This is a genomic window from Ornithinimicrobium cerasi (genome assembly GCF_003702705.1).
In the GTDB taxonomy this organism is placed as follows: domain Bacteria; phylum Actinomycetota; class Actinomycetes; order Actinomycetales; family Dermatophilaceae; genus Ornithinicoccus; species Ornithinicoccus cerasi.
In genome coordinates, this window is record NZ_QZMN01000006.1 from 1 (window position 1) to 225,256 (window position 225,256).

Annotated in this window: 210 protein-coding genes, 1 tRNA gene and 3 pseudogenes (1 of these 214 cut by a window edge); 93 read left to right on the top strand and 121 right to left on the bottom strand. The window is 72.7% G+C overall.

Going from position 1 to position 225,256, the window contains the following annotated elements; genetic code table 11:
- Positions 1-107 precede the first annotated feature (107 nt).
- The 17 genes from D4B81_RS08025 (at position 108) to D4B81_RS08105 (ending at position 16,250) form a co-directional block, all read left to right on the top strand.
- Positions 108-839, top strand: a complete 732-nt coding sequence (locus D4B81_RS08025; protein ID WP_122261929.1) for an ABC transporter ATP-binding protein — start codon at positions 108-110, stop codon at positions 837-839.
- A gap of 49 nt (positions 840-888) precedes the next feature.
- Positions 889-1,188: a DivIVA domain-containing protein gene (locus tag D4B81_RS08030; protein WP_161965045.1), complete on the top strand. Its 300-nt coding sequence runs from the start codon at positions 889-891 to the stop codon at positions 1,186-1,188.
- An 18-nt stretch (positions 1,189-1,206) separates the two neighbouring features.
- Positions 1,207-2,229 carry a UDP-glucose 4-epimerase GalE gene (galE, locus tag D4B81_RS08035; protein ID WP_122261931.1) on the top strand — a complete coding sequence of 341 codons (1,023 nt, stop codon included), beginning with the start codon at positions 1,207-1,209 and terminating at the stop codon, positions 2,227-2,229.
- Positions 2,230-2,299: 70 nt separating this feature from the next.
- A complete protein-coding gene (locus D4B81_RS08040; RefSeq protein WP_097189015.1) occupies positions 2,300-2,686 on the top strand; it encodes a BlaI/MecI/CopY family transcriptional regulator in 387 nt (128 codons plus the stop codon).
- Positions 2,687-2,692: 6 nt separating this feature from the next.
- On the top strand, positions 2,693-3,568 hold the full coding sequence (locus D4B81_RS08045) for a M56 family metallopeptidase (protein ID WP_122261932.1): 876 nt from the start codon (positions 2,693-2,695) through the stop codon (positions 3,566-3,568).
- Between the two features lie 121 nt (positions 3,569-3,689).
- A complete protein-coding gene (locus tag D4B81_RS08050) occupies positions 3,690-5,156 on the top strand; it encodes a cytochrome ubiquinol oxidase subunit I (RefSeq protein WP_122261933.1) in 1,467 nt (488 codons plus the stop codon).
- Positions 5,157-5,201: 45 nt separating this feature from the next.
- Complete coding sequence (cydB, locus tag D4B81_RS08055) at positions 5,202-6,275, top strand: cytochrome d ubiquinol oxidase subunit II (RefSeq protein WP_122261934.1); 1,074 nt, start codon at positions 5,202-5,204, stop codon at positions 6,273-6,275.
- A 15-nt stretch (positions 6,276-6,290) separates the two neighbouring features.
- Complete coding sequence (gene cydD, locus D4B81_RS08060) at positions 6,291-9,746, top strand: thiol reductant ABC exporter subunit CydD (RefSeq protein WP_122261935.1); 3,456 nt, start codon at positions 6,291-6,293, stop codon at positions 9,744-9,746.
- A gap of 35 nt (positions 9,747-9,781) precedes the next feature.
- Complete coding sequence (locus D4B81_RS08065) at positions 9,782-10,120, top strand: hypothetical protein (protein WP_122261936.1); 339 nt, start codon at positions 9,782-9,784, stop codon at positions 10,118-10,120.
- A gap of 29 nt (positions 10,121-10,149) precedes the next feature.
- Positions 10,150-11,583, top strand: coding sequence for an adenylosuccinate lyase (gene purB, locus D4B81_RS08070; protein WP_122262123.1), 1,434 nt, complete (start codon positions 10,150-10,152; stop codon positions 11,581-11,583).
- The gene (locus D4B81_RS08075) at positions 11,583-11,975 is read left to right on the top strand and encodes an MmcQ/YjbR family DNA-binding protein (RefSeq protein ID WP_122261937.1); all 393 of its coding nucleotides are present in this window, start codon (positions 11,583-11,585) and stop codon (positions 11,973-11,975) included. The genes purB and D4B81_RS08075 overlap by 1 nt, the downstream gene beginning before the upstream one ends.
- Positions 11,972-12,343 (top strand): barstar family protein, encoded by a 372-nt coding sequence (locus D4B81_RS08080; RefSeq protein WP_161965046.1) that lies wholly within the window; start codon positions 11,972-11,974, stop codon positions 12,341-12,343. The genes D4B81_RS08075 and D4B81_RS08080 overlap by 4 nt, the downstream gene beginning before the upstream one ends.
- A complete protein-coding gene (locus D4B81_RS08085; protein ID WP_237565896.1) occupies positions 12,340-12,885 on the top strand; it encodes a guanyl-specific ribonuclease in 546 nt (181 codons plus the stop codon). Before D4B81_RS08080 ends, D4B81_RS08085 begins: the two co-directional genes overlap by 4 nt.
- Positions 12,882-13,274 (top strand): PPOX class F420-dependent oxidoreductase, encoded by a 393-nt coding sequence (locus D4B81_RS08090; protein ID WP_122261938.1) that lies wholly within the window; start codon positions 12,882-12,884, stop codon positions 13,272-13,274. The genes D4B81_RS08085 and D4B81_RS08090 overlap by 4 nt, the downstream gene beginning before the upstream one ends.
- A gap of 78 nt (positions 13,275-13,352) precedes the next feature.
- On the top strand, positions 13,353-13,634 hold the full coding sequence (locus tag D4B81_RS08095) for a metal-sensitive transcriptional regulator (RefSeq protein ID WP_097189025.1): 282 nt from the start codon (positions 13,353-13,355) through the stop codon (positions 13,632-13,634).
- 42 nt (positions 13,635-13,676) lie between these two features.
- Positions 13,677-13,928: a heavy-metal-associated domain-containing protein gene (locus D4B81_RS08100; protein WP_122261939.1), complete on the top strand. Its 252-nt coding sequence runs from the start codon at positions 13,677-13,679 to the stop codon at positions 13,926-13,928.
- Positions 13,929-14,021: 93 nt separating this feature from the next.
- Positions 14,022-16,250 (top strand): heavy metal translocating P-type ATPase, encoded by a 2,229-nt coding sequence (locus D4B81_RS08105; protein ID WP_122261940.1) that lies wholly within the window; start codon positions 14,022-14,024, stop codon positions 16,248-16,250.
- A 40-nt stretch (positions 16,251-16,290) separates the two neighbouring features.
- On the opposite strand, the gene D4B81_RS08110 is transcribed toward D4B81_RS08105, so the two are convergent.
- Both D4B81_RS08110 and D4B81_RS08115 read right to left on the bottom strand, forming a co-directional pair.
- Entirely contained in the window at positions 16,291-16,944 is a 654-nt protein-coding gene (locus D4B81_RS08110) for a VOC family protein (RefSeq protein WP_419866235.1), read from the bottom strand.
- A gap of 22 nt (positions 16,945-16,966) precedes the next feature.
- Positions 16,967-17,785 (bottom strand): TrmH family RNA methyltransferase, encoded by an 819-nt coding sequence (locus tag D4B81_RS08115; protein WP_419866236.1) that lies wholly within the window; start codon positions 17,783-17,785, stop codon positions 16,967-16,969.
- A 41-nt stretch (positions 17,786-17,826) separates the two neighbouring features.
- Here D4B81_RS08115 and D4B81_RS08120 point away from each other — a divergent pair, with 41 nt between their 5' ends.
- The 4 genes from D4B81_RS08120 to D4B81_RS08135 are packed head-to-tail and all read left to right on the top strand — an operon-like array spanning position 17,827 to position 21,122.
- Positions 17,827-18,525, top strand: coding sequence for a hypothetical protein (locus tag D4B81_RS08120; RefSeq protein ID WP_122261943.1), 699 nt, complete (start codon positions 17,827-17,829; stop codon positions 18,523-18,525).
- On the top strand, positions 18,522-19,121 hold the full coding sequence (locus D4B81_RS08125; RefSeq protein WP_122261944.1) for a hypothetical protein: 600 nt from the start codon (positions 18,522-18,524) through the stop codon (positions 19,119-19,121). Before D4B81_RS08120 ends, D4B81_RS08125 begins: the two co-directional genes overlap by 4 nt.
- A gap of 1 nt (position 19,122) precedes the next feature.
- Positions 19,123-19,782, top strand: coding sequence for a hypothetical protein (locus tag D4B81_RS08130; protein ID WP_122261945.1), 660 nt, complete (start codon positions 19,123-19,125; stop codon positions 19,780-19,782).
- Positions 19,782-21,122, top strand: coding sequence for a hypothetical protein (locus D4B81_RS08135; RefSeq protein ID WP_122261946.1), 1,341 nt, complete (start codon positions 19,782-19,784; stop codon positions 21,120-21,122). Before D4B81_RS08130 ends, D4B81_RS08135 begins: the two co-directional genes overlap by 1 nt.
- Before the next feature lie 306 nt (positions 21,123-21,428).
- Here D4B81_RS08135 and D4B81_RS08140 read toward each other — a convergent pair whose 3' ends face one another.
- From D4B81_RS08140 to D4B81_RS08150, 3 genes are read right to left on the bottom strand one after another with little or no spacing between them, the layout of a single operon-like run.
- On the bottom strand, positions 21,429-22,286 hold the full coding sequence (locus tag D4B81_RS08140; protein ID WP_237565897.1) for an HAD family hydrolase: 858 nt from the start codon (positions 22,284-22,286) through the stop codon (positions 21,429-21,431).
- 46 nt (positions 22,287-22,332) lie between these two features.
- Complete coding sequence (locus D4B81_RS08145; protein ID WP_122261947.1) at positions 22,333-23,574, bottom strand: ABC transporter permease; 1,242 nt, start codon at positions 23,572-23,574, stop codon at positions 22,333-22,335.
- Entirely contained in the window at positions 23,571-24,452 is an 882-nt protein-coding gene (locus D4B81_RS08150; protein ID WP_122261948.1) for an ABC transporter ATP-binding protein, read from the bottom strand. The genes D4B81_RS08145 and D4B81_RS08150 overlap by 4 nt, the downstream gene beginning before the upstream one ends.
- A gap of 142 nt (positions 24,453-24,594) precedes the next feature.
- On the opposite strand from D4B81_RS08150, the gene D4B81_RS08155 reads away from it, so the two are divergent.
- Positions 24,595-25,122 carry an N-acetyltransferase gene (locus tag D4B81_RS08155; RefSeq protein WP_122261949.1) on the top strand — a complete coding sequence of 176 codons (528 nt, stop codon included), beginning with the start codon at positions 24,595-24,597 and terminating at the stop codon, positions 25,120-25,122.
- A 19-nt stretch (positions 25,123-25,141) separates the two neighbouring features.
- Here the strand turns inward: D4B81_RS08155 and D4B81_RS08160 are convergent, their stop codons facing one another.
- Complete coding sequence (locus D4B81_RS08160; RefSeq protein ID WP_122261950.1) at positions 25,142-25,834, bottom strand: response regulator; 693 nt, start codon at positions 25,832-25,834, stop codon at positions 25,142-25,144.
- Positions 25,831-27,261, bottom strand: a complete 1,431-nt coding sequence (locus D4B81_RS08165; RefSeq protein ID WP_122261951.1) for a sensor histidine kinase — start codon at positions 27,259-27,261, stop codon at positions 25,831-25,833. Before D4B81_RS08165 ends, D4B81_RS08160 begins: the two co-directional genes overlap by 4 nt.
- A 97-nt stretch (positions 27,262-27,358) precedes the next feature.
- On the opposite strand from D4B81_RS08165, the gene serS reads away from it, so the two are divergent.
- Complete coding sequence (serS, locus tag D4B81_RS08170; RefSeq protein WP_122262127.1) at positions 27,359-28,657, top strand: serine--tRNA ligase; 1,299 nt, start codon at positions 27,359-27,361, stop codon at positions 28,655-28,657.
- 103 nt (positions 28,658-28,760) lie between these two features.
- A complete protein-coding gene (locus D4B81_RS08175) occupies positions 28,761-29,831 on the top strand; it encodes a diacylglycerol/lipid kinase family protein (protein ID WP_202613626.1) in 1,071 nt (356 codons plus the stop codon).
- A gap of 39 nt (positions 29,832-29,870) precedes the next feature.
- Here D4B81_RS08175 and D4B81_RS08180 read toward each other — a convergent pair whose 3' ends face one another.
- Both D4B81_RS08180 and D4B81_RS08185 read right to left on the bottom strand, forming a co-directional pair.
- Positions 29,871-30,431: a dihydrofolate reductase family protein gene (locus D4B81_RS08180; RefSeq protein WP_122261952.1), complete on the bottom strand. Its 561-nt coding sequence runs from the start codon at positions 30,429-30,431 to the stop codon at positions 29,871-29,873.
- An 81-nt stretch (positions 30,432-30,512) separates the two neighbouring features.
- Positions 30,513-30,929, bottom strand: coding sequence for a winged helix-turn-helix transcriptional regulator (locus tag D4B81_RS08185; protein WP_122261953.1), 417 nt, complete (start codon positions 30,927-30,929; stop codon positions 30,513-30,515).
- 105 nt (positions 30,930-31,034) lie between these two features.
- Here D4B81_RS08185 and D4B81_RS08190 point away from each other — a divergent pair, with 105 nt between their 5' ends.
- Positions 31,035-31,922, top strand: coding sequence for a S1C family serine protease (locus D4B81_RS08190; RefSeq protein ID WP_122261954.1), 888 nt, complete (start codon positions 31,035-31,037; stop codon positions 31,920-31,922).
- On the opposite strand, the gene D4B81_RS08195 is transcribed toward D4B81_RS08190, so the two are convergent.
- Complete coding sequence (locus tag D4B81_RS08195; protein ID WP_122261955.1) at positions 31,870-34,056, bottom strand: hypothetical protein; 2,187 nt, start codon at positions 34,054-34,056, stop codon at positions 31,870-31,872. The two genes, D4B81_RS08190 and D4B81_RS08195, sit on opposite strands and share 53 nt — an antisense overlap.
- 99 nt (positions 34,057-34,155) lie before the next feature.
- Between D4B81_RS08195 and D4B81_RS08200 the strand changes: the two genes are divergently transcribed.
- Positions 34,156-34,602, top strand: a complete 447-nt coding sequence (locus D4B81_RS08200) for a DUF4446 family protein (protein ID WP_202613627.1) — start codon at positions 34,156-34,158, stop codon at positions 34,600-34,602.
- 42 nt (positions 34,603-34,644) lie between these two features.
- On the opposite strand, the gene D4B81_RS08205 is transcribed toward D4B81_RS08200, so the two are convergent.
- Together D4B81_RS08205 and D4B81_RS08210 are read right to left on the bottom strand one after the other, a co-directional pair.
- A complete protein-coding gene (locus D4B81_RS08205) occupies positions 34,645-35,499 on the bottom strand; it encodes a glycosyltransferase family 2 protein (protein WP_237565898.1) in 855 nt (284 codons plus the stop codon).
- A gap of 16 nt (positions 35,500-35,515) precedes the next feature.
- The gene (locus D4B81_RS08210) at positions 35,516-36,415 is read right to left on the bottom strand and encodes a DUF5926 family protein (protein ID WP_122261956.1); all 900 of its coding nucleotides are present in this window, start codon (positions 36,413-36,415) and stop codon (positions 35,516-35,518) included.
- A gap of 37 nt (positions 36,416-36,452) precedes the next feature.
- Here D4B81_RS08210 and D4B81_RS08215 point away from each other — a divergent pair, with 37 nt between their 5' ends.
- Positions 36,453-37,523, top strand: a complete 1,071-nt coding sequence (locus D4B81_RS08215) for a 3-hydroxyisobutyryl-CoA hydrolase (protein ID WP_122261957.1) — start codon at positions 36,453-36,455, stop codon at positions 37,521-37,523.
- Positions 37,524-37,671: 148 nt separating this feature from the next.
- Here the strand turns inward: D4B81_RS08215 and D4B81_RS19150 are convergent, their stop codons facing one another.
- From D4B81_RS19150 to D4B81_RS08230, 3 genes are all read right to left on the bottom strand, one after another.
- Positions 37,672-40,800: a helix-turn-helix transcriptional regulator gene (locus tag D4B81_RS19150; protein WP_161965047.1), complete on the bottom strand. Its 3,129-nt coding sequence runs from the start codon at positions 40,798-40,800 to the stop codon at positions 37,672-37,674.
- Positions 40,801-40,898: 98 nt separating this feature from the next.
- Positions 40,899-41,090, bottom strand: coding sequence for a hypothetical protein (locus D4B81_RS08225; RefSeq protein WP_122261959.1), 192 nt, complete (start codon positions 41,088-41,090; stop codon positions 40,899-40,901).
- Between the two features lie 136 nt (positions 41,091-41,226).
- The gene (locus D4B81_RS08230) at positions 41,227-42,729 is read right to left on the bottom strand and encodes a UDP-N-acetylmuramoyl-L-alanyl-D-glutamate--2,6-diaminopimelate ligase (RefSeq protein WP_122261960.1); all 1,503 of its coding nucleotides are present in this window, start codon (positions 42,727-42,729) and stop codon (positions 41,227-41,229) included.
- Positions 42,730-42,848: 119 nt separating this feature from the next.
- Here D4B81_RS08230 and D4B81_RS08235 point away from each other — a divergent pair, with 119 nt between their 5' ends.
- Both D4B81_RS08235 and D4B81_RS08240 read left to right on the top strand, forming a co-directional pair.
- A complete protein-coding gene (locus D4B81_RS08235; protein WP_122261961.1) occupies positions 42,849-43,520 on the top strand; it encodes a hypothetical protein in 672 nt (223 codons plus the stop codon).
- A gap of 8 nt (positions 43,521-43,528) precedes the next feature.
- The gene (locus D4B81_RS08240) at positions 43,529-44,293 is read left to right on the top strand and encodes a class F sortase (RefSeq protein ID WP_122261962.1); all 765 of its coding nucleotides are present in this window, start codon (positions 43,529-43,531) and stop codon (positions 44,291-44,293) included.
- A gap of 437 nt (positions 44,294-44,730) precedes the next feature.
- On the opposite strand, the gene D4B81_RS08245 is transcribed toward D4B81_RS08240, so the two are convergent.
- The 5 genes from D4B81_RS08245 to D4B81_RS08265 all read right to left on the bottom strand — a co-directional run bounded on the left by D4B81_RS08245 (position 44,731) and on the right by D4B81_RS08265 (position 50,938).
- Complete coding sequence (locus D4B81_RS08245) at positions 44,731-46,737, bottom strand: alpha-amylase family protein (RefSeq protein WP_237565899.1); 2,007 nt, start codon at positions 46,735-46,737, stop codon at positions 44,731-44,733.
- A gap of 67 nt (positions 46,738-46,804) precedes the next feature.
- Positions 46,805-47,713, bottom strand: coding sequence for a carbohydrate ABC transporter permease (locus D4B81_RS08250; RefSeq protein WP_122261963.1), 909 nt, complete (start codon positions 47,711-47,713; stop codon positions 46,805-46,807).
- Positions 47,710-48,909, bottom strand: coding sequence for a carbohydrate ABC transporter permease (locus D4B81_RS08255; RefSeq protein ID WP_122261964.1), 1,200 nt, complete (start codon positions 48,907-48,909; stop codon positions 47,710-47,712). Before D4B81_RS08255 ends, D4B81_RS08250 begins: the two co-directional genes overlap by 4 nt.
- Entirely contained in the window at positions 48,906-50,276 is a 1,371-nt protein-coding gene (locus D4B81_RS08260; RefSeq protein WP_122261965.1) for an ABC transporter substrate-binding protein, read from the bottom strand. Before D4B81_RS08260 ends, D4B81_RS08255 begins: the two co-directional genes overlap by 4 nt.
- 113 nt (positions 50,277-50,389) lie before the next feature.
- A complete protein-coding gene (locus tag D4B81_RS08265) occupies positions 50,390-50,938 on the bottom strand; it encodes a SprT-like domain-containing protein (RefSeq protein WP_122261966.1) in 549 nt (182 codons plus the stop codon).
- A gap of 54 nt (positions 50,939-50,992) precedes the next feature.
- Here D4B81_RS08265 and D4B81_RS08270 point away from each other — a divergent pair, with 54 nt between their 5' ends.
- On the top strand, positions 50,993-51,379 hold the full coding sequence (locus tag D4B81_RS08270) for a DUF6394 family protein (RefSeq protein WP_097189063.1): 387 nt from the start codon (positions 50,993-50,995) through the stop codon (positions 51,377-51,379).
- A 34-nt stretch (positions 51,380-51,413) separates the two neighbouring features.
- Complete coding sequence (locus D4B81_RS08275) at positions 51,414-53,165, top strand: NAD-binding protein (RefSeq protein WP_122261967.1); 1,752 nt, start codon at positions 51,414-51,416, stop codon at positions 53,163-53,165.
- Between the two features lie 72 nt (positions 53,166-53,237).
- On the opposite strand, the gene D4B81_RS08280 is transcribed toward D4B81_RS08275, so the two are convergent.
- The 4 genes from D4B81_RS08280 to D4B81_RS08295 form a co-directional block, all read right to left on the bottom strand.
- Positions 53,238-53,756 (bottom strand): hypothetical protein, encoded by a 519-nt coding sequence (locus tag D4B81_RS08280; protein WP_122261968.1) that lies wholly within the window; start codon positions 53,754-53,756, stop codon positions 53,238-53,240.
- 154 nt (positions 53,757-53,910) lie between these two features.
- A complete protein-coding gene (locus tag D4B81_RS08285) occupies positions 53,911-55,473 on the bottom strand; it encodes an NCS2 family permease (RefSeq protein ID WP_122261969.1) in 1,563 nt (520 codons plus the stop codon).
- 50 nt (positions 55,474-55,523) lie between these two features.
- The gene (locus D4B81_RS08290; protein WP_161965048.1) at positions 55,524-56,459 is read right to left on the bottom strand and encodes a hypothetical protein; all 936 of its coding nucleotides are present in this window, start codon (positions 56,457-56,459) and stop codon (positions 55,524-55,526) included.
- A gap of 33 nt (positions 56,460-56,492) precedes the next feature.
- A complete protein-coding gene (locus tag D4B81_RS08295) occupies positions 56,493-56,909 on the bottom strand; it encodes an organic hydroperoxide resistance protein (protein ID WP_122261971.1) in 417 nt (138 codons plus the stop codon).
- 52 nt (positions 56,910-56,961) lie between these two features.
- Here D4B81_RS08295 and D4B81_RS08300 point away from each other — a divergent pair, with 52 nt between their 5' ends.
- Positions 56,962-57,438, top strand: coding sequence for a MarR family winged helix-turn-helix transcriptional regulator (locus tag D4B81_RS08300; RefSeq protein WP_237565900.1), 477 nt, complete (start codon positions 56,962-56,964; stop codon positions 57,436-57,438).
- Here D4B81_RS08300 and D4B81_RS08305 read toward each other — a convergent pair.
- Positions 57,380-57,973, bottom strand: coding sequence for a class I SAM-dependent methyltransferase (locus tag D4B81_RS08305; protein WP_202613628.1), 594 nt, complete (start codon positions 57,971-57,973; stop codon positions 57,380-57,382). The genes D4B81_RS08300 and D4B81_RS08305 overlap by 59 nt on opposite strands.
- A 103-nt stretch (positions 57,974-58,076) precedes the next feature.
- Between D4B81_RS08305 and D4B81_RS08310 the strand changes: the two genes are divergently transcribed.
- From D4B81_RS08310 to D4B81_RS08320, 3 genes are all read left to right on the top strand, one after another.
- Positions 58,077-58,511, top strand: a complete 435-nt coding sequence (locus D4B81_RS08310; protein ID WP_122261974.1) for a hypothetical protein — start codon at positions 58,077-58,079, stop codon at positions 58,509-58,511.
- Positions 58,508-58,846 (top strand): transcriptional regulator, encoded by a 339-nt coding sequence (locus tag D4B81_RS08315; protein WP_161965049.1) that lies wholly within the window; start codon positions 58,508-58,510, stop codon positions 58,844-58,846. Before D4B81_RS08310 ends, D4B81_RS08315 begins: the two co-directional genes overlap by 4 nt.
- A gap of 101 nt (positions 58,847-58,947) precedes the next feature.
- Complete coding sequence (locus D4B81_RS08320; protein ID WP_122261976.1) at positions 58,948-59,271, top strand: hypothetical protein; 324 nt, start codon at positions 58,948-58,950, stop codon at positions 59,269-59,271.
- Positions 59,272-59,349: 78 nt separating this feature from the next.
- On the opposite strand, the gene D4B81_RS08325 is transcribed toward D4B81_RS08320, so the two are convergent.
- The 15 genes from D4B81_RS08325 to D4B81_RS08395 form a co-directional block, all read right to left on the bottom strand.
- The gene (locus D4B81_RS08325) at positions 59,350-60,558 is read right to left on the bottom strand and encodes an ATP-binding protein (RefSeq protein ID WP_122261977.1); all 1,209 of its coding nucleotides are present in this window, start codon (positions 60,556-60,558) and stop codon (positions 59,350-59,352) included.
- Between the two features lie 152 nt (positions 60,559-60,710).
- Positions 60,711-60,986 (bottom strand): WXG100 family type VII secretion target, encoded by a 276-nt coding sequence (locus D4B81_RS08330; RefSeq protein ID WP_097189075.1) that lies wholly within the window; start codon positions 60,984-60,986, stop codon positions 60,711-60,713.
- Positions 60,987-61,166: 180 nt separating this feature from the next.
- Positions 61,167-65,846, bottom strand: coding sequence for an FtsK/SpoIIIE domain-containing protein (locus D4B81_RS08335; RefSeq protein WP_237565902.1), 4,680 nt, complete (start codon positions 65,844-65,846; stop codon positions 61,167-61,169).
- 13 nt (positions 65,847-65,859) lie between these two features.
- Positions 65,860-68,751 (bottom strand): LysM peptidoglycan-binding domain-containing protein, encoded by a 2,892-nt coding sequence (locus D4B81_RS08340; protein ID WP_122261978.1) that lies wholly within the window; start codon positions 68,749-68,751, stop codon positions 65,860-65,862.
- A gap of 29 nt (positions 68,752-68,780) precedes the next feature.
- Positions 68,781-69,752, bottom strand: coding sequence for a hypothetical protein (locus D4B81_RS08345; protein ID WP_122261979.1), 972 nt, complete (start codon positions 69,750-69,752; stop codon positions 68,781-68,783).
- Positions 69,753-69,790: 38 nt separating this feature from the next.
- Positions 69,791-70,492 carry a hypothetical protein gene (locus tag D4B81_RS08350; RefSeq protein WP_161965050.1) on the bottom strand — a complete coding sequence of 234 codons (702 nt, stop codon included), beginning with the start codon at positions 70,490-70,492 and terminating at the stop codon, positions 69,791-69,793.
- A 4-nt stretch (positions 70,493-70,496) separates the two neighbouring features.
- Positions 70,497-71,000 carry a TadE/TadG family type IV pilus assembly protein gene (locus tag D4B81_RS08355; protein ID WP_161965051.1) on the bottom strand — a complete coding sequence of 168 codons (504 nt, stop codon included), beginning with the start codon at positions 70,998-71,000 and terminating at the stop codon, positions 70,497-70,499.
- Entirely contained in the window at positions 70,997-71,470 is a 474-nt protein-coding gene (locus tag D4B81_RS08360; RefSeq protein WP_122261982.1) for a TadE/TadG family type IV pilus assembly protein, read from the bottom strand. Before D4B81_RS08360 ends, D4B81_RS08355 begins: the two co-directional genes overlap by 4 nt.
- Positions 71,467-71,949, bottom strand: coding sequence for a TadE/TadG family type IV pilus assembly protein (locus tag D4B81_RS08365; protein WP_122261983.1), 483 nt, complete (start codon positions 71,947-71,949; stop codon positions 71,467-71,469). Before D4B81_RS08365 ends, D4B81_RS08360 begins: the two co-directional genes overlap by 4 nt.
- Complete coding sequence (locus D4B81_RS08370; RefSeq protein ID WP_097189082.1) at positions 71,916-72,125, bottom strand: hypothetical protein; 210 nt, start codon at positions 72,123-72,125, stop codon at positions 71,916-71,918. Before D4B81_RS08370 ends, D4B81_RS08365 begins: the two co-directional genes overlap by 34 nt.
- A gap of 88 nt (positions 72,126-72,213) precedes the next feature.
- The gene (locus D4B81_RS08375) at positions 72,214-73,164 is read right to left on the bottom strand and encodes a type II secretion system F family protein (protein ID WP_097189083.1); all 951 of its coding nucleotides are present in this window, start codon (positions 73,162-73,164) and stop codon (positions 72,214-72,216) included.
- A 5-nt stretch (positions 73,165-73,169) separates the two neighbouring features.
- Positions 73,170-74,141 (bottom strand): type II secretion system F family protein, encoded by a 972-nt coding sequence (locus D4B81_RS08380; protein ID WP_122261984.1) that lies wholly within the window; start codon positions 74,139-74,141, stop codon positions 73,170-73,172.
- Positions 74,142-74,148: 7 nt separating this feature from the next.
- A complete protein-coding gene (locus D4B81_RS08385) occupies positions 74,149-75,507 on the bottom strand; it encodes a TadA family conjugal transfer-associated ATPase (RefSeq protein WP_237565903.1) in 1,359 nt (452 codons plus the stop codon).
- Positions 75,504-76,472 carry a CpaE/TadZ family protein gene (locus tag D4B81_RS08390; RefSeq protein ID WP_122261985.1) on the bottom strand — a complete coding sequence of 323 codons (969 nt, stop codon included), beginning with the start codon at positions 76,470-76,472 and terminating at the stop codon, positions 75,504-75,506. The genes D4B81_RS08385 and D4B81_RS08390 overlap by 4 nt, the downstream gene beginning before the upstream one ends.
- Positions 76,473-76,479: 7 nt before the next feature.
- Entirely contained in the window at positions 76,480-77,160 is a 681-nt protein-coding gene (locus D4B81_RS08395; protein ID WP_122261986.1) for an SAF domain-containing protein, read from the bottom strand.
- Positions 77,161-77,305: 145 nt separating this feature from the next.
- Between D4B81_RS08395 and D4B81_RS08400 the strand changes: the two genes are divergently transcribed.
- Positions 77,306-78,136 (top strand): HAD family hydrolase, encoded by an 831-nt coding sequence (locus tag D4B81_RS08400; protein ID WP_122261987.1) that lies wholly within the window; start codon positions 77,306-77,308, stop codon positions 78,134-78,136.
- Between the two features lie 167 nt (positions 78,137-78,303).
- On the opposite strand, the gene D4B81_RS08405 is transcribed toward D4B81_RS08400, so the two are convergent.
- From D4B81_RS08405 to D4B81_RS19155, 5 genes are all read right to left on the bottom strand, one after another.
- Positions 78,304-79,317, bottom strand: a complete 1,014-nt coding sequence (locus tag D4B81_RS08405; RefSeq protein ID WP_122261988.1) for a hypothetical protein — start codon at positions 79,315-79,317, stop codon at positions 78,304-78,306.
- Between the two features lie 103 nt (positions 79,318-79,420).
- Positions 79,421-79,750, bottom strand: a complete 330-nt coding sequence (locus tag D4B81_RS08410; protein WP_122261989.1) for a rhodanese-like domain-containing protein — start codon at positions 79,748-79,750, stop codon at positions 79,421-79,423.
- A gap of 35 nt (positions 79,751-79,785) precedes the next feature.
- The gene (locus D4B81_RS08415; protein WP_122261990.1) at positions 79,786-80,646 is read right to left on the bottom strand and encodes an Fpg/Nei family DNA glycosylase; all 861 of its coding nucleotides are present in this window, start codon (positions 80,644-80,646) and stop codon (positions 79,786-79,788) included.
- Complete coding sequence (locus tag D4B81_RS08420) at positions 80,639-81,691, bottom strand: App1 family protein (protein WP_122261991.1); 1,053 nt, start codon at positions 81,689-81,691, stop codon at positions 80,639-80,641. Before D4B81_RS08420 ends, D4B81_RS08415 begins: the two co-directional genes overlap by 8 nt.
- Before the next feature lie 66 nt (positions 81,692-81,757).
- Positions 81,758-83,626, bottom strand: coding sequence for a peptidoglycan-binding domain-containing protein (locus D4B81_RS19155; RefSeq protein ID WP_161965052.1), 1,869 nt, complete (start codon positions 83,624-83,626; stop codon positions 81,758-81,760).
- Between the two features lie 326 nt (positions 83,627-83,952).
- Here D4B81_RS19155 and D4B81_RS08430 point away from each other — a divergent pair, with 326 nt between their 5' ends.
- Complete coding sequence (locus D4B81_RS08430) at positions 83,953-86,661, top strand: cell wall-binding repeat-containing protein (RefSeq protein ID WP_161965053.1); 2,709 nt, start codon at positions 83,953-83,955, stop codon at positions 86,659-86,661.
- A gap of 64 nt (positions 86,662-86,725) precedes the next feature.
- Entirely contained in the window at positions 86,726-87,181 is a 456-nt protein-coding gene (locus D4B81_RS08435) for a hypothetical protein (RefSeq protein ID WP_122261994.1), read from the top strand.
- Between the two features lie 3 nt (positions 87,182-87,184).
- On the opposite strand, the gene D4B81_RS08440 is transcribed toward D4B81_RS08435, so the two are convergent.
- The 5 genes from D4B81_RS08440 to D4B81_RS08455 are packed head-to-tail and all read right to left on the bottom strand — an operon-like array spanning position 87,185 to position 91,501.
- Complete coding sequence (locus D4B81_RS08440; protein WP_122261995.1) at positions 87,185-88,081, bottom strand: carbohydrate ABC transporter permease; 897 nt, start codon at positions 88,079-88,081, stop codon at positions 87,185-87,187.
- Positions 88,081-89,175, bottom strand: coding sequence for a carbohydrate ABC transporter permease (locus D4B81_RS08445; protein WP_237565904.1), 1,095 nt, complete (start codon positions 89,173-89,175; stop codon positions 88,081-88,083). Before D4B81_RS08445 ends, D4B81_RS08440 begins: the two co-directional genes overlap by 1 nt.
- A complete protein-coding gene (locus tag D4B81_RS19235; protein WP_337189869.1) occupies positions 89,172-89,960 on the bottom strand; it encodes an extracellular solute-binding protein in 789 nt (262 codons plus the stop codon). Before D4B81_RS19235 ends, D4B81_RS08445 begins: the two co-directional genes overlap by 4 nt.
- Complete coding sequence (locus D4B81_RS19240; RefSeq protein ID WP_337189870.1) at positions 89,918-90,403, bottom strand: extracellular solute-binding protein; 486 nt, start codon at positions 90,401-90,403, stop codon at positions 89,918-89,920. The genes D4B81_RS19235 and D4B81_RS19240 overlap by 43 nt, the downstream gene beginning before the upstream one ends.
- Before the next feature lie 27 nt (positions 90,404-90,430).
- Entirely contained in the window at positions 90,431-91,501 is a 1,071-nt protein-coding gene (locus D4B81_RS08455; protein ID WP_161965054.1) for a LacI family DNA-binding transcriptional regulator, read from the bottom strand.
- A gap of 142 nt (positions 91,502-91,643) precedes the next feature.
- Here D4B81_RS08455 and D4B81_RS08460 point away from each other — a divergent pair, with 142 nt between their 5' ends.
- On the top strand, positions 91,644-93,554 hold the full coding sequence (locus D4B81_RS08460; protein WP_122261997.1) for a glycogen debranching N-terminal domain-containing protein: 1,911 nt from the start codon (positions 91,644-91,646) through the stop codon (positions 93,552-93,554).
- On the opposite strand, the gene D4B81_RS08465 is transcribed toward D4B81_RS08460, so the two are convergent.
- From D4B81_RS08465 to D4B81_RS08485, 5 genes are all read right to left on the bottom strand, one after another.
- The gene (locus D4B81_RS08465; protein ID WP_122261998.1) at positions 93,509-94,450 is read right to left on the bottom strand and encodes an ABC transporter substrate-binding protein; all 942 of its coding nucleotides are present in this window, start codon (positions 94,448-94,450) and stop codon (positions 93,509-93,511) included. The genes D4B81_RS08460 and D4B81_RS08465 overlap by 46 nt on opposite strands.
- A gap of 74 nt (positions 94,451-94,524) precedes the next feature.
- Positions 94,525-95,439 (bottom strand): MerR family transcriptional regulator, encoded by a 915-nt coding sequence (locus D4B81_RS08470; protein ID WP_161965055.1) that lies wholly within the window; start codon positions 95,437-95,439, stop codon positions 94,525-94,527.
- Positions 95,440-95,498: 59 nt separating this feature from the next.
- Positions 95,499-96,200: an ABC transporter permease gene (locus D4B81_RS08475; protein WP_122262134.1), complete on the bottom strand. Its 702-nt coding sequence runs from the start codon at positions 96,198-96,200 to the stop codon at positions 95,499-95,501.
- Positions 96,197-96,838: an ABC transporter permease gene (locus D4B81_RS08480; protein WP_122262000.1), complete on the bottom strand. Its 642-nt coding sequence runs from the start codon at positions 96,836-96,838 to the stop codon at positions 96,197-96,199. Before D4B81_RS08480 ends, D4B81_RS08475 begins: the two co-directional genes overlap by 4 nt.
- Positions 96,835-97,989: an ABC transporter ATP-binding protein gene (locus tag D4B81_RS08485; RefSeq protein ID WP_122262001.1), complete on the bottom strand. Its 1,155-nt coding sequence runs from the start codon at positions 97,987-97,989 to the stop codon at positions 96,835-96,837. The genes D4B81_RS08480 and D4B81_RS08485 overlap by 4 nt, the downstream gene beginning before the upstream one ends.
- A 235-nt stretch (positions 97,990-98,224) precedes the next feature.
- Here D4B81_RS08485 and D4B81_RS08490 point away from each other — a divergent pair, with 235 nt between their 5' ends.
- Both D4B81_RS08490 and D4B81_RS08495 read left to right on the top strand, forming a co-directional pair.
- Entirely contained in the window at positions 98,225-99,130 is a 906-nt protein-coding gene (locus tag D4B81_RS08490; RefSeq protein ID WP_122262002.1) for a DUF559 domain-containing protein, read from the top strand.
- Positions 99,131-99,531: 401 nt separating this feature from the next.
- Positions 99,532-100,905, top strand: coding sequence for an amidase (locus D4B81_RS08495; protein ID WP_122262003.1), 1,374 nt, complete (start codon positions 99,532-99,534; stop codon positions 100,903-100,905).
- Between the two features lie 53 nt (positions 100,906-100,958).
- Here D4B81_RS08495 and D4B81_RS08500 read toward each other — a convergent pair whose 3' ends face one another.
- Both D4B81_RS08500 and D4B81_RS08505 read right to left on the bottom strand, forming a co-directional pair.
- The gene (locus tag D4B81_RS08500; RefSeq protein WP_097189446.1) at positions 100,959-101,975 is read right to left on the bottom strand and encodes an NAD(P)H-binding protein; all 1,017 of its coding nucleotides are present in this window, start codon (positions 101,973-101,975) and stop codon (positions 100,959-100,961) included.
- Positions 101,976-101,982: 7 nt separating this feature from the next.
- On the bottom strand, positions 101,983-102,705 hold the full coding sequence (locus D4B81_RS08505; protein WP_237565905.1) for a CPBP family intramembrane glutamic endopeptidase: 723 nt from the start codon (positions 102,703-102,705) through the stop codon (positions 101,983-101,985).
- Positions 102,706-102,854: 149 nt separating this feature from the next.
- Between D4B81_RS08505 and D4B81_RS08510 the strand changes: the two genes are divergently transcribed.
- Positions 102,855-103,190, top strand: a complete 336-nt coding sequence (locus D4B81_RS08510) for a hypothetical protein (RefSeq protein WP_122262004.1) — start codon at positions 102,855-102,857, stop codon at positions 103,188-103,190.
- Positions 103,191-103,279: 89 nt separating this feature from the next.
- On the opposite strand, the gene D4B81_RS08515 is transcribed toward D4B81_RS08510, so the two are convergent.
- Positions 103,280-103,828, bottom strand: coding sequence for a pyridoxamine 5'-phosphate oxidase family protein (locus D4B81_RS08515; protein ID WP_122262005.1), 549 nt, complete (start codon positions 103,826-103,828; stop codon positions 103,280-103,282).
- Between the two features lie 116 nt (positions 103,829-103,944).
- On the opposite strand from D4B81_RS08515, the gene D4B81_RS08520 reads away from it, so the two are divergent.
- Positions 103,945-104,463, top strand: a complete 519-nt coding sequence (locus D4B81_RS08520) for a DUF427 domain-containing protein (RefSeq protein ID WP_122262006.1) — start codon at positions 103,945-103,947, stop codon at positions 104,461-104,463.
- A gap of 7 nt (positions 104,464-104,470) precedes the next feature.
- Here D4B81_RS08520 and D4B81_RS08525 read toward each other — a convergent pair whose 3' ends face one another.
- Genes D4B81_RS08525 through D4B81_RS08550 form a run of 6 tightly spaced genes read right to left on the bottom strand, consistent with a single transcriptional unit; the run spans position 104,471 to position 108,633 of the window.
- Positions 104,471-105,274, bottom strand: coding sequence for a TspO/MBR family protein (locus D4B81_RS08525; RefSeq protein WP_122262007.1), 804 nt, complete (start codon positions 105,272-105,274; stop codon positions 104,471-104,473).
- Entirely contained in the window at positions 105,271-105,786 is a 516-nt protein-coding gene (locus tag D4B81_RS08530) for a DUF2867 domain-containing protein (RefSeq protein WP_161965056.1), read from the bottom strand. Before D4B81_RS08530 ends, D4B81_RS08525 begins: the two co-directional genes overlap by 4 nt.
- The gene (locus D4B81_RS08535; protein WP_122262009.1) at positions 105,783-106,451 is read right to left on the bottom strand and encodes an anti-sigma factor; all 669 of its coding nucleotides are present in this window, start codon (positions 106,449-106,451) and stop codon (positions 105,783-105,785) included. Before D4B81_RS08535 ends, D4B81_RS08530 begins: the two co-directional genes overlap by 4 nt.
- Positions 106,448-107,026, bottom strand: coding sequence for an RNA polymerase sigma factor (locus tag D4B81_RS08540; RefSeq protein ID WP_161965057.1), 579 nt, complete (start codon positions 107,024-107,026; stop codon positions 106,448-106,450). The genes D4B81_RS08535 and D4B81_RS08540 overlap by 4 nt, the downstream gene beginning before the upstream one ends.
- A 29-nt stretch (positions 107,027-107,055) precedes the next feature.
- Positions 107,056-107,826: a class F sortase gene (locus D4B81_RS08545; RefSeq protein ID WP_122262011.1), complete on the bottom strand. Its 771-nt coding sequence runs from the start codon at positions 107,824-107,826 to the stop codon at positions 107,056-107,058.
- A gap of 3 nt (positions 107,827-107,829) precedes the next feature.
- A complete protein-coding gene (locus tag D4B81_RS08550) occupies positions 107,830-108,633 on the bottom strand; it encodes a DUF4397 domain-containing protein (protein ID WP_122262012.1) in 804 nt (267 codons plus the stop codon).
- Positions 108,634-108,788: 155 nt separating this feature from the next.
- Here D4B81_RS08550 and D4B81_RS08555 point away from each other — a divergent pair, with 155 nt between their 5' ends.
- Entirely contained in the window at positions 108,789-109,766 is a 978-nt protein-coding gene (locus D4B81_RS08555; RefSeq protein WP_122262013.1) for an SDR family NAD(P)-dependent oxidoreductase, read from the top strand.
- Positions 109,767-109,826: 60 nt separating this feature from the next.
- Here the strand turns inward: D4B81_RS08555 and D4B81_RS08560 are convergent, their stop codons facing one another.
- The 9 genes from D4B81_RS08560 to D4B81_RS08600 form a co-directional block, all read right to left on the bottom strand.
- Positions 109,827-112,196 carry a glycosyltransferase gene (locus D4B81_RS08560; RefSeq protein WP_161965058.1) on the bottom strand — a complete coding sequence of 790 codons (2,370 nt, stop codon included), beginning with the start codon at positions 112,194-112,196 and terminating at the stop codon, positions 109,827-109,829.
- Positions 112,193-113,107, bottom strand: coding sequence for a WcbI family polysaccharide biosynthesis putative acetyltransferase (locus D4B81_RS08565; protein WP_122262015.1), 915 nt, complete (start codon positions 113,105-113,107; stop codon positions 112,193-112,195). Before D4B81_RS08565 ends, D4B81_RS08560 begins: the two co-directional genes overlap by 4 nt.
- Positions 113,104-114,249, bottom strand: coding sequence for a glycosyltransferase family protein (locus tag D4B81_RS08570; protein ID WP_161965059.1), 1,146 nt, complete (start codon positions 114,247-114,249; stop codon positions 113,104-113,106). The genes D4B81_RS08565 and D4B81_RS08570 overlap by 4 nt, the downstream gene beginning before the upstream one ends.
- Positions 114,246-115,118, bottom strand: coding sequence for a glycosyltransferase family 2 protein (locus tag D4B81_RS08575; protein WP_122262017.1), 873 nt, complete (start codon positions 115,116-115,118; stop codon positions 114,246-114,248). The genes D4B81_RS08570 and D4B81_RS08575 overlap by 4 nt, the downstream gene beginning before the upstream one ends.
- Positions 115,115-116,125: a glycosyltransferase gene (locus D4B81_RS08580; RefSeq protein ID WP_122262018.1), complete on the bottom strand. Its 1,011-nt coding sequence runs from the start codon at positions 116,123-116,125 to the stop codon at positions 115,115-115,117. Before D4B81_RS08580 ends, D4B81_RS08575 begins: the two co-directional genes overlap by 4 nt.
- Positions 116,122-117,321 (bottom strand): glycosyltransferase, encoded by a 1,200-nt coding sequence (locus D4B81_RS08585; RefSeq protein ID WP_122262019.1) that lies wholly within the window; start codon positions 117,319-117,321, stop codon positions 116,122-116,124. Before D4B81_RS08585 ends, D4B81_RS08580 begins: the two co-directional genes overlap by 4 nt.
- 68 nt (positions 117,322-117,389) lie before the next feature.
- A complete protein-coding gene (locus tag D4B81_RS08590) occupies positions 117,390-117,692 on the bottom strand; it encodes a hypothetical protein (RefSeq protein ID WP_161965060.1) in 303 nt (100 codons plus the stop codon).
- A gap of 25 nt (positions 117,693-117,717) precedes the next feature.
- The gene (locus D4B81_RS08595; RefSeq protein ID WP_122262021.1) at positions 117,718-118,743 is read right to left on the bottom strand and encodes an acyl-CoA/acyl-ACP dehydrogenase; all 1,026 of its coding nucleotides are present in this window, start codon (positions 118,741-118,743) and stop codon (positions 117,718-117,720) included.
- An 18-nt stretch (positions 118,744-118,761) separates the two neighbouring features.
- Positions 118,762-119,946, bottom strand: a complete 1,185-nt coding sequence (locus tag D4B81_RS08600; RefSeq protein ID WP_122262022.1) for a zinc-dependent alcohol dehydrogenase — start codon at positions 119,944-119,946, stop codon at positions 118,762-118,764.
- Positions 119,947-120,034: 88 nt separating this feature from the next.
- Here D4B81_RS08600 and D4B81_RS08605 point away from each other — a divergent pair, with 88 nt between their 5' ends.
- From D4B81_RS08605 to D4B81_RS08615, 3 genes are all read left to right on the top strand, one after another.
- Entirely contained in the window at positions 120,035-121,807 is a 1,773-nt protein-coding gene (locus tag D4B81_RS08605) for a hypothetical protein (protein ID WP_122262023.1), read from the top strand.
- Between the two features lie 32 nt (positions 121,808-121,839).
- Positions 121,840-122,364: a hypothetical protein gene (locus tag D4B81_RS08610; RefSeq protein ID WP_161965061.1), complete on the top strand. Its 525-nt coding sequence runs from the start codon at positions 121,840-121,842 to the stop codon at positions 122,362-122,364.
- 224 nt (positions 122,365-122,588) lie between these two features.
- Positions 122,589-122,792, top strand: a complete 204-nt coding sequence (locus D4B81_RS08615) for a cold-shock protein (RefSeq protein WP_097189212.1) — start codon at positions 122,589-122,591, stop codon at positions 122,790-122,792.
- A gap of 116 nt (positions 122,793-122,908) precedes the next feature.
- Here D4B81_RS08615 and D4B81_RS08620 read toward each other — a convergent pair whose 3' ends face one another.
- Both D4B81_RS08620 and D4B81_RS08625 read right to left on the bottom strand, forming a co-directional pair.
- Complete coding sequence (locus D4B81_RS08620; RefSeq protein ID WP_122262025.1) at positions 122,909-123,529, bottom strand: GDSL-type esterase/lipase family protein; 621 nt, start codon at positions 123,527-123,529, stop codon at positions 122,909-122,911.
- A gap of 80 nt (positions 123,530-123,609) precedes the next feature.
- Positions 123,610-124,776 (bottom strand): M14 family zinc carboxypeptidase, encoded by a 1,167-nt coding sequence (locus tag D4B81_RS08625; protein WP_122262026.1) that lies wholly within the window; start codon positions 124,774-124,776, stop codon positions 123,610-123,612.
- A gap of 369 nt (positions 124,777-125,145) precedes the next feature.
- Between D4B81_RS08625 and D4B81_RS08630 the strand changes: the two genes are divergently transcribed.
- Positions 125,146-126,954 (top strand): LVIVD repeat-containing protein, encoded by a 1,809-nt coding sequence (locus D4B81_RS08630; RefSeq protein WP_161965062.1) that lies wholly within the window; start codon positions 125,146-125,148, stop codon positions 126,952-126,954.
- A gap of 80 nt (positions 126,955-127,034) precedes the next feature.
- Here the strand turns inward: D4B81_RS08630 and D4B81_RS08635 are convergent, their stop codons facing one another.
- From D4B81_RS08635 to D4B81_RS08645, 3 genes are all read right to left on the bottom strand, one after another.
- Complete coding sequence (locus D4B81_RS08635; RefSeq protein ID WP_161965063.1) at positions 127,035-127,547, bottom strand: DUF305 domain-containing protein; 513 nt, start codon at positions 127,545-127,547, stop codon at positions 127,035-127,037.
- 477 nt (positions 127,548-128,024) lie between these two features.
- Complete coding sequence (locus D4B81_RS08640) at positions 128,025-129,017, bottom strand: tyrosine-protein kinase domain-containing protein (RefSeq protein ID WP_161965064.1); 993 nt, start codon at positions 129,015-129,017, stop codon at positions 128,025-128,027.
- The gene (locus D4B81_RS08645; protein ID WP_161965065.1) at positions 128,968-129,468 is read right to left on the bottom strand and encodes a Wzz/FepE/Etk N-terminal domain-containing protein; all 501 of its coding nucleotides are present in this window, start codon (positions 129,466-129,468) and stop codon (positions 128,968-128,970) included. The genes D4B81_RS08640 and D4B81_RS08645 overlap by 50 nt, the downstream gene beginning before the upstream one ends.
- 100 nt (positions 129,469-129,568) lie before the next feature.
- Between D4B81_RS08645 and D4B81_RS08650 the strand changes: the two genes are divergently transcribed.
- The gene (locus tag D4B81_RS08650; protein ID WP_161965066.1) at positions 129,569-130,498 is read left to right on the top strand and encodes a glycosyltransferase; all 930 of its coding nucleotides are present in this window, start codon (positions 129,569-129,571) and stop codon (positions 130,496-130,498) included.
- A gap of 264 nt (positions 130,499-130,762) precedes the next feature.
- Here the strand turns inward: D4B81_RS08650 and D4B81_RS08655 are convergent, their stop codons facing one another.
- Positions 130,763-131,881: a glycosyltransferase gene (locus D4B81_RS08655; RefSeq protein WP_122262031.1), complete on the bottom strand. Its 1,119-nt coding sequence runs from the start codon at positions 131,879-131,881 to the stop codon at positions 130,763-130,765.
- Between the two features lie 334 nt (positions 131,882-132,215).
- Between D4B81_RS08655 and D4B81_RS08660 the strand changes: the two genes are divergently transcribed.
- Positions 132,216-132,578, top strand: a complete 363-nt coding sequence (locus D4B81_RS08660) for a GntT/GntP/DsdX family permease (RefSeq protein WP_237565907.1) — start codon at positions 132,216-132,218, stop codon at positions 132,576-132,578.
- Positions 132,464-132,955: a gluconokinase gene (locus D4B81_RS19245; RefSeq protein ID WP_337189871.1), complete on the top strand. Its 492-nt coding sequence runs from the start codon at positions 132,464-132,466 to the stop codon at positions 132,953-132,955. Before D4B81_RS08660 ends, D4B81_RS19245 begins: the two co-directional genes overlap by 115 nt.
- A 20-nt stretch (positions 132,956-132,975) precedes the next feature.
- On the opposite strand, the pseudogene D4B81_RS19300 reads toward D4B81_RS19245, so the two are convergent.
- Positions 132,976-133,296: pseudogene (locus D4B81_RS19300) on the bottom strand (hypothetical protein); the annotation flags it as partial.
- A 187-nt stretch (positions 133,297-133,483) separates the two neighbouring features.
- Here D4B81_RS19300 and D4B81_RS08670 point away from each other — a divergent pair.
- On the top strand, positions 133,484-134,305 hold the full coding sequence (locus D4B81_RS08670) for a glycosyltransferase family A protein (protein WP_161965067.1): 822 nt from the start codon (positions 133,484-133,486) through the stop codon (positions 134,303-134,305).
- Between the two features lie 814 nt (positions 134,306-135,119).
- On the opposite strand, the gene D4B81_RS08680 is transcribed toward D4B81_RS08670, so the two are convergent.
- From D4B81_RS08680 to D4B81_RS08690, 3 genes are read right to left on the bottom strand one after another with little or no spacing between them, the layout of a single operon-like run.
- A complete protein-coding gene (locus tag D4B81_RS08680) occupies positions 135,120-136,013 on the bottom strand; it encodes a hypothetical protein (protein WP_122262034.1) in 894 nt (297 codons plus the stop codon).
- The gene (locus tag D4B81_RS08685) at positions 136,013-137,008 is read right to left on the bottom strand and encodes a glycosyltransferase family 2 protein (protein ID WP_122262035.1); all 996 of its coding nucleotides are present in this window, start codon (positions 137,006-137,008) and stop codon (positions 136,013-136,015) included. The genes D4B81_RS08680 and D4B81_RS08685 overlap by 1 nt, the downstream gene beginning before the upstream one ends.
- Complete coding sequence (locus D4B81_RS08690; protein WP_161965068.1) at positions 137,005-138,774, bottom strand: ABC transporter ATP-binding protein; 1,770 nt, start codon at positions 138,772-138,774, stop codon at positions 137,005-137,007. Before D4B81_RS08690 ends, D4B81_RS08685 begins: the two co-directional genes overlap by 4 nt.
- Before the next feature lie 185 nt (positions 138,775-138,959).
- Here D4B81_RS08690 and D4B81_RS08695 point away from each other — a divergent pair, with 185 nt between their 5' ends.
- Entirely contained in the window at positions 138,960-140,060 is a 1,101-nt protein-coding gene (locus tag D4B81_RS08695; RefSeq protein WP_202613629.1) for a glycosyltransferase WbsX family protein, read from the top strand.
- Positions 140,057-141,151, top strand: coding sequence for a glycosyltransferase family 4 protein (locus D4B81_RS08700; RefSeq protein ID WP_122262038.1), 1,095 nt, complete (start codon positions 140,057-140,059; stop codon positions 141,149-141,151). Before D4B81_RS08695 ends, D4B81_RS08700 begins: the two co-directional genes overlap by 4 nt.
- A 28-nt stretch (positions 141,152-141,179) precedes the next feature.
- Here D4B81_RS08700 and D4B81_RS08705 read toward each other — a convergent pair whose 3' ends face one another.
- From D4B81_RS08705 to D4B81_RS08735, 7 genes are all read right to left on the bottom strand, one after another.
- On the bottom strand, positions 141,180-141,947 hold the full coding sequence (locus D4B81_RS08705; RefSeq protein WP_161965069.1) for a glycosyltransferase family 2 protein: 768 nt from the start codon (positions 141,945-141,947) through the stop codon (positions 141,180-141,182).
- A gap of 224 nt (positions 141,948-142,171) precedes the next feature.
- Positions 142,172-143,170, bottom strand: a complete 999-nt coding sequence (locus tag D4B81_RS08710) for a glycosyltransferase family 4 protein (protein ID WP_122262040.1) — start codon at positions 143,168-143,170, stop codon at positions 142,172-142,174.
- Positions 143,167-144,288, bottom strand: coding sequence for a glycosyltransferase (locus tag D4B81_RS08715; RefSeq protein WP_237565908.1), 1,122 nt, complete (start codon positions 144,286-144,288; stop codon positions 143,167-143,169). The genes D4B81_RS08710 and D4B81_RS08715 overlap by 4 nt, the downstream gene beginning before the upstream one ends.
- Positions 144,285-145,289 (bottom strand): glycosyltransferase family 4 protein, encoded by a 1,005-nt coding sequence (locus tag D4B81_RS08720; protein ID WP_161965070.1) that lies wholly within the window; start codon positions 145,287-145,289, stop codon positions 144,285-144,287. The genes D4B81_RS08715 and D4B81_RS08720 overlap by 4 nt, the downstream gene beginning before the upstream one ends.
- Positions 145,286-146,410: a glycosyltransferase family 4 protein gene (locus D4B81_RS08725; protein WP_122262043.1), complete on the bottom strand. Its 1,125-nt coding sequence runs from the start codon at positions 146,408-146,410 to the stop codon at positions 145,286-145,288. Before D4B81_RS08725 ends, D4B81_RS08720 begins: the two co-directional genes overlap by 4 nt.
- A complete protein-coding gene (locus D4B81_RS08730) occupies positions 146,407-147,732 on the bottom strand; it encodes an O-antigen ligase family protein (protein WP_122262044.1) in 1,326 nt (441 codons plus the stop codon). Before D4B81_RS08730 ends, D4B81_RS08725 begins: the two co-directional genes overlap by 4 nt.
- Positions 147,729-149,726 (bottom strand): glycosyltransferase, encoded by a 1,998-nt coding sequence (locus D4B81_RS08735; protein WP_237565909.1) that lies wholly within the window; start codon positions 149,724-149,726, stop codon positions 147,729-147,731. The genes D4B81_RS08730 and D4B81_RS08735 overlap by 4 nt, the downstream gene beginning before the upstream one ends.
- Before the next feature lie 51 nt (positions 149,727-149,777).
- Between D4B81_RS08735 and D4B81_RS18065 the strand changes: the two genes are divergently transcribed.
- Both D4B81_RS18065 and D4B81_RS08750 read left to right on the top strand, forming a co-directional pair.
- On the top strand, positions 149,778-151,295 hold the full coding sequence (locus D4B81_RS18065; protein WP_161965071.1) for a tyrosine-protein kinase domain-containing protein: 1,518 nt from the start codon (positions 149,778-149,780) through the stop codon (positions 151,293-151,295).
- Positions 151,296-151,326: 31 nt separating this feature from the next.
- On the top strand, positions 151,327-151,590 hold the full coding sequence (locus D4B81_RS08750; RefSeq protein WP_122262046.1) for a hypothetical protein: 264 nt from the start codon (positions 151,327-151,329) through the stop codon (positions 151,588-151,590).
- 8 nt (positions 151,591-151,598) lie between these two features.
- On the opposite strand, the gene D4B81_RS08755 is transcribed toward D4B81_RS08750, so the two are convergent.
- A complete protein-coding gene (locus D4B81_RS08755) occupies positions 151,599-152,465 on the bottom strand; it encodes a hypothetical protein (RefSeq protein WP_122262047.1) in 867 nt (288 codons plus the stop codon).
- Positions 152,466-152,595: 130 nt separating this feature from the next.
- On the opposite strand from D4B81_RS08755, the gene D4B81_RS08760 reads away from it, so the two are divergent.
- Positions 152,596-153,741, top strand: coding sequence for an acyltransferase family protein (locus D4B81_RS08760; RefSeq protein ID WP_122262048.1), 1,146 nt, complete (start codon positions 152,596-152,598; stop codon positions 153,739-153,741).
- Positions 153,742-153,769: 28 nt separating this feature from the next.
- On the opposite strand, the pseudogene D4B81_RS08765 reads toward D4B81_RS08760, so the two are convergent.
- Positions 153,770-155,013 (bottom strand): annotated as a pseudogene (locus D4B81_RS08765) (dicarboxylate/amino acid:cation symporter).
- A 130-nt stretch (positions 155,014-155,143) separates the two neighbouring features.
- Between D4B81_RS08765 and D4B81_RS08770 the strand changes: the two are divergent.
- Positions 155,144-156,397: an NAD(P)/FAD-dependent oxidoreductase gene (locus D4B81_RS08770; protein ID WP_122262049.1), complete on the top strand. Its 1,254-nt coding sequence runs from the start codon at positions 155,144-155,146 to the stop codon at positions 156,395-156,397.
- A 97-nt stretch (positions 156,398-156,494) separates the two neighbouring features.
- On the top strand, positions 156,495-158,699 hold the full coding sequence (locus D4B81_RS08775) for a hypothetical protein (RefSeq protein ID WP_161965072.1): 2,205 nt from the start codon (positions 156,495-156,497) through the stop codon (positions 158,697-158,699).
- A 23-nt stretch (positions 158,700-158,722) separates the two neighbouring features.
- Here the strand turns inward: D4B81_RS08775 and D4B81_RS08780 are convergent, their stop codons facing one another.
- On the bottom strand, positions 158,723-159,856 hold the full coding sequence (locus tag D4B81_RS08780) for a hypothetical protein (protein WP_161965073.1): 1,134 nt from the start codon (positions 159,854-159,856) through the stop codon (positions 158,723-158,725).
- Positions 159,857-160,000: 144 nt separating this feature from the next.
- On the opposite strand from D4B81_RS08780, the gene D4B81_RS08785 reads away from it, so the two are divergent.
- The 8 genes and pseudogenes from D4B81_RS08785 to D4B81_RS19305 all read left to right on the top strand — a co-directional run.
- A complete protein-coding gene (locus D4B81_RS08785) occupies positions 160,001-161,038 on the top strand; it encodes a hypothetical protein (RefSeq protein WP_161965074.1) in 1,038 nt (345 codons plus the stop codon).
- Positions 161,038-161,382 carry a hypothetical protein gene (locus D4B81_RS08790; RefSeq protein WP_122262053.1) on the top strand — a complete coding sequence of 115 codons (345 nt, stop codon included), beginning with the start codon at positions 161,038-161,040 and terminating at the stop codon, positions 161,380-161,382. Before D4B81_RS08785 ends, D4B81_RS08790 begins: the two co-directional genes overlap by 1 nt.
- Entirely contained in the window at positions 161,363-162,691 is a 1,329-nt protein-coding gene (locus D4B81_RS08795; protein ID WP_122262054.1) for a hypothetical protein, read from the top strand. Before D4B81_RS08790 ends, D4B81_RS08795 begins: the two co-directional genes overlap by 20 nt.
- Positions 162,688-163,002 carry a hypothetical protein gene (locus tag D4B81_RS08800; RefSeq protein ID WP_122262055.1) on the top strand — a complete coding sequence of 105 codons (315 nt, stop codon included), beginning with the start codon at positions 162,688-162,690 and terminating at the stop codon, positions 163,000-163,002. Before D4B81_RS08795 ends, D4B81_RS08800 begins: the two co-directional genes overlap by 4 nt.
- 7 nt (positions 163,003-163,009) lie before the next feature.
- A complete protein-coding gene (locus D4B81_RS08805) occupies positions 163,010-163,273 on the top strand; it encodes a hypothetical protein (protein WP_122262056.1) in 264 nt (87 codons plus the stop codon).
- Positions 163,273-165,387: an alpha/beta hydrolase gene (locus D4B81_RS08810; RefSeq protein WP_122262057.1), complete on the top strand. Its 2,115-nt coding sequence runs from the start codon at positions 163,273-163,275 to the stop codon at positions 165,385-165,387. Before D4B81_RS08805 ends, D4B81_RS08810 begins: the two co-directional genes overlap by 1 nt.
- The gene (locus tag D4B81_RS08815; RefSeq protein WP_122262058.1) at positions 165,384-165,935 is read left to right on the top strand and encodes a hypothetical protein; all 552 of its coding nucleotides are present in this window, start codon (positions 165,384-165,386) and stop codon (positions 165,933-165,935) included. The genes D4B81_RS08810 and D4B81_RS08815 overlap by 4 nt, the downstream gene beginning before the upstream one ends.
- Positions 165,936-166,008: 73 nt before the next feature.
- Positions 166,009-166,206 (top strand): annotated as a pseudogene (locus tag D4B81_RS19305) (helix-turn-helix domain-containing protein); the annotation flags it as partial.
- 557 nt (positions 166,207-166,763) lie between these two features.
- Here D4B81_RS19305 and D4B81_RS08825 read toward each other — a convergent pair.
- From D4B81_RS08825 to D4B81_RS08835, 3 genes are all read right to left on the bottom strand, one after another.
- Positions 166,764-168,296, bottom strand: a complete 1,533-nt coding sequence (locus D4B81_RS08825) for an ATP-dependent DNA ligase (RefSeq protein ID WP_122262060.1) — start codon at positions 168,294-168,296, stop codon at positions 166,764-166,766.
- A gap of 22 nt (positions 168,297-168,318) precedes the next feature.
- Positions 168,319-170,151: a cell wall-binding repeat-containing protein gene (locus D4B81_RS08830; protein WP_122262061.1), complete on the bottom strand. Its 1,833-nt coding sequence runs from the start codon at positions 170,149-170,151 to the stop codon at positions 168,319-168,321.
- 107 nt (positions 170,152-170,258) lie between these two features.
- On the bottom strand, positions 170,259-171,050 hold the full coding sequence (locus tag D4B81_RS08835; protein WP_122262062.1) for an alpha/beta fold hydrolase: 792 nt from the start codon (positions 171,048-171,050) through the stop codon (positions 170,259-170,261).
- 113 nt (positions 171,051-171,163) lie between these two features.
- Here D4B81_RS08835 and D4B81_RS08840 point away from each other — a divergent pair, with 113 nt between their 5' ends.
- Genes D4B81_RS08840 through D4B81_RS08850 form a run of 3 tightly spaced genes read left to right on the top strand, consistent with a single transcriptional unit; the run spans position 171,164 to position 174,023 of the window.
- Positions 171,164-172,546, top strand: coding sequence for a histidine kinase (locus D4B81_RS08840; protein ID WP_122262063.1), 1,383 nt, complete (start codon positions 171,164-171,166; stop codon positions 172,544-172,546).
- A complete protein-coding gene (locus D4B81_RS08845) occupies positions 172,543-173,253 on the top strand; it encodes a response regulator transcription factor (RefSeq protein ID WP_122262064.1) in 711 nt (236 codons plus the stop codon). The genes D4B81_RS08840 and D4B81_RS08845 overlap by 4 nt, the downstream gene beginning before the upstream one ends.
- Positions 173,250-174,023 (top strand): DUF4097 family beta strand repeat-containing protein, encoded by a 774-nt coding sequence (locus D4B81_RS08850; RefSeq protein WP_122262065.1) that lies wholly within the window; start codon positions 173,250-173,252, stop codon positions 174,021-174,023. Before D4B81_RS08845 ends, D4B81_RS08850 begins: the two co-directional genes overlap by 4 nt.
- 115 nt (positions 174,024-174,138) lie before the next feature.
- On the opposite strand, the gene D4B81_RS08855 is transcribed toward D4B81_RS08850, so the two are convergent.
- Both D4B81_RS08855 and D4B81_RS08860 read right to left on the bottom strand, forming a co-directional pair.
- Positions 174,139-177,771, bottom strand: coding sequence for a cell wall-binding repeat-containing protein (locus D4B81_RS08855; RefSeq protein ID WP_122262066.1), 3,633 nt, complete (start codon positions 177,769-177,771; stop codon positions 174,139-174,141).
- 103 nt (positions 177,772-177,874) lie between these two features.
- Positions 177,875-179,329, bottom strand: coding sequence for an amidase (locus D4B81_RS08860; protein WP_122262067.1), 1,455 nt, complete (start codon positions 179,327-179,329; stop codon positions 177,875-177,877).
- Positions 179,330-179,366: 37 nt separating this feature from the next.
- Here D4B81_RS08860 and D4B81_RS08865 point away from each other — a divergent pair, with 37 nt between their 5' ends.
- From D4B81_RS08865 to heR, 4 genes are read left to right on the top strand one after another with little or no spacing between them, the layout of a single operon-like run.
- Positions 179,367-179,969 (top strand): hypothetical protein, encoded by a 603-nt coding sequence (locus D4B81_RS08865; protein ID WP_122262068.1) that lies wholly within the window; start codon positions 179,367-179,369, stop codon positions 179,967-179,969.
- A 57-nt stretch (positions 179,970-180,026) separates the two neighbouring features.
- Positions 180,027-181,760 carry an ABC transporter ATP-binding protein gene (locus D4B81_RS08870; RefSeq protein ID WP_122262069.1) on the top strand — a complete coding sequence of 578 codons (1,734 nt, stop codon included), beginning with the start codon at positions 180,027-180,029 and terminating at the stop codon, positions 181,758-181,760.
- Entirely contained in the window at positions 181,757-183,742 is a 1,986-nt protein-coding gene (locus D4B81_RS08875; protein WP_122262070.1) for an ABC transporter ATP-binding protein, read from the top strand. The genes D4B81_RS08870 and D4B81_RS08875 overlap by 4 nt, the downstream gene beginning before the upstream one ends.
- 37 nt (positions 183,743-183,779) lie before the next feature.
- On the top strand, positions 183,780-184,580 hold the full coding sequence (heR, locus tag D4B81_RS08880) for a heliorhodopsin HeR (protein WP_161965075.1): 801 nt from the start codon (positions 183,780-183,782) through the stop codon (positions 184,578-184,580).
- Positions 184,581-184,714: 134 nt separating this feature from the next.
- On the opposite strand, the gene D4B81_RS08885 is transcribed toward heR, so the two are convergent.
- The 5 genes from D4B81_RS08885 to D4B81_RS08905 form a co-directional block, all read right to left on the bottom strand.
- Positions 184,715-185,485 carry an LmeA family phospholipid-binding protein gene (locus tag D4B81_RS08885; protein WP_122262071.1) on the bottom strand — a complete coding sequence of 257 codons (771 nt, stop codon included), beginning with the start codon at positions 185,483-185,485 and terminating at the stop codon, positions 184,715-184,717.
- A 188-nt stretch (positions 185,486-185,673) separates the two neighbouring features.
- Positions 185,674-186,636 carry an L-lactate dehydrogenase gene (locus D4B81_RS08890; RefSeq protein WP_122262072.1) on the bottom strand — a complete coding sequence of 321 codons (963 nt, stop codon included), beginning with the start codon at positions 186,634-186,636 and terminating at the stop codon, positions 185,674-185,676.
- 49 nt (positions 186,637-186,685) lie between these two features.
- A complete protein-coding gene (locus D4B81_RS08895; RefSeq protein ID WP_122262073.1) occupies positions 186,686-187,825 on the bottom strand; it encodes an ABC transporter permease in 1,140 nt (379 codons plus the stop codon).
- Positions 187,822-188,997 (bottom strand): ABC transporter permease, encoded by a 1,176-nt coding sequence (locus D4B81_RS08900; protein WP_122262074.1) that lies wholly within the window; start codon positions 188,995-188,997, stop codon positions 187,822-187,824. Before D4B81_RS08900 ends, D4B81_RS08895 begins: the two co-directional genes overlap by 4 nt.
- A gap of 2 nt (positions 188,998-188,999) precedes the next feature.
- On the bottom strand, positions 189,000-189,983 hold the full coding sequence (locus D4B81_RS08905; RefSeq protein ID WP_122262075.1) for an ABC transporter ATP-binding protein: 984 nt from the start codon (positions 189,981-189,983) through the stop codon (positions 189,000-189,002).
- Positions 189,984-190,140: 157 nt separating this feature from the next.
- Here D4B81_RS08905 and D4B81_RS08910 point away from each other — a divergent pair, with 157 nt between their 5' ends.
- The 5 genes from D4B81_RS08910 (at position 190,141) to D4B81_RS08930 (ending at position 194,420) form a co-directional block, all read left to right on the top strand.
- Complete coding sequence (locus tag D4B81_RS08910; RefSeq protein ID WP_122262076.1) at positions 190,141-190,869, top strand: methyltransferase domain-containing protein; 729 nt, start codon at positions 190,141-190,143, stop codon at positions 190,867-190,869.
- Between the two features lie 17 nt (positions 190,870-190,886).
- Positions 190,887-192,506 carry an FAD-dependent oxidoreductase gene (locus D4B81_RS08915; RefSeq protein ID WP_122262077.1) on the top strand — a complete coding sequence of 540 codons (1,620 nt, stop codon included), beginning with the start codon at positions 190,887-190,889 and terminating at the stop codon, positions 192,504-192,506.
- Complete coding sequence (locus D4B81_RS08920) at positions 192,503-193,714, top strand: cytochrome P450 (protein WP_122262078.1); 1,212 nt, start codon at positions 192,503-192,505, stop codon at positions 193,712-193,714. The genes D4B81_RS08915 and D4B81_RS08920 overlap by 4 nt, the downstream gene beginning before the upstream one ends.
- A 65-nt stretch (positions 193,715-193,779) precedes the next feature.
- Complete coding sequence (locus tag D4B81_RS08925; protein WP_122262079.1) at positions 193,780-194,202, top strand: hypothetical protein; 423 nt, start codon at positions 193,780-193,782, stop codon at positions 194,200-194,202.
- A 35-nt stretch (positions 194,203-194,237) separates the two neighbouring features.
- Complete coding sequence (locus tag D4B81_RS08930) at positions 194,238-194,420, top strand: PspC domain-containing protein (protein WP_122262080.1); 183 nt, start codon at positions 194,238-194,240, stop codon at positions 194,418-194,420.
- Positions 194,421-194,648: 228 nt separating this feature from the next.
- On the opposite strand, the gene D4B81_RS08935 is transcribed toward D4B81_RS08930, so the two are convergent.
- The 8 genes from D4B81_RS08935 to D4B81_RS18480 form a co-directional block, all read right to left on the bottom strand.
- Positions 194,649-195,557, bottom strand: coding sequence for a phytoene/squalene synthase family protein (locus tag D4B81_RS08935; RefSeq protein ID WP_122262081.1), 909 nt, complete (start codon positions 195,555-195,557; stop codon positions 194,649-194,651).
- A complete protein-coding gene (crtI, locus tag D4B81_RS08940; RefSeq protein ID WP_122262082.1) occupies positions 195,554-197,032 on the bottom strand; it encodes a phytoene desaturase family protein in 1,479 nt (492 codons plus the stop codon). The genes D4B81_RS08935 and crtI overlap by 4 nt, the downstream gene beginning before the upstream one ends.
- Positions 197,029-198,693 carry an isopentenyl-diphosphate Delta-isomerase gene (idi, locus tag D4B81_RS18790; protein ID WP_122262083.1) on the bottom strand — a complete coding sequence of 555 codons (1,665 nt, stop codon included), beginning with the start codon at positions 198,691-198,693 and terminating at the stop codon, positions 197,029-197,031. Before idi ends, crtI begins: the two co-directional genes overlap by 4 nt.
- Positions 198,694-198,797: 104 nt before the next feature.
- Positions 198,798-200,054, bottom strand: coding sequence for a glycosyltransferase (locus D4B81_RS08950; protein ID WP_122262084.1), 1,257 nt, complete (start codon positions 200,052-200,054; stop codon positions 198,798-198,800).
- The gene (locus D4B81_RS08955; RefSeq protein WP_122262085.1) at positions 200,051-201,289 is read right to left on the bottom strand and encodes a glycosyltransferase; all 1,239 of its coding nucleotides are present in this window, start codon (positions 201,287-201,289) and stop codon (positions 200,051-200,053) included. The genes D4B81_RS08950 and D4B81_RS08955 overlap by 4 nt, the downstream gene beginning before the upstream one ends.
- Positions 201,286-202,245, bottom strand: coding sequence for an exodeoxyribonuclease III (locus D4B81_RS08960; protein ID WP_122262086.1), 960 nt, complete (start codon positions 202,243-202,245; stop codon positions 201,286-201,288). Before D4B81_RS08960 ends, D4B81_RS08955 begins: the two co-directional genes overlap by 4 nt.
- Positions 202,246-202,280: 35 nt before the next feature.
- Positions 202,281-203,225: an aminoglycoside phosphotransferase family protein gene (locus tag D4B81_RS08965; RefSeq protein ID WP_161965076.1), complete on the bottom strand. Its 945-nt coding sequence runs from the start codon at positions 203,223-203,225 to the stop codon at positions 202,281-202,283.
- Between the two features lie 23 nt (positions 203,226-203,248).
- Positions 203,249-203,614 carry a hypothetical protein gene (locus D4B81_RS18480; RefSeq protein ID WP_122262088.1) on the bottom strand — a complete coding sequence of 122 codons (366 nt, stop codon included), beginning with the start codon at positions 203,612-203,614 and terminating at the stop codon, positions 203,249-203,251.
- On the opposite strand from D4B81_RS18480, the gene D4B81_RS18800 reads away from it, so the two are divergent.
- A complete protein-coding gene (locus tag D4B81_RS18800) occupies positions 203,613-204,158 on the top strand; it encodes a GNAT family N-acetyltransferase (RefSeq protein WP_237565910.1) in 546 nt (181 codons plus the stop codon). The two genes, D4B81_RS18480 and D4B81_RS18800, sit on opposite strands and share 2 nt — an antisense overlap.
- Positions 204,159-204,233: 75 nt before the next feature.
- On the opposite strand, the gene D4B81_RS18485 is transcribed toward D4B81_RS18800, so the two are convergent.
- From D4B81_RS18485 to D4B81_RS09005, 5 genes are all read right to left on the bottom strand, one after another.
- The gene (locus D4B81_RS18485; protein ID WP_202613630.1) at positions 204,234-204,884 is read right to left on the bottom strand and encodes a cobalamin B12-binding domain-containing protein; all 651 of its coding nucleotides are present in this window, start codon (positions 204,882-204,884) and stop codon (positions 204,234-204,236) included.
- 12 nt (positions 204,885-204,896) lie between these two features.
- Complete coding sequence (locus tag D4B81_RS08990; protein WP_122262090.1) at positions 204,897-206,513, bottom strand: MFS transporter; 1,617 nt, start codon at positions 206,511-206,513, stop codon at positions 204,897-204,899.
- Positions 206,514-206,579: 66 nt separating this feature from the next.
- Positions 206,580-207,152: a protein-L-isoaspartate O-methyltransferase family protein gene (locus D4B81_RS08995; protein ID WP_122262091.1), complete on the bottom strand. Its 573-nt coding sequence runs from the start codon at positions 207,150-207,152 to the stop codon at positions 206,580-206,582.
- A gap of 8 nt (positions 207,153-207,160) precedes the next feature.
- Positions 207,161-207,544, bottom strand: coding sequence for a DUF2237 family protein (locus D4B81_RS09000; RefSeq protein ID WP_122262092.1), 384 nt, complete (start codon positions 207,542-207,544; stop codon positions 207,161-207,163).
- A gap of 38 nt (positions 207,545-207,582) precedes the next feature.
- Positions 207,583-209,436 carry a hypothetical protein gene (locus D4B81_RS09005; RefSeq protein WP_122262093.1) on the bottom strand — a complete coding sequence of 618 codons (1,854 nt, stop codon included), beginning with the start codon at positions 209,434-209,436 and terminating at the stop codon, positions 207,583-207,585.
- 474 nt (positions 209,437-209,910) lie between these two features.
- Between D4B81_RS09005 and D4B81_RS09010 the strand changes: the two genes are divergently transcribed.
- The 4 genes from D4B81_RS09010 to D4B81_RS09025 all read left to right on the top strand — a co-directional run bounded on the left by D4B81_RS09010 (position 209,911) and on the right by D4B81_RS09025 (position 212,094).
- The gene (locus tag D4B81_RS09010) at positions 209,911-210,729 is read left to right on the top strand and encodes a hypothetical protein (RefSeq protein ID WP_122262094.1); all 819 of its coding nucleotides are present in this window, start codon (positions 209,911-209,913) and stop codon (positions 210,727-210,729) included.
- 123 nt (positions 210,730-210,852) lie between these two features.
- Positions 210,853-211,215, top strand: coding sequence for a VOC family protein (locus D4B81_RS09015; RefSeq protein ID WP_097189422.1), 363 nt, complete (start codon positions 210,853-210,855; stop codon positions 211,213-211,215).
- A 62-nt stretch (positions 211,216-211,277) separates the two neighbouring features.
- Entirely contained in the window at positions 211,278-211,604 is a 327-nt protein-coding gene (locus D4B81_RS09020; RefSeq protein ID WP_122262095.1) for an ArsR/SmtB family transcription factor, read from the top strand.
- Position 211,605: 1 nt separating this feature from the next.
- Positions 211,606-212,094 (top strand): SRPBCC family protein, encoded by a 489-nt coding sequence (locus D4B81_RS09025; protein WP_122262096.1) that lies wholly within the window; start codon positions 211,606-211,608, stop codon positions 212,092-212,094.
- Between the two features lie 41 nt (positions 212,095-212,135).
- Here D4B81_RS09025 and D4B81_RS09030 read toward each other — a convergent pair whose 3' ends face one another.
- Positions 212,136-212,624 carry a helix-turn-helix domain-containing protein gene (locus D4B81_RS09030; protein ID WP_122262097.1) on the bottom strand — a complete coding sequence of 163 codons (489 nt, stop codon included), beginning with the start codon at positions 212,622-212,624 and terminating at the stop codon, positions 212,136-212,138.
- Positions 212,625-212,651: 27 nt separating this feature from the next.
- On the opposite strand from D4B81_RS09030, the gene D4B81_RS09035 reads away from it, so the two are divergent.
- Positions 212,652-213,755, top strand: a complete 1,104-nt coding sequence (locus D4B81_RS09035; protein ID WP_122262098.1) for an NAD(P)/FAD-dependent oxidoreductase — start codon at positions 212,652-212,654, stop codon at positions 213,753-213,755.
- Here the strand turns inward: D4B81_RS09035 and mgrA are convergent.
- Both mgrA and D4B81_RS09045 read right to left on the bottom strand, forming a co-directional pair.
- Positions 213,752-214,783 (bottom strand): L-glyceraldehyde 3-phosphate reductase, encoded by a 1,032-nt coding sequence (gene mgrA, locus D4B81_RS09040; RefSeq protein ID WP_122262099.1) that lies wholly within the window; start codon positions 214,781-214,783, stop codon positions 213,752-213,754. The two genes, D4B81_RS09035 and mgrA, sit on opposite strands and share 4 nt — an antisense overlap.
- Before the next feature lie 97 nt (positions 214,784-214,880).
- A tRNA-Leu gene (locus D4B81_RS09045) sits at positions 214,881-214,967 on the bottom strand.
- A 133-nt stretch (positions 214,968-215,100) separates the two neighbouring features.
- Between D4B81_RS09045 and D4B81_RS09050 the strand changes: the two genes are divergently transcribed.
- The 7 genes from D4B81_RS09050 to pknB all read left to right on the top strand — a co-directional run bounded on the left by D4B81_RS09050 (position 215,101) and on the right by pknB (position 223,756).
- Positions 215,101-215,985 (top strand): hypothetical protein, encoded by an 885-nt coding sequence (locus D4B81_RS09050; RefSeq protein ID WP_161965077.1) that lies wholly within the window; start codon positions 215,101-215,103, stop codon positions 215,983-215,985.
- A gap of 105 nt (positions 215,986-216,090) precedes the next feature.
- Complete coding sequence (locus D4B81_RS09055) at positions 216,091-216,966, top strand: FhaA domain-containing protein (protein WP_122262101.1); 876 nt, start codon at positions 216,091-216,093, stop codon at positions 216,964-216,966.
- Positions 216,966-217,433: an FHA domain-containing protein FhaB/FipA gene (locus D4B81_RS09060; RefSeq protein WP_097189415.1), complete on the top strand. Its 468-nt coding sequence runs from the start codon at positions 216,966-216,968 to the stop codon at positions 217,431-217,433. Before D4B81_RS09055 ends, D4B81_RS09060 begins: the two co-directional genes overlap by 1 nt.
- Before the next feature lie 2 nt (positions 217,434-217,435).
- A complete protein-coding gene (locus tag D4B81_RS09065; protein ID WP_202613631.1) occupies positions 217,436-218,857 on the top strand; it encodes a PP2C family protein-serine/threonine phosphatase in 1,422 nt (473 codons plus the stop codon).
- The gene (locus D4B81_RS09070) at positions 218,854-220,239 is read left to right on the top strand and encodes an FtsW/RodA/SpoVE family cell cycle protein (RefSeq protein ID WP_237565911.1); all 1,386 of its coding nucleotides are present in this window, start codon (positions 218,854-218,856) and stop codon (positions 220,237-220,239) included. Before D4B81_RS09065 ends, D4B81_RS09070 begins: the two co-directional genes overlap by 4 nt.
- A complete protein-coding gene (locus tag D4B81_RS09075) occupies positions 220,236-221,693 on the top strand; it encodes a peptidoglycan D,D-transpeptidase FtsI family protein (protein WP_122262102.1) in 1,458 nt (485 codons plus the stop codon). Before D4B81_RS09070 ends, D4B81_RS09075 begins: the two co-directional genes overlap by 4 nt.
- Complete coding sequence (gene pknB, locus D4B81_RS09080) at positions 221,690-223,756, top strand: Stk1 family PASTA domain-containing Ser/Thr kinase (RefSeq protein WP_122262103.1); 2,067 nt, start codon at positions 221,690-221,692, stop codon at positions 223,754-223,756. The genes D4B81_RS09075 and pknB overlap by 4 nt, the downstream gene beginning before the upstream one ends.
- 7 nt (positions 223,757-223,763) lie before the next feature.
- Here pknB and D4B81_RS09085 read toward each other — a convergent pair whose 3' ends face one another.
- Positions 223,764-224,573, bottom strand: a complete 810-nt coding sequence (locus D4B81_RS09085; protein WP_122262104.1) for a DUF881 domain-containing protein — start codon at positions 224,571-224,573, stop codon at positions 223,764-223,766.
- A gap of 57 nt (positions 224,574-224,630) precedes the next feature.
- Between D4B81_RS09085 and D4B81_RS09090 the strand changes: the two genes are divergently transcribed.
- The gene (locus D4B81_RS09090; protein WP_122262105.1) at positions 224,631-224,894 is read left to right on the top strand and encodes a cell division protein CrgA; all 264 of its coding nucleotides are present in this window, start codon (positions 224,631-224,633) and stop codon (positions 224,892-224,894) included.
- Between the two features lie 98 nt (positions 224,895-224,992).
- On the opposite strand, the gene D4B81_RS09095 is transcribed toward D4B81_RS09090, so the two are convergent.
- Positions 224,993-225,256: the 3' portion of a rhomboid family intramembrane serine protease gene (locus D4B81_RS09095; protein WP_122262106.1), read on the bottom strand. It continues 684 nt past the right edge of the window; the window shows 264 of its 948 coding nt (coding positions 685-948); its start codon lies beyond the right edge, outside the window — the gene reads right to left on this strand; the stop codon is at positions 224,993-224,995.

Consider the following 225,256-nt stretch of genomic DNA (forward strand, 5'->3'; position numbering starts at 1 on the left):
TCTCATCGTGGACCTCAACCGTGTCGAGCGAGCAGGGCGATGGCCTGGTGGCACCTCGGGTGCATCAACGCTCTATCGGAGAACGCTGACACCAGGAAGGTAGACCAGTGAGCGAGCCCACGTCATACACCGACGAGCGGACCCGGCCCGCGACAGGGGTGACGGTGCTCGCGGCGCGCGACCTGCACCGGACCTTCGGCACGGGTGCGACAGAGGTGCACGCCCTGGCCGGGGTCTCGCTCGAGGTGCCGGCGGGGCGGCTCACGGTCGTCCGCGGCCCCTCGGGGTCGGGCAAGACCACCTTGCTCAACCTGCTCGGCGGACTGGACCGGCCGACCTCCGGCGAGGTGCTTCTCGACGACGGACGGGTGCTCTCCGCGCTGCCCGAGCGGGAGGTGCTCGCCGTCCGCAGGGAGCGGATCGGCTACGTCTTCCAGAGCTTCGGCCTGGTGCCGGTGCTCTCCGCCGCGGAGAACGTGGAGGTGCCGCTGCGGCTGCAGCGGGTCGCGCCCGGCGAGCGCGCCGCGCGGGTCGCGGAGGTGCTGGAGCTCGTCGGCCTGGCGCGGCACGTCGGGCAGCGTCCCTACGAGCTCTCCGGCGGCCAGCAGCAGCGGGTCGGCATCGCCCGCGCGCTCGTGGCGAGGCCCGACATCCTCATCGCCGACGAGCCGACCGGGCAGCTCGACTCCGAGACGGCCGGGACGATCATGGACCTGCTGGTCGACCTCACCCACAGCCGGGGCATCGCCTCGGTCGTCTCGACCCACGACCCGGTGCTCATCGGGCGGGCGGACCAGGTGCTGGAGCTGCACGACGGGAGGCGACGCGGACCGGCCTGACTTGCCGACCTGTGGCCGGACGGGCCCGGTCGGTGCCACCATGGACGTCATGAGTACCGACGACACGCCCACCGTCCCGGTGCCGGACGGAGTGGGCGAGACCGACCTCCCCGAGCCGGAGGAGTTCCCGACCACCCGGGTGCGCCGCGGCTACGACCGCGAGCAGGTCGACGAGCTCATCGACGGCGTCTTCGAGGCGGTCCGCACCGGCCAGCCCGCGCCCGAGATCGCCCGGGCGACCTTCGCCGGCACCCGGCTGAGCAGGGGCTACGAGGAGGCCCCCGTCGACGCCTACCTCGACGAGCTCTCCGAGGCCGTCGGGCAGGAGCCGACCCCCGAGCCGGAGTGAGGCACCTAGGCTGAGGACATGCGTGTCCTCGTCACCGGCGGCGCCGGCTACATCGGTTCCCACACGGTCCTGCAGCTGCTGTCTGCCGGCCACGACGTGATCGTCGTCGACGACTTCAGCAACGCCCGCCCGGCGGTGGTCGACCGGCTCGAGGAGCTGGCCGGTCGGCCCGTGCCGGTGCACGCGTTCGACGTCGCCGACGGCGGGCGCCTCGACGCGCTGCTGGGCGACCCTGCCGCGCCGGTCGACGCCGTCGTCCACTTCGCCGCCTTCAAGGCCGTCGGGGAGTCCGTGGCCCGCCCGGTGGACTACTACCGCAACAACGTCTTCTCCACCCTGCAGGTGGTCGACGCGATGCTGCGCCACGGCATACCGCACCTCGTCTTCTCCTCCTCGGCCACCGTGTATGGCGCGCACGCGCCGGTCCCGATGACCGAGGACCTGCCGACCTCCGCGACGAACCCCTACGGGTGGAGCAAGGTGATGAGCGAGCAGATCCTGCGCGACGTCGTCGCGGCCAACCCCCAGCTGCGGGTCGCTCTGCTGCGCTACTTCAACCCGGTCGGCGCGCACCCCAGCGGCCGGATCGGGGAGGATCCCTCGGACGTCCCGAACAACCTGATGCCCTACATCGCGCAGGTCGCCGTGGGGCGCCGGGAGCGGCTGGCGGTCTTCGGCGACGACTACGACACCCCGGACGGCACCGGGGTGCGCGACTACATCCACGTCGAGGACCTCGCCGCCGGTCACGTCGCGGCCCTGGAGTGGATCGGCTCGCACGACCGGCCGCTGTCGGTGTGGAACCTGGGGTCGGGCGAGGGGACGTCGGTGCTGGAGCTGGTGCGGGCCTTCGAGCGGGCCAGCGGGCGCGCCATACCCTTCGAGGTGGTGGCGCGGCGGCCCGGTGACGTGGCGGTCTCCTACGCCGACCCCACGCTCGCGGAGCAGGAGCTGGGATGGGGCACGACGCGCACCGTGGACGACATGTGCGCCGACACGTGGCGGTGGCAGCAGGCGAACCCCGACGGCTACCCGGCCTGAGCGAGGAGGGACCGGTCCACCAATCCCGTCAACTCGTCAACTACGACACAGGGGCGTAGACTCATTCGTTATGAGACTCCGGACGAACTCCCTCGGTGACCTCGAGCGCGTCGTCATGGACACGCTCTGGTCGCACGGCCCTGACCTGTCGGTGCGCGACGTCATGGAGCACATGCACGGCAGCGGGAAGAAGGAGCTGGCCTACACGACGGTGATGACCGTCCTGGACCGGCTGGCCAAGAAGAGCATCGCCCAGCGCACCCGGGACGGGCGCGCGTGGCGCTACACCGCCGCCGCCTCCCGCGAGGAGCTGGCCGCGACCGCTCTGCGCTCCACGCTCGACAACGTCCAGGCCGACCGGCGGCTGGCCATGATGCACTTCCTCGACGACGCCTCCCCCGGTGAGATCGACGACCTGCGCGCCGCCCTGGTCGAGGTCGAGCGCCGCCACGGCTGACCCGGCGTGGCCGGGGCCCTGGTCACCGCGGCGCTGATCGTCGGGGCGCTGCTGCTCACTCTCGTCGCCCCGCACGCCCTCGCCCGGTGGGAGCGGCTGCGGACCGTGCCCGCCCAGGGGCTGTTCCTGTGGCAGTCCGTCAGCCTGGCCGGCGTCGCCTTCGCCCTGTCCGCCGCCCCCGTCGCGGCGGCCACCCTCGGCACCGACTACCCCCGCCTCCTGCTCGCGGCCCTCATCCTGTCGGGCCTCATGCTGGCCAGGCTGCTCTGGTCCGGTCACACGGTGGGCACCGAGCTGCGCCGGATGCGTGCCGAGCACCGCGCCCTCGTCGACCTGGTCGGCGAGCGCCTGCCCCTCGCCGAGGACGGTGACGCGCCCTCCCCGGCACCCGCGGCCCGGCACGGCAAGGTGAGCGTCCTCCCCCAGGCCGACCCCACGGCATACTGCCTCCCCGGACGCCGGGACCGGATCGTGCTGAGCCGGGCCGCGCTGGACCGGCTGGGCGACGAGGAGCTCGGGGCCGTGCTCGCGCACGAGCACGCCCACCTGCGGCAGCGTCACGACCTGGTCCTGGAGCTCTTCCAGGTGCTGCACGAGGCGGTGCCCGAGCCCGTCCGGGCCGGCTCGGCCCTGGCGGAGGTGCGTCTGCTGGGGGAGCTGCTCGCCGACCGCGGGGCGGCCCGTCGGGTCGGTGCCGCGACCGTCGGCCGGGCGCTGGTCGCGCTCGTCACACCGGGGAGCGCGCGCCAGGTGCGTCGCCGTCTGGCTGCCCTCGCCGCCGATCCCGCGCCGGCCTGGTTGCGCCACGGGCTCCCCGTCCTCAGCTCGGCCGTGCTCGCCCTGCCCGTGGTGCTGCTCGCCCTGGCTCTGTGGGGTTCCTGACCCCGCCCGGTGTCGGGTCGGTCACACCACCGTCCCCGGCCTGGGGTTTTAGAGGAATCTCCCGCTATCGTTACGACGGCACGTAGTACGCACCATCCCGTCGTCATTGGGGGAGGACCCGTTGGACGCCCTGGACCTGGCACGCTGGCAGTTCGGCATCACGACCGTCTACCACTTCTTCTTCGTCCCGATCACGATCGGCCTGAGCCTCCTCGTCGCGGTGATGCAGACGCGGTGGATGCGGACGCGCGACCCGCAGTGGCTGCGGCTGACCAAGTTCTTCGGCAAGCTCTTCATGATCAACTTCGCGCTCGGCCTGGTGACCGGCATCGTGCAGGAGTTCCAGTTCGGGATGAACTGGTCGGACTACTCCCGCTTCGTCGGTGACATCTTCGGCGCGCCCCTGGCCATCGAGGCTCTCCTGGCGTTCTTCCTCGAGTCCACCTTCCTCGGCCTGTGGCTCTTCGGCTGGGGACGCATCCCCGAGAAGCTTCACCTGTCCTTCATCTGGCTCGTGCACGTCGGCACGGTCCTGTCGGCGTACTTCATCCTGGCCGCGAACTCCTTCATGCAGAACCCCGTCGGCTACACGATCAACGAGACCAACGGCCGTGCGGAGCTGACCGACTTCCTCGCCGTCCTCACCAACCCCGTGCAGCTGGTCACGTTCCCGCACGTCGTCGCGGCGGCATACATGACGGGCGGTGCGTTCGTCCTCGCCTTCGCCATCTGGCACCTGTGGCGCACCGGGACCCCGGCGGTCGACAAGCCGATGTACCGCAAGGCCGCCAAGCTCGGCGCCTGGACCGTGCTCGTCGCCTCCCTGGTCGTCATCGGCTCCGGCGACGTCCAGGGCAAGGTGATGACCGAGGTGCAGCCGATGAAGATGGCCGCCGCCGAGGGCCTCTACGAGGACGTGCCCGAGGGCGTCGGCGCGCCGTTCTCGATCATCACCGTCGGGACCCTGGACGGGCGCGAGGAGGTCTGGGCGCTGACGGTGCCCAAGCTGCTCTCCTACCTGGCCACCGGTTCGCTCGAGGGTGCGGTCGAGGGGATCGACCACGTCCAGGAGCGGTACGAGCTCACCTACGCCGGGTCCGAGCTCACCGCGGCGGAGGACTACCGGCCGGTCGTCCCGGTCACCTACTGGAGCTTCCGCCTCATGATGGGGCTGGGTTTCGCGGGGATGGCGATCGCCGCGGCCGTGCTCTGGGCCCTGCGGGGCACGGGGTCGAGGACCGGGGAGAGCCGCCTCGAGGGCCACCGGATGTGGGCCTGGGCCGGGGCGCTGGTCCTGTTCATGCCGCTGCTGGCCAACAGCTTCGGCTGGATCTTCACCGAGATGGGTCGCCAGCCGTGGCTCGTCATGGGCCTCATGACGACCCAGACCGGCGTCTCCCCCGGCACGACGACCGGGGAGGTCCTCACCTCGATGGTCGTCTTCACCCTGCTCTACGGCGCGCTCGCCGTCGTCGAGGTCGGGCTGACGCTGCGCTACGGCCGCGCGGGTGCGGAGCAGGTGCCGGAGGACCCCTCCTTCGACCCCGCGCACCGCTCCGACGACGACGCGTTCCTCTTCACCTACTGAGCCCCCGCCGACAGCCGACAGGCCTACCCGCGAAGGAACTGTGCAATGGAACTCACCACGATCTGGTTCGTCCTCATCGCCGTGCTGTGGATCGGCTACTTCGTCCTCGAGGGCTTCGACTACGGGGTCGGCGCGCTGCTGCCCGTGCTCGGCCGGGACACGGCCGACGGGAGCGTCACCGGGGAGACGCGGCGGCGGCAGATGCTCGGCGCCATCGGTCCGTTCTGGGACGGCAACGAGGTCTGGCTGCTGACCGCGGGCGGCGCGACGTTCGCCGCCTTCCCGCACTGGTACGCCACCCTGTTCTCCGGCTTCTACCTGCCGCTGCTGCTCATCCTCGTCGCGCTCATCGTGCGCGGGATCGGGCTGGAGTACCGCGGCAAGGTCGACTCCACACGCTGGCGCCGCCGGATGGACCTCATGGTCGTCGCCGGGTCGGCGGTGCCGGCGCTGCTGTGGGGCGTGGCCTTCACCAACATCGTCCGCGGCGTGCCGATCGACGCGGAGATGGAGTACGTCGGAGGGTTCTGGAACCTGCTCAACCCCGTCGCCCTGCTGGGCGGGCTCGTCACGCTCACCCTCTTCCTCACCCACGGCGCACTCTTCGTCGCCCTCAAGACCGACGGGCAGCTGCGGCACGACGCGCGGGCGCTCGGCCTGCGGCTCGGCGTGCTCGCCGCGGCGCTGGCCGTGGCGTGGCTGTGGATCGTCCACGCCTCGACCGGCACCGCGGTCTCGTGGGTGCTCGCCGGGCTGGCCGCCGTCGCGCTCCTGGCCGGCCTGGCCGCCGCCCGTGCGGGTCGGGAGGGCTGGGCGTTCACCGGCACGTTCGCCACGATCGGGCTGGCGACCGCGTCGCTGTTCGTCGCGCTCTTCCCGGACGTCATGCCCTCCTCGCTGGACCCGGCGTGGTCGCTCACCGTGGAGAACGCGGCGTCCTCGCAGAAGACGCTGGGCATCATGACGGTCGTCGCGGTCGTCTTCACCCCGATCGTGCTGCTCTACCAGTCGTGGACGTACTGGACGTTCCGTCGGCGCATCTCCGGCCACCACATCCCCACCGAGGTGCACCCTGCCGCGGTGACCGAGGAGACGCGGCGCCGGGTCGGCGCGAGCTGAGCCACGGCATACCCGATGAGACCGTTCGACCCCGCCCTCCTGCGCGCACTCCCGCAGACGCGGCTCCCGGTGGCGCTGCTGTCCGGCGTCGGCGTGCTCTCCGGCGTCGCCGCCATCGGCCAGGCGGTCGCGCTGGCGGTGGTGGTCGCCCGGGTGGTGTCCGGCGCCCCGCTCGCGCCGGCCCTGGTCTGGCTGGTCGGGCTGCTCGCCCTCCGCGGGGTGCTCGCGGCGCTGTCGGAGTATGCCGCGCGCCGGGCCGGTCTGCGCGTGGCCGCCGTCGTCCGGCTGGCGGTGCTGCGGCGGTGGCTCGGCCGTCCCGTCGAGGACCGGCCGCCGGAGGAGGTGGCCGTCACCCGGGCCGGTGAGGGCGTGTCGGCGGTCGAGCCGTACGTCGCCCGCTACCTGCCGGCGCTCGTCACCGCCGCCGTCGTGCCGGCACTGGCGGTGCTGGCGCTGGTCGTGGTGGACCCGTGGAGCGCCCTCGTCGTCGTGCTCACCCTGCCGCTCCTGCCGGTCTTCGCGGCGCTCATCGGGCTGCACACCCAGGAGCAGACGGACCGCCGGTGGGGCGCGATGGCGCTGCTGTCCGGGCACTTCCTCGACGTGGTGCGCGGCCTCCCGACGCTGGTGGCCTACGGGCGGGCGCGGGCCCAGGTGCAGGTCGTGCGCGAGGTCGGCGAACGGCACCGGGAGGCGACGGTGCGCACCCTGCGGACGGCCTTCCTGTCGACCGCCGCCCTCGAGCTGCTCGCCACGATCTCGGTGGCGATGGTCGCGGTGGCGGTCGGCCTGCGGCTCGCCTACGGCGCGATGGACCTCACCGTCGCGCTGACCGCGATCCTGCTGGCGCCGGAGGCCTACTGGCCGGTGCGTCGGGTCGGGGCGGAGTTCCACAACGCGGCCGACGGGGCGGCGGTGCTGGAGGCGCTCGCCGCCGACGGCACCCTCCCGACCGACGGGTCGGCGCGGACGGACCGGGGGGTCCGCACGGACGCACCGACGGGCCCGGACGGACACCCCGGGCCGGTGGGCCTGCACGCGGTCGGCTACGCGCACCCCGGTCGCGAGCGCACGGTGGTCGACGTCAGCCTCAGCACCCCTGGCGGTCCCGGCCTCACCGTGCTCACCGGCCCCTCGGGAGCGGGCAAGACGACGGTCCTGGAGCTGCTCGCCGGGCTGCGCCGGCCGACGACGGGGACGGTGACGGCACCTCCCGCCCACCTCGCCGCCCAGCGCCCCGTGCTGCTCCCCGGGACCGTCCGCGACAACCTCGCTCTCGTCGACGGCGGTGCCGACGACGCAGCGATGACGCGGGCGCTGGAGCGGGTAGGGCTCCGGGACGCGCTCGCCGCCCGCGAGGGCCCGGACACCCTCCTCGGCGACGACGGCTTCGGCCTCTCGGCGGGCCAGCGGGCGCGGCTGGCCCTCGCCCGTGCGACCCTGTCGCGAACCCCGCTGGTTCTCCTCGACGAGCCCACCGCCAACGTGGCGGCCGGTGCGGTCCCCGCCCTGCACGAGGTGATCCTCGAGCTCGCCCGCACGCGCCGCGTGGTCGTCGTCACCCACGACCCGGTGCTCGCGGCCCACGGCGACGACCGCTGGCAGCTCGAGCCCGCGCCCCTCCCTGCCGCTCCGGCCGCCGCCACCGATGCCTGTGCGGCGCTGTCGTGTCACGACGAACGCCTAGACGACCACCGTGACACGACAGCCGGGCACAGGCATCAGGTCGACGCCCCTGCGCACCCCACCCCCGGGCAGCCCACCCCCGGTGTCGTGGAGCCGATCATCCTCCCGGGCGGCCGGCGCGGCCTGGTCCTCGCGTGCCTCCTCGGCGGCGGCTCCGTCTCCTGCGGTGTCGCGCTCACGGCCACCTCGGGCTGGCTCATCGTCGAGGCCTCCACGATGCCGGTCGTCCTGATGCTCATGGTCGCGATCGTCGGAGTGCGCGCCTTCGGCATCTTCCGTCCCGTCCTGCGCTACGCCGAGCGCGTCATCTCCCACGACGTCGCGCTGGAGGACCTCGCCACCCGCCGCGCCGACGTCTTCGCCCGGCTCGTCCCGCTCACCCCGGCCCGCCTCGGCCGCCGCAGCCGCGGGGACGTGCTCACCGCGGTCGTCCGCGACCTCGACGACGTGGTCGACGCGCAGGTGCGGGTCACGGTCCCCGCCTGGTCCGCCCTGCTCGCCACCGCGGTGGGCGCCGCGCTCGCGGCCTGGCACCTCCCGGCGGCCGGTCTCGTCATCACGGTCGGCGCCCTCACCACCGCGCTCCTCGCCCTCACCGGGTATGCCGTGGAGCGCACCTCCCAGCGCGCCGCCGTCCTGGCCCGCAGCGAGGTGCAGCAGCGCACCACCGCGCTGACCGGCCGGTTGCTGGCCGTCCAGGCGGTGACCGGCACCACCGCCGACCCGGACGCCGTGCTGGCCGGCATCGACCGCGCCGAGCAGCGGCACCAGCGGGCCGAGGCCGGTCTGATCCGCGCGAGGGCGCTGGTCATCGCCGCGCTGTGGGCCGTCGTCGCCGGCACGGCGGCCGCGGTCGCCGTCCTCGCCTGGCAGGCCCGGTCCGCCGGCGAGCTGACCGGGCCGTACGCCGCCCTCGTCGCCCTCGTCCCGATGGCGCTGGCCGACACCTGGGTCGGCACGGCGGACATCGCCGGGGCCGCGGCCCGGGCCCGGGCGTCGGCCGACCGGCTCGCGGCGGTGCTCGGCCGCTCCCCCGCCGTGCACGGTCGCGGGACGGGCTCGCCGGCCGGGACGGCCGTGCCCCGGCTCGTGCTCGACGCGGTGGGCGCGGCGTGGGGCGAGGAGAGCCGGGCGGCACGGCATACCCTCGACCTCGCCCCGCTCGACCTGACGCTGCAACCGGGGTGCCGCCTGGCGCTCACCGGCCCCAACGGGGTCGGCAAGTCCACCGCGCTGGCCGTCCTCGCGCGACACCTCGACCCGCTGTGCGGCCGGTATGCCGTCGACGGTCAGGACGCCGTCGACCTCGACCTGGAGGCCACGCGGTCACGCATCGCCGTGGTGGACGACGAGCCGCACGCCTTCGCCGGGTCGGTGCGCGCCAACCTGCTCCTCGCGCGCCCCGACGCGGACGACGAGGACCTGCTCGCCGCGCTGCTGGCCGTGGACCTCGGGCACTGGCTCGCGACGTTGCCGGCCGGCCTCGGCACGACCCTCACCGGGTTGTCGGGCGGCGAGCGCGCCCGGTTGTCGATGGCCAGGGCCGTGCTCTCCGGTCGACCGGTCGTGCTCCTGGACGAGCCCGCCGCGCACCTGGACGACGCGACAGCCGGACGCGCCCTGGGCGGGCTCCTCGCCGCGGGCGCGAGGAGGACGCACCTCATGGTGAGCCACCGGCCCGACGACCTCGCCGGGTGGGACCCCGTCGAGCTGCGACCGGTGCCGGTCACCTCAGCCGACGCACCGGGCGTCCTTCCGGTGGAGCTGGCGACGGCCCGGGCCTAGGTTGGGGGCAGCAGTCTTCCGACCGAGGAGGTCACATGGGTGAGAACAACGACTGGATCTGGTGGGTCATCGCCGCCGTCGTCCTGATCGCGATCGTCGCCGCCGTCCTGATGGCGCAGCGCCGCAAGAAGCAGGAGGCCGCACGGGTCGAGGCCGCGTCGTTGCGCGAGCGTGCGCAGGGTGGCGAGGGGTACGTCTCCGGGGCCGAGGAACGCGCCCGCGAGCTGCAGGGCAAGGCCCGCGAGGCCGAGCAGCGCGCCGAGAGGCTGCGGCACGACGCCGACGAGGCGACCCAGGTGGCCCGCGACCACCGGGACCGGGTGACCGACGACTACCTCAAGGCCGACGACGTCGACCCCGACGTGAAGAGGTAGCCCCGCCCGCGCCTGAGACAATGGCGCACATGCCGCTGCCCGCCGCCCGCACACCCCTCGCCGAGCTGACGCCGCCGATCGCCCTCGGCGCGCTCGACGGTCGCTACCGGGGGGCGGTGGCGCCGCTCGTCGACCACCTCTCCGAGGCCGCCCTCAACCGGGCCCGCCTGCACGTCGAGGTGGAGTGGCTGATCCACCTCACCACGACCGAGGTCGTCCCCGGCGCCGACCATCTCTCCGCCGACGAGCAGGCCGCGCTGCGGGCGCTCGTCCCCGACTTCGACGCCGCGGCGATCACCGAGCTGCGCGAGATCGAGGCCGAGACGGTGCACGACGTCAAGGCCGTCGAGTACTACCTGCGCCGCCGCCTCGCCGAGATCCTCGACGGCGAGAGCGACCGCACGGAGCGCCTCGCCGAGCTCGTCCACTTCGCCTGCACGAGCGAGGACGTCAACAACACCTCCTACGCGCTCATGGTCCAGGGGGCGGTCACCGAGGTCTGGCTGCCGCGGGCCCGCGCCCTCGTCGACCAGCTCTCGGGTATGGCGCGCGAGCTCGCCGAGGTGCCGCTGCTCGCCCACACCCACGGCCAGCCCGCGACCCCCACGACGATGGGCAAGGAGCTGGCGGTCCTGGCCTGGCGGCTGACCCGGCAGCTCGACCGGGTGGGCGGCGCGGCATACCTGGGCAAGCTCAACGGGGCGACCGGCACGTACGGCGCGCACGTCGTGGCGGTCCCGGAGGCCGACTGGCAGGAGGTCAGCCGCACCTTCGTCGAGCGCCTCGGGCTCACCTGGAACCCGCTCACCACCCAGATCGAGAGCCACGACTGGCAGGCCGAGCTCTACGCCGACGTCGCGAGGTTCAACCGGGTGCTGCACAACCTCGCGACCGACGTCTGGACCTACATCTCGATGGGCTACTTCGCCCAGGTCCGCGGTCAGGGCACCGTCGGCTCCAGCACGATGCCGCACAAGGTCAACCCGATCCGGTTCGAGAACGCCGAGGCCAACCTCGAGGTCAGCAACGCCCTCCTCGACGTGCTTGCCTCGACCCTGGTGACGAGCCGGCTGCAGCGCGACCTCACCGACTCCTCGATGCAGCGCAACATCGGCACCGCCCTGGGGCACAGCCTGCTGGCGCTCGACAACGTCTCACGCGGGCTCGCCGGTCTCGACGCCGTGCCGGAGGCCATGGCGCGCGACCTCGACGCCAACTGGGAGGTCCTGGCCGAGCCGGTGCAGTCGGTGATGCGGGCGCTCGCGGCGCGCGGTGTCCCGGGCATGACCAACCCCTACGAACGGCTCAAGGAGCTGACCCGCGGCCGCCGGATCGGGCAGGCGGAGCTGGTCGACTTCGTGCGCGGGCTCGGGCTGCCCGCCGAGGAGGAGGCGCGGCTCGTGGCCCTGACCCCGGCCTCCTACACCGGTCTGGCCGCCCGCCTCGTGGACCACGTGGGCTGATGGCGACCTGGGCGGACGTCGAGCGGATCGCCCTCGGGCTCCCCGAGACCGAGCCGACCACGGCCTGGGGCCGGCCGGCCTTCGGGGTGCGCGGCGCGTGGTTCGTCCTCGACCGCGCGCCCCGGCCGGACGCCGTGGACGAGGACGGGGAGCGGCTCACCGGGCTGGTGGTCCTCCACGTCGAGGACGAGGAGGCCAAGCTGCGGCTCGCGGCCGACGACTCCGGCCACTTCCTCACCACCCCCCACTTCGCCCGCTCGCGGATGATCCTGGTGCGTCTGGCCCAGATCCCGGTCGACGAGCTCGCCGAGGTCATGGTCGAGTCCTGGCTGGTCCGCGCGCCGAAGACCCTGGCCCGGCAGTACCTGGCCTCGGTGGAGGGCGACCGGTGATCCTCGTCCCCGCGGACCGGCTCGACGCCGTCCGCACGCACCTCCAGGACGCAGGGTATGCCGTCGCGTCAGCGGTCACGCCCGCTGCGGCGGACCTGCGGCAGACCCAGGCGGAGCTCGCCCGGGCGCTCCGGCTCCCCGGCGTCGCCGGGTCCAACCTCGACGCGATGGCCGACACCCTGCGCGACCTGCCGCAGATCTGGGGCTCGGACCGGGTCGCCCTGCTGTGGGAGGACGCCGACCGCCTCGCGGCCCACGACGGCCGTGCCTGGTGGATCCTCGGCGAGATCCTGGACGACGCCGACGACCTCACGGTCGTGGCGCTGGGCGAGGCCCGCCTGGGGCGGCCGACGGAGGAGGACCGATGAGGGTGAGCCGGCCGGTGGCGATCGGGCTGATGGTGGTGTGCGTGCTGGTGGTGCTGTGGCTCGCCGCCTCGAACCTCGGCCTGCAGGACGGCACGACCGGTCCCGGGGCGGAGCCGACGACCGCTCCGACGTCGGCCACGCCGACGGCGTCGGACACCGGGACGACCCCCGCGGAGCCGGGCCGCACGGCATACCCCGCGGACGAGGGCGACGGCGGACCGGCCGGCACGGACACCCGCGACTGGGACGACGTCGACGCCTGCCGCGACGACGTGCTGCCCCCCGAGCTGGAGGAGGTCGCCGACGACGTGGAGGCGGGCGGCCCGTTCGAGTTCCCGGGAAAGGACGGGTCGACGTTCGGCAACTACGAGGGCTACCTGCCGGGCGAGTCGCGCGGCTACTACCGGGAGTTCACCGTGGAGACGCCGGGCCTGGACCACCGCGGGGCGCGCCGGATCGTCACCGGCGGCGGGGCGGACGACCCCGAGGTCTGGTACTACACCGACGACCACTACGAGAGCTTCTGCGAGTTTGTCCCGTGACGGCGGACCTGTCGGAGGCGGGGGCCGCGTTCGTCGCCGAGCGGCACCTGGCGACGCTGTCGACGCTCGGGCCGGACGGGCTGGTCCACGTCGTGGCGGTCGGCTTCACGCTCGTGGACGGCGTCGTCCGGGTCATCACCAGCGACGGCAGCCAGAAGGTGCGCAACGTCGAGCGGGACCCTCGGGCGACGGTCGCGCAGGTGGACGGTCCGCGCTGGCTGAGCCTTGCCGGCCGGGCGGAGGTCGAGCGCGAGCCGGCGGCGGTGCGCCTCGCGGAGGAGCTCTACGCCGCTCGGTACCGCGTCCCCCGCGTCAACCCCCGGCGGGTGGTGATCCGGCTGACGCCGGAGAGGGCGCTGGGGTCTCGGGGGCTCGTGTCGGGCGGCTGAGCCACCCGACCGTCCCGTGGGAGAGCGTCCCCCGGGGAGGGACGGAATACCCCAGAGGGGTATCCTGTTGACATGGCTGTGAACGGCTACACCGGGTCCAAGGACACCTACCTCAAGCGGCTGAGCCGCATCGAGGGCCAGGTGCGCGGCATCGCGCGTATGGTCGAGGAGGACACCTACTGCATCGACGTGCTCACCCAGGTGAGCGCGGTCACCAAGGCGCTGCAGGCCGTGAGCCTCGGTCTGCTCGAGGACCACATCAGCCACTGCGTCGTCGAGGCGGCGGCCGAGTCGGAGGAGGCCAAGGACGCCAAGGTCCGTGAGGCCGCCGACGCGATCGCCCGGCTCGTGCGCAGCTGACCACCCGCCCCCGTGCGGAACCACCCCACCGAAGGAGCACCGATGACCGACAGCACCGCGGACACCCCCGTGCAGAACCAGACCGCCAAGATCGTCGTCTCCGGCATGACCTGCGGCCACTGCGTCGCCTCGGTCACCGAGGAGCTCAAGGGCGTCGACGGCGTGCTCGAGGTCCGGGTCGAGGACCTGGTCAAGGGCGGCGACACCGACGTCTTCGTCGAGTCCGACGGCCCGCTCGACCTCCCGGCGGCCCGCGCGGCCGTCGAGGAGGCGGGCTACGCCGCCGCCGTCTGACCACCCCGGGGCCGGCGGGTCGGTGCGGCAGCACCGACCCGTCGGTCGGGCAGGACCGATCCAGAACGCCGATGAGATGAGCAGCCAGGAGCCATGAGCACCACCACCAGCAGCGCCGCCTCCCCCAGCGGGACCGCAGCGGGCAGCCAGCACGTCGACCTGGCCATCACCGGCATGACCTGCGCCTCCTGCTCCGCCCGGATCGAGCGCAAGCTCAACAAGCTGGACGGCGTGGAGGCGAGCGTCAACCTCGCCACCGAGAAGGCCAGCGTCCGCTTCCCCTCCGCGCTCTCGGTCGCCGACATCGTCGCCACCGTGGAGAAGACCGGGTATGGCGCCACCCCCGTCGAGCGGGACCGCGGCGGTCGCGCGCCGGCCATGACGCACGACGTCGTCGGCCAGGGCTCGCTGCGGCTGCGGATGATCGTCGCCAGCGTCCTCGCCCTCGTGGTCGCCGTGCTGCACATGGTCCCGCCGGTCGCCGACGCCCTCGGCATGACGGGGCACTGGCTCCAGCTCCTCCTGACGCTGCCCGTCTACCTGTGGGCCGCGTGGCCGTTCCACCGCGCGGCGGCGATCAACGCGCGCCACCTGGCGTCCACGATGGACACCCTCGTCTCGGTCGGCACCACCGCGGCCATGGGCTGGTCCGTCGTGGCGCTGCTCACCGGTTTCAGCCACGACATGTACTTCGAGGTCGTCGCGGTCGTGACCGCGTTCCTCCTGATCGGTCGCTACATCGAGGCCCGCGCCAAGGCCCAGGGCCGCTCGGCGCTCACCTCGCTCATGGAGCTGGGCGCCAAGGACGTCGCCGTGCTCCGGCACGTCGTCGGCAGCGGCGCCTGGACCGAGGAGCGCATCCCGGTCGAGGAGCTCGAGGCCGGCATGCGCTTCGTGGTCCGTCCCGGGGAGAAGGTCGCGACCGACGGCCGCGTCGTCGACGGCACGAGCACGATCGACGCCAGCATGGTCACCGGCGAGTCGATGCCGGTCGAGGTCGGTCCCCGGGACGACGTGACCGGCGCCACCGTCAACGGCTCCGGCCGCCTCGTCGTCGAGGCCACCCGCGTCGGGCGGGAGACGGTCCTCGCCCGGATCACCGACCTGGTCGAGCAGGCCCAGACGGGCAAGGCCCCCGTGCAGCGCCTGGCGGACCGCATCTCCGCCGTCTTCGTGCCTGCGGTGCTCGTCCTCGCCCTCGTGACCTTCGTGCTCTGGCTGGCCACCGGCCACACCCTCGCGGAGGCGCTCGCCCCCGCCGTCGCGGTCCTCATCATCGCCTGCCCCTGCGCGCTGGGCCTGGCCACGCCCACCGCGCTGCTCACCGGCACCGGCCGCGGCGCCGAGCTCGGCATCCTCATCAAGGGTCCGCAGATCCTCGAGTCCACCCGCCGTGTCGACACCGTCGTCCTCGACAAGACCGGCACGCTGACGACCGGCGAGCCGGTGCTCACCGACGTCGTGCCGGCCGGGGCGCTGCCCGCCGAGGCGGCGCTCAAGGCGGCGGCGAGCGTCGAGGCGGGCAGCGAGCACCCCGTCGCGCGGGCGATCGTGGTCGGGGCGCGCGAGCGCGGCGTCGAGGTGAGCCCGATCTCCGGCTTCACCAGCCTGCCCGGTCAGGGCGCCCGGGCCACCATCAAGGACACCGAGGTCACCGTCGGCAAGCCCGACCTGTTCACCGTCGTGCCGGACGTGCTCCGGGAGGCCCTCGACGCCGGCACCGGGACGACAGTCCTCGTCGGCTGGGGCGGGACCGCCCGGGCTGCGATCACCGTCGCCGACACCCCGCGGCCGTCCAGCGCGGCCGCCGTGGCGCGGCTGCGCGAGCTGGGCCTCACGCCATACCTGCTCACCGGGGACAACGAGCACACCGCCCGCGCCGTCGCCCGCGAGGTGGGGATCGACGAGGCAAACGTCGACGCCGGTGTGCTGCCCCAGGACAAGTTCGCGCACGTCAGGGCGCTGCAGGAGCGCGGCCGGGTCGTCGCGATGGTCGGCGACGGGGTCAACGACGCGGCAGCGCTCGCGCAGGCCGACCTCGGGATGGCGATGGGGTCAGGCACCGACGTGGCCGCCGAGTCAGCGGACATCGTCCTGATGCGCTCGGACGTCGACACGGTCGCCGACGCGATCGGGCTGTCGCGCCGGACGCTGCGCATCATCAAGGAGAACCTCGTGTGGGCCTTCGGCTACAACACGCTGGCGATCCCGCTCGCGGCGTTCGGCTACCTCACCCCCCTCATCGCCGGGGGCGCGATGGCCATGTCCAGCGTGCTGGTCGTGCTGAACAGCCTGCGGCTCAAGGGGTACGGCCGGCGCTGAGCGCCGCCGCGGCCCGGGGGCAGACCGAGGGCCTCCCTCTTCAGAGGGTGACGGTGCCGTTGCTCGTCTCGAAGGTCACGTCGTGCAGGCGCGCGTCCTCGTCCTCGACGAAGCCGAACTCCACGTCGGACTCGAACGCCCCCTCCGGGGCCTCGCTGATCCCGAGCCACTCGCGTACGACCGGCACGTCGCCGCCCAGCGTGAGCCCGACCAGGCGGGTGCGGCACTGCGCCAGCCGCGAGGGGTGCTGCTCGGCGGGCGACTCCCACTTGACGAAGAACGGGAGGTTGGGGTGCCGGATAACGTCCAGGACACCGATCTGGCGCCAGCGCAGGTCGACCCCCTCGGGGGTGTGCCGGTTGCCCGGTGCCGCCTCACGGCCGAGCCGCTGCTCGACCGGCGCGAGGTCGTCCACGGCCACCACCCAGGCCATCCAGCCGCCGCCGCGCTCGGAGGCGGCCCTGACCGCCTTGCCGAACGGCGCCTTGTCCGAGGACGGGTGGTCCAGGCACTCGACGACCTCGACGTAGCGGCCCTCGGCGAGCGGCAGGATGACGTTGCGGGTCCCGAACCGCGGGTGGACCCCACCGCCCAGGGGGGTCACGTCCAGCTGCTCCCCCAGCCGCCCGGCCGTCGCGCGCAACCCCTCGGGACCGGCGGCGTAGCTCACGTGGTCGATGCGCATAGCGGTCATCGTGGCACACCTCACGGGGTGCTCAGACACCGGCCTGCCTGCGCTGGCGCACGGCCTCGTAGACGATGATCGCGGCCGACGTCGCGACGTTGAGCGAGTTCGCGCGGCCGACCATCGGGATGCGCACCCGGTGGTCCGCCGCGGCCAGCACGTCCTCGGTCAGCCCGGTCTTCTCGGTGCCCACCGCGATCGCGACCGGGCCCCGGTAGTCGACCTCGGTGTGCTCGGTCGGGGTGTCCGGGGTCGCCGCGACGAGGGGTATGCCGCGGGCGCGCAGCCAGTCCTGCACCACCGCGGTCGGGTCGCTGGCCACCGGCACCGAGAAGACCGTGCCCTTGGAGGCCCGGACGGTGTTGGGGTTGCCCCAGTCGGTCACCGGGTCGGCCGCGACGACGGCGTCGACGCCGGCCGCGTCCGCGGTCCGCAGCATCGCGCCGAGGTTGCCCGGCTTCTCCACCCCCTGGCAGACGAGCAGCAGCGGGGCCGGACCGGGCGACAGGTCGGCGCACCGCCGGTCCACGGTGCCGACGACGGCGAGGACGCCGTCCGGGCCCTCGCGGTAGGCCGTCCTCTCGAACGCGGACCGGGACACGCGCACCACCTCCGTGCCGAGGGCGGCGACGCGGCCGACGAGGTCGTCGGCCAGCGCCTGCGCCCCCATCAGCTCCGGGCAGTAGAAGAGGGAGTGCGGGACCACGCCCGCGTCCAGGGCGAGCCCCAGCTCGTCATACCCCTCCACGAGGGTGCGTCCCTCCTGCTCCCGCGTCCGGCGTCGACGCAGCCCGACGAGCGCCCTGAGCCTGGGGTTGGCGGGCGAGGTGAGGACGAGCGGGTCGGGCACGCGCACCAGTGTGGCGCACCCCTGGGCTAGATTGACCCGCTGTGGAGGGGAACCCCGGGCCGGGCGAGGTCCGACCGAGCGCTCTGCGCCGACTTCTCGAGGCGTCCGTCACCTGGGTCCTGGCCCGCCCGCGCAACGCCGGGTATGCCGTCGTGGTCGCCGCCCTGCTGCTCACCGTGCCGTTCGGCGGGCTCGCGGCGGCGCCCGAGGACGAGCCGGAGGCCGTGACGGCGGGGACGACGGTCCGGGCCGCGCCGTGGGAGCTGACCCTGGAGCGGGCGGTGTGGGGTCCGGAGCTGGGGGGTGACTTCCTGGAGCAGGAGGGGGTCCAGCACGTGCTGGTCCTGGGGACGTTGCGGTCCACCGCCGGGACCACGCTGTCCGCCTCCGAGCTCGGCAGCAGCGTGCGCATCCGCGACCTCCCGGGCGCCGCCGACGCCTTCGGCACGCCCCTGGAGGACGGTCTGCTGCCGTGGGACTCCTTGTGGACGCTGGAGCCGGCGACCGTGTCCCTGCGGGCGGTGGCGCCAGGACTGACCTACGACGTGGGCCTGCACCTGACCACCACGGAGCAGACCGTGCCCGCTGAGATCCAGGTCGAGCTCTACAGCAAGACCTACCGCGAGAGCAGCCTGGAGGACACCATGCTGTGGACCGACGAGCGGCGGACCGCGGTCGTGACCGTGCCGACGCGGCGCTCCGGACCGGTCTACCTGAGCAGCTGGGAGGTGCTGCCGTGAGCGTCGCCGCCGAGCTCGCGACCCGCTGGGCCGGACGCGCCGGGACGATCGCCTTCGTCCTCGTCGCGCTCGCGCTCGGGAGGGTCGTGGGCGACCAGGTGCCCTCGCCCATCGACAGCTACGCCCGCCCGCACGAGGTGGTGGCGAGCCAGGGTCGACCCGTGCAGCTGCGGGCCGCCACGATCACGGTCGACGGCGTGACCGTGAGCCGGTCCTTCCAGACCTCCTCCTCGCTGTACGAGTCGCCCGGGATCTTCGTCCTGGCCGACGTCACCTTCACGCCTACGCTCGAGGACTCCGCCCTCGGCCACGTGGAGATCGTCGACCGGCAGGGTCGCTCGTTCACGGTCACCCGCACCGGCGGCAACACCTGCCCCCTGACCGCGCCCGGGCTCCCCACCCGCTGCTCGGTGGTCCTGGAGCTGCCTCCCGACGCCCTTCCCGGCGCGACGCTGCGCCTCGGCACCGACGGGACGGACACGGCATACCAGGACCTGGCCGTGGTCGACCTCGGGCTCGACGCGCAGGACGCCCAGCTGGCCGCCGACGCCGAGCCCCTCGAGCCGCGGGAACCGCTGCTCGAGGAGGGGGGCTGAGATGACCGGCTGGTGGCGACGCAACAGGTGGGCTCTGCTCGCGCTGCCGTTCGTGCTGCTCCTCGCGGCCGGAGCCGGTAGCTATCGGGTGTGGAACTTCTGGAACCCCTACGAGCTGACCGACCCGGTGGCCGGCCGCAGCGGCGAACCCGTGCGGTTCACGCACACGCTGGAGGACGACCGGGGCAGCTACACCGTCGACCTGACCGTCACCGCCGCCGACCCCGTCCCGGCGGATCACTTCACCGACCAGGAGGGGATGATGCACTACTTCCCCCGCAGCGAAGGCAGCCGCGTCTGGCGCACAGACCTGACCGTCCAGGCCGACCCGGCCTCGCCGCTGACCGGGTGCCAGGTCCGTCTGGTCGACGGTCTGGGCCGGGCGACGCTCTACCGGACCAGCCCGCTCGGCGGCGAGGCGAGCCTCGGTCTGCCCGGCTCCCCCTGCGTGCCCCCGGGTGCGCCGGGACCCTCGCCCGACTTCGGCTTCGGCCTGGAGGAGCCGGCCGCGACCCGACCGGCGACCTACACCGTCCCCGTCTACGTCCGCACGGCCCAGGACTTCGTCCCCGAGTCGATAGAGATCTGGTGGGAGACGCCCTGGCACCTCTCCATCGACGTCGACGCCGACGCCGAGGCCGACGCCGGGGAGGAGGGCTGATGGGCGCCGCCCTGTCCCGCGTCGGGCGGTCGGTCCTCGGTGCGCTGGCGGTCGTCCTGGAGGGGCTCAGGCTCCTGGTTGCGCACTGGCCGGTGCTCGTCGTGGTCCTGCTCCTGGGAGCCGTGGCTCGCGAGCTGGTGCTCTGGGCCTCCTTCGAGCTGAGCAAGGTCAGCCCCGTGGCTGCCACGATCACGGCGGCGCTGGCGCCCCTGAGCGCCGTGGCCGCGCTCGTGGTCGCGCTCCGCGTCGTGATGCCGTCCCTGCGCAACGTGCCCGAGGCGACCGGACTGACGCGCTCGCGCCGACTCTCCGTGCTCGCCTCGGCGCTCGTCCCCTTCCTGGCGGTCTACGCCTCGCAGGGCTACCTGCGCGAGGACGTCCGCAGGTTCGTCAACGAGGTGACGGCGGACGAGTTCCGGTCCACCAACTGGTTCATCGAGACGGCCGGCGCCCGGACCCTGGCCGACGTCTCGCTGCCGGTCACGGCGGCCGTGGTGGTCGGGGCGCTCGTGCTGCGCTGGGGGCTGGACCGGTTCGACCTCGCGCAGCGCAACCTCGGCCTCGGCCTGCTCGCCGCCTGGGTGGAGGCCCTGTGGCTGGTGACCGTCGCGAAGACGATCAGCACCGGGTGGGAGGGTGCTTGGGCCTGGGTCCTCGGTCGCCGCGGCGTGGCCTGGCTGATGGACGGGTGGGCCGCCGCCATGGGCGTCCTCGGCCCCGCGGGCACCTGGTTCGACTCCGCTGTCTCCTGGCTGTGGGACCTCCTGGGTGACTTCGACACCCTGGTGGTCGTCCCCCTCGCCTGGCTGGTGGTGGGCGCGGTGGTCTACGGACGAGAGCTGGCCGAGCCTCGCGACACCGACCTGAGCCGTGTCGGCGTGCGCGTGGTCGGGGCCATCAGGGACGAGCGGGCTCTCGCCCGCCTCGAGCGGGCGCGCCAGCGGTCGGCCCGGGTGCGAGCACGTGCGAGCCGGCTGCCGGTATGGCTGCGCGAGTGGGCGGCCGCGCCGGTCACCAGCGTCACGGAACGCTTCGCCGCGCTGGGTCGAGGTCTGCTCACCCTGCTGCGGGCCGGGCTGGTCCCCATGGTCACGCTTTGCCTGGTGCTGATCCTCGCCCGGCACGCGGGGGTGGCGGTCGCGATCCTGCTGCGTGCCGTGGTCGGCCCGATGGACGCCGAGTGGGGACGGGTCGTCGCCCCCTACGTGTCGATGGGACTCAACCTCGTCACCACCCTACTCATGGTCGTGCTGATCGCCGCAGCGGTCGACCGTTTCCTGGCGCGTCCGGCCCAGGAGACGGCGGACGCCGCCGGGACCCCGGTGGCCTCACGGACCTGACCGGACCACGTGACACTGGTTCTCCGACCGATCCACCGGACACACTGGGTCCGAGGCTGAACCACCGGACACACTGGGTCCGAGGCTGAACCACCGGACACACTGGCTCCGAGGGTGGACCACCGGACACACTGGCTCCGAGGGTGGACCACCGGACACACTGGCTCCGAGGGTGGACCACCGGACACACTGGCTCCGAGGGTGGACCACCGGACACACTGGCTCCGAGGGTGGACCACCGGACACACTGGCTCCGAGGGTGGACCACCGGACACACTGGGTCTGGGGGTGAACCGGTGTCACGTCTCAGGCGAGCTCGTCGAGCACTTCCTGGAGGGCGTCGACCAGACCGTCCTCGGTGACGGCACCGGTGACGCGGTCGGCCATCGCGATGACCTCCGGCGGCGCCTGGCCCATCGCGTAGCTGCGCGCGGCCCAGTCGAGCATCTCGAGGTCGTTGCGCTGGTCACCGGCCGCCACCGTGCGGTGCGGCTCGACGCCGAGGCGGCGGCGCACCTGCTCCAGGGCGGAGGCCTTGGACACCCCCTCGGGGGCGAGGTCGAGCCAGGCGCTGTACCCCACGGCGTACGAGACGCCGTGCAGACCGATCCGTTCCACCATCTCGCTGAACTCCTCGGAGGTGGAGTTGGGGTCGCGGAAGGTGACACGGGTGACCGGGTCGGCGACCAGCTCCTCGAACGGGACGATGATCTCCTCGCCCCAGAGCTCACCGGGCGGGAAGGGGGTGCTCACCTTGAACCCCACCCCGACCTCCTCCACCGCGACCAGCACGTCGGGCAGCTCGCGCCGCACGACCGCGACGGCCGGCGCGGGGTCGAAGGTGACCACGTCGTCGAGGCGGTAGCCACCCGCGGCCCCCGGGTCGACCGACACCGTGACGGCCCCGTTGGAGCAGACCACCGGCCGACCTGCCGTCATCAGCCCGAGGTGCTCCATGACCGGCAGGGTGGACTGGACGGACCGCCCGGTCGCGATGACGACGGTGACGTGCGGCAGGGCGTCCAGCGTCCGCACCGTCCGCGCCACGCGCGGAGACAGGTGCCCGTCGTGCCGCAGCAGCGTGCCGTCGACGTCCAACGACACCAGAAGTCTGGTGTCGCGCAACGGGTGCCTGCCGACGTCCGGACGCTCGGTTCTGCTCACGGCACGACCCTAGTCGGCCGGGGCGCGGCACCCTGCGCGGTGGGACTCAGTCCTGCAGCGTCATCGCCCGACGCCAGGTCAGGCTGCCCGAGGTGTGCAGGAGCGAACGCTGGTACAGACGCGCGCCGAGCCGGATGGTCAGCAGGCAGAAACCCAGGACGAGCAGGAGCGCGACCACTGGCTCCCACCACTCCACCTTGCCCTCGAGGATGCGCATCGGCATCAGGATCGTCGACATGACCGGCACGAAGGAGGCGATGGTGCGCCAGATCCCCTGCAGGTTGATCCCCACGATGAAGACGGCGACCAGCAGCATGGTCAGCGGCATGGTCGTGGACTGCAGGTCCTCGGCCCGGGAGGCCAGGGAGCCGGCAGCGGCCCACACGCAGGCGAGCGCCAGGAAGCCCAGGACGAAGAAGGGGATGTACCAGGCGATGCCCTCCGCCAGCCCGGGCAGGGCGACGTCGTAGTCGGTGAAGGCCAGCCCGACCAGCCCGACCGCGACGATCAGGACCATCTGGCCCAGAGCCAGGGCGGTGCTGCCGAGCACCTTCCCCAGGAGCAGGCTGCGCACGGGGATGGCTGCGGAGAGGATCTCCACCAGGCGGGACTGCTTCTCCTCGACCGCGCTGCTGGCGATCTGCATGCCGAACATCAAGGACGACATGTAGAAGAGGATCGCGAAGACGAACCCGAGGACGAAGGCCATGAACCCGTCGGAGCCGTCGTCCTGGGCCGTGAGGTCCCTGGTGCTCAGGCTGGTGCCCGCCATCAGCGAACCCAGGTCGGTGCCGGCCTCCGCCGCGTTGCGCGTCATGGCATCGGTGCGCGCCGCGTCCGCCAGCACGAGCTCGAGGTCGCTGGCCGTCGGGCCCTCGTCGACCACCTCCCACCCGTCGGCGGTGGCGATCAGCCCGTAGTCCACGTCCCCCGAGCGGGTCGCCTCCTCCACCGCCGAGGCGTCACCCAGCTCGACGCTCACGAGCTCGGCGGCCGGGTCCTGTGCGGTCGCCGCCTGCTCCGCCATGGCTACGATGCGGGTGCCGTCCCCACCCTCGACACCGATGCGGTAGCTCATCGAGCCGCCGCCGAGGAAACCCTGCAGCAGGATCAGCGCGAGCAGGATGACCAGGGTGAGAGCCGTGGACATGAGGAAGTTGCGGTCGCGGAGCCGGACCTGGATCTCGCGGGAGGCCACGAGCTTCCAGGGATGGCGCAACCCCGGGGCGGCCGCATCTGCGGCCGGCCGCGCCTGCGTCGGCGGGGTCAGGGTCCGGGTCGTGCTCATGCCGCCACCTCTCGGTAGATCTCGGACAGGGTCGGGCGGATGCGGCTGAACTCGCGCACGCCGCCACGGGCGACCGCGTCGGTGAGCAGCCGCTGGGCGACCCGCTCGTCCTGCGGCTCGACGAGGACGGTGGGACCCTCGAGGTCGATGACCGTGACACCGGCCACCCCGCGGACCCACCCGGTGTCCCCGGTGGTGGTGAGCCGGTAGCGCAGCGGCGCGTCGGCGCGCAGCGCCTCGGACGTGCCCTCGGCCACGACCCGCCCCTGGTGCAGGACCACGATCGAGTCGCACAGCCGGTCGACGAGGTCGAGCTGGTGCGAGCTGAAGAGCACCGGCACCCCCTGGGAGGTGTGCTCCCTCAGCAGCTCGCTCATCTGGTCGACGGCGGTCGGGTCGAGACCGGAGAACGGCTCGTCGAGGATGAGCGCCACGGGGTCCCCCAGCACGGCGGCGATGATCTGCGCCCGTTGCTGGTTGCCGAGCGAGAGCTCCTCCACCTTGTCGTCGACGCGGTCCGCCAGTCCGAACCGGTCGAGCAGCTCGACGGCGCGCCGCCGCGCCGGCTGGGCCTGCATGCCGTGCAGCTGGGCCAGATAGACAAGCTGCCCGAGGACGGGCTGCTTGGGGTAGAGGCCACGCTCCTCCGGCATGTACCCGAACCGGGCCCGCACCGCGCGCGTCGCCGGCGTCCCGTCCCAGTGCACCTCGCCGGAGGTGGGTGCGAGCACCCCCATGACCATGCGCATCGTCGTCGTCTTGCCGGCACCGTTGCCGCCGACGAATCCGACCATCCGGCCGGCCGGCACCTCGAAGGTGACGTCGTCCGCGGCCAGCACGTCGCCGTACCGGCGGGTGAGGTTGTGCAGCTCGAGCATGGTGCCTCCCAGGTCCGCCCGTTGATGTCCCCACGCTAGGCGCCCCCGGGCGGCACGCACATCGGTCCCCCGGCGGAGACCGCTCCTCCGTCGCGAGGCGGACACGGCGTGCGTGCCGGCGGGACCGGTGCCACCATGGGGCATGTCCTGGCTCCCCGACGGCTGGCAGCACCCGACCCGGTTCGACCTGGCCTCCGGTCACCACCTCCGTCCGATCCGGGCGAGCGACATCGACGTCGACTACCCCGCCGTGATGGGTTCGCGGGAACGGCTCTGGGCGACCTTCGGAGAGGTCTGGGGCTGGCCACCGGCGGACATGACCGTGGAGCAGGATCGCGAGGACCTGGCCCGGCACGAGCGGGAGATCGAGGCGCACGAGTCGTTCAACTACGCGCTGTTCGCCGACGAGGAGGAGTCTGCGCTGCTGGGCTGCTTCTACATCGACCCCCCGGAGAAGCAGGGCGCCGACGCCGACGTGTCGTGGTGGGTCGTCGACGAGCTGGTCGGGTCCGAGGTCGACGCCCGCCTGCCGGAGGCGATCGCCGCGTGGCTGGCCCGCGACTGGCCGTTCCGCACCGTCCGCTACCCGGGTCGGGACCTGACCTGGGCGGAGTGGGAGCTCCTGCCCGCGGCGGACCCCGCCCCGGCCGCGCAGGACCCGCACACCTGAGGGGATCCGGCGCAGGACGTCATACCCCGGGTGTGACCAGCCCCGCGTCGTAGGCCGCGATCACCGCCTGGACCCGGTCGCGCACGCCCAGCTTGGCGAGCACGTTGGAGACGTGGGTCTTGACCGTGGCCTCGGTGACGAAGGCCTGCGCCGCGATCTCGGCGTTGGACAGCCCCTGCGCGACGAGCACGAGGATCTCCCGCTCCCGGTCGGTCAGGCGCGGCAGGGGTATGGCGTGCCCCTCCGCCCCGCCCTGCTCGGCGGGCTCGGGCGGGCCGGCCTCGCTGCCCGTCATCCTGCTGATCACCCGGCGCGTGACCTCCGGGGCGAGGAGGGCGTGCCCGTGCGCGACCGCCCGGACCGCGTCGACGAGGTCGTCCGGGTCGGCGTTCTTGAGCAGGAACCCGCTGGCCCCCGCCTCGAGCGCGTCGAAGAGGTAGTCGTCGCGGTCGAAGGTGGTCAGGATGACGACCCTCACCTCGGGGTGCGCGGCGATGATCCGCCGGGTGGCCTCGATGCCGTCGAGCACGGGCATCTGCACGTCCATGAGCACCACGTCGGGGCGCAGCTCGGCGACCGCCGCCACGGCCCGGGCGCCGTCCGGCGCCTGCCCCACCACCTCGAGGTCGTCCTCGACCGAGAGGATCATCGCGAACCCCTGCAGCAGGAGCGGCTGGTCGTCGACGAGCAGGATCCGCAGGGGGGCGCTCACCCGACCACCGCGGAGGCGGGGGCCGCCGCAGACCTGCTGCGCCCGTCGAGCGGGAACCAGACCCGCACCCGCCACCCGCTCGAGCCGGTGCGCGGGCCCACCTCGACCCCGCCACCCAGGTGGTGGGCCCGCTCGCGCATCCCCCGCAGACCCAGCCCGGTGCCGGAGGTGCCGACGCGGGCGGTGCCGTCGTCGACGACCTCCACCTCGAGCCGGTCGGCGTCCTCGTCGACCCGCACCACCGCCGAGGCGGACCGGGCGGTGGAGTGCCGGTGGACGTTGGCGAAGGCCTCCTGGACGACCCGGTAGGCGGACAGCTGCACCGGCGGCGCGACCCTGGCCGCGGCACCGGGGGCCGACTCCACGACGGTCACCGACGCGCGGCAGGTGGGGGTGCTGGCCCGCTCCGCCAGGGCGGGCAGCTCGGCCAGCGTCGGCTGGGGGCTGCGGCCCGAAGGTGACCACTCGACGGCCGACCGGCCCGCCCCGTCGCCCGGGGGCACCGGCGCTCCTGCGGGCGCGGGCGGCATACCCGGGTCGACGTCGTCGCTGCGCAGGGTGCCGAGCAGCTCGCGCATCTGCCCGACCGCGTCCCGCGAGGACTGCTCGACCGCGCTCAGCGCGGTCGCCGCCGCCGCCGGGTCCCGGTCCATGACGCGGCGCGCCGCCGCGGCCTGGACACCCATCACCGAGACGTGGTGGGCGACGACGTCGTGCAGCTCCCGGGCGATCCGCAGCCGCTCCGCGACGACGGCCTGGTCGCGCAGCCGGGCGGACTGGGCCTCGATCGTCGCCGCCTGGGCGACGACCTGCGCGGTCCGCCGCGCGCCGTTCCAGGCCAGCTGGCCGAGCAGGATCGACCCGCCGAAGAAGAGCACGTTGTTGAGCAGGGTGAAGCCGACCACCGCGACCGGCACCTCGAAGAGCCCGATCTGCTCGGGCACCTCGTCGGCGAAGTAGCTCATCATCTGCTGCACCCCGCGACCGAGCGCGAAGGTCCACGCCAGCCACGCCACCATCAGGGTGAGGACCAGCCCGACGGCCGCCACGAGCGCGCGGCGGTCGCGCGCCCAGGAGACGCCGGAGAAGATGAGGAAGAAGTAGAGGACCTGCATCGGCAGCGTGCTCAGCGTCATCGGCAGGACCATCCCGGTGACGAGCATGTGCACCCCGACGAGGACCGTCACGAGCACCGGGCGGCTGCGGCGGAAGGCCACGAGAGCCGCCAGGGACGCCATCGCGAGGTACTGCCACGGGATGCCGTGAGGCTCCTCGTCGAAGGCGCCGAGGCTGCGCATGAGCTCGGCCCCGAGCGCGATGACGACCATCGCGCCGAGCGCCAGCCAGAGGTCCTGCCGGAGGTGGGCGCGGTCGGGCTGCGGGCGCTCCCAGGCCTCGTCCGCCCCGCTCCAGCTGTCGATCGACATCACCGTCCCAGGGTAGGCGCCCCTGCCGACGAGGCGCCTCGGCCGGAAGTCGGAGGACCGGGGGCGCCGGTCTCCGTCGCAAGTAGGCTTGGGCGCCATGATCGACATCCGCGAGCTCCGCGCCGACCCCGACCGCGCCCGCACGAGCCAGCAGGCCCGTGGCGAGGACCCCGGACTCGTCGACGTCGTGCTGTCCGCGGACGAGCGGCACCGCGCCGCGCTCGCCCAGTTCGAGCAGGCCCGGGCCGAGCAGAAGGCGTTCGGCAAGAGCGTCGCCCGCGCCCAGGGCGAGGAGAAGCAGGCCCTCCTCGCGCAGGTCAAGGACCTGGCCGGCCGGGTCAAGCAGCTGGACGCGGAGGCCGGCAGCGCGGTGGAGGAGCGGGACGCCGCCCTCCGGCGCATCGGCAACGTCATCGTCGACGGGGTGCCGGTCGGTGGCGAGGACGACTACGTGGTGCTCGAGGAGGTCGGCGTCCCGCGCGACTTCGAGGCCGAGGGGTTCGCCCCGCGCGACCACCTCGAGCTCGGCGAGCTGCTGGGCGCGATCGACACCGTGCGCGGCGCCAAGGTGTCGGGCGCACGGTTCTACTACCTCCTCGGCGCCGGGGCCCGGCTGGAGCTCGCCCTCATGGCGCTCGCCCAGCAGATCACGCAGGAGGAGGGGTTCGTCCCCGTCGTGGTGCCCACCCTGGTGCGGCCCGAGACGATGGCCGGCGCCGGCTTCCTCGACGCCCACGCCGACGAGGTCTACCGGCTCGAGGCCGACGACCTCTACCTCACCGGCACCTCCGAGGTCGCGCTCGCAGGCCTGCACGCCGACGAGATCGTCGACCTGGCCGCGGGCCCGCTGCGGTATGCCGCCACCTCCACCTGCTACCGGCGCGAGGCCGGGTCCTACGGCAAGGACACCCGCGGCATCTTCCGGGTCCACCAGTTCACCAAGACCGAGATGTTCGTCTACTGCCGTCCCGAGGACGCCCAGGCCGAGCACGCGAACCTGCTGCGGATCGAGCGGCGGGTGCTGGAGGCGCTCGAGCTGCCCTACCGGGTCATCGACGTGGCCGCCGGCGACCTCGGCGGCCCCGCCGCCCGCAAGTTCGACTGCGAGGCGTGGATCCCGACGCAGGGCAGGTACCGCGAGCTCACCTCGACCTCCAACTGCACGACCTACCAGGCCCGGCGGCTCGGCACGCGCGAGCGCGCCGAGGGTGGCGGGACCCGCACGGTCGCGACCCTCAACGGGACGGCGCTGACCAGCACCCGCCCGATCATCGCGCTGCTGGAGAACCACCAGCAGGAGGACGGCTCGGTCCGTCTCCCCGAGGCGCTCCGGCCGTTCCTCGGGGGCGAGGACGTGCTGTTCCCGGTCGGGCCGCCGCCGGCCCGGACCGTCTGACCGTCCGGCCCCGCCGTCGCCGGGCCGTCGCCGGGCGGTCGCGGCCGGGTGCCGGTTGGTCGCCGGTTGGGTGGGGGCGCCGCGGACGGCTAGCGTGACGTCCATGACCGATCACACGCAGCCCGGGGTGCGGCGGGCGGCGATCATCGTCAACCCGACGAAGTTCGACGACGTCCCCCGTGTCCGCCGTCTCGTCACCGAGGCCTGCCGGCGGCACGGCTGGGCCGAGCCGCTCTGGCTGGAGACGACCGCCGAGGACACCGGGGCGGGTCAGACCCGTGAGGCCGTGGAGGCCGGGGTCGACCTGGTCTGCCCGCTCGGTGGCGACGGCACGGTGCGCACCGTGGGTGAGATCCTCGCCGGCAGCGACGTGCCGATGGGACTGCTCCCCGGTGGCACCGGCAACCTGCTGGCCCGCAACCTCGAGCTCCCGGTCGACTCGCTCGACGAGGCCCTCACCGTCGCCCTCACCGGGCAGACCATCCGCATCGACACCTGCCGCCTGGACCTGGTGCGGCCCACGACCGCCCAGCTCGCGGCGCGGTTCGACGACGAGACCGACCCAGCCGACACGGTCGACTTCTCCGACGCCGTCGACGACCGCTCGGACCCGGCGGTGCGGGAGACGCACACCTTCCTCGTCATGGCCGGCCTCGGCTTCGACGCGGAGGTGATGGCCGGGGTGCCGGAGAAGCTCAAGTCGAAGGTGGGGTGGCTGGCCTACCTGGTCTCCGGGCTGCGCCACCTCAAGGGACCGCAGTTCACCGTGGCGGTGAAGGTGGACGACGAGGATCCCTTCCGGCGTCGGGTCCGCAGCGTCATGGTGGGCAACGTCGGCCGGCTGCAGGGCGGCATGGAGCTGCTGCCCGCTGCGGTCGCCGACGACGGCAGCGTCGACGCCGTGCTGCTCTCCCCCGACGGGTTGGTCGGCTGGGCCGGGGTCCTCGGCCAGCTCGTCACCCGGCAGCGCATCGGTCACTCCCGGGTGGACCACGTCCAGGGCCGGGAGGTGCGGGTCGTCTCCGACAAGCCCGTCGAGCTGGAGATGGACGGTGACACGGTCGGCTCGGCGATCGCCATGCGCATCGTCATCGAGCCGGGCAACCTCACCGTGCGGGTCCCCGCGGGGTCGACGCGCCACATCGACGCCCTCGCCGACACCGCGGCCGGCTGAGCCGAGGCGGGCCCGCCGCACGGTGTCGTCCCGGCACCCTCAGGGCCGGACCTCGTAGGCCAGGTGCACCACCCCGGAGCTGAACCGGTGGTGCTCGACGAGGCGGAGGTCGAGCCGGAGCCCGGGCGGCAACCAGGGTGTGCCGCCGCCGACGATCACCGGTGCGGCGTAGTACTCGACCCTGCGCACGAGACCGGCGTGCAGCGCGTGGGCAGCCAGGTCGGGGCCGCCCAGCCCCACGTCCCCGTCCACGCCGTCGACGAGCCGGGCCACCTCGGCCGGGTCGAAGCGCCGGACGAGCCTGGTGCGGGAGGTGTCCACCGAGGGCAGGGTCGTGGAGAACACCACCTTGTCCCGGGCGCGCCACTGCTCGCCGTACTGCCGCTCCACCGGGTCGGCGTCCGGCCCCGTGCCGTAGGTCTGCCAGACCCTCATCACCTCGTAGAGGCGCCGGCCGTAGAGCTCGGCCCCGACCGCCCGGTCGCGCTCGTTGAGGTAGGCGTGCACCTCCTCGTCGGGGGCGCACCAGGAGAAGTCCCCCTCCTCGTCGGCGACGAACCCGTCGAGGGAACCGATACCGACGTAGACGAGGCGTCCCATCCGTGGATCCTCCCGCGTCCCTGCGCCGAGAGGCAACCGGGCGGCCGCCCCTGCGACGGCGGGTCCCGCCGGCCCGTCGCCTCAGCACCAGACGTCGGCCGTGGTCTCCTCGCGCGCCACCGCGCGGTCGCACGTCGGGCACCACGGACGGGTGCGCACCGGGGTCCCGCAGGCGCCGTGGGTGGCCCCGGCCGGACGCCCCTCGCGGACCGCGCCCCACTCGGCGAGCGCCGTCACCGCCCCGGCGAGGGTCGTCCCAGCCTCCGTCAGGGCGTAGCGCATCCGGACGGGTCGGCGCTGGTAGGGGACCGCGGTCACCAGGGCGTCAGCGCTGAGGGCCCGGAGGCGTGCGGTCAGGATGTTCGGGGCGATGCCCTCGACCTCCGCCTGCAGCTCGGAGAAGCTCCGGTCGCCCTCGAGCAGGGCCGCGACGACGCGCAGGCTCCACCGGTCGCCGATGCGGGTCACCGCGGCCTCCAGCGAACCGGCGTCGATCATCCTCGCATCGTAGAGGACCTAGTCACTTGCATAATGCAAGTGACCATGCTCAGATGGGGACCAACGGGTGCGTGAGCTCACCCGGTGACCCAGGAGAGGTGCGACATGACGGCGATCCAGGAGCTGGAGGAGCGGACGAGGAGCACGGCGGGAGCGGTGGGCCGCTCCGTCGTCTCGATCGGCCGGGACGGGCGCGGGACCGGGTACGTCGTGGGCGTGGGGCGGGTCCTCACCAACGCGCACAACCTGCGCGACCGGACGACGCAGGTGAGGTTCGTGGACGGCGAGCCGGCGCAGGCCTCCGTCGTGGGGAGCGACGTCGACGGTGACCTCGTCGTCCTCGAGGTCGACACCGGCGACGCCCCGGTGCTGGACTGGGCGAGCGACCCCGTCACGACGGGGGACACGGTCGTCGTGGCGTCGGCGGGGCAGCACGTCCTGCGGGTCACCTGGGGCCAGGTGACCGGTGTCGAACGGGGATTCCGGGGTCCGCGGGGCCGCCCCGTCCACGGGGCCCTCGAGCACACCGCCCCGGCCGCCCGAGGGTCGTCGGGGGCTCCCGTGCTCAACCGTGCGGGGCAGGTGGTCGGGGTCAACACCCACCGGCTGGAGCACGGCTTCTACCTCGCCCGCGCCGCCGACACCGAGCTCCGCGCGGCGGTGGCGGCCATGCAGGAGGGCCGCTCGATCGAGCCGGTGCACCTCGGGGTCGCGCTCGCCCCCAGCGCCGTGGCGCGGCGGCTCCGGCGTGCCGTCGGCCTCGCCGACCGCGACGGCGTCCTGGTCCGCACGGTGGTGGAGGGGTCGCCCGCCGGGGCGGCCGGGATCGCGGTGGGTGACCTGCTCGTGACCGCGGGCGGACGGGCGCTGGCCACCCCCGACGACGTCATCGCCGCCCTCACCGGGCTGCGGCCCGGTGACGACCTGGTCGTGGACCTGGTCAGGGGTGAGACCGGGTCGACGGTGACCGTGCGCTTCCCCGGCCAGCCCTGACGACGGGCTCGTTCGCCACCACCACGATGGCGGTGGCGATGAGCAGGGCCAGGGTCAGCGCGACGGCGGCGATGCCCGAGTCGTTCAGCGCCCAGGTGAGGGCCATGGCCACGGCTCCCGCGAGCAGGGCCGGGCGGATCCCCGGCTCGCGCCACAGGGCGGCCGTCCACCCGGGCCGACGCGTGGCCGCCACGACGGTGACCAGGACGAGCGCGAGCACGGCCAGCCAGGACAGCGGGTAGGACACGAGGATCCCCAGGCTCTGGCTGAGCTTGCGACCCACGATCCCCGCCGCCTCACCGTCGAGGGTGCTCTGCACGAAGTCGCCCAGGTGGGTGCGGCTCTGCGGGCCCCGGGCCCAGTCGAGGACCATGACCGCGCCGGCCACCACCGCACCCGCGAGCGCGAGCAGCGCCATCGAGCGCGGCCGCCAGGGCAGGCCCAGGGCCGACAGCAGGAGCAACCCCGTCGCCAGCACCGTCGCCGGCACCCCGCCGAAGTCGGCCCCCGCCTGGGGCGCGGCGTTCACGACGGTGGTGCCCACCCCGAGGACCAGCACGGCGGCCGCCGCCTCCCGCCGCGGGAGCCTGCTGAGCAGCACCGCGGCGGCCACCAGGAGGGCGCCGAGCATGGTCCCGAAGCCGACGTTGCCCTGCCCGTAGAAGCGCCCGGCAGTGACCGGCTGCAGACCCAGGACGGAGACCAGCCCGAGGCGGGAGGACGCGAGCACGTCGACACCCAGGACCGCGAGCGTGACGCCGGCGACGACCGCCACCGGCCCCAGGGGGTCGCGGCGCCACGGGCCAGCCCACGCCAGGACGGTCACCAGCGCCGCCGCCGCCAGGACCGCGCCCACCAGCGCGACGACCGGCTGACCCGCGCGCCACCACGGGAGGATCCCGGCGAGGAAGGTCGCCACCGGGACCGCCATGGCCAGCGTCGCGACGACCGCCACCACCCGCCGGCGGCGCAGCCCCACCCCGAGCGCCAGCACCGGGAGGACGAGGACCGCCAGGGCGCCCAGCGCCCACGGCGCCAGGCGCTTGCCGTCGCTCACGCCGGCCGCGAGCTCCCGGGCGTGGGCCGCCGGGTCCTCGCGGGCCCCGTCCTCCACCGCCACCACCACGGGCGGCCCGCCGGCCAGCGCACCGTCGTCCGACGCCCCCGTCCGCACGCCGACCGCCTGCAGGAGCCCCACGGTGAGGTCGGTCAGCTGCACGAGGCCCACCTGCCGGGTGGAGACCGAAGCCAGGCTGCGCGGCCCGCTGTCCTCGGCGACGAGCGTGCTGAGCAGGACCGTCGCCTCCGCCCGCCCGGCGGTGTGCCCGGTCCCCGCGACGACCAGCCGTGACCCCGCCGGCAGCTGGTCCACCAGGTCGCCGACCGCCGCGTCGACACCGGCCAGCACCCCACCCCGGTCCCCGTCGAGGACCTCCGGCGCGGCGACGAGGTGCAGGTCGCAGGACGGCACCAGCTCCGGCGCTCCCTGCGCGGTGACCCCCTGCTCCTGCAGGTGGGCGACCTCCCCGTCCGGGTCCGCCGCCCCGAGCGCCGCCCCGGCCCCGTACGCCGCCACGCAGCCCCCCGCCTCCTCCACGAGCCGGGCCAGGGTGCCGAGCTGCGGCCCCAGCGCCCGCCGCTCGGCCGACTCCTGCCACCGGTGCCACGCGCGCGGGTCGACGCCCGCCGCCCCGACGACCTCACCGACGACGGGGTATGCCGCGCCCGCCGACCCGTCCGCGGCGCCTTCCGAGCCGTCCTCCCCGCCGCGCCCCCGCTCCTCCCTCGCGTCGACGCACCCGGCCACGTCCGTCGCCGCGCGCTGCCCCGCCCCGAGCGTCAGCCAGGCGTCGGCGGCGCAGGTCACCTCGTGGGTGCCGCGGACCACGAGGGCGGCCGACGCCCCCTCGCGGGACATCCGCTCGAGCACCGGTGTGGTCGTGGGGCCGACGAGGTCCCACGTCAGGCCGGGGACCCCCACGAGCACCACCGGCGCATCCTCGACCGGGGCGAGCGCGGGCGGCGCCGCCGTCCCCGCCGCGGACAGCGGCCGGTCCCCCAGCACCGCCCCGAGCAGCCAGGACGCCAGCACCGCGGCCACCAGCGCCCACGCGCCGTACCGGTGCCTCGGCATACCCGTGTCCTCTTCCGTCGGCCCTTGGCTGGTCGTCCCCGGCATCGTGCCACGGCGCGGTGGGCGCGGGCTGGACGCGGCACGGCATACCCTCGCCTCGTGGATCCCGCCCTCCCCACCCTCGCCTGGGTCGCCGTCGGTGTCGCCGTGCTGGCGCTCGCCGTCGCGGCCTTCACGGTGCGGCGGCTGCGCGTGGTGGACCGCCAGCTCACCCGGCTGGTCGAGGCGGGGGCGCCGACGGACCCGCCGCTCGACCGCATCGGCGCGCTGGAGACCCAGCTGGCGCAGGTGCGGGGCGACCTGACGCAGGCGCTGCGGCACGTGGCGGTGGTGCGCTACGACGCGTTCGGGGACATGGGGGGAAGGATGAGCTTCAGCGCGGCGGTCGTGGACGACGACGGCGACGGGTTCGTCCTCAGCTCGATCCACGCGCGGGGGGAGAGCCGGACCTACGCCAAGGGGATCGTCGGCGGGGACTCCGAGGTGGTGCTCACGCCCGAGGAGCGGCAGGCTCTCGACGCCGCCAGGACCGGGTCGGCCGACTGAACGCGGGTGCTCCGGGACGCCGTCGCTGACCGGAGGACGCCCTCAGAGCTCGTGCCAGCCCCCGCGGAGCCGCCGGCGCACCTGGTCGAGCGTCGGGCCGCCCCGCTCGCGAGCCTGCCCCGCGAGCCGGGAGGTCTGCTCGCGCACGACCCGCGCCCCTGCGAGCCCGCCCTCGCGCACCCGGTCGGGGACGCCGGACCGGTCGGCGACGGCCCGGGCGACGTCCGCGAGCTGCCGGGCGCGGTGCACCTGGGCACCGAGGTCACGGCCGGTCACGCGGTGGTGCAGCTCGCAGGGCACCTCCATCACCCGGCCCCCGCCGCGCAGCACGTCGATCGTCAGCCCCACCTCGACGCCCCACCCGGCAGCGAGCGGCAGGGCCCCGTCGAAGGCCTCCCGGGTCAGGCAGCGCTGGCCCGAGAGCGGCTGCTGCGGCGCCCAGCCGGTGAGCCTGGAGATCCCCTCGCGGGCGGTGCGGACCACGATGCCGAACCCGCCCCCGGGCCGGTCCTGGGGCGGCAGCACCGCGATCGTCATGTCCGCCATGCCGGCCAGCACCGGCTCCACGACGGCGGAGAGGTTGGCCGCGGATGCCTGCAGGTCGGCGTCGGCGAAGAGCAGGGGGGCTCCCGGTGCCAGCTCGGCGGCACGCGCGGCACCGGTCTCCAGGGCGGCCGACTTGCCCCGGTTGTGCCCGTGCCGGACCACGTCGACCCCGCCGGCCCACTCCGCGACGGTGGCCGTCTGGTCGCTGGACCCGTCGTCGACGACGACGACGTGCGTGACTGCGGGGATGCGCCGCAGGGCGGCGATCGTCGCGCCGACGCGCTCCTCCTCGTCCTTGGCGGGGACGACCGCCACGACCCCTGCTGCGACCCGCCCGGCCGGCACGCTCACGGCATACCTCGTCGGGTCAGCGCAGGGTGACCTGGCGGGAGACCAGGCCGTCGCGCGCGCGACGCTCGTCGGTGGACAGGGGCTCCTCGACGGTGAGCGCCTGCTCGTAGCGGGCCTGGAGCGCGGCCAGCGGCTCGGCGAAGGTGGCCGCCTCGGCCTGCGGGTCGACCTCGATCACGGGGACGAGCAGACCGTTGGCGCGGAAGGCTCCGAGCAGCTCCGTGCCCTCGCCGAGGGTGTGCTCGCCGGCGGCCTGCAGGCGCGCCATCGCGCGGGTGGCGGCGTCCTCGTCCTCGCCCAGGATCCACCGGACGTAGGAGCGACCGGTCATCCGGCACCAGTACGCCGACGGGGCGCCGTCGACGCGCTCCATCGGGACGGCGCTGTCGTTCATCTGCTCCAGCGCCGCGCGCTGCTCGTCGGTCGCGTCGTCGGCGAGCCAGAACCCGAAGTCCTGGTGCACCGTGACGTCGAGCTCCTGGCCGTCGGCCAGCAGGTCCTGCAGGCGCGGGGTGTCGGCGGTGGCGGGACGGATCGAGTTGACCGACGTGCCGGGGTCGGCGGCGAGCGCGGTCAGGACCGCCTGCGCGATGTCGCGGGAGGCGTCGCCGCTGGAGGTGCGGGACTGCAGCGCGACGAGGACCTCGCCGTTGTCACGGTGCAGGGCGGGGATGGCGCCCGGCAGGACGGAGACGAGGGTGACCTCGTGCTCGCCGGCGGGGACGGGGTGGCCCTCCACCTCGGTGCCCTCGGGGACGACGACCGTCACCGGCGCGGTCGCGGCCGGCAGGATCTCGCTCATCGCGACCCAGTCGGTCTCGTCGTGCAGCCCCTCGAAAGGCCGGGCGACGTACGGTGCGCGCCGCGGCTTGGGGGTGGCGCCCTCGGCGCGCTTCTTGCGTGATGCCTTGCCCATGCCGGGGAGTCTACGTGCGTGGTTAGAGTCCCTGAGCATGAGGAACAGCGACGAGCAGCTCGTGTGGGAGCCCGCGCCCGGCCACGGCGACGAGGTCCTGTATGCCGTGGACGGCCGCCTCGGGCGGGCGCGGCTCAACCGGCCGCGGGCCATCAACGCGTTGGACCGGGCGTCGGTGGACTCGTTGCTGGCTCAGCTGACCGCGTGGGCCCACGACGACGCGGTGGGGGCGGTCCTCCTCGACGGGGCCGGGGAGCGGGGGCTGTGCGCCGGGGGCGACGTGCGGGCGCTGCGGGAGGCGGTGCTGGCGGGGCGCCACGACGAGGCGGTGGCCTACTGGGAGGCGGAGTACGCCGTGGACGCGCTCATCGCCGACTACCCCAAGCCGTTCGTGGCCTGGATGGACGGGATCGTCATGGGGGGCGGGGTCGGGGTGTCCGCGCACGGGTCGGTGCGGCTGGCGACCGAGCGGACGCGGCTGGCGATGCCGGAGACGATCATCGGGTTCTTCCCCGACGTGGGCGGGCTCTGGCTGCTGTCGCGGGCGCCGGGCGAGCTGGGCACCCACGTCGCCCTGACCGGTGCGCCCGTCGGTGGTGCGGACGCGGTGCTGCTCGGGACGGCGGACGTGGTGGTGGCCTCCTCGGGCAAGGAGGCGGTGATCTCGGCGCTGCGCGCGGACCCGACGCTGGGCGCGTCGGCGCTGGTCGACGCGGCGGGTGGGGACGGCGGGGCGGAGGCGTCCTGGCTCGCGGCCAACCGGTCCTGGATCGACGAGTGCTACGCCGGGGAGGACGCGGGAGTCATCGTGGACCGTCTGCTGGGGCACCCGGAGGCGCCGGCTCGCGAGGCCGGGGCACTCGTGGCGGCGCGCTCGCCGCACTCGGTCGCCGTGACGCTCGAGGCGCTGCGCCGGGCAGCCTCCCTGGACGTGCACGGGGTGCTCGCGCAGGACCTGGTGCTGGGGTCGGTCTTCGCCCGCCACCCCGACTTCGCCGAGGGCATCCGCGCCCAGGTCGTGGACAAGGACCGCGCGCCGCGGTGGGCCGCGGCATCGGTGCGCGACATCTCGCGCGCGGAGGTGCTGGCGGCGTTCGGGGAGTCCTGATCGAGCGCCCGCCTGGGTGCGCCCCCGGCCGGCGGTGCTGCCGACGCCGTCCCGTGAGAGAGCGTCCCGTGGGAGTGCGGCGATCTGGCACATTTCCACGGGACGCTGTTCCACGGGACGCCACATCCCCACCGCATCCCCAGGGACCTCACCCGAGCAGGCGGCGGTCGCGTGCGACGGCGGCGGCCTCGGTACGGCTGGAGACGCCCAGCTTGGCCAGGATGTTGGACACGTGGACGCTCACCGTCTTCGTGGAGATGAACAGCTGCCGGCCGATCTCGCCGTTGCTCCGGCCCGCGGCCACCAGCCCGAGCACCTCCCGCTCACGCGGCGTCAGCACCACCTGGCCCACCTCCTCCGCGCCCGCCCCGCCGGCGACCGCTGTCCCGCCGTCGAGCACCGCGAGCTCGGCCAGCAGCGGGAGGGCGCCCAGCTCCTCGGCGACGGCGCGCGCCCCGGCGACCAGGGCAGCCACCCGCTCCTTCGCGCCGACGGCCCCTCCATCGGCCTCTCCATCGACCCGTCCATCGCCCCCTCCCCGGCCGACTGACCCGCCCCGGCTGACGGGCACGCCCCCGCCGCCGGCCGCTGCCCCCGCCCGCGACACCACGGCGGCGAGGCGGGCGACGGAGCGAGCCCACTCGTACCGGTGGCCCATCCGCTCGAAGCCCTCCACCGCCGCCTCCCACGCTCCGACCAGCTCCGCGGGCTCCGGCGGCTCGACCCCCGCCAGCCACCGCAGCCGCAGGTGCTCCGCGCGGTGCCGCGCCTCCCACGCCCGGCCCTCCGGACCGCTCACCCGACCGAGCTTCTCGGCGCGTCGCGCCACCGCCTCGGCGTCCGCGACCAACCGGGCACCCACCTCCACGAGCCCGTGCCGCTCCTGCCCGGCGGCCGCGCCCGCACGCTCGGCCAGCCGCCCCAGCAGCAGGGCCCCGAAGCGGACCTGAGCGGGGAAGGAGCTCACCTGCCACAGGTCCCTCACCACCTCGCACGCCCGGTCGTAGGCACGCAGCGCACCGTCCAGGTCGCCCGCGTCGCCCAGGATGTCGATCGCCGCACCGGTGACGAGGAGCGTCGCCCAGCCGTCCGTGTAGATCTCCGCCGGCACCGCCCGCAGCGCCTCCGGTCCGCCGGGGTCACCCCGGCCGGCCATGGTCATCAGCCCGACGCCGGCCAGCAACCCCTCCTGCAGAGCGGGCGGCGACTCCCCCGACAGGTCCACCGCCCGGTCGACAGCCTCCCAGTCCCCCGTCAGGTACGAGGCGAGCGCCCCCAGCACCCGCGCGTCGAAGCCGTACGGCGCCCACCGCCGTCCGTGCTCGACGGCCAGCTGGGCGGCCTCGGTGTAGAAGGGCCGGGCCTCGGCATACCGGCCCTCCTCGAAGAGCACCCCGCCCATCTGGTGCAGGGCGCGGACCAACCCGGTCGGGTTGCCCGACCCCCGCAACCGGGTGATGACCTCGGCGATGGCGGCCCTCGCGGACTCCGGCTCCCCGGCGAAGGACGCGAGGCGGCCCAGGGTCGTGGCGGTCTCCGTCTGCAGGCTCTCCAGACCCAGCTCGACCGCGAGGTCGTGCGCGGTCTGCGCCGCCCGGCTGGCGACGTCGAACCGGCCGCGGTCCACGTTCGTCAGCGCATGGACGGCCAGCGCCCAGGCCCGTCGCTTGGTGTGCTCGTCACCGAGAAGCCGCAGCGCCTCCTCCGTCGCCGCCAGCGCGCTGACGGGGGTGCCGTCGACGGCGAGGGTCACGTGACCCAGCGCCACGAGCAGCTCGGCCCGTCGGCCGGGGTCGGGGTATGGCGTGTCCCCCGCCGCGTCCTCCGGCGTCACCACCTCGCCCCCCAGCTCGTCGAGCAGCAGCTTGAGCGCGCGGGAGGCCCGGCCGGCGATGAAGAGCGCCTCGCTGGCCTGCAGGACGACGGTGGTCCGGTCGAGGTCGAGCGCCTCGGCGACGGCCGGTGCGGCGAGAAGGTCGAGCGCGGTGAGGAAGTGGCCGGCGGCCTCGTCCGGACCACCGAGGGACATCGCGTCCTCGCCGGCCTCGACCGAGGCGGTGACGGCCGTGACCGGGTCGTGCCCGGCCCGGGCGTGGCGCGCCAGCTCGGCCGCGGTCCCCGGCACCCTGCCCTCCGCCAGCGCCCTGGCGCAGGAGGCGTGCAGGCGGGCGCGCTCGCCGGGCAGCAGGTCGTCGTAGACCGCCTCGGCGAGGAGCGCGTGCCGGAAGGCGTAGCCGGCGTCGGAACCGGAGACGAGGACGTTGGCCTCGACGGCCGCGCGGAGGGCGTCGTCGAGCTGGTCCGCGGGCAGGTCCACGACCTCGGCCAGCAGCGCGTGCGGCACCCGGCGCCCCACGCACGCCGCCGCGCGAAGGACGTCACGCGCGTCCTCCGCCAACCCGTCGAGCCGCAGGAGCAGCAGGTCGGCGAGGTCGGTCGGGAGCGCCTCCCCGAGGTCGCTGGCCACCACGAGCTCCTCGGCGAAGAAGGCGTTCCCCTCCGCCCGTCGCACGATCTCCTCGACGTCGCCCGCGTCGGTCAGCTGCGGCCGGACCGCCCGCACCAGCGCGCGCACGTCGGCGTCCTCGAGAGGAGAGAGGTGCACCCGGGTGAGGGAGGGCGTACGGCCCCACTCGGCCAGCGTCGAGCGCAGCGGGTGACGACGGTGCAGGTCGTCCTGCCGGTAGGAGGCGACGACGGAGACCGGGGCGCTGAAACCCCGGCGGAAGAGGAAGGTGAGCAGGTCGCGCGTCGACGGGTCGGCCCAGTGGACGTCCTCCACGACGAGCAGGACAGGACGGTCCTGACCGAGGCGCTCCAGCACCGCGTGCAGCCCCTCGAACAGCTCCCCCCGGACCGCCCCCTCGTCGCCTCCGACCCCGTGCGGCCCGCCCCCGGCCCCCTCTGGCGAGGTTGCCGACGGGATCAGCACCCGGCCGGCCGGGAGCAGCCGTGCGAGCGGGGCGTGGTGCCGCACGAGCGGCTCCACCAGCTCACGGGCCTCCCCGTCGAGCCGACCGACCACCTCGGTGAACGGCAGCAGCGGCAGCGCGCTGTCGCCGAAGTCCAGACAGTGCCCCACCAGCACGCGCCACCCCGCGTCGCGCGCGCGTGCCCCCAGCTCCCCCAGCAGGCGGGTCTTGCCCACGCCCGCGTCCCCTCCGAGCACGACGAGGGCCGACCTCGGATCCTCTCCGAGGCCGACCCTGTCGGCCAGCTCCGCCAGCTCTCGCTCACGGCCCAGCAGCGGCGTCGCCGCTCTCTCCTCCGGTGCCACGTCCCCCATTCTGACGGCGAGCGGTGACAGAGGTGGGCGTTCTGGCCCACCGACCCGCTCCCCGTCCTGTTCCGGCGTCCGGCCGAGGGAGGAGGTGGTCACCGTGCCGCGGCGACGGCGCGACCTGCGCCGGCGGGGAGGGACCGGGCCCGGCTCGCGCGGGACGAGGCCGTCCCGGTCGACCGGCGACCGGCGAACCAGAGGCTGCGGCCCCAGTCGGCGACGAGCCGCTGCCGGCGCAGAGCCGTCTCGGCGCCCAGGAAGGCCGGGTCGAGGGTGATGGTGCTCATGGTGCTGTCCTCTCGGTGGGGACCCGTGGTCCGGGTCCGACCCTTCGAGAGTGGGCCTCTGAGGTAGCTCCCCACATCGGACGGTCTCCCTATCCTCGGCGGTCCGCCTACCTCAGATCGGCGCCGAGCAGCTACCTCAGGCGCCCTCGCGCCGCAGCCGCAGCGCCTCCCGGGCCACCTCGATCTCGGCCCACGGGACCAGCTGGGTGCCCCTCTCCATCGTCTCCTCCGGCCCCTTGCCGGCGAGCACGACGGTGTCCTGCGGGGCGGCGGCGCGCACGGCATACCGGATGGCGTCGGTGCGGTCCCCGATGGACACGAAGTTGTCGCGACCCGCCTCGCGGGCGCCCCGCTCCATCTCCTCGAGGATGTCCTGCAACGGGGTGGTGCGGTGGTCCTCCTCGGTGAACACCGCGTGGTCGGCGAGCCGCGTCGCGACCTCCCCGAGGGGGGCGCGCTTGGACGGGTCGCGGGGGCCGCCGGCGGAGCCGAGGACGACCCAGAGGTTCCCGTCGGTGGTGACGCGCACCGTGGTGAGCGCCTTCTCCAGGCTGGGCGCCGTGTGCGCGAAGTCGACGATGACGCGAGGCTCCCCCGGCTCGCGCTCCACCATCTCCATCCGCCCCGGGACGCCGGGGAAGGTCGCGAGCCCCTCGACGAGCTCCTCCAGCCCGACGCCGGTGGCGGCGACCCCTGCCATCGCGGCCAGCGCGTTGGCGACGTTGAACCGGCCCACCATCGGCAGGTGCGCGCGGGCCTGCCCGGTCGGGGTGTGCACGGTGAACGCCAGCCCGTCGGCGCCCTCCTCGATCCCCTCCGCGCGCCAGTCGGCGCCGGCACCCTCGGCGGAGTATGACGTGCACGCGCGCCCGTCCGCGGTGGCCAGCGGGACCAGCCGCTCGAACCAGGGCAGGTCGTCGGCGTTGAGGACGCTGTGCCGGGCGCGGCGGACGAGCTTGGCCTTGTCCGCGAAGTACTGCTCCATCGTGCCGTGGAAGTCGAGGTGCTCGCCGGTGAGGTTGGTCCAGAGCGCCACGTCGTAGTCGACGCCCCGGACGCGGTCCATGGCCAGGGCGTGGCTGGAGCTCTCGACGACCGCGTGGGTGGCCTCGTGGGCGACCATGTCCCGCAGGATCTGCTGGACCTGCGGCGCCTCCGGCGTGGTGAAGTGCGAGGGCGGCTGGCGCAGCTCCCCGTCGGGCAGCTCGTAGCCGATCGTGGAGAGCAGCCCGGTCCGGTGGCCGGTGGCCCGGAGGAGGTGGAGCGCGAGGCAGCTGGTCGTGGTCTTGCCGTCGGTGCCGGTGACGCCGAGCACGGTCATCCGGTCGCTCGGGCGGCCGAGGACCTCGGTGGCGGCGTCCGCGAGGGCGGCGCGCGCGTTCTTGACCGTGAGGTAGGGGACGTTGCAGCGGGCGCGGGGCGGCAGGCCCTCGCCGACGACCGCGACGGCACCCCGCTCGATCGCCTCGTCGATGAAGCCGTGGCCGTCGAAGCGGGCACCGCGGATCGCGACGAACAGGTCTCCAGGCCGGATCCAGGCGGCCTGGTGGCTCACGCCGGTCACCACGACGCCGCTGGGATGGGTGGCGGTGTCGGCGAGCTCGGCGCCCAGGGCCTGGGCCAGGTCGGCGAGGTTCATGGTCCGCAGCCTAGCGAGGCGGTCCGTCGCTGCCCTCGGGACGACCCGGTGGTATGTTTCGCGCGCAGACGCCCGCGATCGTGACGCTGGGCGCGCATACCTGGAAGAGGGAAGTTCCTATGACGACGTTCCGTCGAGGTGCCGCCGCGGTCGCGGCCGGTCTCATGGTTCTCGGTGGCGCCGGCACCGCAGCTGCGCAGCCGGAGGAGAACACCAACAACGCGGCTTACTGGGTCGACTTCCTCGAGGCCGAGGGCTTCGTCGACGTCACCTGTGAGAAGGCCGAGGGGGACTACTCCGCGTACGGCGAGCACGAGGCGGGTGTCGACCTGTTCGAGGACGGCACGCTGTATGACGTCGTCTGGTCGGACTACGCGTGGCTGCTGGCGGTCGTCAAGGCCGGCTCGACCGGCACCTCCGTGGAGGACGAGAACACCCTCTTCCCCTACGTCGAGGTCGACGACGCGCTCTTCCACGAGTCCGGCAAGGAGATCTCGCACATCATCTTCTGCGACGGCAGCGTCCCCGACGAGGAGCCCGAGCAGCCCACCGAGGAGCCCGAGCAGCCGACCGAGGAGCCCGAGCAGCCCACCGAGGAGCCCGAGCAGCCGACCGAGGAGCCCGGCACCCCCGGTGGTGGCGGCGACGACGCCGGCAAGCCGATCGGCCCGGTCGTGCAGACCGACGTCCCGGTCCAGGGCGCCGACCCGGCCCTCCCGCTGGCCGCGCTCGCTGCTGCGGGCCTGGGACTCGCCGCGCTCGGCCTGCGCCGGCGCGGTCAGGAGAGCTGAACGGGCAGATGACGGACACCCGTCCGCGGGGGGACCGCACCGGGACCGGTGCGGTCCCCCCGCTCCTGCTCGTCGCCGCCGGGCTCGTCCTGGCGGTCGTCGCCGGCCTCGCCCTCCTCCTGCAGCTCCGGGGGGACGAGGACGTCGCCGTCGCCGACCCGGCGACGACCTCGCCGGCCGCCACGTCGGTCCCCGCCGCGACCACGGCCCCGGTGGACCAGACCGCGCCCACGACGGGCGAGGCAGACCCCACGACCGAGGAGCCCACCCAGGCGGCGCCGCCGTCGACGACCCCGGTGCCCACGCCGTCGGCCCAGGCGCAGGAGCAGGTCGCCCCGTCGTGGATCACGATCGCCGCAGGTGGGGTCGACGGTGCTCTCCAGCCGCAGGGCCTCGCCGCCGACGGCACGATCAACCCGGGGCGCCAGGAGATCATCTGGTTCACCGGCGGCGACCGCGTGCAGCCCGGCCAGGTCGGGACCTCCGTGATCGCCGCCCACGTCACGTGGGAGGGACAGGCGGACGCCTTCGTCAACCTGCCCTCGGTCTCGGTGGGGGACGTCGTGAACGTGGGCTACACCGACGGCTCAAGCTCCTCCTTCACCGTGACGAGCACGGCAGCCGTCGACAAGGACCAGCTGGCCCGGTCGCTGTCCGTGTGGGGGCCGCACCCCGACCGCCCGCGGCTGGCGATCATCACCTGCGACCCGGCCCTGGGCTACCAGTCGGACGGCCACACCGAGGCCAACTTCGTCGTCATCGCCGAGGCCTGATCTCCCCAGCCGACCAAGCCCACGGTAAGACGCGGTTCCCGCCTTCCGAGCCCACCGTATGCACGCCCCACCTCCGACCGAGCCCACCGGGTGTGCGCTCCCCGGCCGACCGAGCCCAGCCCGCGTGCGACACACCGCGTCCCCGGTCGGCGGGGACGACGACACGCCGCGTCCCCGGTGGGCGGGGACGACGACACACCGCGTCCCCGGTCGGCGGGGACGACGACACACCGCGTCCCCGGTCGGCGGGGACGACGACACACCGCGTCCCCGGTCGGCGGGGACGACGACACACCGCGTCCCCGGTCGGCGGGGACGACGACACACCGCGTCCCCGGTCGGCGGGGACGACGACACACCGCGTCCCCGGTCGGCGGGAACGACGACACACCGCGTCCCCGGTCGGCGGGGACGACGACACACCGCGTCCCCAGTCGTCAGGGCCGGACCAGCCACACGGGCTGGTAGGTGGACAGGTAGACCGACCCGTCCGCGGACAGGTTCGGCGGGTAGCCGTTGAGCGCGTCGATCGCCTGGTCCAGCGGCAGTCCGATCTCGCTGGCCCACCAGCCGGGCACCTGCCGCGGCTGCTCGGTGACGTTGTACAGAGCGAGCATCGGCCCCACGGGGTGCCGCCGGACGACGGCGAACACGCCGGGGTCGGGGCTGGCGACCACCTCGGCAGGCACGCTGGCGTGCAGGTGCGGAAGCCGTGAGCGGACCTGCGCGAGGTGACGGAGACCGGCATACACCCGTCCCGTCGGCGAGGTGGGATCCTCGCGAGCCTCGACCACGCAGTCCCAGTCGAGTCGCGGCCGGTGCACCCACCGGTTGTCGTCGGCGTGCTCAGGGATCGCGTCCCAGCCCTCGTCGTTGAGCGCGGCCACCTCGTCACCCGACCAGAGCACCGGGATGCCGCCCCAGCCGTAGACGATCGCGTAGCCGAGCAGCACCCGCGCCACCGCCTGGTCGACGGCGGTCGCCGCCTCCGCCGCGCTCTGCTCGTCGAACGCGACGTCGAGGGCGTCGAGGGCCCGGCCGAGCCCGGCCAGACTGGCTGCGCTGCCGGAGATGCGGGCGTCGTTGGTCGCCCGGTTCTGCTGGAACACGACACCCTCGGCGAAGGACCCCTCGAAGTCGCCGGAGTAGAACTGCGACAGGAACTCCCGGTGCCGCCAGCCCTCGATCATCACGGCCGAGGCGTCGGCGTCGTCGATGGCCCAGCCGATGTCGTCGTGGCAGCGCAGGTAGGTGATCCACGCGGTCGTGGACGGGACGGCGGGGAAGCGCCCCAGCGCCCTCGTGGCCAGCCGCGTCTCCCGGCTGGCCAGCATCGACCAGATCTGCACCATGAGGCTGTTGTGGTAGGCGAGGTCGGACACCTTGCCGTGGTGCCGCCCCTGCCCGAGGTAGTGCACCACCTCGTTCGGGCCGACGATCGCCTCCGCCTTGAAGACCAGCGCGGGCGCGAGGATGCGCGCGGCGGCCCGCAGCGCCTGGGTGAGCTGGTGCACCTCCGGCTCGTTCTGGCACTGGGTGCCCATCCGCTTCCACAGGAACGCGATGGCGTCGAGACGGAGCACCTCGACACCCTGGTTGGCGAGGAAGAGGATGACGTCGACGAGCTCGCAGAAGACGTCGGGGTTGTCCCAGGCGAGGTCCCACTGGTAGCTGTTGAACGTCGTCCACACCCAGCCCCCCAGCTCCTCGTCCCAGGTGAAGCTGCCCGGGGCGAAGTCGGGGAACACCTCGAGCAGGGTCCGCTCGTACTGGTCCGGCACGGTCCGGTCGGGGAAGACGTGGAAGTAGCGCCGGTAGCGCTCGTCGCCGGCGCGGGCGGCCGCCGCCCACGGGTGCTCGCGCGCGACGTGGTTCAGCACGAGGTCCAGGCACAGGCTGACCCCCTGCTCCCGCAGCACGCCGGCGACCTCGCGCAGGTCCTCCATCGTGCCGAGGTCCTCGCGCACCTGCCGGTAGTCGGCCACCGCGTAGCCGCCGTCGTTGGGCGCGGGCCGCGGGCGCAGCAGCGGCATGAGGTGGAGGTAGCCCACACCCAGGTCCTTGAGGTGGTCCACGCGCCGGGCGACGCCGGCCAGGCCGCTGCCGGCGGGCGCGAACCGCTCGGCGTACGCGGCATACCCGATCATCCCCGGGCGCTGGAACCAGTCCGGCTCGAGGGAGCGGCGCTCGTCCAGCAGGTGCAGGTCCTCGGACCGGGACAGGTATGCCGTGCCCGCCAGCTCGACCACGCGCGAGGCGACCTCGGGCGGGTCGGGGTAGGGGGCCAGCCCCTCGACGAGGTCGTCCCACCACCGGGCCACCCGCAGGGCGAAGGTCGTGCGCCGGTGCTCCGGGAGGGCGGCGAGGACGGTCTCCAGACGGGACCGGGCGGACGCTGGCAGGGCCCCCGGCCACGGCAGAGGGTGCGGGGTCGTCGGGGTCACGGAGTCATCCCACCACACGCGCCGGGACGGGCGTCGGAAGCTCCCGACGCCCGCCCCGGTCGGTGGATCAGCCCTTGACCGCACCCGACGTCATGCCGCGCACCAGGAAGTTCTGGAGCACGAAGAACACGATCATCGGGAGCACGATCGAGATGAACGCCCCGGCCGTCAGGAGCTCGGCGCCCTGACCCTGCGTGCCGAGCAGCTGCTGGAGCTTGACGATCACCGTGGTGTTGTCGTTGGTGAGGAAGAGCTTGGCGATGAGCAGGTCGTTCCACACCCACAGGAACTGCAGCGTCGCGAACGCCGCGATGGCCGGCATGGACATCGGGGCGATGAGCTTCCAGAAGATCTGGAAGTTGCTGCACCCGTCGATCCGGGCGGACTCGACGATGCTGAACGGCAGCGAGGACATGTAGTTGCGCAGGATGTAGATGCACAGCGGCATACCGAAGCCGGTGTGCAGCAACCAGACCGCGAGGTACTGGCCGCTGATGCCCAGGCCGCGGGGCCCGAGGACGTCCAGCAGCGGCTGGAACGCGGCCTGGATCGGGACGACCATGACAGCGACGATGACGATGAACAGCACGTCCTTGCCCTTGAAGTCCATGAACGTGAACGCGTAGGCCGCGAACGCCGCGAACATGATGGGGATGATCGTCGCCGGGACGGCGACGAGGATCCCGTTGAGGAACGCGGTGCCCAGGTCGGCCTGCTCGATCACGCGGGAGTAGTTGGTCGTCGTCCAGCCTCCGGCCCACAGCGCCTCCCACCACCCGGAGGTCGCGGCGGCGTCGCGCGTCCGGAAGCTGGTGACGAGCAGTCCCAGCGTGGGCGTGATCCACAGCAGCACCAGGAGGAGCATGACCACCATGGCGACCGGGCTGCGCTGGCGCCCGTCCTTCAGGCGTCCGGCCCCGCGGGTCTTCGGTGGGGTCACCGTGGTGGACCGGTCGTCGACCGTCGTGGAGCTCATCGGGTGGCCTCCTGCTCGCGGAACTGCTTGACCTGGAAGATGAGGATCGGGATGACGGCGATGAGCAGGATCACCACGATGGCGGTCGCCCGGCCCGCCTGGCCCCGCGCGAACATCTCGTTGAAGAACATGTTGGCGATGACGTTGGTGTTGTCGCGGCCGTTGGTCAGGACGTAGACGATGTCGAAGACCTTGAGCACGAGGATCACCACGGTGATGAAGACGGTGATGATCGTCCCCAGGATCTGCGGGATGATGACCTGCCAGAAGATCTGCCACTCGCTCGCACCGTCGATGCGCGCGGCCTCGATGGTGTCCTCCGGCACGCCCTTGATGGCCGACGACAGGAGCACCATCGCGAAACCGGTCTGCAGCCAGACCAGGATGACCATGAGGAGCAGGCTGTTCAGCCGCGCGGTGTCGATGGACAGCCAGCTCTGCGGGGTCCCGCCGAACTGCTGCACGATGGCGTTGAGGGCACCGGTCTGAGCGGCGCCGGGAGGCTGGTAGGCGTAGATGGTGGTCAGCCAGATGGCCGAGGCGGCGACGAAGCTGATCGCCATCGGCATGAAGATGAAGCTCTTGGCCCACTTCTCGCTCGAGGCGGACAGCTTGTCGGCGAGCACCGCGACGACGACGCCGAGCGCGACCGTGACCGCCGGCACGATGGCGATCCACAGCACGTTGTTGAGGACGGCGGACCAGAACGCACCCTCGCTGAAGAGCTCGCGGTAGTTCTGCAGGCCGACGTACTCGGTGCTGTCGCGGTTCGCGAACGAGTAGTGGATCGACTGGATCGTCGGGTAGAACAGGGTCAGCGCCATCAGCGAGAAGCCGGGGATGAGGAAGGCGTACGGGACCAGCCCGTGCTCCAGCTTGCGGGGCAGCGCCTCGATCGCGACGTTGATGAACCAGAACAGGACCGCGGCACCTCCGACCCCCACGACGAGGCCGAGGGTCCCCATGAGGATCTTGCTGTCGAAGAACCACTCCGGGTGGTAGGCGAACGCCAGGAAGAGGTTCATCATCACCCAGAGCGTCGCGGCCACGCCGAGGACGCCGATGAGCAGCTTGACCGGTTGCAGGCCGTAGTCGCTCGGGACCGTCGCCTCAGGAGAGGCGTCGTCGACCCGCGGGTCGCTCTCGTCGACCGCGGTCTCGCCGCCGACTGGTGGGGTCGAGTGCGAGTAGGTCATCGACCCGACCCTGTCTCGGCGGCCGCATCACCCTCGTCCGGCCAGCCAGCCTCGATCGCGTCCGTCACAGCCTGGGCGCTCGCGCCGTTCTGGAAGTCGACCATCGCCTTCCAGAAGGAGTCGGAGCCGACCTCCTTGGGCATGACGTCGGAGCCGTCGTAGCGGAACACGTCAGCCTCGATCGCCATCTGCGCCATCTGACGGTGGATGTCGTCGGGGTAGTTGGTCTCGTCGAAGGTGCTGTGCGGGCTGAGCCACCCACCGGCCTGCGCCCACTCGGCGCCGAACTGGTCGGAGGTGAGGAACTCCATGAACGCGACCGTGTCGGCGTCGTAGCGGAACGCCGCCGCGAGGTCACCGCCACCGAGGATGGGCTGACCGTCGTAGCCGTCCTCCGCGGGCGGGAAGACGAAGATGCCGACCTCCTCGTCGAGGTTGTCCTGGACGTCGGCCGGGAAGAACCCGGTGGCGAAGTTGCCCTGGCGCATCAGGTAGCAGTCGGGGTCGTCCTGGAACGCCGGCGTCATGGCCTCCGCGAACGGGGTGTTGAGGATCCCGGTCGACCCGCCCAGCACGTTGTCGTCGGTGGCCAGCTCCGCGTAGGCCTCGAACGCCTGGACCACGCGCTCGTCGTTGAAGGGGATGCGGTGGTAGATCCAGTCGTCGTACACGTCCGGCCCGTGCAGGCGGAGCATGTACTCCTCGATCCAGTCGGTGCCGACCCAGCCGGTGGCCTGAGCCGACTCCCACCCGATGCACCACGGGGTCTTGCCGGTGTCCGCCTTGATCTGCTCACCGATCTCGTCCAGCTCGGCGAGCGAGGCCGGCTCGGTGCTCCAGCCGCCCTCCTCGTAGGCGGCCTTGGGGTACCAGACGACCGACTTGACGGCCATGCGCATCGGCGCCGCGTAGACGCGGCCCTGGTAGCGGGCCGAGTCGAGGAAGCCGTTGACCAGCGTGGAGTCGAGGGACTCGTAGTCGAGGAACTGGTCGATCGGCACGATCTGACCCTGCGCCGCCATCTGCAGCACACCGCCCGGCTGCGGGAAGAGCCCGATGTCCGGCGCGTCGCCGGAGTTGACACGCAGCAGGATGGTCGTGGTGAAGTCCTGGTCGGAGACGTACTGGACGTCGATGCCCGACTCCTCCTCCCAGGCTGCGAGAGAAGCCTCGAAGGCCTCCATCTCCTGCCCGCCGAACGCACCCAGCACGGTGACGACACCGTCACCCTCGTCCGGCTCCGTGTCGGCGCCGAAGCCGCCCGCCCCGCCGCTCTGGTCCGGGTTCTGCAGACAGCCCGTCAGGGTCAGTGCTCCGGCCGCAACGATCGCCGACGCCGTCACCCGGCGCCACCGTGAGTTCGCCATCCTTGGCTCCCTTCTCACACCGTGCCGGCGTCACGGCCGCAGGAGCCCGCGCATCGTCCGGCACGACGTAACCGAACCTAATACACATTGTGGGCCAGGTCACAGATGGCAGGTCACGCTTTGGTCACGACCCCCGTCCGTCCGGACGCGGAGGCGCGCAGCCGGGCCATCACCCCCGCGACCCGCGGACCCAGCTCGCGCTCGGGCACCGGTCGCCCGTCGTGCGTCCAGTCGATCACCCGGTCCAGGGTCGCAGCCCCCCGACAGCGCGCACAGAGCAGCACGACGGTGGGGCGTCGGTGCCGGTGCACGACGTGCCCCGCGGGGCACCGCCCCTGCCACCGCCCCGCGACCGCGGGCTGGTCGCCGCCGGCGTAGCAGCGGTCCCCGGTGGCGCCGATCGCGAGGGCGCGGGCACGCCATACCCGGTCGTGGCCGTGGCGCGGACCGACGAGCGCGTGCGCGACCTCGTGCAGGACCGTCTCGCGCACCTGGTCGGGGTCGTGGGCGAGCGTGAGGTGGCGGCTCAGGGTGATGCGGCGGTCGGTGAAGTGGCACGCACCGGCGCGCACCTTGGCCCGGTCGAACTCGAACCGCCAGTCGCGCAGCCCGTGCGCGTCCATCAACGTGCGCGCCAGCCGCGCCGCGGCATCCAGGTCCACGCCGGTGATTGTAGGAAGGCGCGCTGACAGCCCTGCGGCGTTATCGTCGTGCGTGTGAACCTAGAGAAGGTCGTCTTCGGCTTCTTCGTGCTGCTGGCCGCGACCCTGAACTTCGGCTACGTCATCGGGGACATCAGCAACCCGGCCCTGCACAACGTCTACGAGCTGTACGCCGCCGTCGCCGTCAACATCATCGCGACGATCCTCAAGTTCGGGGACCGCACCCAGATCGGCGCCGTGCAGCTGGCCACGAGCCTGGTGGCCAGCATCCAGCTGATCATCGCGACGCTCGTCTGGATCTGGGCCTCCTACGTCGACGTCGGGGGGCTGACCCCGCAGCACATGGCCAGCGTCGTCTCGATCGCCGCCGGCGCGCTGCTGGCCAACGTCGTCTCGGTGGTCCTCCTGGTCGTCGAGACCGTCTCCTACCGGCGCCGCTGAGCGCCCCCCCGGACCGGGACACGCGGCATACCCGATGGTCAACCTCCTCCAGCTGCTGCACAAGGGCAGGCCCGCCCTGGCCAGGCCCGACAGCCTGCGACGGGTCCGGGTGGACGTTCCCGACGAGCCCATGACGACGGACGCGGTCTTCCTCGTCCTGCGGCGCATCCGGACCCCGCTGGTCGTCCTGGTCGGGACGTTCGCGCTGATGACCTTCGGGCTCTCGGTCATGCCCGGCACCGTGGAGAACCCGGAGCCGCTCGGCGTCTTCGACGCCTTCTACGTCATCAGCTACACCGGGCTGACGATCGGCTACGGCGAGGTCCCGCACCCCTACTCCTACGCCCAGCGGATGTGGGTCACCCTGACGATCTACGTCAGCGTGCTGGCCTGGAGCTACTCCCTCGCCGTCCTCCTCGCGATCGCCCAGGAGCGCACCTTCCGCGACTCGATCGCGCTGCAGCGGTTCAGCCGGCGGGTCCGGCGCCTGCAGTCCCCGTTCGTGCTCGTCGTCGGCTACGGCCAGGCCGGAGAGGCCGTCTGCCGGGCGCTGGAGGACCAGGGCAGGGAGTTCGTCGTCCTCGACAGCGACGCGGGGCGCGTGGAGCAGCTGGCCCTCGACGGCTACACCAGTGACGTGCCGGCGTTCGCGGCCAGCGGCCGCGACCCCCGGATGCTGGGGATGGCCGGGCTCGGGCACGACCAGTGCGAGGCGGTCCTGGCGCTGACCGACAGCGACGAGACCAACCTCTCGATCGTCATGTCGGTCAACCTGCTGCGGCCAGAGCTCATGGTCATCGCGCGGTCCAGCGACCGGGAGCACGCGCAGCAGATGCACGACTTCGCGGCGGACGTCATCATCAACCCGTTCGACCGCTACGGGGCCTACCTCGTCATGGCGCTGCGGCGGCCCGCCGGCTTCCGGCTCGCGTCGTGGCTGATGAGCCCGCGCGGGACCGGGCTCCCGCACAAGCTCGAGCACCTCACCGACGGGCACTGGGTGGTGTGCGCCGACGGCGACTTCGGGGTGGAGGTGACGCGCGACCTGGAGAGCGCCGGCCTCGACGTGGTCCTCGTCGACCCGGTGGACGGGCGCCCCGACGTGACCGACGCCGTCGGCTTCATCGCGGGGGCCGAGTCGGACATCGTCAACATGGCGATGGCTGCGCACGCGCGCATCGAGAACGACCAGCTCTTCATCGCGGTGCGGCAGAACTCCTCGATCAACCAGGCGCCGCTGCGGGCCTTCGACGCCGACTCCGTCTTCGTGCCGACCGAGCTGCTCGCCCGTGAGGCGGTGGCCCGGATCACCTCGCCGAACTACTGGTCCTTCATCGACCACGTGCTCCACGAGGACGACGACTGGGACGAGCGGATCATGGACGAGATCGTGGAGGTGGTCGGCCACGAGACGCCGGCCAGCAGCCGGGTCGACATGGAGTTCCACTCGGCGCCGGCTGCTGTGCGCTGGATGCGCAGCCGCGAGCTGACGGTCGGCGACATCCTGCGCGACCCGGACGACCGGGGGACGCGGCTCGCGGCATACCCGGCGGTGCTGGTGCGCGACGGCCGCCGCATCTTCACCCCCGCGCTCGACCTGCCGCTGCGGGAGGGCGACGGGCTGCTCCTGCTCGGGCGCGAGGCCGACCTGCTCGTCGTGCGGTCGACGTTGTTCCACGACTCGGCGGTGGAGTACGTCGCCACCGGGCGCGAGGTCGCGACGGCGTGGATCTTCCGGCAGGTGCAGCGGTGGCGGTGGGCGGCGCAGGAGCGCCGGGGCGCCTAGGCCCACCGGGTATGCCGTGGGCGATCAGTCCCGCCGGTGCTCGGGTGCCTCGCGGCCGGCGTGGGCCTCGGGTCAGCGGGTCCGGAGGGTGACCAGGTGGCCGACGACGGAGGGGATCCACCCGGTCTCCCGGCGCATCCACCGCACCGCGACGAGGTTGGAGGGGACGACGACGAAGTCGCCCGCCGCCACGCCGAGGTCGGTCCCGAAGACGTCGGTGACGACCTCCCAAGCCAGGTCGGTGCGCCGGCTCAGGTGCTCCCCGACGGCGACCGCGTAGCGCTCGACGATGGCCTCGTGGTCGCTGGAGCGCTCGCTCATCCAGGCGGTGAGGGCCCGGTCGAAGCCGGCGCCGATCGAGGCGAGGTCGTCGACGTCGACGCCCTCCTGATCGAGGGCGGACAGCCCGGCGGCGATGCGCGCCCGCTCCTCGTCCCCGGGGCGCCGGGACTCCGGCTTGAGCGGCAGGTCCTGGGGCGCCGCGTCGCCGGGGTCGGGAAGGGTGCGGACCCTTGGCTCGTCGACGTCCTTGTCACGCGCGGCGTCGCCGATCTTGTCGCCCAGCTGACGGAAGCGGTCCTTGAGACCCATCCCGCCAGCGTAGCGCCCGCGGTCCCGTCCGGGTGGCGTCCTGCCCCGCCGGGCCGAGGCACGGTCCTGGCCCGGGGGCGCTGTCGTGTCACGGTGATCGCCGGGGCGACGCCTGGGACACGACAGCGCCGCACATCGATTCCGCCGGAGGGGGTCAGCCGGCGTCGAGCCAGATGTAGCGGGCCAGCAGCAGCGCGGCGACGATGTAGAGCGCCCAGTGCACGTCCTTGCCGCGGCCCGTGAAGACCTTGATGGCGCAGTAGCTGATGATGCCCATCGAGACGCCGTTGGCGATCGAGAAGGTCAGCGGCATGACGATGATCGTCAGGAACGCCGGGACGCCCTCGGCGACCTCGTCCCACTCGATGTGCCGGATGCCGTCCATCATCAGCGCCCCGATGAGGATGAGCGCGGGCGCGGTCGCCGCGCCGGGGATGGCGCCCGCGAGCGGCCAGATGAACAGGGCGAGGCCGAAGAGCAGCCCGGTCACCGTCGCGGTGAGGCCGGTCCGGCCCCCCTCCTCGATGCCCGAGGCGCTCTCGACGTAGGCCGTGGTCGTGGACGTGCCCATGAACGCGCCGAACATCGCAGCGAGCCCGTCCATCGAGAACACGGTCTTGGCTCGCGGCATGTCCCCCTTCTCGTCGAGGTAGCCGGCCCGCTGGGAGAGCCCGGTCAGCGTGCCGGTCGCGTCGAAGAAGTCGACGAAGAAGAAGGTGAAGACGACGCTGAGCAGCCCCAGGCCGAGCGCGCCCATGATGTCCATCTGGCCGACGAGGTCGGAGGGCCACACCGGCGCGCCGACGATCCCGTCGGTGAAGCCGGGGAAGGCCTGCAGCGCGCCGTCCGCCCCGCCCGCGTAGACCTCGACCCGGGCGACGATCGCCAGCAGCGAGACGGCGAGGATCCCCCAGAGGATGGCGCCCTTGACCTTGAGCTGCAGCAGCACGGCGGTGACGATCAGCCCGATGATCGCCAGCCACGCCGTCGGTGCACCGAGGTCGCCCAGCCCGACGAGCGTCGCCTCGTTGGCGACCACGATGCCGGCGCTGCGCAGGCCCAGGAGCGCGAGGAACGACCCGATCCCCGCCGTGATCGCCAGCTTGAGCCCCATCGGGATGGCCTGGACGATGGCCCGCCGCGCCCCGATGACGCTCAGGACCACGAAGAGGATGCCGGAGACGAAGACGGCGCCGAGCGCCGTCTGCCAGGCCACGCCCATCCCGAGCACGACGGTGTAGGCGAAGAAGGCGTTCAGCCCCATCCCGGGCGCCTGTGCGAAGGGGTAGCGGGCGATGAGCCCCATGAACAGGGTGCCCACCATCGCGGCGATGCAGGTCACCGAGAGCAGCTGCACGAAGGTGGTGGGACCCACGTCGATGGCGGCGCCGAGCACCTGGGGGTTGACGAAGATGATGTAGCTCATCGTCAGGAACGTGGTCAGCCCGGCCCGGACCTCGACCGGCACGGTCGAGCCGGAGGAGCTGATCCCGAAGAACCGGTCCAGCGCGTTCCTCGGTGCGCCGCCCGTCGCAGGGTGCGCGCGCTCGCCGGTGCGCAGCAGCCCGGCGCGGTGCGCCGCCTGCTGCGCCGAGAGCTCGGCCCGGGCGGTGTCGTGGGTCCCCGTGTCCAGCTGGGCGGGGGTGGCGCTGTGCGGGTCGGCCACCGGCTCGTGGTCCGGGCGGTCGCGGCCTGCGGATGGGTCGTGCGTCGTCATGCTGCTCCTCGGCTGGATGCTGATGGGAGCAGAGTGTCAGAGCGACGGGGTCAGGGCGAGCAGGCCCGACGGACGAAGTCGTAGAGCCACGCGGTCACCTCCGGCGGGGAGACGAGCCGCACCCGTCCCTGCTCGCCGTCGAGCGTGACGGTCACGGGCAGGAGCGTGCCCTGCTTGTCCTCGGCCACGGCGTGGGCGTCGCAGCGGTTCGGGACGAGGGAGACGACGAACCTGGTCATCGCGGTACCTGTCACGGTGAGGCCGACGTCATACCCGTCGGGGAGGCGGTCCCCCGTCGCCGGGTCCACCGGCTGCAGCAACGTGGTGCTGCCGACCCGACCGATGTCGAGCCGTCCGGCGCCGGCCGGCGTGATGACGACCGCCAGGTCGGCGACCCGGACGCCGTCGACCTCGCGCTCGTTCGGCGGCCCGCTGATCTCCAGGCCGGCGACCTCCTCGACGCGTTCGGCGAAGCACTCGGCCGCGAGCAGGGCCTCGACCTGGCTGCGGTCGTCCATCGCGGGGATCTCGACCGAGCCTGCGGAGCCGTCGGCCAGCCGGTAGTCGAGGCTCACGGTGTGGACGGCCGGCCGGTCCTGGCAGACGGGGGGGCCCAGCGCGACCGGGAGGTCGACGACCCGCCCCGCGCCGAGGACGGTGCTGTCCCTGGCGTAGGGCATCGGGTCCTGGAAGCCGGAGGAGCGCAGTCGCACGTCGCTGAGAGTCACCTCGGACCCGGTGCCGTTGTTCATCCGGATCTCGACCTGCCGGACGGCGACGTCCATGCGGGTCTGGTAGAGGGTCGCGGTGAGTCCGGGCGGTGGCGACGCCTCGGTCGGCGTGGCGGTCGCGCCGTCCCCCCCGCCTGCCGAGCACCCTCCGAGCGCCGCGACCATCGTGCCCGCGGCCACGGCGGACACCGCGCGTGCACGCGAGGCCCTCCTCCCCGGCCCTGTGCCGAGGTCCGGCGGCACGCGCACCTGCATGACGTCACGGTAACGCCGGACCCCCGGTGCCGGTCAGGCGACGCTGAGGGTGACCTCGACGTTGCCCCGGGTCGCGTTGGAGTAGGGGCAGACCTGGTGCGCCTGCTGGACCAGCTGCTCGGCAGCCTCGGGCTGGACGCGCGGCAGCGTGACCTCGAGACCGACCGCCAGGCCGAACCCGCCGTCGGCGTGGTGCCCGAGGGACACGTCGGCGACCACCTCGGAGTCGCTGACGTCTGCGCCGGTCCTCTGGGCGACCAGCCGCAGCGCGGAGTGGAAGCAGGCGGCGTAGCCGGCGGCGAACAGCTGCTCAGGGTTGGTGGCCCCTCCCGGCCCACCCAGCTCCTCGGGGGTCCGGACGTCCATGGCCAGGAGGCCGTCGGTCGACTCGACGCGACCGTCGCGGCCGTTCCCGGTCGCGACGGCAGAGGCTGTGTAGAGAGGCGTCATGCGTGCAACTATATTGTTCACAATGGGTTTAGGCAAACGGTATTCTGGAGGGGTGGACGACTTCCCCCAGCTCGCGCTCGACCAGCAGATCTGCCTGCCGCTGTATGCCGCGTCCCGCGCGGTGACCCGTCGCTACGCCCAGCTGCTGGACGAGGTCGGCCTGACCTATCCCCAGTACCTCTCGCTGCTGGCGCTGTGGGAGGCCGACGGCCCGCTGAGCGTCGGCGACCTGGGGGTGCGGCTGCACCTCGACTCCGGCACGCTGACGCCCCTGCTCAAGCGGATGGAGGCGGCGGGCCTGGTCACCCGGGCCCGGGACCGCCTCGACGAGCGTCGCGTCCTCGTGTCGGTGACCGACCAGGGCAAGGACCTGCGCGCCCGGGTGGCCGACGTCCCGGCCCGGCTCGTCCAGGGCATGGGGATGACGGAGGCGGACGGCCGCGCCCTCCGCAGTCTTCTTCAGCGGCTCCTCACCCAGCTGGAGCCGGACCGGTCCGCCGGGCCACCACCAGGTAGCGCTCGTCCGTGATGGGGCCGCCCCAGTAGACGGGCTGGGGGAGGCGCGTCAGCTGCACGTCCTGGAAGATGCCCCGCACGATCAGCTCGGTCTGCGTCGCGGTCAGGCCCGCACCCGTGGACCACCGCCCCTCGACGAGCACCATCGTCCCGCCCGGCCGCAGCAGGCCGACCCACCGCGCGAACGCCGCCCTGGGGTCCGGGAGAGCCCACAGCACGTGCCGGCTCAGCACCACGTCATACCCCCCGGCTGCCAGGGCAGGTGTGCTGGCATCGCCGACGACGAACCTCGCCCCGGGCACCTTGAGGCGGGCGCGCTCGATCATCCGTGGCGAGAGGTCGAGACCGTGGACGTCGTAGCCCTGATCGGTCAGCAACCTCGTGAGCGTGCCCGTCCCGCAGCCGAGGTCCGCCACCTGCGCCGGCGCAGGCGGCAGGACCGAGATGAGCAGCCGTCGCCAGGACTCCCGGACCGTCGGCGAGGCCAACCCGTGGTCGGGATCGTCGTCGAAGGTGGCGGCTGCCCGGTCCCACTCGGCCTGGGTCACGGGGCCAGGGTATGCCGCAGTCAGGGACTCCGGTCCAGGCCCGCAAGGTTGAGTTGCATCAAATGACTTGCACATTACGCAACTGATTGTCTACTGTGCAGTCATGAGCCACATCTCCCCCGACAGCGCCACATCCACGCTGCAGCAGATGCGTGATGACCGATCCCGCGTGGCGGCACTGACATCTACGCCGTGGTGGGCCCCGACACTCTTGGCACTGGTCGCGGGGCTTTGGGTGGCATCAGCCTCCATGAGTGACCGCACCACTGGTTATGTCCTCGCTCTCGCCGGCGCAGCCCTCGTGGTCTACCTGGTCCGAGCTCAGACCGGGATCAAGGTCCGAAGGTCCGGTCCGCGGCAGTGGTCGCTGGGGGTCCTCTGGCTGTTGTTCACGCTCGCGATGTACTCCGTCTCGCTCGCACTAGGGTCGGTCGACAAGGCTGGCTGGACAGTGGTGCCCGCGCTGGCCGCCGGAACGGTCACCTACTTCGTCGTCACGGTGTCGGACCGGTGGGCGCGAGACGGATTGCGGGCGTGAGACCACCGGAGCCGAAATTCGATGAGCTGATTCACTTCCCCGCACGCTTACGGATCTGCGGTCTTCTGCGGAACGTGGACGCTCTGGCTTTCAGGACACTGGAAGCCGCCCTCGAACTACCGGCCTCACAAGTCTCCCGCCACCTGAAGGCGCTGACGGAGGCGGGATATGTCTCGATCAGCAAGACCACCTCCGCCGAACGCGCGGATGCTCGACGAGTCGCCTGGGTACGACTCACTCCCGTCGGTCAGCAAGCGCTCGAACGACACATGGCCGCTCTGGCACGCATCGCCCAGGGGCAGGAAGAGCGAGAGGGATTCAAGAGAATCCACTGAACGCATTGGCGCGACAAGGTCGACGCGTTCGTGCGGGTTCTTCCTTCGCTCCACCTCACAACTTTCCACCCCGGGTGGCCCGTCGGGTCTACGCTCACGGCATGGGATCGAGTACGCGGTCGGCACCGGGCACCTCCGAGGGGACCCTCACGACCTTCGGATTCATCTGGGGGTTCCTCCTGGGCCTCCCGGGTGGTCTGGTCCTGCAGATGGCCCTCGGGCTGGCGCTCGACCCGCTGAGCGGGCGCTGGGGCTGGGTCGATCAGATCGCCTCCTTCTCCCCGCTGCCGGCGGTGGCCATCGCCGGAGTTGTCGTCCTGGTGCCCCGCCTGCGTGAGTGGGGAGCCGGCTTCGTCCTCGGCCTGGCACTCGGCATGGCGACGGAGGGCCTCCTGCTGTGGTGGTGGCTCAGCAGCACCTTCTGAGCCCGTCCGGTGCTGTATGGCGTGGTCAATGGCATGCGGGTTGGCTCGGCAGCCCGGCCCGTCGGGCGGTGATACGCGTCAGGACTGGGAGAGCAGGTACCTGCCGAAGTGCGGCACCGTGAACGCGATCCGGCCACGTTCGCCGGAGTAGATGAGGCCCTTCTTCAGCAGGGCGTCGCGCGCCGGGGAGAGGGACTGCGGCTTCCGGCCCAGGTGCGCGGCCAGGTCCGCCGTGGCGACCGACCCGACCTCGTCGACGTCCTCACCCTCGGCCAGTCGCTCGGCCGCCACCTCGGCCATGGCCCGGAGGTACTCCCGCTCCCCCGGCGTCGCGCGCTCGTAGCGGGACCCGAAGAAGCCGACCGCCAGCTCGGCCTCCGCCTCGGGCGAGCCGACGCGCACGTCCTCGGCGGTGATCGGTGACGCCGGGGCGAGGTCCCAGACCTCCTTGCCGTAGGCCTGGATGAAGTAGGGGTAGCCGCCGGTCGCGGCATACATCTCCCCCAGAGCGTCCGTGGACCAGGTGGCGCCCTCGTCCTCGGCGGGGGACTGGAGCGCGCGGGCCGCTGCCTCGCGCGAGAGCCGGTCGATGCGGTTGTAGCGGAAGAGCCGCTCGGAGTAGGACTTCGACGCCGAGAGCACCGCGGGGAGGTGCGGCAGCCCGGCGCCCACGACGATGACCGGGAGCGCGTTCTGCGACAGCTCGTGGCACGCCGCGCAGAGCGCGGAGACGTCGTCCGACGCCAGGTCCTGCATCTCGTCGATGAAGATCGCCACCCCCTTGCCGACGTCCGCGGCGAGCCCGCCCACGTCGGTGAAGAGCTCGACGAGGTCGATCTCGATGTCGCCCGAGTCAGCGCGGCCGGTGACCGCCGGGACGTCGATGCCGGGGTTCCACCGCTCGCGCAGCTTGGCCCCCGGCTGGTCCTTCTGCGCGAACGCCTTGATGACCCCGAGGACGTGGTCCACCTCCTCGCCGCGCGGGTGTCCGAGCTCGCGCACGGCGACGTGCAGCGCCGCGGCCATCGGGCGGCGCATCCCCTGCTCCGGCCGTGCCTCGTACTTCCCGGTCCCCCACCGGGCACGGACCGCTGCGGACCGCAGGGCGTTGAGCAGGACGGTCTTGCCGACCCCGCGCAGCCCGGTGAGGATCATCGAGCGCTCCGGCCGCCCGCGTCGGATGCGCTCCAGGACGACGGTGAACCGGTCGAGCTGCTCGTCCCGGCCGGCGAGCTCGGGCGGACGCTGCCCGGCACCGGGGGCGTAGGGGTTTCGGATGGGATCCACGATCGGACTGTATGCGCTCGTCTAGCGAGATCGCGAGAGACACGCAGAGAGGACGATCGACCCTCAAGTCCTCCCCCCGAGGACGCGAGCACGGGCCGGGGACCAGAGCAGGGCCGGGACGAGCGTCCCGGCCCTGCGTCGTCCACCTGGTCTCAGATGCGGTCGGCCTCGCCGGTCGCCGCCGCCAGGTTGTTGTGCTGGGTCCGGATGTCCTCCTTGGCCTCGTTCAGCGCCTCGACCAGCTTGGGGGTCAGGGTGGGCTTGAACGTGGACCAGGCGTCACGGAACTTCTCCGAGTTCGTGCCGGTCCAGACCGCGCTCCCGAGCGAACGGTCGACGTCGCCGGCGATCCGGGTGATGTCCTGGGCCGACGTGTCCAGGGTCCTGTGCAGGTCCCGCAGGGTTGCGAGCTCGCCACCAACAGCCATGATGATGTCCTTTCCGAGGGTGTTTCAGGTCAGGACCGCACCCCCCACAGTTACCCTCGGCGGTGCGATCGGTCCTCACCATAGGCAGACCTGTCGGACCCTGTCCACCGCGTCCCTGGCCGATGTCTGCCACGACCCACGAGTGGCAGGGAACTGCCACGGGCGGCTGGGCGCCGTCGGTCAGCCCGGCCAGATCACCTGCACCCGGGCCGCCTGCCCGGACAGCACCAGGTAGCCACCGCCGGGGGCCATCGGCTGACCGTAGGCCGACCGGTTCAGACGTGCACCGAACAGGTCCGCGTCAGCGCTCGACTGGGGCGCCAGCATGACCCCGCTGCCCGACTTCTTCAGCACGGCTGCGGGGCCCCGGTAGTGCGCCTGCAGGTCGGCGGGGTTGCCGGCCCCGACGAGGAGGTTGTCGGTGTCCCGCATCGACTCCAGGGTGCGCACCAGGGCGTCCGCGAGCCAGCCGTCCGCCCCGACCAGCTCCGCGTCGTCGACGACCACGAGGAGCGGCGTCGGGTCGGCCACGAGCCGCGCGAGCTCGGCGGGCACCTGCGTCTGGTCGCTGGACAGGTCCCACGGCCCCCACACCCCCGGCCCCGTCAGCTCGCGCAACGGGCTGGCGCGCGGGGTGACGACCGCGACGTGCCAGCCACGACCCAGGGCCGCCGTCGCCAGCTGCCGCAGGACGGTGGACCTCCCGGTGCGTCTCGCGCCGGTGACGAGGAGGCCCGGCCCGTGGTCGACGGCGTCGAGGTGGCGCAGCCCCAGCGTGTCTCCCCCGACCGCGACGGGAAGGGAGGTGGCGGCGACCACGAGCCCCTCCGCCGCCTCCTGGGCCGCGAGCCGGTCCGCCTCGGCCGCGTCGACCCGCACCGGCAGCACGTCGACGTGGAAGGGCCGGCGGGAGCGCGGCAGGTCGGCATACCGTGCGGTGCTGGCGCGGGCGAGGGACTGCAGCGCCCGGACCTGGGCGGTGCCGGAGGGGTCGACGTCCAGGAGGGCCACCTGCGTCTCGCGCAGCCCGTCGGCCCGGAAGCCCCGCCCCTCCACCATGCTGTCCGGCACCTTCTTGGTCGGCATGCCGATCGTGCTGAAGTCGCCGGGGTCGGTCATCCGCAGCATGAGCTTGTCGTCGAGCAGGGTCGCCATCCGGCCCAGGCTCAGCGACCGGTCCCCCGTCATCACCACCCGCACACCCACCGCGGCACCCTCCTGGAGGATCTGCTGGAAGGCCACCACGAGCCGGCCACCGTCGAGCCCGTCGTAGGCCTGGAAGAACCCCTCCCACCGGTCGAAGAGGATGAGCACGTAGGGCAGGCGCTCCTCCTCGGGGACGGCGGCCCGCTGCTCGGTCACGTCGGCGAAGCCGGCCTCGGCGAGCTGCTGCTGACGGGCGCTGATCAGGTCCCTCAGGCGGCCGATCAGACGCTCCATCCGGTCGGTCTGGTCCCGTGCGACGACCGCGCCCACGTGCGGCATCGCCTGCAGGGGCAGCAGCGCGTTGTTGCCGTTGTCGATGCCGTAGACGTGCACGTCGGCCGGGGACAGATCGCGCGCGACGGCGCCGACGAGGGCCCGCAGTGCGGTCGAGCGCCCGCTGCGCGACGCCCCGACGATCGCCAGGTGGGCCCCGCGCTCGAGGTCGTAGGTCGCCACGTCACGACGCTGCTCGGCGGGCAGGTCCACCACCCCCAGCGGGAGCACGAGGCGCTCCGCGGAGGGTATGCCGTGCGGGTGCGCCGCGAGCACGTCCGCCATGGTCACCCCGTCCTCGAGGGCCGGCAGCCAGGGGCTCGGCGGGGCCTGCACCCCCGAGCTCTCGCTGGCCTCCTGGCAGGCGAGCACGAGGGCGGCGAGGTCGGTCGGCACGCTCGCGTCCTCCTCGGCGACGGCCGCGGCGGGCGGTGCCACGCCCAGCTCGCGGAACGGCATACCCCTCAAGCGCACCTGCGCGGTGCGGCCCCGGCCCCGCGCCCGACCGCCGACCCGGGACGACTGGAAGGGGATGAGGCTGGAGTGGCCGAGGCGGGCGTAGGCGCGGCCCGGGGTCGCCTTGGAGATCTCGGCGGCGTCGCGGGACTCGATGACGTCCTGCGAGTCGTTCGCGTCGGTGACGCGCAGCGCGATCCGCAGGTTGGTGTTGGACTTGATCTCGGCGCTCACCACGCCGGCGGGGCGCTGCGTCGCCAGGATGAGGTGCACCCCCAGCGAGCGGCCCCTGCGGGCGATGTCGACGAGGCCGGTGACGAAGTCCGGCAGCTCGGCGACGAGCGCCGCGAACTCGTCGATGACGATGAGCAGGCGCGGCATCGGGGCGTCGCCCGGTCCGCGCGCGGCGAGGTAGTCCTCGATGTCCTTGGCGTCGGCCGCGGCCAGCTGGTGCTCGCGCCGTCGCAGCTCGGCCCCGAGCGACTCCAGCGCGCGTCCGGTGAGGTGGCCGTCGAGGTCGGTCACCATGCCGACCGTGTGCGGCAGCCGGTTGCAGTCCTTGAAGGCCGCGCCACCCTTGTAGTCGATGAGCACGAACGTCATCTCGTCGGGGCGGTTGCGCACCGCGAGCGAGGCGATGACCGTCTGGAGGAGCTCGGACTTGCCGGACCCGGTGGTGCCGGCCACCAGGCCGTGCGGCCCGTCGCGGACCAGGTCGACGGCGAACGGCCCCTCGACCCCCTCGCCGATCACCGCCGTCGTGGTCCTCCCGACCTGGCGCCACAGGTCCTCGACCGCGGCACCGGTCGGCGGGTCGAGGCGCAGCACGTCGAGGAGGCGGCTCGCGGTCGGGATCGACGCGGCGGCGTCCTGCGCCGAGACGTCCCGGACCGGGGAGACCGCCCGGGCGACCCGCTCCGCCCACGCGGTGCTGACCAGGTCGGGACGCACCCCCTCGACCACCCAGCGCTCGGTGACCCGCACCGTCATGAGGGGCTCGTCCGCCTGGACCACCGCGGAGCACTCCTCCGGGAGGAGGCGCTCGTCCTCGTCGAGGCAGAGGAAGGTCATCTGCACGGACGGCCCGTGCTGCAGCAGCGGGATCATGCCCGGCAGCAGCCGCAGCCGACGCGAGCCGTCGAGCACGACGAGCACGGGGTCGAAGGTGCGTGCGGAGGTGGCGAACGAGGAGGACCCGGCCTGCGCGAGGCGGCGCTCCAGCTCGGCGCCCAGCTCGGCGATGCGGCGGGCGGTCGTCTCGTCGTCGACCCCGACCTGGGCCAGCTCGGGGTCGCCGTCGTCGGAACGCAGGTGCGGCAGCCAGCGGGCCCAGTGCCAGTCGGCCTCGCCGTCGGGGGCCGTGAGCAGGGTCAGGTCGAGGTCGACCGGCGAGTGGAGCACCGCCAGCTGCGCGACCACCCACCTCGCCAGCTCCCGGCGGCGCGGGCCGGCGACGCCGGTGACCCCGGCCTCGGCCAGCCCGACGGTCACCGGCACGTCGGGCGCGGTCCAGACGATGTCGCCCTCGTGCTCCTCGCGCTCCTTGGCCTTGACCGCGACCCGGGAGACCTGGTCGGCGGTGCCGAACCGGGCGACGAGCCAGTCGGGGTCGGTGCGACGGCGCTCCCACAGCCGGGCGCGCGGCCCGATCGCGGTCATCAGCACCTCGGCCGGGTCGGCGAAGTCACGACGCCGCGCGGTCCGCTCCTCGGCCAGCGCCTCCAACGCGCTCTGCTGGACCTTGCGCATGCGCAGCGTGTACTCGGCGAAGTCGGCCTTGTAGCGCTTGCGCTCCTGCGACCGGCCGGAGAACCAGTTGGCGATCGCCATCAGCGGGGTGAGGGCGATGAAGATGAGGACGTACGCGCGCTGGGTGATGAGGAACATCGCCAGCCCGGCGACGGCCGGCAGGAAGATGAACGCCCATGGGATCTGCTGGCCCAGCGGGCGCTTCGGCTCGGTCGGCAGCACGAACTCCGTCGGCCGGGCGGCGGGGAGCAGGCGCGGGGGCCGGTTGAAGTCCAGCGTCGCGCCCTGGGGGCTCGGCGAGAGGGACGCGTCCGGCGCGGTGGGCGCGACCAGCTCCAGCAGGCAGGGACCCACGGCGAGCGCCTGTCCCGCGACCCAGTCCTGCCCGGGCTGCACCTCCTCCCGGTCCAGGTGGACGAGGGGTGCCGCGTCGTCGGGGCTGCGCACCCGGGTGCCCGGCGGCAGCTCCTGGTAGGTGCTCTCCCCCGCCCGCCGCTCCCGGATCTCGGCCTCCGCGTCCAGCACGATCGGACCGGGGAGGGGACGCGAGCGCCATACCGGCTGCTGGAGTATGCCGCCCACCTCCGGTCCGGGGGTGAGCTCGACCCGGCCGTCCGGGTGGACCCGCAGGGTGAGGCACTCCTCGGGCAGCCCGATCTGCGGCAGCCGCACGGAGGCGTGGGCGGAGGTACCGACGACATGGTCGCCGGTGGTCAGGCGGACGACCAGCCCGGCCCCGGGCCCCGACGCCACCCGGACCTCGACGAGCCCGCGCGGCTCGGCCAGGAGGTCCTCGACGGGTCGGCCGAGACCGACGAGGACGCCGTGCCGCACCCGGCTGGACGCCAGCGGCTGCGCCGGGTCCAGGGGTGCGGGGCCGGCGAACAGCAGGGGGACGGGCAGGTCGACGCCTGCGTCGGCGACGTCGTCGCCGTCGCCGTCTGCGGTCAGCACACCCGTCGCCGTGGGGCTCTCACCCTCCCGGACGACCCGCAGGTGCGACCCCGCGCGCGCTGCCGGGACGGCTGGGCGGTGCGGCCCGGGGAGGTGCCGGGCGAGGGCACGGGCGAGGTCGCCGACGGTGGCGTCGTCCTCGGCGTCGACGACGAGGTCGTGCGGGTGCGGGTGGTCGGCTGCGGCGGGGCCGTCGGGCTGCGCGACGACCACCGTGATCATCAGCCGCACCCGATCACCCGAGCTCTCGTCCGTCGGGCAGGAGGTGCTCGACCAGGGCGACCGTCTCCGGCTCGAGGCCGTCGCGGTGGTGACCCAGGGCCCGGTGCAGCTCGGCGACGACCGCGCCGGCCGCGCCGGGGTCGCCCCCACCGGTCAGACGGACCAGGTCGCGCCACAGCGCCTGGGACCGGGGGACCAGCTGCAGCGCCGCGCGGAGCGTCTGCTCGGCGAGGGGGGCGTCCTGCGCCGAGGCGTGGGCGGCGGCGGCGCGTCGAGCCACTGCCGTGACGAGCACGCGCGCGTCGCGCGCCGCCTGGTGGAAGGCGAGCCAGGTGTAGCGCCCCACCGGGGTGCCCGAGAACGCCTCCCCGCGGGCGCGGGTGAGCAGGTCGGTGACCCGACGGCGGTCGTCTGCCGCGTCACCGGCCACCGCGACGAGCTCGAGCCAGTCGACGTGCACCTGCGGCGACAGCTGCCAGCGACCCTCGCGGTTGTCGAGGAGAGGGGTGCCGTCGGCGTCCGTGCCCAGCCACTGCACGGCCGCCGCCAGGGTCGCGGTGACGACGTCGTCCTCCACCCCCCGCGGCCACAGCGAGACCCGCAGGACCGCGTCGTGGACACCCTCGGGGTGCAGCGCCACGAGCGTGACGAGCTCGGTGAGCAGCTGCTCCCGGGCGGGGTTGAGCGTCCCCTGCGCGGAGACCAGGACGGGGCCGAGCAGCCCCACGGAGGCGCGCGCCGTCCCGGGCGCAGACATCGGCCGCGCGGCCGCGGCGAGGCGCCGGCCCTCGTCGGGGAGGGTACGGAGGGCACCCGCCGGGTCGAGTGCGGCGGTCGTGGAGGTGGCCTCCGCGGCGTCCGCGGCGGCGGAGCGCACCCATCCCGCGACCAGGGCCAGGTCCTCGTGCCGCAGCCGACGCGCGGTGCCGCTCACCCCGAGGACGCCCAGGTCGAGGGTGCCGCCCTGGTCGACGCCGAACCGCCACCGCGCGGCCAGGCTCTGGCCCACGCACACGGCCGCGAGGCCGGACCGCCCGCCGCCGGTGAGGTCGGTGAGCTGCTGGGCCTGCTCCGGACTGGGGTCCCCCGACAGGACGAGGACGTGCGGGCGCAGCTCGCGCCCGGAGCCGGCGAGCCGGCCGGCCAGCACGCCGTCGACGCCGAGCCCTCGCAGCAGGGCGGTCCGTCGTTCGGCGTCACGGCGGGCCCCGGCCAGCGCCTCGTCGATCGAGACGACCGTCCGGACGCGCCCGGGGGCGAGCTCGGCGAGGGCCTCGTGGCCGGCGAAGCCGACGAGCGTGACGTCGACGGAGTCCGACCACGGGTGGGTGACGAGGTCGACGACCATCGAGAGGACGACCTCGCGGGCGACCTCCGCGGATCCGCCCACGCTGACCAGCCCGGGAGCGTGCTCGAGGTCGACGAGCACGTCGTAGCCGTGCGTGCGCGCGAGCGCCACCAGCCCCGGCCAGGGTGCGCCCCCGGTCGGCTGCTGGCCGACGAGGTCGCCCGAGGAGACCGACCAGACGCGGCCCCCCTCGGTGGCGCGCCACGGGGCGGGAGGCAGGCCGGGGTCGTCCACCACGGCGAGGTGGACGATCACCTGGTCGTCGTCCAGGTAGACCACGGCGGCGTCGGGCAGCGGGAGGGCCTGCTGCCGCCGGCCGGCCGCGAGGTGGCGCAGCGCGCGGTCGAGCAGGTCGGCCCGCCCCGGGTCGCCGGCGAGGCGCAGCGCCTGCTCCTCCGCACCGGGGGTGCCGTACGGTCCGCGGCGGCTGCCCAGGGCCAGGGCCAGGCCGGCCAGCACCATCCCGCCCCCGAGCGCGAGCTCGCCGAGGTCGACCGAGGACCCGGTGGGCGGGGCGACGTCCCGGGACGCCGCGTCGGAGGCCTCCGCAGCGCCCGCGCCATCGACGGCGGCACCGCCCTGCAGGTGCCCCGCGCGGACGCCGTCGGTCCTCGCAGCACCCGCCTCGGCGACGCCCACCCGGCCACCACCGGCGAGCGCGTCCGTGGCGACCTCGGTCGTGGACCGGGTCAGCGGCGTGTGGGTGCGGACCGAGGCGATGTCGGGGCCGGTCGCGTCCGCGGGCATGACGAGCTGCCAGCCGGGCTGGATGAGGTCGGCGTCGATCAGACGCCGACCGTCGGGCTGCACCCGGTCCTTGTTCAGCTCGAAGATCTCCTTGTAGCGGAACGGGTCGCCGAGGGTGCGGTCGGCGATGTCCCAGAGGGTGTCGTGGTGACGGCCCGAGGGCGGGTTCACCTCGTAGAACTTCGTCACGGTCGGCTGCTGCCGCTCGGCGGTGGCCGCAGCCGCGGCACCCGCCGTCAGCGCCTCCACGCCGTCGGCCGCACGCGCGACCGGGCCGGCGTCGGCCCCGTCGGCCAGGGCCGGGCCACCGGAGTGCGCTGCCGCGCCGGCGTCGGTGCTGACGACCGCGGCCCCCGGGACACCCTCCTGACCGGGGGCGTGCCCGGTCATCGTGGCGGACCCGGCCAGCAGCAGGACGCCGGCGACCAGGCGCCGGGCCAGCAGCTGGGAGCCCCCGCCGGCGGGGACGAGGCCGGGCATCCGCCCGGCCCGGGCCGCGCGGAGCTCGGTGAGCAGGCAGAGGACGAAGTGCGCCCAGACCACCCACACCAGCACCGCGAAGATCGAGATGAGCGCGTCCGCGGTGATCGGCGCGGTCAGCCAGCTCCGGTCCGGCAGCGACGAGGGCAGCGGGTTCCCCACGAGGGAGACGAGGGCAGCTGGCACGCCGACCACCAGCAGCAGCAGGCCGAGGGCGGCCAGCAGCCCGCGCCCGACCGACCGGCCCTCGCCCGCGGGGCGGGGGAGGTGGTCGGCGGCGGTCCGTGGCCGGTAGCCCGGCGTCGGTCGGTGCGGTGCGGTGGTGCTCATCGTGTTCTCCCCCGGGGGTGGTCGTCGGGTCAGGGCTGGACGAGCGCCTGGACCTCGTTGACCGGGATCATGGCGCTGCCGGCCTTGGTGAAGCTGTGGAAGGGTTGCCACGCCCCGCCGATGAGGACGTCCACCTGCCACCTCACGTGGACCTCGGCGGCGTAGTAGTCGTCGGCGCGGGTGAGGCTGGACCTCTTGTAGAGGTGCCAGCACGCCTCGCGCAGGGTCTGCGGGGTGTCCTCCGGCCCGGCCTGGACACCGGTGCCGCTGCACCGGACCACCGGGCCCGGGCGACCCTCCGGGTAGACGAGCATCTCGGTGATCTTCCCCCGCATCGCCACCCCGGGCACGCTCATGTCGACGTGCATCTCGTCCTCGCCGTAGCTGTGGAACGAGACGTCCTCGTTGACGAGGGGCACGGGGTTGGGTGACGCGACCAGGACCGGGTCCGGCACGTTGCCGCGTGAGACGAACCGGTCGACGAACGCCTGCTGGTTGGGCGTCAGGAAGACCAGGTCGGGGTCGGCGTCGTCGAAGGGCCAGATGCCGATCGAGAAGTAGAGGCCGCCCGGCTCGACCGCGAAGGTCTCCGGGTCGATGCCGCGCAGGCAACGGTGCCAGTACCAGCTGCGGCCGTCCCCGTTGACGAGGTTGGTGTCGCGCAGCTCCTCCTCGGTGAGCCGCTCGTCCCAGCAGTCGGGGAGCGGGTCGCCCTGCAGGACCTCCTGGATCGAGGGCCCGTCGAGGCCGTTGGCCTGGACGCAGACGCCGCCGAGGGAGTTGGGCGAGGCGATGAAGGAGCAGGCCGAGCCGTTGCCCGTCCCGATCGTCTTGATCTTCACCTGACCTCCCGCGCCCCAGGTGATCCCCTCGCCGGGCCGCTTGGGCGGGTCGATCGGCGCGCCCTGGGCGGGCGCGGCCAGCGCGAACGCCACGCCGAGGGCCAGGGCCGCAGCCCCCAGCCGGCGCAGCAGCGGGCGCGCCGCACGTGCCTGCGTCATCGTCGTGTCCCTCCCGGAGCCGGTCGTCCTGGCCAACGTCACCACGTGGTGCCCTCCACGTCAACCGCGGAGCAGTCGTAGGCCCCGGCCCACATGGCCTGGACGAGCCAGGCCCCCTCCTGCTCCGGGTGCGCGCTGAGAGCGTACTCGATGGGGGTGACGGTGCTGCCCGTCACGCCCTCCGGACCCATCGCGAAGCCCTCGGAGACGAGGCAGCCCTGCACCGAGCCGGACCCGTCCTCCAGCTCGGTCACGTCGATGACGGAGAAGGGCAGCGGCCCGGGGTACTGCTTCCCGAACTCCTCCCCGAGCACCGCCATCAAGGCGTCGTAACCCTCGGGGTCCAGCGTCTCCAGCCAGTCGGGGCTCTGCGGGTCGCCCGCCGTCGCCGCCCGGGCGAACTCCTCGTTGAAGGTGCGCACGGCCACCACCCGGGGGTCGTCGGCGAAGACCTCGTCCCCGTCGGTGCGGGGGATCATGCCGGGCTCCTCGGTGAACGTCGCCCAGGTCCCGGGGTCCGACGCCCCGGCCGCAGCACCCTCCTCGTCCTCCTCGCCGCCGGCTGAGTCGTCGGCCGTCTCCGCCTCGGCCGTCTCCCCGGACGGGGCCGTCGGGGTGGGCGTGGCGGTGGACAGCTGCACCGGGGTGGGGGCGGCCGGGTCGGCCGGCGACCCCTCCTCGGCGCCGCCGCAGGCGGTGAGGAGCAGGCCCAGCGGGAGCGCGAGGGCGAGGAGCCGCACGGGCTCAGGGAAGCGTCGGGACGGGCGCAACGAGGTCTCCTTCGACGGGTTCGGCGCGGCCCTCGCCGGCCGCGGTGAGCGTGCGGACCCCGACCATGCCGAGGAGGGTGGCGGGGATGGTGGTCTGCACCTGCACCACGACGACGAGGGGCCGCGGCGGGCCGTCCGGTGCGGCAGTGATGTCGACGAGCTCGCAGCGCGTCACGTAGCCACGGCCCAGCACCGTCGAGCAGTAGTCGGCCACGTTGGCGCGGGCCTCGTCCCGGTCGAGCTGGAGCGGCTGCTCGTTGCGCACCGCCTGCGCACCCGCCCGCGCGGCCTCCTCCGCGAACGCCACGGCCTGGCTGCGGGCGTTCAGCTGCCGGGAGGCGTCGATGACCAGGCCCGCGATCATCAGCATCGCCAGGGCCATGACCGGCACCACGGGCAGGATGGAGCCGCGCTCACCGTGACCCCGCAGGGACGAGAGGCAACGCACCAGCCGGTCCACCGGGTGAGGACGCGTCACGGTGCCCCGCCCTCGATGCCCCGGTGCAGGTCGATGACGCTGGAGAAGCTGGACCGGGGCGTCATCGTGCCGGGGGCGCCGGGCAGGCCGATGTCGGAGAGGCTGTAGCTGCAGCTCGCCTCCACGGTCAGCGTCTCCCCCGGCTCGAACCGCCCGTCGAGGCGCAGCGCGACGCTGTCGCCGCAGCCGTCGACCGCGGCGGTGTTCTCGCGGAGCACGGCGAGCGCGTCAGCACGGGCCTCGTCCAGGGACCGGGCCTGGGTGGCGACGCGGGCGGCGTCCCGGGCCCCGGCCTCGAGGTGGCCGTTGGCCCACGCCACCCGCCCGTAGGTCCAGGTCAGCGCCAGCAGCAGCAGCACGATGGGGGCCGCGAACGCGAACTCGAGCGCGATGCTCCCCCGCTCCGGGCGGCATGACCTGGGGGTATGCCGTGCGCGCTCCGGTCGGCGTCCGGGCGCCTCGACCCTCACGGGAGCTCCTCGGGTTCCAGGAAGCGCTCGACCGAGCCCGAGGCGTCGGCCGAGGCGGTGAGCCGCAGCCCCGGGATCAGCGTGATGACCCGACCGGTGACGGTGACCGTCACCCGGGCCGTGCCGTCGCCCCGCTCGTCGTAGGAGCTGGTCACCTCGGGGGCCACCAGCCCGGCCCCGCCGACGTTGGCCGCGAACCGCTCGGTGCGCGCGTGCGCGTCACCCCGCAGGGCGGCATACGCGCCGGCGTCCTCGGCCAGGCGCAGGTGCGAGACCCCCTCGCGCGCGGCGTGGGTGGCGGCGGCCCGGCCGTAGAAGAAGAACCCGGCCTGCAGGCTGAAGAAGATCAGCGCCAGCAGGGACGGGGCGACGATCGCCAGCTCCAGCGCGGCCGTGCCGCGCTCGGAGGCTCCACGCAGCGCCCGCCGGTGGCGGGCGGGCGACATCAGCAGGTGCCGCCGGCCGCGACGTTGCCGCACTGCTGCACCTGCGCGGCGCGGGTCTGGATGACGTTGAAGACGGCGGCGCCGATCAGCGCTGCCGCGACCACGACGACGGCGGCGATGAGCGCCCACTCCAGGGCCGACGCCCCGCGCTCCTTGTCCGCCAGCAGCTGCTCGTGGGCACGGCGCACGGACTTCTTCATGGACTTCATCACGGATGGTTCCCCTCGATGTGTGTCGGCGCCCCGCTGCAGAGCGCGGCGCAAGCTTCCCGCGGACGATGGTGCCATAACGATCGGGTCACGTTCCACCCGGACCGAGTGCCTGCTCGCCCATCAGCGCCACCAGGGCGGGGTAGGCGAGGTAGACGAGGAAGGCCACCACGAGCAGCATCTGGGCGATGAGCATGGACTGCGAGCGCTCACCCTCGTCGCCCTCGGCCTCCGAGAGCTGCTTGCGCCGCATGGTCGTCGCGCGCGCCGAGAGGGACTGCCGGATCTTCGCGCCGTCGTCCGCGGCGAGGACCAGGGTCCCGGCCAGGCTCTCGAGCTCCTCGAGGCCGATGTCCTTGCCCAGGCGACCCAGCGCCTCCCAGGGCGTCGTCCCGAAGAGGCGCGCGTTGGCCAGGGTCTGGCGGATCCGGACCACGGACCAGTGGTCGCTCACCGAGGAGGCGGCGAGGAGCGCCTCGGGCAGGCCGCGCCCGCCAGCGAGGTTCATCGCGACGAGGTCGAGGAAGATGCCAACGGTGCGGCGGAACTCCCGGCGGCGGGCCTCGGCCTCGCTGCGCAGCGACAGGTCCGGGAGGAAGAAGCCGAGCACGGCGAGCACGAGGGCGAGGGCCAGCGGCACCGTGGGGCCGATATCGAGGCCGCCCAGCCGCAGCGCCCCCCACACCAGGGGGGCGGTGACCAGCATGATCAGCGCGCCGACGACCTTGGTCGCCAGCATCGCGCCGACGCTGCGGTTGAGGATCGCCAGGTCGGCCCGCTGCCGGTTCAGCTCCCAGCCACGCTGGGCGGCGAGCACCTCCATCCGGTCGGCGAGGGCGGTCATCAGGCCACGCCCCCGCGAGCTCATGTTGGTGAACGAGCTGTCGTACTCCGACAGCGTCCGGGTCTGCATCGAGCGCGAGCCGGCGTCGATCCGGGCGACCAGGGAGGCGACGCCGGGCCGGGGGCGCAGGAGCGCGCGGACGACGAGCCACAGCCCCAGGCCGACGAGTCCGCCGCTGAGCATCGGCCACAGCATGGCGCTCACCGGGCCACCCCCCCGGCCCTGTCGGCCCCCGCGGCGCGCTCGGCTCGCTGGGCCCGGTCCGCCAGCTCGCGCCGCGTCTCCTCGATCGCCGCCTCCCGGTCCCGCTCGCGGGAGCGCCGGTCGACGACGAGGAAGCGGTTGAGCTTCTGCGGCTCCGAGAGGCGCCGCATCCAGAGCAGGCCACCGGCGAAGAGCAGCGCGACGACCACGAGCACGGCCTGGCCGAGCAGCGTCGTGTAGGGCTGCACGTAGACCTGGTTGAACAGCGCCAGGCCCCCCATCACCGAGAGCACGATGACGACGATGATCTTCACCGACCGCCGGATGGAGCGCCGGCTCGCCGAGATGCGCCGGCGCATGTCGAGCTCCTCGCGGGTGGACTGGGCCAGGGCGCCCAGCACGTCCCGCAGGCCGGGGCCGCGGAGCCGGGCGTTGAGGACCAGCGCCGCGCAGATGACGTCGGCGGAGGGGTCGTCGAGGTCCTCCGCGAAGGCGATGAGGGCGTCCGGCAGCGGCTCCCGGATCCGGAGGCGGTCGACGAGCAGGTTGAGCGAGGAGCGGATCGCCGGGTTGGCGTTGACCGCGGTGGCCGGGATCGCCTGCTCCAGGCCGACAGCCCCGGCGATGGTGTCCCGCAACGACTCCGTCCACGTGGCGAGCGCCTCGAGCTTGGTGATGCCCTGGGTCTCACCCCTGGCATCCCCGGTGATCTGGTCCCACAGCCCCGCGAGCAGGCCGATGCCGACCGCCGCCACCACCCACCGGGTCAGGAGCAGCGTGAGCAGCCCGGCACCGAGTCCGACGAGGAGCCTGGTGCTGACCCCGCGCAGGGTGAGGTTGCTGAACCGCCGGGGGGTGCCCGGGTCCCGCTCGGGCAGCCCGACGACGGCCAGGACGGCGACGTAGAGGCCGAGACCGACGAGAGCCCCGGTGGCCATCGGGAGGAGGAGCGAGGTGAGCTGCGTCATACCCCGGTCAGTCCCAGCGTGAGATCGGGGTGGGCGTGTAGCCGTGCGGCACGAGGTCGTCGATGCACTCGATCGGCGCCTTGGCCCGCGCGAACCCGTCCGGGCCGGCGGCGAAGACCTCCGAGGACAGCACGCGGCCGTCGATGCCGGTGACCTCGCGGATCGACTGCACCCCGCGGGCGAGCCCCCCACCGGTGGCGTGGTCGTTCTTCTTGCGCATGAAGACGACGAAGTTGATCGAGCCGGCGATGAGCATGTGCGTCGCCTCGACCGGGAGGTTCTCCTCGGCCTGCAGCGCGTAGGTCGCGATGCGGTTGAAGACCTCCATCGAGGAGTTGGCGTGGATCGTGGACAGCGATCCGTCGTTGCCCTGGCTCATCGCGTTGAGCATCGTGACGATCTCGTCACCGAGGACCTCGCCGACGATGACGCGCGAGGGGTTCATCCGCAGGCTGCGGCGGACCAGCTCGGCCATCGTCACCGCGCCCATCCCCTCGGAGTTGGGCAGGCGCTCCTCGAACGCGACGACGTTGGGATGCTGGTCCTCGAACTTGTCCAGCCCCAGCTCCAACGCCCGCTCGACGGTGACGAGGCGCTCCTCCGGCGGGATCTCCGCAGCCAGCGCACGCAGCATCGTCGTCTTGCCCGAGTTGGTGGCGCCCGCGATCATGATGTTCTTGCGCGCCGCCACCGCCGCCTTGAGGAAGCGCATGACGTCCTCGGTGAAGGTGTTGGTCGCCAGCAGGTCCTCGAGGCGCACCTCGCCCAGGCGGGCGCGGCGGATCGAGAGGCTGGGCCGCTGGCACACGCCCATCACGGCCGAGAGCCGCGACCCGTCGGGCAGGCGCAGGTCCAGCTGCGGGTTGGCCGAGTCGAAGGGGCGGGAGGTGAGGCCGACGTTGGCGGCGAGGATCTGGATCAGCTCGATGAGCTCCTCGTCGCTGTCCGCGACGGGCGGCGCGAGCTCCTCGTGGCCGTCCGCGTAGCCCACGAACACCCGGTCGCAGCCGTTGATGTCGATGTTCTCGACCTCACGGTCCTCCAGCAGGGGCTGCAGTCGACCCACGCCGAACAGCGCGGCGTGGATGGCCGCCGCGATCCGCTCCTCCTGCTCGGCCGTCGGCGGGACGAGGCCCTCGCTGATCTGCAGGGTGGCGTGGTCCTCGAGGACCTGGACGATGAGGGAACGGGCGAAGTGCCGCTCGTCCTCGCTCGTCATCGGGGAGCGCCCCGCGACCTCGTCGCGGCGGCGCTGCTGGTTGAGGCGGTCCGCGACCTGGGCGCGCAGGGTGCGGACCAGGGTGTTGGTGGCCGCCATCTCGGCGGGCGTGCCGGCGGGCAGCACGCTGGGTGTGGGCAGGCTCACCGCCGCCACCTCCTCTTCCTCGGCGGGGTCGAGTCGGCGGAGCGGCCCGGACCGCCGTCCTCGGGTATGCCGTCCTCGTGCCGCTCAGGCGCGCCACCCGAGCGGGCGGCCGACCTGGCGTCGCGGCGGGTGGTGAAGGACGTCGCGGGCTCGGGACGGCGGTCGGGCTCCGGCTGGCGCTCGGGCTCGGGGTCGGGCTGGATCACCGGGCCGACGGCGGCGACCAGCCGCTGGACGAGCGAGCCGCCCGAGCGGACGAGCATGGTCCGCTCGGGGCGGGCGACCGGGTCGCCGTGGAACAACCGCTCGGCGCGGGCGTCGAGGGCCACCTGGCCGAGGTCGAGGACGTCGGGCAGGTCGCCGCGCACGGTCGCGACGGCCGAGCTGGCCTCCCCCTGGTGCTGGACGTCCTCGACGCAGACGAGGCCGAGGCGCGGCGCGTCGGGGCCGAGCACCCGGAACGTGTCGTGGAGGGCCGCGACCCGCTGCCGCATGTGCATGACGCTGGCCGGGTTCGGCCGCACCACGCCGACGGCCAGGTCGCCGCGCTGGACCAGGCCGAGCTGGCCGGCGCGCAGCGACAGCGCGCCCGCGTCCACGATCACGTCATACCCGGGGAGCTCGCGGAAGGAGCGGGCCAGGGTCGGCCAGAGCGACCCCGCCGCGTCGGACTGCTCGGGCGACTCGAGGCCGACGAGGATCCGCTGGCCGCCGGTGACGACCTGGCTGTGGTCGAGGACCACCCCCGGCGCCAGTCCGTGCCGCGCGAGCGGGAGCAGGGTGAGCAGGCCGGGGTGCTGGGTCAGGGCGGTGCCCGACTCGTTCGGGAGGCGCATCTGCAGGTCGCCCCCCGCGCCGTCGGCGTCGACGAGCAGCGTCGGGCGGGGCCAGAGAGCCGCGACGAGCATCGCGGTGCTCGTCACGCCCGGGGCGCCCTTGGCGCTGAAGAAGCTGATCAGTGCCACGACGACCTCACTCGGTGCGCCAGTCGACCACCGGCGCCGTGTCGGCCGGCAGCACGGCGAGCGCAGCCGACCCGCTCGAGCTGGCCGCGATGACCGCGGGGGCGTCGGCCTCGGGGACGAGGAGGGTGACGTGCACGCTGTCGCTCGTCGTGCTGGCCGCGCCCACCGAGACGACCTTGGCCGCCGTCACCAGCTCCTCGGTCTCCCCCGTCTCACCGACCGCGGCCGCCGGGGGGACCTGGAAGACGCGGACGATGTCGTTGACGCGGAAGACGTCGGCCGGACGACCCGGGAGCGGGACCAGCACGCCGACCTGGGTCGACCCGGCGGGAGCCATCGTGCTCGCGGTGAACATCTGCGGGGCCAGGACGGAGTTGGCCGGGATGTGGGTCAGGGCGGAGGCGCCGACGAAGTTGTCGATCGCGGTGGCGCCGATGAGCTGGGTCTCGCCGTCGTCCCAGGCCATCTCGACGACCCGGAGGTCCTCACGGGTCAGGACCTCACCCTGCTCGATCGGACCGGCCGCCATGAGCACCTCGGTGCGCTCCCCCGTCCGGTAGACGAGGAGCGCGCTGCCGAGCGCCCCCAGCAGGACGAGGAGCAGCGCGAGCGCGGCGAGCGCGGGCCGTCGGTCGCGGGACCGGGCGGGCAGACGGGTGGGCGCGGCGGAACGCGCGGACGTACTCATGGTGATGTGGTCTCCCCCTCCGGACGCCCGGAGCACTCCTCGAGAATCAGGGCGGACGTCACAGTACCCGGTCGGGGCGACCTCCCGGAAACCGGCACGATCGGCACGTCTGGGGGTCTCTAGGGTGCGGGCTAGACTCACGCAGATGGGTGCAGAGGGTCTGAGCGGGGCGTCGGTGGGTGCCCGGGTGGTGGTGCGCCACCTCATCGAGGACGGCGCCCGGGCCACCGACCTGCTCGGCGAGCTCGCCCACCGCGACGCCGAGACCATCACCGTGCGGACGCGGCGTGGTCCGGTGACCGTGGCCCTCGAGGACGTCGTCGTCGCCAAGGTGGTGCCGGCGGTGACGGGGCGTGGCTGGCGGGTCGCCGCTTTCCTGCGCCGGGCAGGGGTGGCCGTCCTGGACCTGGACGGCGTGCTGCGCACCTTCGACACCGACGGGGAGCTCGGGCGCGCGGGGCAGGCGCTGGGGATGGGCCCCGGGGAGCTCCTGGAGCTCGCGTTCGCGCTGCCCGAGGCGCGAGCCATGGTCGTCGGGCGCGCGTGCCACGCCGACTGGATGGCGGCGGTGCGCCGGCGCTTGCTCGAGGCCCATCCGGGCGAGGCGGTCGAGCACCTGGTCGCCACCTGGTTGGCCGACCACGGCACGCCGGTCGCCGCGACGGTGGGTCTTGTCGACGAGCTGCTGGACGCCGGGACCCCCGTCTTCGTGTTCACCAACGGCACCGACCGGGTGCCCGAGGAACTGGTCCGCATGGGGCTGGAGCGGCTGGTGCCCACCTTGCTCAACGCCCACGACCTCGGCTCCGCCAAGCCCGACCCCGAGGCGTATGCCGCCGCGCACGCCGAGATCGAGCGGCACCTGGCGCGGGTGGTCGGGCGCGCGGAGGTGCACTTCACCGACGACCGGCCGGACAACGTCGACGCCGCCCGGGCCTTCGGCTGGCAGGCGCGCGTCTTCACTCCGGAGCGCTGACCTTCTCGGCCGCCGGCCGTCACGCACCGGTGGTGGCCTGCGGACGCTTGCCGTCGACGTCCGCGGCGAGTTGTGGCCCCTGGAGGGGCCACGAACCGCCGCACTTGCCTGACGGAGCCGACGTCGGCAGCCCTGTTCGCGGGCGGTACTGCCGTCAACGTCTGCCCTCAGCCGCCGGCCGCGGTGGCCGGAGGCCCCTGCAGGCGGGGGTCGCGAGCCAGCGCGCAGCTCGGGGAGCAGGCCCGCGGATGTCCCGTCCAGCCACGGGCGCGTTGCACCACGGCGACGTCCGCAGCCAGCTCGCAGGGGGTGACCACCACGTCAACCCAGCAGGCCCGAAGCGTGATCCGACCTTCACCGGCGTTGCGACGGTCCCGGGATCGGTCGTCCCGGAACTTCCCGCGGTGGTAGAGCTCACCGTCGATCTCCATCCCGATCCCGCGCTCCTCATCGAGGAAGTCCAGCCGTCGAACGCGACGACGGGCAGCTGAGTGCGTGCCGTCCAGGGGGGCCTGAGGCGTCATGGGTGGCAGGCCGTGCGGGCGCTCGACCGCCGTGACGTAGCGCCACTCCGCACCGCTCTCGAGCCCGAGCTCGGCGGCCTCAAGGACGGCGTCGAGCTCCTGCCGACGCGGGTGGCGGGGGTGGTGAGCCAGCTCCGCGCGCAGGGCGGCCGGTGTCGACCGTCGCGGGGCGCACGCCCTGGCCAGCAGACCGACGACGTCGTCGACGTCCCAGGTGACCAGAGCTGCGACATCCAGGACCGTCTGGTGCAACCCCATGACCGGGATCCCCTGCGACCTGGCGGTCGTCAGTCGCCGGCGCCGGCGGACCCTGACCCCCGGCAGCCTCGTCAGCACCTGGCGGTCCACCGGGACGGCGACCGTGAGGAAGGACGGCTCCCGGGTGCTGAGCCCCCAGAGCACGAGGGCGCACTCGCCGCTGGCCACCGCACCGCGCCCGGCTGCCAGGACAGCGGCCGCCATCCGCTCCCGCCAGGTGAGTGGTCCCGCGTGGGTCACCAGGACCCCGCGGAAGGGCCGCTGCCAGCGACCGCGGGCCACAGCCACGCGGAGCTCCTTGGCGCTGTGCCCCGCAGCCAGTGCCTGCTGACGCGTCATCACCCTCCGCATGAGCAGGACCGTGCCACGGACGCGGGAGCCCAGGTCGCGGTCATCCACAGGTCCGGACGGCAGTGCGGCGGTTCATGGCCCCCAGGGGGGCCACGATCCGCCGCAGAGATCGAGGCACGCCAGCCGGCGGGGGCAGCGGGGCGTGAATCACTCAGACGACGTGCGGCTCCCCGCCGGTCTCGCTGGTCATGGCCTTGCCGGAGGCGTGCCAGGCCTTCATCCCACCCTCGACGTTCACCACGTCGAACCCCTGCTGCACCAACCACTGCACGGCGCGGCCGGAACGTCCGCCGCTGCGGCACACGATGGGCAGCGACTCGTCGGTGGCGGGCAGCTCGTCCAGGCGCGCGGGGATGTCCCCGAGCGGCAGGTGGACGGCACCGGGGGCGTGGCCGGCTATCCACTCGTCGTGCTCGCGGACGTCGATGACGAGGGCGTCGTCGGGCAGGTCGGTCGGGAGCACCGTGGGGATCTCGCTCATACGCCCCATCCTCGCACCGCTCGCGACGGACGTCGTCAGCGGAGGAGGCGCGACATCCGGCGGTCGGCGAGCGGTTTGCCACCGGTCTGACAGGTGGGGCAGTACTGCAGGGAGGAGTCGGCGAACGACACCTCCTGCACCGTGTCGCCGCAGACCGGGCAGGCCTCCCCCGTGCGGCCGTGGACGTTCATGCCGGACCGTTTGGCGTCCTTCAGCTCGGCAGCCGGCCGGCCCTCGGCCGCCAGGACGGCTGCGGTGAGCGTCGTGCGCAACGCCTCGTAGAGCGCGGCCACCTGCTCCTCCGTCAGCTTCGACGCGAGCGCGAACGGGGACAGCCGGGCCGCGTGCAGCACCTCGTCGGAGTAGGCGTTGCCCACCCCCGCCAGCACCGACTGGTCGCGGAGCAGCCCCTTCACCTGCGTGCGGCGGTCGTGCAGGATCGCGGCGAAGTCCTCGAGCGTGAAGTCGTCCGCCATGGGGTCGGGGCCGAGACTCGCGATGCCCCGGACGTCGGCAGGGTCGCGCACCACGTAGGCCGCGAGCCCCTTCTTCGTGCCCGCCTCCGTGAGGTCGAAGCCGGACTCGTCGTCCAGCCGCACGCGCAGGGCGATGGGCGACTTCCCCGGACGGACGCGCGTGGCCGGCACCACGTCATACCAGCGCAGCCACCCCGCCCGCGCGAGGTGGAAGACCAGGTGGGTGCCGTCCACGTCGAGGTCGACGAACTTGCCGTGGCGGCGCACCGCGTCGACAGGGCTGCCGACGAGGGCGTCCGGCGGCGGGTCGAAGGTCTTGAGCACCGCGACCGACCCCAGCTCGACGTCGGTGACGACGCGCCCGACCACCCGCCCGCCGAGGAAGTCCACGAGCGCCTGGACCTCGGGGAGCTCAGGCACCTGACCGGCCCCGTCCGCTGACGAGCAGCTGGTGCAGGCCGTAGCCGTTGGGCGCCTTGAGCATGGGCGCCTCCACCTTCTTGCCGAGCAGCTCGTCGGTGGGCACCGGCAGACCGCTGGAGAGCACCTGCTCCGCCGGGGTCAGCTCCCGGATGCAGATCGCCTCGACCGCCTGCGGGTGCTCCTCGGCGAACGCGCCGTAGATGACCGGGTCGTGCTGCCCGTCGTCACCCACGAGCACCCAGCGGATCTGGGGGAACATCCCGGTCAGCCGCCGCAGCTCGCGCTCCTTGTGCTCCTGCCCGGAGCGGAACCAGCCGGTGTTGGTGGGGCCCCAGTCCGTCAGCAGCAACGGGCCCACCGGGTAGTCGTGGCGGCGCAGGAAGCGGGTGAGGGCGGGCGCGATGTTCCAGGCTCCGGTCGAGAGGTAGAAGATCGGCATCCGCGGGTCCTCGGCGAGCAGGGAGCGGTACATCGCCGCCATCCCCGCCACCTCCTGGCGCACCACCTCCGAGCGCACGAAGGTGTTCCAGCCGGCGATGAGGATACGGGGCAGGTGGGTGACCATGACCGTGTCGTCGATGTCGCTGACCAGGCCCACCCGCACCTCCGGGTCGACGATGAGGACCGAGGTGGTCACCGAGTCGCCGTTGGGCAGGTCGACGGCGGCCTCCTGCCACCCCGGGCCCAGCCCGTGGCCGTCGACCTCGACATCGAGGTAGCCGCCACGGTCGGTCGTGCCCTCGGCGACCGCCTGGCCGAGGCGCACCTGGACCCGCACGCCGACGGCCGGGGCGGTGAGGAACACCCGCCAGCCGCGCTGGGCGATGTCGAGCAGCGAGTCCTGGGCGTGGGTCAGGGCCGTCCGACGCTCCTCCGGCTCCACCCGCGAGAGCGTCACCCGGGCGAACAGCCGGGCATGGTCGGGCGTGCCGTAGCCGGTGTAGCCGTGCAGCCGTTCGTGCCAGCCACGACGCCTCAGGCGGGCACCGACGCGGCGGCGCACGGTGTCCTCCAGCTGGGCCGCGATGTGGGGACGCGCCATGGGGTTCAGCCTAGCCACCCGGGGGTATGTCGAGGGGCTGAGTCGGTGGGCGGGCGCCGGCCGGCGTCAGCCGGCCGAGGCGAGGGACGCCTCGCGAGCCCTCCGCTCCGCCTCGGCAGCCTCGGCCTTCTGGGCCGCACGCACCTGGGCGGCCTTCTTCTCCGCCTTCAGCCTGGCCGCGTCCACCAGGGCCGCCCTCTCCTCGGCTGCCTTCTTCTCCGCAGCCTGCGCCTCCTGCTCCGCCTTCTTGGCGGCGCTCGCGCGCGACGCCTCCGCGCCCGGGGCACCGGGCACGCGGCCGGCCTCCAGGCCGGCTTCCTCGACCGCCACCCAGGTGGGACCGTCGACGACACCGGTGGGCTCCAGCTCGGCGGCCTCCTGGACCGCCTTGACGGCGTCCTCGGTCTTCGGGCCGAAGCTGCCGTCCGCCTCGACGCCGAGGAGCTCCTGGAGCAGGGTGACGGCGCCACCGGCGTAGGGGCTGTCGACCTTCCCCTCTGCGAGCGTCTCGGCGACCAGCGCACCCTCGGGATCGGCGACCTGGTCCAGGCTGCCGATGCTCAGCTCGACGTCGCGGACGGCGATGGTCGGGTAGGCGGCACGCTCGAGGAAGACCCAGGTCAGCGGCGTGACGACGGCAGGGCCGTCGCCGCGGCGCTCCATCTGCACGGCCAGCTCCGGCACGGTCGTCTCCCACTCGCGCAGCGCCTTGGCCGTCTTCGGTCCGAACGATCCGTCGGGCTCGGCGCCGATGGTGGCCTGCAGGACGGCGACAGCCTCACCCTCGTCGCCCTCCGTCAGCATGGTGCGGCGCAGCGCTGTGAACTCCGTCTCCTGCCACTCCTCGGGGGCCACCGCGAAGGCGCTCGTCGGCAGCTCGCCGAGCTCCCAGCCCTGGGCCGCGGCATACGTCAGGTCGTCGGCGACGCCGGTGGCCGGGAGCTTGTGCTCCTCCTGCCAGGCCACGAGCGCGGACCGGGTCGCGTCGTCGAGGACGCCGGTCTGCTCCACGCCGAGCACGTCCTGCAGCATCGCGACGCCGCCGCCGGTCTCACCTGGACGCACCCGGGGCAGGCCGGTCGCCGGGACGGGCACCAGGGTCGAGGTGTCGCACTCGGCGACGCGCGGGAACTGGTGGAGAGCGGCATACGACCACGGGGTGACGTCGCAGGGCCCGAGGTCGGGCTCCGTCACGGCGACGCCCGTCCACCACGAGGTGCGCATGAGCGCGCCGTCCCAGCTGAAGGAGAAGTGGATGTGGTCGGTGTGCGGGTTGCCGGTGTAGAACTGCCAGCCGCGCCCGTCGACGTAGTAGATGAGGCCGTTCCAGATCATGTACTCCAGGCCCAGCCGCTTGGCCATCTCGGCGTCGTTCTCGGTCAGCCAGACGAGCACCGCGTCCGCGATCATCCGGTCCTCGGAGACCCAGGCCGCCAGCGGCCAGTCGAGCGCGCGGCCGTCGTGGTGGAAGGAGGCGTAGTCGATGCAGGGTCGGGCGCCGAAGGTCGTCGGCCGGCCGTAGTGCTCGGAGACGAGCAGCGCGAAGGCGGTGACGCCCGGACGGTCGACAGGGTCGCAGGAGATCTGCTGGGCGAACGGTGCCTTCTCGTCCACCTCCAGGGGAAGGTCCTCGTTGACCGGTGGGTCGGGCACGACGTCGGGGTCGGCCGGGACGGGGACGAACGCGGCCCCGCCCTGGCCGGAGCCGTTCGGCCCCAGACCGGTCAGCGGCTGCGGGACCGAGGGGGGCGGGGCGACCGGGCCGCCCTGCTGCACCGGAGCGGTGGAGTCGGCGGTCCCCTCCCCGGATCCTGGCTCGTCGGCCGAGGCCGGAACCCCACCGAGCACGAGAGCCCCGGTGAGGACGGCGACCAGCGTCGCGGGTGCCGTGGTCCGGCGATGAACCCCGCGAGGACGAACCTTGCCCCTGTGCATGTGCCCCTGATCTCGTCGGTCCTGCAAAGAGAGAGAAGTGCGGACCCGCCACGGCGACCCGCTCCCCCACCGTATGTCCCCGGAGGCGTGCTGACCACCCCTGACGTCCACCAATTCCCGGCGAAGCGTCCCAGGACGTCCGCGAAGGTCACATCTGTCACTCCAGTCTCATGTGTCCCAGTCCGGCCGGGTGGCCGCAAGGATCGTGCAAGGTTCCCACCCGCCCGCAGGTGCCGTCCCAGGACCGCGGGGGTCGACGGATGGTTTACGTTGCCCTTGACGACCCAACGGCGGGCCGTTCCCCGGTTAGCAGAGGAGCTGCACCCATGTCCCCCCGATCCACCTCGATGCGCAGAGCGTTCGTGGCCGCCGGCGCGGCCATGGCGCTCCTGGCCGGAGGAGCCGCCGTCGCGGCGCCCGACCCGGCCGAGTCCGTGACCGCGCCACCGTCGACGCCCGACACCCCCGTCCTGCCCGACCCCACCCAGGTCCACCGCATTTCCGGCAGCGACCGCTACCAGACCGCCGCCGCGATCGCCCGCTCCTACCCCACCGACGCCACGCGCACGGTCGTCGTCGCCTCTGGGCAGAGCTTCCCCGACGCGCTCAGCGCCCAGCTGCCGGCACGGCTGACAGGTGCCTCGCTCGAGCCGGACCGCGCCGCGGGCGCCCCCGTGCCGATCCTGCTCACCCGGAGTGACGGCCTCCCGCAGGTCACGCGCGCGGCACTGGCCGACCTGCGTCCCAGCCGGATCGTGATCGTCGGCGGGTCCCTGGCGATCAGCGAGGCGGTGCGCGCCGAGCTGGGTCAGTATGCCCCGACCGTCCAGCGCATCTCCGGCCGCGACCGCTACGCCACCTCGGCCGCCATCGTCAACACCTACCCCAGCGGCGTGCCCGTCCTCTACGTCACGACCGGGGCGGACTTCCCCGACGCGCTCGCGGCCGGGGCCCGCGCCGGTCGGGACGGTGTGCCGGTCCTCCTCACCGACCCGAACGCCCTGCGCGGCTCCACCCGGGCCGCCATCGAGGCGCTCCAGCCGCAGTCCGTGGTCGTCCTCGGCGGGCCCCTCGCCGTCTCCGACACCGTCGTGGACGCGATCGAGGGTCTCGTGCCGGACACTTCGCGGATCTTCGGCAGCGACCGCTACTCCACCGCCGCCGCCGTGGCCTCCTCCTACGAGGCGGACAGCGTGGCTTTCCTGGCCAGCGGCGTCGACTTCCCCGACGCCCTCACCGGCGGCGCCTTCGCCGGCCACCACCGCGGTCCGCTGCTGCTGACCCGTCCCCAGGGGGTGCCCGGCACCACGATGAACACCCTGGACGTCCTGTCCCCGCAGGGGATGGTGCTCTTCGGGGGGAACCTCGCCGTCACCCCGGCGGTGCAGGCCGCGCTGAACGGCGTCCTGCCGCTGTGGTTCGACGAGCTCGTCGTGCAGATGCTCTCGTTCAACGACTACCACGGGCACATCGCGGAGGAGAACGGCACGCTCACCCCGGCGCAGGACCCGGAGCAGAACCTCGTCGGCGGTGCGGTGAACCTCTCCACCACTCTCGACATGCTGCGGACCCGCTCCTTCCCGACGCAGACGCTGACGGTCGCCGCGGGTGACCTCATCGGCGGATCGACCTTCCTCTCCGGGTTGTTCCAGGACGAGCCGGCCGTGGAGACCCTCGAGGTCGCGGGCCTGGACGTCTCCAGCGTCGGCAACCATGAGTTCGACGAGGGCCTGACCGAGCTGCTGCGGATGCAGCACGGCGGCTGCCACCCCGAGCTGGGCTGCTTCGAGGACCAGCCCTACGACGGTGCCGACTTCCAGTGGCTGGCCGCGAACGTGGTCGACAAGGTGACCGGGGAGCCGGTGCTGCCCCCGACCGAGGTTCGCGCCGTCGCCGGCGTCGACGTCGGCTTCATCGGGATGACGCTCGAGGACACCCCCAGCCTGGTCAGCCCCGCCGGCGTGTCGACCCTCGACTTCCTGGACGAGGTCGAGACGGCCAACGCGCAGGCGGCGCAGCTGCAGGCGCAGGGCGTCGAGTCGATCGTCGTGCTGCTGCACGAGGGCGGTGCCCAGGCCGGCACCTACAACGGTTGCGTCGGCATCTCGGGGCCGATCGTGGCCATCGCCGAGAACCTGGACCCGGCGATCGACGCCGTCGTCACCGGGCACACGCACCAGCCGTACATCTGCTCGATCCCGGACCCGGCCGGCGAGCCGCGTCTGGTGACCAGCGCCAACCAGTACGGCCGCGTGGTCACCGAGACCGCCCTGACCGTCAGCCGGAGCACCGGTGACGTGATCCGCGACCGCGCCTACTCGGGCAACCACCTCGTCCTGCAGTCGGTCGAGGACGACCCGGAGATGGTCTCCGTGGTCGAAAAGTGGCAGGCCCGTTCTGCCGTCCTGGCCGGGCGCGTCGTCGGCACGGTCGCCGAGGACATCCTCGGGGACGCGGGCGGCAACCGCGGGATCGAGACCCCGATGGCCGACCTGGTCGCGGATGCGATCCTGGCGGCGACCGACGGGGCCGACGAGGGCGGTGCGCAGATCTCCTTCATGAACGTCGGTGGCGTGCGAGCCAGCCTGCCGGTCACGACGATCACGAACGGCGAGCAGCCGGGCGAGGTCACCTACGAGGAGGCCTACAACGTCCTGCCGTTCGGCAACCTGCTGGTGACGGTGGACATGACGGGTGCGCAGGTCAAGGCGGCCCTCGAGCAGCAGTACGTCTCCACCCGGGGTCGGCCCTACCTGGCCCTGGGCGTCAGCGAGGGCTTCTCCTACACGTGGGACGACACCCAGCCCGAGGGCAGCAAGGTCAGCGGGATGACGCTCGACGGCGTCCCGCTCGACCTGACCGCGACCTACCGGGTCTCCACGCTGAACTTCCTGCAGCAGGGTGGTGACAACTTCAGCGCGTTCACCCTGGGGACCAACCTCACGGGCGGGCCGGAGGACCTCGCGGCCTTCGTCGCCTACCTGCAGGCCAACCCCGGCCTGACCGCTCCGGAGGACCGCGTCACGGGTCTCTGAGCGGCATCACCCGGACGGGGCCGTCACCTTCGGGTGGCGGCCCCGTCCGCGCTACCGTTCGGGGATGACGCACGACGACACCCGGGGCCGTGACCTCGACGCCGAGCACTCCCGTCCCGAGGGCGCCACCGACGCCGAGGTCGAGGCTGCAGGCACGGTGAGCGAGGCGCTGGAGAAGATCGAGCGGGCACGCGGCCACCTCTACTCCTTCCACCAGCTGATCGGCGCCGCCGACTTCGCGCTCGGTGACGGCGCCGACCAGCTGGAGGCCAGCGGTCACACGGGCCTGGCCGCCCGGTTGCGCGAGGAGCTCATCGGGCTCAACGTCATCGCGGGACGGTGGAGCTTCCAGATGGTCGAGGACTTCGACGACCACTACTGGGCCACCGCCCGCACGCTCGAGCAGGCGGTGCGCGACGAGGTGACCGAGGGGCGCCGCCACGTCTACGAGGCGGAGCTCAAGCAGCAGCGGCGCACCCACGGTCGCCCCGGGCACGAGGCGACGCCCCAGGACCTCTGAGCCTCACCCCTTCTCGGCGCCGGCGTTCGCACCCTGGGTGAAGTAACGCTGGAACACGATGAACACCAGGGCGCTGGGGATGGTCATGAGCAGCGCCGCCGCCATGCTGATCGGGTACTGGTTGCCGGACCCCAGGCTGCCGCCGGTGAAGCCCGCGACCCCTCGGGTGAGCGTGTAGAGGTCGGGGTTGTTCGTGGCGATGATGAAGTGCGGCAGCTCGTTCCACGATCCCTGGAAGGACAGGATCGTCAGCGTGATCAGTGCCGGCTTCGCCATCGGAAGCACCACCGACCAGAAGGTCCGGAAGACGCCGGCGCCGTCGATCCGCGCCGCCTCCTCCACGGACACCGGGATCGACTCGAAGAACTGCTTCATGATGAAGATGCCCGCGGCGTCGACCATGATCGGCACGATGAGGGCCGGGTAGGTGTTGTAGATCCCGATGTAGTTGAGCACCAGGAACTTCGGGATCATCAGCACGACGCCGGGCACCGCCATGATGGCGAGCAGGCCGGTGAAGATCGTGGTCCGCCCGGTGAACTTCAGACGGGCCAGCGCGTAGCCGGCGAGGGAGCAGAAGAACACCCGGCCGGCCGTCACGCACAGCGTGACGATGATGCTGTTGGTGAACCAGACGGGATAGTCCGAGCTGAACAACGTGTCCCAGGCCCCCGTCGTGAACGGGTCGGGGGTCAGGGACAACGCGTTGTTGGTCGCGTCGGGGTTGGTCTTGAAGGCGGTGATCAGCTGGATGATGAACGGGTAGATGTACAGGATGGCGAAGAAGATCAGGACCACGTAGAACACGAGCTTCTTGCCGATCCCGGTCTTGGTGCCGACCGCCTGGATCTCCGGCTCGACCTTGGTCGCCGGGGTCGTGGACCTCGATGCAGTAGTCATCACGCCTGCGCCTTCCGCACGTCGGTGTCCGCGATCACGGACTGTCGCCGCCGGCCCCGGCGCGGGGTGTCGTCGCTCCTGTCGCGCAGCAGCCACCGCTGCACGGTGGTCAGCACGAAGATGAGCGCGAACAGGATGAACGCGATGGCCGCACCCTCACCCCAGTTGAAGTTGTCGAACGCCGCCTGGTAGGACAGGTAGGCCGGGGTGAGCGTGGTCTTGGCCGGACCTCCCTGCGTCATGACGTACATCTGGTCGAAGACCTGCCAGGTGCCGATGAACCCGAGGGTCAGCACCAGCAGGATCGCCGGACGCAGGTGCGGGACCGTCACGTTCATGAACCGCTGCCACTTGTTGGCGCCGTCGACCATGGCCGCCTCCTCGACCTCCACAGGGAGGTCCTGCAGGGCCGCGAGGAACATCAGCATGAAGGTGCCCGCGGTGGTCCAGATGACCTGCAGCATGATCGCCGACATCGCCACCGACGGACCGGAGAACCACTGCCACAGGGACAACCCCATGACGGGTGTGTCGGCCAGCCAGCCCGGCGGGTCCGCGACGGTCCACAGGCCCACCGCGTCACCGAACATGTGGATCAGGCCACGGGAGTCGGCGAACCAGTTGGGCCCGTTGACCCCGAACCAGCCCAGCACGTTGTTGATCGCACCGCCGCCGGCGAAGAGGAACAGGAAGAGCAGCGAGATCGCGACCGAGGACACCACGGACGGGAAGTAGAAGGCCGTCCTGAAGAAGGTGCGGCCCTTCAGGAACTTGTTGTTGAGCAGGACCGCCAGGCTCAGCGCCAGGACCGTCTGGACGGGCACCACCCCGATCACGTAGTAGAAGGTGTTGCGGAACGAGAGCATGAGGTCCTGCCGGGCGAGGCCCGGCTCCGCGAGCAACGAGCTGTAGTTCTCGGCGCCGACGAAACTGACGTCGCTGGAGAACGGGCTGCCTCGCCCTCCCCAGTCGCTGAGGGAGACCCACAGCGCCATCCCGATGGGCAGGATGACGAACAGCCCGATGACCGCGATCGCCGGGACGACGAAGAGCCACCCTGCGCCCTGCTGGCGCTGCAGGCCTCCGGTTTTCACTGTCCCAGCACCGCCGACGCGTTGGTGTCGAAGCTCTCCATCACCTGCTGCAGGTCGGCGTCCTTGATGCCCTCGAGCTGCGAGTTGAGGTCAGCGGTCACCTGTGCCATGTCGGGAGCGTTGATCGGGCCGCGGCCGTACTCACCCCCGGCGATGAACGGGGCGTCCTCGGGGAAGGCCTCCGTGTAGGCCTCGGTGGCGCTCTGCCGGCTCGGCATGACGCCGAACGCCTCGGCGAACTTGAGCTGCTGCTCGGGAGAGGTGAGGAAGTTGACGAGGTCGACAGCCTGGGCCTGCGCCTCGGACTCGGCGGCGATGCCCCAACAGTTCGAGAACAGCAGGGTGCCCGGTCCGGCCGGCCCCTCGGGCACCTCGGCGACCGTGTACTCCACGTCCGGGTAGTCGTTGGTCATCGCGCCCTTGATCCAGTTGCCCTCCATCGTCATGGCGGCGCGCTGGGTGCCGAACGCCTCACCACCCCAGCCGGCGTCGACGTCGGCGGCGTAGGCGAAGTGGCCGGCGGCCATGTGCTCCTTGACGTACTCCAGCGCCGCGAGAACCTCCTCGGAGGTGCCGGTCGGCTCCGTGCCGTCGTCGTTGAGCCACCAGCCGCCGTTGCCGACGACGAAGGCGCCGAGGCGGTCGATGCCCGGGCCGAGCACGAGGCCCACGGTGTCACCCTGGGTGAGTGTCTCCGCGACCGTGGCGAGCTCCTCGTAGGTGGTGGGGATGTCGTCGTCCGTCAGCCCCGCAGGGCCAGCGTGGAGAAGTCCTTCGGCGCGCACCACTGCTGCCCGTCGTAGGTGAACGCCTCCTGCAGCGCGGGGTAGAAGTCGTCGTTGTCCTCGGCCTCGTAGGCGAAGAGGTTGCCCGCCGACGCCTGCTCGGCGACCTGGGAGGCGTCGAGGTAGAAGATGTCCGGCGGGTTGCCGCCGGCGAAGCCCTGCGCGAGCTCCTGGCCCAGGTCGGTGGCGGGACGCACCTCGACCTCGTTGCCGGTCTCCTCGGCCCAGGCGGCGGTCGCCTCCTCGACGGCCGTGGTCTCGGCCTCGCCCGAGGAGCCGATGAGCATGACCAGGCTGGCGGGTCCCTCGGCGGACGCGGCCGGCTGGCTGGCGTCGCCGCCGTCGCCGCCGTCGGTGTCCTCGAAGCTCTCGCCGCCGCCGCAGGCCGACAGGACGAGGGTCCCGGCGGCCGCCAGCGCGAGGATGCTGTTCGTCTTCTTCATGGTGGTTCCTTTCGTGGGCGCCGGAGGTCACCGACGGGTTGGGGCAGGGACGGGGGTGTATGACGTGAGCTCGCTCTCCCGGTCCGTGCTGCTCGAGGGAGCGAGGGTGGGGTCCAGCAGGGCGCCGGCCACGGGCACCGTGCCGTCGAGGAGCTGGTCGTGCACGGTGCGCAGCAGGTGGTCCGCGAGGTCCTCGTAGGGCTGGACGACCGTGGTGAGCCCGTGCCGGCGCGCCACGAGGGAGCCGTCGAAACCGACCACGCCGAGGTCGCGCCCCACGGCCAGTCCGCGGCGCGCGGCGGCATACAGGACCGCGAGGGCGATGAGGTCCGAGGCGCACGCCACCGCGTCCCCGGGCCCCAGCTCGTTGAGGAGGGCGTCCGCGGCCTCGACGGCCGGCCCGAGCTGCTGGTCGGTGACGCCCGCGGGACCCGCGACGCCGAGGCCGGTCGCCGCGTCGACCCACCCGCGGTGACGGTCCTCGGCGACCGCGGGGTCCTCGAGGTGCAGCGGCCAGCCCAGGTAGCCGACGGTGGCGTAGCCGCGGTCCACGAGGTGCTCGACCGCCAGCTCCAGGCCCCGGTGGCCGTCGACGTCGGCCCAGCAGGTCAGCTCGGGGTGGCTGTAGAGGCGGCCGAAGGCCGCGAACGGGATCTCGTGCTCCAGCAGCCAGTCCGGGCGGGGGTCGCCGCTGTGCGTGTCCGCGAAGACGAAGGCGTCGACGAGGTGGCGCCGGGTCATGTCCCGGTAGGCCGCGACCGTCGGGAAGACGTGCGCGTCGCCGAAGGGGACGAGGTGGACGTCGTGGGCCGGGGCGCGCGCGGTCAGCGCCCCGAGCACGAGCGGGCCGATGTCCGAGCCGCACGTGGGCAGGTTGAGCTCGAGCCCGACGGCACCGGCGCGCTGGTTGCGCAGCCCCCTCGCGGCCGTGCTCGGACGGTAGCCGAGCCGGTCCACCTCCGCCAGGACCCGGTCCCGCGTCCGGGGGCGCACCCGGTCGGGGAAGTTCAGCACGTTGGAGACGGTCTGGCGCGAGACACCGGCGGCCGACGCGACGTCGACGATCGTCGCTCGCCTCCGTGCCGTGCTGCTGCGCATGCCGTCTCCGTTGACGTGGGCCCCAGTTCGGGTGTGTGCTGGGGGCCCGGTGGGATTGGAACGTTCCAAGTTTGGTGTCTGAGTGGCAGGATGGACCGCCGGTCCACGTGTGTCAAGAGGAAACGAGCGTCCGGGAGGACCCATGGAGAAGCAGCCCTGGCTCCACGAGCTGGAGATCGCCGTCGACGGCCCCTCGACCGTGCTGAGCGGGCACGACGGCCAGATCGGCCGGCCGGGCACCGGGTGGTTCGTCGACGACCGACGGGTGCTGTCCGCGCTCACCCTGCACCTCGACGACGAGCCCGCCGTGGCCGTGGCCTGCGACACCGCAGGTCCCCTGTCCCGCTTCTGGGCCGCTGCCCGGCACCTGGGCGACGACGTCCCCGACCCCACGGTCGAGGTGCACCGGGTGCGGACGCTGCGCGGGGCCACGCTGACCGAGACGATCACCGTCCGCTCGCGCGCGACCGCCCCGGTGGTCACCTCGCTTCGGCTGCGGCTCGGCGGCGACGGTGCCGACCTGTCCTCGGTCAAGGTGGGCGGCGCCGACGACACCCCCGTCCTGCCCCTCGACGGCACCGGGCTCAGCTGGTCCGACGAGCGTCACCGCACCGCGGTCACCGTCGACCCGCAGCCCGAGCAGCAGACCACGGACGGCGGGGGGACGCTGCTCGTCTGGCCGCTCGAGGTCGCCCCCGGGGAGAGCGCGGCCGTCACCCTCACGCTGACCGCGGACCGCCTGTCCCCCAGCGCCTTCGACGCCGACGCCGGCTCGGGCGCGCTGGACCTGTCGGCCGTCGACGTCGGGGGCGACGCCGCGTGGCAGCGGATGATCCGGACCAACCTCACCGACCTGCGCCACCTCCTGCTGACCGACCCCCTCGCACCCGAGGACGTCTTCGCGGCGGCGGGCTCCCCCTGGTACCTCACCCTCTTCGGCCGCGACTCGATCTGGGCGGCCCGCTTCCTGCTGCCCTACACGACCCGCCTGGCCCACGGCACCCTGCGCGCCCTGGCGCGCCGGCAGGCGACCGAGGACGACCCCGCCCTGGCCGCGGAGCGGGGCAAGATCCTGCACGAGGTGCGGCGCACGGCATACACGGGAGGCACCCTGGACCTCCCGCCGCTCTACTACGGCACGGTGGACGCCACCCCCCTGTGGCTGGTGCTCCTCCACGACGCGTGGCGGTGGGGGCTCGAGGAGGAGCACGTCCGCGCGCTGCTCCCCGCGGCGCACGAGGCCCTGGGATGGATGGAGCGGATGTGCGGCACCTCGTCCGACGGGTTCCTGCGCTACGTCGACACGACCGGCACAGGCCTGTCCAACCAGGGGTGGAAGGACTCGGGCGACTCCATGCGACGCGCCGACGGCACCCTGGCCCCGGCGCCGATCGCACTCCTCGAGGCGCAGGCGTATGCCGTGGAGGCCGCCCTGGGGACCGCCGAGCTGCTGGACGCGCTGGGCGAGGACGGGGCCGACCGCTGGCGCACCTGGGCGGACGACCTGACCACGCGGGTCCGGTCACGGTTCTGGGTCGGTCAGGGGCAGGACGCCTACCTGGCGATGGCGCTGGACGCGGACGGCCGAGCGGTCGACGGCGTCGGGTCCAACATGGGGCACGCCCTGGGCACGGGTCTGCTCACCGAGGAGGAGACCCGCCTCGTGGTCGACCGACTGATGCGCCCCGACATGCTGCGGGAGTTCGGGATCGCGACCCTGTCGGCCGACAACCCGGCCTACAACCCGGCCGGCTACCACACCGGCTCGGTCTGGGTGCACGACACCGCGATCGTGCTCCACGGGCTGGTGCGCACGGGGTATGCCGAGCAGGCTCAGCTGGTCGTCGACGCCCTCGTGCGGCTCTCGTCCGCGGTGCACCACCGCTTCCCCGAGCTCATCGCCGGCGACCCGGTCGGCTCCCGGCCGGTGCCCTACCCGGCGTCCTGCCGGCCGCAGGCCTGGTCCGCCGCGTCGGCGGCCGTGCTGGCCGCCGCGCGCGACGGACGTCAGATGCCGTCGACGAAGGTCCGGGCGACGGCTGCCGGGTCCTGACCCTCGCTGACCACCTCGACCATCATCGCGGTGAGGTTCTCCGTGGTGAGGGCCGCCGAGACCGCGTTGAGGGCGTCCTCGACGGCGGGGTTGACCACGTCGCTGCTGATCAGCGGCACGACGTTCTGGGCGGCGAAGAGCGACTCCGGGTCCTCGAGGACGACGAAGCTGTTCTCCTCGATGGCGGGGTCGGTGCTGAAGATGTTGGCGACGTCGACCTGGCCGTTGCGCAGCGCCTGCACCGTGAGGTTGGAGCCGGCCGCGAGCGAGCGGAACTCGGCGAACTCCAGCCCGTAGACCTCCTGCAGCCCGTCCACGCCGTTCGGGCGGCTCTCGAACTCCGGGGGCCCGCCGAGGACGAGGTCGCCGGCGTGCGGCTCGAGGTCGGCGATCGAGGCCACGCCCAGCTCGTCGGCCGTCTCCTGGGTGACGACGAGGCTGTCCTTGTCCTCGGCGTCGCTGATCTCGAGCAGCTGCAGGCCCTCGGGCAGGTTCTCCTGGGCGTCCGCGAGCACCTCCTCGGAGGAGGTCACGGTGATCTCGGGGTTGAGGTAGGTCGCGAGCCCGCCGGTGTACTCCGGGATGAGGTCGATCGACCCGTCGTCCAGCCCGGCCATGTAGGCCTCGCGGCTGCCGATGTTGAGGCGGGTGGTGACCTCGACCCCGGCGTCGGAGAGAGCTGCGGCGTAGATCTCGGCGAGGAGGACGTTCTCGGGGAAGTTGGCGGAACCGACGATGACCTCGCCACCCTCGCCCTCCCCGGTGCCCCCGGACGTGGCGGTCCCGTCCTCGGTCGGGGACCCGGCGTCGGTGGCCAGCGGGTCGTCACCGGAGCCGCAGGCGGCGAGGGTCATGGCGGTGGTCAGGGCGAGCGCGAGTACGGGTGTGCGGCGCATGAGTCTCCTCGAGAGATCGGGATGGCGGTCCAACGGTGTCACGCCGCGGGCCGTCGGTCGAACGGTGGCGGCCCCTAGGAGCCGTGGAGGGTGGCTGACAGGGTGCGGGCGGAGTCCACGACCGACCCCGCCAGGATCGAGGCGCCGACGGTGTCCACGGCGGACGCGGCGGCCCCGCCGAGCATGACCGAGGTGGTGCCGCGGAGCGCTGCGGCCACCTCGGTGGCGGAGTCGACGTCGAGCGTGGTCGGCACCCCGACGACGACCGCGTCGGGCCGCAGCTGGGTGACGGTCCGCACCCAGCTGTCGGTCGGCACGTCCGGCCCGAGGTAGCGCACGTCCATCCCCTGCCGACGCAGGACGGTGGCGAACGCCAGCACGGCGAGCTGGTGGAAGGACCCCGGCGGCAGCCCGACGACGACGACCGGCGCCCCGGCCCGTCCGCCGGCCGCCTCGAAGCTGTGGGCCAGCCGCCGGTGCACCGCGCCGCTGACGAAGTGCTCCCCCGCCACGTCCAGCCGGCCCTCCGTCCAGGCCACGCCGATCTGGGTCAGGGCGGGCATCAGCCACCCGTCGACGACCTGCTCGAAGCTGCCCGCCGCGAAGGCCTGGTCCAGCGTGCGGTCCAGGAGCACGGGGTCGAGGGACTGCGCGGCCGTGACGAGCTGGTCGTCGGCGGGCCGGTCGGCCAGCGGGGCGAGCGGGGGCGCCCCCTGCGCGGACGGGACGGCCGCGCTGCCGGGCGCGCCGGCGGCGGCGAGGAGGGGCGCGTCCCGGGTCACCTCCTCCGCGGCGAGCGAGGCCGGGGTCCCGCCGGCGACGAGCTCGGCCATCCTGCTGAGACGGGCGACGTCGGCGTCGTCGTAGAGGCGGTACTTGGAGGCCGTGCGCTCCGGCTCGACGACCGTGTAGCGTCGTTCCCAGGCGCGCAGGGTCGCGGGCGAGACGCCCGTCAGTGCGGCGACCTGCTTGACCGTGTAGCGGCTCACCGCGGCTCCTCTCGACCTGTTGTCCCCGGGAACGGGGTTAGACAAAGTCTAGACAAAGCCTACCGCACGCGAGCGGCGGAACTGAGCCCCGGTGACACGACGACGCGCTGCAGCAGGGCCAGCGCCTGGTCCACCAGGAGCGCGAGCGCGGCCACGGCGATGGCGCCGCCGGCCATCTGGTCGTACTGCCGGCTGGCCTGCCCGTCGATGAGGAATCGACCCAGGCCACCCAGCCCGACGATCGCCGCGATCGTGGCCGTGCCGATGATCTGGAGCATCGCCGAGCGGAGCCCGGACATGATCAGCGGGAGCGCGCCGGGGATCTCGACCTGCCGCAGCACCTGCCCACCCGTCATCCCGACCCCGCGCGCGGCGTCGCGGGCGGCGGGGTCGGTCGCGTCGACCCCGGCGTAGGTGCCGGAGAGGATCGGCGGGACGGCGAGCGCGACCAGCACGATGAGGGCGGGCAGCTCGAAGGCCAGCTCACCCCGCAGCCTCGGCAGCAGGAGGAGCACGGCGACGAAGAGGACACCCAGGCTCGGTATGGCGCGCACGGCACCGGTGAGGTTGACGGCGGCCCAGCGCAGCCTCCCGGTGTGACCGACCCACAGCCCGGTCGGGACCGCGATGAGGGCGGCGACGAGGAGCGCGACGAAGGAGAGCCGCAGGTGCTCCAGGGACTGGGCGAGGATGCCGCCTCGCCCCTGCCAGTTGGCGGGGTCGGTCAGCCACTCCCAGGTCATCAGGACCGTCTGGTTCATGCCGGGACCCTCCGGCGGGACCACGGCGTGAGCAGCGTCGCGACGAGCACGATCAGGGCGTCGAGAGCCACCGCGAGCGCCACGCACGCCACGATGCCGACGAGGATCGGCCCCATCGCGTTGCGGTTGAACCCGTCGGTGAACAGCTGGCCCAGCTGGCTGACGCCGATGAGCGCCGCGATCGAGACGATGGACACGTTGCTCACGGCCGCCACGCGCAGCCCGGCCGCGATGACGGGGATGGCCAGCGGGAGGTCCACGGCGCCCACCCGGCGGAGCTCGCCATACCCCATGGCGGTGGCGGCCTGGCGGACCGGGGCGGGCACCGACGCGAAGCCGTCGGCGACGCTGCGGGTCAGGAGGGCGACGGTGTAGATGACCATCGCGACCAGGACGTTGACGTCGGAGAGCACCTGGGTGCCCAGGACGAGGGGCAGCAGGATGAAGAGGGCGAGCGAGGGGATCGTGTACATGAGGCCGGTGCCGGCGATCAGCGGCGGCCCCAGCCAGCGCACCCGGGCGGCCAGCCAGCCGAGCGGCACGCTGAGGACGAGGCCGATCAGCAGCGGCAGGCCGGCGAGGTAGAGGTGCCGCAGCGTGAGGTCACCGAGCGTGGACCACGCGACCCCGCCGATCACGGCGCGTCCCCCTCGACGCGACCGCTCTCCTCCACCACTCCCACCGAGCCCACCGTGTGCTCCGCATCCTTCCCCACCGAGCCCACGCTGTGTCGCCGATCCAGGCCACCGAGGACGTCCTGTGTCGTGACCGTCCCCACCACCCGTCCGTCGGCGACCACCACCCCCCGGCCGCTGGGCGAGGAGAGGGCTGCGTCGAGGAGCGCCCGGGCGCTGTCGTCCGGGCTCGCGACCGCGCCCAGCCGGTGCAGGCGGTCCTCGCGCACCGGGCCGCCCCAGCCGGTCCCGTCGACCCAGCCGAGCGGCATACCGGAGCCGTCCGTGACGAGGACCCAGCCGGACCCCGCCCGCACCTGCTCGCCGACCTGGACCGAGCGCTCGGCGCGCGGGGTGACGCGCACGTCGGCGAACCCCAGCGCCCGGTAGCCGCGGTCCTTGCCGACGAAGCTGGCCACGAAGTCGTCCGCGGGCTCGGCGAGGAGGTCCGCGGGCGTGGCGAACTGGGCGAGGTGGCCGCCCTGGCGCATGACCGCGACGGAGTCCCCGAGGGTGAGGGCCTCGTCGATGTCGTGGGTGACGAGGACGACGGTGATGCCGAGGTCGCGCTGGAGCCGGCGGACCTCCTGCTGGAGGTCGGCGCGGACGAGGGGGTCGACGGCGCTGAACGGCTCGTCCATGAGCACGAGGTCGGGCCCGCTGGCGAGGGCGCGGGCCACCCCGACCCGCTGCTGCTGACCGCCGGAGAGCTGGGCGGGGTAGCGGCGGGCCTGGTCGGCGGTGAGGCCCACCTTCTCGATGGCCTCCATCGCGGCGGTGCGGGCGCGGGGGCGGTCCCAGCCCAGCAGGCGCGGGACCGTCATGACGTTGGCGAGCACGGTGCGGTGCGGGAAGAGGCCGGCGTGCTGGATGACGTAGCCGATCGAGCGGCGCAGCTCGGCGGCGGGGCGGGCGGTGATGTCGTCGTCGTCGATCGTGATGCGGCCCTCGGTGGGCTCGACCATCCGGTTGACCATGCGCAGGGTCGTCGTCTTGCCGCAGCCCGAGGGGCCCACGAGGACGGTGATGCCCCCGCGCGGCACCGCCAGGGAGAGGTCGTCGACGGCGACGGTGCCGTCCGGGTACCTCTTGGTCACGTGCTCGAAGCGGATCACCGGCCCACCCTAGGACGCGCGGGGGCACCGCGCTCGTCCCCGCGTGTCCGGTCGGTCCCCGCTCGTCCGCCCTCGTGCCCCCGGTCGGCCGTCACGCAGAACGGGCACGATCACCCCGCTCCTGCGACGACGCGGCCTGAGGAGCGAATGTGCCCGTTCCCGGGAACAGCCAGGCGGGCGGCGGCCTGTGGACAACTCCGGCCCCGAGGGAGCGGGATCAGCCAGGCTCGGGCCCGTGGATCCCATCGAGGCCGTCAGGCGGTGCGGGGGGCGGGCGAGCATCAGGCAGCTCCGTGCCGCCGGCGTGCGTCACCGGGACCTGCACGCGGCCGTCCGGGACGGGCACCTGGTGCGCAGCCGCCGCGGGCGCTACCGGCTCGCCGACCTGGCCATGCACCTCGACGTGGCGATCGAGCTGACCGCGACGCTCTCGCACCGCAGCGCCGCCCTGCACCACGGTCTCGCAGTCGCCACCGCCCCGGAGCTCCCGGAGGTGACGGTCCGGCGCAACCGCAACCTCACGGACGACCAGCGGCGTCGGGCGACGGTGCGGTGGCGCGACCTGCCGCCCGAGTCGGTGCACGAGGGGGTCACCACGGTCATCCGGACGGTGCTGGACTGCGCTCGTGACCTGCCGTTCACGGAGGCGCTCGCGGTGGCCGACTCGGCGCTGCGCCGTGACCTCGTGGACGTGGACCGGCTCCGGGCCGCGGCTGCGAAGGAGCGGGGTCCCGGTGCGCCTGCCGCCCGCCGGGTCGCCCTGGCGGCCGACGGCATGGCGGCGAACCCGTTCGAGTCAGCACTCCGGGCCCTGGCCCTGGACGCGGGCCTCCAGGTGCAGCCGCAGGTGCAGGTGACCGCGAGCGGGCTCTTCGCCATGGTGGACCTGGCGGACGAGGGCCGGCGCCTCGTCGTGGAGGCCGAGAGCTTCGAGTTCCATGCCACCCGGAGAGGCTTCCGCAAGGACGTCCGTCGCTACAGCGAGCTGGTGGTCTTCGGGTGGACGGTCCTGCGGTTCACGTGGGAGGACGTGATGTTCCAGCCGGGCTACGTGCGCTGGGCGCTGGAGTCGTGGCGGCGGTCGCACGATGCGGGGGCCCGGGTGCCCGCCCCGCCCGCGCACCTGCGCCGCCTCGCCTGACAGCGGGCACCGGGCAGGTCCTCCCGTGTTCCGCCGAACGGGCACGATCGCTCCGGTCCTGCGACGACACGGAGAAATTCGCGAATGTGCCCGTTGCGCGTCACACACGACAGGAGCACCGGGGCTCGGTGGCGGCCGTGGGCGCGGCCGACGGTCCACGGCAGGCGCACCGGGGCTCGGGGGCGGCCGTGGGCGCGGCCGACGGTCCCGCGACAGGCGCTCCGGGGCGCGGTGGTGGCGGGCGTGATCGACGATCCGCGATATCCGGTCCACCCCCCACACCGCCTGGCCCCCGCCCGCCCCGGCTGCGTCTCCGGTCCCCGCCCCGCCCCCACCGCATCTCCGGTCCCGCCCGCCCCCACCGCGTCTCCCGCCCCCGCCCCGCCCACTACCCTCCACCCATGGACCTGGCTGACCTCGGCGCGGCGGTGCTCGCGGACGCCTACGCGAGGGGGGAGCTCTCGCCGGTCGACGTCGCCGAGGCCGTCGCCCGGCGGATCGACGACGAGGAGCCGCGCCTCAACGCGTTCTGGTCCCGCGACGACCCGGAGGACGTGCACCGGGCCGCGCACGCCTCGGCCGAGCGCTGGGCCGAGGGTCGGCCACTCTCGGTGCTCGACGGGGTGCCCGTCACCCTCAAGGAGAACATCGCCCGCGCCGGTGTCCCGATGCCGGCGGGGTGCGCAGGCGTCACCCCGGTGGTCCCCGCACAGGACGCACCGGTCACCCGGCGGGTCCTCGGGGCCGGCATGCTCGTCGTCGGCTCGACCGTGATGCCCGACTGGGGGATGCTCTCCTCCGGCCACTCCAGCCTGCACGGCCAGACCTTCTCCCCGCTGGACCCGTCCTGGTCCACCGGCGGCTCCAGCTCGGGGGCCGGCGCGGCCGCCGCAGCGGGCTACGGTCCGCTGCACGTCGGCACCGACATCGGTGGCTCGATCCGGCTGCCCGGCAACTGGCTCGGCCTGGCGACGCTCAAGCCCAGCGCCGGCCGGATCCCGCTCCAGGCCCCCTACCTCGGCAGGGTGGCCGGCCCGATGGCCCGCTCGGCGGCCGACTGCGCGCTGCTGATGCGCCTGCTCGCCGGTCCCGACCCGGTCGACTGGACCAGCCTCCCGGCGCAGGAGATCGACTGGGGCACGGACGCCCTGGACCCCGTCGGCCTCAGGGTGGGGCTGTGGACGTCACCCGGTTACGGGATGCCCCCCGAGCCCGAGACCGTCGCCGCGGTGCGCAGGGTGGCGGACGCCCTCGCCGACGCGGGTGCCGAGGTCGTGGAGGTCGGGCCCTGGCTGGAGCAGGAGCAGCTCGACGGGGTCGACCGGTTCTGGCGCGCCCGCTCGCTCGCGGACCTCGCGCGGCTGTCCCCCGACGCGCAGGCGCGGGTGCTCCCCTACGTCGCGGAGTGGGCCCGGGGGGCGGAGGGCCTGCGCGGCACGGACGTCATGGACGGGTATGCCGCGTTCGCGCAGGTGCAGGCGCGCACCGTCGCGGCGTGGGCCCGGGCGGGAGACCCCGACCTGCTGCTCTCCCCGGTCGCCCCGTGCGCGGCTCCCCCCGCCCACCTGCCCATGCCCTATCCCGACGAGGGACGGGGCATGTGGCACATCAACTTCACGATGCCGTGGAACATGACCGGGCAGCCTGCCGGCACCGTCGCGGCGGGCGCGATGCCGGACGGACGGCCGGTCGGCGTGCAGGTGGTGGGTCGACCGTTCGACGACGCGGGGGTGCTGCGGGCGATGGCCTGGTGGGAGCGGGCGCGCGCGGCGTAAGTGGGAGCAGGCGCGCGGCAGACGGTGGTGGCAGCGCGCCGGGCGCGGGGTCGTCAGCGCCGGGCGCCCCGCACGAGGGCGCCGACCCCGGCGGCCACGACCGCCCCGACCACCGCGCCGACGAGCGCCCCGGCGATCTGGGTCGCGTGCTGCGGGTCAGCCTCCACGCCCTCCATCGCGCGGCGCACGGACTCGCGGTACGGCGTCACCCCGCCCTCCGGCGCCCCCACCAGCTGCTCGAGATCCTGCTCCCGGCAGACCACCTCGTGCACCAGCGACCCGACGAGCGGCTTGGCGACCGCGGCGTCGACCGGGGTCACCAGCCCTACCCAGTGGCTCGCCAGCCACGGCGTCATCACCGGGAGGGTGAGGATGATCCGGCGCCGCTGTCCCGTCTCCTCGGCGAACCCCTGCATCATCTCCTCGTACGTCAGCACGTCGGGACCGCCGATGTCGAAGGTCCGGTTGACGTCCTCCGGGAGCCGCGCCGCGGCGGTGAGCCAGTGCAGCACGTCGTCGATCCCCACCGGCTGGATCCGGTTGCGCAGCCACTTGGGCGCGACCATCGCCGGCAGCCGGGACGTGAGGTAGCGCAGCATCTCGAAGCTCGCCGAACCCCGCCCGATGACGGTGGCCGCCTGCAGCACCGCGGTGGGCACGCCGGAGGCCATGAGCAGGTCCCCGACCTCGACCCGCGAGGCGAGGTGCGTCGACAGCTTCTCCCCCGGGGGGTGCAGGCCGGAGAGGTAGACGATCCGCCCGACGTCCTCCTGCCGGGCCGCCCGGCCGAAGCCCTCGGCGAGGTCACGGTCCCGGCGCACGAAGTCGCCGGAGCCGTCCATCGAGTGGATGAGGTAGTAGGCCACGTCGACGCCGCGCAGCGCCGACCGCAGGTCCTCCTCCCGGGTGGCGTCGCCCTGGTGGACGTCGACCTGCCCCACCCACGGGGCGTCGAGGGAGCCGGAGCGGGTCAGGACGCGCACGTCATACCCCTCCTGGAGGAGTCGTGGGACGAGCAGGCCACCGATGTATCCGGAGGCTCCGGTGACGAGGGCGGTGCGTGGGTTCATGGGAGATTCACCTCAGTGCGGTCAGGAGGGGCGGGAGGATGAGGAGCATGCCGGTGGACCAGGTGATGTGCGTGATGGCCGGCCCGAGGACGCCGCCGGTGACGCGCCGCTGCAGCCCGCAGACGAGACCGATGCAGACGGCTGCCAGCACCAGGAGGGGCACGCCGGAACCGACGGTGGTGAGCGCGTAGAGGACCGTCGTCGCGGCGACGGTCCAGCGCTCGGGGATCGCGGCGTACAGCGCCCCGCGGAAGAAGATCTCCTCCGCGATCCCGTTGACGACGGTGAGCACGAGCACCAGCGCGAGGGAGCCGAACCGCGCGTGGTCCAGGAGGTCGTCCACCGGCGCCCGCAGCGGCGGGACCTGCGCCACGACGAGCGCGCCGGCGAGGAAGATCCCCAGGAGCAGGCCGCCCAGCGCCAGGGACTGCACCACCGGACGGGCGTATGACGTGCCCGACCGGGTGTGCGCGCGCCCCAGGTAGAGCGGGCCGGCGAGGAGCGCCCCGACCGTCCACGTGAGGGCGAGCGCGGCGGAGCCGAGGTAGAAGCGGGGGTCACCGGGCTCGAGGCTGAGCGACCACCACAGCAGCGCCGCGCCGGCGACGAGGGTGACCGCCGAGACGACGCGCCGCCGCCGCATGACGTGGGCGGGGTCGCGCCGGGTGCGCGGCACCTTCGTGACGAGGGAGGCGCGCAGGAACGCGCGCAGCTCGGAGACGAGGTTCACGGTGCCCACTCTGCCCTGTCCCTCCGTCGGTCACACCTCGACAAACTTTCTTGTGACAAACCTTTGACAAAGGTTATGCAACAGGTGCATGCTACCGCTATCCGGTCCGACGGTGGACCGGGACCGCCCCTGAGTCGAGGAGGACTCCCATGAAGAAGACCGCCATCGTCCTGGCCGCCCTGGCGCTGACCGCCACCGCCGCCGTGCCCGCCGCCGCGAAAGGCCACAGCCGCCCCGACACCGGCTGCATGCAGGCCGGCATCGCCACCCTCCAGGGCGCCGGTCTGATGGGCGAGGTCGCCAAGAACGGCCTGCCCGTCTCGCTGGCCCTCGCGCTGGACGTGGCGCCGCGCGACCCCTCGATCGTCCCCTCGCTGCCCGAGACGCTCCCCCTGTCCGTGGTGCTGGCCGACCACCGCGCCGGTGGGGACAGCATCTTCATCTACCCGTGGACGGTCGACGGCCAGTTCGCCTGCGTGCAGTGACCGGCCGACGACGCGCCCGCTCCTCAGCCGCAGGGCTGAGGCTCGGGCGCGTCGTCGTGCGCCACCCCCCTCGGGGAGGCCGCCGTCCCTCAGGGCAGCTCGACCACCGTGGACGACCCGCCCTCGTCGTCCCCACCCTTGCGACCGGTGATCGCCTTCACGGTGCTGACGGCCGTCCCGATCAGCGACTCGCCACCCCAGTAGTGGGCCGTGTCCCCCGAGATCTTCAGCACGACGTTGTCGGGGTTCTCCGGGCCGCCGTCCATGAACATGTCGGCGCCCTTGGACCACAGCTGCTTCACGAGCGCCCGGTCCTCGATCAGGGTCGCGGTCCCGGCGAGGGAGACCCACGCCTTCATCGACGAGTACGCCACGTTCACGCGCGGGTCGGCCCGCACGTCGGCCGCGACCGCGCTGCTGGCGCGCACCAGGAACAGCACGTCGCCGTCCTCCTCGGCGAGCTGGGTCGAGAGCGGGCGGCTGGTGAGCCGACCCTCGGGCGAGTCCGCGTCGACGGTGGTCAGCATGGCGATGTCCATGCCGGAGATCAGCGCGTGGACCTTCTCGACGTCCGCCGGGTCGTCGCTGACGCGCACCGGGTCGGAGGGGCTGGTGTCGTGGTGCTCGTGGTGGGTCATCGAGGAGCTCCTTCTGCAGAGGTATACCGTCGCGCCGGCAGGCGCGGACCGTCCCCTCACGCTAGCCGCGGGGGGCTGATCCGGCAGGTCGGGACAGCGAGAGGAAGGACGGGACGATGACCCAGGACGAGGGGCAGGCGGTGACGGAGTCGGTGTGGGACTACCCCCGACCCCCGGCCGTCGACGGGTCCGGCACGGAGCAGGTGGTCGTCGTCTTCGGCGGCGTCGAGGTGGCGCGCAGCACCCAGGCCCTGCGCGTCCTGGAGACCTCGCACCCGCCGACCTACTACCTCCCCCGGGCCGCCTTCGCCGACGGGGTCCTGCGGGCGGCGCAGGACGCGCACACCACGTGGTGCGAGTTCAAGGGCACCGCGACCTACTGGGACCTCGTCGTCGGCAGGGTCCGCCGCCCCCGGGCGGCGTGGAGCTACGAGTCGCCGTCGCCGCGCTACCACCGCCTCCTGGGGCACGTCGCGCTGATGCCGGGGCTGGTCGACCGCGCGACCTGCCCCGAGGACGGCTGCTTCGTCGACGGTGAGCGGGTGCGGCCCCAGGAGGGCGGCTTCTACGGCGGCTGGATCACCTCGCGGGTCACCGGTCCCTTCAAGGGACCCCCCGGCACCCGCGGCTGGTAGCGCGCCCTCACGCCCCTGCCGGGACGGCCCGACCGCGACGCACCAGGGCCAGGACGCCGAGGACTGCCACGCAGACGGCGGCGAGCGCGGCGGCATACCCGACGGTGTCGCTGCGCAGGTCGCCGACGAACCGGCCCACCGACACCCAGGCCACCCCCCACGTCACGGCGGCGGTGAACGCGCCGCGGAAGACGCGGTCGGGGGTGCGCCCGAGCAGGTACCAGGCCAGCGCGACGACGACGGCGAGGACGGCCAGCGTCACCAGGGTCGGCACGCGCCCGTCGGTGGGGACGCCGAGCCCGACGAGCCAGGACGCGATGTTGGCGCAGGTCGCCACGCACACCCAGCCGAGGTAGAGGCCGAACGTCCCGGAGACGAGCACCCGCGGCGCCAGCCCCTCGTCCGGCATCCCGGCCGTGCGGCGCAGGACGAGACCGAGCGAGAGGGCGATCCCGAGGATGACGAGCACCGAGACCAGGATCCAGCCGGCGAAGACGACGAGCAGCCACAGCCCGTTGAGCGCGAGCGAGGCGGCGGCGGGCAGCCGGGTGAGCCGCGCGCGATCCGAGCGGGCGCCGTCGGGCAGCCACTGCCAGACGACGTAGCCGGCGAGGAACAGGTAGATGACCGACCAGATCGAGAACGCCGGCCCGTGCGGCGCGATGAGGGTGGTGCTGTCCGAGAACAACCCCTCGCCCTGCTCCTCGACCCCGCCCGACCCGCCGACGAGGCCGGTGCCGACCAGGGTGCCGCCGATCCACAGCACGGCGGCGAGGGTCACGATCAGCTGGTCGCGGCGCAGGGTGCTCATGACAGGAGGCTAGCGAGGTCGGGCCTGGCGCCCCGGCGCTCCGCCGCGACCCCCATCCCCCGGACCATGGCCCGCATGACGAGCACGTGCGCCGGTAGCTCGAGCCACCACAGCAGCCGCCCGCGCCACCCGTCGGGGTGCCACTCGAGCCGCTGCTCCAGCAGGGAGGACGCGCCGTCCGGGGCAGCCACGGCCTCGTGCGTCAGGAAGGCCCGCCCGGGCATGCGCTGCTCCGAGCGCAGGGTCAGGCTCCGCCCGAGATGTATGTCGTGCACGCGCCACCCGTCCACGGGGTCCCCGGTGCGCAGCGCGCGGTCCGGCCGGCCACGCAGGCCCGGTCCGCCCAGGAGCCGGTCCACCCGGCCGCGCACGGCCCAGAGGTGGTTCGCGGCGTACCACCCGGGGGCGCCGCCCAGGTCGGCGATGCACGACCAGGTGACATCGACGGGGGCGGCGACCCGGACCGTCCGGCGCTCGCGGAAGACGCCGTCACGGTCGGGGAGCAGGGTCACCCGACCTCGCCACGGACGAGGCTGTCGCCCCCGTGGGCGGGGTCGCCGTCCATGTGCTCCCGGGAGATGTCGACCACGGGGAACTCCGCCAGCTCCAGCCCGGCGGGCAGGAGGTACTCGCCGGTGTCCCCGTCGAGGACGCCGAGGGTGATCATCCCGCTGGCGTCGGGCTTGAGCAGCCAGACCTCGAGGTAGCCCTCACCCGGCTGCGGAGCCGCGTCGAGCTCGACGCGCAGGCGCTGGTGGCCGTCGACCTGCACCACCTGGGCGCTGCCGGCCGGCTGCTCCTCCAGGAGCGGGGCCAGCTGGCCGCTCGCCAGCACCTGCCCGGCCCGGCCGTCGTCGGCCCCGCCCAGCAGCTCGAAGCCCGTCCACGTCACGAGAGCACCCACCGCGGCCGCGGCGAGGATCGGCAGCGCGAGCCCGCGGCCGGTCCGCCCGGCGCGACGCCGTCGGTGACGCGCGAGGTCGTCGGTGAGCTGCGGCATACCTGCGGGGTCCGGGCCTGCGGCCGCGCCCGTCGCGCGCAACCCGGCCACGATCGCCGTCCACACGTGCGGAGGGGGAGACTGCTCGACCACGCCGGCGCGGCGCAGCAGGGTCGTCGCACGGGAGTCGTCCTCGGGGTCGCCGGGACGGACGGTGGTCCTGAGCTGGTCGTTCATCGAGCACCTCCCATGAGCGTACGGAGCCGGGCGAGCGTCCGGGTCGTGTGGGTCTTGACGGTGCCGAGCGGCAGCTGGAGCAGCTCGGCGATCTCCTTCTGGGTCTTGTCGTGGACGTACGCGAGGAGCAGGATCTGGCGCGGCGGGTCGCCGATCCGCTCCAGCTCCTCGTAGACGGCGAGCAGGTCGTCACGGTCGACGTCCAGCCAGGCCTCCTCCGACCCGTCCTCCTCCAGGGTGCTGGGCACCTCCGCGCTGCGGTGGCGCTGGCGCAGCGAGTCGGCCACGGCGCGGCGGGTGATGCCGACCAGCCAGGCGCCGAGCGGCCCGTGGCGGGGGTCGTAGGTGCCCCTCGCGCGCCAGGCCGACAGGAACACCTGCTGGGTGACGTCGTCGGCCTCGACGGGGCCGACGGCGCGGCGGGCCAGGCCGTGCACCAGCGGGCTCCACCGGGCGTAGGCCCGTTCGAGCGCGTCCGGCGCACCCGCCATCCACGCGTCACGGATCAGCGCGTCGTGGGCGGTCGTGTCCTGCGCCTCCCTCGAGGCCGCGTCGGCCTGGTCGCCCTCGGTCATGCGGGCCACTCTAAGAGGAGGCGCGATGGTCATTGCTCAGGCACCGCCGAGATGACCAGGTTGTCGGTGTAGCTGCCGGTGCGCGGCGACCAGTCGCCGCTGCAGGTGACCATGCGCAGCACGGGGTCGCCGTCCCGGCGGAAGATCTCGTCGACGGCCAGGTCGGACTTGGCCACCTGCTCGCCGCCGACCACCCGGTATGTCGTGCTCGTCCCGTCGTCGAGCTCGACGACGACCTCCGCACCCTCCTCGACCCGGGTGAGGTCGAGGAAGGCCCCGGGGCCGGTGGTGGTGTCCACGTGCCCGGCCACGACGACCGAGCCCGCGTCACTCCCGGGGGCCGGACCGTAGCGGTACCAGCCCGCCCGGTCCGGCTCCTCCGGGATCTCCATCTGCCCGTCCGACGCAACCCCCACACCGTCGATCTCGACCACGAGGTCGAGGGACGGGACGGAGAGACGGACGGGCGCGGCCTGCTCCTGCGCCGGGGGCAGCGCGGCCGAGGACCGGCCCGGCCCGGGGGTGGTGCTCCCCGCCGCCGGGGCAGGGGTGGGCCCCGACGGCGGAGAGCTGGTGGCGGTGGAGCTCTCCGCCACCGGGGAAGGAGCCTCTTCCTCCTCCGACGCCGGGCCGGCGACGTCGAGATCGACGGTCGAGGATCCGAAGTCCGCGGTCTGCGGCACCGGGTCCTGCAGGAGCCCGCGCACCGCCCAGCCGGCGAGGACCAGGCAGAGCAGCGTCACGGCGATCGCGACGACGCTGACCTGACGGGGTCGCCGGGGGGCGGTGCGGGGCGCCACGGGTCAGACCCGCTCGGACCGGACGACGTAGCGACCGGCGATGGCGGCTCCGGCGACACCGGCGAGCGCGAGGACGAGCAGCGCGTTGGTGTCCACGAGGCCACCCTGGCCGGACGGCACGCCCTCGGGCGAGCTGTGCAGGCCGTCGATGGTCTGGACCGCGAGGTCCAGGTTGCCGGCCTCCGCGGAGCCCCACGCGTAGACGATGGTGTTCGTGCCCTCGGCGAGGTCCAGGTCGGCCGGGCCGAGGACGACGTCCTCGGTGCCCGCCAGCACCACGTCGGCCGAGACCGTGCCGGCCGGGAGGTCGAGGACCTCCTCGTTCGGGTTGGTCAGGCCCTCGATGACCGGGGTGCCACCGGCGCGGACGTCGACGGCCGGGGCCGCAGCGGCGTGGCGGACGGTGATCCGGGCCTCGCCGGCGGCGGTCTGCGACACGTCGTTGACGAAGGCGGACAGCATCGGCGCGCCGGCCTCGTCGAGGTGCGCGGCGAGGGTGAGGTTGGCGCCGCCCGGGACCTCGAGGCCCTCGGCGGAGATGGCCGGGTCGCCGTCCTCGGGGGTCACGCCGTCCTCGTAGACGGCGATGTCGTACGTGCCGGCGGCCAGCATCATCGGGTCGGTCAGGGTGCCGGGCGCGAAGTCGGGGATGAGCTCCTCGCCGTTCACGTACACGTCGACGGTGAGCCCGGGCACGCCGTGCAGCACCGAGACGGTCGACTCGTGGCTGTCGGCGAGGGCGGGGGCGGCCGCGAAGGCGGTGGTCGCTACGCCGGCGAGCAGGGCGATGGTGGTGGTCCTACGCATGATGTGCTCCTTGTTCCGGGGGCGGACCGGTTCCGCCCTCACCTGACACTACGGGCGTGGATGCAAGGTTGGATTCATCTTTGTCCAAACTTTGTCACATGTTTTTCCGGACCCCCCGTCGGGCGCCGGCGCCCACCGCCCCCTACCGTTCGACCATGAGCACCTCACCGAGCACGTCGACCCAGCCCGTGGCGCTCGTCGCCGGGGGCTCCCGGGGCCTGGGCCTGATCATCGTCCGCGAGCTGATCTCGCGCGGCTACCGCGTCGCCCTCTGCGGCCGCACCCTCGAGACCGCGCAGGAGGCCGCGCGCGAGGTGGGCGCCACGGCATACCGCTGCGACGTCCAGGACCGCGACGACGTGTTCGACCTGGTCCGCCGGGTCGAGGAGGAGATGGGGCCGGTCGAGGTGCTCGTCCACGTCGCCGGGATCATCCAGGTCGGCCCGGCCGAGACGATGACCCTCGACCACTTCGACGACGCCATCGGCACCATGCTCACCGGGCCGGTGCAGCTGGCCTGGGCGGTGCTGCCGGGGATGCGGGCGCGCGGGCACGGGCGCATCGGCGTCGTCACCTCGATCGGTGGCAAGGTGGCCGCGCCGCACCTGCTGCCCTACGTCGCGGCGAAGTTCGGGGCCGTCGGCTTCACCGAGGGGCTCGCCGCGGAGCTCGCCGGCACCGGTGTCACCGCCACCGCGCTCGTCCCCGGCCTGATGCGGACCGGCTCGCACGAGGGTGCGCTGTTCACCGGCGACCACGGGGCCGAGTTCGCGTGGTTCGGCACGGCGGCGTCGCTGCCGCTGCTGTCGATGGACGCCGAGCGCGCGGCCCGGCACATGGTCGACGGCGTGCTCGAGGGCAAGCCGGTCGTGCAGCTCTCGCTGATGACGCACCTCGCGACGCGCTTCCACGGGCTCTCGCCGACCCTGACGGTGCACCTCATGGGGATCATGAACCGTCTCCTGCCCTCCTCCCCCGCAGGTATGCCGTTCGCCGGCACCGCCGACACGCCCACCTCGGTCCCGGTGCCGGGTCGGGAGGCCGCCCGGCAGCTCTCGGCGGGAGCGTCGTCAGCCGTGCGCACCCTGACGACTCTCGGGCGGCGGGCGGCGGGGCGGTTCAACCAGCGCTGACCCGTCCGGAGGGCAGGGCCGTCGGCGGCCTCCTCACGGGCACGGGTCGGCGACGCTCGATCAGGGGTGGGCCTGCCGCCAGCGCTCGACGACCACGTGCCCGTCCACCGGCTCCACCCACCCCTCCGGCAGCCACGCCGGTGGGAGCGGCTCGCCGTGCAGCAGTCGACGGCCGCGGGACCGCGTCGCGACCACGCGGACCCCGCTCGCCTCGTCGGCCACCAGAGCTGACTCCTGCCCGAGGACCGTGCCCGTGAGGTCGTGCGGGTACGGCGCCCACGGCAGCCGCAGCACCGCGACCGGGCGGCTGACCTCGACGCACGCCCGGGCCCGGCCCAGCACGGGCGGGGGCGGCAGGCCGAGATGCACCCGTCCACCGCCCGCCCCGCGCAGGAGGCCGGCCGGGACGTCCTCCTCCTCACCGACCCCGTCGAGCCACACCCCGACGTCCCCCCGCCGCAGGGCCGACTCCGTCACCACCTCGAGCTGTCCCGGCGTCCACCCGCCCGCCCGCAGCACCACCACGACGTCCGGCTGGTCGTGGACCCAGCCGCGGCCGCGCACCAGCGGGTGCGGCAGCCGGGGCGCCAGCCGCGACGTCTCCCCATTCTTCACCCGGGCCAGCCGCTCGGCCTCCTGACCCTCCGGCCGCCCCGCCAGGTCCGGCCCGTCGTGCCAGGCCACCGCGCCGGGCACGTGCCGCAGGTCGGCGCCGGCGAGCCAGGTCCGCCAGGCGAGGTCCCAGTCCTCGCCGCCGTACCCGGTCAGCCCCTCGTCGAAGCCCCCGACCACCTCCCACACCACCCGGGGCACGGCCATCACCGCCGACAGCACGTACCGGAACGACCCGTCGTCCGCCGCCCGGAGGTCGTCGGAGGCCGCGAACCCGTCCGCCAGCCACCCCGGCTCCGCCAGCGGCTCCACCGGGGGCCAGGGCCGGCCGCCGCCCCTCGCGACCGCCCGCAGGTCGGCGTGCCGCCGCCGCCCCACCGCGAGCACCGGGGAGGCGAGGCAGACGCGCTGGAGCGCGGCGGCATACCCGTCCTCGGGCACCGTGTCGCCGTCGACGAACAGGAGGACCCGGCCCCGCGCCCGGCGCGCGCCGAGGTTGCGGGCGGCGCCCGCGCGGAAGCCGAGATCCTCCTGGCGGACGACGTGGACGGGCAGCGCGCACGCCGACACGTCCGGGGGCTCCGGCGAGCCGTCGTCGGCGACGACCACCTCGAGCCCACCGACGACGCCGGTCTGCGCGTCCAGGCGGCGCAGGATGAGGTCGAGCAGCTCCTGGTCGCGGTAGTACGGCACGACCACCGACACCGCCGGCCCGCGCGCCACCTCGCCGAGGAGCCTCCCCGCCTCCGCCGCGGACGGGCCGAGCCGCACCGACGCGTCGAGCCGGGTCGAGGCCGGGTCGGCCAGCGCGTCGGCGACCGCCTCCGCCAGCCGGTCCGGGGAGATGAGGGTGAGCGCGCCCGGCATCCGGTCGGCGAGCTCCTGGGCGTAGCGCGAGCGCAGCACCACCGGCCGCCGCCCCGCCGCCAGCCAGGTCGAGATGGACCCGGACGCCGAGAGGTGCTGGTGGGCGGCGACGGGCACGCCCGCCCCGGCGAGCAGCGCCGGGAGGTCCTCGTCGTCCACCCACCCGGTCGTCGACCAGCTCACCCCCGCGGCCGCCGCACGGGCGGTGAGCTCCTCGACCAGGTCGTCGTGGCCGTCCGAGGCACGACCGAGGTTGCGGACCTCGACCGCCCGGCCGGCCAGCCGCGGGTCGCGCGCGGCGGCGGCGGCCGCGTCGACGACCTCCTCCAGCCCCTTGCCCGGGTAGACGTAGCCGAGGGTCACCACGCTCGTCCCCGGGGACGTCGGCTCCACCGCGGGCGCGGACCGCTCCACCGGCAGGGGTATGACGTGCACGCGCGCCAGGACCTGGCGCGCCGACGCGGGCCGGGCCCAGCGGAGGGCGGCGGCCAGCAGGAGGCGCTCGTGGTGGCTGGCGACGACGACCTCGTCCGACTCGGCGGCGACCGTGGCGTAGAGGGTGGAGCGCGCTCGGCGCCAGCGACCGTCCGAGGCCTGGGGCAGGTCGTGCAGCACGACCGAGACGCGGACCGCCCCCCGCAGCACGCGGCGCCAGGCGACCAGCGCGGCGTCGGGGTCCCCGGCGAGGACGCGGTCGGTGACCTGGACGACGACCGAGCGAGCGACCAGCGCCCCGTCGGGGAGGGCGTCGAGGCGGTCGCAGCGCAGCAGGTCGGCGGCCAGGGCGTCGTGCACGAGGAGGCCGTGGCGGACGACACCGTGCACCTCGGGGCCGGGGACGACGTGCAGCAGCGGGGGGCCCGCGGACCCGGCGGCGGCGGTCCCGTCGGTCCGGCCAGCCGCCACCCCCGGGTCGGGCGCGGCCCCGGGGCCGGGCGTCCCGTCGCTCACGGAGACCACCCGAGCCGCCGCAGCACCTCCCCCTTCTTCTCGATCCCCACCTCCACGACCCGCGGGTGGTCGGCGTAGAACGCGAGGTGCGCCTCCCCGACCTCCTCGTCGCTCACCTCCTTGCCGTCGACGACCCACCCCGGCCGCGGCGGGCCGTCGAGCCCGAGGGCGTCCAGCACCTCTGGTCGCAGCGGCGAGAGCACCGACCCGAGCAGCGTCCGGCCCGGGTCGTGCACCGCCCGTCCGGGCCCCACGGCCTCGTCGACGACCCGCTGCGCGAGCGCCAGCAGCACGGGGTTGCCGGGGTGGTCGACCGTCCACCCGGCCGCGGCTCCCACGTCGGCGACGACGTCGCTGATCCGCAGCGACCCCTGATCCTCCTCGCGACGCTCCAGCTCGGCCAGCGACGCGGCGGCGTTGTCACGCACCGCGTCGGCGGGCAGCTCGTCCGGACCGCTCCACCCCGCCGCACGGCCGATCCGGCGCACGTCGTGGTAGGGCACGACCGGGGGGTCGAGGACGCCCTCGTCCTCGTGGCGCACGAGCACCTGCTCCGGGTAGAGCACGGTCGAGAAGTAGTTGGGCAGCGGCACGAACCGCGCGTCCGGCCGCAGTCTGGCCCGGACCTGCGCCGTGCCGATCGACAATCCGCGATATCCGTCCGACACCCTCTGCCCCGCCACGACGTCGGCCCAGGCCAGCACGCGCTCGAGGTGCGGCAGGTCCGGCTCGGTCAGCTCGTGCACCGGCGGCATCCGGACACTGTCCACGGCCTCCGCCGTCGCCACTGCGACCCGCAGCGCCTCCGCCTGACAGTTGCCCAGCACCGCCAGCCGCGGCCGCTCGCCGGACGGCAGCTCCTCCAGCCCGTAGAACGCGCCGTAGTGCCGGCGCCTCCCGTCCTCGCTCATGCGACCTCCCCGCCCCCGGTCGAGGCGTCGACCCGCTCCCCGGCCAGCACCGCGGCATACACCTCGGCGTGGCGGGCGGCCACGAGCTCGCGCTCGGCCTCCCGCTCCGCGCGGGTGACCCTCGGCGGCGGGGTGGCGGCCTCTCCGAGCAGCTCGACGATCCGCGCGACGCTCGCGGGCACCTCGGGCGGCCCCCAGGTGAGCACGCCGCCCTGCTCGGCGAGGAAGCCGACGGCCGGGGCCAGCGCCCACGTGCCGACGTCGCGGCACGCCTCGACCCAGCCGGAGTGCGTCCCCCAGGCATAGGCGAGCACCGAGACGTCGAGCCCGGCCAGGTAGGCCCAGAGCCGCTCGTCGGAGAGCCGGGGCGCAACGACGACGTCGACGCCGGCGGGCGGGGCGGCGCGCAGCTCGGCGAGCAGGCCCGCGAGCGCCGGGTCGTGCCGCTGCGCGAACGGCTCGAGGACGTCGGGGTGGGCGCGCACCTCGAGGTGGACCTGGCCGTCGAGCTGCCCCACCGCCTCGACGAGGGCGGGCAGCACCCGCATCGGCGCGATGTTGGTGCGCAGGCTCTTGAGGTGCAGCCCGACCCGCAGCGGCCCGGTCCGCGGCGGCCGGGGCGCGCCGACCAGGTCGAGGGGGACGACGTGCGGGTGGGGGACGACCAGCGGCCGGCGCCCGTGCTCGCGCTCGACCGCCCGCGCGGCGCCCTCGGTGAGGGTGAGCAGCCCGGCGGACCGCTCGACGAGCAGCGCGAGCTGCTCGCGGTGCCGCGTCTGCTCCACGAGGTGGGGGTTGACGAGGTCGTGGACGGTGTGGACGAGCGGCAGCCCCACGTCCTGGAGCGTGTCCAGCCACCGCGCCAGCTGCTCGGTCGTCCGCCCCTCCATCCCGAAGTGGACGTGCACGACGTCCTGCTCGTCGGCGTGGGCGCGGACCCAGCCCGGCTCGAGGACGGGGTGCGGCCACCACTGACCGGGCGGCGCGCCGGGCACCGGCGGGTCGGGGAGGTGGACCACGCCGGCACCGGTCGGCGGGTGCACGGGCAGCAGGCTGTGGACGTAGGCGTGGGCGGCGGGCACCATCCGTACCCTGACCATGCTCCTCGAGCTCCCCGAGCCCATCGGGCTCACCGCGCTCATCCGGTCACCCGCCAGCGTCCGGCGGCGTCCGGCGCGGCGAGCCCGCGCTCGCGGAACGCCTCCAGCCAGCCCTCCATCGGCCACCAGCCCCACCGGTCCGCGAAGATCCCGGCGTTGCGCACCACCGCCTCGAGGTGCTGCACGGGCGGGGAGGAGCTCTCGTGGTGCTGGTGGTAGGCCGTCGCCCCGCCCACCCAGGTCAGGCTGCCGCCGCACGCGCCCACCACCTGGGCGAAGTCGGTGTCCTCGCCGCCGTAGCCGACGTAGTCCTCGCAGAAGCCCCCCGTCGTCGCGTAGTCCTCCGCGGTGAGCGCGAAGCTGAGCGACCAGAACTGGCGCAGGTCCGGCTCCGCCTGCCGCGCACCCGGCTCCAGCCGCACCCGGTCGGGGCGGTGCTGCGCGACCTCGGCCAGCCGGGCCAGGTCGCCGGGGGCGGTCCAGCCCTCCTGTCCGGGCGGCAGGGCCGGGAGGTAGGCGACGTCGCCGCAGAGGACGGCCGGGGAGGAGGACTCGCGGGTACGCCGCGCGCCCAGCTCCCGCGCGTACGTCGCCACGGTGCCGGGCCCGGGGATGCAGTCGACGTCGAGGAAGACGAGCCGGTCCGCGCCCCGCGCCACGGCGGCGGACGCGGCCGCGTTGCGGGCGGCGGCGAGCGGGAGCCCGTCGGCGGAGGCGGGGACGTCGACGACGACGACCTCCGGAAGGGTGACGTCACCCCACGCCCCGCGGACGACCGCCTCGATCTGCGGGTCGTCGATCGCGGCGACCACGTGGAGGTCCGGGACCTGCTCGCCGGCGGCGAGCCCGGCGACCTGCCCCCGGAGGTGGTCGTGGCGGCCGTGGGCCAGGGTGAGGACGGCGACGGTCATGCGGCAGCCCCCGCGAGGTCGTCGAGCAGCGTGGCGGCCCGGGCCGCCCCGTCGGCCCCCCAGCGGGACCAGCCGGCACCGCCCAGGTCGACGGCCCGCTCGAGCAGGTCGGGCCAGGCATCGGCAGGGGGCCAGCCCACCCCGGTGGCGGCGAGCGACATCCGCTCCAGCGCGCGCCCCGTGGCCAGCTGCTCGTCGTGCGGTCGCGGCTGCGCCAGGACGACGGCGGGTCGGCCCGCGAGCGCGACGTCGGCGACGGCGCCCTGGCCCGCGTGGCAGACGACGACGTCCGCCCCGGCCAGGTCGGCGAGCAGGTCCGGGCTGGCCGGACGGCCGCCGCCACGGACCACCCAGGTCCAGCCCGGCGTCGCCGCGGCCGCGGACTCCAGCGCCGCGTCGTCGAGGTCGTCGCCACCGCTGCCCCAGACCACGAGCACCCGCCGACCCCCGGCCGGCGGGACGAGCGACGCGTCGTGGAGGGCAGGCTGCGGGGCCAGCGCGCTGATGCCGCCGACCTCCCAGACCTTGGCCACCCAGGCGTCCGGCCAGCCGGAGTCGGGGTGGGCGCCGGGAGGCCAGGGGGCGAGGAGGGCGTCGGCGAGGTCGTACGCGAGCCGGTGCGCGCGGTCGGTGCGGTCCCCCGGCATCGCCCCCACGACGACGGGCACCCCGCAGAGGCGGACCAGGAGCGCCACCTCGACCGACACGTCCACGACGACGAGCGACGGCCGGGCGTCGGCGACCCAGTCGACCAGCTGCCGGTGCCTCCGGAGCAGGCCGTCGTGGTGCGCGGGCACCCAGTGCAGCACCCCGCCCGCGGTCACGTCCTGTGAGCTCGGGTCCACGGCGGGCTCGTCGTCCCGCGCGAGCTCGACCCACGCCCCCGGCCAGCCCTCCGGCGCGCCGCCCGACCCCAGTCCCACGACGTCCGAGCGCAGCGCGCGCGCCACGGCCGTGCCGCGACGGCGGTGCCCCTGTCCCTGGTGGTGCAGGTAGTAGCCGATCACCGACCGGCCGTCCCGAGGTCGCCCACCGGGTCACCGGGCAGACCGGGCAGCCGGCGGACGGTCCGACGCAGCGACGGCACACCCCGGGCGGCGAGCCGCAGCGGGTCGGACGCGGCGTGCCGGGCGAGCACGTCGGCGTACACCCGCTCGTAGGCGTCCACCATCTTGTCCATCGAGTGCTCCGTCACGGCGTGCTCGCGGCACGCGTCCCGGGGCAGGGCCACGACCTCCGGCAGCAGCGCCGCCGCCCGCACGACCACCTCGTCCTCGGTGCCGTCGGTCGGCACCAGTCGACCGACGTGCTCCGCGACGACCTCCGGCAGACCGCCCCGGGCGAAGGCCAGCACCGGAGTCCCGCAGGCGAGCGCCTCGGCGGCGACCAGGCCGTACGGCTCGTCCCACGCCGGGGTCACCAGCGCCGCCGCGCTCGACCCGACGACCCCGGCGAGCTCGACGCTGTCGAGGTGACCGACGTAGCGGACGTCGTCCCCGCACAGGGGCCACAGCACCCGCTCGGCGTAGGCCTCGTCCGCGACCGGGCCGGCGAGCACGAGCGGCATGCCTGCGGCCCGGGCGATCCGCACGGCCAGGTGCGGGGCCTTCTCGGGGACGATCCGCCCCCACCAGACCAGGTGCTCGCCCCCGGGGCCGGGGCGCCACACCTGCGTGTCGACGCCGTTGTGCACGACGGAGGCCTCCACGACGTGGGCCCAGGAGCGGGCGGTGTAGTCGCTCACCGCGGTCGCGGACAGCAGGGACTCGCGCCGGGCGGAGCAGGCGATGGCGATCGCCGACTCCAGCCAGGGGGTGGGCGGGGTGTGCAGGCTGAGCAGCGTCGGCACGCGCAGCGTGGGCGCCATCGCGGTCGGGAGGTGGTGCAGCGCGTGCGTGTGGACGAGGTCGACGTCGTCGCGCTCGGCGAGGGAGAGCATGAGGGCCAGGTATGCGTGGTGCCGCCTCAGGTAGCCCAGGTCCGGCATCGAGACGTCGGCGCGGGCGGCGTCCGACAGCGGCAGCTCGGCGGGCCACAGGTGCTCGACCCCGGGGAGGACCTCGCTGCCGCGCGCGGCGAACAGACTGACCCGGTGGCCGCGCTCGACGAGACCCCGGGTCAGGTGCCAGGTCACCGACTCCAGGCCGCCGGCGAAGGGCTGCCGGACGGGGTGGCGCGTGTGACCGATGACGACGACATGCATGGCGACCCTCCTCGCCCGCGCACCCTGACGTGGGCTCCGGTGCGCGGTACCGAGGCCCTGACCGGATGCTAAGCCGTCAGCGGCAGAGCCGCACGCGCACCGGACCCGTGGCGGTCCGCCCACAGCGTCTTCGTCGGCCCGCGCTCGTTCGCGAGGCGCAGCACCTGCTCGCGCAGCGCCGCCTCCAGCTGCCCGTCGTCGAGGGGGACGGATATCGACGATCCGCGATTTTCGGCGGGGCCCCCCACTGTCTTCTCCCGGGTGCTCGGGTCCGGCGTCTCCCGGGCGGTCGGGTCCGGAGGGTCGGCCGCGGCCTCAGAGGGCGAGCCGGAGGTGGGGGTCCGGCCCGGATATCGCGGATCGTCGATCACACCGCTCACCATGCGATCACACCGCTCACCACGCGGTGGGCATCCCGTCCGCGACGGCCCGGCCGACGACGGCGGCGTCCCGCTCCGCCTTGTGCTGGCGCAGGTAGAGCTGCAGGTCCGCGACCCGGGCCGCATGCTCCTCCTCGCCCACGAGCGGTCCGGGGCCGAGCCCGTGCGCGGCGGCGCTGAGCACCGTCTCGCACGCCTCGTGCACCACGTGCCGGGTCCGGATGCAGCGCGGCCAGGCGTGCTCACCCCGCACCAGCCCCTCGTCGACGGCCGCCGCCGCCTCGGCCAGGGTGGCGCCCGCGCCGGTCAGGGCCGCGTCGACCGCGCCCAGCAGGGCCAGCCCGACCTGGTCGGGGTCCCGCTCCTGCGCCGCCGCCCAGAGCCGGCGCGCCAGCCCCGCGGCACCGCCGAACCACACCGCGGCCACCCCCAGCCCGCCCCAGGCGAAGCCGCCGCGGGTGAGGTACCAGTTCGGCGGGCCGACGAGCTCGCCGGGGACGTCGTGCAGGTCGAGAGCGGTCGAGCGTGCGGACCGGAGCCCCCGCGCGACCCACGGCTCGTCGACCGCTCTGACCCCGCCTTGGTGCAGGTCGATCGCGACCAGCCCACGCTCGTGCGGCGAGACCCAGGCCGTGACCAGGGCCCGGTCCAGCAGCGAGGCGAGGGAGCACCACGGCTTGCGCCCGGTCAGCCGGCCGTCCCGCAGCTCGAGCCGCGGGTCCGCACCCTCGGCCGCGAAGACGCCCCAGACGCCGGAGGTGTCGGGCACGGCATACCCCTCCGCGGTCGCCTGCGCGAAAATCGCCTGCGCGTCGAGGTGCGGCTCGAGCGCGCGGGCGACGGTGAGGTCCACCGCGGCGAGCTCGGCCAGTCCGCGCCACAGCTCCAGGGTCCGCCCGTGGCCGGGGAGAGGCAGGAGGTCCGTCGCCCGGTCGGCGAGCGCGAGCGCCGCCGCCGGGTCACCGGCGGCGGCGTGCGCGTCGTGGAGCAGCCCGGCGAGGTCGTCGTCGACGTGGGCCTGCGCCCAGGAGGAGCCGATCACCCCGTCATCCTGCCGCGATCAGGGCTTGAGCACCACCTTGATGCAGCCGTCCGACTTCTCGGAGAAGGTCTGGTACATCTCCGGGGCGTCCTCCAGCGGGACGCGGTGGGTGGCCAGGCTCTCGAGGTCGAGCACGTCCTCCTCGCCGCGGACGATGTCGTAGAGCTCGTCGGTCCAGCGCCGCACGTGGCACTGGCCCATCCGCAGCTGGATGCCCTTGTCGAAGAGGTCCATCATCGGCAGCGGGTCGGCCATGCCGCCGTAGACGCCGCTGATCGAGACGGTGCCCCCGCGGCGGACGGCGTCGATGGCCAGCTGCAGGGCGGCGAGCCGGTCCACCCCGGCGGTCTCGATGGCCTTGCGCGCCAGCGGCTTGGGCAGCCGCTTGGCGGCGGCGACCGCGGCGCCGAGGACGGGGCTGCCGTGGGCCTCCATGCCGACGGCCTCGAGGACCGAGTCGGGGCCGCGGCCGTCGGTCATCTCGCGCAGCACGTCACCGGGCTTCTTCACCGAGGAGATGTCGACGACGTCGGCACCGTGCCGGCGGGCCTCCTCGAGCCGCTCGGGCACGAGGTCGACGCCGATGACCTTCTCGATGCCGCGGTGCTTGGCCGCGCGCACGGCCATCAGACCGACCGGCCCGAGCCCGAGGATGGCGAGGGACCCGCCCTTTGGCACGTCGGCATACTCGAGCCCCTGCCAGGCCGTGGGGAGGATGTCGGAGAGGTAGAGGACCCGCTCGTCGGGCAGCGACGGGTCGACCTTGACCGGGCCGAAGTCGGCGTGCGGGACGCGCACCATCTCGGCCTGTCCGCCGGGGACCGCGCCGTAGAGGCTCGTGTAGCCGAAGAGGCTGGCGCCCTTGCCCTGGTCGCGGTTCTGGGTGGTCTCGCACTGGGCGAAGAGGCCGCGGCTGCACATCCAGCAGTGTCCGCAGGAGATGTTGAAGGGGACGACGACGCGGTCGCCGACCTGCAGGTTCTGCACGGCGCCGCCGACCTGCTCGACGACCCCCATGAACTCGTGGCCGAGGATGTCGCCGGGCTGGAGGTAGGCGCCCAGCACGTTGTAGAGGTGCAGGTCGGAGCCGCAGATCGCGGTGCTGGTGATCCGGATGACGGCGTCGGTCGGCTGCTGGATGACGGGGTCGGGGACGTCCTTGACGTCGACGTCCTGAAGGCCTTGCCAGGTGAGTGCTCGCATGCCGCCACGCTAGGGCGGGTATGGCGTGCCGGCACCTCGGAGCGATGGCGCGGGGTCGGCCGCCGGTGCCCGTGGGACGATCGGCGGCATGTCGCAGGGTGAGGGCGGGCGGGGCCCGGGGACCGTGCCCTGGCACCCGGCGCACCTCGTGCCCGCAGGCCTGGCCGCCGTTGCCGGCCTCGCGGTGGTCCTGGCGACGCAGCGCCACGGCCTGGACTGGACCGACGAGTCGTTCGTCTGGGTGATGATCGCCAGCGACCGCGTCGCGGTCGGTGAGGCCTGGGGGTTCCAGCACCTGCTGCACCCCGTCTGGGTCGCCCTCGGTGAGCGGGTCCTGCCCATGCGGCTGCTGCGGGTGGCCGGCTACCTGGCGGTGAGCGGCATCCTCACCTGGGCGGCCGCGCGGGTGCTGTGCGCCTCGGGCGTCGACCTCGTGCGGCGCGAGCGCTGGTTCGTCCTCCTGGTCGCGCAGACCGGGACGTTGCTGGCGTTCGGCTACCCGCCCCGCTACCTCGGTTACAACGAGCTGTCGGCCTGGACGAGCGCGGTGCTGTGCGCCCTGCTCGCCGTCGGTCTCGTTCCGCGGAGGCGGGACGACGGATCTCTCGCCAGGGTGCTGCCCTGGGCCGCGGCGGGTCTGCTCCTCCCGCTGCTCGTCGTAGCCAAGTTCACCGCCGGCCTGGCGTGGATGCCCGTGGTGGCGCTGCTCCTCGTCGTCACGGTGCCGGGCACCCCCCGGTGGCGGCGTCTCGTCGCCGTGCTGGCGGGCGCCGTCTCGAGCGTCTGGGCCCTCCTGGTCGCGGGGGTCCCGGCGGTGACCGTCGCGCGCAACGCGATGGGGCTGCTCGGGGACGGCTCGGCGCAGGAGGCGAGCGACCACTCCATCTCGACCGTCCTGGAGACCTACCTCGACTCGACGGTGCTGACCGGGCGCGCCCTCGCCATACCTGCGCTGCTGCTCCTCGTGCTCGCGCTCCTGTGCGTGCGGACACCCCGGCCCCGGGTGGCTGCTGCAGTAGTGGGGCTCGTCGTCGCCGGGTTCGTGGCGGCCCGGCTGACGTGGCCGTGGGCGGTGGCCGGCGACTGGGACGGTCTGGGCGTGGTCACCGCCGCCCTCGGCCTCTGCGGCGCGGCCGCCGTGCTGGCGGGGCCGGCGACCCTGCCCCCGTCCGCGCCTCGGCCCCGGCTGCTCCTCGTCCTCCTCGGCGCCCTCGTCACCCCGCTCCTCGCGTCGGTCGGCACCAACAACGCGATCTGGGCCCACACCGTCTTCTCCGCGACGGCGTGGGCGGTGCTGGCCGGCGTCGCCCTGTGCCTGCTGGCCCGCACCGCACCCGCCCCGGTGCGCACCGCGCCCCTGCTCCTCGGGGGCCTGCTCGTCGCGGTCACGGCGACGGCGGTGGCCTACGACCTCACGGTGCACCCGTACCGCTCGACGCCCTACCTCGCCCAGACCACCCCCACCACGGTGCCCGCGCTGGCCGGCCTGCGCCTGAGCGCCGACCAGGCCGCCACGGCCGACTGGCTGCGGTCCGTGGCGCAGGAGCAGGGCGCCGCCGACCTCCCTGCCGTCGCCCTGAACTCGCCCGGCCACCTCCTCGCCCTCGACGCCAGCGGCTGGGCCAGCCCGTGGCGCGGCGGGAGCTGGGAGGCCTCGGTCGGGCGAGCCTGCGAGGACGCACCACCCCGGGACCTCCTCGTCGTCGAGCCCGCCGAGCCGGCCGCGCGGGTGTCCGTCGAGCGGGACCGGCTGGTGTCGGCCCTCGACGGCTGCGGGCTGGCCTTCCCCGGCGACTTCGTCGCCGTCGCCGAGCGGGACGGGACGACGGTGTGGCGCCTGGCTCCGGGCGGTGGCGGGTGAGGCCCGGTGCGTGGGTCACCACGCTGGCGGGTATGGCGATCGCTTGCCTGGTCGGGTGGGTGGCGGTCTGCGTGGACGTGCTGGTGCACCCCGAGGTCGACCCGGTCGGTGCCGTCGATGCGGTCTACGTCATCGGTCCCGTCGAGACGCGGATCGAGGAGACGCTGGCGCTGATGGACAGGGGCGTCGCGCCGGTGCTGCTGGCGACGACGTCGGTGAACCCCGACAGCGGGCAGACCTACGCCACCGACCACTGCGGTCTGGTCACGGACCGGTATGCCGTCGAGTGCGTCCTGCCCGAGCCGTACACCACGCGGGGTGAGGCGCAGGTGCTGGGTGAGGAGGCGGCATACCGGGGGTGGGACCGCGTCGCGGTCCTGACGAGCACCCCGCACGCGGCGCGGACCCGCCTGCTGATGGAGCGCTGCACCGACCCGGACGTGCAGGTGCTGCTGTGGACGGTCGAGGACGGGGAGCGGGGGCTGCGCGGGTGGCTCGGCGCGTTCGTCTACCAGTCGGCGGCGTGGGTCAAGACGCAGGTGGTGCGAGACTGCTGAGCGACCACGACTGGCCCGAGCCGAGGCGCTCGTCCACAGGCCGGTGCCACGTGAAGGGCCATCTGCTGCTACCGTTGTCGTAGTTGCCTTTCCAGTCCGCGATTCTCGCGGCCCGACACCCCGAACCGCTGCGCGAGTATCTTCGCGCGTGGCGCTCGGTGTGAGCATCGGCAACTTGAGGTCTCCACACGGGAGGCCTCGCGATTCAAGAAGAGGCAACACCAGTGGCAACAGGCACCGTGAAGTGGTTCAACAGCGAAAAGGGCTTCGGCTTCATCGAGCAGGACGGCGGCGGCGCTGACGTCTTCGTTCACTACTCGGCGATCGACAGCGGCGGCTACCGCGAGCTCCAGGAGGGGCAGAAGGTCGAGTTCGACGTCACGCAGGGCCCCAAGGGCCCGCAGGCGGAGAAGGTCCGGGGCATCTGATCCCTTCCCTTCGCTGACCCCCAAGGTCATCACAGCAGGCTCCCCGACCATCAGGTCGGGGAGCCTTCTGCTGTCCCCGGCGCGTCGGCGGGTGGCCGGCTGGGCCAGGCGTCCGGTCAGCCGCGCGCCAGCGCCTCCCTGAGCAGCGCCCCCACCGCCCCGTAACCATCGGCGGTCAGGTGGACCCCGTCGCCGTCGATCCTCCCCGGCGCCGCCAGCACGTCGGTGACGTCGAGCACCTGCGCGCCCGCCCGGTCCGCCGCGCGGCGCAGACCCGCGTTGGCCTCCCGCACGTCCTCCTCCACGCCGGGCAGGAGCGGCACCGTCAGCATCACTACGTCCGCCCCCGGCGCCCGCTCGTCGACCGCGGCGAGCAGCGCGACCATGTCGCTCTCGACCTCGTCCGGGCCCCGGCGGAAGACGTCGTTCGTCCCCGCCCACACGACGACGGTCGTGGCCGCCTCCGGGACCACCTGGCCCACCCGTGCCGTGACGTCGCGGATCTCAAGACCGCCGACCCCCTCGTTGTCGACGGGTATGCCGAGCAGCTCGGCCCAGGGTCCGCGCTCCACCTGCGAGTCGCCGACGAGGGTCACCCGGGCGCCGCTCGAGGAGGGCGTCGACGGCATACCCGCCCCGTCCCGCTGCCCGCCCTCACCGAGCACGGCGAGAAGCGCCATACCGACGGCGATGACGAGGACCGCGCCGGTGAGTAGGAGGGTCGGCCGTCGGTCCATCTACCGACCCTAGCCACCGACGCACGGAGCGCCAGGCCGATCCGCTGATCAGCCTGGCGCCCGCTCGTCGCGAGGTCCGGTCAGTCGGCCGGGAGGGTGACGCGGGTCGGGATCTGCTCGTAGTCCTGCGGGTCCAGCGTCTCGACGCTGCCGTCGGCGACGGCCTCGATCAGACCCATGAGGCCCACCTCGACCTGCTTCGTCAGGAAGCCGTTGCGCTTCTGACCGTCGGACTGGGTGTTGCTCGAGGTCTCGAACAGCACCGTCGCGCTGCCGCGCAGGGCGAAGCTGCCCAGGGCGGTGCCCGGCAGGTTGGTGTCCTGCGGGTAGAGGGTCAGGTGACCGAAGGCCGAGTTGCCCTGGCCCTGCAGCGCGTCGTAGACGGCGACGTTGGCACGGCGCGAGGCGTCGTAGTCGAACTTCGGCCAGAGGCCGAACTCGTCGGGGTCGGCGATGAAGCGACCGGAGATCGACAGGGTGGACATGTTGTTCGTGCCCTCCTGCTTGTAGCAGGGCCACTGGTTGTGCAGGTCGACGAAGTAGTCGACGGTGCCGAACTCCTCCTCCAGGTCACGGTAGACGTCCCGGGACGTCTGCGCCTCCGGCGTGATGTACCAGCCGGTGTCGGCGCTGTTGCCCGGGAAGTCCTCCGGCTGGGGGACGTAGTCGAGGTCGGGGTTGAAGTCGCGGTTGAGGTCGAAGCCCGGCACGGAGGCGCGGTAGTTCCACGCCGGCTGCACGCCGGCCAGCTGCGGGAAGTCAGCGACGACGTCGGCCCAGCTCATCGCGTTCTGGCGGGTGTCGTTCTCCCCGCCGTCGACGTTGAGGCGGGGTATGGCGACGACCGTCACGTTCTCCCGCAGGTCCTGGGCGGCCTTCGAGCTGCCACCCATCTCCTTGAGGATGTTGAGCATGGCCTCGGTGCCGTGGTTCTCGTTGCCGTGGATCTGGGTCTGGACGTAGATGACGGTGTCGCCCTCGCCCACACGTGCGCTGTAGATGTCGCGGCCCTGGTTGCTCTGACCGACGACCTCGACGTCGACCAGACCGCCGCTGGTGCGCTCGATCTGCTGCAGCTGGCTGGTGAGCTGGGCGTGGGTGACGAACGAGCTGCGGTTGCCGGCGGTCTCGATGCCGCAGTGGCTGTTCTCCGGGATGGCCTGCGCGGCGCCGGGCACCAGCGCGACGGCCGCCATGGTCACCAGCGCGGCTCCGGTCAGCGAGGCCGTCAGGGTCTTTCGGGACATGTGCTCTCCTCCGAGGGGTGGGGGTCGGTCCCGCCCACCCTGGCCCAACGCAGTTCGTTAGCGCAAGCAACTTTACTGAACCTTGACCAGATCCGAACCTGGTGCTGACCCGGCCATCTGTTGCGTACGCCTCAACTACCCCGGTACCGTTTGAGGGGCCGCGAACCAATGGCAGAGGGCCCCTGCAACGACGCAGGTGCGCGGCACCGACGATCCCATCACCCCGCTCGGGCCCTGGGCGGAGGATCGCCCGCGAAAGGTCCGACGATGCACCTCAGATCCCCCTCCCGCCGTCGCAGAGCAGGAGTCCTGGCCGCGGTTGCAGCCCTCGTGCTCGGCGCCTCCATGGCTCCTACCCTCGCCACTGCCGTGGACGAGCTCCCCAGCACCGACGACCCCCGTTACGGCCTGGACAGCGGGCTGTTCGACGCCGAGGTCGCGTCGTCCGGCATCGACCAGGTCGGGCACGTCAGCATCTACGACACCCCGTTCGCCCCGCCGAACGCCCCCATGCCCGGCTTCACCGGCATCTCGTGGGCCAACTCCGACATCTCCTTCACCGGCGACCACGTCATCCAGGGCAACTACCGAGGGTTCCAGATCTTCGACGTCTCCGACCCCGCCGAACCGACCCTTCGTACCACCATGCTCTGTCCCGGCGGACAGGGCGACACCAACGTCTACGGCAACCTGCTCTTCCAGTCGGTCGAGGACAACACCGCGCGCGTCGACTGCGGGTCCGAGGGGGCGGGACTGCCGAACGTCCCCAACCCCGACCGGTTCCGCGGCGTGCGGATCTGGGACATCTCGGACCTTGACAACCCGGTGCAGAAAGCCACGATCCAGACGTGCCGTGGCTCGCACACCAACCGCCTCGTCGAGGACCCCAACGACCCGGACCACGTCTACATCTACAACAGCGGCACCGGCGCCCAGCGCCACATCGGCGAGAAGGTCAACACGCCTGACGGCTTCGTCGACGGCCGCTGCCAGCGGACGAGCATCGCCGACCCCGACCCCTCGCAGTGGATGATCGAGGTCATCAAGGTCCCGGTGGACAACCCGGCTGCTGCTTCCGTCGTCAAGGAGGCTCGCCTCTTCGCCGACCCGGACACCGGTGCCGTCGACGGCCTGCAGAACGGCCCCACGCAGCCCCAGCACCCGTGCGCGACGACGCCCAACCCGTTCGGCTCCGGCAACTCCTGCGCACCGGCCTCCGCCAATTACGCACCTAGCCCGGTCACGAACACCTGTCACGACATCACGGCATACCCGGAGATCGGTCTGGCCGCCGGCGCCTGCCAGGGCAACGGCATCCTCATCGACATCTCCGACCCCGCCGACCCCGTGCGGATCGACGCGGTCGCCGACCCGAACTTCGCCTACTGGCACTCGGCGAACTTCAACAACGACGGCACGACCGTGATGTTCACCGACGAGTGGGGCGGCGGCACCGGTGCTCGGTGCGCCCCGGCCCACCGCACCTCGTGGGGGGCGAACGCGCTCTTCAGCATCGACCGCAGCGGCCCGACGCCCAAGATGGTCTTCGAGAGCTACTACAAGCTCCCGGCGGCCCAGACGAACGCGGAGAACTGCGTCGCCCACCAGGCGAACATCCTCCCCGTCCCGGGTCGTGACGTCGTGATCCAGGCGTGGTACCAGGGCGGCATGTCGCTCTTCGACATGACCGACCCGGGCAACCCGTTCGAGATCGGCTACTGGGACCGTGGGTCGATCACCACGCCGCTCCTCGCGCTCGGTGGCTTCTGGTCCAGCTACTGGTACAACGGCAACGTCTTCGGCTCCGAGATCGCCCGCGGTCTCGACGTCATGGAGGTCACCCCCACTGACCAGCTGACGGTCAACGAGCTCGCCGCCGCCAAGACGGTTCAGCTCGAGGAGCACAACGCGATGGCGATGCGCTCCTACACCTGGCCGCCCAGCTTCCCGCTGGTCCGGGCGTATGCCGACCAGCTCGAGCGGGTCGACGGTGGCGTGGCTGCCAACAAGCTGGCCAACGTCAGGAAGGCGGTCGACAAGGCGGAGGCGGTCGCGGAGACCAACCCGAAGAACGCCCTCGCCCAGCTGAGGGCGGCGAGCAACCAGCTCGACACCAAGAACCCCGCCCACGCCGACCTCTACGAGGCGATCCAGGCCCTCATGGAGGACCTGGGCTGAGTATGGCGTGAGCCTCACCCGAGCGGGGCGCCCGGTCCGAGCGACCGGGCGCCCCGTCCGTGTGTGCGGGGTGGCTCCGGTCAGCCGTCGGTGGCCGGGGGCGTCGCGCCCAGGTCGGCCAGCATCCCGACCATGCGGTCCATCTCGATCCGCTGGTCGTTGTCGATCTCCTTGGCCAGCTCGAAGATGAACGGGTCCTGGGCGCCGCCGGCGTCGCTGAGCTCGTCCACCATGGCGATGGCGCCCTCGTGGTGGCGGTACATGGACTGCAGGAAGAGGAGGTCGAAGTCGGCGCCGCTCGTCCCGGCCAGCTCGGCCATCTGCTCACCGGTGAGCATGCCGCTCATCTGCTCCGGGTGCTCGTGGGCCTGGATGCCACCGAGCTCGAAGACCGGCTCGCCCCGCCCGCGCAGCCAATCCTGCATGACCCCGATCTCCTCGGCCTGGGACAGCTCGATCCGCTCGGCGAAGAGTGTGATGTCCTCCCGCGTCGCCCGGTCGGGGACCAGCTCGGTCATCTCCAGTGCCTGCGCGTGGTGCAGGAGCATGCCGCGGACGAACGCGAGGTCGGCCCCGGTGACGACGTCCGGCATCTCGGGAATTTCCGTGACAACGGTGTTGTCCTCCCCTGGGGCTGCGCCCTGGACGATGCGGGAGGTGGACGCCGCCTGACCGGTAGGAAGTGCCTTACCGGAAGTGCCGGAGCAACCCATGAGCAACACAGCGCTCAGCGCCATTCCTAGAACCGTCGGGTGCGTAGCCGTCACGCGGGGCAGGTGCACCTACGAAGGTTAAGGGATGAGGGCAGGGAGACGGTGCAGGCGCCCACGTTCCCGGCAGTGATGTTCAGCGTGCCTCCGACGGTGTCCTGCCCACAGTCTCCCGCGTTTCGGTTGACCACAACGAGCGTCTGTCCGGGCGACGAAGGAGCACTGTTGACCGTGATAACGCCATTCACGTGGGTGCCGGCACCGTTAGCGACCGAGAAAGTTCCGGTGCCGCTCAGGCTCAGGTTGAACGTGATGGGGGGGTCTGGCCAACCGAACCGTTAGGTGACCTGCGGCACACTGTCAGGGACGGGCTGCGCGGGCGGGCTTCCGCCGGATCGACCGCCGTGTGCCGCTGGACTGCTTACGGGACCCGCGCGTCTCCCCAGACGTGACGGGGGTCTCACGGCCGTAGTACTGGTAGTTGTAGGACCCGCCGCGCTCGGCCGGCGTCTTGGTGAGCACGAAACCACTGACCTCTGCATCCGCCGTCTCGAGGGTGCGCAGAGCCTCCTGCAAATGCCGCCGCCGCGTCGAGGCCGCTGACACGACCATGAGCAGCCCACCGGTCAGGCGGCTCATGACGAGCGCATCCGTCACCGGAAGGATCGGCGGGGAGTCCACGAGCACGAAGTCGAAGTCGCGCAGGAACTGCTTAAACAGCCGCTCCATCGCCCGCGACCCCAAGAGTTCGCTGGGGTTGGGAGGGATCTCCCCACCGGCGAGCACGTACATCTCCGTGTCGCGCCACCGCTGGATCACGTCCTCGGCCCGCGCGTCGCTAGCGAGCACGCTCGTCAGCCCGACCGCCCCTTCCAGACCCAGCTCGGACGCCACGCTCGGGTGGCGCAGGTCCGCGTCGAGGACCAGCACGCGCCTGCCCGACTCGGCCATCGCCATACCGAGGTTGACGACCGTGGTCGTCTTGCCCTCCGCGGAGAGCGAAGAGGTCACGACGAAGGAGTGCCCCGCGTCAGAGGCGACGTCGACGAAGACCAGGTTGGTGCGCAGCTTGCGGATCGCCTCGGCCTGCGGCCCGAAAGGGTCGGTCTCGACGTAGTGCGAGGCGGCGGCCGGACCCGTCGGGAGCACCGGGATCGCGCTGAGCACCGGCCGGTCGGACACAGACTCGATGTCGGCGGTCGACCGCAGGCGGGTGTCGAGCGCCTGCATCCCGAGCGCGTAGGCCAGCCCGAGCATCAGCCCTGCGAGGGTGGCGATCGCCAGGTTGCGGGTGGGGTTGGGGCTAACGGGCTGCGACGACCGCGTGGGCTGGTCGACCACCTGCGCCGCCACGCTGGCACCGCTCTGCGCCAGGGTCGGTGCATAGCTGCGGGCGGTGGTCGCCACCTGCCGCGGCAGCGCCTCGGCGACAGCCGCGGCGTGGTCCGGCGAGTCGCTGCGCACGACGAAGTCGAAGAGTGGCCGTGTCGTCGCCCCCTGGCAGGGCCTCGACGGCGAGCGGCAACGAGGGGTCCAGACCGAGGGTCTCGCGGACCGGGTCGAGCATGAGCGGTGAGCGCGCGATGCGCGCCAGCGTGGCCTTCTCGCCGGCGGGCATCTGGTAGAGGTTGCCGGTGCTCTGGCCGTCCTCGTCGGTGGCCGCGAAGTAGACGGTCGTTCGGGACTCGAACACCTGGGGGGTGCGCATCGTCGCGAGGGCGGAGGCCGCGACGACGAGCAGCAGGATGGCCAGCACGCCGCGCCAGCGGCGGGCGATGGCCATGAAAAGGTCGCGCACGGTCACGCTGGAGGACCCCCGGGGTGGGCAGATGGGACGTTCGATCGTAACGCCCCCCGGGATGTTGGGCCGCCCGGCGAGCACGTGGGAGCGGCAGGATGGCGGGGTGAGCGCGCCCTTCGACCACGTCCTCCTCACCCGCTTCAGCGCGGTCCTGCATCCGGACGCGCCGCCCCCGGACGAGGACTGGCTCTACTACCGCCTCGGCTTCTTCGTCGACGCCTGCCTGCCCTCGGTGCTCTCCCAACGAAGCGCACAGCCTTTCGAGTGGCTGGTCCTCCTCGACGACCGGTGCTCGCACGACTTCCGCGCCGACGTCGAGGAGCTGGCCGCCGGCGCGTTCACCCCGCTCTGGGGCCACGCGCCCTTCCGGCGGAACTCGTTCGCCGAGCCGGTCGCGCGGAGGTGCGTGGCGCCATACCTGATCAGCACCCGCATCGACAGTGACGACGCCATGGCCGTGGATTTCATGGGCGCGGTCCAGGCGCAGTACGCGGAGCAGGAGCGGATGTTCGTCAACTTCCCGCGAGGTGTCCAGATCGACCGCAGCGGAGCGGTCTACCGCGCGGACGTTCTCTCCAGCCCTTTCCTGTCGCTCATCGAGCGGCGGCGGGAAGGTGAGGCCCCGCTCACCGTCTATGCGGCGAAGCACGCCCGGGCGCGCGGGGTCGCGCCGCTGCGGGAGGTCCGTGCCCCGGCGATGTGGGCGCAGGTGCTGCACGGCACCAACCTGTCCAACATCACCAACGGGGTGCGGGTGCACCCGCGCGTGGTCGGGGAGCGCTTCCGGATCGACCTCGGGTATGACGCGGGCGTCACCGGAGTCCGTCTGCGCCGCGCCCGGGTTAAGCACCTCGGTCGCCTCGCGAGGCTCTGGGCGGCGCACCCGGGCGAGCTCACCAAGGCCGCGGAGGCGGCCGCCTGGACGCTGCGCGGCACGCACGAACGGCCGCAGCAGGCGGGTGCACCGACGCTCACGGACAGGGTGCAGGAGTGGGAGCGCGGGATGCTTACGCGGTTCCGCCGACGTCCATAGGAGGCGGCGACGCCCCGTGTAGGCCGCGACGGCGAACCATCGACCGGTCGAGCACCTGCAGAGCTACCTGCTGGCCTTCCGTGGTGCCGTGCTATCGCGCGCCCGCCGCTGCGGGAATTCCTGGGGAGCGTGAGGCCGGTGGGGTCGAAGCGAGACGTCGTGTTCACCTACGAGGTTGGGCTCACCCGGGCGGTGGACGCGGCCGGTCTCCGACGCGACGCGGGGTGGACGCCCCGGCGGGTCGGGCAGGGCCCGCCGGGGGGCTCAGCCGCCCCGCTGGAGCTCGGTCACGATCTCCCGGATCCGACGGCGGAAAGCCGCCTCACCGAACCGTGCGACGTGCTGGGAGAGCACGTCCGAGGGCCAGTCACGGTGCGTGGCCTCGTCGACCGCGCCGCTGATGAGCGAAGGCGTGCTCTGCTCGAAGAACACGCCGTTCACCCCCTCCACGACGGTGTCGAGATAGCCACCGGCGCGCAGCGCGACGACCGGGAGCCCCCACGCGTTGGCCTCGAGCGGTGTGAGCCCGAAGTCCTCGCGGCTGGGCGCGACGAGCCCGCTGGCATGCGCGTAGGCCCATCGCAGCTGGGCGTCCGTGAGGTCGGAGACGAGCCGCACGTTGGGCGGCAGCGCCCGCTGCAGCGACTCCTTCTCCGGACCTGCGCCCACCACGACCAGGTGTTCGGGACGCCCGCGGAACGCCTCGATCGCCTCGCGCACGTTCTTGTAGGGCAGCAGCCGCGACACGACGAGCCAGTAGGGGCGACCCGCCAGGTCACCCAGCTCCGCATGGGCCACCTGCTCGCCTTCGGTCTGCAGCCCTGGCGGCGGCGGCAGCACCTCCGCCTCGATCCCGTATGCCGCTCTCACGCGGTCGCGGACCACGCTTGAGTTCGCGAGGTAGCGGCTGGCGCGGGCCGCGGCACGCCGGTCCCATCGGGTCAGCAGCGGCGCCAGCCCCCTCACACCCGCCTCGACAACACGGTTGGGGTTCATCCCGAGGTACTCCTGCCGCTGGTAGAGCCAACGGGCCGGGTTGTGGCAGTAGACCAACATCTGTCCGTCGGTGCGGAAGCCATGCGCCCACCCGCTGCTCGAGGCGATCACGACGTCCGCGCCGACGGTAGTCCTGCTGACCACCGGGGCGAGGAGCGGAAGGGCGCGCCGGTGGTCCGCGCGCAGGAGGCCGATCCGGTTGAGCGGTCCCGTCACCACGGTGCGGTCGCGGAACTCGGGATAGGTGCCATTCGGGTCGTAGAGGGTCGTGTAGATGGGTGCGTCCGGGAATTCCCGACCAAGCGCCAGCACGACCCGCTCAGCACCGCCCCGCTGTGTCAGGTAGTCGTGCGCGATCGCAACCGGCAGGCGCCGCCCTTGTCCCATCACCGCCAACTCCCTGCTCGACGCCCCTGCTCAAACCGTAACCCACAGAGAACGGGCTTTTGTCCTCGGGGCATGAGCGAGGCGGCCCGTCCGGCGGCCGTGCGCTCCTTATCGGACCATCGACGTGCTCGTAGGAGCTCCATGGAGTCGTGGGGTCAGGGAGAGGTGTGGCTCTTGCATCTGAGGTAGAGGGTCAGCCGCGAGATGTTCGGTGTGTACCGCCTGCGACGGCCAGGTACTCCCCCGAAAGGATCTAAGTAGTGACCCTTGCCCCGTCTGCCGTGTCCGAATTCCGCGTCGGCGACGGTCGGCGGCGCTGCTGGTCGCCTTCAGCGTGCTGCTCGGGCGACTGCTCGAGGACACCGGGGGCGCCCAGGTGCTGGCAGACAGGCTGATCAGCCGCGCCGGTGAGAAACGGGCGCCGCTGGCGCTCGGCTTCTCCGCCCTCAACTTCGGCTTCCCGATCTTTCTTCGACGCAGGCCTGGTCGTCTTCCTGGCGATCATCCTCACGGCGGCGCCACGCTTCGGCGGGTCCATGCTCACGTACGGCCGTCCGGACGAAGGCACCGGCCTGCGGGATCGTGCTCCTGCTGCTGCTCCCCTTCCTCCTCATCGGGCTCAACACCGTGGTCGGCACCCTCAAGACCGACGGCCGGATCAGCGACGACGCCGTGTGGGCCATCGGCCTGCAACTGATCGGGCAGACCCCCGACGCGCTGCTCATCACCGTCATCGCCGCGGTGTTCGTGCTCTCCCCCGGCCGCTTCGGCATCCCCGCCGCGACCAATACTCATGGACGAGGTGATCCTCTAGTGGGCGCGCCGCAGCACGTCGTCGTCATGGGCGTCTCCGGCACCGGCAAGACCATCATCGGCAAGGAGCTGGCGGGCGCGGTCTTCGTCGAGGGCGACCAGTTCCACCCCCAGGCAAACATCGAGAAGATGTCTTCCGGCATCCCCCTCGACGACGACGACCGACGCCCGTGGCTGCAAGCGCTCGCGGCGCGGATCCGCGAGCTGGACGAGCAGGGACGGGCCTCGGTGACCGGCGTGCCGGGCGGGCCGGACAGGTAGGTCGCGGTGACCGGCAAGGTGAAGTCGGTCGCCAGGACGACGACGGCCACCGCCTGGGCGGCGTGCACCGCTGCGGCGATCCAGTTGAGGGTGCGCAGTCTCGTGTATCGCGACTCGTCGGTCTGGGTGTTGCTCACGGGCTCTCCATCTCGTTCGACCCGGCGGGATTGGCTCAGCCAATGCCTTGATCCATCGATGACCTGGCGGTTGTAAGCGTGCCGCAACCATGGAGATGCTCTACTCCGATGGGAGAGGATCGCGACGGTTCCAGACTGCCACCCTGCCACTTGGTCACGGTCGCGAACTTCTCGTCGACCGTCTCCCCCGGGTTGGTGATCCACTGGGTATCACGGCTCTCCAGCACGTCCACACTCACAGACGAAGAGCGGCGATAGGAGCCACGAGGCCGTCCCGCACGGCATAGTGATGCGGGCATGAGATCCGGTGACAGCCGCTCGTGGCAGGCTCCCCCCTCCCAATGAGCACCGCGAAGGCAAAGTATGATCCCTCGCCATGCGGCCCGGACGAGTGAGCATCATCATTCCGACCTACAACGACGACCCCGATCACTTGGCTGCGGCGGTCGAGTCGGCGCTTGCGCAAACGTACGGTGACGTCGAAATCGTCGTGGTCGACGACGGTTCAACTCAACCTGTGTCGATCGATGGGGTACGAGTGATCCGGCAGGATAACGAAGGAACGTCATCTGCTGTCACGACGGGCATCGCCGCGACCGACGGCGAATTCGTTCTCATTTTGGGTGGCGACGATCGAATGGATGCTCACCTCGTGGCCGAGAGCGTAACGCTGCTCCAAGATGACCGAGAAGCCGTGGCCGCGATCCCTCATCTAGAGCAGTTTGGAGACTTCCGGACGAAGATCGGAGAGATGCCGTTCGAAGCCCGGCTCGCAGACCTCATCTTCCGTAATAGAATTGTCGCCACAGCGATGTTTCGACGTTCCACCTGGGAAGCGTGTGGCGGCTACGATCGTACACTACAGGCCCTGGAAGACTGGGAACTGTGGGTTCGCTTCTTAGCACAAACTAATGGGTTGATGCGGCGGGTGCCGACAGCCAAGTTCTATTATAGGATCAGGTCGGTGTCGCGGAACACCTACGGCATGACACCCGAGGCCCATGACGCAGCGCGCGCCCGCATGGTCGCGAATAATCCGGACCACCTTGACCGACTATTCTTGGCAATGGTCGATGCGGCCCACCGTCTGCAGGGGCAACTGTGGGCACGAGAGGCAGAAGTGACCAAGTGGCGACGCCGCGTGGGGCCGGCACGTGGAGTATGGCTCGCCGCCAAGAACATCGCCCGGCGATCGGACCGAGAAAGGAAATGATGGCACACGCTGCAAGAAAGAGCGCAAGGGAAAGCGCAGCCGCGTTTGTCAGTCGTCACAGCGTTCGCGTGCCTAGACGGAGAATCCCATTATTTGAGGCCCCAGTCGTCGCAGTGAGCGTCTATCGATCGCGTAACGTTCCCATCGTAGCCGAAATGATTGAGCTGCTTCCTCCCGATTCGGACGTTCGCTTACATGCACTAGACGAGCCCTCTTCCGTCTTGGCGTCCCGCACCATGAACTCGGGAGCAGGGATGCGGATCCCGCTCTTGCGAATGCTTCTGCTCGGTCTCCCCGTACCCCAGGACGCCTGGGTCGTGCTTTTCGATGACGACGCCCAGTTCGTGAGATTTGGCCCTACCAGATTCCTTCAGTATGCGGCTGCCGGACACTTGCACGTGGCTGCGCCAGCTATTCAACCAGGCAATCCCACTTCTCATGTTCACATGATCACCCGTGCTCTCCGCAACGCGCGACGCGTTGGCATGGTGGACAGCGGTCCAGTCGTCGCATTTTCGCCGCAAGCCAGGCAATGCTTAGACCTATTTCCCGAGGACGTGGGTGGCATGGGGTGGGGCCTTGACGTCCGCTGGGCCCTTGGGGTCGCAGAGGCCGGCTTGAACATGGGGGTAGTCGATGCCACCCCTATCCGACATCACGGTCCGGTAGGTGCGGACTACCAGACTGTCGCCGAGCGGGCGGCTCTGGATGTCGAACTGGCACAGCATGGGGTCGACTTGATGGACCTGTGCCGCGATGTGGGGCCTTCCTGGCGGGTCTGGCAGCCTCAGGCACCCTGGGTGTCAGGTAGACGCTAAGACCCGGCACCGTCTGGGGCCGTCGACTGCGGAGAGCGCGCTTGGTCAACTGTCGCGTTCCGAGCCCACCTCGGACCGAGCCAGGAAGGAAGGCGCCGGGTGACATGGTATTCCAACCGATGGAGCGCCTCGGTCCGAAACGCTTCGTATCGACTCTTGCCCGTCCTGTCTAGAACGCCAGCGATCTGCAGGTTCGTCCGGTACCGCACCGGCGCGTAGGTTGCCCGCAACTTGCGGTGAGCGCGCTGGTAACTCTCCATGCGGAACTCGAACGTATATGGGTGCGGCGCGTGTCGTGCGATGGCTGCGGGGGAAAATGTCTTCAGGTCGGCAGCAAACATTTTCTCGCGTGAAACAAGGAAGACTTGGTCACTGAAACCCCAACTGAGAAGAAAATCGCCGACTCTGGCGACCGCGTCGCCCTCGACACCCGCGTCTTGCGGGCGTGCAGGTGGCCAGTTCAACGAGGCGTGCAGGATTCGTGAGTCGCTCTTAAGGAGATTCAATGAGGGACTCACCCAGTCGGCTGGCTCCTCCAAGACGGTCTCAGCGTCCCACCCGAGGATGTACTCGGACGATGCGACCAGCGGCATGACGAGGCCGTAGTCCAAAAGGTAAGGCCGCCGCCGAAAGTGCCGCTGACCGAGGCCCCAATGCTGCATCGCGGCGGGCACCCAGTCAGAGACAAACTCGAAGCCCGAGATCTCCCCTAGGTCTACCAAAGTTTCTGCTCGGTCTCGAGCCTCCCGCGGGTCATCCACGTTGTTGATGAGGGCGAGAACTTGCTCGAAGGTGCGGTCGTTCATCTGCTCGATCGCGGGGAAATAGCCCGGCGCCAAGACCTGACGGTAGGTGCGTTCATAGCAGTTGACGACAAGTGAGACAGACATCAGGGCCCCTCGGAAACGGTCCGGCCTCGATCGCGCAGCCGTCGCAGGGCTGCCCGGGCTACTTGCGGCACCGTTGCCCTCACACCAAACGTGGCGACGCCCAGCCCTAGGATGCTTCTCCGGTAGGAACTGTCGCGCCAGAACTGATCGGAGCCGACCGCCTGACGGTAGAGGTGAGCGTGCAGAGGACCGGCCTCCGCTGCCGACGCTTCGCGCTCGTCCACCAGCATGCCGCCCAGCTGGAGGGCCAGTGAGTTCGACAAGAACGGAAGGGCAAGCTCGGTAGAGCGAGAGGTTGCGCTCAGGTGTACCCGGTAGAATACTGAGGCATCCTCCACGCGATAGATGGGGGTCAGTCGGGAGGCATTGGCCAGGGTGATGTAGTCATCCATGGCGCGGGCATGAGGCGCGAACCCCCCGACCGCATGGAGGAGGCTTCGTCTTGCCACAAAGCTCGTCGTGGTCGAAATGGGGCCCTTCAGCACGTCTTGCGTCGTCAGCGCGGTGTAGGTCGGATCGGGGCGCAAAGGGTGCCTGGACGACAGCTCGGTGATCTCATCCTCTTCACTGACGTAGTCATCGGCCCACTCGCCCACGTCCGGGTGCAACTGCCGCAGAGCATCCCTTTCCGAGCGAGACGCAAACTTCAACTCCCGCGAGATCACTAGGTCGGCGGGGACTGACTTCAGGAAGTCATCCAGCTGGCGGAAGCGGTCCGGGTGCCACAGGTCGTCCTGATCCAAGAAGGCCACCCACTCGCTGGCTGCGCGAGCAAGCCCACGGTTGCGCGCCACGGCGACGCCCGCATGATCCTGGATCAGCACAGAGGTGACGACCGGGTGCTCGTGCGCGATGTCGACCGACGCGTCCGTCGAGCCGTCGTCGACAACGATCACCTCGAGGTTCGGGATCGCGTTTGCCTGCAGCGAGTCCAAGGTGGGGCCGAGAAGCCTCGCCCCGTTGTAGGTGGGGACCACGATGGTTAAGTTCTTCACGACAACCTGCCGGGGATCGGTTCCGGAAGCGCGCTCTTCCCGGACAGATCACCGAGGGCGATCAGACGCGCGAAGTAGGGGTTGTTCTCTCGGAGCCAAGCGAAAGTCCCCTGGGCCTCCACGACCCCGTCCCGCATCACGACGACGTGGTCGGCGTGCCGCACGGTCGACAACCGGTGGGCGACGATGATCACCGTGATCCTGCCCTTCAGGGCTCGTAGCGCTTCGGTGATGTGGCTCTCCGTCTCGTTGTCGAGGGAGGAGGTGCCCTCGTCCATCACGATGAGCTGCGGGTCGAGATACAGCGCGCGGGCGATTCCCAGTCGTTGCTTCTGCCCACCACTCAAACCGCCACCTCGGTCCCCCAGCTCGGTGTCGAGTCCCGCTTCGAGACTGCTCACCAGGTCCGTCAGCATCGCACGATCGATCGCCTCCTGCAGCCGTGGCCCATCGACGTCCTCGGGGTCCTCATCGACCGTGATGTTCTCCAGGAGGGAACCTTCGAAGAGGTACACGTCCTGCGGCACGTACGCGATCCCCCTCTGCCAGGAGTCCAGAGCGTCGCGGATGTCACGACCGTCGACCCGCACCTGCCCCATCGTCGGCTGGTGCAGCCCGAGGACGACATCGACCAACGTCGTCTTGCCGGCGCCGCTGCCCCCGACTATGGCGACCTGCGTTCCAGCCCGGAAGGTGAGGGACACGTCGCGGAGTGCAGGCCGAGCTGCCCCGGGGTAACTGAAGGTCACGGCAGCAAGGGACAGCTCTGCGCGAAGGGGCAGGACGGGGCCTTCCTGCCGCTTGGTGGGCGTAGCAGGGGACAGCACCTGTGCGCCCGCAAGCTCCTCCCTCAGTATTTCGACGAACGGCTCACCCACTCGCACCGAACTCACGCAGGCCAGCAGACCCGATATCGCCGGGAGCAGCCGTAGCGCCGCCGCGACGAAGAGGGCGAGAACGCCAAAACTGTTGAGCAGGTTGGCCTCACGCGCGACGGAGAACGCGAGGACCGTACCCAGCACGAGGATGAACAGGGTCTCCAGCAGATACCGGGGCAGCGCCGCCAGCAGCGACGCCACCTGCGACGCACGCACCGACTCGTTCGAGACCAGCCGGTATTGATCGACGAAGCGTTGCTGGGTCCCGCGGAGGTGGAGCTCCTTCATAGCCCCCAGCGCCGTCATGGCGCTGCGCCAAGCGGCGACGGCCGTCCTGTCCATCTCTTTGCCAGCCCGTGCGGCATGGGGCCGGACCACTCTCAAGTAGACGATGGAGAACAGCACCGTCGTGGCCATCAACACCAGACTGGGTAGCGGCGCCAAGATGATCAGGGCTGCGGCAATCGCGAAGATGTTGAACGCATGGGAAAACAACTGAATCCCCGCGTTGATGACAAGGCCAAAGACCTGGAAGGTGGCCGTGTTAAGGCGGTTCATCAGCGTCGCCTGACCTCGGCGCGAGACGTCCGTATACGAAGACGTGAGGTAATGTCGCAATAACCGTGAGGCGACCGCTGCGCGTTGTTGACCTATAAAGCCCTGGTTCCACCAATTGAAAGTAACGGCGAGGACGTCCTTCAGGATGAAGAGTGCCACGACCGCGATGATGAGGGGCAGGATCGCGTTCTCCGGAGCGACGCCTAGGTTGTCAAGCGCGGATTGCACAACTCCCGGGGGCCGTTCGCCGACGGCCATCGTAACCATCGGGAGCACGAGTGCGATCGCGAAGGTGTCCATGAGCGCCATGAGGACGAGGCCCACGCTCACCACCCCAAGCCTGCGTCGAGCGGGGACGGGTAGCAAGCTCAGCGCCCTCCAGACGACGCTCAGCACTCCCTGCCCCCCACTCACGGGTGTGGGGTCCGTGTCTGACACGCTCGTAGACTACACAGCGATGCATCGGGTCTTGTCTCAACGCCCAACTGCCCAACTGGTTCTCAAGGAAGGCCTCCGTGACTGGTCAGTCGAGCAACGGTCAAGACGTGACGGCTCGAGCTGTCGCGTTCTACCTGCCCCAATTCTTCCCCATTCCAGAGAACGACGAGTGGTGGGGGCCAGGCTTCACCGAGTGGACCAACGTGGCCCGCGCGCGAGGGCTCTTCCCGGGTCACCGGCAGCCGCACATCCCCGGTGAGCTGGGCTTCTACGACCTGCGCGTCGCTGAGACCCGTGTGGCTCAGGCCCACGTCGCGGCAGAGCACGGTGTCGAAGCGTTCGCCTACTGGCACTACTGGTTCGGCGGCGGCGAGACGATCCTGGAGCGGCCGTTCCAGGAAGTTCTCCGCAGCGGAGCGCCTAGCTTCAAGTTCTGTCTGGCTTGGGCCAACCAATCCTGGACCGGAGCCTGGCACGGGGCGCACGGCCGGGTCCTGCGCGCGCAGCGTTACCTCGGGCGTGAGGACGAGCAGGCCCACTTCGCGAGCGTTCTGCCCGCCTTCCGGGACGAGCGCTACCTTCGCGTCGACGAGCGTCCAGTGTTCTACGTCTTCCGTCCCGAGGAGCTGCCCGACGCCGCGGGGTTCGTCGATCACTGGCAGGGCCTGGCCCGCGCTGCAGGCCTCCCCGGCCTCTACCTGGTGGCAGAGGTCAGCGATCTAGTCGGTGCCGGGCCGCGATACGACAACCACGAGGCCGACGGTTTCGACGCGGGGGTGTACATGCGTCTGCCGGCAAGGACCGACGGTCTAGCAAGGCTTCGTATGCGAGCGACGCGGAAGGTCCTGGGAGGCGGACCCGAGATCTACAAATACGAGGAGAGTGCCTCTCTCCCCCCCTCCGGCCGATACCTGCCCTGCGTCTACCCGAACTGGGACAACACCCCACGATCTGGTCGGCGCGGTCTCGTGCTCACGGGTAGCCATCCAGACCGCTTCGAGGTGGGCCTGCGGGCTGCGGCGCGGCACCTAAGAACACGTCCGAAACAGGAACGGTTGCTGTGGATCAAGTCATGGAACGAATGGGCCGAGGGGAACCATCTGGAGCCCGACCTTGAGCACGGACGACGGTGGTTGGAAGCCGTGCGCGACGGCCTTGCGGCTGGGAGTGACACGTGAAGATCGCGATGATTTCGTATTATCTTCCCTCCGAGAGCAAGATCGGGGTCGGGCACCAAGTGCATGCGCTGGCGAACGAGCTCGTCACCCGGGGTCATTCGGTGACGGTCTTCAGCCCGTGCCGGACGCCCGAAGGCGCGCGGTACAACGTTCAGAATGTGTCCGTCGGCAAACGCCTGCGTACGTTCAGGTTCGCGGCCAACCTTCGGAAGCAAGATCTGTCCGGCTTTGACGCACTCCACGCACACGGCGACGACTACTGGCTCTGGCGCAGGCGCGTCCCGGTTCACGTCCGCACCGTGCACGGCTCCTGCTTCGAGGAGGCCAAGCACATCCGCGGTGTCGTGGAACGCACACGCATGGTCCTTCTAGGATGCAGTGAGGCCCTCGCAGCAGCCGTCGCCGATCATACCGTGGCCGTGTCACCGCCCACGCTGCGCTGGCTGCCTGGCGTCAACCGTGTCATACCTAATGGCGTTTCGTCCGAGGTATTCAAACCCGGAGTATCGCGTAGCGCCCATCCCACCATTCTGTTCGTGGGGACCTGGGGAGGGCGCAAGCGAGGTGGTGCTCTTGCCACCGCGTTCGCCAACGACGTACGGCCACATCTCCCTACGGCGGAACTGCGTATGGTGTGCCAGGACGCCCCGGAGCAACTACCCGCCGGCGTCGTGACGCTTGGCCGGCTGGATGAGCGGGAGCTTGTGGCCGAGTACCAAGCAGCCTGGGTCTTCTGTCTGCCGAGTGACTACGAGGGTTTCGGCATCCCCTACGCAGAGGCCATGGCCTGCGGCACCCCTGTAGTGACCACCCCCAACCCGGGTGCCCTGTTCGTCGTCGAAGATGGGCGATCCGGTCAGGTGGTCCCGTTAGAGTCGCTCGGAGCAACGCTACTGGCGCTACTGAAGGACCCCCAACGACGCGACGTTCTGGCGAGGCGAGGACTGCAAAGAGTACAAAAGTTCACGCTACAGGATGTCGCGGAGCACTACGAAGACCTCTATCAGACGCCGCCGGACCGTGGTCTGCGGGCCCGTTCACGGGCCTTGGGCTCCTGGGTCGCCTCCCATAGTTCCAGGCAAGGTCGGTGACAGAAGCTCAACATTTTGCGGCCTGGATCTAGGCTAACACGGTCGGATCAAACGACATGGCGAGCAGTGGGCGCGTCCTGATGTGGGGGCCATTAGCCTCCCAACCGATCTTCCGAACAGGGTCACCGGACTGCATCCTCGTCCATGCAGCCATTGCATCAGCTTCCGTGAACTGGGCACCAGCTCGCCAATGCCACCCCTGGTCGGATGGGGTATCAGCGTCGGACAAGGCCTGAGCGCCTCGCTGAAACTTACCAAGTATCTGTTCGACGCCTCGGTACGGCACGTGAATGTTCACGAGACCCTCGCCGATTTCGCCCGGCCTTGAAACACCGTGGTTTCCTGGTCCCACGAAAGCCAATGGATGGGCCCTGTAGGCAACCTTTCCGGGACTCTTCCCAAGATCCAGCAGCAGTTCTCTGTCGCGTAGGTCGCCGTCCAGCGTTAGTGGAACTGCCTGGACGGTTCGACTTAGGATGATGTCCGCACGCTGCTCGGGGAGCCACTCCGAAAGGGCACCCCTGGGTGCGAACCAGAACTCGTCGCCGTCGAACGGGATGATCCACTCGGCGCCGGCGCGCCACGCCAACCGGCTCAGATACGTGACTTTCTCTTTCTGATAATGTCCCTTTGACGAGTCCAACACAATGTGTAATCGGGGCTCAACCGCAGCCATTGAGAGCAAGTGCTGCCGCGTGCCATCATCCGACGAGTGGTCCGCGATGAAGATGCCCGCCAGACCCTGGTGCAAGAGATGGGCGACTACGGCGGGCACGACATCTGCTTCGTTGCGCACGACGCTTACTCCCCATACTTGTCCTGGTCGTCGCATGCGGGGCACATGGGGCCTCGTTAGGTGGCTGCGCACTTCACGATCAACCTTCCAACTCCAGGGACCCACCCTGTATTCGTGCATCACCGACTTCATGTGCCTCAATTCCGAAGCCAGACCTGGGGGGAGGGCACTTAAGGCCCGAGTGCGCGCGCTCTCGCGGGACGTCAGCTTGCGCTTTTGCAGTTTCATTCTGCACCCTCCAGCCGCCGTGAAAGATCGAGTATTTTCTGGGCCGTATGGTCCCAGCCGAACCGCGATCGGACCGCAGCGGGGTCGACCGGCACGACATCGTCGGAAACGACACGCCGGAGGCTGTCTCTGATGGACTCCACGTCCTTGGGGTCAAAATAAACGGCCCGTTCGGCGGCGATCCACCGGAATACAGGAATGTCGGATACGACCAACGGAGCTCCCAGGGCTGCTGCCTCGATGAGTGGCAGACCAAAGCCTTCATCCAGGCTGGGTACGACAACGGCGCGCGCGCCGCGGTAGAGAGACCACAGCTCGTCATCAGTCACGTATCCAAGCGATAGAATCCCGTCAGATTCGTCGATGAGGTGCTGGGACGCAGCAAACACGGTGCTGTTGGTACCGCCAACAACCACCAGAGAACACTGGCGTCGTGCGTCCGAGGGGAGAGAAGAATACGCCTGGATCAGTCGGTCCAGGTTCTTGCGGGGGTCTGTCGACGCGACGGCCAACAGATAGGGGCGGCCGAGGGGCCACGGCCGCACCGTTTCGAGCGCCGGGGCAGTCACACCATTGGGAGCAATGACGGAAGGAGTTTCGTCACCAAAAAGGGCGATGTGGCGGCTGCGTGTGGCCTCGCTGACGAAGACCAGTCCTGACGCCCCGCGAATCTGAGCCTTCAGTACGGGGGCGTGGGTGACGACGTACTTCGGGGAGTACCATTCCGGATTGCTGAGCACGAAATGATCGTGCACGACCACCACGTGACACCGGTGCAACGCTGGGCCCCGGGAGGTGAGGGTGATGAGGACCTCGTCCCTGCCCCACAGCGACAAACCCTGCACCTGCGTCCAGGCCAGCCACCGGTTGGTGGAGATGCGCACCGGACGGGCAACCACCCCCGGATGTGTGAGTAGTCGACGGGTTACCTCGGAGGCGTATCGCTGCTGACCCGTTGTGCGCTGACCCTGCCAAGCCGCGTTAACGACGATCATCGATCCTCCAGATGCGAGATGATCTTGGCGAAGTCAGCGACTCGCTCCGTCCAGTCGGGTGCTCCCGTCCGGGTGGACGTGACGGGAGGATCTGTCAACAGGGACGCCACCATTGGTGGAAAGCCAGCACCGCTTCTGACGTGCACCAGAGGAGAGTCAGAGTCTCGGAAGCCGGGAACTGCTGTGGCCACGACGGGCCGACCAGACGCTTGATACTCGTACGCCTTGATGGGGTCCAAGCTTTCGGTGAAGTCGCTCTGGACGTGTGGGACTACAAGAACAGCGGCGTGCTGAAGGTAGGCGGGGACCGATGACGCGGGACGCCGCCCGAGCAACTGCACCCCGCCCTCCGCGAGGGCATTCACCTCTGCGTTTTCCAGGGCAATAGGACCGAGAAGGAGCAGTTCACCGACGCCCCTGACCGCCTTTGCCGTCTCGATGCAGAGGCCGATGTCAAGACGATCACGGTGGAGGGTGCCGACATAGAGCGCGTAGGGCCCCTTAGGCAGGTCGTTGGGTCGCGCGTGGATCTGTGCGTAGGCGCACGTGTCCACGGCGTTGGGGATCAGAACGGTGGACTTGCTCCCGGCGGTCTTGCTCTGCAACGCCCGCGAGCAGACCACGACGACATCCACGTGCTCGAGCAGCCGGCGTTCCTGCGCTGCCGTGCGATCCGCCTCTCTTCGTGGCCGCTCCGCTGCCAACCAGTCGTCGGTGATGTCATAGAGGGTGCGCCAGCGTGTCAGGTCGACCACCTCAGCCCCTTGCGGATCGTTGACCCAGAGGAGCGGGAGGTCGAAGCCCAGTTTCTGAGCGACCTGCACGACTCGGCGCGCTCTTCTGGTGTCACCCCCCGGGTCTATTCGACGTGGCAGCCATTTGGTCCCCTGGTAGGCCCATAGGCGCCCTTTGACTCCCTCCAGGTCGTGCACCTGCCTCAACCCGGTCCCTCGAGTGCGTGGCAACTTCTGCTTCCACGCGTGCAGGGGGTCCTCCGGTGGCTCGACGAAGAGCACCCTGAGATCCGCCCTCGTCTTCAGGAGGCCGGCGATCACGTGCTGATTGCGACGCCACACCTCATCCCACGCCTCCAGCGAGATCACCACGAGATCTGTCACCCGAGCAGCTCCTCGTAGACCGAGCGCGTCTCCGTCGCCTGGCGGTGCGGGGTGAAGCGATCCCGTTGTGCGGCCTGCAGACGCTCGCCGTAGACCTGTCGCCAAGGCGCATCTATGGCGAGCCTGCGTAGCAACTTGGCGGCGTCTTGCGCGGAACCGGGTGGGAACAACGCCGCGCCGTCGACCGGTCCGACCGACTCGAGATGCCCACCTGCTGCACTAGCCACCACCGGCAACCCGCAAGCCATCGCCTCGACGACGCTAAGCCCGAAAGGCTCGGCGGGCGCCGTCGCCAGGAGGATGGAAGCCTGATCCATGAGTGCGGACACGTCGTCGGAGAACCCCAGGAGGTCGACGTTCCCCTCAATCCCCAGTTCTGCTGTCCGTTCTCGCAAGAGCGCAACGTGGCTACCGGTGCCGGCGATCACCAGGTGCCACCCCCCGTCCACGAGCCCCGACAGGGCGAATGCCTCCACGGCGAGTGCGGTCTGCTTCTCGGGCTCCAGCCGCTGGCACACCAGCACGATCCGCTCCCGGGCAGGGGCAAGCGGCCTCTCGGGGACTCCTGCGTAGATCACTGTGCTTTCACCGTCGATAGCACTCGCGACGTACCTGCTCACGGCTATCTGACGGGCAGTGCGCCGACGAATGATCGGGGAGGCCAGCCTGCCAGCCCATGACCTGCCCCGGCGCGCCGCGAAGTGTCGTGTGACGACGCAGGGGCGCCGAACGAGCGCCAGCGTCGCCGCGGTCTCAGCGGCAGTCATGTGAGTGTGGACGACGTCACCCCCCCCTAAACGCCTGAGCGCGGCACCGACCTCCGCCGTCGTCCTGGCTGGCAGGTGGAGCACCTCCGGGCCGAGCTCGCTCTCCATCTTGTGAGGGGCTCCTCCGATCACCCGGACCTCATCTCCCAGCGCCGCCTGGGCTCGAGCGAGCACGACGATGTGCCTCTCAACACCCGCGAACGCGTCTGAGCGGACGGCATGAACGACCTTCACACCGTCGACCCCGTCTGCAGGCTGGCCATTCGGGTGAGGTAGGCCTTCGCGACCTCCGCCCAGGTCAAGCTCTGCACTGCCTCCCGCGCCGCGCGCCGGCATCCTGGTGCAGGAAGCAACTCCACATCCTGTATGCGCCTCGCGATGTCGTGCGGTGAGCCCGTGGTCAGATAGCCGTTGTGCCCGGGATCGATCACGTCGGGGGCACAACCCACTGGTGTGGAGATCACAGGCAATCCGGAGGCGAGCGCCTCGGTCACGACCAGTCCGTAGCTCTCGTAGGCGCTGGGCTGCACCAGAACGTCTGAGGCCCAGTAGTAGGCTGCGGGGCTGGTCGCCCCGACCAGGTGGCAGCGGTCGCCCAGTCGCGCGACGCGCTCGTCGTTCCGCAACTGAGCAAGGGCCTTCTGGTCTCCACCCACCACAACGAGGTGATGGTGCGGAGGAAGGAGCAGGAGTGCCTCGACAAGACTGAGCAGTCCTTTCCTACCGAACTCATGACCGACGAAGAGCACTGCGTTGTCGTCCTCCTGAAGCCTCAACGTGGCTCGCACCTCGCTTCGCTCAATCTCCGACGGTGGGCGGTAGACGTCAAGGTCGACTCCGTTGGGGATCACCCAGGTGGTCGATCCAACACTCCCGAAGGTCGTGCGCAGCAAGTCGTCCTCCACCGACGAGAGATTGACCACCGCGCTGTGTACTCGAGAGCGGTAGCGGAGACAGTCACGAGTGGTGGTGAAAAGGTGAAGGGGATTTCGCAGCAACCTGTACCACGCATGTCCCCGCGCCTGCATCGCCGCGACCAAGTTGCCGTGGTTCACGTAAACATCCCCAGCCAGGACATCGTTGTGACAGACAATGATGGTCCCGGGGGGTGAGCTGGCTAGGTGTCGCCGCGCCAGCACGGTGCCTACTGTCGAGAACCACAGCACCCTGGCAGCGAGCGCTCCCTTTTCCGCGATGCCGGTCAGGCCGGTAGGGATCCACCCGCCCCGAGCCTCGACCAGGGTGAATCGGGTGACGTCGTGCCCAGCGGCCTTCCACTCCCGTTCCAGATGGAAAGCGACCGCGCCCACACCGGTTCCGGGCCCGACGTGGGGAGCGATTTGCACGATCCTCATCGGACACCAGCAAGTCGGCGCTCGTTCGGGCGCTGGCTGGAGGACTGCGCCGCACCAACCGAGAAAGCGGCCGCACCGAGACTGACCCCGGCGACCAGGAAAGGAACCGAGACGCTGATACTCACCCAGAACAGGTCGAACTGCCCTTGGATCAGTCGGCTGAGCAAGAGCGCAAACGCCGCCGTCCCAAAGACCGGGTCTGTTCTCCAGAGCACGACAAGCATGCCGACGATCATCACGCCGAACCCCGCCAACCCGACAACGCCTGCGGTGGTCAGCACTTCCAGCGCCACGTGGGGAGGTTCGTACTGGATCGGCGCGCCCTCAGACCTCCAGAACCGCAAACCCCAGCCTAGCCACGGCCGCTCGAGGAAGACCGCATATGACTCGGCGTACCAGTCCAGTCGCTGGAACCAGGAGTTGTGCACGTTTCCCTCGGCCATCTGGTCTCTGGCGATGGTGGCGACCAATGCGATGACCGGCAGAATCCCGAGCAGCGCCAGCACGGACCGTCGGCGTTCGCCCTGCCCGCGGAAGGAGATGATGAGCAGGGCCACCGCCAGTGCCACCAATGCCTGGCGCGACTGGGACACCAGGATCGCGGCGACAAAGACCCAGAAAGCCACTAGGGCTGGCCTCCGTGTCCACCCCATCCACGATGGGTGCGCATAGGCCAGAGCGGCCGCGAACCCCAGAAGGGTGCCGATGAAGTTTTTGTGCATCGGCCAGGGCCAGCGCGGATACACCTCGCTGAGGTCACCACGCGCATACTGCTCTAGCCCTTGCGCGATCGTGGGAAGCGCGAGAGCAAGGCAGGCCACGAGGAAGAATGTCAGGCCCAGACGCGCATGTCCGGTGGCACCAACGGCCCAACCGACCACGAGAGCACCTGTGACGAGGAGCCAGGCATGGATCCACTCCACGGTATTGAGGGAGAACGGGTTGGCGATGACGGTGAACATGGTCGCGGCCTGAAAGATCGCGTTGAGCCAGAGCATTCGCCGGAGAGGCTCGCTGAAGGGGCGGGGGGCGAACAGTACTGCTGGCCAAAAAGCGAGGCCGAGCATCCAGTCGGAGATCGTCATTTCAACGGCCCCAGCACCGAATCGCTCGACCACCACAATGGCCGGCATGGCGAGCAGCGGAAGAAGCATGGGCTGGGCTACGGCAACGGTCAGGACGAGGAGGACGACGACGCCGCCGACGACCAGCAGGGGTTGCTGTGGTATCGCGTACCCCACCACCAGGGCCAGTGCGAGCGCACCCAACATCATGAGAGCCATGGCGGGGAGCCGAAGCCGTTCACGCACCTGCTCATTCATGTGGCCACTCGCTCTCGGGTGGGCCGTTTGACCCCCACGCCCTCGACTCCCTTGGGGCCCCGCAGCAGTAGCATAGCCCGCACCCTTGCGCGGCGGCCACGCTCACCCGGCAGCACGACCGCCCGGGCAGCGGCGCCTATCAGTTGACCCGCACGCGCGTACTGCCAGCCCGAAGCGCCGAAGTGTTTGCGCAGGTAGCGCTCCTGACCGGCATAGAAGTGGGTCTCCCGCTGCAGCGGGTCGTTCGAAGTTCCTGCGCCGACGTGGAGGGCGGTCACCTCCGCCACGAGTCGGTGGTGCCAGCCCATGAGCGATGCCCGCTTCGCCCAGTCGGTCTCCTCGGCGTACAGGAAGAAGTCGTCGTCAAAGGGGCCCACCTGGTCCACTGCCCCCGCCCGAAGCAGCAGCACCGACCCGATGACGTAGTCCTGGTGCCGGTCGTTGAGTCGGCCCAGGCCCACGGCTTCGATCCAGGACCGGGTCGGCGTCGGGAAAGGCCACACGACCCGTGTCGAGCGCCCATCGAGGTCGACCTGCGCGGGCGCGACGCTGGCGAGGTCGGGGTCCGTGCGGAGGACTCGATGCAGCTGGCGCACGCCGTCGGCATCGACAACCGCATCGGGATTGAGCAGCAGCACGTCGGTGCCGGGTGTCTGGCGATCAGCCAAGGCGTGGTTGACACCTGCGGCGAAGCCGCCGTTCCACCCTGGGTCCAGATAGCGGACGCCCAGATCTGCGCACAAGTCGCGGATCTCCTGCAGGGAGGAGTTGTCCACCACCGTGACGGCCAGCTCGCGGACCGGCTCCAGTGCTGTGCGCAGCAGGTCGGCCGAGCCGTAGGCGACGACCACAACCTCCGGGTCCGACGTGTCCGCGACGTCGCTGCGGCTCGAGTGCGTCATCCGGCGGTAGACCTCGTCGTAGCGTCGGGCCACCTGCCCCCAGGAGCACTCCTGAGCGTGCTCCAGACCCGCCTTCCGCAGCCGCTCCCAGAGGCCAGGCTCGCGGCATACGCGCAGCAGTGCCGCACCGAGCGCGCCCGGGTCGCCCTCCGGCACCAGCAGCCCCGCCTTCCCGACGACGTCGGGCAGCGCGCCGCTCTGGCTCACGACCACCGGCACCCCCGCGGCCATCGCCTCGACGACGACCCGGCCGAACTGCTCGACCCATCCCGGTGTTGTCAGCGAGGGCACCGCCAGCACGTCCATCGTCTGCAGCAACCCCGGTAACTCATCCTGGGTCGCGGTGCCGGCGAAGCGCACGCGCTCCCTGAGCCCGGGCTCGGCGGCGCGCTGCCGCAGCTCGTCCCCCTGGGGTCCGGCACCGACCACGGTGAGTGCCAGCTCGGGGTGGGCGGCCACGGCGTCGAGCAGCACGTCCACCCCCTTGTGCGGAGCGAGCCGACCGACATACCCCACCTGCACAGGCGATTCCTTGACCGGTGGCTGACGGTCTGCCGGGTAGAACCGCTCGACGTCGACCCCCAGCGGGATGACGTCGGGCACTCCTGGGAAGCCCTTGCGTCGGCAGATCTCGCCCGCCTCGGTGTTGCAGACGATGACGGCGCTCGCGTGCCGCAACGCCCAGCGCTCCCACCAGCGGAAGGGCAGGGGGTAACGCTTCTCGAGGTTCTGCGCGGAGTAGAGGGCGTACGGGGCGCGGTTGCGTCGCAGCCGGCGGATCACCAGCGCCTGGAGCGTCGAGACGGCGAACGGCTCCTCGTGAAGGTCGATCAAGTCCCACCGCTCACCCATCGCGCGCCACAGCGGTCGCGGGTCGTAGGCGAACAACGCCGGATGCGTCCCTACGGTCGAGACCGGGACCACGGAGCCCACGGGCTCCATGGCGTGCGGGGTCAGGGTGAGGACCGTCCCGCCCTCGTTCCAGCGACGCGCGGACAGTAGGCGCACGTCGTGGCCCAGCCCCCGCAGCCCACGCTCCCGCGCCCTCCATGCCGTCATCACCCCGCTGTGGAACAAGCGGAGTACGCGCATGCGCATAGACTACGTGTCATCCGTCTTATTTCCTCACGGGAGGAGGGCCCCGTGACGGTCCGTGACTTCCTGAACTCGCTCCGCCACCGCTGGCGGATCGTGCTGGCCACCATGCTAGTCGTCGTCGCGGCGACGGCCTGGGTAACGCTTCAGACCCAGCCGATCTACCAGTCCAGCTCGCGGGTCTACCTGCTGGCGAACAACCAGACTGACGCCTCCAACGTGTACAACATGCCCGCGGCCGAGCTAGAGACCATCATCCAGGTCGCCACCTCCCCCATCGTGCTGGAGCCCGTGCGAGAGCAGCTGGGGCTATCGCCGGCCGAACCCCTCACGGTCAGTGCCAGCCGCGCTGGTGAAACGCCACTCCTCGACGTCACCGTGCGTGCCCGGAGCGCCCAGGTAGCGGCCGACGCGGCGACCTCCGTCCCCCAGAACCTCGCGGCTGTTGCCCGCAGCTTCTCCCCCATGCTTCAGAGCAGCGGCAGCTCCGTCACCGCCGAGGTCGTGATCCCGGCCGCGGTGCCATCGGCACCGGTCGAGCCGGATGTCACCCGCAACCTCAGCCTGGGGGCGCTGGCCGGTCTCATGCTCGGTATGGCGTTCGCTATTGCTCGGCAGGCACTGGACCAACGTGTCCGCAGCACCGCGGACCTGGAATCGATTAGCGACCGGCCGGTGCTCAGCACCATCCCGCTACGCAAAGGCGACGACGACCACGGCATCTACCTAGAGATCGACCCGTTCGGTCCGCAGGCTGAGGCCGTCCGCCAATTGCGCACGAACATGATGTTCGTAGACGTCACGACTGGCAAGCACTCGTTCGTCATCAGCTCCACCCTGCCCGGTGAGGGCAAGACGACGACGGCGGTCAACCTCGCGCTGGCCATGTCGGACGCCGGCACCAAGGTGCTCCTCATCGACGCCGACCTGCGTCACCCGTCCGTCGCGACCAACCTCGGCCTGGAGGGGGCAGTCGGGCTGACGACCGTGCTGCTCGGCGAGGCCGAAGTCGAGGACGTCACCCAGCGCTGGGGTGGCACGAACCTGCACGTGCTCACCTCCGGAGACGTCCCACCCAACCCGAGCGAGTTGTTGGGCTCAGCGAAGATGCATGCGCTGTTCGACGCTCTTGTCAAGACGTACGACTTCATCCTCGTCGATGCCCCGCCAGTCCTGCCGGTCACCGACGCCATGGTTATCGAGAAGCTCACCGGCGGGCTGCTCATGGTTGTCGCCAGCGGGGAGACCCGAAAGCGGCACGTCCACGAGGCGCTACGCGTCCTCTCGACCACGGAGAGCCACGTTGCTGGGTTCGTCCTGACGAAGACGCCGCCAAAGCCCGCCGCCTATTACAGCTATTACACCGGTGAGGACGCCAGCACCAAGCCGGACGGTCCCCGTCGCAGGCGGCGGCGCCCCTCCGCACGGGATCGGCGGATGGCCAAGTCGCACCCACACGCCGAGGCGGCGGCCAACGCACGCATGGAACGCATCGCCACCGAGGACGACCGGGGATCCGGGGAACTGCGCAGCCGCCCGAGGGTGGACCGGCGCACCACTCGTTGACCGGGTCCTTCAATTGCGTGGCTCAACGCGGTTGAAGGAGGCCGAGACGAACGAGGTCATCGAGGAGGTCGTCGACGACGTCTGCGTCGATGTCCTCCCGCGCAACCCCGAGACCGGCAGCCGCCGCCTCGCGGACAGCTGTGACGTCGAGCCCTTCCAGCGCCGCCCGCGCCACCACAGCAGACGCACCCACGAGCACTGTGATCTCACCGCTTCGCAGCGGCGCGGCGTACAGGCAACCGCCTCGGACGTTCCCGTCGGGGCGGTCGACGACACCCCAGCCATCGCCGCGTGACCACGCGGTCATCCCAGACCCCGTCCGTTGCGGTAAGTGCGCCACACCTCTGTTGCAGCCCGCCGCCCACGGTCCACGAACTCCACCGCGACCTCCAGGGGTGAGGGGCGGTGGCCGCGCGTGTTGGCAAGGTGCTCCGTGTTCACGAGGGGTGCCCGGAGCACAGTCACAATCTTGTCCAGCGTTGCGGGTTCGGCCTTCACCCTGGCACGCCACTCAGCCAACCGTCCGCTTGGGGCGCGCGTGGTCCGCCAGAGGTCGTGTTCGCGGTGCGCTCGCACCTCATCCAGAGCGCCACGCGCGGCCGCCCACCCAACCTGCGCCTGGACGGTCGGGATGAGCTTCTCGATTTGTACGGCCAGCTGGTGGTCGATGCTCAAGCCCACCCTCTCCGGTTGCTTCAACCCCGGACTGTTGCGGGCCTCGTTGATGGCAAAAATCAGCGCCTGCGCAACCCCGTCCGGCACCGGACACTGCACCCCGGCCAACTCGGTGATCTGGCGACGGGACCAGAGCGCGTCAAAAGTACCCTCATCCCGTCCCATCCCCATGAAGAAGCGATGGACGTCGGCGTAACCGAGGTGGTCGTGCCAGTACGTCTCCGCATGGCCCGAGGCGGAACCGGTGCGGAAGGACGACCGCCGGGTCCAACCTTGTCTTCGTAGATGCCGGGTAAAGTCCCGCACCTGAGAAGGTCGGACGAGAATGTCCGCATCGCTCCCCCCCTCGGCACGCGAGCGCCATTTGGGCTCGAAGGCGATGCCCTTGACGTGCAGCAGGTCGATGCCGTAGGTGTCGGCGAGGTGCTGCAGCGCCGCGTGCGCGAACTCGATGCGCACAGCGATGTCGACGGGTGCCTCATCCTCGCTGGTCATGTGCTCATCGTGCCAGCCCACGTGTAGCCGACTTTGGTCACCACGGGGGGACACCAGGCAAACCTGACGCGGCTACGCTGCACCTGGGGCGTTCCGCACAGCGCGTGTCCGCGCAATCTTGGAGGTTCACGTGGCAGCCACGCCGTCGTCGATCGATCTCGACCGGAGCCAACGGTTTGAGTTCGTTGACGCCCTGCGCGGTCTGGCCGCCCTGATGGTTCTGTCCTTCCACCTGATGTTCAACTCGGCACAGACCGAGCTGCTGCAGTCCAGCGCACCGAAAGCCTTCGTCGAGCTGAGCCGCTACGGGGCGAACGGGGTGCCGATCTTCTTCGTGATTAGCGGGTTCGTGATCTGCTACTCGGTGCGGCGCCTGCCGCTCACCTTCGCCGGGGCAGGCAACTTCGCACTACGGCGGCAGGTTCGTCTGGATCCCCCCTACTACGTCGTCATCGTCGGCGTCCTGATCATCGCCGCAGCAGAGTCCCAGGTTGCAGGACTAGAGGCGCGGTCCTTCACGATCGGGCAGGTTCTCCTCAACATGGTGTATCTGCAGGACATCGTGGGCGTCCCCGCCATGGTAGCGGTCGCCTGGACTCTCTGCATCGAAGTGCAGTTCTACCTCGTCCTGATCGTCGTCATGCTTGCCACGAGAAGGTGGCGGACGAGCCCATCGACGCAGGGCGGCGCAGTCCGTCTCGTCGTCATGATCTTGGCCGCCCTGTCGTTATTGATGCCATGGCTCGGGTGGTCGACCGGCCCCTGGTTCATGGGCCACTGGTGGATGTTCGCGCTGGGGATGAGCGTGGCGTGGGTGCTGCTCCGAGAGATTTCGATGACGACGGGGTGGGCCCTCCTGGCGGTGACTTTCGTGAACTGTCTTGCATTCAACCTCAACTCACCCGACAGCCTGGGTGGCTACTGGGCGGCGTGGCTGACGGCTGTCGTGCTCCTGCTCACCGTGCGGACGGGCGCGATCACGTCCAAGATGCCGAGACCACTCCTCCTGCTGGGCGCCTGGACGTATTCGCTGTATCTCGTCCACCTCCTCGTGATCGACGTGCTGATGGGCGCGATGTTCAAGATCACCGGCCAGAGCATCGCCGGCGCGTGGCTCGCCTATGGCGCTGGCATTGTCGGCTCGCTCGTTGCGGCGTGGGTGCTCTATACGCTCGTCGAGCGGCGATCTGTGGTCTGGGCGCAGAAACTCAAGCCGAGCTACGTGAGGGAGCATGGCGCGCGACCGCCAGCTCCCGTAACAGAGCAGGCACCCTGAGCGGAGCCGGGCCGTCTCTCGGCTCCGCTCAGGCGCGCGGCGCCACGTCCTCCTCCGGCACGTTCACCAGCTGCCCGTCCGCCGACTCCACGAAGTGGTCGTGGTGCAGCTCGTCGCCGCTGAGCTTGTCCACCACCATCGCGATCGCGCCGTCGCCGGTCACGTTCGTCGCGGTGCCGAAGCTGTCGATGGCGATGTAGGTCGCGATCATCAGACCCACCTGCGGCTCGGTGAACCCGAGCATCGACGTCAGCAGCCCCGCAGCCGTCATGATCGCGCCGCCGGGCACCCCGGGCGCGGCGACCATGGTGATGCCGAGCATGAGGATGAAGCCGATGAACACCGGCACGTTGACCGCCGTCCCGGACAGGAACATCACCGCGAGCGAGAACGCCACGATCTTCGTCGTCGACCCGGCGAGGTGGATCGTCGCGCACAGGGGGATCACGAACGAGGCGACCGGCCGCCGCACGCCCATCTCCATCGCCTGCCGCAGCGTCACCGGGATCGTCGCCGCCGAGGACGAGGTGCCGAGCGCGGTGGCGTAGGCCGGCAGCATGGTCCGCAGCGAGCGCAGCGGGTTCTTGCCGGCGATGGCGCCGGCGACGGCATACTGCAGCAGCAGGAGGACCACGGTGAGGGCGAAGACCAGGACGATCACGCCGGCAAAGGTGGTGACCACCTCCCACACCTGCCCCGCGGCGGTCATGTTCATGAAGATGCCGAGGATGTAGAGCGGCAGCAGCGGGATGATGATCCCGGAGCGATGACCTTCTCGATGATTGAGCGCAGCTCGACGAAGCCGCGGTGCATCGTGTCGGTCGGCAGCAGCGTCAGCCCGATCCCCACGACGAACGAGACCAGCAGCGCCGTCATCACGCCGAACACCGGCGGCATCTCGACCACGAAGTAGGGCGCGAGCAGCGCCTCCTCGGGGTTGGTCACCTCGTCGAAGGAGCCCGGCTGCAGCATCCGCGGGAAGATCGCCATCGACACCGCGAAGGACATCAGCCCAGCGAGGACCGTCGAGCCGTAGGCGATCCCGGCGGTGATGCCCAGCCACTTGCCGGCGCCCTTGCCCAGCTCGGAGATCGCCGGGGTGATGAGGCCCACGATGATCAGCGGGATGATGAAGCTCAGGAAGTTGCCGAAGAGCCCGTTGAACGTCACGAAGATCCGGACGAACCACTCGGGCACGACGAGCCCCAGCAGGACGCCGAGGACGATGGCGACACCGATCTGCGGCAGCAGACCGACCTTGCGCAGCGACATGGGGGAACTCCTTGCGAGCAGGCCCGGCAGACGCCGGTGCGTCCACGGTAGGACCGCCCGACCCCTACCCGGAAGTCCGCTCCGCCGGGGCTGACGCGCGGACCCGGCCGCGCGCCTCTACGGTGGTCCCATGCCCACCACCTCCCGCGACGTCGTGATCGTCGGGGCCGGTCTCGCCGGCCTCACCGCTGCCCTCACCCTGCAGGACGCAGGCGTGCCGGTGCGCGTCCTCGAGGCCTCGGACGCGGTCGGCGGTCGGGTGCGCACCGACCTCGTCGACGGCTTCCTCCTGGACCGGGGCTTCCAGGTGCTGCAGACGGCATACCCGATGGTCAAGGAGCTCGTCGACGTCGACGCCCTCGACGTCCAGCCGTTCACCGCCGGGCTGGCGATCCGCAGCGACCGCACCACCGAGCACCTCGTGGTCGCCGACCCGCGCCGCGAGCCGCAGCTGCTGCCGGCCACCCTGCGCTCGGGCAAGCTGCACCCCTCCAGCGTCTCGGCGCTGACCCGCTGGCTGGCGCCCGCGCTGCGCCCCGAGACGGTGCTCAACAGCGCCGAGGACCTGACCCGCCGCGAGGCGATGGACCAGGCCGGGCTCGTCGGGCCGCTGCGCCGCATCGTCGACGCCTTTCTCGAGGGGGTCCTCCTCGAGGACGACGGCTCCACCTCCAACGCGTTCACGCTGCTCCTGATGCGCTCCTTCGCGGTCGGTCGCCTCGGCGTCCCCGCCGGGGGTATGCAGCAGCTCCCCGAGCAGCTCGCCGCACGGCTCACGCAGCCGGTCGAGCTGGACACCCCCGTCGAGGAGGTCGCGCCGGGGCGGGTGCGCACGGAGGGCGGGGAGAGCGTCGAGGCGGGGCTGGTCATCGTGGCGACCGACCCGCAGTCCGCCGAGGCGCTGACCGGCCGGCCCTCGCCCGCGGGCAAGGGCGTGACGACGCACTGGTTCGCCGTGGACGAGGCGCCGGCGGATCACCGGATGATCGTCGTCGACCAGCGCCACGTCCACGGCCCGGTCGTCAACACGGCCGTGATGAGCAACGCCGCCCCGGGCTACGCCCCCACCGGCCGCCATCTCGTCCAGGCCAGCACCCTGCTGCGCCGCGGGGAGCAGCCGGTCTCCGACGACGTGGTCCGCACGCACGTCGGCGAGCTGTGGGGCGTCGACGCCTCCGGGTGGGAGCTCGTGCGCCGCGACGACGTCACCTACGCCCTGCCCGAGCAGCCCGCCCCCCTGGTGGACCGGGAGGCGCTGCTGGTGGACGAGGGCCTCATCGTGGCCGGCGACCACACGGACACCGGCTCGATCCAGGGCGCGATGGTCTCCGGGCGGCGGGCGGCCGAGGGCTGGATCGCGCGCCTCAACGGTCTGGCGTCCTGACCGGCTCCCCGTTCATGGGCGCCCTGACACGCATCGCCGGCGAGTGTCCGGACGCGTCGTGCCGGGGCAGGACCGCATCCACCCCTACGATGCCGGCATGCGAGGACGCAGAGGGTTCGCAGCAGCGCTGATTCTGGTGCTTCTGGTGGGGGTCGGCTGCACCGATGAGAGCTCCACCGAGGGGTCAGGCACGAGCGACCCGGCACCCACGACGGAGTCTGGCTCCACGACCCGTGCCAGCGTCGATGAGGACGGCTTCAGCGTCGCCCTGGACGGTGTGCTGGTCGAGGGTCCGGCGGGGGTGGCGGACCCCGGCACCGCAGTGGTGGTGAGTCTCCTCGAGCGTGAGTCCCCTGACCCTGACGCAGACATGGCAGCCGTCGTCGACGTGGTCATCGGTGACCACCTGCAACCGCAAGAGCCCGTCTCGATCACCTTCGACCTCGCCGAGCCGCCGGGGGAGACCGTCGAGCATGTCGTCTTGCGCTCGGACTCCGGGAGGGACAACTACGTCACGATCGACCATGACATCGCTGGAGACAAGGTTGTCGTCACCACAGAGCACCTGTCGGTCTTCTCGCTCGTGCAGTTTGACCCCCGGCAGTGGCTCGGCGAGCTGACCAAGCAGATCGAGCTGGCGCTGGGGCTTCAGTACCCCCAGCCGGACTGTGCCGAAAAGGACTTCGGCCACGCGACCGACCTGGGTGACGTCTACTTCATGACCGAGGGCCCGGGTTTGGGGACCGTCTACCTCTGCGCGGACCGGTTGCCCGACGACGAGCTGTCGATGCAGTTCTACTCCAACGGCCCGGTGGCCTGGGAGATCACCGCCGACCCCGCCCCTCCGAGCACGATGCCCATCGTTCAGCTGCGGCTGGGGGACCTGATGGCGACCGCCGGCTACCGGTTGGTCAACGACTACCCCGATAACCGGGCGCTCCTCTCCCCCGGGGCACAGATCGGGATGCGTTCCACGGAGGACGCTCTCCCCGTCAGCTACACCGGGGAGGTCGACCTGCTGTGGGGAGGGGTCGCGCTCGGGGTGGAGGCCGCGCTCGGTGTCGCATCCATCGGGCAGGCCGGCAAGTGGCAGAAGCTGCGCGACGCCGCGGACCTGCAGGACGCGGTCTCCTGCCTATCCGGCACCGTGTCGGCAGGGCTCGACCCCGAGCTCGGGCCCATGATCTCCACCGCGACCACCTGCGTCCAGCGGATGATGGGCGAGATGGTGGGCTCCGCGGACGCGCTCCTGCTGCTCCGTCTGGGCATCGTCTCCCGCCTCCTCATGGTCGCGCCTCAGGGGGTGCTCTCCGCTCTGATCGCGAAGGACAACAGCACCTTCTCCGTCGACCTGCTCTCGATCCGGGCCCGGGCCGCCGAGGGCTACCTCGTCCCGGAGTACTGCGAGCAGCCGGAGCGTCGAGCAGCCGTCGGACAGACCGAGGTCGACGGGAGGTACACCGTGCTGGAGGGCCCCCTCGCCTGGGACGGGCCGGGGGCCCAGATCGTCGCCATGACCTGTTCCTCGGGCGGCGTCACATGGCCCGGTGTGCTGCTCGTCTACGACCGACGCGGGGAGCGGGTCGGTGAGTTCTTCCTCTCCGAGATCGAACCCACCTCCTTCCGCGGAAGCTTCGACGTATCCACGACCACGGTCGACGGGGACGTCGTCGTGGTCCCCTACGGCTTCGAGACCGGAGGATCGAGGCCCTACACCCCCGGGACGATGCGGCTGACCTGGGACCACGAGGCGGGTCGTCCGACCCTCTCGGGAGGGACGGCCACCGCGAGCGTGGTAGAGGCTCCCGCCGGCGGCCGAGGCCTGGGCGTCGACGGCGACTGGGCTCCTGACGACGCGGAGCCGTGGCTCGTCTCCCGGCTCGGTTCCCCGGACCAGGTGACCGAGCTCACCGACTGCTTCCGGGCCGGCATCACCGGTCGCCGGCTGACGTGGGGCGGCCTGGACGTCACCATCCTGACCGAACCCGTCCCCGAGGAGACCTACCTCTACGGCTTCGCCTACCCCGTGGGCGCGGTCAGCGGCTGGACCTACGACCTGGAGCGAGACGGCGGCACCAGCTCCCGGCACCGGGTGGTGGCCGAGGGCGTGCGTCTGCCGATCGACGTCGACACGCTGCGTGCAGAGTTCAGCACGGGTTGGGACTACGCCGACACGGTCACGGCTGAGGACGGCACGATGTCGTTCCAGGCCTTCAGCGGCGACGTCACCGGAATCCTCTACCGGCTCGACGGTGACGGCAGGGCGACCGGCGCCGTGGCCGGCCTCAGCTGCGACCAGTAGGGCGAGCGAGGCTCCACGCCCGTCTACACCGCCGAGCGATCGGCTCCTCCCGCCGTCTGCCCTGACCCTGCGGGCGCGGTGGTGAGGAGCAGGAACGGGGCGATAACCGTCAGGACGGCGACGATGACGCCCCACACGACCGCGCCGCCCCAGCCGATCGTGGACCCATGGAGCAGGATGAGGGGCGTGAGCAGAGCGAGGACCGCTATCCCGTAGACCCGCAGGACGTGCCCCACCAGGAACCGCCAGCCGGCAGAGGTGGCGGAGACGATCGCCTCCCCGACCGTGACGAGGACACCCGCGAGCAGCACCGTGACGGTGACGCCTCCGAGGTGCAGCGACGGCACGAGGTCGGACCAGCTCACCGCACCGGTCGAGACCGCGGCCAGGGCGGTGGTGACAGCGGCGAAGACGGGGTACTTCCGGTCCGTCACCTCCTCCTTCAGGAGGCCGATCCTGTCCTGTGCTGACGCCCCGATCAGGAGTGGGAGAAGCCCTGCGACCGCCACGAGCAGAGCGGAGAGCGCCAGCAGCACGTAGGCCCCGATGCTGAAAAACTGCGTGACGGAGTAGGCGACCAGAACGTCGTTGGTCGCCGCGGCCTCCTCCGCCGGAGGGTCGGCGTCAGGCTCGGGCACGGAGGCCATCAGGTGCCCGTTCGCCGCAGCGCCTAGCGGCACCTGCATCGTCAGCTCCACGGGGCACGCCGGGAGGCGACGGCCCTCGGCCACGGGCACGTCGATGAGGGACACCTCGACCGTCTTGACGCCGCGGAGTGCGCCGCGATCGACAGCATCCTCCGCCTCACTCTGGGCGGCGGCCCCGACGATCGAGGCCGGGACCCCGACGAGGATGGGTTCCTCGTCGCACGGGCGGTCGAGGACCGCCACGGCGTGCGCCTGGGTTCGTTCCAGCGCGACGCCCGTCCGGTCCTCATCACCGGTCTTCACCCCGAGGAGCAGCTCCCACACCCCCGGCAGCACGTGGAACGCCACCTCGTCCTGCAGGAAGGGGTGCGTCGCTGCGGGCTCCTCGACGGCCTCGGCGGACGAGGCCGATACCGGCTCCTCGGGTTCGCCGCCGCTCACCGCCCCCGCACCGAGCCCACCCAGGATCAGCGCGACCACCACGACTGCCAGACGCTGCGGTGTCGTCATACCGGCCCCCCTCCAATCGCGACGGTGCTGCCAGGATCCTCCTCCCCGGCCGGCTCGGCAACCCCCCCCATGGCTGGTGTGCCCACGTGGTCCGCTTCCGGTTAGGGTGGACCGCCGAACGGCATTCCGGGGAGGGAAACGACCATGACTGTGCGCATCGATCCTGACGGCGTCCTCGCCATGTCGGGGGCGACGTTGGCGGTGGGCTCGACGATCGGCACGATCGGCAGCGACATCACCACCCAGATCGAGAAGGTCGACCAGTGGGTGGCGGGCGCCCCGGCGGCCCGGCGCCGGGCGGGCACGATGGCCGAGACGCTGGCCGTCCTGGCCGGCGCGGCCCGCGAGCACGCCATCCGCTACGTCGACCACGAGCGCCCCATCGAGGAGCTCCGCTCCCTGGGCTACTGGCTGCCCGACTTCGGCAGCCTCGCCTACCGCGGCGACGAGACCGTCCTGCAGAACATGGAGCGCATCGCCCGGAGCGACGAGTTCGGCGCGATCCCGCTCGGCATGTCGCAGATGCTCCTCGAGCGCTACCGCAACTTCCGCGTCCACGTCCCCCGCGTCGACGTCGCCGCCGGCCGCTCCGTCCTCACCGAGCTAGACAGCCTGCTCGCCACCGTGGACGACGTGCACAACGGGATGCCGATCGTGCGCCGCGCCAGCGGGCTCTACGTCCCCGCCCTCAGCGACGCCGACCCCCGGATGCCGCGCATCCACTCGATGATCGACGAGGCGACCTACCGGCCGGGCCACAACTTCACCACCGACCCGACGCTGGGACGCCCGCCGACCTGGGCACGGACCGGTGGCCGCGCGCTCGGCGTGGCCGGCGTCGGCCTGACGCTGTGGGACGTCGGCGCCACCCAGTGGGAGCACGACCAGCGCTACCACCCGGAGTACAGCACCGGCGAGCGCGTCGCCTCCACCACCTACTCGGTGGCGACCGAGGGCGGCGGCGCTGTCGCGGGTGGCCTCGTGGGCGCCCACTACGGCGCGATCGCCGGGAGCTTCATCCCGATCCCGGTCGTCGGCACGGTCGGAGGTGCCCTCGTCGGCGGCGCGATCGGCGCCTTCGTCGGCTCCAAGGCCGGCAAGGCCGTCGGGGAGGGCCTGCAGCAGGCCGGCAGCGCCATCGCCGACGGGGCCAAGGACGTCTGGAACGGGCTCTTCGGCTGATGGACGCTCCCGCCTACCTCTTCTCCTGGCCCCTCCTCCTCGTCAGCCTGGCCCTGGTCGCGCTCGGACTGGTCACCTGGACCGGCGCCAACCGCGCCCTCGTCCTGCGCGCCTGGCCGTCCCCGACGATGCACCTCGCCCCGCTCTACCTCGGCGTCGCCGGCCTGCTCGCCACGCTCAGCCCCCTCGCCCCCGCCTGGCTGGCCACCCTCATGCTCCTGCTCGCGCTCGCTGCCTTCGCCGTCGGCGTCGTCGCCGTCGTGTGGCTCCCCGCACTGCTCAAGCCGCGCTGGCTGCGCGACGCCCCCGCCTGGAAGGACCGGTATGACGTCCGCTCCCGTTGACCTGACCGTCCACCTCGATCCTCCGCCCGGGTGGGTGCAGGTGCCCCAGGAGCCGGACGCCGACGGCACCACCCTGCTCGTCCTCGCGCCCGGGGAGTGGTCGCAGGACTGGGGCGTGCGGCCCAACCTGGTCGTCGGACTCGGTGCACCGACCTCCGCGAGCATCCGGGCCGTGGCCACCCGCACCGCCGCCACCCTCCTCGCGGTCGACGACGGCCACCGGATCGTCGCGTGGGACCTGTGGGAGGACGACGGCGGGCGCCGCATCGTCTCCACCTACCCCGCGGGCACGGCCCTCGTCTGCGCGACGAGCTGGGTCCGCCTCGAGGGCGGGCGGCCGCTGTCGGTGACCGCGACCGTCGACGCCGACCGCTACCTGCGCGTGATGCCGCTGCTCACCGAGGCGGTCCGCAGCCTGCGGGTCCAGGGCGTCGTGGGTGGCGATCGCGTCGGCGGGACCGGGGACCTCGGACGCACCGCACCTGAGGCCGACGCGCCTGACGGGCAGCAGGACGAGACCGCCGAGCCCCGGACCGACGACTACTGGGCAGCCCACGGGGAGACCCTGGAGGACCTGGGCCGGCTGCAGCTGGCCCAGCCCTGGGAGCCGGACGGCCTGACCCTCTCGCGCGCGGCCTACGCCGCCCTGGCCGAGGCCGGGCGCGGGCTGCTCGGCGGGACCAGGGTGAGGAAGGCCGACGCCGCCGCCCTCGACGAGCTCCGCCGTGCCGGGCTGGTCGACGACGCCGGCCGCCTCACCGAGGAGGGCACGACCACGCACACCGCGCTGACCCAGGCCGACCGCCGCGTCCGCGTCGAGTCGGTCGCCGGCGGCGTCCCGGGGACCTTCGAGGCGGCCCGCCACGGCGACACCGCGCTCGTCTGGGCGACCGACCCCCCGGCCCGGCACGCGGGCCGGGACACCCTGGGCCGCGACGTCCTCGCCTCCGCCACCTGCGGGACGCTGCAGTGGATCCCGCTCATGCAGCTGCCAGCCCAGCTGGCGGCCTGGCTGCAGGTCGGCCCGGCCTGGCCGGTGGCGACCGCCCCCGCGCGGGTGCCGCACGACCTCGTGGCTGCCCGCGCCGACGACCCGGCCACGGCGCCCCCGCCCGACGCCGACGACCACCTGCGCTCCGTGTGGGCGGAGCCGTGGTTCACCTGGACGCTGACCACCGACACCGGGCACGCCCTCGCCGGCGTCCACGCCGGCCGCCACGGCCACCTGCGGCTGGGCGAGGACGACCTGCTCCAGGCCTACCCCTCGGAGCCGCTCTTCGGTGCCCTCGTGGGGGTGAGCCTGCTGTGACCACGCCCGAGGAGAAGCGAGCCCGCGCCCGACTGCTGCGCGAGGTCGCGACCACCATCAGCACCAAGGCCTGGCAGCTCGACGACGACCTCGACACCCTGCTGCGCCGCTACCCCCACCGCACCGACGGCGTCTGGTGGGGCCCGGCCGCGACCGAGTTCTACGACGCTGCCAAGGACGTGCGGACCGACGTGCGGGCCCTGCGCGCAGACGTGCTCGGCTACGCCGGCGACTGCCGCGCCCGGGCCTCCACCCTCGAGGACCTCGCCGACGCGCAGGAGGCCGAGCTGCGCGAGCGCGAGGCAGGCTGAGGCGGGTATGCCGCACGTTGACATCGCCGCGACGCGCGCCGCCGCCCGGGGGCTGGCGGGGACGGCCGCCGCGCTGCCGGGGGAGGCGGCGGGGGCCGGGGTGTCCGGGGCAGCGGCCGAGCTCGACGGCTCGGTCACCCAGCACGTGCTGCACGACCTCGACGGCCTGGTCTCGCTGCGGCTGCTCGACCTCGGCGCCGAGCTGGAGGCGATGGCGGCCGGTATGACCGAGCTCGCCGACAACACGGCCCGCGCGACCGGGGAGCGCTGATGTCGGCGCCCGTCGTCACCGCCTGGATGCGCCAGGACGGCAGCGACGTGCGCCGGCTGGGCGAGGAGCTGGCGTCGTTGGCCACCACCCTGGACCGCAGCGAGCGGGAGCTGGCCACGACGCTGGGCGCGGCCGCCACCGCCCTCGGCTGGGAGGGCACGATGACCGGGCGCGCGGACGCTGCGAGCGTGCCGACCGGCTCGCTCACCGGCCGGTTCGCCGACGCCTGCCGGGCGGCGGGCGCGGCCCTGCAGACCCTGGCCGCCACGATGAGCTGGCGCGGCCCGGTGGTGGTGCAGCTGCTGGCGGAGCAGGAGGCGCTGCTCGCCGACCCGCCGCGGATGACGGTCCGCGACGACCTGGGCGGGGAGGTCCGGGTCGTCGACCACGCCGCTCGCACCAGGCTCCTCGACGACCTCCACTCCCGGCTGCGGGAGCACATCGACGCCCTCGCCCAGAAGGACCGCGCCTGCCGCGACGCGCTCGCCCACGTGGTCGAGGACCTGGGGCGCCTGGTGCCCCCCGGCACCAGCCCCGGCTTCCTGCGCTCGCTTGCCCCGTCCGGGGCCTACGGCCTCTTCCAGGACACCGGCGTCGTCGACACCGACGCGGAGGAGGCCCTGGCCCGGCGGATCCGGCCCGGCACCCCGGCGCAGGAAGTGCGTCGGCTCATCGCCGAGGTCCCCGTGGGGCGGCTGGACGAGTTCCTCGCCCGGCACCCGCACGTCGCCGCCGTGCTGGCGGAGGACTGGGACCACGCGACCGGGGAGGACCCGCTACTCGACGCCCTGCTCGAGGCGGTGGGGCCGCCCGGTGAGCACGGGCCGCAGGTCTCCTCGGTCGGGGCCGTCCGCCGCGCCTGGCTGCAGCTGACGGCCGAGGAACGGGCCAGGCTGCGGCTCCTCTACCCGACCCTCGTGGGCAGCACCGACGGCATCGCGATCGAGGACCGGGTGCTGGCCAACCGGGCGCTCGTCCGGCACGCTCTGCTGCGGGAGCTGGCGGTCGAGCACCGGCTGAACAGCGGCCCCACGACGGCCGAGCTGACCCGTCAGGAGGGCGCGCGCTACGAGGACGCGACCGGGAGCGCCCTCGGCGCCTTCGGCCACTGGCTCGCCCGCCAGTTCCTCGCCAGCGACGCCGGCCTCTTCGTGCACGACGCGCCGGGCGTCGACCCGGACCGCGAGCTGGCGGAGTCACGGGCCCGCATCGACCTCTACCGCTCGCTCCTCCTCGACGCTCCGCCCGCCCCCCGCCTCGGCGACACCTCCGGCATCCCCGCGCACCTGCGCCTCCTCCTCGTCTTCGACCCCCGAGGCGACGGGAGGTATGCCGAGTGGCACGGGCGCGTGGACGCGCCCAACGTGGGGATCCTCGTCCCCGGGACCTACAGCGAGATGGCCAGCATCCAGGACTACTCGACCGAGGCCGCACGGATCGCCCGTGACCACGCCGCGACGACCGCCACGGTGTCCTGGCTGGGCACCGATCTGCCCAGCTCGATCGTCAGCGACGCGTCTCGGCGCTCGTTCTCGGAGTCCGGCGGCACGCACCTCCTGCGCTTCGTCGAGGGCCTCGGCCTCGCGCCGGAGCGGGACGTCTCACTCGTCGGGCACTCCGCCGGCGGCGCCGTGGTGGGGTATGCCGACGTGCTCGGCGTGGACGTCGACCGGGTGCTGCACGTCGCCTCCGCCGGGACCGGTCTCGGGTTGAGCGCCGGCCTGGACTACCGGTCCACGACGTGGGACGGGGACGCCCGGGAGGTGGTGCGCTACACCCAGACCGCCCCGGGCGACCCGATCGCGGTGTCGCAGGACTCGGGTTGGCTCACCGACGGCACCCCCCTGGGGCACGGGTGGGGGCACGAGGACACGTTCGCCGACTGGGTGGTGCTGGACACCGGCCGGACGGAGGACGGCCAGCAGATCGCCGGGGGCACGCAGGCCCACACCCAGGTCTTCAGCCCGGGCTCGACCGCCTGGGACAACGTCGTCGGCGTGATCACCGGTGGCCAGGTGACGCCGTACGACCCGGAGTGGCACTGGTGGCACGGCCGGCGCAGCCCGTACCACGACTCCGCCTATCCTGGGACGCCCACCGTGGAGGTGCCATGACCATCGCCCCGTTCCGTGCGGTCGTGCTCGCGTGCACCCTCGTCCTCGCAGGGTGCAGCCAGCAGACCACGACGCCGGCAGACCCCGCCGCCACCACGTCGTCCACCGACCCCGCCGCCACCACCACCCAGGAGGGCGCACCCGCCATGCCGACCTACACCTCCCAGGACGAGGCGTTGTCCGACGCGCGGACACGCGCGGTCGAGCTGCGCGACGAGCTGGCCGCTGCGCTCACCCCCACCGACCCGGTGGAGGCGGAGCGCAGCGCCACCGACGGTCGGGCCTCCTGCACCCTGGGCGGCCCCGGCCCACGCCGGTGGGACGCGGGGGCGGGGTTCCACGCCGAGGAGCCGCAGGAGCAGGTCGCCCGGGAGGTGACCAGGCTGGAGGCCGACGGGTGGCAGCGGGTCGGCGCCGCCGCGGAGACCTCGGTGACGCTGGGCCGCGACGGCTGGTCGGTCACCCTGGGCTGGGTCGAGGACGCACCCGGTGTCACCGTCTCCGTCGGGTCACCCTGCTACGACGAGGACGGCACCCCGGCCGGCTGACCCGGCCCGACCCTGTCCACAGGCGCGGTGCCCGCTCCGGCGCCGCCGGGTCGGTCTGTGGCTGACTGGCTACGTGCAGATCGTCCACGAGGAGCTGGTCGGCCCCAGCGCGGCCTCCGTCCTGAGAGCCGCACGGCGCCAGGCCCGGATGACCCAGCGTCGGGCAGCCCAGGTGTGCGGGGTCCCGCAGAGCGTCATCTCGGCCTACGAACGGGGACGGCGCGACCCCTCCATCGGGACGCTCCGACGTCTCCTCGATCCGCTCGGCTTCGACGTGAACCTCACCCTGGTCCGGCGCGTCGGTGCCACCAACCAGCTCTGCCGGAGGCGGAGTTCATCCCGGCCCTCTCGGCGCTCGTCGGGGTGGACCCGGGCTATTACTTCCATCTCGACATCGCCTACCCGCTGAGGACCGGCGGCATGCTGCTGCCCCGACCTCCGTCCCTCGAGCTGACCTGATGACCGTTCCCTGCGCCCCGACCTTCTCCCCCTCAGCACCTCGTCCCCCTCAGCGCCTCGTCCCCCAGACCGTGTCCCCCTCAGCACCTCGTCCCGCACCTCGTCCTCCGCACCTCGTCCACCTCGGGCGCGAGGTCCCGACCGGTGAGGGGTGGGGGGTGGGCCGAATATCGCGGATCGTCGATCAGACCCGTGATCGACGATCCGCGATCTTCGGTCTGACCCCTGCCTTCCTCGCCGCCGGCTGTCTCACAATTTCCTGAGATAGGACTAGATATGGCGATCGTGCCGCCCACGCGTCGTGGAGGCCCGCCACGTGCAGGTGCGTCCGGTGCGTCCAGGGCGTCAGGGCGTCAGGGCGTCGGGGCGTCAGGTGCGGAGCATGGTCAGCGTGTCCGCCTCGTCGGGCCCCTTGTCGTCGCGGTAACGCAGCACCCGTGCGAAGCGGAGCGCGATGCCGCCGGGGTAGCGCCGCGAGGTCTGCACCCCGTCATAGGCGATCTCGACCACCTGCTCCGGTCGCACGGTCACCACGATGCCGTCGCGCCCGGTCTCCATCGCCAGGAAGCGCTCGGTCTGCCACTGCAGGATCGCGTCGGTCATGCCCTTGAAGGTCTTGCCGACCATGACCAGCTCGCCCGTCTCCGGGTCCCGGGCGGCCAGGTGGATGTTGGAGAGCCAGCCGCTGCGCCGGCCGCTGCCCCACTCGACCCCGGTGACGACGAGGTCGGCGGTGCGGCGCGGCTTGACCTTGACCCAGCCGGCTCCGCGCCGCCCGGCGGCGTAGGGAGCCGTCGGGTCCTTGACGATCACGCCCTCGTGACCGGCGTCGAGCACCTTCCGCGAGAACGCCTCCGCCTCGGCCGGGTCCGCGGTGACCACCCGCTCGACGGTCAGGGCCGGGGCGAGGGCGTCGAGGGCCGCCCAGCGCGTGGTGGCCGGTTCGTCGACGAGGTCGGTCCCGTCCAGGTGGAGCAGGTCGAAGAGGTAGGTCGTCACGGGCGTCGTGCGCGCGAGCTCCGCCGGGTCGAGGCTCGAGGCGGTGCGCGCGCCGGTGACCTGGAACGCCTCGGGCCGGCCGTCGGGCCGCAGCGCGATGACCTCCCCGTCGAGCACCGCCCTCGTGGCCGGGAGGGCCAGCAGGGCATCGACCACCTCCGGCAGCCGGTCGGTGATCTCCTCCAGGCTGCGGGTGAACAGCCGCACCGGGGGCGTGACGTCACGGTCCAGGTGCGCCTGCAGCCGGATGCCGTCGAGCTTGGCGTCCACGGCCACCTCCCGCGTCCCGTCGACCGCCGAGCCCACGTCGGGCGCCGACCCCGCGAGCATCGGGCGCAGCGGACGCCCCACCTCGAGCCGCACCGCCTCCAGCGCCCCCTCCCCCTCCAGCAGCGCCGCCGACGCGACCGGTCCCGGGAAGCCCGCGAGCATGACCGCGCGCCGCACCAGGGGCTCGGGCACCTCGGCCGCCTGCGCCACGGCCGGCAGCAGCACCCCGTCCGAGGCCCCCTGCCGCAGCTCGCCCGTGATCAGCCCCACCAGCCAGCGCTGCTCCTCGGCGGTGGCGCGTCCGAACAGGTCCCGTACCGCCCCCGCCCGCACGGCGGCCGACCCGGCCCCGGCGACCGAGCGCAGCCGGGTCAGCGCGTCGTCGACCTCGAGCACCCCCAGGCTCGGCTGCTCCGCCGGGTCAGGCAGCGCCCGCAGCCCGCGCCACCCGACCCCGACCGTGCGCTGCGGCAGCGTCCCGGCGAGGTAGTCGGCGACCACCTCGACGAGACGGGCGGGATCGGCATACCCCGCCGCCTCGCGCAGGGTGGCGGCGAGGAGGGCGACCTTGACGGTGCGCGCCCGGGTCGCGGCGACGGCGGCGGAGGTCTCGATCACCCGGGCGAGCTGCATAGCGGTCAGTGTGCCGCAGCGCTCACCGTCCGTCAGGCAGGAGCGCCTCCCGGCTCAGCATCGGTGCGAGGTCGGGGATACCGGCCTCGTCGAGCACCGGACCCAGCACCGTGCCGTCCTCGGTGACGACGACGTCCGAGGGGCTGGCCGCGGTCCCCGCCGGGGTGACCCGCCCGCGCCGGTAGACGAGATCGCCGTCGTTCATCCCCGGGACGAGCTCGGAGACCGTCACGAACGTGTAGCCCTGCGCCTTGAGGTCGGCGATGATGCCGGGCGCCGCGAGGACGGTGTTGTTGTGGATGTCGTGCATGAGCACGATCGAGCCGTTGGTCGTCGCCCCGACCACCCGGGCGCGGGTCGTGGCGGGGCTCGGCGGCCCGTCCCAGTCACGCGGGTCGACGTCCCAGAGGATGAGCGGGAAGCCCAGCCGGCGGGTGTTGGCGTCGTAGGCGCCGTAGGGCGGGCGGAGCAGCTGCGTGTCCGGGATCCCGTGCTGGTTGAGCTCGTTGTCGGTGCGCACCGTCTGCGTCTGCTGGGCCGAGAGCGTCAGCGTGCGCAGGTCGGGATGGTTCCACGTGTGGTTGGCCACCTCGTGGCCCTCGACGTAGGTGCGCCGCGCGTGCGCCGGGTAGACGTCGACCTGCGCGCCGACGAGGAAGAAGGTCGCCGGCACCCGCTGCTGGGCCAGGGTGTTGAGCAGGGTCGGTGTGGGGGTGGACGGCCCGTCGTCGTAGGTCAGCGCCACGCACTTCGTCACCGCGCAGTTGACCGCCTGGCGGGCCGCCAGGGACGCACCGCGCACCGTCGAGTCGCACAGCGCCACGGTGCCGCCGAGCGCGACGAGCTGCCCCGGGTAGCGCTGCCGCAGGAACCCCGCGGTCGCGGTGCGGACCCGGTCGCACGGGCCGCTCGTCAGCACCACAGGACCGTCGGTGAGCATCCCGGACGCCACCGCGTCGACGAAGTTGAGCCCGTCCCCGCGGGCCAGGTAGACCCGGGTCGACCGGCTCGGGTAGGCGTGGCGGGCGATCGCCGCCGCCGTCGCGTAGCGGTCGGCGCCGGCCAGCCGCGACGTCGTCCGGCCCGCGGCGGCCTGCGCCAGCACCGCATCGGGCACCGCCACCGAGCCGCCCAGCGCGATGACCCGGGTGGCCCCGGTCGCGGCGACGGCGTCGATCGTCACCTGCGGGACCGACGACCCGTTGGAGGAAGTGAGGAGGATCGGACCGTCCCGCAGCATGCCGCCGACCACGGCGTCGGGCGTGATCGCCCCGCTGGTCAGGTATGCCGTCCCGGCGCCGCCGGGGAAGGCCCGGGCCGCGATGAGGGCGGCCGTGTCCTGGCGGGTGGCGCCACCGATGCGCTGCGTCGGCCGACCGGCCGCGGCGTCGGCGAGGACCGCGTCGCACACGGCCAGCGTGCCGCCGAGGGCCACCACGGCGTCCGGGTCGAGCCGCTCGATCTCGGTGCGCACCACCGTGGGCAGCGCCCCGCACGACGGGCGGGTCAGCAGCACCGGACCGTCGGTCAGCGTCCCGGCCGCGAGCGCGTCGGCGAAGGTGTCGCCGCGGGTCAGGTAGACGACCCGGGCGGCGGCCGGGTCGGCGTAGCGGTGCCGCGAGATGGCGACGGCGGACCCGTAGCGGTCGGAGCCGGCCAGCCGGGACCACGGCGGTCCGGAGATCGTGGCCTGCACGAGCGTCGCGGAGGCCACCCGGTCCGCCGTGACCGGCGTCGCCGACGACGCAGCGCTCACCGAGGCGGCCACGGTCGCCGTCGGCGGCGGCACGGCCGCGGTGGACAGCGCCGCGGCGACCGCGGCGACGACGACGACAAAGCCCCTGCGCAGCCCCATGAGGCTGACGTTCCCCCGCCCCGCTCAGGGTGTCAAGAGGAGCGCGGCGCGCCGCGTCGGAGGCGACCGGTCGGCCGGGCGGTCCGTCCCGGCGACGAGCGCCCGGGTCAGCGCAGCGGCACCGAGGCGAGGAACTCCTCGACGCGGGTCGCCAGCCTGATGGGCGTCTCGAACATCGGGTAGTGACCCGCGTTGGCGAGGACCTCCAGCTCGCTGTCCGGGAAGAGCGCGCACCAGGTGGCGCGCACGCCCTCCTCGGTGACGGCCGGGTCGTGCTCACCGACCACGGCCAGGGCCGGGACGGCGCCGACCGGCACCTCGGCCGAGTGGTCGGTGTCGGCCCAGGCGAAGAAGTACGCCTCGAACGCCTCCTGGTCGCTGCGCGCACGACTGTGCCGGACGACCTCGTCGATCCAGCGCGCCGACAGCCGCTTGCCGGTCGTGATGTCGATGATCGCCTCACGGGAGGCGTCGTCGGCCGCCGCCGACTCGAAGAGCTGGCGGCCCTCGTCGTCGAACGGTGACCCGGCCGCCGGGGTGGGGGCGATGCCGACCAGCGCCTCGACCCGGTCGGGGGCCAGCGCCAGGACGCGCTGGACCGCCGAGCCGCCCATCGAGTGGCCGATCAGCGAGAAGCGCTCGACGCCGAGGTCGTCCGCCAGCTCGAGCACGTCCGCGGCGATCTGGTCGATGGTGTAGGGCCCGCCCGAGCCGCGGCGCTCGCCATACCCGCGGTAGTCGAGGAACGCGTAGCGGAACCGCTCGGGGTCGAGCGCGTCCACGAACCCCTGCCCCCAGCCGGAGGACGACCCGAACCAGCCGTGCAGGCAGATGACGGTCCGGGGCCCGTGTCCGAGCTCGTGGGCGGTGTCGACCGAGGTGTCATCGTTGACGATCATGGGTCCCACGCTAGGGGGTCGACGGACGGCGTCCCACGCGGGGGTTATCCCCACCGCGGGTCGGGTGACCGCACCCTGTGCCGGGTGCCTCGGCATCACTACCGTGGGGTGACATGACCACCTTTGCCGCGCTCATGGACGGTCCTCGCGACCTCGGTCCCGGCTCGGGCCCCCCGCCCCTGCCGGGACCGTCCACGTCCACGCTGCCGCCCACCACCGCACCGCACCGGCGGCGCAGCCTGGTCTCGGCATGGACCGCGAACTGGTGGGCCGTCGCGCTGCGCGGGCTCGACCTCTTCGTCTCGATCGCCGGCCTGGTGCTGATGGGCCTGGCGATCGGCGGCTTCTTCTCGCTCACGGCTGCGGGGACCGGCGTCCTGATCCTCACCCCGGCGCTGTGGGGGGCGTGGGCGCTCGGCCGGGGGCAGCGACACCTGCTCCTGGCCTTCACCGGCGTCGACATCGGGACGCCGGTGCCGAGCGCCGCCCCCCAGTGGCGCCGGGTCCTGGGCCTCGACCAGCCCCGCCTGCGGGCCATCGGCTGGGCCGCGCTCCAGGGCCTGTGGGGGGTGCTCGCGAGCGCGGTCGTGCTCTTCCTGCTCACCCTCTCGCTGCTCCTGCTCGCCGCGCCCCTCCTCGGGCGCTGGGCCGAGGACGGCCTGCAGATCCTGTGGTTCGCCCGCCCCAGCGGCACCCTGGGCCACCTCCTCGTCTCCCTCATCGGGCTCGTGCTGCTCCTCGCCCTCCCCTTCCTGGCCCGGGGCGCCGCCAACGTCGACATCGCGCTGGCCCGCTGGCTCGTCGGCTCCGACCCGCAGGCCGAGCTGCGCGTGATGAGCGAGCGGGTCGAGACGCTGACCACCACCCGCACCGAGGCGGTCGACTCGGTGGAGGCCGAGCGCCGGCGCATCGAGCGCGACCTGCACGACGGCCCGCAGCAGCGGCTCGTCTCGATCGCGATGACCCTCGGCCTGGCGCGCACCCAGCTCGACAGCGACCCCGAGGGCGCCCGCGCGCTGCTCGACGAGGCGCACTCGGCGAGCAAGGAGGCGATCGTGGAGATGCGGCAGGTCGCCCGGGGCATCGTGCCGCCGATCCTGGCCGACCGCGGGCTGGACGCCGCCGTCTCCGCCCTCGCCGCCCGCAGCCCCGTGCCGGTCGAGGTGACCAGCCGGCTGCAGCAGCGGCTCGAGCCCACGGTCGAGGCGATCGCCTACTTCTGCATCTCCGAGGCGCTGACCAACGTCGCCAAGCACGCCGGCGCGAGCAGGGTCACCGTCGACCTCGGGCTGGCCCGCACCCTCGCCGGCGACCAGCTGGCGGTCCGCGTCGTCGACGACGGCCGGGGCGGGGCCGTCGTCGGCGCCGGCACCGGCCTCACCGGGCTGCGCCAGCGGGTCGCCTCCGTCGACGGCGACGTCCACGTGCACTCCCCGGTCGGCGGCGGGACCACCGTCGCGATCACCCTTCCCCTGCGGACCCGGAGCACCTCATGAGCGCCAGCACGCGGCATACCCCAGGAGCACGGGAGGGGGAGGCGCCGTTGCGGGTGATCCTCGCCGAGGACTCGGTCCTGCTGCGCGAGGGCCTGGTGCGGCTGCTGCAGGCGGCCGACCTCGAGGTCGTCGACGCCTGCCCCGACGCGGAGACGTTCCTGGCCAGCGTGCGCGAGCACCGGCCCGACCTCGTCGTGGTCGACGTGCGGATGCCCCCGACCTTCACCTCCGAGGGGATCCAGGCGGCGCTCGTCGTGCGCTCGGAGCTGCCCGACGTCGCGGTGCTGGTGCTCAGCCAGTACGTCGAGGAGCGCTACGCCACCGAGCTGCTGGCCGGGCGGGCGCGCGGGGTGGGCTACCTGCTCAAGGACCGGGTGGCCGACACCGGCGAGTTCATCGACGCGCTGCGCACGGTGGCCGGCGGCGGGACCGCGCTCGACCCCGAGGTCGTCTCGCAGCTGATGTCGCGGGCGCGCAACGCCGACCCGCTCGCCCGGCTCACCCCGCGCGAGCACGACGTGCTGCGGCTGATGGCGCAGGGGCGCAGCAACAGCGCGATCAGCCGCGAGCTGTACATCGGCGAGGGGGCCGTGGAGAAGAACGTCTCCTCGATCTTCCTCAAGCTGGACCTGGCGCCGACGGGTGACGACCACCGGCGGGTGCTCGCCGTGCTGCAGTGGATGGAGCACGGGGGTGAGCTGCGATGAGCACCGTCGCGCCGCCGCAGGACACGATGCCCGGCCGCCCGGCACCGCCCGTCCCGCCCCGTCGAGGGGGGTATGGCGTGCTCCGTGCCGTCGGCGTCGGCGTCACCGGGCTGCTCGTGCTGGGCGGGGTGATGTCCACGGCGCCGGAGATGGTGCGGCGCAGCGCGGAGGTCGAGAGGGCCTGGCCGGCGGGGACGACGGAGCTGCAGATCGAGGGCCACGTCGGTCAGGTGCTGGTCCGCGAGGGGACCGGGCTGGACCCGGTCATCGTGCTGGAGAAGACCTGGTCCTTCCGCGAGCCGGAGCTGCGGATGTCGACCGTCGACGGCGTCACCCGCCTTGCCCTGGACTGCCCTGTCGGGCCGGCGGTGCGCTGCGCGGGCGACTGGTCGGTCGTGGTGCCGGCCGGGGAGGAGGTCGCGGTCACCGTGGACTCCTCGACGGGCGACGTGGAGCTGGACGGGGTGAGCGGCGACGTCACGGTGACGAGCGCGGTCGGTGACGTCCGGCTGACGGGGTCGCCCGGCACGGCGGACCTGCGGTCCTCGGTCGGCACGGTGACGGCCCTGCTCACCGAGCCGCCGGACCTGCTGCAGGTCGAGAGCAGCGTCGGTGACATCGACGTGACGCTGCCGCCGGACTACGCCTACGCGGTGCGCACCGACGCCGACCTTCCCGAGGTGATCACCGACGTCCGTCAGGACAGCGGCTCGTCGTACGTCGTCGACGTGCGCTCCGGCATCGGCACCATCCGCATCGACGACGAGTGACCGACAGCGCGTGAACGACGGGGCGTGAACGACGGCGGGTGAACGGCCGCGCCGCCCGCACACCGGGTGGTGTGCGGGCGGCGCGGGTCGTGCGAGGAGGTTCCCTGCTACCCGGTCACGGGTAGACGATGCCCTCCATCGACTCCTGGACGGCCAGCGACAGCGCGCCGTAGCCACCCACGATGGTGATCTCCTGGATGCGCAGCTGGGTGATCTGGTTGAGCACCGGGCCGGGGACACCCTGCGGACGGCTGAGGAGCACCGGGCTGTTGTACTTCGCCGCGACCGGGCCGGCGGCCAGGGCGTCGGGGAAGTTGACGCCGGTGGCCAGCAGCGCGTGGTCGACCGGGGCGTCGTAGAACTCCGCCGCGATCGCCGCCGAGGTGCCGTAGCGGTCGTTGCCCGCGACCCGGACGACGTCGCCGGCGTAGGGCCGGACCGCGTCCATCGTGGCCCTCGAGATCGCCAGCTCGCCACCGACCACGACCACGAGGTCGGGGTTCAGCCGGTCGAGCTGCTGCGCGACCGCACCGGGCAGGCCACCCGGCCGGGTGAGCAGCACCGGGGCGCCCTCCATGCCGGCGACGGCCGAGGCCGACACCGCGTCCGGGTAGTCCAGGCCGTTGGCGAGGAAGACCACGTTCAGGCCCGCGGGGTACTCGGCGGCGACGGCTGCCGAGGTCTGGTAGCGGTCAGCACCCTGGATGCGGTCCACGGTGCCGGCATACCCCTCGAGCATCGTCTCGATGGTCGAGCTCACCGCGGTGGTGCCGCCCAGGATGACGATGCGCTGGGGCTTGAGCATCTGCAGCGCCATCCGGGTGGGTGCCGGGACACCGTTGGGGTGGGTGAGCAGGATGGGGGCGCCGTCGGCACCGGCCATCGCGCCACCGGACAGCGCGTCGGGGAAGGCCGCCCCGGAGGCGATGTAGACGGTCTCCACACCCTCCGGGAAGTTCTCCACGGCCAGCTCGGACGCCGTGGCGTACCGGTCCTGACCGATCGCGCGGTTGATCGTCGGACGGTCGACCAGACCGGAGCCCGACCAGGCCACGTCGAAGGACGGGCTGGTCCAGGTCTCGACGCCCGGGGTGCGGTCGTCGTTCCAGGCGCTGGCCTTGGTCACGTCGATCTCGAGGATGTACGAGCCGCTGGGCACCCGCACGCGGGCACCGTTCCACTGCTCGACCATGCCGTCCCAGGTGTAGACGCTGATCCCGTTGCGGCTGGCGTTGCGGGCCAGGTAGTCCTCGGCCCGGACGACCCCGAGGGACTCGCCCTTGGTGCCGTCGGCGGTGGCCGCGAAGACCTCCCAGACCATGGACCGGGCCTGCGTCTCGAAGTGGATCGCCACGCTGGGGACGTCGCCGGCGTCCATGGTGTAGACGTTGCCCTCCCCGACGTAGGTCCACGAGCCGGCCGGGTCGACGCAGTCGTTGCCGAGGAACCGGCCACAGGTGGTCAGCTCCAGCAGCGCGGGCAGCTCGCGGGTGACGTTGCCGTCGACGTCGACCTGGTCCGCGAGGACCTCGACGTCCTGCAGGTCGTAGGAGGCGCCGCCGTAGGCGAGGGCGTACTCCGACTCGTCCGCACCGGTGAACCACACGTAGCCGCCGAAGAACGGCTCACGCCCGTCGTCCGGGTCGGGACCCGGGGAGGTGATGGACACCGTGACGGTGGTGCTGCCGCCGGCCGGGACCTCGACCGAGGTGGGCGCCTCGACGACGGCGTCCGCGTACCAGTAGTACCAGTCGTTCGGCGTGCCGTAGGTGCCCAGCGCCGACTCGGTGGAGACGGCGTAGGTCATCGCCTCGTCGGAGGAGTTGGTCAGCGTGACCTCGTGCGTCGAGGTGGTGCCCGAGCGCTGCTGACCGAGCTGGAGCATGCCCGGCTCGATGGTCAGGTCGGCCAGGATGGACCGGTCGATCTGGATCATGCCGGCGCCCTGACGGTGCACGACCTCCATGCCGGCCGCCGGCGAGACCGACAGCGGCAGCTGGACGGCCGAGTTCTGCAGGCGGACGCGGACGTCCTGGACCGACAGGCTCGGGTCGGCCTCGAGCATGAGCGCCGCGGCGCCCGCGACGTGCGGGGCAGCCATCGAGGTACCGGACAGGGTGGCGTAGGGACGGATCTCCAGCGGGTAGGTCGAGTAGATCGACCCGCCCGGTGCGGAGACGTCCGGCTTGACCCGGAGGTCGGCCGTCGCCCCGAAGGAGCTGAAGTCGCTCATCAGGCCACCGCTGGGGTTGGGCGCGTTGGTCAGCTCGTCCGTCCAGGTGATGGTCGTGCTGCCGTCCGCGACCGCGTCGGCTGCCAGCCGGGTGCCGTCCTGGATCAGGACCTCGACCACCGGGATGGTGATCGGCGTGGCACCGGCGACTGTCGCGCCGATGAAGCCCGCGGTGTTGTTGTAGAGGAGCACCCCGGCCGCACCGGCGGCCTGCGCGTTGACGGCCTTGTCGTGGAACGCGCAGGTGCCGCGCTGCACGAGGACCCAGTTGCCGGCCACCAGGGCCTGCTGCTCCGCGGTGTAGGGGGTGCAGCCCTGGGCCGCGGTGGTCCCGGCCAGGTCGAGCGCGACGACGGTCGCGGTGCCCGAGACCGGCGGGGCCGGCGAGCCGGCGACGGTGTTGTAGGGCACCGGGGTCCCGGCCTCGTCGAGGAAGGAGGAGGACAGGACCGACACGTTGTCGACCGAGCCGACGCCGATGGTGTCCTCACCGGCACCGGGGGCACCGGCGGACTGGAGACCGCTGGCGCCGGAGTTGCCGATGGAGGCGACCACCACGACACCCTCGCGGGCGAGCGCGTCGGTCGCGCGGGAGGTCGGGTACTCCTTCCAGGCGGTGAAGGCCGAGCCGATGGAGAGGTTGACGACGTCCATGCCGTCGGCCAGCGAGCGCTCCATCGCGTGCAGCATGATGTCGGACTCGGTCGAGCCCTCGCAGCCGAAGACGCGGTAGCCGCCGAACGTGACGCCCGGGGCGACCCCGGTGACCTCGCCGCTGGCACCGACGATGCCGGCCACGTGCGTGCCGTGCCCGTTGCAGTCGTCCGGGTTGGCGTCGGGCAGGGGCTTGGGCTGGTATGCCGGGTCGCTCGGGTCGGAGTTGTAGGAGTCGCCGACGAAGTCGTAGCCCCTGGTGACGCGGGCCGACGGGAAGGCCGTCGTGCCCGGGCTGCCGGTGCCGCCGAGGTCCGGGTGGTCCAGGTCGATGCCGGTGTCGATGATGCCGACCCGCACGCCCGCACCGGTGTAGCCGAGCTCGCTCTGGACGATGTCGGCACCGGTCATCTGGATCGCGGTGTAGAGCTCGGGGTTGGCGTCCTCGGGGCGCTCCGGCACCTCGACGAGCCCGATCGGGAAGATCGCCTCGACGGTGTCGGAGGCGGCGAGCGCGGCCAGGTCGGCCTTGTCGGCCGCGACCGACACGCCGTTCCACAGGGTGCCGAACTCACGCCGCACCTCCACGTCGACGCCCGCCTCGGCGGCGTCGGCGAGGAACGCGTTGCGCTCGGCGCGGACGGCGGTCAGCGACCCGCCGTCGGCCACGGCCGGAGCGCTCAGCTGGACGAAGTACGCCCCCGGAGCCGTCTCCACGTCCGTCAGGACGCCGTTCTGGATCTTGCTCTCCGGGGCTGGTGAGCCCTCGATGCGACCGTCGTCCGCGGTGGCGACGACGGGGACCAGCAGGGCCCCTGTCATCGAGACCGCGGCGACGCCCGCGAGAGCGCGCCGGGACATGGTCCCCTGTCGTACAGATTTCACGCGATGATCTCCCTTGATGCCCGCAGCGTGGACCGGACGGCCCACGGCCTTCTCGACCCTAGGCGTTCTTCGCGCGAAGTCAGATCACAGGACGATAACGATCGAGAATTCTCGCGACACGCAGCAGGTTGACGTCGCGTCCGGGTGCCGCCACGAGCTGCACCCCCACCGGGACCTCTCCGCCCCCGGGCGCGACGGCATACCCGGCGGGCAGGGAGACCGAGGGGCACCCGGTCGCGGAGACGACCGAGCAGGAGCGCATCCACTCCACGTAGGAGCCCATCGAGCGGCCCGCGACCTCGGTGGGCCAGCGCTGCCAGACCGGGAACGGGAGCACCTGGGAGGTCGGCAGGAGGAGCAGGTCGTGGTCGGCGAACCACCCGCGGACCGCAGCGTCGAGCCGGCCCCGGGCAAGCGTGGCGGCGACGACGTCGGCACCGGTGAGGGCCAGCCCGCGGTCGACGTTCCACACGACGTCGGCCTTGACGGTGCCGTCGTCCCGGTGACCCTGGATGGTGGGCCCGAGCGCGAGAGCCATGTCCAGGGCGCGCTGCACGTCGAAGACGCGGTCGGCCCCGGACAGGTCCGGGCAGGACTCCTCCACCTGCGCGCCCAGCGCGACGAGCCGGCCGGCGGCACGGTCGACCGCTGCGGCGATCCCGGGCTCGAGGGGCAGGTCGAGGCCGAGGTCGGTGCTCGTCCCCACCCGCAGCCCCCGCAGGTCATCGGCGACCCGCTCGGCGAGGAGGGAGGAGAAGGCGGCCGCGTCGGCGGGGCAGGGCAGCGGCACGCGCGGGTCGGGGCCCGCCGTGGCGGCCAGCATGAGGATCACGTCGTCGACGGTGCGGGCCATCGGGCCGGCGACGGCCAGCCAGGCGCGGGGGTTCTGGTTCGGGCCGGACGGGACCACGCCGGCGCTCGGGCGCAGGCCGACGACCCCGCAGAAGGAGGCGGGGTTGCGCAGGCTGCCGCCCATGTCGGAGCCGTCCGCCAGGCTCTGGATCCCGGCCGCCAGGGCCGCCGCCCCGCCGCCGGTCGAGCCGCCGGCGCTGAGGCGGGGGTCGTGCGGGTTGCGGGTGGCGCCGAAGACCTCGTTGACGGTGTGGCTGCCGGCGGCGAACTCGGGCACGTTGTTCTTGCCGGTGCTCACCACGCCCGCCGCGCGCAGCCGCCCCACGACGATCTCGTCGTGCGTGGGGACGTGGTCGCGCAGCAGCGGGCTGCCCATCGTGGTGCGGATGCCCCGGGTGGCGTGGGTGTCCTTGTGGGTCATCGGTATGCCGTGCAGCAGCGGGAGCGGTTCCCCCGCCCGGGAGGCGCGCACCGCCCGCTCGTCCGCCGCCGCGGCACCCTCCCGGGCCCGGTCCTCGGCGAGGGTGACGACGGCGTTGATCTCGGGGTCGACCTCGCCGATCCGGTCGAGGTGCTGCTCGAGGGCCTCGCGGGCGGAGAGCTCCCGGGTGCGCAGGAGGCGGGCGAGCTCGACGGCCGAGGGGGTCCCCGGGGCGGCGAGAAGAGGTGAGCGGGACGGCATACCCCCACTATCGACCGGTTCACGGTTGACTGAGCGCATGACTGACACGGACCGGGTGCTGGAGACGTTGGAGCGGGAGCTGGCGTTCGTGGGGGAGCGCCGGCCGGACCCCGGGGTGGAGGACCGGGCGTGCCGCCGGGCGGGCGAGGTGCTGCACGACCTGTGGCGCAGGGGTGAGCTGGTGGGGGCGACGCCGCAGGAGGCCTACCGGGTGCGCTGCGACGGGCGGACCGGGACCGAGGCCGACCGGGCCGCCGGCCGCCTCGTGATGGAGGTGGCGCTGGCCGTCGGGGAGCCGGGCGTCCTGGAGGAGCGGACGCTCGTGCTCGAGACGACCGCCAGCCGCCCGCCCACCGTCCTTCCGCGGCAGCGCGGCCTCGCGGAGGCCACGTCGCTGGCGCGGCCCCGGCTGGCCTTCGTGCGCCGCGCGAACCTCGCGCCCCTCGTCTCGCGACGGGCCGAGGAGACCGAGCGCTCGCTGGGGGAGCTCTTCGAGCAGGCGGCCGCGGCCAACGCGGTCCTCCTCCTCGAGGAGGCCCACGTGCTGCTCACCGGCCCGACGCAGCACCGGCTGCGGATGGATCGGGTGCTGGAGCGCCTCTCCGCGCGGACGCACGTGCCCTACGTGCTGACGTCCTGACGTCCTCGTCGGCGAAAACTGGACGCGCGCCCCAGGTGAGGGTGGCACGATCGGCAGGTGCTCACCCGACTGCTGCGCCGGCACCTCCGGCCCTACCTCGGCCTGGTCGTCGTCGTGCTGGTGCTCCAGCTGGTCGCCGCGGTCGCCAGCCTCTACCTGCCCAGCCTCAACGCCGACATCATCGACGACGGGGTGGCCAAGGGTGACACGGCGCTGATCTGGCGGCTCGGGGCGGTCATGCTCGCCGTCAGCGCGCTGCAGGCCGTGGCCCAGATCGTCGCCACCTGGGCCGCCGCGCGCACCGCGATGGGCCTGGGCCGCGACGTCCGCGCCGCCGTCTTCGACCGGGTGCTGACCTTCTCCGCCCGCGAGATGGGGCAGTTCGGGGCGCCGACGCTCATCACCCGCAGCACCAACGACGTGCAGCAGGTGCAGCAGCTGACCTTCATGGCGCTGATCATGCTCGTCGCCGCCCCCATCACCGGCGTCGGCGGCGTCATCATGGCGGTCCGCGAGGACGTCGGGCTGTGGCCGCTCATCGCGGTGGCCGTGGTCGCGCTGCTGCTCGGGATGGGGCTGGTCATCCGGCGGATGGTGCCGCTGTTCCGGGCCCAGCAGACCCAGCTCGACGCGGTCAACCGGGTCCTGCGCGAGCAGATCACCGGTGTCCGCGTCGTCCGCGCCTTCACCCGCGAGCGCGAGGAGACGCAGCGCTTCCGCGAGACCAACACCGAGCTGACCGGCATCGGGCTCAAGGTCGGCGACCTCATGGCCCTGCTCTTCCCGATGGTCATGCTCGTGATGAACCTCTCCAGCGTGGGCGTCATCTGGTTCGGCGCGCAGCGGGTCGAGGCGGGGCAGATGGAGGTCGGGTCGCTCACCGCCTACATCAGCTACCTCATCCAGATCCTGATGGCGATCATGATGGCCACGATGGTGGCGACGATGATCCCGCGGGCCTCCGTCTCGGCCGAGCGGATCCAGGCGGTGCTCGGCACGGAGTCCAGCGTCGGCCCGCCCGCCACCCCGACGGACGCCGGGGTGGCGCGGGGGCGGGTGGAGCTGCGCGGCGCGGCGTTCACCTACCCGGGGGCGGAGACGCCGGTGCTGCGCGACGTCAGCTTCACGGCGGTGCCGGGCGCGACGACGGCGATCGTCGGCGGCACCGGGTCCGGCAAGACGACCCTGCTGCGCCTCCTGCCGCGGCTGGCGGACGTGACCGACGGGGCGGTGCTCGTCGACGGGACCGACGTGCGCGACCTCGCGCCGCAGGACCTGTGGTCGCGGGTCGGCATCGTGCCGCAGCGCCCCTACCTCTTCTCCGGCACCGTCGCCACCAACCTGCGCCTGGGCCGCCCCGACGCCGGCGACGACGAGCTGTGGGAGGCGCTGCGGGTCGCCCAGGCCGACGACTTCGTCCGCGGCTTCCCCGAGGGCCTGGACCACCCGGTCGCCCAGGGCGGCACCAACGTCTCCGGCGGTCAGCGGCAGCGGCTGTGCATCGCCCGCGCCCTGGTCGCCCGGCCCCGGATCTACCTCTTCGACGACTCCTTCTCGGCGCTCGACCTCGCCACCGACGCCCGGTTGCGGTCCGCGCTGCGGCCGGTGACGCGAGAGGCGACGGTGATCGTCGTCGCCCAGCGCATCTCGACGATCGTCGACGCCGACCAGATCGTCGTTCTCGACGAGGGCCGGGTGGTCGGCACCGGCACCCACGCGGAGCTGCTGCGCAGCTGTCCGGAGTATGCCGAGATCGCCAGCTCCCAGGAGTACGTGGAGGTGACGGCGTGAGCACCCGGGAGGAGGAGCCGAGGGCCGCCGAGCGACCGGCCGTGCCGCGCGGGCCCCGGGGCGGCGGGCCGCACGGCTTCGGTCAGCCCGTGGAGAAGCCCTCCGACTTCCGGGGGTCGGCGACGCGACTGCTGAGGCGACTGGCGCCATACCGGATGATCGTCGCCACCTCGATGGCGCTCACGGTCGCGGCCGTGATCCTGTCCACCCTGGGCCCGCGCGTGCTCGGGCGGGCCACCGACCACATCTTCGCGGGCTTCCTCGGTGCGCGCTTCCCGGCGGGCGCGAGCGTCGAGGAGGTCGTCGCCGGGCTGCGGGCGCAGGGCCAGGACACGTTCGCGGACATGGTGGCGGGCACCCCCTACCTCGTGCCCGGACAGGGCATCGACCTCGGCGCGGTGGGGATGACCATCCTCCAGGTGATCGGCCTGTATGCCGCCTCCGCCCTCCTCTTCTGGGTGTCCGTGCGGCTGGTGAACCGGGTGTCGATGTGGACCGTGCGCGACCTGCGCGCCGAGGCGGAGGACCAGCTGCACCGGCTGCCGCTGGCCTACTTCGACGGGCAGCCGCGCGGCGAGACGCTCTCGCGGGTGACCAACGACCTGGACAACCTGCAGCAGACGCTGCAGCAGACGTTCGGGCAGCTGCTGAACTCCCTCGTCACGGTGGTCGCGATCCTGGCGATGATGCTGTGGATCAGCCCGGTGCTCACGCTCATCGCGCTGGCCACCATCCCGGTCTCGGTGCTGGTGACGATCCTCATCGCCTCGCGCTCGCAGAAGCTGTTCAAGGCCCAGTGGGCGCACACCGGGACGCTCAACGGGCAGATCGAGGAGGCGTTCACCGGGCACGAGCTGGTGACGGTCTTCGGCCAGCGGGGGCAGGCGTCGGCGCGGATGCGGGAGATCAACGAGAAGCTCTACGACGTCACCTGGCGGGCGCAGTTCATGAGCGGCGTGATCATGCCGGCGATGTTCCTCATCGGCAACCTCGGCTACGTCCTCGTGGCGGTCGTCGGCGGGCTGCGGGTGGCGACGGGGACGCTGTCCCTGGGCAGCGTGCAGGCGTTCATCCAGTACTCCCGGCAGTTCACCCAGCCGGTGACCCAGGTCGCCTCGATGGCGAACCTGCTGCAGTCGGGCGTCGCGTCCGCCGAGCGCGCGTTCGTGCTGCTCGACGCCGAGCAGCAGCGGCCCGACCCGGTCGACGCGGAGCCGCTGGGTGCGAGCGGGGCGGGCCGGATCGAGTTCGAGGACGTCACCTTCTCCTACGGCGCGGAGCCGCTGATCGAGGGTCTCTCGCTGGTGGCCGAGCCGGGGCAGACCGTGGCGATCGTCGGTCCGACGGGCGCCGGGAAGACGACGCTGGTCAACCTCATCCTGCGGTTCTACGAGCTGGACGGCGGGCGGATCACGCTCGACGGCCGGGACGTCACGACCATGACGCGCGAGGACCTGCGCTCCCGGGTCGGGATGGTGCTGCAGGACACCTGGCTGTTCGAGGGGTCGATCGCGGACAACATCGCCTACGGGCGGCCGGGCGCGACGGCGGCGGACGTGCGGGCCGCGGCGGAGGCGGCCTACGTCGACCGCTTCGTGCACCACCTGCCCGACGGCTACGACTCGGTCCTCGACGACGAGGGGTCGACGGTGTCGGCCGGGGAGAAGCAGCTCATCACGATCGCGCGGGCGTTCGTGGCGCAGCCCTCGCTGCTGATCCTCGACGAGGCGACGTCGTCGGTGGACACCCGGACCGAGCTGCTGGTCCAGGAGGCGATGGCGCGGCTGCGCGCCGACCGGACCTCCTTCGTCATCGCCCACCGGCTCTCGACGATCCGGGACGCCGACCTCATCCTGGTGATGGAGGAGGGTCGCATCGTCGAGCAGGGCACGCACGCCGAGCTGGTGGCACGCGACGGGGCCTACCGCCGGCTGCACGACGCGCAGTTCAGCGGCGCGGCCGTGCAGGTGGACGCGGACTAGGCTGAGGGGACACGCAGGGCGAGGGACGGACAGCACCATGGGCAGCACCGGGACAGGGTCGACGACGTCGACCACCAGGGCCGACGAGAGCCGGTATGCCGGGCTGCGGCGCTACAACGTCGTCGCGGCGGTGGTGCACGCGGCGCAGGCGGTGGCCGTCGTCGTGCTGGCGACCGACTTCACCCTGCCGATGACCGCGAGCTACCTCGCGGGCCCGCCCGGCAGCCCGCCCGGGGAGGCGGTGACCCTCTGGGACGTCCCGATCCCGTTGGCCATCGCCACGTTCCTCGCGCTGTCCGCGCTGTTCCACGTCGTCGTCGCGTCGCCGCCGTTCTTCGACCGGTACCGACGGGGGCTGGCCCAGGGGCACAACTACTTCCGCTGGGTGGAGTACTCCCTGTCCAGCTCGCTGATGATCGTCATCATCGCCCAGCTGGTCGGCATCTCCGACGTGGTGGCCCTGCTGGGCCTGTTCGGCGTCAACGCCTCGATGATCCTCTTCGGGTGGCTGCAGGAGAAGTACCACCAGCCCGGTGACGGCGGGTGGCTGCCGTTCGTGTTCGGCTGCCTCGCGGGCGCCGTGCCGTGGGTGGGGATCGTTCTGTACACGATCGCCCCGGGCTCGACGAGCGGCGCGGAGCCGCCGGGCTTCGTCTACGGCATCATCGTCTCGCTGTTCCTCTTCTTCAACGTCTTCGCGCTGGTGCAGTGGCTGCAGTACCGCCCGGTCGGCCGCTTCCGCGACTACCTCCTCGGCGAGCGGCTCTACATCACCCTCAGCCTGGTCGCGAAGTCGGCCCTCGCCTGGCAGATCTTCGGCGGCACCCTCGCCACCTGAGGGCCGGTCCGCGAGCCACCGGCCACAGGCACGGCACGAATGCACGGGTTGTGCGCCCGGACCTGCGCTCGCCACGTGCACAACCCATGCATTCGTGGCACCGTGCGGCGGCCAGGTGCGCAACCAGTACCGCGCTAGGAGGTACTCCCCTCGACCAGGATCACGTCATCACCCTCGAGGTCGGCGCGGAACCCGTCGTCCCGGACGTCGACCTCCAGCAGCACCAGACCCTCGGGCAGACCCTCGATGGCGTGCTCGATGGTGACGAACCGACGCACCACCGAGGCCGTGGCGCGCGACAGGACGCCGGGACCCCCCAGGTCGATGGACTGCGGCTCGACGACCAGGAGGCCGTCCTCGACCTCCACCGTGCCGGTCGCCGCGACGGTCAGGTCCCGCCCCAGGACCTCCACCGTCCGCACGACCAGCGCCTGACCGTCCGCGGCCGCCCGTACCTCGGAGTCCCCGCCCAGCTCGGCCGCGATGTCGTCGAACGGCACCGTGGCCTGCACCTCCAGGCGGTCGGCCACGAGCCCGTCCGGTCCTGACCGCACCCCCTGACCGGTAGCCCGCACGTCGGTCAGCGTGGAGTCGGGCAGCACGAGGGTGCCGGCGTCCAGCCCCAGGTCGGCGATCCAGACCTCCTCCGGCGTGAGGTCGGCCGGCGGGGTCGCCGAGCCGCGCGTCGTGACCGCGCCGGGCGTCGTGACAGAACCGGGCGTCGTGACAGAACCGGGCGTGGTGACCGAGCCGGGGGGCCGCCCGGACCCCGGCTCCCCGGCGGAAGGGCCGTCCGACCCCGCCGGCACGGTCATCGTCCACCACACCACCGCCAGGACCCCTACCTGCACCAGCGCCAGGGCCAGCGCACCGATCAACCAGTCCCGGGGCCGTGATCGCGTCATCGGGCCAGTCTGCGGGATGTCCACCACAACTCACAGGCGCAAACCTCCACTGGCGGCGGGATGCATCCCCCCTGAGGAACGCTTCGGTCCTGTGAGTTTGTGGGGGGCGGGGGGTGAGGGGGGTGGCGGGGGCCGGGGGGTGGCCGGGGGGGTGGGCGGGGGGTGGCGGGGGGTGCGGGGCCTCGGCCTCAGACGCCGACCTGCTCCACGGTCGCCCGGATCGAGGCGGCGCTGAGCCGCAGCTGCTCCAGCTCGGCGTCCGACATCGGCACGGAGAGCCGCTCGAGCGCACCCCCCGCCCCCACCACGGTGGGCACCGACAGGCAGACCCCCTCGACGCCGTGCTCGCCCTCGAGGAGCGTCGACACGGGCAGGACGCGCCGCTCGTCCCGGAGGACGGACTCGACGATCTGGCAGCAGGCGAGGGCCACGGCGTAGTTGGTGGCCCCCTTGCCGGCGATGATCCGGTAGGCCGCGTGCACGACCTCGTCGGCGATGTCCGCGAGCGCCTGCTCGTCGAGGGCGCCGCCGTGCATGCGCGACCAGTCGCGGATCGGCACACCGCCGACGCTGGCCGAGCTCCACAGCGGGAACTCGGTGTCGCCGTGCTCGCCGACGATGTAGGCGTGGACGTTCTGCACCGCGACCCCGATGCGGCTGGCGATCGCGTGCCGCAGGCGGGAGGAGTCGAGCACCGTCCCGGAGCCGAAGAGCTGCTGGGGCGGCAGCCCGGTCAGCCGCAGCGCGGCCGTGGTCACGACGTCCACCGGGTTGGTGACCATGAGGTATGTCGCGTCCGGCGCCACCTCGAGGAGCCGGGGCATGATGCTGCGGGTCAGCGCCACGGTGCTCTCGGCGAGCTCCATCCGGCTCTGGCCGGGCTTCTGCTTGGCCCCGGCGGTGACGACGACGACGCGCGCGTCACGGCATACCTCGACGTCGTCGCTGCCCTCGATCGACCCCATGGGGGTGAAGGAGAGCCCGTGGCTGATGTCGAGCACCTCGGCCTCGAGCTTGGCGCTGTCGATGTCGTGCAGGACGACGCGGCGCGCGCTGCCGCGGACGAGGGCGGTGTAGGCGATGGTGGCGCCGACGGCACCGGCGCCGACGACGGCGACGTCCGGGCGGCCGGGGGCGGTTCGATCGGTCATGGGGACAGTGTGTCGGAGTCGGCCCGCCCCGTGGGACCGCCGGCCCCGCTCACATGGCCCTCCCCAGCGAGCGACGCAGCAGCCAGCCCCCGGCGAGGAGCACGGCGGCCGCCATCGCGGCGAGCACCCCGAGCTGCGGCAGCACGTCGAGGACGCCGCCGCCGCGCCGCTGGATCTCCGCGAGAGCCTCGTAGGCCCAGCCGTGCGGCGTCGCCATGGCGACCGTCCGCAGCCCCTCGGGGAAGAACTCCAGCGGGACCATGCAGCCGCCGAGCGCCGCGAGGATCAGCCCCCCGCCGACACCGATACCGCTGGCCAGCCCGTCCGAGTCGACGACCACGCCGATGACGAGGGCGACCCCGGCGGCGACCAGGCCGAAGAGCGCCAGCACGGTGAGGACGGCGCCCAGGTCACCCCAGCGCACGTCGAAGAGGAGGCTGCTGGCGACCATGATGTAGGCGCCCTGGAAGACCGCGATGACGAAGCGGCCCAGCGCCAGCCCGGCCACCGCCTGGGTGCTCGTGATGGGCGCCGCCATCGTCCGGCGGATCGCCCCCGACCGGCGCGCGTTGATCATCGCGCTCGCCGCGGTGAGGGTGTTGAGGAAGACGAAGAGCAGCAGCTGCCCGCCGGCCCCGATCTCGAACCGCCCCATCGCGGCGAACTCCTCCATCACCGGGTCGGTGCCGCCGACCTCGACGCCGGCCGCGGACCAGCCGTCCGGAGCCCCGTCCAGGGCGGCCGCCGCCTGCTCGGGCGAGAGCCCCGCACCGGTCAGGACGTCCTCCTGGGCGCGGGCGACCGTCACCCGGTCCGCGGCGCTGCGGACCAGCTGCCCCAGCCCCGCGGCCGTCTGCTCGTCGGCGACCACGAGGTCGAGCTGCAGCGGCTCGGCCGAGCGGACGACGATACCGACGTCGGCGGTGCCCACGCTCACCAGCTCCTCCACGGTGGCGGCCTCGGCGTGCCGGGAGGTGTCGAGGTCGATGGTGGCCAGCTCCGCCTCGAGCGCCGCCACCGTGCCGGCGTCGCCGCTGAGGGCGACCTGGGCGGTCCCGCCCCCGCCGCCGGACTGCAGGCCGAGGACGACGACGAGGACCATGGGCAGGACCAGCACGAAGAAGAGGTTGAGCCGGTCGGCGAGGAACCGCCGCAGCTCGAGCACGGCGAGGGCGACGACGGATCTCACAGCGCGTCCTTCCGGCCCGGCACCAGCCGGGCGAGCACGAGGATGACCAGCGTGAAGGCGAGCAGGGTGAGCAGGACCGGCGCGAGGTCGGGTATGCCGCCGCCGCCCGCCGTGATCCCCAGCCCGCGCACGAGGGCCGCGACCGGGTTGACCTGCAGCAGCGTCCCGACCAGGCCGTCGGTCGGCACCCGGAAGAAGGTGCCGCCGGTGACCCCGAGCGAGATCGCGATGACCGACATGAGCAGGCTGGCCTGCTCGGCCGTCCGGGCGTAGCGGACCACGAGCGCGATGACCGACGTGGCGGCGGCCACGGTGGCGACGACGAGCACGAGCACCGCCGGCCACCAGCCGAAGTCGACGCCGTCGAAGAGCAGCTGGCCGGAGGCGAGCAGGACACTCGTGGAGACCGTCCCCAGGATCAGCCCGACGACCGCCTTGGCGAACGGGATCTGCCAGGCCGGGATCGGCATCGTGCGCAGCCGCGGGAGGGTGCCCCACTCCCGCTCGGTGAGCAGGGCCAGCACGGCGAACCCGACGGTGAAGAAGAGGAACATCCCGGCCTGACCGGCGACGATGCCCCCGGCGAGACCGAGCTGCTCGCCGGCCACCGTGCGCTCGGCCCACTCGACCTGGGGGGCCGCGGCGGCGAGGTCGGCGGCCAGCGCCCCCAGGGCCGCCTCGTCCAGACCCGCCCCCGCGGCGCCGGCCACGGTCGCCGCGTCGGCGTCCAGCCGCTGGACGGTGGCGGTGACGATGCCGGAGACGACGTCCGCCGCGAGGCCGGTGTCCGCGCCCTGGGCCAGCTCCACGCGGGCGCCCTCGCCCGCCGCCACCGCCGCGCCGAAGCCCTCAGGCACGGTCACGCCCAGGTCCGCCTCCCCGGAGGCGACGAGGTCGGCCACCTCGCCCGGGCCGGCCTCGAGGACGGTGACCGGGATGCCCTGGTCGGCGAGCGCCCCCAGGGTGCCGACCACGGCGTCGGCGGCGGGGTCGCCGGTCGGGGCCGACACCACCACCGCGACCTCCCCCAGCTGGGGGTCGTCGAGGCCGGAGAAGGCGAGGTTGAAGACGTAGGACAGCGCGAACGGGATGAGCAGGCCGAAGAGGAGCACCGAGCGGTCGCTGACGTGCTGGCGCAGGTCGCGGGCGACGAGGACGAGGAGGGTGCGCATCGTCAGTCCCGCAGGGCCTTGCCGGTGAGGTGCAGGAAGACGGACTCCAGGTCGGGGCGCTGGATCACCACGTCGCTGAGGTTCATCCCGGCGTCGGAGACGGTGCGGACCACCCCGGCGACCGCGGTGGGGGCGTTCTGGACGACGAGGCGCAGGTGGTTCCCGTCCCGGGCCACCTTCTGGACCACGGGTATGCCGCGCAGGCTCACCTCCGCGGCGGCCACGTCCCCGCCGCCGCTGAGCACGATGGTGTCCACGCCGCCGGTGAGCTCGATCAGCTCGTCCTGGGTGCCCTCGGCCTGCACGCGGCCGTCGTCGACGATGGCGACCCGGTCGCAGAGCCGCTGCGCCTCCTCCATGTAGTGAGTCGTGTAGAGCACCGCCATGCCCTGCCCGGCGAGCGCCTCGACCGACTCGAGGATGGCGTTGCGCGACTGCGGGTCGACCCCCACCGTGGGCTCGTCGAGGACGAGGAGGTCGGGGTGGTGGAGCAGTCCGATGCCGATGTTGAGCCGGCGCTTCATCCCCCCCGAGAACTTCTTGCTCGGCTCCTTGGCCCGGTCGGACAGCCCGACCAGCTCCAGCACCTCCCCGACCCGCGTCCGCAGCTCGGCCCCGTGCAGCCCCTGCAGGCGGCCGAAGAAGGTGAGGTTCTGCCGTGCCGAGATCTCGGGGTAGACCGCCAGGTCCTGCGGCACCAGGCCGAGCCGGCGCTTGGCCGCCAGCGGTTCCTGCGCCATCGGCACCCCGGCCACGTGCACGCTGCCGCCGTCGGGCGACAGCAGGCCGCAGATCATCGAGATCGTCGTGGTCTTGCCCGCGCCGTTCGGCCCGAGCAGGCCGAAGGTCTGCCCCGGCTCGATGCGCAGGCTCACGTGGTCCACGGCCGTGACGGGTCCGAACCTCCGGACGAGGTCGACGGCCTCGAGCACGGGGGTCGAGGACAGCACCGGGGTCGACGCGGGCGCCGGGGTGGAAGTGGTCATGCAGCCAACGTACGGCGGCCCACCGACCCGCCGGTGTGACATCCGTGACGGATTCGCTGTGGCGTTCGCGACACCGTGACCCGGCGGTCCGGGCGTCGGTGCGCCCGGAGCGGAGACATAGGGTGGGAGCCCGACGCACGAGGCACCGAGGAGACCCATGCAGCTCGCTGAGCAGTTCGACCGCGCGGCCGGCCGCTACGACCTCCTGACCCGGCTCAACCCCGGCTACCACGGGGCGCTGCGCTCCGCCGCGGACGCCCTGGTCGCCCGGCTCGGCACGCCGAGCCGGCCGACCCTGTGGGACCTCGGCTGCGGCTCCGGGCTGTCCACCCGCGCCCTCCTCGACGCCCTCGCCGCCGCAGGGTTCGACCGGCCCCGGGTGGTCGGCCTCGACGCGTCGGCCGGCATGCTCGACCAGGCCCGGGCCAAGGGGTGGCCGCAGGGCGTCAGCTTCGTCGAGGCGGTGGCCCAGGACCTGCCCGAGGTGGCCGCGCGCGAGGTGGACGGGCCCGCCGACGGCGCGCTGGCGGCATACCTGATGAGGAACGTGCCGCAGGACCAGCGCGACGCGGTCGTGCGGGCGATCCGTGACCAGCTCCGCCCCGGCGGCTGGGTCGCGCTGCAGGACTACCACGTCAAGGGCGAGGCGGTGCCGACCGCGATCTGGACGGTCGTCTGCTGGGCGGTCGTGCTGCCGCTCGCCGCCGTGGTGCGCGGCAACCCGGCGATCTACCGCTACCTGTGGCGCAGCGTGCTCGACAACGACAGCACCGCAGACCTGCAGGCCCGGCTCGAGCGCGCCGGCCTCACCGACATCACCTGGAGCACCGCCCGCGGCTGGCAGCGCGGCATCCTGCACACCGTCCTCGCCCGCCGTCCCGCCTGAACCCGCAGGAGCCGCTGATGAGCCGTCCCCTCCCCCCCGGCCGCGACCGACGCGCCGTCCGGCACCCGGCGGCCCCCGGAGCGCCGCAGGTCACCGAGCCGCGCTCCGTGGTGGTCGTGGGCGGGGGCATCGCCGGTCTGGGGGCGGCCGTGGTGCTGGCCGAGCGCGGCGTGCGGGTGACGCTCCTGGAGGCGTGCGGGCAGCTGGGCGGGCGGGTGCGGGCGTGGCCGCTGGAGGACGGGCGGACGATGAGCCGCGGCTTCCACGCGTTCTTCCGCCAGTACTACACCCTGCGCGCCCTGCTCCGGCGCGTCGACCCCACCCTGCGGCACCTCGTGCCGGTCCCGGACTACCCCCTGCGCCGGGGCGACGGGCTCACCGACAGCTTCGCCGCGCTGCCGTCGACGCCGCCGGCCAACCTCGCGGCGTTCGTCGTGCGCAGCCCGACCTTCCCGCTCGCCGAGCTGCCCTCGGTGCACCTGCCCAGCGCGCTGGAGCTGGTCGGCACCTCCTACCCCGCCAGCCACGAGCGCTACGACGGCGAGTCCGCCCAGGACTTCCTCGACCGGCTCCGCTTCCCCGAGGGGGCGCGCCACCTGGCGCTGGAGGTCTTCGCGCGGTCGTTCTTCGCGCACCCGAGCGAGTTCGGGGCGGGCGAGCTGGTCGGGATGTTCCACACCTACTTCACCGGGTCCTCCGAGGGCCTCCTCTTCGACGTGCCCGACGACGACTACGACACCGCGCTCTGGGCGCCGCTGGGACGCTACCTGGAGGGGCTCGGCGGGGAGGTGCGTCTCGGCGTCCGCGCGGACTCCGTGCAGCCCGGGCCGGACGGGGTATGGCGTGTCCGCGCCGGTGACGAGGAGCTCACCGCGGACGCCGTCGTGCTGGCGGCCGACCCCCGCGCCACGCGCGCTCTCGTGGCAGAGCTGCGGGTCTCCCACGACGTGGATCGTGCTGCGGCGCAGCAGGACTGGCTGCGCCGCGCGGCCGCCGGCCGCAACGCGCCACCGTTCGCGGTGCTGCGGCTGTGGCTGGAGGGGACGGTCGACGCGGGGCGGGAGGCCTTCCTGGGCACCAGCGGCTACGACCTGCTCGACAACGTCACGGTGCTGGAGCGGTTCGAGGAGGGCGCGGCGCGCTGGAGCGCCGAGCACGGCGGGTCGGTCGTGGAGCTGCACGGGTATGCCGTCGACCCGGTCCGCGACCCCGACCTGTCGGGCGACGGCCCGCTCGGGCTGGACCTCGCCCGGCTGCGGGAGCGGCTGCTGGCCTCCCTGCACGAGGTCTACCCGGAGACCGCGGGGCTGGGGATCGCCTCCGAGGAGCTGCTCGTCGAGGACGACTGCGCGCTCGTCGGGACCGGCCCGTGGCGCGAGCGGCTCACCGTCGACACCCCCTACGACGGTCTCGTGCTGGCCGGGGACGGCCTGCGGGTCGACTACCCCATCGCCCTCATGGAGCGGGCGGCCGTCACCGGGGTGCTCGCGGCCAACGCGCTGCTCGCCGGCTGGGGGGTGCGCGGCGAGGACGTGTGGACCGTGCCCCTGGAGGGCCTGCTGGCCCGCCCGCCCCGCGCGGCGGCGCGGCTCGCGGGGAAGGTGCGCGACGCCATACCCGCCCTCGGCCGGCGATGAGCACCTCGCGGCGCGTCGCCCTCCGGCCCGACGAGCCCACCGACCCCCGGGTCGAGCGGGTGGCCGGGGACGAGGACGCGGGCGTGAGCACCGTGTGGCGGGTCCGCTCGCTCGGCGCGGCGCGCCAGCTGCTGCGCGCCCGCCACGCGACGACGCAGGCGGGGTTCACCGCCGAGGCGATCCCGCAGGGCTACCTCCGGCATCACCCGATCCTCGTCTCCGACGGGCCGCAGCACGACGAGCAGCGCCGCAAGGTGGCGCGGTTCTTCGCCCCCACCGTCGTGGCGGAGCGCTACACGACGCAGATGGAGGACTGCGCCGACCGGCTGCTCGGCGCGGCCGACGCGCGGGGCGGCTGCCGGCTCGACGAGCTGGCGCTGCTCTACACGGTGGAGGTGACGGCGGAGGTGGTGGGGCTGACCGAGTCGTCGGTGCCGAGGATGGCGCGCCGGCTGGAGTCGTTCTTCCGGCAGCCGCCGTTCGACATCACCCGGCGCGACCTGGGCCGGAAGCCCCGGGAGTGGGCCCGGGCCGCGGTCAACGGGCTGGTGCCGGTGGCGCGGTTCTGGTGGGCGGACGTGCGACCCGCGGTGCGCAGCCGGCGGCGCCGGCCCCGGCAGGACGTCGTCAGCCACCTCCTCGCCGAGGGCTACAGCGGCACCGGGATCCTCGTCGAGTGCGTCACGTACGGCACCGCCGGGATGGTGACGACGCGCGAGTTCGTCGTGATGGCGGCGTGGCACCTGCTGCGGGACGAGGCGCTGCTCGAGCGCTACCTCGTGGCGGAGGAGGTCGAGCGGCTGGCGATCCTGCACGAGGTCATCCGGCTCGAGCCGGTCGTCGGGCACCTCTACCGCCGCGCCCAGGTCGCCGTGCCCGTGTCCGACGGCGGGCACGAGTGGACCGTGGAGCCGGGCGACCTCGTCGACATCTGCGTGCGCTCGGCCAACGCCGACCCCGAGGCGGTCGGGGCGGACCCGCTCGACCTGTGCCCCGGCCGCGCGCTCCCCCCGGGGGTCAACGCGGCAGGGCTGGCCTTCGGCGACGGCGAGCACCGCTGCCCCGGGCAGCCGCTCGCGCTGCTGGAGTCGGACGTCCTGCTGCGCCGTCTCCTCGCGCGCCGCCCGCAGATCGTGCGCGAGCCCGACCTGGGCTGGGACCACCTCATCGAGGGTTACTGGCTGCGGGGCCTCCACCTCACCTGGTAGTCCGGCACACTCGGGACGTCCGGCGCACGTCCGACACACTCGGGCATGTCCGGCACACTCGGGGTATGCCGTGGAACCCGCCGCCCACCGACGTCCCGCCCCACGACGCCCGCCTCGACCCCTTCCGCGACCGGGCCGGGGTGCTGCTCACCAGCGACGCCGTCGAGGTCGGCCGGGTGTTCGTGGCGGCCGAGACGTGGTGGACCCGGAAGGCCGGGCACCTGTGGTGGAGCCGGTGGTCGGCGCCGACCGAGATCGTGCACGGCCACCTCGTCCTGGCCGACGGCGCCGGTCCCGCCACCGCCACCGACTGGCTGTCCAGGGGGGATGAGCTGACGGAGGACCTGCGCGAGTGGGCGTCCGGCTCCTTCACCTACGCCGGCACGGCATACCGCGTGGTGTGGCTGGACGAGGATGAGTCCGCACGCGTGCGGGAGGACATTCTCGAGGGCACGCCGGACGGCCCCGACCGGGACAGGGCAGGATGAGAGGGACGGGAACAGCACCGACGAAGGGAGCCGTCATGTCCAACGTCCTGGTCCGACCGCGCAGGGGCAAGATCATCGCGGGGGTCTGCGCCGCCCTGGCCGAGCGCTTCGGGCTGCCGGCGTTCCTGGTCCGCGTCGGCTTCGTGATCTTCGGGGTGACGGGCATCGGGGAGATCGTCTACCTCATCCTGTGGGTGATGATCCCCAAGGAACGCTGAGGCGCCCAGGGTCACGCGCCACGTCAGCCAGTCAGGTCACCAGCCGCGTCAGCCAGCCAGGTCACCAGCGACATCAGCTTGACGTCCGCGTCCGCGGCGGTTGGTGGCCCCCAGAGGGGCCATGAGTCGCCGCAGTACGGAGTCGCCGCAGTACGGAGCCGGCTCCAGGCGGGAGGCTTCAGGCGGGGAGGAGGACGTGGCCGTCAGGCGGGGAGGAGGACGTGGCCATCAGGCCGGCAGGCGGCGGAGGGGACCGCGGGTGAGGACGTCGGCGAGGATCGCCACCTTGGTGCCCCGGCCGACACGTCGCCGCTGGGAGAACACGTCGTAGTCGGCGTCCTCGATGCGGCGCAGGATGAGGGCGTACATGCGCAGGGCGGTCGCCACGCAGCGGGCGCTGGGCGGGGGCAGCATGGCCACCCCGCGGGACGCCTCGCGGTAGAGCTCCCGGTTGCGCTCGATCTGCTCGGCCATCATCGCCCGCCACTGCGGCGTCACCCGGCGCTCCCACGGGTCGGCGCCGTGCCGGGCGAGGTCGTCCTGGGGGAGGTAGACGCGGCCGCGGTCGAGATCCTCCCCGACGTCGCGCAGGAAGTTGGTCAGCTGGAAGGCCAGCCCGAGGGACCGCGCCGGGCCCCTCGCCTCGGGCGTCAGCGGCTCGAGGACCGGCAGCATCATCTCGCCGATGACCGCGGCCGAGCCCTCCATGTAGCCGTCGCGCAGCTCCTCCCAGGACGCCCAGGTCTCCCGGTCCAGGTCGAGCTCCATCGCCCGGAAGAACCGGTCGAAGCACTCCCGGTCCGTCCCCCGCCGGCGCAGGCTGTCGGCCACCGCGGCCATCACCGGCTCGTCGCTGCCGCCCTGGTCGAGGGCGGTCGTGAACAGCTCCTCGAACAGCCGCAGCCGCACCCGCGGGTCGGGGTGGTCGGGCACCGAGAGGTCGACCTTGTCGGGCTCGTCCACGATGTCGTCGGCCAGGCGGCACAGGGCGTAGACGGCGTAGACGTCGACCCGCTGCGCGGGCGGCAGGAGGCGGGCGCCCCAGTAGTAGGTGGTGCCGTGGCGGCGGGTGAGCTCGGCGCACCGCTGGTAGCCCTGCTCGAGCAGCTGGTCGCGCGCGCCGTCCACAAGGGTCATCCCACCATCTCCCGCACGCGCAGCGCGGCAAGACGCCCCGAGGGCAGCACCATCGGCACCCCGACGCCCGGGACGGTGCCCGACCCGGCGAACACCAGACCGGGGACCCGCCGGTCCACGTTGGGCGCCCGGAACGGACCGGTCTGGGGGAAGGTGTGTGCCAGAGCGAAGGGCGTGCCCGCCGCCATCCCCTGCCGCTGCCAGTCCAGCGGGGTCACCAGCTGCTCGGTGACGACGTCGGTCGGGTAGCCCGACTCCTCGAGGAAGCCCAGCAGCCGCTCGCGCATCGGCTCCCGCTCGCGCTCCCAGTCGATCCGGCCGACCTCGAGGTTGGGCACCGGCTCCAGCACGTAGAGCGTGCTGCAGCCCTCCGGCGCCGCCTCCTCGTCGTCGAGGGAGTGCACCGTCACCAGTCGCGACGGGTCGCCCATGAGGGTGCCGCGCTTGAGGAGGTCCTGGAAGGCCCCGGACCACTCGTGCCCGAAGTGGATGTTGTGGTGCGCCTTGCCCTCGGGCACCCCCCGGACGCCGACGTGCCAGACCACGGCCGACGGGGAGTAGTTGCCGCCGAGCAGCCCGCCGACCGCACGGGGCGGACGCACGTCCGGCAGCAGGTACTTGTACGCCGTCGGCAGGTCGAGGGTGCACACCACCGCGTCGGCGGCGATCCGCTCGCCGTCGTCGGTGACCACCCCGCGCACCCGGCCCGAGGGGTCGCGCAGCAGCTCGGCGACCGACGTGCCGTAGCGCAGCTGCGCCCCGGCGTCCTCGGCCGCGCCGGCCAGCGCCTCCGGCACCGCCCGCATCCCGCCCTTGGGGAAGAACACGCCCTCGATGGAGTCCATGTAGGTGATCACGGCGTAGATCGACAGCGCGTCGTCCGGCGCCAGACCGGCATACATCGCCTGGAAGGAGAAGAGCCGGTGCAGGCGCTCGTCCTGGAAACGGCGCCGGATCATCGGGCCGAGCCGCCCGAACCCGCCCAGCGCGAACAGCTGCGCGGCGGCGCGCGGCCGGGCGAGCAGGTCGGTGGGCCGGTCGAAGTTGCGGTCGATGAAGTTGGGCATCTCCGCGATGTAGAGCTTGCGCAGCCAGGCCACGAACTCGTCGAAGGCGGCGGCGTCGACGCTGCCGCACTCCCGGTGGATCTCGGCGCGCATCGCCTCGTGCCCGTGCCGCACCTCCAGCTGCGAGCCGTCGGCGAAGAACCCGCGGTAGGCGGGATCCAGCAGCTGCAGGTCGAGGCGCTCGGCCAGGCTCGACCCGGCCGCGCGCAGCGGCCGGTCGATGAGGTCCGGCATCGTCAGCACGGTCGGGCCGGTGTCGAAGATGAACCCGTCCTGGTGCAGCTGGCCGGCGCGGCCGCCGGGGACGCTCTCGCGCTCCACGACGGTCACCCGGTGCCCGTCGCCGACGAGGTGGCACGCGGCGGCGAGGCCGGCCAGCCCCGCGCCGAGGACGACGACGTGGCTCATGCGTCGCGCCAGGCGATGGTGCGCGCGGTCGCGCGCAGCCCCTCGACGCCGTCCGCGGTCAGCGGTGCGTCGAGCAGCACGGCGTCGGCGGCCTCGAGCTCGGCGGCGATCCGCCGCTCCAGCTCGAGGCGCACCCCGGCCTCGTCGAGGGCCCGCTGCAGGAGGGGTATGTCGTCCGCGCGCGCCTCGGGCGTGCCGACGCGCTGCATCGCGGCCTGGGCCTCCCCCGTGAGCCGCGCGGTGCCGAGGACCCAGATGAGCGTGGTCTTGCCCTCGCGGAGGTCGTCGCCTGAGGGCTTGCCGGTGAGCGTGTGGTCACCCCACACGCCCAGGACGTCGTCCCGCCAGGCGAAGGCCCGGCCGAGGTGGCGGCCGTAGCGGGCCAGGGCGTCACGCTGCTCGAGGGTGGCGTTGGCGGCGAGCGCGCCGAGCTGGAGGGGGCGCTCGATCGTGTAGGCCCCCGACTTCAGGGCGGCGACGGCCTCGGCGTGCTCGAGGTCGGTGCGTCCGGCGGCGGCACCGGTGAGGTCGGCACGCTGGCCGATGATGAGCTCGAGGTTGAGCTCGTACCAGAAGTCGCGCATCTCCGAGGGCAGGGTGTGGACCATCCGGTCGGCCTCACAGTGGGCCAGGTCGCCGAGCAGGATCGCGATGTTCTCGCCGAACCGGGCCGAGAGGCCGTGCGCGTCGGCGGCCAGGTGGCGCCGGGTCGCGACGACGTGCGCGGAGGGCCGGCCGCGACGCTCGTCCGACTGGTCCATGACGTCGTCGTGGATCAGCGCGAAGAGGTGCAGGGTCTCCAGGGCCGCGGCGGCCCGGACCACCATGTCGTGGCCGCGGGTGCCGACCCGGCCGCCCGAGGCGATGAAGCCCCAGTGGCACATCTGCGGGCGGATCCGCTTCCCGCCGCCGACCAGCAGGCTGTGCAGCCAGGTCGGCAGGTCGCCGGGGTCGTCGCCGAGCACGTCCGGCGGCCCGGCCGGGGCGAGGGTGTTCCACACGTGGTCGATCCAGGCGTTCTCGTGGCGCAGGACCTCGTCCACGCGGAGCAGCGTGTGCTCGACCCCGGTGCGGGAGGGGGGCGCTGCGGGGGCGGAGGACGGCGCGGACGTGAGGGGCAGGCGTGAGCGCTCGGCCTCCAGCAGCGGGACCTGCATCGCCGACCAGGGGCTGTAGACGTCGGGGGTGGCGCGCACGGCGGACACGAGGTCGGGCCAGGCGACCCAGGTGTGCTGGCTGACCTCGTCGGGGTCGCGGCGCACCTCGCCGTCGATCCGGGCGACGAACACGGGGCAGATCTCGTTCTCCACGACGCCGCTGGCGTCGACGGCCCGGTAGCGGAAGTCGGGCAGGACCAGCTGCAGGTCGTCCACGGCCAGGCCCAGCTCCTCGGAGACCCGCCGGCGCACGGCGTCCTCCAGCGGCTCGTCGGGGCGGGGGTGCCCGCAGCAGGCGTTGGTCCACACGCCCGGCCAGGTGAGCTTGGACAGCGCCCGCCGGGTGATGAGGACGCGGCCCCGCTCGTCGAAGACGTAGAGGGAGAACGCCTGGTGCAGGGGGGTGTCGGGACCGTGCACCTCGAGGCGCGGGGCGCTCCCCCGAGGCGTGCCGTCATCGTCGAGGAGGATCACCCGATCCGTCTCGGTCTGTGTCACGCTCATCCCGCCGCCCTCACTCGCACTGCCGCGCTGTCCAAAGTTTGTCCACAGTCTGTGCAGACCTTGTGGACAGTGTAGCCGTCTGCCTGTCCCGCGTATTCCCCTCATCATGCCCGCAGCCCCAACATCAGCTCCGCTCCCTCGCGCGGCGGGTCGTGCCTCGCCAGGGCGGCGGCGAGCCGCCGGGCCCCCTCCCGGTAGGCCGGGTCGCCCAGCACGGCGTCCAGCGCGCGGCGCAGCGCACGACCGTCCCGGCCCGGCGCCGGGACGTGCAGCCCGGCCCCGGCCCACTCGACCCGCCTGCCGATGTCGGCCTTCTCCTCGGTCCGGCCCACCTGGACGACCGGCACCCCGTGGGCGAGCGCGAGGAGGACCCCGGTCCAGCCGCCGTTGGTCACGAAGGCCCCGGCGTGGGGGAGGACGCGGCCGTACGGCACGAAGCTCTCGACGGCGACGGAGCCACCGCCGGCACCGAGGTCCGGTGCCGACGCGGTGAGCGACGCCGGGTCCGCCGCCCCCGTCGTGAGCACCCCGGCGCGCCCGCTCTCCAGGAGCAGGTGCAGCGCCGGTCGCAGGACCTCGGCGGAGTCGTCCCGGAGGGTGCCCTGGGTGACGAGCACCACCTGCCCCGGGTGCTGCTCCACGACGCGCTCCCACCAGGACGGTGCGGCCCAGCCGGGGGGCTCGGGCGGGCGCAGCGCGCCGACGAAGCGGACGTGCTCCGGCAGCCGCTCCCGGGGGTACTCGAGCTCGGGAACCCCGCAGTGCAGGTGCAGGTGGGGGGAGAGGCAGGCCTCGAGCACCGGCACGTCCCGGGCTGGCAGGCCGAGCGAGGCGCGCAGCTCGGCATACCTGCGCTGCGGGGCAGCCATGACCACGTGCCTGCTCGCCGCCTGCACGACGACGTTGCGCCATACCCAGGGGGCGGGCGTCCGGTAGGGGAGACCGGCCCCGAACGGCGGCGTGCGCCGGTCGGGGAAGTGCAGGGGGCCGTCGCCGAAGCTCACCCACGGCAGGCCGACCTGCTCGGCGGCGAGGGCGGCGGCATACCCGAGGGAGTCGGTGAGCACGAGGTCGGGGGTGAGCCGCTCCAGCACCTTGCGCACGGCGCCCACCCGGGTGCGCGCGTCGTCGACGAGCCAGCTGTAGCGGCGCCCCACCTCGGCCACCCGCCCGCCGCCGCCCGGCCCGAAGTCCGGGGCGGGGCCGGTGTCCCAGGCCCCCACCCCCTCCGGCACGACGTCGAGCAGGGGGGTGGCGACGGCCTGGTGCACCTCGACGCTGCGGGCGGCGAGCCCGGCGAGGAACGGCGTGGCGTTGACGGTGTGGGCGTAGATCGGGCTGCCGGCGGCGACGACCCTCACTGCGCCATCGCGTCCACGAGCCGCGCCGCGGTCCCGAGCCCGTCCTCCCCGGAGAGCCGGGAGGCCGCCGACCGGACCTGAGGGGCGCCCTGCCCCAGCTCCAGCGCCGTGCGCACCCGCGCCACCAGCCGCGCGCGGGTCGCGAGGGGACGGGGCAGCGGCGGGGGACCCAGACCGGCCCGGTGCACCGCCCGCGCGTAGTGCGGCTGGTCGCCCAGGTGGGGCACCACCACCTGCGGGAGCCCGGCGGCGGTGACGGCGTGGGTGGTGCCGGAGCCGCCGTGGTGCACGACGGCGGCGAGCCTCGGCAGCAGGGCGCGGTGGTCGACCTCACCGACGACCAGACCCCCCGGGAAGGCACGGGTCGAGGCGCCCCGGACCTGCACCACCGCGGGGCTGCCGACCGAGCGCGCGACGTCGCCCAGCCGCTCGAGCGTGCGCCGGGTCGAGGAGCCCGGCATGCTGCCGAACGCCATGAGGACCGCGCCCGGGTGTCGGTCCAGCCAGCGGTCGACCTCCCGGGGGAGGGTGCGGACCGGGGAGGGGTCCGGCCACCAGCCGGTGCTGACCGCGTGGGGCGCCGGCCGGGGGTCGAGGACCGCGCTGGTGGCGAGCAGCGGCGGCCCGGCGGGGGGCGCCGTCACGGGGAGGGCGGCCCGGCGGGGTCCGTGGAGCAGGGACGCCAGCGGGGTGGACAGCGCGGTCGTCATCCGCCACAGCAGCGCCTGCCGGGCGGACTCGAGGGGGTGCGGCAGCCGGTCCCAGGCGCTGGTGGACCAGGTCGCGGTGCCGCCCGGGTGGGGGAGGAGGGGGGCCAGCAGCACGAGGCGCGCCGGCACCCCGGCGGCGGTGACGACCGGGACCAGGCCGGCCGCGGCCAGCCCGACCAGCACGACGTCGGCGCGGCGCAGGAGCGGGGCGAGGTGGCCGGCGACCGTGGGCGCGACCACCTCCAGGGCGCGGCGCATCTGCAGCCACATCAGGCCGGGGTTGAGGTGCGCGGCGGCCCGGAGGAACGCCGACCCTGACCACATCGCCTGTGCGGCAACGGGTCCCACCACGGCAGGACGCAGGCCGGCGGCGCGGACCCGGGCGGCGCCGTCCTCGAGGACGGCGACGGTCACGGCATACCCCTCGGCGCGCAGGCGCCAGCCCAGGCGCACGAACGGCTCCACGTCGCCCCGGGTCCCGAGCGCGACGAGCAGCACCGACCGCCCCCCGTGCCCACCGTTCATGCGCTCACGGTCCCCCGCGCGGCGGGGCGAGTCAAGGCGGGGAGGTCGTAGTCGACGACGACCGGGGCGTGGTCGGAGAGGCGGACGCCCCGGTGGTCCCGGTCGACGACGGCGGTCAGGGCGGTCCTCGCGAGGCGGGGTGTGGCGAGGTGGTAGTCGATCCGCCAGCCGGCGTCGCGGTCGTGGGCCCCCGGCAGCCAGCTCCACCAGGAGTACGGCCCCTGCCGGTCGGGGTGCAGAGCCCGGACCACGTCGACGAGCGTGCGCGGGGAGAGCTGCGCCGCGATCCACGCCTGCTCCTCCGGCAGGAAGCCCTCCGACCTCTGGGCCCGGCGCCCGGCGGCCACGTCGAGGGTGGTGTGCGCGACGTTGAGGTCACCCGTGAGGAGGAACTCGCGGCCCCGTGCCGCCGCCGCGCGGCGGGTGCGGGCGAGCTGGCGGGCGAACGCGGCCATGAACCGCATCTTGCGGTCGTGGCGCGCCCCGCCGTCGGGCTCCTCGCGCATCCGGCCGGGAACCTGCAGGTGCGCGGGCAACCCGCCCTTGGGCAGGTAGAGGCTGGCGACCGTGACGGGCGCCTCGGCCAGGTCGACCTCGACGTAGCGGCCCTCGGCGGCGTGCCGGGCCAGGCCGCGGGCGAGGGGCACGTCGTCGGGGGCGGGCACGGTGTGCAGGTGCGTCTCGTCCGGGGCGCGGACGAGCACGTCGGCGTCCCACGTGCGGACCGCGACGGGACGCTCGCGGGTGAGGACGGCGACGCCGTTGCGGCCCGGGACCTGCCCCGGCTCGTAGACGACGTGGTAGTCGCCGAAAGCACCCTCGGGCAGCGCCGTGAGCGGCGCCCGCACCTCCTGGAGCGTCACCACGTCGCAGCCCCGGGTCGCGAGCCAGTCGCCGAGACCTCGGCGGTGGCCGGCCCGGACGCCGTTGACGTTGAGGGTGGCGATGCGCAGCACCGCTCGAGGGTATGTCGCGCGCGGCACCCCTCCCGTCACGCTCCCGCGGCCTCCACCTGCGCGCAGGCCCCCAGGATGAGGTCGACGGAGCGGCGGGTGAGGGGGTCGTCCACCCCCTCGGCGACCCAGGCGGCGTCGATCTCCCGCTCGGCGGGGTCGGTGCCGTTGAGCCAGCGCAGAGCCCCGATCTCGATGATGTGGCCGAGGGTGGCGATCAGCATGGAGCAGTCCGCCGGGGAGGTGACGCGGGCCGGGCCGCCAGCGGCGACGTACGCGGCATACAGGGAGCGGGTGCGGCCCGCGTCGTGGACCCCGAAGTCGAACATCACCATGGGCAGCTCGCCGACAGGGTCCGCCGGGCCGGAGTTCTCCCAGTCGAGGACGACGACGTCCTGGTCGGCCGACGCGGAGGCACGGACGTTGTCGGCCCAGAGGTCGCAGTGGCAGCGTCGGACCGGGCCCGGGGGCCCGAGCAGCTGCTCGAGCGCGACGAGCTCCGGGACGTGCGCGGCGAGGCGGGGGGCGAACGGGGCGTCGGCCGCGAGCGCCCGCTCGGTGAGCTCGCGCCACCGGTCGACGCCGACGGGTTCGGTGTGCCAGGGGTGGGGCGGGCGGTCGTCGGGGACGTCGGCGGCGTGGATGGCCGCCACCGCGCGCCCGACCGCCCCGGGGTCCAGGGTGCGGTCGGCCGGGCGGACGTCCACCCACTCGTAGACGCGGACGACGGTGCCGTCGGCCAGCTCCCGCAGGACGTCGCCGTCGGGGGTGCGGACCACGCCGGGCAGGTGCACGCCGGCCGCGCGAACGGTGTCCTGGTATGCCGCGTCCGCCGCGACCGCGGCCGGGTCCGGGCGCGCGAAGGGGACCTTGACGGCATACCGGCCCCGGGTGGTGGTCAGCCGCCAGACCCGACCCTGGTGTCCCTGCTCGGGCGTGACGGCCGCGGTGGCGTGGCGGCCCAGGTCGTAGGCCGCGGCCACCTCGCGGGCGAAGGAGGAGGACGTCAGGCCGGACCCTCCAGGACGTCGCGGTCCGCGGGGATCGCGTCGGGGTCGTCGCCGCCCAGCATGTCGGTCTCGCCGGCCTCGGCCCGGGCGTCCGCGCCGCTCTCCGGGGCGCCGTAGGCGGTGCCCTGCTCCGGCTCCTCCTGCAGGATGCGCTGGTCGATGGTCTCCTCGGCGAGGTCGTCACCCTCCAGCAGCGTCGCACCCATGGGGCGCTGCTCCGGCGGGCTCCAGGGGACGTCGTCGACCGAGTCGGGCATCTCGAGGTCGACCTCGGCGCGCGCCCGCTGGTCGGGGTCGAGGTCGAGGTCGTTGATGTCCTCGCTGTAGGTCTCCGGCTCGGTGGGGTCGGGATGCTGGGTCATGCCCCCCACCCTGACCTCCCGGGACGGTGGGAGCAACCGCTGGGGGGTGGTGGGCGGGGTGGGGGCGGGCGGGGTTGGGTGGCGGGCGGGGTGGGGTGGCGGGCGGGGTGGGGTGGCGGGCGGGGTGGGGGCGGGCGGGGTGCAGGCGGGCGGCGAAGGTGGTGGGCAGCTCCGCGGTACGGCCGGGGTGCCTCGCGGTGCCGCGGCTGGCAGGGTGGAGGTCATGGAGACGTCAGTGAGTAGGCAGACCGACCCGGACCGGTTCGAGATCACGGCGGACGGCGAGGTCGCCGGCTTCGCGCGGTTCGTCGACGAGGAGGGGCACCGGATCTTCTTCCACACCGAGATCTCCGAGCAGCACGCCGGGAAAGGGCTGGCCGGGACGGTGGTGAGGCACGCTCTCGAGGCGACCCGCAAGGAGGGGCTGCGGGTCGTGGCGGTGTGCCCGTTCGTGAAGAAGTACATCAACACGCACGAGGAGTGGTCCGACGTCGTCGACAAGGCGACGCCGGCGATGCTCGCGGCGATCCCGCGCCGAGCCTGACCGGGGACGATTGAGACTCCGAGCGAGAGCGACCCGGGGCTAGGGGGCCGGGACGAGCTAGGGGGCCGGGACGAGCTAGGGGGCCGGGACGAGCTCGGGGCTGGCGAAGACCTCCGCGGCGAGGCAGCGGGTGAGCTGGTCGGCGGCCTCGACCATGTCCGGAGGGAGCACGATCCCGGGGAGGTCGGCGCCCACCTCCTGCGCCGCACGGCCGCCCAGTGCCACGACGGTGTCGTGCGACATGAGATCGAGCGGCACGGAGCAGGCGCTCAGCTTGTCGGGGTCGTCGGCGGAGACGACCACCAGCTCGGGTCGGTAGACCCGCACGCCGCGGAGAAGGTCGTGCAGCGGCGTGCTCGCCCCGAAGAAGCGCACGTGCCAGCCCCGCTCCTGGAGCAGCAGCGCGAACGCCGCGAGCGGCAGGTCGTGCAGCTCACGGGGCGGACAGGCCAGCCAGGCCTGGGGGCCGGCTGCCTGGGAGCGGATCCGGAACGCCTCCAGGTAGCCGCGGACCAGCTGCGTCGCGAGGTGCTCCTGCGCCACGGACACCTCGCCGCGCTCCCACGCCAGGCCGATCTCGCGCATCACGGGCATCACGAGGTCCTGGACGAGACCGGACAGCCCGATCGTGTGCCGGCCCTCGTCGAGCAGCTCGACGGCGCGGATCTCGTCCAGCGACACCAGGGCGGAGAGCAGGCCCGGAGGCGCGGGGGGAGCAACGGGCACCAGAGGATCGTCTCACCCGTGCCTGGGTGTTTCCGCTCCTCGCCGCTGCCCGTCGGTCCCGGCACCGGTCTCCACGTCGGCCGGGGTGTCGACCTCGTCCTCCGGCTCGACGTCCAGGAAGGACAGGACCGCAGTGGCCGCGGCCCCGGAGGCGGACGTGACCACCTGACCCGGTGCCGACGGTGACGGCTCGGCGGTGTCCCCGGGCTCCGCGTCGGATCCTCGACCTCCTGCCGACCCCTCCTCGTCCTCGGGTGGTGGCGCGGCCCGCACGTAGGTGCGGGCCAGGTCACGGTAGGCCGGGCTGGCCAGCGCCAGCAGTGCCACGAGCGCCATGATCAACCCCGCCACCAGGAAGACCAGGGCGATGCCGCGTGAGGAACCGGTCCCGGTGCCGAGCAGCGGCTCCAGGGCACGCTGCCCCTCCGGCGACGAGGCGAACGGGATGATCCACCGGTCGGCGAGGGGTGCGATGAGGAAGGCGGTCAGGGGGGCGGCCGCCGTCTCGACGGCCATCGCGAACCCGAAGACCCGGCCCTGTCGCTCGAGCGGGACGACCCGCTGGATCACGGTCTGCTCGGCCGCCTCCACGGCAGGGATGAGGCACATGTAGAGGAAGATCCCGACGGCGTAGAGCCACCACAGCTCGCGCACGGTGAACAACGCCCCCAGGACACCCATGGCCGCGCAGCACAGGAGGAGGGTGCGCACCGGCTGCCGCCCGAGACCCACCTTGGCGATGACCGCGCCGCCGATGATGAAGCCGAGGGAGGTCACCCCCAGCACCGCCCCCCACACCTCGACCGGGAACAGCTCCAGGCCGTACGGGTCCATCAGCGCCATGTAGACGCCGCCGATGAAGTTGTTGAAGGTCGAGAAGAGGATCAGCGCGAGCAGACCGGTCGACGCGCGGATGACCAGCAGGGAGCCGCGCAGGTCGATCCCGGAGCTGCCGCCCGGAGCCGCCGCGGAGCCTCCGCCGGCCGCGGCCGTGTCGGCAGCCATCTGGGCGGCTGGCACCGGCTCCTCCGGCATCCGCACCGTGAGGAGATGGAGCAGGCCGAGGGCCACCACCCCGGTCGCCAGGCCGAGGGTCCAGCCCATGCCGAGCAGGCCGATCGAGAGGCCGGAGAGGAAGCTCGTGGCCATGAAGGTGATGCCCTGGGCGGTGCCGACGAGGCCGTTGGCCCGGGCGCGGTGCGCATCCGGAACCAGGATGGTCACTGTCGTGGACAGCGCGATGTTGCGCATGTGCTCGACGACCGACCCGGCGAGGATCAGCAGAGCCAGCAGCCAGAACCAGGGCTCCCCGAGGTCGGTGAGCGACTCCTCCGGGATGGCCAGGTAGAACAGGCAGGCCATCGAGAAGAGGGTCAGGGTGACGACGGTCGAGAACCGCATCACGACGATCTTGCGGTGGTGGTCGACGACGGAGCCGAACAGGATGCTGCTCACCGACACGAGGAGCATGTAGGCGCCGCCGATGATGCCGGTCGCCAGCACCGATCGCGTCTCGAGGTAGGCCCAGAAGGTCAGGCCGAACCAGAGGTAGCTCGTCGTCAGCCCCGCCACCGCGGTGTTGACCAGCAGGTGCAGGAAGGTGCGGCCCAGGACGGGCGAGGTGGTCATGCTCCAGTGTGACTGGCGCGACCGACAGAACTCATCGGCTTTTCGTCAGGAGCAGGGGACGAGGAGTCAGCGCAGGGGGACGAACCGGTAGTAGCCCGGCGCCTGCGAGGTGCGGACACCGGACGGCGTGCGGTCGACGACGAGCAGGCGCCCCTGGACGGGGGCGACCAGGCGTCCGCCGACGCGCAGCTGCGCGACCAGCGCCTCCGGCAGCTCCTGGGCCATCGCCGAGACGAGGATCCGGTCGAAGGGGGCCCGGTCCGGATCGCCGAGGACCCCCGCGGCCGGGACCTCCACGGTCGCCCAGGTGAGGTCGTGACCGCTCATCCGCTCGGCCGCTACCTCGGCGAGGTCGGGGACGATCTCCAGCCCCAGGACCGACCCACCGCTGCCGACGAGCCGCGCCAGGATGGCGGTGGTCCACCCCGAGCCCGCACCGACGTCCAGGACACGGTCGCCCGGTCGTGGGTCGAGCAGCTGGAGCATGGCGGCAACCGTGCTCGGCTGGGAGTTCGTAGCCCCGTGGCCGATCGGGAACGGCGCGTCCTCGGCGGCACGGTGCCGCACGTCGGGCGGCAGGTAGTCGGCCCGCGGGGTCGCGTTCATCGCGACCGAGACCCGGCGACCTGCGCGGTTCATGGTGCAGCTCAGACCAGGCCGGAGAGGTCGTCGGGGACGTCCACGGCATACAGCTGGAGGATCTCGAGCGGCACCAGGGCGAGGACCGCCTCGGAGGTGCTGGCGAGCACCACGGGGGCGGCGCGTCCCGCGCGCTCGGACTGCAGCCACCTGACGGCCACCACGCACCAGCGGTCACCGGGGCGCAGGCCGGGGAAGCGCCACTCCGGGACCGGCGTGACGAGGTCGTTGCCGAGCTCGACCTGGTGCTCCAGGAAGTCCTCCGTCATCACGGCGCAGATCCCGTGGACCCCGATGTCGTCCGGGGTCACCTCGCAGCGACCGGAGCGGGTGAACCCGGTGACCGGGTCGGCGCTGCACTCCTCCAGCTCGCCTCCGAGCACGTTGCGCATGGTCTGATCGTCGCACCACGCAGCCTCGTCGGCGAGTCTCAGTCATGACCGAGGAGGTCGTCGAGGGTGGGGTGGTCAGGATGTGGCCCCGGCCGGCGCGAGCCGTCCGGCCCGACGTGGGTGACGGTGACGTAGCCGTCCCCAGCCCGACCCAGGCGGGTGCGAGGGTCCTGCGCCGAGGCCGCGTAGGTGAGCCTGTTGGCGCGGTCCCGTCGGTCGTCGAGGTCCTCGGCATCGCGGACGTGGAGGTACTGGCGGTAGTCGTGGACGCGGGTCGTGACGATCTGGTCCAGCACCGTCGTCACCGTGAGGTCGCGACGCGCGCCCAGGCTCAGGTGCCAGTAGCCCTGCGTCTTGAACCGGTGCGGCTGGCGCGCGAGGAGGGCCAGGTTGACCTCGCTGGTCGGGCCGCCGGCCCACCCGTACGGGGTGACGTGGTCGAGCTCGCCGGCGTGCCCGCCCAGCCGCGACCCCGGCGTCCGGCTGTAGACGTCCGCAGCGAGCACCTGGCGACGCATCTCGGCGTCGGGGCGGTAGGCCGCGATCGACCTCTCCACCAGACGGCCGTCCGCCGGGTCGACGAGCAACCGGTGCATCGTCGTGCCCGGTAGCAGAGCAAGCTCACGGGCGTGACCGGGGCTCAGGAAGAAGGGGGAGGGGCCGAGCGCCTCACCCACCAGACCTCTGCCTGGAGGGCCGGGGTCGGGATACGGGTCGAGGTCGAGGGCAGAGTCCTCCCCCGGTTCACGAGTGCTGCGTCGGTCCGGGCCGCTCTCTGGGCGCGGCCGCACCACGGTGGCCGGCTGGTCTTCGATGTCCAGCCGTTGCGCGCAGCCGGAGCAGATGGGAAATCCGAGCCTCAGGGTGTCCACGGGGACGACCACCTGGAGCTGCACCGCGGGCTGCGCGTTGATGACCCGCGCCAGGTGCTCGAGATCTTCCGGAGCCAGGACGTCGTCGACGATCCCTGGGCAGCTCTCGGGCGAGCACCTTCCTGCTGCGCACGTCCCCGCCGGGCACACCGTCGGCGATCCCGCCGGGCCGGTGGAGCCCGTGGTCGCAGGGCTGGAGGGGGCAGGGCTCGGGGGCTCGGGGCTCGTGGAGTCGGGGCTCTGGGCGTCGGGGGCGGGGGAGGGCAGCGCGAACGTGCCGTAGAGCAGCAGCGCCTCCGTCACGTCCGCGCGCAGCTGCTGCAGCGTGCGTGAGTCACCGGCGCGGCGCAGCACCCGCGCGCACCGGTCCACGCGCTGCCCCGCTGCGACCACGGTTGCCGCCGGACCGGTCACCGACAGCGTCGCCGTGCCGTCCTCGTGGAGTCGCACGCTGGCGCGCCGCCTCGCGTAGGCGCGTCGTCGCGCCTCACGCTCACCCGCCACGTCCTGACCACGGCAGGCCTCCACCTCCCGGCCCAGCGCAGCGTCGAAGCACGACTGCGGCCAGGGGCCCACCCGCAGCTCACCATCAGGGTCCAGCCGTTCCTCCGCCGCCGTCGCCGCGTCCTTCCCGAACAGGGCCCACGCCACCAGCAGCCGGGCCTCGGGACCCAGGGAGGCCGTCCGGTCCCAGAACGAGCGCACCATCCACCACGAGACCTCGCCGCGGCGCAGGGCGTCCATCACCAGCCCGAGCAGCTCTGAGCCTGAGGACACCACCGCCACCACGTGCCGGGCCTCCGTCACCGAGAAGCCGAGCGCGACCTCGACCTCGGCCACCGCCAGGCGCCGCACCTCGGCGTCCACCACACGTGCCTGCGACCGCCGCAGCTCAGCCCCGATCAGCCCCTTGCGCTCGAGCACGGCGACCTCCACCGCGGCGATCAGGTCGGCCACCGCCTCCAGCAGACGGGCGTCGTCCTGAGCGCGCTGCACGCCGACCTGACGAAGCGCCGCCACCGACGGCGCGGGGTCATCCCCCCGGACAGCCCCAGCATCGTGCGAGGTTGACGGAACACCTGGTGCCGGTCCTCGTGCCGGTCCTGGTGCGGGTCCTGGTGCGAGGTGCGGCGGCAGGTCCGGCTGCAGGAGCATCGAACCTGCACCGGTCCCTGCCTGCGGCCGGACCCGCTCAGCAGTCGCCAAAGCGAGGACAGCCGCCCGACGTCGCTCGTCCTCGACACGTCGGAGCGTCTCCTCAAGGTCACGCTCCCCGGGGGAGCGGACCAGAGGTGCGTCGGCCGAGGACCACTCGAAGAGCGCCATCTCCACCCCTCCCCTCATCCACCCTCGTCGCGGCCCGGCCCGCTGTCTGCGCCCCAGGCTAGCACACCTGTTCGAAGATTTCGAGGTGCCGTTGCGCCCTGGGGACAACGTGCGGGCCACCCATGGGTCCGTCGCCCCGACCCACGTCGTCAGGGCAGGATGGTGCCCATGAGCTACGACATCCTCCTCTACCCCCGCACGCCCGGACAGGACTGGGACGAGATCGTCGCGGCCGACGGGGAGGACACCGACGACTCGACCCTGGCGGACGCCGGCGCCCTCGAGCGGGGTGTGGCGACCTTCCGCCGGATCGAGACCCGGTTGCGCCAGGCCCTCCCGGACGACCTGGAGACGTGGGTCGCGGAGGAGACGGGCGGTGACGTCTACGGGGAGCTCTCCGTCGGCGACACCGGACTCCAGGTGGAGCTCTTCGCCGAGTCGGCGGCCGTCAGCTTCCCCTACACGGACCAGGACGACCTCGACGCGTTCCACGAGCAGGTGCGTCAGACCGTCCGGATCGTCGCCGAGGAGACGGGTTACGAGGCGTACGACCCCCAGACCGGTTCCTCCTTCGACGGCACCTTCGCCGACGAGGTGGGTCGCGCCGCGACCCGTCGCCTCTCCGCAGCGGACACGGAGCAGCCCTCGCCCCTCGAGGACACCTCGACCTCGCCCGACCCCTCGACCCCGACGGACCCCTCGACGCCCCACCCTTCCGACGGCTCTGCAGCGACCCCCACGGTGACGACCCCCGCCGACCCGCGTCAGGACCCGGCCTTCCTCCGCAAGCGAGGTGTGCTCTACCTCGTCCTCGGCGTCCTGCTCACGGTCTTCGGGCTCTGGCGCCTCGTGACCGGAGACTCCGGGTGGCTCACCATCCTGGTCGTGGTCATCGGCGTCATGGACCTGCTGGGTGGGGTGTTCATGCTCTCCCTGTCCAGGAGGGCCCCGCGGGCCGGCTCCGCGTCCGCCACCACCGCTGACTGAGGGACCGACGGTCCTCACCCCGCGCGGCCGGCGACGTGAGGACACCCTGTCGGTCCACGGTGCCATGCTGGGGACGTCCGCCTGAGCCGGGCGGACACGGCATACCCGACGGAGGAGCGGAGCATGGCGCACGGAGACATCACCCACATCGACATCCCGGTGGCCGACCTGGAAGCCGCCACCCAGTTCTACGGGGGACTGTTCGGGTGGCAGATCGCAGAGATTCCCGGGTTCGAGGGCTACCCCATGTGGCAGGCCCCGAACAAGATCAGCGGGGGTGGGCTGGCGCCCCGCTCGGAGGGCTTCACCCAGCCGCGCTCGTACGTCGAGGTCGACTCCATCGACGAGACGCTGGCGAAGGCGGTCGAGCTCGGCGCCGAGGTCGTGATGGAGAAGCAACCCATCAGCGAGACGAGCTGGTGGGCGATCTTCAGCGACCCCGACGGCAACGTGGTGGGTCTCTACGAGGGGACCACCGAGGCCTGAGAGGAGGGTCCGCCCGTCGGACCCCTTGACAACATACAACCGATCGGTTGTATGTTGGTGTCGTGGACGAGACGGACGAGCAGCGCGCGGACGCGTTCTTCCACGCGCTGTCCGACCGCACGCGACGCGACATCCTGCGTCGGGTGCTGGCCGGGGAGCACTCCGTCTCCGCCCTCGCGGCGAAGTACGACATGAGCTTCGCCGCGGTGCAGAAGCACGTCGCCGTCCTCGAGCGGGCCGGCCTGCTCACCAAACGTCGCCAGGGCCGCGAGCAGCTGGCCACGGGCGACGTGCAGGCCGTCCGCTCGGTCGCCTCGATGCTCTCCGAGCTCGAGGACATCTGGCGCGGTCGCGTCGACCGCATCGACACCTACCTCAAGGAGAACTGACATGCCCGTCACCGACGTCACCACGGACCCGGACAGCAGGACCATCACCATCGAGGCGCGCTTCAACGCCCCGGTCGAGCGGGTGTGGGCGCTGTATGCCGACGCCCGCCAGCTGGAGAAGGTGTGGGGTCCGCCCACCCACCCGGCGACCTTCGTGGACCACGAGCTGACGGTCGGCAGCACGTCCACCTACTTCATGACCGGACCTGAGGGCGAGAAGTACGCCGGCTTCTGGGAGATCACCGGAGTCGACGCCCCGCGCAGCTTCTCCTTCGAGGATGGCTTCGCCGACGCGGACGACTTCACCCCCACGCCCGGTCTCCCCGTCTCCCACAACGTCTTCACGTTCGAGGCGGCCGACGGTGGGACCCATGCCGTCTACACGTCCACCTACGACACGGTCGAGGCGCTCCAGCAGGTCCTCGACATGGGCGTGGAGGAGGGGGCTCGCTCCTCGATCGACCAGATCGACGGTTTCCTCGCAGCCTGAGCCGCCCAGGTCCTCGACCCAGGGCCTGACCGGCCCGTGCCTCAGCCCGGGGGGTCCTGCTCACGGGCCGGGCGCAACCCCTCCGACCACCCGGGTATGCCGTCGACGCCCGGCTCGCGCGCGACGCCGCCCACGAGGTCCTCGACGTAGGAGGCGAACCGCGGGCACTGCGCGACGTCGTGCGCCCGGCAGCGCAGGGCGTGCTCGGTCATCATCCGGGAGCGTTCCAGCTCGCGGGTCTGGGCGGCGAGCGCGTCCAGGTGCCCCTGCAGCACCTCGGCACGCCCCTCCGCGTCGACGTCGAGGAGGGCCCTGACCTGGTCGAGGCTCATCCCCGCCACCTTGCTGCTCTGGATCGTCAGCACACGGACGAGGTCGTCGCGGGAGTAGCGGCGATAACCGGAGGAGCTGCGCACCGGCGACAGCAGCCCCACGTCCTCCCAGTGCCGCAGGACATGGGGCGCGACACCGACGCGGGCGGCCAGCTCACCGACTGACCAGGACACCGGGACGGTGGGGCTTGCCTTCATGTCAACCTGAAGGTACACCCTCGAACCATGAGCGAGAACATCACCCGCAAGACAGGTCGACGCAGCCCCCATGGGGCACCAGCGGACAGCGACGCCGAGCACGAGGCGCGAACGGACAGCGAGGTCGAGCACGGGGCGCCAGCGGACAAAGACGGGGCACCGGCGGACAGGGACGTCGAGGTCGTCGTGGTCGGGGCCGGCCCGGCGGGGCTGCAGGCAGCACTCACCCTCGGGCGGGTCCACCGGGACGTCGTCCTCGTCGACGCCGGCGAGGGGCGCAACGCCCCGGCGGCGCACCTGCACAACGTCGTGACCCGCGACGGGACGCCTCCTGCGGAGTTCCGCCGGATCGCCCGCGGGGAGCTCGCGGCCTACCCGACGGTCGAGGTCAGGGACGGCCGCGTCACCCGCCTGAGAGTCGCGGAGGACGTGAGTGCCGCGGAGGAGGAAGTCGGGGAGAAGGAGGGCGGGGAGAGGGGCGGGACGGCATACCTGGTCGAGCTCGCCGACGGGTCCCGGCTGAGCACCGCCAAGGTCGTCCTCGCCACCGGGGTGCGCGACGAGCTCCCCGACGTCCCGGGGGTCGCCGACCTCTGGGGTGACCTGGTGGCGCACTGCCCGTTCTGCCACGGTCACGAGTTCGCCGGACGGCGGGTGGCGATCCTCGGAGCGGCGCCGGCGCCGCACCTCGCGGCCCTCCTGCGGCCGGTCGCGAGCGAGGTCGTCGTGCTCACCCACGGGGAGGCGGCCCCCGACGGGCTCCCGGCCGTCGTCGTGACCGATCGCGTCACGGAGGTCACCAGGTCGGGCGACGGGGTGCTGGTGCGGCTCGCCGGCGGCGGCACGCTGGAGGTGGCGGGGGTCTTCGTCGCCACCACCCTGCACCAGGCCGCGCCGTTCGCGGAGCAGCTCGGCCTGGCCGCCAACGGCTCCGGCTGCGTCCGTGTCGACGAGCGCTGCCGCACGAGTCGGCCCGGCGTCTACGCCGCGGGCGACATGGCGCACGTCGAGGCGCTGCCGATGCCGATGACCTCGGTCGCCCAGGCCATCGCCTCCGGGTCGCTCGCGGGCGCCACCGCTGCGGCCGAGCTCATCGCCGACGAGCAGGCGGCGGTGGCGCGGGCCGGCTAACCGAGCCGGGCACCACGCCAGAGGTCGATGCCCGAGTCCACCTCGTGCCGGTCGATCTCGGCGAGCTCGTCGTCGGAGAGGTCCAGCCGCCCGAGGGCACCGACGTTCTGCTCGAGCTGCTCCGGGCTGCTGGCCCCGATCAGCACCGACGACATCCGGGGGTCCCGGAGCGCCCAGGCCAGCGCCAGCTGGGCCAGCGTCTGCCCGCGCCCGGACGCGACGGCGTCCAGCGCCCTGAGGTGCTCCACCGTCTCCTCGGTGATGAGGTCCGTCGACAGGCTCTTGCCCTGCGTGGCGCGGGAACCCTCGGGCACCCCGTCGAGGTACTTTCCGGTGAGCATGCCCTGCGCCAGCGGTGAGAACGCGATGCAGCCCGCGCCGACCTCCTCCAGGGTGTCGAGCAGCCCGTCCTCCTCCGTCCAGCGGTTCAGCATCGAGTACGAGGGCTGGTGGATGAGGAGCGGGGTCCCGAGCTCGTCCAGGATCGACGCGGCCCGTCGCGTGTCCTCGGCCGAGTAGGAAGAGATACCGACGTAGAGCGCCTTGCCGGCCCGCACGATCGCGTCGAGCGCACCCATCGTCTCCTCCAGCGGCGTGTCGGGGTCCGGCCGGTGGTGGTAGAAGATGTCGACGTAGTCCAGACCGGTACGGCGCAGCGACTGGTCGAGGCTGGCGACGAGGTACTTCCGCGACCCGCCCACCTTGCCGTAGGGCCCGGGCCACATGTCCCACCCGGCCTTGGTGGAGATGACCAGCTCGTCGCGCAGGCCGGCGAAGCTGCGGCGCAGGTGCCGGGCGACGTTCTCCTCCGCAGCGCCGTAGGGCGGGCCGTAGTTGTTGGCCAGGTCGAGGTGGGTGATGCCGAGGTCGAAGGCCTTGCGCAGCACCTGTTCCTGGCGCTCGAAGGGCACGTCGTCCCCGAAGTTGTGCCACAGACCCAGGCTGACCGCCGGGAGGTCGAGGCCGGAGCGGCCGACACGGCGGTACTGCATGGAGTCGTAGCGGGACTCGGAGGGGAGGTACGTCATACCCCTCAGTCTGACGGCCCGGCCGCCGGGCGGCGCCCCCAGGACACGGAAGAGCCCCCGGTCGACTGGTCGACCGGGGGCTCTTCACTCACCGTGATGGTGCGCGAGGGGGGAGTTGAACCCCCACGTCCTTTCGGACACACGGACCTGAACCGTGCGCGTCTGCCTATTCCGCCACTCGCGCAAGTGCCGGGCAAGATTAGCACGCACCTTCTGGAGGCCCGAAATCGTCGACAGGCCTCAGCAGGGCCCGACCGCGGCCCGCTCCGCGACGTCCCTAGGATCGACGGACCGCCTCCCACCTACCAGGAGCACCGATGTCGCGTGTCGCAGTCCTGACCGGTATGACGCTCACGCTCGCCCTCGTGGGGTGCGCGCAGGCCTCGGACGACCCGTCCGCCACGCCCGCGACGGAGGTGCAGCCCTCGACGTCCGCGCCGGCGGCGGGCGTGGGCGCGACGGCCACCCCCGAGCCGACCGACGGTGACGATCAGGACGCCACCAGCGAGGAGCCGACCAGCACGGCCGGTGAGCCGGCCGAGGACGAGGCGACCGATGCGGCCTACCCGCAGGATGCAGACGCCTACCTGGACGACCTCATCGCCGCGTGGGCGGGTGGCGACACCGACCGGGTGGCAGCCCTGGTCTCGCCCGCGGTCGAGGCCGGCATCAGCGCGTGGGGGATCCCGGCCGAGGGCTGGGAGCCCTCCTCCACGAATCCCGCGACGCCCCACGAGCTGACGCGTGAGCACCCCACCGGCGGGTCGATCACGGCCTTCATGGACACCGGCTCCCTCGGAGGTGAGGCCGCCGTGGTCGACCTCCGGTTCACCGTCGGCGACCCGGCGCTGCGGCGGGCGGACAGTGCGCTCAACGCCTACGTCGACACGTTCCACACGGCGATCATCGAGCAGGACGTCCCCACCCTGGAGAGGTATGCCACGCCCGACGTCGTCGCGGCGGCGACCCGCTACAGCCCGGACACCCACGGCTCACGGATCACCGACCTCGGGTTCGTCACCGGGGCGCCCGACGGCAACCTGACGATGACCTTCGACTACCCCGACAAGCAGCCGGACGAGCGCCCCGACGCCGATCCGTTCCACATGCACCCTCAGCTGCTCGTGCTCGACCCCGACGTGGTGCTCGACGGCGGCGACCACGGGGTGGTCCACATGGGCGCCTGGATCCCGGGACCGTGAGCCACTCCCACCCCTCTTCCTCCAGGGTGCTGCCAGCGCGGACAAGTACGATCGACGCTGACCCAGCATGCGCGTCCGGTGCCGAGGACGAGGAGAGGACAGGTCGTGGGAGTGTTCGACAAGTTCGAGCGCGGGCTCGAGCGCGCCGTCAAGCAGCCTTTCGCCCGCGTCTTCAAGGCCGAGGTGCAGCCCGTCGAGATCGCCTCCGCGATGCGCAAGTCGATGGACGACCGCGCCGCCGTGCTCGGGCCGGGCCGCACGATGGTCCCCAACGTCTTCACCATCGAGCTGGCCGACACCGACTACGAGCGCCTCGACTCCTACTCCCGGGCCCTCACCGACGAGCTGGTCGCGGCCGCTGAGGACCACGCGGACGCTCAGCGGTATGTCGCGCCCGGCCCCTTCGAGGTGCGCCTCGTCTCCGGCGAGGACCTGGAGACCGGCATCTTCCGGGTGCGGCCCGCGGCCAAGGACGGACGCTCCGGCCGGGGCGGTGCCCGGGAGTACGCCCGGGCCACGCCGCGCAACGAGCGCCGCGAGCGCGACGAGCAACGGCCTCCCGAGGACGACCCGCACGCGGCATACCGTCCGCCGGTCGACGAGGCGTCCGCCGCCGCGCGCGGCGAGCGCCGTCCGCAGACCCGCGAGTTATCGCCCGACCCCGCCCCGTCCCGGGCCCGGGGCCGCTCACCCCGCCCCGTCCTGGAGGTCGAGGGGCGCAGCGTGCCGCTGTCGGCGGCGGTGACCGTCCTGGGCCGCGACTCCTCGGCCGACCTGCCCGTCGACGACCCCGGCGTCTCCCGCCGGCACGCCGAGCTGCGCATCAGCTCCGACGGCCCCCACCTCCAGGTGGTCCTGCGCGACCTGGGCTCGACCAACGGGACCTACCTCAACGGGGAGCAGGTCGGCAGCGAGGAGCTGCGCACGGGTGACCGCATCACGATCGGACGGACGCACCTCACCTTCCGTCTGGAGAATTGATGGGTGAGCTGACCCTCAACCTCGTCCGGCTCGGCGTGATCGTCCTCCTCTGGACCTTCGTCTTCTCGGTGGTCGGGGTGCTGCGCGGTGACCTCTACGGCACCCGTGTCAGCCGCAACGCCGGCCCGGCCCGGCCCACCCGCGAGACGCGGGCCGAGCGCCGCCAGCGCCGCGACAACCCCCGGCACCTGGTCGTCACCGAGGGACGCCTGCGCGGCACGACGGTGCCCCTGCACGAGTCGGGGCTGCTCGTCGGCCGCAACCCCGAGTGCTCCCTCGTCCTCACCGACGACTACGCCTCCGGACGGCACCTGCGCATCTACCCCGGGTCGGACGCCTGGTATGCCGACGACCTCGGCTCCACCAACGGCACCCTCGTCAACGGCGAGCGCATCGGCACGGGTGCCCGCCTCGACCCCGGTGCCCAGATCCGCATCGGCCAGACCGTGCTCGAGCTGCGCCGCTGACCATGCCGATCGCGCTCCGCTACGCCGCCCGCTCCAACGTGGGCCTGGGCAGCAAGTCCCGCAACGAGGACTCGGCCTACGCCGGGCCCGAGCTGCTGGTTCTCTGCGACGGCATGGGCGGGCACGCGGCGGGCGACGTGGCCAGCTCCCTCGTGGTCGGCGAGCTGGTCCACCTCGACGGCGAGTCGCACGGCGCCGACGACGCGCTCGACATCCTCGAGCAGGCCGTCGAGGAGGCCAACGACCGGCTGGCGGACGTCATGGAGGCCTACCCCGACTCCAGCGGGATGGGCACCACCTGCATCGCGATGATGCGCACCCAGAGCAAGCTGGCCGTCGCCAACATCGGCGACTCCCGCGCCTACCTGCTCCGCAACGGCCGGCTGACCCAGATCACCAAGGACCACTCCTTCGTCCAGAAGCTGCTCGACGAGGGGCGCATCGGCCCCGAGGAGGCGCTGCACCACCCCCAGCGCTCCCTGGTCACGCGGGTCCTCACCGGCCGTCCCGAGGACCGCCCCGACCTGTCTCTGCGCGAGCTCCGCCCGGGCGACCGGCTGCTGCTGTGCAGCGACGGCCTCACCGACTACGCCGCGGAGGAGACCGTCGGGGAGCTGCTGGCGCAGAGCGATCACACCCCCGGCCAGGTAGCCGACGAGCTCATCCAGCTGGCCCTGCGCGCCTCGACCCGGGACAACGTCACAGTCATCGTCGCCGACGCCGTCCACTCCGGGGCGGGCACGCTCAAGCCCCAGGTGGTCGGGGCGGCCAGCGAGGGGCGCAGCTCTCCGGCCGCGGGCACCCTCACCCCCGCGGAGAAGGCCGCCCTGCTCAGCCGCGAGGCCTCCGGCAGCCAGGTCGGCGACGGCCCGGTGCTGGCGGAGGAAGGCCCGACGCACCCGGCCCTGCGCTGGCTGCGCCGGTCGGTGGTCGCCGCCGCGGTCCTCGTCGTCCTCGGCGGCGCCGGCTGGCTGGCGTGGGCGTGGACCCAGGACCAGTTCTACGTCGGCGAGCAGGCCGGGATGGTCACCGTCTACCGAGGGCTCGCGGAGGACCTCGGCCCGGTCGCCCTGGGCCGGGCGGAGGAGCAGACGGACCTCGCGGTGGAGGACCTCCCCGCGTTCTACCAGGACCGCGTGCGCCGCACCCTCGCCGCGGACGACCGGGAGGGCGCCGACACCATCGTGGCCGAGCTGCGCCTCATCGCCGCCGGGCGGCAGGACTCGCTCAGCGGCGAGAGCGCCCCACCGGCCGCGGACGACGACCTCGCCACCGAGGCCCCCACCACGAGCGGGCCCGACACCTCGAGCCCCACCGGAGCCGGCGGGGAGCCGGACGGGTCGGTCTCGACGGGCCTGCCCCCCTCCCACCCGCTCGCCGACCTGCTCGACCTCGCCGCCACCCTCGGGGAGGAGCGTCCGTGACCACCGCCCGCCCCTCCACCGTGACCAGCCTGCACGTGCGCAGCGGGCGCCTCGTCGAGCTGGTGCTGGTCCTGTTCGCCATCGGCATCGTGGCGCTCGCCTACGTCAACGTCGGCATAGCGACCCGGGACGCGCTGCCCACCGACGTCTGGTGGCACGTGGGCATCTTCGGGGCGTTCCCGCTGGCGCTGCACGGCGTGCTCCGCTGGCGGGCCCGGTATGCCGACCCGCTCCTCCTCCCGCTCGCGACCCTCCTCAACGGGCTGGGTCTGGTGATGATCCACCGGATCGACGTCGCCCGCGGCCTGGGGGCCACCGAGGGGGTCGCCTCCCGCCAGCTGATGTGGACCGGCCTCGCGGTCGCGATGGCCGCGGCGACGCTCGTCGTCGTCCGCGACCACCGGGTGCTGCGGCGCTACACCTTCACGGCGATGGCGGTCGGGTTCGTCCTGCTCCTGCTGCCGATGCTGCCCGTGGTGGGTCAGGAGATCAACGGCTCCCGGCTGTGGGTGCGGGTCGGCCCGCTCAGCCTGCAGCCCGGCGAGCTGGCCAAGATCGCGCTGACGATCTTCTTCGCCGGCTACCTGGTCAGCACCCGCGACGCCCTCTCCCTCGTGGGGCGGCGGTTCCTCGGGCTGCAGCTGCCCCGGGCCCGGGACCTCGGGCCGATCCTCGTGGCCTGGGGCCTGTCGGTGCTGATCCTCGTGCTGCAGCGCGACCTCGGCTCCTCCCTCCTCTTCTTCGGGCTGTTCGTCGCCGTCCTCTACGTCGCCACCGAGCGGACCAGCTGGATCGTCATCGGGATGGCCCTCTTCGTCGCCGGTGCCGTGCTCGCCTGGCAGCTCTTCGGCCACGTCCAGCAGCGGGTCACCCTCTGGCTCGACCCGTTCGCGGCCGGCCAGTCCGACCAGGTCGCCAAGGGGTTGATGGGTCTGGCGCACGGCGGCATCTTCGGCACCGGGCTGGGCGAGGGCTACCCGACGATCACCTACTTCCCGGCCAGCGACTACATCGTCGCCAGCTTCGGCGAGGAGCTGGGCATGATCGGGCTGTTCGGGATCCTCGTCCTCTACGGCCTGCTCGTGGAACGCGGGCTGCGCACCGCGATCGGCGCCCGGGAGGGCTTCGGCAAGCTGCTCGCCGCGGGCATGTCCTTCACCGTCGCCCTCCAGGTCTTCGTCATCGTCGGCGGCATCACCCGCGTCATCCCGCTCACCGGTCTGACGACCCCCTTCCTGTCCTCCGGCGGCTCCTCGCTGCTGGCCAACTGGGTCATCGTCGCGCTCCTGCTGCGGATCAGCGACCACGCCCGCCGCCCCGTCTCCGAACGCCGCCAGGACCCGACCAAGGACCTGGCCCACCCCCGCGAGGTCGCTCGGTGAACACCCCGATCCGACGCCTCGCGGTGGTCGCCATGCTGATGTTCGCGGCCCTGCTGCTGTCCACGACCTGGATCCAGTTCGTCCAGGCCGAGGACCTGCGCGAGACCCCCGGCAACCGGCGCACGCTCATCGAGGGCTACAGCCGCGACCGGGGCGCGATCCTCGTCGACGGCACCGCGGTGGCCCGGTCCGAGCGCACCGACGACGAACTCGAGTGGATCCGCCGCTACGACCAGGCGACCCGCTACGCCCACGTCACCGGCTACTACTCCTTCACCTACGGGGCCGGTCTGGGCCTGGAGCGCGCCCGCAACGCCGTCCTGGCCGGCACCGACGACAGCCTCTTCTACCAACGGGTGACCGACCTGCTGACCGGCGAACCTCCCGCCGGGGCCAGCCTGGAGATCACCATCGACCCCGACGTGCAGGCCGCCGCGCAGCAGGCGCTCGGCGACCGCCGGGGTGCCGCCGTCGCCGTCGACCCCCGCACGGGGGCGATCCTGGCGATGGTGAGCAGCCCCTCCTTCGACCCCAACACCCTGTCCAGCCACCAGCTCGCCGCCGTCGACGAGGCGTTCGTCGCGCTGACCGAGGACCCGGCCAGGCCCCTCGTCAACCGCGCGCTGGCCGGTGACCTCTACCCTCCGGGATCCACCTACAAGCTCGTCGTCGCGGCCGCGGCCCTGGAGAGCGGGGACTTCCAGCCCGACAGCGAGCTCGAGGGCGGTCTGACCTACACCCTGCCCGGCACCACCACCGAGCTGCCCAACTTCGGCGGCGCGGCCTGCGACCCGCAGGACCGCCCCACCCTCGCCGAGTCGGTGCGGGTCTCGTGCAACACCTCCTTCGCCTGGCTGGCCGGAGAGCTGGGGGCCGACGCCCTGCGGGAGCAGTCGCAGGACTTCGGCTTCGACCAGGACCTGCAGGTCCCGATGACGGTCACCCCGTCGACCTACCCGGAGGCGCCCGACGACGCCCAGCTCGCGCTCACCGGCATCGGGCAGCACGAGGTGCGGGTGACGCCGCTGCAGGTGGCGATGATCTCGGCTGCCATCGCCAACGAGGGGGTCGTCATGGAGCCCTACCTCGTCCAGACGGTGCGCAACAGCGACCTGGAGGTCATCGAGGAGACCGGTCCCGGTCAGCTGTCCAGGGCCGTCTCCGGCTCGACCGCGACCGCGCTGCGGGACATGATGGTCAGCGCCGTGGAGAGCGGGTCCGGTCAGGCGGCGGCACTGCCCGGCGTGGCCGTGGCGGGCAAGACCGGCACCGCCGAGTTCGGCACCGAGGGTGCGGCGCACGGCTGGTTCACCGGGTTCGCGCCCGCGGACGACCCGCAGATCGCCCTCGCGGTGGTCGTGGAGTCGGCGACCGACGACTGGTCCGGCGAGACGGGCGGGGTGGTGGCGGCCCCGGTCGCCCGCGCGATGTTCGAGGCAGGAGTGCAGCGATGACCGAGGACCCGACCCGGGCCACGCCCCCGCCCCCGGCGGAGGAGCCCCGCCTCCTCGGGGGGCGCTACGAGGTGGGCGAGCTCATCGGGCGCGGCGGCATGGCCGACGTCCACCTCGGCCACGACCTGCGGCTCGGGCGCAGCGTCGCGATCAAGATCCTGCGCACCGACCTCGCCCGCGACTCCTCCTTCCTGGCCCGGTTCCGCCGTGAGGCCCAGGCGGCCGCAGGCCTGAGCCACCCCTCGATCGTCGGTGTCTTCGACTCCGGCGAGGAGCCGATGGTCGAGTCCGGCGGCGCCCCGCTCCACGTCCCCTACATCGTCATGGAGTACGTCGAGGGCCGCACCCTGCGCGAGCTGCTCAACGACACCCCGGGCGGCCGCCTCGCCCCGGACGAGGCCGCCCGCATCACCGCCGCGGTCCTCGCGGCCATGGACTACGCCCACGAGCGGGGTCTCGTCCACCGCGACATCAAGCCGGCCAACGTCATGGTGACCGCCGCCGGCGGCGTCAAGGTCATGGACTTCGGCATCGCCCGCGCCCTCGCCGACACCGCGGCGACGATGACCCAGACCTCCGCCGTCATGGGCACCGCCCGCTACCTCTCCCCCGAGCAGGCCCAGGGCCTCGACGTCGACGGCCGGTCCGACCTCTACTCCGTCGGCTGCCTCCTCTACGAGCTCCTCACCGGTCGCACCCCGTTCCAGGGCGACCCGGTCTCGCTCGTCTACCAGCACCTGGGCGAGACGCCCAGGCCCCCCTCGACGCACGCCGCGCACCTGCCCGAGTCGCTCGACGCCGTCACCCTGCACGCGCTCGAGAAGCGTCCGGAGACCCGCTACCAGAGCGCCGCGGACTTCCGCGCCGACCTCACCGCGATCCGCGCCGACGAGCCGGTCTCCGACGGGGCCCGTGCCAGCTACGTCGCCGTCATGGGCGCCGGGGCCGCAGCGGCCGCCCGCGCCGCCCGCGCGGGCGAGCCCACGGCGGCGGTGCCGCTGGGTGGACCGGGGTATGGCGCAGCCGACCCGGGCGGGTACGCGGACGAGGGGACCGGTCCGCTCCTCCTGCCCGGCCAGCAGCTGTCCGAGACCGGGCCGGCCGCCCGCGCGGTGCCACGCACGGCCTACGACGACGAGCGCTGGGAGCGCACCGACGAGCTGCCCGTGCGGGAGCGCCGGCACCGCGGTGCCGCGCTGCTGCTCGGGGCCCTCGCCCTGCTCGCCGTGGCAGGGGTCGCCTGGGTGCTGTGGCAGGTCCTGGGCACGGGGCCCGAGGAGCCGCCGCAGGTGGCGGTCCCGAGCACGGTGACCCTGTCCGAGGAGCGGGCCCGCGAGGTGCTGACGGCTGACGGCTTCGTGGTGCCCGAGCCGGCCACGGAGCGGACCAGCGACGCCGAGATCGGCACCGTCATCGAGCAGGACCCGCCGGGCGGCCTGGCCCCGCAGGGGTCGGAGGTGCGCCTCGTGGTCTCCTCCGGCCCGGACGCCATCGCCGTCCCCCGGTTGGCCGGGGTCGAGGAACAGGCGGCCCGGGACCAGCTCGAGCGGGAGGGCTTCACCAACGTCCGCGCCGAGGCGGAGGAGGTCGACGACCCCGACGTCGCGGAGGGGCTGGTCATCGGCACCGACCCCGAGGCGGGCCAGGAGGTCGCGCCGGACGCCGAGATCGTCCTGCGCGTCTCCAGCGGCCGGGTCGCGGTGCCCGACGTGGTCGGCGAGGACCGCGACGTGGCGGTGCGGCTGCTGAGCGAGGCCAGCCTGCGCTGGACCGTGGAGACCGTGCAGACCTGGGAGGCCGAGGCCGGCACGGTCACCGAGCAGTCCGTGGAGCCGGGCGAGGTCGTCGACCAGGAGACCGAGGTCACCATCGTCGTTGCCGAGACACCGCCGTCGACGGCCACCGTGACGGTGACCAACGAGCCCCCGCCCCCGCCGCCGGAGCCCACCCCCGAACCCACGACGGAGCCCACCCCGGAGCCGACGACGGAGCCGACCCCCGACCCGACGACAGGCCCGCCCACCGACACCGGGCCGACCACCGGCGCTCCGGGTGGACGTTAGGGACCGGTCAGCCGCCGGGTGTGGGGTCCTCGCTCGGCACCGGCGTGTCCACGGCCGTGGCGAAGCGTGGCCGGACGCCGCCGGTGAACCCCGGCATCTCCACCCGCGGGATGTCCTGGACGGCGTAGCCGAGGCCGATGGCGTCCGCCCAGGCCCGGTAGTTGGCGACCTCGGGGTCGGCGGTCAACGCGGCCTGCAGCAGCTCCGGGTCCCCCACCGCCGTGATCGTGTAGGGCGGCGAGTAGACCCGACCCTGGAGGTAGAGGGTGTTGCCCACGCACTGCACCGAGCTCGTGGCCACGATGCGCTGGTCCTGGACCATCATCGCCTCGGCGCCGCCGGCCCACAGCGCGTTGACGACGGCCTGCAGGTCCTGCTGGTGCACCACGACGTCGTCGGGGGAGTAGCCGTCGGGGAGGGTGTCGAGGGTGTAGCCGGCGTCGTCGAGGGTCACCTGCACGGCCGGTCCCGCCACCGGGGCGAGACCGACGGTGGGGGCGATGCGGTCCGCCCGCAGCGACGCCCGCCGCGCCTCGCCGTTCTCCACCTGCGCCTGCAGGTCCCCGACCTGCGTCCGCAGCTCCTCCGCCTCCTCGTTGAGCTCGCGCACCTGCTGGTCGCGAGCGGTGATGAGGGTGACGAGGTCGCTGGCGCCGCTGGGGGTCGGCGCCGCGCGGGCCAGCGCCGCGCTGGTGCCGAAGAGCAGACCGGCGAGCGCGCACACCGCGGTGACACCGGCGGTCCGCGCCCGGGCCCGCCCGGCGGGGGAGGACACCGCCGTGCCCCTGCCGGTCCGGTCGCTGGGTGCGTCGCTCATCCGCACCAGCGTATCCGCGTATCCTGACCGGACCACCCAGTTTCGAAGGAGACCGTCGTGCCCGAGTCCCGCGGCCGAGAGGGCGCCAGGGAGCGCGCCCGTCGCACCAGCGAGCTGCCCTCCCAGACCCAGAAGATCCAGACCAACCCGGCATGGTTCGTGCCGGTGATGTGCGCGCTGATGATCGTCGGGGTGCTCTGGGTCGCGACCTTCTACATCACGGCGGGCGCCTGGCCGATCGAGTCCATCCGCTACTGGAACCTCGGCATCGGCATGGGCCTCATCATGGCCGGGTTCGCGATGGCGACCCAGTGGCGCTGACCCCACGTCGTCCACAGGTTGTCCCCACCCTGGGGATAATCACACCCGTGTAACTCCACCGCCTGTGGACAACCTCCTTCGCGGAGGTCGTCCGGCCCTCACCCGGTGAACGGGGTGAAGGCGGACGGGCCGAGCACCTGGACCAGTCGCCATACCGCGACGGCTGCGAGGAGCAGGGCGAGCGCGCCCAGCGCGGGCCACATCCACCGCCGCCGCCGCGCGGCCTCCGCGGTCCGCCCGGGCGCGGAGGTGAGCGCCAGCAGACCGCCGATGGCGGCGCCGGTGACCGCCCCCCCGATGTGGGCCTGCCAGGCGATGTTGCTCACGAAGAACGGGAGCGCCAGGTTGAGCCCGATCATCAC

Bases quoted from the DNA above. Each gene is read 5' to 3' on its own strand.
- D4B81_RS08510 (WP_122262004.1), top strand. From the start codon at position 102,855: ATGAAGAAGACCGCCATCGTCCTGGCCGCCCTGGCGCTGACCGCCACC.
- D4B81_RS08990 (WP_122262090.1), bottom strand. From the start codon at position 206,513: ATGACCACCTCGCCCGTCCTGGGCCGCACCTTCCTGCACCTGCTGGTC.
- D4B81_RS19240 (WP_337189870.1), bottom strand. From the start codon at position 90,403: ATGAAGAAGACGAACAGCATCCTCGCGCTGGCGGCCGCCGGGACCCTC.
- pknB (WP_122262103.1), top strand. From the start codon at position 221,690: ATGACCGAGGACCCGACCCGGGCCACGCCCCCGCCCCCGGCGGAGGAG.
- heR (WP_161965075.1), top strand. From the start codon at position 183,780: ATGGGCAGCACCGGGACAGGGTCGACGACGTCGACCACCAGGGCCGAC.
- D4B81_RS08920 (WP_122262078.1), top strand. From the start codon at position 192,503: ATGAGCACCTCGCGGCGCGTCGCCCTCCGGCCCGACGAGCCCACCGAC.
- D4B81_RS08680 (WP_122262034.1), bottom strand. From the start codon at position 136,013: ATGTCTGTCTCACTTGTCGTCAACTGCTATGAACGCACCTACCGTCAG.
- D4B81_RS08925 (WP_122262079.1), top strand. From the start codon at position 193,780: ATGCCGTGGAACCCGCCGCCCACCGACGTCCCGCCCCACGACGCCCGC.
- D4B81_RS08340 (WP_122261978.1), bottom strand. From the start codon at position 68,751: ATGAGCACCACCGCACCGCACCGACCGACGCCGGGCTACCGGCCACGG.
- D4B81_RS08345 (WP_122261979.1), bottom strand. From the start codon at position 69,752: ATGACGCAGGCACGTGCGGCGCGCCCGCTGCTGCGCCGGCTGGGGGCT.
- D4B81_RS08775 (WP_161965072.1), top strand. From the start codon at position 156,495: ATGCGAGGACGCAGAGGGTTCGCAGCAGCGCTGATTCTGGTGCTTCTG.
- D4B81_RS08180 (WP_122261952.1), bottom strand. From the start codon at position 30,431: ATGGGACGCCTCGTCTACGTCGGTATCGGTTCCCTCGACGGGTTCGTC.
- D4B81_RS08085 (WP_237565896.1), top strand. From the start codon at position 12,340: ATGAGGGTGAGCCGGCCGGTGGCGATCGGGCTGATGGTGGTGTGCGTG.
- D4B81_RS08165 (WP_122261951.1), bottom strand. From the start codon at position 27,261: ATGTCGATCGACAGCTGGAGCGGGGCGGACGAGGCCTGGGAGCGCCCG.
- D4B81_RS08495 (WP_122262003.1), top strand. From the start codon at position 99,532: ATGGACCTGGCTGACCTCGGCGCGGCGGTGCTCGCGGACGCCTACGCG.
- D4B81_RS08635 (WP_161965063.1), bottom strand. From the start codon at position 127,547: ATGCCGGACGTCGTCACCGGGGCCGACCTCGCGTTCGTCCGCGGCATG.
- D4B81_RS08410 (WP_122261989.1), bottom strand. From the start codon at position 79,750: ATGAGCGAGATCCCCACGGTGCTCCCGACCGACCTGCCCGACGACGCC.
- D4B81_RS08795 (WP_122262054.1), top strand. From the start codon at position 161,363: ATGACGTCCGCTCCCGTTGACCTGACCGTCCACCTCGATCCTCCGCCC.
- D4B81_RS08515 (WP_122262005.1), bottom strand. From the start codon at position 103,828: ATGACCCACCACGAGCACCACGACACCAGCCCCTCCGACCCGGTGCGC.
- D4B81_RS08520 (WP_122262006.1), top strand. From the start codon at position 103,945: ATGACCCAGGACGAGGGGCAGGCGGTGACGGAGTCGGTGTGGGACTAC.
- D4B81_RS19155 (WP_161965052.1), bottom strand. From the start codon at position 83,626: ATGCACAGGGGCAAGGTTCGTCCTCGCGGGGTTCATCGCCGGACCACG.
- D4B81_RS08375 (WP_097189083.1), bottom strand. From the start codon at position 73,164: ATGCTGTGGCCGATGCTCAGCGGCGGACTCGTCGGCCTGGGGCTGTGG.
- D4B81_RS08525 (WP_122262007.1), bottom strand. From the start codon at position 105,274: ATGAGCACCCTGCGCCGCGACCAGCTGATCGTGACCCTCGCCGCCGTG.
- D4B81_RS08930 (WP_122262080.1), top strand. From the start codon at position 194,238: ATGTCCAACGTCCTGGTCCGACCGCGCAGGGGCAAGATCATCGCGGGG.
- idi (WP_122262083.1), bottom strand. From the start codon at position 198,693: ATGAGCGTGACACAGACCGAGACGGATCGGGTGATCCTCCTCGACGAT.
- D4B81_RS08210 (WP_122261956.1), bottom strand. From the start codon at position 36,415: ATGGGCAAGGCATCACGCAAGAAGCGCGCCGAGGGCGCCACCCCCAAG.
- purB (WP_122262123.1), top strand. From the start codon at position 10,150: ATGCCGCTGCCCGCCGCCCGCACACCCCTCGCCGAGCTGACGCCGCCG.
- D4B81_RS08565 (WP_122262015.1), bottom strand. From the start codon at position 113,107: ATGAGCGAGGACGGGAGGCGCCGGCACTACGGCGCGTTCTACGGGCTG.
- D4B81_RS08135 (WP_122261946.1), top strand. From the start codon at position 19,782: ATGGGCGCCGCCCTGTCCCGCGTCGGGCGGTCGGTCCTCGGTGCGCTG.
- D4B81_RS08475 (WP_122262134.1), bottom strand. From the start codon at position 96,200: ATGAACCAGACGGTCCTGATGACCTGGGAGTGGCTGACCGACCCCGCC.
- D4B81_RS08040 (WP_097189015.1), top strand. From the start codon at position 2,300: ATGAGACTCCGGACGAACTCCCTCGGTGACCTCGAGCGCGTCGTCATG.
- D4B81_RS08190 (WP_122261954.1), top strand. From the start codon at position 31,035: ATGACGGCGATCCAGGAGCTGGAGGAGCGGACGAGGAGCACGGCGGGA.
- D4B81_RS08805 (WP_122262056.1), top strand. From the start codon at position 163,010: ATGCCGCACGTTGACATCGCCGCGACGCGCGCCGCCGCCCGGGGGCTG.
- D4B81_RS08915 (WP_122262077.1), top strand. From the start codon at position 190,887: ATGAGCCGTCCCCTCCCCCCCGGCCGCGACCGACGCGCCGTCCGGCAC.
- cydD (WP_122261935.1), top strand. From the start codon at position 6,291: ATGAGACCGTTCGACCCCGCCCTCCTGCGCGCACTCCCGCAGACGCGG.
- D4B81_RS08850 (WP_122262065.1), top strand. From the start codon at position 173,250: ATGAGCACCGTCGCGCCGCCGCAGGACACGATGCCCGGCCGCCCGGCA.
- galE (WP_122261931.1), top strand. From the start codon at position 1,207: ATGCGTGTCCTCGTCACCGGCGGCGCCGGCTACATCGGTTCCCACACG.
- D4B81_RS08330 (WP_097189075.1), bottom strand. From the start codon at position 60,986: ATGGCTGTTGGTGGCGAGCTCGCAACCCTGCGGGACCTGCACAGGACC.
- D4B81_RS08835 (WP_122262062.1), bottom strand. From the start codon at position 171,050: ATGATCGTCAACGATGACACCTCGGTCGACACCGCCCACGAGCTCGGA.
- D4B81_RS08555 (WP_122262013.1), top strand. From the start codon at position 108,789: ATGAGCACCTCACCGAGCACGTCGACCCAGCCCGTGGCGCTCGTCGCC.
- D4B81_RS08610 (WP_161965061.1), top strand. From the start codon at position 121,840: ATGGCGATCGCTTGCCTGGTCGGGTGGGTGGCGGTCTGCGTGGACGTG.
- D4B81_RS09015 (WP_097189422.1), top strand. From the start codon at position 210,853: ATGGCGCACGGAGACATCACCCACATCGACATCCCGGTGGCCGACCTG.
- D4B81_RS08395 (WP_122261986.1), bottom strand. From the start codon at position 77,160: ATGAGTACGTCCGCGCGTTCCGCCGCGCCCACCCGTCTGCCCGCCCGG.
- D4B81_RS08370 (WP_097189082.1), bottom strand. From the start codon at position 72,125: ATGAAGTCCATGAAGAAGTCCGTGCGCCGTGCCCACGAGCAGCTGCTG.
- D4B81_RS08420 (WP_122261991.1), bottom strand. From the start codon at position 81,691: ATGGCGCGTCCCCACATCGCGGCCCAGCTGGAGGACACCGTGCGCCGC.
- D4B81_RS08215 (WP_122261957.1), top strand. From the start codon at position 36,453: ATGAGGAACAGCGACGAGCAGCTCGTGTGGGAGCCCGCGCCCGGCCAC.
- D4B81_RS08790 (WP_122262053.1), top strand. From the start codon at position 161,038: ATGGACGCTCCCGCCTACCTCTTCTCCTGGCCCCTCCTCCTCGTCAGC.
- D4B81_RS08900 (WP_122262074.1), bottom strand. From the start codon at position 188,997: ATGCGCACCCTCCTCGTCCTCGTCGCCCGCGACCTGCGCCAGCACGTC.
- D4B81_RS18800 (WP_237565910.1), top strand. From the start codon at position 203,613: ATGCCCCCCACCCTGACCTCCCGGGACGGTGGGAGCAACCGCTGGGGG.
- D4B81_RS09000 (WP_122262092.1), bottom strand. From the start codon at position 207,544: ATGCGCAACGTGCTCGGAGGCGAGCTGGAGGAGTGCAGCGCCGACCCG.
- serS (WP_122262127.1), top strand. From the start codon at position 27,359: ATGATCGACATCCGCGAGCTCCGCGCCGACCCCGACCGCGCCCGCACG.
- D4B81_RS08575 (WP_122262017.1), bottom strand. From the start codon at position 115,118: ATGACCGTCGCCGTCCTCACCCTGGCCCACGGCCGCCACGACCACCTC.
- D4B81_RS08290 (WP_161965048.1), bottom strand. From the start codon at position 56,459: ATGCAGGTGCGCGTGCCGCCGGACCTCGGCACAGGGCCGGGGAGGAGG.
- D4B81_RS08995 (WP_122262091.1), bottom strand. From the start codon at position 207,152: ATGAACCGCGCAGGTCGCCGGGTCTCGGTCGCGATGAACGCGACCCCG.
- D4B81_RS08320 (WP_122261976.1), top strand. From the start codon at position 58,948: ATGGGATCGAGTACGCGGTCGGCACCGGGCACCTCCGAGGGGACCCTC.
- D4B81_RS08710 (WP_122262040.1), bottom strand. From the start codon at position 143,170: ATGATCGTCGTTAACGCGGCTTGGCAGGGTCAGCGCACAACGGGTCAG.
- D4B81_RS08030 (WP_161965045.1), top strand. From the start codon at position 889: ATGAGTACCGACGACACGCCCACCGTCCCGGTGCCGGACGGAGTGGGC.
- D4B81_RS08310 (WP_122261974.1), top strand. From the start codon at position 58,077: ATGAGCCACATCTCCCCCGACAGCGCCACATCCACGCTGCAGCAGATG.
- D4B81_RS08235 (WP_122261961.1), top strand. From the start codon at position 42,849: ATGACGACGTTCCGTCGAGGTGCCGCCGCGGTCGCGGCCGGTCTCATG.
- D4B81_RS08195 (WP_122261955.1), bottom strand. From the start codon at position 34,056: ATGCCGAGGCACCGGTACGGCGCGTGGGCGCTGGTGGCCGCGGTGCTG.
- D4B81_RS08550 (WP_122262012.1), bottom strand. From the start codon at position 108,633: ATGCGTAGGACCACCACCATCGCCCTGCTCGCCGGCGTAGCGACCACC.
- D4B81_RS08625 (WP_122262026.1), bottom strand. From the start codon at position 124,776: ATGTCCCGAAAGACCCTGACGGCCTCGCTGACCGGAGCCGCGCTGGTG.
- D4B81_RS18480 (WP_122262088.1), bottom strand. From the start codon at position 203,614: ATGACCCAGCATCCCGACCCCACCGAGCCGGAGACCTACAGCGAGGAC.
- D4B81_RS08865 (WP_122262068.1), top strand. From the start codon at position 179,367: ATGACTGACACGGACCGGGTGCTGGAGACGTTGGAGCGGGAGCTGGCG.
- D4B81_RS08130 (WP_122261945.1), top strand. From the start codon at position 19,123: ATGACCGGCTGGTGGCGACGCAACAGGTGGGCTCTGCTCGCGCTGCCG.
- D4B81_RS08455 (WP_161965054.1), bottom strand. From the start codon at position 91,501: ATGCGCAGCAGCACGGCACGGAGGCGAGCGACGATCGTCGACGTCGCG.
- cydB (WP_122261934.1), top strand. From the start codon at position 5,202: ATGGAACTCACCACGATCTGGTTCGTCCTCATCGCCGTGCTGTGGATC.
- D4B81_RS08905 (WP_122262075.1), bottom strand. From the start codon at position 189,983: ATGACCACTTCCACCCCGGCGCCCGCGTCGACCCCGGTGCTGTCCTCG.
- D4B81_RS08735 (WP_237565909.1), bottom strand. From the start codon at position 149,726: ATGCGCGTACTCCGCTTGTTCCACAGCGGGGTGATGACGGCATGGAGG.
- D4B81_RS08845 (WP_122262064.1), top strand. From the start codon at position 172,543: ATGAGCGCCAGCACGCGGCATACCCCAGGAGCACGGGAGGGGGAGGCG.
- D4B81_RS08145 (WP_122261947.1), bottom strand. From the start codon at position 23,574: ATGAGCACGACCCGGACCCTGACCCCGCCGACGCAGGCGCGGCCGGCC.
- D4B81_RS08280 (WP_122261968.1), bottom strand. From the start codon at position 53,756: ATGGGTCTCAAGGACCGCTTCCGTCAGCTGGGCGACAAGATCGGCGAC.
- D4B81_RS08570 (WP_161965059.1), bottom strand. From the start codon at position 114,249: ATGAGCGCGGTGAGCCCGATGGGCTCGGGGAGCTCGAGGAGCATGGTC.
- D4B81_RS09050 (WP_161965077.1), top strand. From the start codon at position 215,101: ATGTCGCGTGTCGCAGTCCTGACCGGTATGACGCTCACGCTCGCCCTC.
- crtI (WP_122262082.1), bottom strand. From the start codon at position 197,032: ATGAGCCACGTCGTCGTCCTCGGCGCGGGGCTGGCCGGCCTCGCCGCC.
- D4B81_RS08075 (WP_122261937.1), top strand. From the start codon at position 11,583: ATGGCGACCTGGGCGGACGTCGAGCGGATCGCCCTCGGGCTCCCCGAG.
- D4B81_RS09010 (WP_122262094.1), top strand. From the start codon at position 209,911: ATGAGCTACGACATCCTCCTCTACCCCCGCACGCCCGGACAGGACTGG.
- D4B81_RS08185 (WP_122261953.1), bottom strand. From the start codon at position 30,929: ATGATCGACGCCGGTTCGCTGGAGGCCGCGGTGACCCGCATCGGCGAC.
- D4B81_RS08770 (WP_122262049.1), top strand. From the start codon at position 155,144: ATGCCCACCACCTCCCGCGACGTCGTGATCGTCGGGGCCGGTCTCGCC.
- D4B81_RS08725 (WP_122262043.1), bottom strand. From the start codon at position 146,410: ATGAGGATCGTGCAAATCGCTCCCCACGTCGGGCCCGGAACCGGTGTG.
- D4B81_RS08785 (WP_161965074.1), top strand. From the start codon at position 160,001: ATGACTGTGCGCATCGATCCTGACGGCGTCCTCGCCATGTCGGGGGCG.
- D4B81_RS08780 (WP_161965073.1), bottom strand. From the start codon at position 159,856: ATGACGACACCGCAGCGTCTGGCAGTCGTGGTGGTCGCGCTGATCCTG.
- D4B81_RS08430 (WP_161965053.1), top strand. From the start codon at position 83,953: ATGTCCCCCCGATCCACCTCGATGCGCAGAGCGTTCGTGGCCGCCGGC.
- D4B81_RS08600 (WP_122262022.1), bottom strand. From the start codon at position 119,946: ATGCGAGCACTCACCTGGCAAGGCCTTCAGGACGTCGACGTCAAGGAC.
- D4B81_RS08175 (WP_202613626.1), top strand. From the start codon at position 28,761: ATGACCGATCACACGCAGCCCGGGGTGCGGCGGGCGGCGATCATCGTC.
- D4B81_RS08275 (WP_122261967.1), top strand. From the start codon at position 51,414: ATGGTCAACCTCCTCCAGCTGCTGCACAAGGGCAGGCCCGCCCTGGCC.
- D4B81_RS08230 (WP_122261960.1), bottom strand. From the start codon at position 42,729: ATGAACCTCGCCGACCTGGCCCAGGCCCTGGGCGCCGAGCTCGCCGAC.
- D4B81_RS09025 (WP_122262096.1), top strand. From the start codon at position 211,606: ATGCCCGTCACCGACGTCACCACGGACCCGGACAGCAGGACCATCACC.
- D4B81_RS08890 (WP_122262072.1), bottom strand. From the start codon at position 186,636: ATGACCGATCGAACCGCCCCCGGCCGCCCGGACGTCGCCGTCGTCGGC.
- D4B81_RS08250 (WP_122261963.1), bottom strand. From the start codon at position 47,713: ATGAGCTCCACGACGGTCGACGACCGGTCCACCACGGTGACCCCACCG.
- D4B81_RS08400 (WP_122261987.1), top strand. From the start codon at position 77,306: ATGGGTGCAGAGGGTCTGAGCGGGGCGTCGGTGGGTGCCCGGGTGGTG.
- D4B81_RS09060 (WP_097189415.1), top strand. From the start codon at position 216,966: ATGGGTGAGCTGACCCTCAACCTCGTCCGGCTCGGCGTGATCGTCCTC.
- D4B81_RS08730 (WP_122262044.1), bottom strand. From the start codon at position 147,732: ATGAATGAGCAGGTGCGTGAACGGCTTCGGCTCCCCGCCATGGCTCTC.
- D4B81_RS08810 (WP_122262057.1), top strand. From the start codon at position 163,273: ATGTCGGCGCCCGTCGTCACCGCCTGGATGCGCCAGGACGGCAGCGAC.
- D4B81_RS08585 (WP_122262019.1), bottom strand. From the start codon at position 117,321: ATGCATGTCGTCGTCATCGGTCACACGCGCCACCCCGTCCGGCAGCCC.
- D4B81_RS08255 (WP_122261964.1), bottom strand. From the start codon at position 48,909: ATGACCTACTCGCACTCGACCCCACCAGTCGGCGGCGAGACCGCGGTC.
- D4B81_RS09030 (WP_122262097.1), bottom strand. From the start codon at position 212,624: ATGAAGGCAAGCCCCACCGTCCCGGTGTCCTGGTCAGTCGGTGAGCTG.
- D4B81_RS09035 (WP_122262098.1), top strand. From the start codon at position 212,652: ATGAGCGAGAACATCACCCGCAAGACAGGTCGACGCAGCCCCCATGGG.
- D4B81_RS08620 (WP_122262025.1), bottom strand. From the start codon at position 123,529: ATGGACCGACGGCCGACCCTCCTACTCACCGGCGCGGTCCTCGTCATC.
- D4B81_RS08885 (WP_122262071.1), bottom strand. From the start codon at position 185,485: ATGACGCGATCACGGCCCCGGGACTGGTTGATCGGTGCGCTGGCCCTG.
- D4B81_RS08285 (WP_122261969.1), bottom strand. From the start codon at position 55,473: ATGACGACGCACGACCCATCCGCAGGCCGCGACCGCCCGGACCACGAG.
- D4B81_RS08100 (WP_122261939.1), top strand. From the start codon at position 13,677: ATGACCGACAGCACCGCGGACACCCCCGTGCAGAACCAGACCGCCAAG.
- D4B81_RS08910 (WP_122262076.1), top strand. From the start codon at position 190,141: ATGCAGCTCGCTGAGCAGTTCGACCGCGCGGCCGGCCGCTACGACCTC.
- D4B81_RS08460 (WP_122261997.1), top strand. From the start codon at position 91,644: ATGGAGAAGCAGCCCTGGCTCCACGAGCTGGAGATCGCCGTCGACGGC.
- D4B81_RS08380 (WP_122261984.1), bottom strand. From the start codon at position 74,141: ATGACGCAGCTCACCTCGCTCCTCCTCCCGATGGCCACCGGGGCTCTC.
- D4B81_RS08655 (WP_122262031.1), bottom strand. From the start codon at position 131,881: ATGGGACAAGGGCGGCGCCTGCCGGTTGCGATCGCGCACGACTACCTG.
- D4B81_RS08225 (WP_122261959.1), bottom strand. From the start codon at position 41,090: ATGAGCACCATCACCCTCGACCCGGCCTTCCTGGGCGCCGAGACGGCT.
- D4B81_RS08535 (WP_122262009.1), bottom strand. From the start codon at position 106,451: ATGAACGACCAGCTCAGGACCACCGTCCGTCCCGGCGACCCCGAGGAC.
- D4B81_RS08935 (WP_122262081.1), bottom strand. From the start codon at position 195,557: ATGACCCTTGTGGACGGCGCGCGCGACCAGCTGCTCGAGCAGGGCTAC.
- D4B81_RS08240 (WP_122261962.1), top strand. From the start codon at position 43,529: ATGACGGACACCCGTCCGCGGGGGGACCGCACCGGGACCGGTGCGGTC.
- D4B81_RS08605 (WP_122262023.1), top strand. From the start codon at position 120,035: ATGTCGCAGGGTGAGGGCGGGCGGGGCCCGGGGACCGTGCCCTGGCAC.
- D4B81_RS08540 (WP_161965057.1), bottom strand. From the start codon at position 107,026: ATGACCGAGGGCGACCAGGCCGACGCGGCCTCGAGGGAGGCGCAGGAC.
- D4B81_RS08955 (WP_122262085.1), bottom strand. From the start codon at position 201,289: ATGAACGGTGGGCACGGGGGGCGGTCGGTGCTGCTCGTCGCGCTCGGG.
- D4B81_RS08150 (WP_122261948.1), bottom strand. From the start codon at position 24,452: ATGCTCGAGCTGCACAACCTCACCCGCCGGTACGGCGACGTGCTGGCC.
- D4B81_RS08435 (WP_122261994.1), top strand. From the start codon at position 86,726: ATGACGCACGACGACACCCGGGGCCGTGACCTCGACGCCGAGCACTCC.
- D4B81_RS08825 (WP_122262060.1), bottom strand. From the start codon at position 168,296: ATGCAGCTCGCCCGGGTGATCGAGACCTCCGCCGCCGTCGCCGCGACC.
- D4B81_RS08295 (WP_122261971.1), bottom strand. From the start codon at position 56,909: ATGACGCCTCTCTACACAGCCTCTGCCGTCGCGACCGGGAACGGCCGC.
- D4B81_RS08440 (WP_122261995.1), bottom strand. From the start codon at position 88,081: ATGACTACTGCATCGAGGTCCACGACCCCGGCGACCAAGGTCGAGCCG.
- D4B81_RS08110 (WP_419866235.1), bottom strand. From the start codon at position 16,944: ATGACCGCTATGCGCATCGACCACGTGAGCTACGCCGCCGGTCCCGAG.
- D4B81_RS08855 (WP_122262066.1), bottom strand. From the start codon at position 177,771: ATGTCCCGGCGCGCTCTCGCGGGCGTCGCCGCGGTCTCGATGACAGGG.
- D4B81_RS08335 (WP_237565902.1), bottom strand. From the start codon at position 65,846: ATGATCACGGTGGTCGTCGCGCAGCCCGACGGCCCCGCCGCAGCCGAC.
- D4B81_RS08500 (WP_097189446.1), bottom strand. From the start codon at position 101,975: ATGAACCCACGCACCGCCCTCGTCACCGGAGCCTCCGGATACATCGGT.
- D4B81_RS08815 (WP_122262058.1), top strand. From the start codon at position 165,384: ATGACCATCGCCCCGTTCCGTGCGGTCGTGCTCGCGTGCACCCTCGTC.
- D4B81_RS08065 (WP_122261936.1), top strand. From the start codon at position 9,782: ATGGGTGAGAACAACGACTGGATCTGGTGGGTCATCGCCGCCGTCGTC.
- D4B81_RS08860 (WP_122262067.1), bottom strand. From the start codon at position 179,329: ATGCCGTCCCGCTCACCTCTTCTCGCCGCCCCGGGGACCCCCTCGGCC.
- D4B81_RS09065 (WP_202613631.1), top strand. From the start codon at position 217,436: ATGCCGATCGCGCTCCGCTACGCCGCCCGCTCCAACGTGGGCCTGGGC.
- D4B81_RS09085 (WP_122262104.1), bottom strand. From the start codon at position 224,573: ATGAGCGACGCACCCAGCGACCGGACCGGCAGGGGCACGGCGGTGTCC.
- D4B81_RS08155 (WP_122261949.1), top strand. From the start codon at position 24,595: ATGTCCTGGCTCCCCGACGGCTGGCAGCACCCGACCCGGTTCGACCTG.
- D4B81_RS08755 (WP_122262047.1), bottom strand. From the start codon at position 152,465: ATGACCAGCGAGGATGAGGCACCCGTCGACATCGCTGTGCGCATCGAG.
- D4B81_RS08465 (WP_122261998.1), bottom strand. From the start codon at position 94,450: ATGCGCCGCACACCCGTACTCGCGCTCGCCCTGACCACCGCCATGACC.
- D4B81_RS08260 (WP_122261965.1), bottom strand. From the start codon at position 50,276: ATGGCGAACTCACGGTGGCGCCGGGTGACGGCGTCGGCGATCGTTGCG.
- D4B81_RS08830 (WP_122262061.1), bottom strand. From the start codon at position 170,151: ATGGGGCTGCGCAGGGGCTTTGTCGTCGTCGTCGCCGCGGTCGCCGCG.
- D4B81_RS08840 (WP_122262063.1), top strand. From the start codon at position 171,164: ATGACCACCTTTGCCGCGCTCATGGACGGTCCTCGCGACCTCGGTCCC.
- mgrA (WP_122262099.1), bottom strand. From the start codon at position 214,783: ATGACGTACCTCCCCTCCGAGTCCCGCTACGACTCCATGCAGTACCGC.
- D4B81_RS08105 (WP_122261940.1), top strand. From the start codon at position 14,022: ATGAGCACCACCACCAGCAGCGCCGCCTCCCCCAGCGGGACCGCAGCG.